Raw genomic sequence first — 225509 nt, 5'->3', positions numbered from 1 at the left:
TCGTGGTGGTCGACCCCAGCTCCAAGGTGATCGACGCGGCCACGGCCGAGGGGTACGCGGGGATCGTCGGGGACGCCACGCGCAGCGAGGTGCTCAAGCGGGCCGAGGTGCACAAGGCCCGGAAGATCATCATCGCGACCCAGCGTGACGATACGGCGGTGCTGGTGACGCTGACGGCCCGGCAGCTCAACAAGAGCGCCAAGATCGTGGCCGCGGTGCGCGAGGAGGAGAACGCGCCGCTGCTGAAGCAGTCCGGCGCGGACGCGGTCATCACGAGTGCCAGCGCGGCCGGCCGGCTCCTCGGCCTGTCGGTGCTGAGCCCCGCCGCCGGCATGGTGATGGAGGACCTCATCCAGCAGGGCAGCGGGCTCGACATCGTCGAACGGCCGGTCATAAAGGCCGAGGTGGGCAGGAAGCCGCGGGACACGGAGGATCTGGTGGTGAGCATCGTCCGCGGGCACCGGGTGCTCGGGTACGACGATCCGGCCGTCGGATCACTGGAGCTGACGGACCGGCTGATCACCATCGTGCGGGCGACGCCGGGCTCGCAGATCGCGCCCGACGTACGCCCGCTGCCGCAGGACTGAGCGCTACTTGCGGTTGTAGAGCCGCATCGTGATCGGCCCGAAGACCGCGACGAACAGGCCCGACCACCCCAGCGACCAGGCGATCTCGTCGGCGGGCCAGTCGCCCGCCATGAGCCCGCGGACGGCCGAGGACAGATGGGTGATCGGACTGTTGTTGACGAACGCCTGGAGCCAGCCCGGCATGGTCTTCGGGTCGACGAAGACGTTGGACAGGAAGGTCAGCGGGAAGATCACCATCATGCTGACGCCCATGACCGACTTCTCGGTGCGCAGCATCAGCCCGAACATGGTCCAGATCCACGAGAACGCGAACGAAAACACCACCAGCAGTGCGATCCCGGCGAGGACGCCGACGACCCCGCCGTGGGGGCGGTACCCGAGGATCATGCCGACGGTGAGCATCACGACGGACGCGATCGTGTAGCGCAGGGCGTCACCCAGCAGATAGCCGACCATGGTCGACGGCCGCCAGATGGGCAGTGACCGGAAGCGGTCGAAGACGCCCTTCTCGATGTCGGTGTTCACCGAGACGCCGGTGTACATCGTGATCATCACGACCGACATCACCAGGATGCCCGGCAGCAGGAACTGGATGTACTCCTTCGGGGACCCGGCCAGGGCGCCCCCGAACAGGTACGTGTACATCAGCACCATCATGATCGGGAACGCCGTGACGTCGAAGAGCTGCTCCGGCACGTGCTTGATCTTCAGAATGGCCCGCCAGCCGAAGGTCAGCGAGGCCGACAGGGCGCTGGGCCGCGGCGGCCGCTCCCCGGTGACGAGCAGCGCGGCGAGCGATTCGGCGCTGACGGGGGCGAGGTCCTTCGCCTCGGTCTGTGTCACGGTGCTCATGCCGTCACCTCGTCCTTCGCGTGCTGAGCGTCGGTCGCGTCGTCGCGCGTGTCATGTCCGGTGAGGGCGAGGAACACCTCGTCCAGGCTGGGCTGGCCCAGCGAGAAGTTGTCGACCGTGATGCCGGTGCGGGCCAGTTCGGCAAGCGCGCGGGATGCCTGCCCGGCCGCGGAGTCGCTGTTCGCACCGCCGAGCCGGGCGGTCAGCGCGACCGGATCCGGCTCCAGCTGTACGTCCGTGTCGAGGGCCAGGCGCAGTACCCGCTCGGCCTCCGGCCGCTGCGCCGGGTCGCGCAGCCGCAGATGGACGGACCCGGCGCCGACGGACGCCTTCAGCTCGCCCTTGGTGCCCTCGGCGATCACCTTGCCGCGGTCGATGACGGCGATCCGGGACGCGAGCTGGTCGGCCTCGTCCAGGTACTGCGTGGTCAGCAGCACGGTGGTGCCCTGGGCGACGACCGCGCGCACGATGTCCCAGACCTGGTTGCGGCTGCGCGGGTCCAGGCCGGTCGTCGGCTCGTCGAGGAAGAGCAGGTCGGGGGTGTTGAGGATGGAGGCGGCGATGTCGATACGGCGCCGCATGCCGCCCGAGTAGTGTTTGACCTGCTTCGCCGCCGCGTCCGTCAGCCCGAAGGCCTCCAGGAGCTGTCCGGCGCGCGCCCGCGCCGCCTTCTTGTGGTGGCCGAGGAGACGGGCGAGCAGGATCAGGTTCTCGGCGCCGGTGAGGTCCTCGTCGACGGAGGCGTACTGACCGGTCAGGCTCACCCGGCCGCGCACTTCGTCGGCCTCACGGACGATGTCGTGGCCGAAGACGTGGGCCTGGCCGGCGTCGGGGCGCAGGAGGGTGGCGAGCATCTTCACGGTGGTCGTCTTGCCGGCGCCGTTCGGGCCGAGGACGCCGTAGACCGTGCCGGCGGGGACGGAGAGGTCCACTCCGTCCACGGCCCGGGTCTCGCCGAACGTCTTCACCAGTCCCGCCGTCTCGATGGCCAGGCCGGAGGTGTGCTGGCTCATGGTCGGGTTTCCTTCCGCGTGCTGGGGCCTGCGCGTGCGTGGGCTACGCATGGTGAGACCTTTACCGTCGCTCGAACTCATCGGTTCCGCACAGGGATTTCCGAGTGGATCCGCCCCATGACCGAGGTCTGCTCCGTCCGACGACCGAGGGGACTGCGGCCGGGGACGGAGGAGTAGCGTCGCCCTCATGCGTGCGATCACGATTCCCGAACCTGGTGGGCCCGAGTCGCTGGTGTGGAGCGAGGTCCCCGATCCGGTGCCCGGCGAGGGCGAGGTGCTGGTCGAGGTGGTGGCCAGTGCGGTCAACCGGGCCGACATCCTGCAACGCCAGGGCTTCTACGACCCGCCGCCCGGTTCCTGTCCGTATCCCGGCCTGGAGTGCTCCGGCCGCGTCGCCGAGATCGGACCCGGGGTCTCCGGCTGGGCCGTCGGCGACGAGGTGTGCGCACTGCTGTCCGGCGGGGGGTACGCCGAGAAGGTCGTCGTGCCGGCCGGTCAGCTGCTGCCGGTGCCCAAGGGGGTCGACCTCCGGCAGGCGGCCGCGCTGCCCGAGGTGACCTGCACGGTCTGGTCGAACGTCTTCATGATCTCCCACCTGCGTCCCGGTGAGACGCTGCTGGTGCACGGCGGCTCCAGCGGCATCGGCACGATGGCGATCCAGCTCGCCAAGGCCGTCGGCGCGAAGGTCGCGGTCACGGCGGGCACCAAGGAGAAGCTGGCGCACTGCGCGGACCTGGGCGCGGACGTGCTGATCAACTACCGGGAGCAGGACTTCGTGGCCGAGGTGAAGCAGGCCACGGGCGGTGCGGGGGCCGACGTCATCCTCGACAACATGGGCGCGAAATACCTCGACCGCAATGTGCGGACCCTCGCCGTCAACGGGCGCCTGGCGATCATCGGCATGCAGGGCGGCGTCAAGGGCGAACTGAACATCTCGGCCCTGCTGACCAAGCGGGCCGCGATCAGCGCGACCTCGCTGCGCGCCCGCCCGCTGACCGAGAAGACGACGATCGTCGCAGCGGTCCGCGAGCACGTCTGGCCGCTCCTGGACGGCGGCCACGTCCGTCCGGTCGTCGACCGGGAGATCCCGATGAGCGACGCGGCGGCGGCCCACCGGGTGGTGGAGGAGAGCGGGCACGTGGGGAAGGTGCTGCTGGTCGTTCAGTAGCGGCGCGAGCCCGGCGTTCGGCGCGCCGAACGCCGGGAGATCAGGTACCTACCCGCGCCGTACCCGCAGACCGATGAACGCCAGTCCCAGGCCCAGGCCGATCAGGACCAGTCCGCTGCCCAGCGGGAGGATGCGCAGGACGGGCTCGGTCGGCCGCTGGGCCTGGGACACGGGCCCGGTCGGCACGGCTTCGGCGGACGCGGCTTGCCGTGTCGGGGGCGGTACGGCGGTGGGGACTGCCTCGGGGGGCCGCCCGGCCTCGGCCTCGGCATCCACCTCCTCGGCCCCCGCATCCACCCGGCGTCCGGGGCGCTCTCGCCCCTCACCGGCCCGGCTCCCGGCACGGGACGGTGCGGCGCTGGGGGACACGGTGTCCAGCGCCACGATCCCGCGGCCGCTCGGCGCGGACTCCGCGCCGTATGAGCCCCCCGCACCCCACGACGTTCCCGCCGCCCCCAGGGCGACCAGCAGTCCCGTAGTGCATACCGCACGTAGCCATCGCGTCACGGAACCAGCGTCACACCGGGCCCGGATTCCGGCATTCCGGACGCCGCCGAAACACCGACCCGGAGGTCGAGGGCCCCACTCCGGGCCGGTGATCCGGGGCTCGACGGGGCTCACCCCCATGTCATACGTCCGGCCCAACCCCGCACCCCCGGCCCCCGCCCCGCCCGCAGAACCCTCCACCCCGACGGAAACAACCCCGCCGTGAACGGTGGATCAGCCTCCACCGGGGGCACCTCAGTGGTGAGGTGTACCGGTGCGAGAGAATGGCTGCATGGAGATGCCGAGGAACGAACGGTCGTCCGAGCAACCCCAGATCCTGGTCGTGGGCCAGGACGGAATGGCGCTCGGCGGCACCGGGGACGACGACTCCCGCGAGGTCCCGGTGACGGAGATGGTGGAGCAGCCCGCCAAGGTCATGCGGATCGGCAGCATGATCAAACAGCTTCTGGAGGAAGTGCGCGCCGCTCCTCTGGACGAGGCGAGCCGCGCCCGGCTCAAGGAGATCCACCGCAGTTCGGTGAAGGAGCTGGAGGACGGTCTGGCGCCGGAGCTCGTCGAGGAGCTGGAGCGGCTCTCCCTGCCGTTCTCGGACGGGTCGACTCCGAGCGATGCCGAACTGCGGATCGCACAGGCTCAGCTGGTCGGCTGGCTGGAGGGTCTCTTCCACGGGATCCAGACCACCCTGTTCGCCCAGCAGATGGCCGCGCGGGCGCAGTTGGAGCAGATGCGCCGGGCCCTGCCCCCGGGCGTCGGCCACGACGGCGAGGACGGCCCCGCGGCCGGCCGTTCGGGCGGTCCCTACCTGTAGGGCCGCCTGGCCCTGCCTGCAAGGCCCCTGGCCCTGTCCGCAAGGCCGCCGCCCCGCCCCGTGACACCCCACCCCGTAACACCCGTCCCGTACCCACAAAGAAAGGGGCCGGCGAGATCGCCGGCCCCTTCCCCATGTCTCACGCCCAGGTGATCAGCCTCTTGGGCTGTTCCAGGATCGCCGCCACGTCCGCCAGCACCTTGGAGCCCAGCTCACCGTCCACCAGACGGTGGTCGAAGCTGAGGGCCAGCGTGGTGACCTGACGCGGCTTCACCTTGCCCTTGTGCACCCACGGCTGGAGCTTGATGGCTCCGACCGCGAGGATGGCGGACTCGCCGGGGTTGAGGATCGGCGTACCGGTGTCGACGCCGAAGACGCCGACGTTGGTGATGGTGACCGTGCCGCCCTGCATGGCGGCGGGGGAGGTCTTGCCCTCCTTCGCCGTGGTCACCAACTCGCCCAGCGCCTGGGCCAGTTGCGGCAGGGTCTTGGCGTGCGCGTCCTTGATGTTCGGCACGATCAGACCGCGCGGGGTGGCCGCGGCGATGCCCAGGTTCACGTAGTGCTTCTGGACGATCTCCTGGTTCGCCTCGTCCCAGGACGCGTTGACGTCCGGGTTGCGCTTGATGGCGACCAGCAGGGCCTTGGCGATGAGCAGCAGCGGGTTCACCCGCAGCCCCTGCATCTCCTTGTCCTGCTTGAGCTCCTCGACCAGCTTCATCGTCCGCGTCACGTCCACGGTCACGAACTCGGTGACATGCGGCGCGGTGAACGCCGAGCCGACCATCGCCGCGGCCGTGGCCTTGCGCACCCCCTTGACCGGGACCCGGGTCTCGCGAGCCGTGTCGTACGTCGCCACGGGCGCGGGGGCCTGCGCGGGGGCCGGGGCGGTGGGCGCCGGCGTCTCGGTGACCGTCGGCTCCGGGGCCGCGGCCGCGTGTACGTCCTCGCGGGTGATGATGCCGTCGGGGCCGGACGGCACGACCGCCGCCAGGTCGACGCCGAGGTCCTTGGCCAGCTTGCGCACCGGCGGCTTCGCCAGCGGGCGCTCCCTGACGGCGGCGGCCACGGCGGGGGCGGCCACAGCGGCAGCGCCCCCGTGCCCGTTCAGCTCGCTCTGGACGGCCGCCGAGGCCTCCTGGACGGGGATCTGCGGGCCCTTGCGGGGGCGCCGCTTGGTGGAGGAGACGGCGACGCCGTAGCCGACGAGCACCGGCTGACGCCCTTCGGGCTTCTTCTCGGCCTCGGGCTCGGCCTCCGCGGGCACCCCGGCCGCACCCCCGGCCGTGGTCGCGGCCGTGTCCGGCGCCGCGGCCGGGGCCGCCCCGCCCGACACGTCCACCGCGATGATCGACGTGCCCACGTCGACCGTGGTGCCCTCCGGGAAGTGCAGGGAGCGCACCACCCCGTCGTAGGGGATGGGCAGTTCGACGGCCGCCTTGGCGGTCTCGACCTCACACACCACCTGGCCGTCGGTGACCTGGTCACCGGGCTGGACGTACCACTTGAGGATCTCGGCCTCGGTGAGGCCCTCGCCCACGTCCGGCATCTTGAACTCGCGTACGGACGCATCCGTCATCGTCGTCACGACCCTCTCCTCAGTACGCCAGGGCACGGTCGACGGCGTCGAGCACCCGGTCCAGTCCCGGCAGGTACTCGTCCTCCAGGCGCGCCGGCGGGTACGGGGCGTGGTAGCCGCCGACCCGGAGCACCGGGGCCTCCAGGTGGTAGAAGCAGCGTTCCGTGATCCGGGCGGCGATCTCCGCGCCGGAGCCGAAGAACACCGGCGCCTCGTGGACGACGACCAGCCGGCGCGTCTTCTCGACCGAGGCCTGGATGGCGTCGAAGTCGAGCGGGGACACCGAGCGCAGGTCCAGGACCTCCAGGTTCCTGCCCTCCTCGGCGGCCGCGGCGGCAACCTCCAGGCAGGTCTTGACCATCGGGCCGTAGGCGACGAGCGTGAGGTCGGTGCCCTCGCGGACCACCTGGGCCTTGTGCAGGGGGCCGGGGATGGCCTCGGTGTTGACCTCGCCCTTGTCCCAGTAGCGCCGCTTGGGCTCGAAGAAGATCACCGGGTCGTCGCTCTGGATGGCCTGCTGCATCATCCAGTACGCGTCCGAGGAGTTGCCGGGGCTGACGATCTTCAGACCCGCCACGTGCGCGAAGAGCGCCTCCGGGGACTCGGAGTGGTGCTCGACCGCGCCGATGCCACCGCCGTAGGGGATGCGGATGACGACCGGGAGCTTGACCTTGCCCAGGGAACGGGCGTGCATCTTGGCCAGCTGGGTGACGATCTGGTCGTAGGCCGGGAAGACGAAGCCGTCGAACTGGATCTCCACCACCGGGCGGTAGCCGCGCAGGGCCAGGCCGATCGCGGTGCCGACGATGCCGGACTCGGCGAGCGGGGTGTCGATCACCCGGGCCTCGCCGAAGTCCTTCTGCAGGCCGTCGGTGACGCGGAAGACGCCGCCGAGCTTGCCGACGTCCTCGCCCATGACGAGGACCTTGGGGTCGGTGTCCAGGGCGCGGCGCAGCGATTCGTTGATCGCCTTGGCCAGTGCCAGCTTTTCCGTCGCCATGATCAGACCCCCTCTTCCTCTGCGAACGACGCCTGGTAGGCGGCGAACTGGGCGCGCTCCTCGTCGACGAGCGCGTGTCCGTCGGCGTAGGCGTGCTCGAAGATCGCGAAGCGGTCCGGGTCGGGCATGGCGCGGACCGCCTCACGCACTCGCTTGCCCAACGCCTCGCTCTCGGCCTCGAGTTCCGCGAAGAATCCCTCGTCCGCGTGGTTTGAGGCCTCCAGGTACCGGCGAAGGCGCAGGATCGGGTCCTTCGCCTCCCAGGCCTGGCGCTCCTCGTCGCCGCGGTAGCGGGTGGGGTCGTCGGAGGTGGTGTGGGCGCCCATCCGGTAGGTGTACGCCTCGACCAGGGTCGGGCCCTCGCCGGCGCGGGCGCGTTCCAGGGCCCACTTGGTGACCGCGAGACAGGCCAGCACGTCGTTGCCGTCCACGCGCACGCCCGGGAAGCCGAAGCCCTGGGCGCGCTGGTAGAGCGGGACGCGGGTCTGCTTCTCGGTGGGCTCGGAGATCGCCCACTGGTTGTTCTGGCAGAAGAACACGACCGGGGCGTTGTAGACCGCGGAGAACGTGAACGACTCGGCGACATCGCCCTGGCTGGATGCGCCGTCACCGAAGTAGGCGATGACCGCGCTGTCCGCGCCGTCCTTGGTGATGCCCATCGCGTAGCCGGTGGCGTGCAGCGTCTGGGAGCCGATGACGATCGTGTACAGCTGGAAGTTGTTGCTGTTGGGGTCCCAGCCGCCGTTGTTCACGCCGCGGAACATGCCCAGCAGGTTCTCCGGCGGGACTCCGCGGCACCAGGCCACGCCGTGCTCACGGTAGGTCGGGAAGACGTAGTCGTCCTCGCGGGTGGCCCGGCCGGAGCCGATCTGGGCGGCCTCCTGGCCGAGCAGCGAGGCCCACAGGCCCAGCTCACCCTGGCGCTGCAGGGAGGTGGCCTCGGCGTCGAAGCGGCGGGTGAGCACCATGTCGCGGTACAGACCGCGCAGCTCATCGGGGGTGATGCCGGCGACGTACTTGTCGTACGTGGCGTCCTTGACGCGCTTGCCCTCGGGGGTCAGCAGCTGCACGAGCTCGGGCTCGGTGCCCGGCTGCTTCCTCGCGGTCGTGCGCTTGCCGGCCGTGCTCTTGGTACTGGCGCTGCGTCGCGATGTGCGCGCGGCAGTGCTCTCCACGGTCACGTGTGCTCCTCCGTCGGTCCGGCATCCCGGGTTCGCCGGGTGCCAGTGCGGCTCACCTGTGGCCCTGCGGACGCACGGGGTGGGTGCGGCTCGTTCGGGAACAGGCGTGACAGGTGCCCCAGCGAGCGCCCTGCACTATGGCACGTTACCCAGTGCTTCACATTTCTGTGAAACCCCTCCTGACCTGCGTTTTTGCTTGGATTTCCAAGTAAAATCGCAAAATCGGGAACAGCCGCTGGTCACAGCCTTGCAGGGGGCCGGAACAACGGCACGTTAACCCGGTGACCCAGGTCACGGGAAGAGTCCACCCGGGCTCACCTGGGGCGGGCCCGGAAAGCCTGTGTGAGACTGGCCCGGTGCGCGAAGACGGAAAAATCCGGGTATTTCTGCTTGACGACCACGAGGTGGTCCGGCGCGGCGTCCATGAACTGCTCTCGGTCGAGGCCGACATCGAGGTGGTCGGCGAGGCCGGTACGGCGGCCGACGCGCTGGTGCGGATCCCGGCCACCCGGCCCGATGTGGCGGTCCTCGACGTGCGGCTCCCGGACGGCAGCGGCGTGGAGGTCTGCCGGGAGATCCGCTCCGGGGACGAGAACGTCAAGTGCCTGATGCTGACCTCGTTCGCCGACGACGAGGCCCTCTTCGACGCGATCATGGCCGGCGCCTCGGGATACGTCCTGAAGGCCATCCGCGGCAACGAGCTCCTGACAGCCGTGCGCGACGTCGCGGCCGGCAGGTCCCTGCTCGACCCGGTGGCCACCGCGCGCGTGCTGGAACGGCTGCGGGACGGCGGCGCCAAGAGCGACGACCGGCTCGCCCACCTCACCGAGCAGGAGCGCAGGATCCTCGACCTGATCGGCGAGGGACTCACCAACCGCGCCATCGGCGAGCGGCTCCACCTCGCCGAGAAGACCATCAAGAACTACGTGTCGACCCTGCTGTCCAAGCTCGGCATGGAGCGGCGCTCGCAGGCGGCGGCGTACGTGGCCCGGATGCAGGTCGAGCGGCAGCGGCACTGAGACCGGCGGGCGGCGTCGGGCGCCCTGAAGAGCTGTGGGGCGGTCCAGGGACCAAAGCCTCTCCCGCGCGGGGCGGGCGCGGCCGACATTGGTGTCATGGCCTCCGACGAACGGCTCGCCCTCGATCTGCTCGCCCGCACCGACTACGGCAGGGTCGCCACCAGCATGCGCGCGCTGCCCTTCCTCGCCTTCGCCCGGCACCTCGTCGACGGTGGGCGCGTGCTGCTCCGGCTGCCCGGGAGCTGCGGCTACCACCACGCGTGCGCCGGCGGTGTCGTCGCGTACGGCGCGGACAACCTGAGTTCGGCGCGGCCGGGTGAGGGGCTGTGGTCCGTGCAGGTCGTGGGCGCGTGCACGGCGTACGAGCCGACGGCCGCCGAACTGCGGCGGTTCGGGCCGACGCCCCGGGTCGTGGACGGCGAGCCGTACGAGCCCGTCTATCTGCGCGTCGAGCCGCAGTTCGGCACGGTCCACTCGACCGACGGCGCCCTCGAAAGTCACTTCGCGCACGTGCCGTGACCGAATGCGACTGTCTGTGACAACGCCCAGCTCACAGGCCCGCCTGGTGCCCTACCATCTGGCGCGTGCCGCGCTCTTGTGTACCACCCCCCACGTCTCACGCGCCCCCGTTGCGCGCCCTCCTCAACCAGTACGCCGCCGGTTCCGCGGTCACCTGCGACCCCGTCGAGCAGGGACTGCTGAACCGCGGCTACCGCCTCCGCACGACCCGCGGCCGCTACTTCCTCAAGCACCACTTCGACCCCGACACCGCCGACCCGGTCGCCATCGAACGCCGGCACCGCGCCACCCAGCGCCTGGCCGACCTCGGCGTCCCCGTGGCCCCGCCCCTGCCCGCCCATGACGGCCGTACGGTCGCCGTCGTCGGCGGCCACGCCTACGCCCTGCACCCCTGGATCGAGGGCCGCCACCGCGACGGGGGCCAGCTCACACCGGACCAGTGCGGGCGCCTGGGAGCGCTGCTCGGGGCCGTGCACGCCGCCCTGGAGCGCGTGATGCCGCCGACAGGGCGTACCCGCCCCGCCGACGGCCCCCACCCGGTGCACAGCGCCGACCCCGCCGACACCTTCGCCCTCATCGACGACCTGCTCACCCGCGTCCGCCGGCACCGCCCCGCCGACCCCTTCGACGAGCTCGCCCGGCACCGGCTGCTGGAGCGGCGGGCACTGCTGGAGCGGCACGCGGACCGGCGTCCGCCGCGGGGCGGGTGCGTGGGCTGGGTGCACGGCGACTTCCACCCGTTCAACCTGCTCTACCGGGGTGACGCGCCCGCCGCGATCGTCGACTGGGACCGGCTCGGGGTGCAGCCGCGCGCGGAGGAGGCCGTACGTGCCGCCGCGATCTTCTTCGTCCGGCCCGTAGGGACGCTGGACCTGCCGAAGGTACGGGCGTACGCGCGCGCGTACCGGCGTACGGCGGGGGCCACGCCCTCGGAGCTGGCCGCGGCCGTGCACCGGGTGTGGTGGGAGCGGCTCAACGACTTCTGGATGCTGCGCTGGCACTACGAGCGCGGCGACACCCGCGCGGACCCCCAGTTCCCGGCGGCCTCGGCGCTGGTGGTGTGGTGGACGCGGGAGTACGAGTCGGTGTGCGCGGCGTTCGCGGACTAGCCGCGGCCGGAGCGGCACGCGCGCGTGCCGGGCCGCCGCCTGGAGAAACGCCACGCGCGCGTGCCGCCCGTTTCCGGGACGCACGCGCGCGTCAAGGGGGAACCGGTCACTGATCCCCGACGCCGCCGGTGTCCGCGCCGCCGTCGGCCTCGCCGCCGCCGCTCGTGTCGGTCGGCTCGGCGGTGTCGGTCGGCTCGGCGGTGTCCGTCGGCTCGTCGGTCGGTTCCGTGGTCGTCGGGTCGCCGGTCGGCTCGGTCGCCGTCGCCGAGGGGGTCGCGGACGGCGTGTACGACGGCGTGGGCGTCGAGTTCCAGGACGAACCGCCGCTGGAGGTGCCCTCGTCGGTCTGCTCCTCGGTCGCCTCGTCCGTCGGATCGTCGCTCGGCGACTCGCTGGTCGTCTTCGAGGGCTTGGTCGAGGTGGTCGGGGACTGGGTGGTGCTGTCACCCGCGCCGCCGCCTCCGCCGTGGTTCAGCGCCAGCGCGACGCCCGCCGCGATGGCGATCACCGCGAGGACGGCGAGGATCCACAGCTTGCCGCGGCCGCCGCCCCGGTTGCCGTGGCCCTCGAAGCCGCCGTCGTCCCCGCCGCCGTAGCCGGTGGGCAGGATCTGCTGCGGGATCTGGGTGGTGCCGGCGGCCCCGGGGTGCTGCATCACGGAGGTCTGGGCGAAGCCGCCCGCCGGGGTCTGCCGGCCCTCGTGCAGCGCGACCGGCCCGGTGTTCCAGGTGCCGGTGTGGCTGCCCTGCTCGTACAGCATCTGGAGCCCGTACTGGACGAGCCCGCGCATCTCCTCGGCCGTCTGGAACCGGTCGTCCGGCTCCTTGGCGAGCGAGCGCATGACCAGGCCGTCGAGCTCCGGCGGCGAGGCGTCGGAGACCTCCGACGGCGGCGTCGGGATGTCCTGGACGTGCTGGTAGACGACCGACAGCGGGGTCTCACCGGTGAACGGGGGCCGCAGCGCGAGGAGTTCGTACAGCAGGCAGCCCGTCGCGTACAGGTCGGAGCGGTGGTCCACCGCCTTGCCGAGCGCCTGCTCGGGCGAGAGGTACTGCGGGGTGCCCATGACCATGCCGGTCTGCGTCATCGTCGTGGACGCGCCGTGCAGGGCGCGGGCGATGCCGAAGTCCATCACCTTCACGGCGCCGTTGTCGGTGATGATGACGTTGGCGGGCTTGATGTCGCGGTGCACGATGCCGTGCTGGTGCGAGTAGGCGAGCGCCTCCAGCACCCCGGAGACGATGATCAGGGCCTGCTCGGGCCCGGGCGCCTCGGCGTTGATCAGGAGGTCCCGGATCGTGCGGCCCTCGACGATCTCCATGACGATGTACGGGACGCTCTGGCCGCCCACGAAGTCCTCGCCGGAGTCGTACACGGCGACGATCGCGTGGTGGTTGAGGCCGGCCACCGACTGGGCCTCGCGCGTGAAGCGGGCCTTGGAGACCGGGTCCTCGGCGAGGTCGGCGCGCAGCAGCTTGACCGCCACGGTACGGCCCAGCCGTACGTCCTCGGCGGCGAAGACCTCGGCCATGCCGCCGCGGCCGAGCCTGCGGGTCAGCCGGTATCGGCCGTCGCCGACCAGCCCGCCGTTACCCCACAGCTCCGGCGCATCCGACATCCCGCCGCCAGCCGCCTCGGGGTCGGACGGGCCCTGAGCGCGCTGCTGCTGTGCCATCAGTCCTCGCCGTCGTTTCTGCCCGCGGTGCGCGCGGTGTTGTTACGGTCTCCGTCGGCCACGCTACAGCCTCCGCGCAAGCCTCCGGTCCGGGATGGGTCCGGGGGCCGGTCCGAGACGGACCGGTCATCAAAGCGATAGCACGCGCTGTCGTGCAAATCCTGTGTACCGGGCGTACGCCCCCTGTAACGCTTCCGCGACGCTTCTTTCGCGTACGGTCACGGAACGGGCACCCGGCTTGACCTGTCAGTGCCGTGGGGCAGACTTGGCCGGGAATGAGCCATTCGATCAATGACAGTCGGGCCGGCGCCTGATGGCCGATGGGGGACACGGAACATGAGCCAGGACGGCGCACACGGCCGGTACGCGGGGCGGACGATCGCCAACAACCGCTATCAGCTGCGCGACTTGCTCGGCGAGGGCGGTATGGCCTCGGTGCACCTCGCGCACGACACCGTGCTCGACCGTCCCGTCGCGATCAAGACGCTCCACACCGAGCTGGGCCGCGAGCAGGCCTTCCGTGAGCGCTTCCGCCGCGAGGCGCAGGCGGTGGCCAAGCTCACCCACACCAACATCGTCTCGGTCTTCGACACCGGCGAGGACGACCTCGCCGGCACGACGATGCCGTACATCGTCATGGAGTACGTCGAGGGCCGGCCGCTGGGCTCGGTGCTCGACGAGGACATCCGGCAGCACGGCGCGATGCCCGCCGACAAGGCGCTGAAGATCACCGCGGATGTGCTGGCGGCGCTGGAGATCAGCCACGAGATGGGTCTGGTCCACCGCGACATCAAGCCCGGCAACGTGATGATGACCAAGCGCGGCGTGGTCAAGGTCATGGACTTCGGCATCGCGCGCGCCATGCAGTCGGGCGTCACCTCGATGACCCAGACCGGCATGGTGGTCGGCACCCCGCAGTACCTGTCGCCGGAGCAGGCGCTGGGCCGCGGTGTGGACGCCCGCTCCGACCTCTACTCCGTCGGCATCATGCTGTTCCAACTGGTCACCGGGCGGCTGCCGTTCGACGCGGACTCCCCGCTGGCGATCGCGTACGCGCATGTGCAGGAGGAGCCGGTCGCGGCCTCCTCGATCAACCGCGCGCTGCCCCCGGCCGTGGACGCCCTGATCGCCCGCGCCCTGAAGAAGAACCCGAACGAGCGCTTCCCGAGCGCCGAGGCCATGCGCACCGAGTGCCTGCGGGTGGCGGCGTCCTTCCAGCCCGCCGCGCCGAGCATCGTCCCCGGCGCGCAGACGGCGAGCGGGGCGGGCGTGGGCTCGGCGGTGTTCCCGCCGGTGGACCAGGCCACCCCGGCGCCCACGGGGCCCGTCCAGACGCCGTACCAGCCGACACCGAACCCGTTCGGCACCCCGCCGCCCTCGACCCATTCCCCGGCCTACGGCTATCCCCAGCAGGGCGGGTACCAGACGCCGGCGCCGAACGCGTACGCCTCGACCCCGCCGCCGTACACCATCGCCCCGCAGCAGGCATCGCCCGCGGGCGGCGGTCGCAAGAGCAACAAGCCGGTCGTCATCGGCTCGATCGTCGTCTCCCTCGTGGCGGCCGGCGGCCTGATCGCGGCGCTGACGCTGGGCGGGGGCGGGACGGGCGACGACGCGGGCGGCGACACCACACCGTCCACCTCGTCGACGCCGGCGGGGCACCGGGACGGGGACCCGGCCCGGACGGTCGAGACGACCGTGTGCACCGAGCCGCAGGAGTCGTACAACGACCCCGATCTCGTGCGGGTGCCGGACTTCCAGTTCAAGAACTGGGACTCGGTTCTCAAGTGCATTCAGGCCGCGGGGTGGAATTACGACCCGACCGAGGTGGACGAGAACACGTACGGGGAAGGCACCGTCATGCGGCAGTCCCCGAAGGCGGGTACCGACGTCGACCCGAAAAACGTGGATATCCAATTCGATATCTCGTCGGGCAACCCGCCGTGATCTGGGCTTTCTTGCACCTGACGACCCGTCCGGCCTAATGTGTGCATGTCAATCGTAAGAACTTGGAGAGACATATGCACACACGCAAGGCAGGGCTCCTCACCGCAGGCGCGCTTGCGGCGGTCCTGATCCCCCTTGCGGCGAGTCCGGCCGCGGCAGCAGGCGCGAGCGCCTCCTGCTCGGTCACGGGGGGAACCGGGTCCGCCAGCTGGACCTGGGTCAGCAGGACCAAGATCAATCCGCTCTCGATCACCGTGAAGGACAACAAGGCCGACGGATACCACCCGGCCGTCCGACTGGTGACGTACACGGGCAGCACGGTCAAGCACTGGTCCTGGCACCACGTCTACGGCGGGAACGGCGCCTCCGAGACGTGGAACACCTCCGCTGAGGACAGCCGCGGCATCAAGCACGCCGGCGTCGAGGTACAGCTCTACGACGGCAGCACCGAGGTGAACAAGGCCGGGCTCACCGTCAACTGCTACTCCGGCGGGGAGTTCAACCCGTACTTCTGACATCAGGAGTCGAGGGTTCTCGGCCGGTGGAATGACGAACCGGTGGAATGACGAAGGGGCCTGCAGCCGCAGGCCCCTTCCTCTGCTTCACGCACACATGCCGCGTGTCAGCTGATCTTCGCGTAGCCGTAGGTGATGAGCTTCTTCACGTCCGCGGTGCGGTTGGGCTCGTCGGGCGCGGTGAGGACCGTGCCGATCACCGACTCGCCGTTGAGCGTGGCGGCGAAGATGAGGCAGTACTTGGCCTCGGTGCCGGAACCGGTCTTCACGCCGATCGTGCCGTTCCAGCCGAGCAGGAGGTTGGTGTTCTTCCACGCCGCCATGGTGCGGGTGGAGCCCGTCTTCGTGATCGTCTTCGCCGTGTACTGCTTGGTCTTGACGACGGACTTGAAGGTGGAGCTCTTCATCGCGCTGCGGGCGAGCTTCGTCAGGTCGCGCGGCGTGGAGGCGTTGGCGCCCCTGCTGATGCCGTCGAACGAGTCGAACTTGGTGTTGGCCATGCCCAGGCTCTTGGCCATGGTGTTCATCTTGCCGATGAAGTTCTTGGTGCGGGCCGCGACGGTCGTGCCCGAACCGTACTTGTCGGCCAGCGCCATCGCGGCGTCGCAGCCCGACTTCAGCAGCATCCCGTAGAGCAGCTGGCGGACGGTGACCTTGTCACCGACGATCAGACCCGCCGACGAGGCGCCGTTGGCGACGATGTAGTCGCTGTACGCCTTCTTGATGGTGACCTTGGAGTCCAGGTTCAGGTTCGACTGCGAGAGGACGACCTTCGCGGTCATGACCTTCGTGGTGGACGCGGTGAGCCGCTTGGTGTCGGGCGACTTGGAGAAGAGCGTCGCGCCGGTGGCGCTGTTCATCAGGAACCCGCCCTTGGCGGTGATGGTCGGCGCGGTGACCGCCTGCGCGGGTGCCGCGGTGAGGGCTCCGGTGGCGAACACCGCGCCGGTGGTCACGGCCACGGCGACGGCTCTGCGGATGCGAATGCCCTGAATGCCGGTAATCAAGTGAGGTACCCCGAATACGTTGAATGCCCCTGGTGTGCGGCCGAGTTGAGTGCGAAAGCAGTGGGGCCGCATGTGTCTGACGTCTAAGTAGCACAGAAGGTTGTGCCGCCGTTGGGGCGGGATGGGGTTTCTCGGTCGGGAGTCTGCCGGGAGGGGCCCGGGGGTCCGCATGATGGACCGCTCCCCTTGATGCGTACGTGATGTATCTATGATGTGCGCATGCCTTCAGCGCCTCCCGCCGTGTCCTCCGCCGACCGCGTCTACGACCACGTCAAGCAGGGCGTCCTGGAGCGCCGCTACGAGGGCGGGACCCTGCTCACCGAGGGCGAGCTCGCCGAGGCCGTCGGGGTCTCGCGGACGCCGGTGCGCGAGGCGCTGCTGCGGCTCCAGGTGGAGGGGCTGATCAAGCTCTACCCGAAGAAGGGCGCGCTGGTCCTGCCCGTCTCCGCGCAGGAGATCGCGGACGTGGTCGAGACCCGCCAGCTCGTCGAGGAGCACGCCGCCCGCAAGGCCGTCCCCGCCTCGCCGCTGCTCATCGCCCGGCTCGAGGAACTCCTCGCCCGGCAGAAGGAACAGGCCGCCGCCGGGGACCTCGCGGGCGCCGCCGTCACCGACCGCTGCTTCCACGCCGAGATCGTCCGCAGCGGCGGCAATGAGATCCTCTCCCGCCTCTACGACCAACTGCGCGACCGGCAGCTGCGGATGGGCGTCGCCGTGATGCACGCCCACCCCGACCGCATCACCAAGACCCTCGTCGAGCACGAGCAGATCCTCGACGCCCTGCGCTCCGGTGACGCGGAGGCGGTCGTCGCTCTGATCCACGGGCACGTCGAGTGGTTCTCCCATCTGGCCCGGGGGGAGGTCCGATGAACACCGGCCTTCCGGGTGACCCTCCGGGCGGCCGCCGCGCGATCGCCGTCTGGGGCATAGGCGTCTCCGTCTACTTCGTCGCCGTCATCTTCCGTACGTCGCTGGGGGTGGCCGGCCTCGACGCCGCCGACCGCTTCCATGTGAACGCCTCCGCGCTGTCCACCTTCTCGATCCTCCAGCTCCTCGTGTACGCGGGCATGCAGATACCCGTGGGCCTGCTCGTCGACCGGCTCGGCACCAAGAAGGTGCTGACCCTCGGCGTGGTGCTGTTCACGGCCGGACAGCTCGGCTTCGCCTTCTCCCCCTCCTACGGCACGGCCCTCGCCTCGCGCGCGCTGCTGGGCTGCGGTGACGCGATGACGTTCATCAGCGTGCTGCGGCTGGGCAGCCGTTGGTTCCCCGCCCGGCGCGGACCGATGGTCGCGCAGTTCGCGGGGCTGGTCGGCATGGCGGGCAACCTGGTGTCGACCCTGGTCCTGGCCCGGCTGCTGCACGGCATCGGCTGGACGGCCGCCTTCGCGGGCAGCGCGCTCGCCGGTGTGGTCGTCCTGGTCCTGCTGCTGCTCTTCCTCAAGGACCACCCCGAGGGACACGAGCCGGAACCCCTCTCGCACCAGGGCGCGGCCTATGTCCGCCGCCAGATCGTCGCGTCCTGGCGGGAGCCGGGCACCCGGCTGGGACTGTGGGTGCACTTCACCACCCAGTTCCCCGCGATGGTCTTCCTGCTGCTGTGGGGACTGCCGTTCCTGGTCCAGGCACAGGGCCTGTCCCGGGCGACCGCCGGCGAACTGCTCACCCTCGTCGTGCTGTCGAACATGGTGATCGGACTGGTCTACGGCCAGGTCGTCGCCCGGCACCACGAGGCGCGGCTGCCGCTGGCGCTGGGGACCGTGGGGGCGACGGCGCTGGTCTGGGCGGCGACGCTGGCCTACCCGGGCGAGCACGCGCCGATGTGGCTGCTCGTGGTGCTCTGCACGGTGCTGGGCGCGTGCGGGCCGGCCTCGATGATCGGCTTCGACTTCGCACGGCCGGCGAACCCGCCGCAGCGGCAGGGAACCGCGTCCGGCATCACCAACATGGGCGGGTTCGTCGCGTCGATGACGACCCTGTTCGCCGTCGGGGTGCTGCTGGACGCGACCGGGGACGACTACCGGGTCGCGTTCTCCGCGGTGTTCGTCCTCCAGGCGCTGGGGATCAGCCAGATCCTGCGGCTGCGCGGGCGGACGATCCGCCGGGAGCGGGAGCGGCTGGTGGCGAGCCGGGTGGAGACGGTGCACGTCCCGGCGTAGCGCACGGGGCGGCCGCCCCGCCCCGTCCTCCGGGTCACACGGGTTCTCTGTCATACACCGCCCGGCCGCACGCCGTGGCGAAATCCCTGATCTTTCGCTCGCAATCGCGAACATCCCTGCGTGAGTTGGAAAGTTCGATTTGCTCCGCCCTACGTTCCGCAGCGGAGGTGGTTCATATGATCGAACCCAGCAAGCATCAGCCCGACCCCCGGACGCAGCGCGACGCGATCGACGTCAGCGACTTCGTGTACGCGGCCACCGGAGCCCGCGTCCGGAGGTTGACGATGCCGGACGGGACGCACTGGTTCCCGGCGGTGGACGTCTGCAAGCAACTGGGGCACAGCAACTCTCGACAGGCTCTCGCCGACCATGTTCCGGCAGACCAGCGAGAGACACTCGAGACCGTAACTGGAGCTTACGGTCTCAGCATTCCCGCAGGTAGAGAGTGGCGTCGAGACCTGAATGTCATCTCACTCCAAGGTCTCATCCGACTCGTCAACGCCTGCACCAAGCCTGCCTGTGTCCCCTTCAAGGAGTGGGCCACGGAGGTCATCGTGACCGTCCAGCGCGAGGGCTCCTACACCCTCGAAGAGGCCGAGGTGCAGTCCGCCGAACCGGGCGCGCCGATCACCTACGCGATGCCGGAGCAGGTCGCGGAGGCCATCGTCCGGCTGGAGGCGCACAACCTCCAGCTGGACGAGGAACTCGCCGCCGCCCAGCACGAATCGCTCGCGGTGCAGAAGGAGATCCTGTCGACGCAACGAGACATGCTGGAGTTGCAACGCACCACGCTTGAGTTGCAACGCGCGGCCCTGGTCGCCCTGCAGGCGATGGCCCACGCCATGGAGCGGATCGCGAACCGGCTCGACGTCCTCACCATCGACCGTCCCGCACCCGCCCCCGACCTCTCCGCCCAGCCGACCACCGAGGCCGTACTGGCCGACTGGCGGCGGCGGCTCTCCGTGACCGCGGACGTCTGGGCGGTGGCGGTGGTGATCGCTCCCGTGCTGGTCGAGGAGGGTGAACTGCGGCAGCCGCTCGACTCGCTCGCCGCTCGCACCGGTCTGTCGGTCCACCGCGTCAACGAATGCCTGCGCCTGCTGCGCAAGCACGCCTGCATCCACCCGCGCGGCGGTGACGAGGACGGGACGCCCATCTACGTGCTCAAGCGCTCCTGATCGAGTCCGCGCACACAGGTGAAGGGGCGGCCGCAATCCGACGTTGCGGCCGTCCCTTCGGGTTGCAACCTACCGCTGCGGAGCGCCCCGGCGTGACTACTGCGTGACCGTGAAGTTCCGCAGGATCGCCGCCGTCAGGGCCGGGTCGCCCTCCGTCTTCAGCCGGTCCGACACCGCCTCCGCGCTCACGCGGCCGCAAGCGAGACGGACGTAGGTCTCCCAGTCGAGGCTGAGGGTGGCGGCCGGGCCGAGGGCGGGGACCGTCTCCAGGGTGCCGCGGCCGTGGATGTCGACGCGGATCGTGCGCAGGAACTCCACCGGCCCGTGCACGTCGAGGACGATCGCCGAGCTGCGCGGGGCGTCGGCCTTCTCGGCGACCACGGCGGGCAGTTCGGCGAGCAGGACGTCACGGGCGACGTGCGCGCCGGGGGAGTCGAGGTTGCCGGGGCGGCCGAGGGCGGCACGCAGGTCCTGTTCGTGCACCCAGACGTCGAAGGCGTGCTTGCGCATGGACTCTTCGAGAGTGAGTTCGGTGCCGAGGGGGCCGCGGACCTTGGTGCCCGGGTCCCGCGACTCGTTGCGCAGCTGGCGGTTGCGGCGGATGATCACGTACTCCAGCTCGGAGGTCATCTCCGGCGCGGTGTGGTGACGGCGGACGTCGACCTGCATCTCCATGTAGCGCTGGTGCTCGTTGGTGACGTGGAAGAGGTCACGCGGCAGGCTGTGGATGGGCCGCGGGTCGCCGAGCATCTCGCAGTCCAGGCCGATGACATGGGAGACCACGTCCCGCACCGACCACCCCGGGCACGGGGTGCGCCCGTTCCACTCTCCCTCCACCAGTGGGCCCACCAGCTCGGATATCGCTTCGATGGAGTGGGTCCAGGCGTCGGCGTAGGGCTGAAGGGTGGGATGCAGACTCACGGAACAAGACCCCTCGCGGTCGGAGCACGGGCTGGTGGTGGCGGCGTTGCCAGTAGGAGGTGCGGCTGTCGGTGGCGTCTCGGAACTCCCCCACTTCTCGACTACGCTCGAACCGGGGGGACCCCCCAAAGTTACGCTGCTGCGAGACACCCCGGCAGTGCTTTCGTGTGACGATCGTAGGCCCGTGTGGACGGCTCGAATGCCAGGACGGTGGTAGTGTGCGCGCCTCGTTGCTTCAGATCGCCGTAAGTGAGGGCGAATCAGTCGAATCGCGCCGACGGCGGGTCGCCTCTCTGGTACGGGAACAGGCCGGTGCTGATCTGGTCGTGCTGCCGGAACTGTGGACCACCGGCGCGTTCGCCTACGAGGGGTTCGCCGCCGAGTCCGAGCCCGTCGACGGGCCGACGTACGAGGCCATGGCGAAGGCCGCCAGCGACGCGGGCGTCTGGCTGCACGCGGGCTCGATCCCCGAGCGGGCCGACGACGGGGCGCTCTACAACACCTCTCTCGTCTTCTCCCCCTCCGGCGACCTGATCGCCGCCTACCGCAAGATCCACCGCTTCGGCTTCGACAAGGGCGAGGCCGTGCTGATGGGCGCGGGCCGGGACCTGGTGACGGTCCGGCTGCCCGAGACCACCCTGGGCCTCGCCACCTGCTACGACCTCCGCTTCCCCGAACTCTTCCGCGGTCTCGTCGACGCCGGTGCCGAGACCCTGGTGATCCCGGCGGGCTGGCCGGAGCGCCGCCGGGCGCACTGGACGCTGCTGGCCCAGGCGCGGGCGGTCGAGAACCAGGCGTTCGTGCTCGCCTGTGGAACGGCCGGGACCCACGCGGGAGTTCCGCAGGCCGGTCACTCGATCGTGGTCGATCCGTGGGGCGAGGTGCTGGCCGAGGCGGGCGCCGAGGAGGAGGTCCTCACCGTGCGGCTCGACCCCGGCAAGGTGGCCGTGACCCGCGATCAGTTCCCGGCCCTGAAGGACCGGATGCTCGGCCTCGACCCGCCCCGACGCTGATCCCCCGGGTACCTCAGTCGGACTCCCGTTCCTTCTCGGCGAGGTGGATCACGCACACCGTCACGGCGATCAGCAGCGCCGGGTCCGCGTCCTCCCGTACGACGTCCACGCCGTAGGTCTCCCGCACGTGCAGCCACCGGCGGGAGACCACGGCGAGCAGCTCACCGTCGTACTCGATGGCGAACTCCCGGTCCAGGATCTTGCCGCTGACGTCGAGTTCGGTTTTGCCGTCCGCCAGGGCCACCCGGTAGTGGTTGCGCAGCAGGGACAGGCGCTTGCGCTTGATGGTGGCCAGGGGCTCGCCGTCCCGCTCGATCAGCATGGTGTCCCGGAGGGCGAGCATCTTCTGCCGGATGTCGATCAGGACGCGGCCCCGGGTGTCCTTCAGCTCGAAGGTGTCGCGCAGCCGCATGGCCTTGCCGTCGACGAGGAACGCCTTGGTGCCCTGGTCGTCCTCGATCCAGTAGTCGTCACCGATGCCGAGGAGCCGGTCGCGTACGAGGAATCTCATGCCCTACCGCTTCCCCGCCCGGCGCAGTGGGACGCGGACGCTAGGCCGACGGGCTGATACCCGGTGCGCACCGCACCCGCGCACCGGCTGCCGGCCTCCGCCACCCCGCCCGAACTGCCCGGCGAGGGCGAGGGCCAGGGAGCGGGCACCGAACTCTCCCGCACCCCGCAGCCATCGATCAGGCGCCGTAACCGTCGCTGTAGCCGTCCCGGCGTCCGGGGTGCCGCTCTTCGATGACCGGTGTGCTGGGCGGTACCACCACGCGCCGCCGCTTGGCGATGCTGCTGAACGTCGCGACGCCGATCAAACCGGCGATCATGAAGATGACTCCGACCAGGTCGAGGTTGACCCCTTGCATGTCCCAGTCGGTCGCGAACGTGAGGATGGCTCCCGCGGCGATGAGGATGATGCATCCGCCGAGGCCCATGAGTGTCGCCTCCCTGTCCGGTCCGGTCGTTCCGGTCCGAACTCGCGTGTACCCGGCCCGGCGGCGGCTATCCCTCCAGGAACGCGGCCAGCGCGTTCGCGAGCAGATAGGGGTCGTCCGCTCCGCACAACTCCCGCGCGCTGTGCATGGAAAGGATCGCGACACCGATGTCCACGGTCCTGATGCCGTGCCGGGCCGCGGTGATCGGGCCGATCGTGGTCCCGCACGGCATGGAGTTGTTGGAGACGAAGGACTGGAACGGCACCCCCGCCTTCTCGCAGGCGGCGGCGAACACCGCGCGGCCCGAACCGTCGGTCGCGTAGCGGTTGTTGACGTTCACCTTCAGGATCGGGCCGCCGTTGACGCGCGGGTGGTGCGTGGGGTCGTGGCGCTCCGCGTAGTTGGGGTGGACGGCGTGGCCGGTGTCCGAGGACAGACAGACCGTGCCGGCGAAGGCACGCGCCCGGTCCTCGAACGACCCGCCCCGCGCGAACACCGAGCGCTCCAGCACGCTGCCCAGCAGCGGCCCGTCCGCGCCGGTGTCCGACTGGGAGCCGTTCTCCTCGTGGTCGAAGGCGGCGAGCACGGGGATGCAGGGCAGAGCGGGCGCGGTGGCGGCGGCGGTCAGCGCGGCGACCCCGGCGTGCACGGAGATCAGGTTGTCCATGCGCGGCCCGGCCACCAGGTCCTGGTCGCGGCCCAGGTAGGCCGGGGGCTCCACGGAGTGCACCATCAGGTCCCAGCCGGTGACCTCGCCCGCCGCGAGCCCGTTCTCCTCCTCCAGGAAGGCGATCAGGTCGCCCTCGCGGACGTCGGAGCCGAGGCCCCAGACGGGCTGGAGGTGGCGCTGCTTGTCGAGCTTGAGGCCCTCCGCCGACACCGAGCGGTCCAGGTGGATGGCGAGCTGCGGCACCCGCAGCAGCGGCCGGCCGACGTTCACCAGCCGCGAGGACCCGTCCCGCAGGGTCAGCCGGCCCGCGAGCCCCAGGTCGCGGTCGAGCCAGGAGTTCAGCAGCGGTCCGCCGTAGATCTCCACGGCGACCTGGCGCCAGCCGTGCGCGCCGGCGTCCGGCAGCGGCTTGACCCGCAGGTTGGGCGAGTCGGTGTGCGCGCCGGCGATCCTGAACGGCGTGTGCGGCTCGGCGCCCTCGGGGACGTACCAGGCCATGATCGCGCCGCCGCGCAGCACGAACTTGCCGCCGCTCGTCCCGTCCCAGGCGTCCGTCTCCACGACCTGCCGGAAGCCGGCCTTCTCCAGCCGCTCGGCGGCGTTCGCCACCGCGTGGTACGGCGAGGGGCTGGCGGCCAGGAAGGACATCAGGTCGTCGGTGTGACCGCGGTCGAAGCGGGAGGGTTCGCTCATGGGGTTCACCTTAACGACGTCACAAGGGCCCCCTCCCGGCGGCGGGAAGGGGCCCTTGTGAAGGCTGCGGGGCAGCTGTACGGGTGTGTCCGGGAACGAGCCGTACAGCTGTTCGCTCTGCGGTTCGGGACGTGGCTAGAAAGCGGCCTCGTCCAGCTCCATCAGGTCCAGCTCGACGCCCTGGGCGAGCTTGCGGGCGCCGGTGACACCGGGCAGGACGTTGGCCGCGAAGAACTTCGCCGCCGCGATCTTGCCGGTGTAGAACGCCTTGTCCCTGGCGGAGGCCGTCTCCAGCTTCTCGGCGGCGACCGCGGCACCCTTCAGGAGCAGGTAGCCGACGACGACGTCACCGGAGGCCATCAGCAGACGGGTCGTGTTCAGACCCACCTTGTAGATGTTCTTGACGTCCTGCTCGGTGGCCGCGAGGTCGGTCAGCATCAGGCCGACGATGGCCTCCAGCTCCACGGCCGCCTTCGCGAGGTGCTCGCGGGCACCCGCCAGCTCCTCGCCGCCCGTGCCGAGCGCCAGGAACTTCTTGATGTCCTCGGCCAGGCCGTTCAGGGCGGCGCCCTGGTTGCGGACGATCTTCCGGAAGAAGAAGTCCTGGCCCTGGATCGCGGTGGTGCCCTCGTACAGGGTGTCGATCTTGGCGTCGCGGATGTACTGCTCGATCGGGTACTCCTGGAGGAAGCCGGAACCGCCGAAGGTCTGGAGCGACTGGGCGAGCTGCTCGTAGCCCTTCTCGGAGCCGTAGCCCTTCACGATCGGCAGCAGCAGGTCGTTCAGCGCGTGCTCGGCCTTGGTGTCCTCGCCCGCGGCCTCCTTGACGGCGATCGCGTCCTGGATCGAGGCGGTGTACAGCACGAGGGCGCGCATGCCCTCCGCGTACGCCTTCTGCGTGATCAGTGCACGGCGCACGTCGGGGTGGTGGGTGATGGTGACCTTGGGCGCGGTCTTGTCCATGAAGTTCGCGAGGTCGGGGCCCTGGACGCGCTCCTTGGCGTACTCCAGCGCGTTGAGGTAGCCCGTCGACAGCGTGGAGATCGCCTTCGTGCCGACCATCATGCGGGCGAACTCGATGATGCGGAACATCTGGCGGATGCCGTCGTGCTTGTCGCCGATCAGCCAGCCCTTGGCGGGGTGCTTGTCGCCGAAGGTCATCTCGCAGGTGTTGGAGGCCTTCAGGCCCATCTTGTGCTCGACGTTCGTGGCGTAGACGCCGTTGCGCTCGCCCAGCTCGCCGGTCTCGAAGTCGAAGAGGTACTTCGGGACGAGGAAGAGGGACAGCCCCTTGGTGCCCGGACCGGCACCCTCGGGACGGGCCAGCACGTAGTGGAGGATGTTCTCCTCCATGTCGTGCTCACCGGAGGTGATGAAGCGCTTGACGCCCTCGATGTGCCAGGAGCCGTCCTCCTGCTGGATCGCCTTGGTACGGCCGGCGCCGACGTCGGAGCCCGCGTCGGGCTCGGTCAGCACCATGGTGGAACCCCAGGTCTTCTCCACGGCGATCTGGGCGATCTTCTTCTGGACGTCGTTGCCCTCGTCGTAGAGGATCCCGGCGAACGCCGGACCGGAGCAGTACATCCACACGGCCGGGTTCGCGCCGAGGATCAGCTCCGCGTACGACCAGATCAGCGACGGCGGGGCGGTGGTGCCGCCGATCGCCTCGGGCAGGCCGAGGCGCCAGTACTCGGAGTCCATGAAGGCCTTGTAGCTCTTCTTGAAGGACGGCGGGACCGGCGCGGTGTTGGTCTCCGGGTCGAAGACCGGCGGGTTGCGGTCGGCGTCGGCGAAGGACTCCGCCAGGTCGTTCTCGGCGAGACGGGTCATCTCGTCGAGGATGCTCTTGGCGGTCTCGACGTCCATCTCCTCGAACGGACCCGTGCCGTACAGCTTGTCGCGGCCGAGTACTTCGAAGAGGTTGAACTCGATGTCGCGAAGATTCGACTTGTAGTGCCCCATGGCGACGGCTCCGTAAGAGATATCGGCGAGGCACCGGTGGTGCATCCTCGCGCTAGTTCACGTACTAACAAGTAGCTTCGACACGATGATGCTACCCGTCAGTAATAAATCGCAACCCTGATCCGGCCATCTGTGACGGTTCACACCGGAACGGTGAGGGTGGCGGTGAACCCCTCCTCCATGCCGCCGTTCACCGCCGCCGGCTGCCGTTCGTGGCCGTCGCCGAAGACGCTGTCCTCCACCGGCGAGAGCCGGCTCGGACGGGCCACGCTGTGCCCTCGCCCGCCGTCGCGTAGTGGCTGCCGGTCTCCCGGCCGGCCCATAGCCGCCCACCGCCCCCGCCGCCTCGGTACGCTTGCGCCCATGTACGGCTACGACCAGAGCGCGGGTACGGGGGCGCAGTACGCCACGCCCCAGCAGCAGATGCCGGGCGGGTACGGCCAGCAGCCGCCGCTGTACCCCGAGCCGTCCCCGCCGTCCCTCGCGGACGCGGTGCGCGCCTTCACCACGGGCCAGATGTCCGCGGAGGACTTCCAGCAGGTCTTCGCCACGTCCAAGGTGTACTGCCCGCGGGGCGACAACCCCGGGTTCCTCGCCCTGCACAACACCCAGCAGCCGGTGATCCCGATGTTCACCTCGCTCAAGGAACTGCGCCGGTACGCGGGCAAGGAGTCCAAGTACTTCGTCATCACGGGGGCGGAGGTCATCGACCTCCTGCCGACCGGCTACGGCTTCGTCCTCGACATGGAGGGCGAGCACCGCATGGTCTTCGACGCGAAGGCCGTCGAGCAGATGGTCGAGTTCGCGATGCGCCGGATGTACGGCTGAGTGCGCGGGGCGTACGACTGACGCCCGTTGTCCGAGAACCCGTTGCCGAGAACCCGGAGGGAATGCCCTCCGGGTTTTCTCTGTTCCGGGTAGCAGAAAGTTCAACGCTCAACTAAACTGGACGCACAAGGAGGTACCGACATGCCCGCAGTGACCGTAGAGAACCCGCTGGCGCTCCCGCGCGTGGCCGCCCCGGCCGAGGCCGTGGCCCGTCCCGTGCTCGGTGTCACGACCGCGCCGAGCGGCTTCGAGGGCGAGGGCTTCCCGGTGCGCCGGGCGTTCGCCGGGATCCATTACCGGCATCTGGATCCGTTCATCATGATGGACCAGATGGGTGAGGTGGAGTACGCGCCCGGGGAGCCGAAGGGCACCCCCTGGCATCCGCACCGCGGCTTCGAGACCGTCACCTACATCATCGACGGCGTCTTCGACCACCAGGACAGCCAGGGCGGCGGCGGCACGATCACCAACGGCGACACCCAGTGGATGACGGCCGGTTCCGGCCTGCTCCACATCGAGGCGCCGCCGGAGTCCCTCGTCATGTCCGGCGGCCTCTTCCACGGTCTCCAGCTGTGGGTGAACCTCCCCGCCAAGGACAAGATGATGGCGCCGCGCTACCAGGACATCCGTGGCGGCAACGTCCAGCTGCTGACCACGCCTGACGGCGGTGCGCTGCTGCGGGTCATCGCGGGCGAGCTGGACGGCCAACAGGGCCCCGGCATCACCCACACCCCGATCGCGATGATCCACGCGACGCTGGCGCCGGGTGCCGAGATCACGCTGCCGTGGCGCGAGGACTTCAACGGTCTGGCGTACGTGCTGGCGGGCCGCGGCAGCGTCGGTGCCGAGCGTCGTCCGATCCACCTCGGTCAGACCGCCGTCTTCGGTGCCGGTTCCTCCCTGACCGTCCGCGCGGACGAGAAGCAGGACTCCAACACGCCGGACCTGGAGGTCGTGCTCCTGGGCGGTCGGCCGATCCGTGAGCCGATGGCGCACTACGGCCCGTTCGTCATGAACACCCGCGAGGAACTCCAGCAGGCCTTCGACGACTTCCAGAAGGGCCGCCTGGGGACGGTCCCGGCGGTGCACGGGATGTCGGAGGGTGGCCTGTAGGTCGTCGGGCGGTCGGTCGTTCTGCGCCGCCACCCTCGACCTGCGGGAATGTCGAGAGTGTGCTTCTAAAGCACACTCTCGACACCGGCGAGATTGACTGTGTCGGCGACATTTCGCCGTCCGGCATCGTCAGCCTTCGTACGCGTACCCCGGTGGCCGCGAACACGAGGTCGTTGATGTCGATCGCGCGTCTCGCCGCTGTTACTCCGCAGTCGGCGTCGGGGGCTCGTAGAGCTCGAACCAGATGCTTTTGCCCTCGCCTCGGGGGTCGACGCCCCAGGTGTCGGCCAGTAGTTCGATGAGGACCAGGCCGCGGCCGGAGGAGGCCAGTTCGCCGGGGCGGCGTACGTGGGGGAGGTCGTCGCTGGTGTCGGTGACCTCCACGTGCAGCCGGCGTTCGCCCGGTTCGCCGCGGACCTCGGCGAGGAGCAGCGCGTCCGCGTCCGTGTGGACCAGGACGTTCGTCAGCATCTCGGACAGGAGCAGGACCGCCGAGTCGACCTGGTCCTCGGAGGACCAGTCGTGCAGCAGCTCCCGCAGCTGCTGGCGGGCCACGGCGACCCGTTCCGACTGTGCCTGGGCCACCGACAGCATCGTGCGGCGGACCTGCGGCTGGACCACGACGGTGTCGCCGCGGCCGCAGCCCTTGCCCTCGCGGCACAGCAGGAGGACGGCTATGTCGTCCTCGCGGCGGTCCGCCAGCGGGCCCGTCGTGTGGTGGGAGGAGGGGCCGTGGACGGCCTGGACCAGGGCGTCGGCGAGTTCCTCCAGGTCGCCGTCGTGCTCCTCCAGGATCGTGCGGACCCGCTGCCAGCCCGTCTCCAGGTCGTGGCCGCCGGTCTCGATCAGGCCGTCGGTGCAGACCATCATCGTCTCGCCGGGTTCGAGGGTGAGGCGGGTCGTGGGGTAGTCGGCGTCCGGGTCGATGCCGAGGGGGAGGCCGCCGTCCGTGCGGCGGACCATGACCGTGCCGTCCGCCATGCGGATCGCGGGGTCGGGGTGGCCGGCGCGGGCGATGTCCAGGCAGCCAGTGGCGGGGTCGACCTCGACGTAGAGGCAGGTCGCGAAGCGCAGGTCGGAGGGGTCGCCCTCGTCGCTCATGCCGTGCAGGAAGCGGGAGGCGCGGGAGAGGACGGCGTCGGGGCGGTGGCCCTCGGAGGCGTAGGCCCGCAGGGCGATCCGCAGCTGGCCCATCAGGCCGGCCGCCCGCACGTCATGGCCCTGGACGTCGCCTATGACCAGCGCGAACCTGCCCGCCCCGGACTTCGTCCGGGAGGTGCCCCCGGGCAGCGGGATCATGTCGTACCAGTCGCCGCCGACCTGGAGGCCGCCGCCGGTGGGGACATAGCGGGCGGCGACGCTCATGCCCGGGATCTCGGGGCCGAGCTTGGGGAGCATGGAGCGCTGGAGGCCGTCGGTCAACTCGCGGGCCGACTCGGCGGCCTCGGCGCGGGACAGGGCCTGGGCGAGCATGCGGGCCACGGTCGTCAGGACCGAGCGCTCGTCCGGGGTGAAGGCGACCGGGTACGCGAAGGCCGCCATCCAGGCGCCCATCGTGCGGCCCGCCACCGTGAGCGGCAGGAACGCCCAGGAGTGGCGGCCGAAGTGGGCGGCGAGGGGCCAGGTGACCGGGTAGCGCTCGCGGTAGTGCTCGGGGGTGGAGAGGTAGACCGCGCGGCCGGTGCGGACCACCTCGGCGGCCGGGTAGTCGGTGTCCAGGGCCATGTGAGAGAAGGGGCTCTCGTCGCCGGGCTGCTGGCCGTGGTGACCGATGATCTTCAGCCGGTCGCCCTCCACGCCGAAGACCGCGAGCCCGTCCGGTGAGAAACCGGGCATCGACAGCCCGGCCGCGACCCGCAGCACCTCCTCGGTGGAGCGGGCCTCGGCCAGGGCGCGCCCCGCGTCCAGCAGGAACGCCTCCCTGGAGCGCCGCCAGTCGCCGGTGATCGCGCTGCGGCCGGCCGGGGTGCCGGGGGACGGCTCGGTGACCTCCTGAAGGGTGCCGATCAGGACGAAGGCGCGGCGCTCGGCGTCGTAGGTGGGGTGGGAGCGGCTGCGGACGACGCGGATCACCCGGTTGTGCTCGTCCATGATCCGGATGCGGACCTCGGCGAGGGTGCCCTCGGCGACGGCGAGCTGGATGACGCCGGTGATCTCGTTCCAGTCGACGGCGTGCATGCGCGCGCGTGCCTGGACCTCGGTGAGAGTGGTCGCCTCGGCGGGCAGTCCGAGCAGGCGTGCGGCCTCGGCGTCCACGGTGACCAGGCCAGTAGCGGTGTCCCAGTGCCACAGGCCGGTCGCGAGGGCGGCGAGGACGTCCCCCACGGCGGGCAGGGGCTCACCAGTGCGCATTGCCCCACTGTAGGGAGAGGTGATCGAGGGCTGCCACCGATGGCGGGGGCGGAGCGGGCGCCATCAATGGTGGGGAGGCGATCCTGGGGCGGCCGGTACCCTTGGGAGGTCCGGGCACCATGGCCCGTTCCTTGTCGGGGAGTGACCCTCGGCACAGCCCAAGATGTAAGGACGATGAACGACGATGCATCGGTACAGGTCCCACACCTGCGGCGAGCTCCGCTCCTCTGACGTCGGTGCCGACGTCCGGCTGAGTGGCTGGCTGCACAATCGGCGCGACCTGGGCGGCATCCTCTTCATCGATCTGCGCGATCACTACGGCATCACGCAGCTCGTCGCCCGGCCGGGCACGCCCGCGTACGAGGCTCTGGACAAGGTCTCCAAGGAGTCGACCGTCCGGATCGACGGCCGCGTTGTTTCACGTGGAACCGAGAACGTGAACCCGGACCTGCCCACCGGCGAGATCGAGGTCGAGGTCTCCGAGGTCGAGCTGCTCGGTGCCGCCGCCCCGCTCCCCTTCACGATCAACGCGGAGGACGGGGTCAACGAGGAGCGGCGCCTTGAGTACCGCTTCCTGGACCTGCGCCGCGAGCGCATGCACAAGAACATCATGCTGCGGTCGTCGGTGATCGCCTCGATCCGCTCGAAGATGGTCGCCCTCGGCTTCAACGAGATGGCCACCCCGATCCTGTCGGCGACCTCCCCCGAGGGCGCGCGTGACTTCGTGGTGCCGTCGCGTCTGAACCCGGGCAAGTTCTACGCCCTCCCCCAGGCGCCGCAGCAGTTCAAGCAGCTGCTGATGATCTCGGGCTTCGACCGCTACTTCCAGATCGCGCCCTGCTTCCGTGACGAGGACGCGCGCGCGGACCGTTCGCCGGGCGAGTTCTACCAGCTCGACGTCGAGATGAGCTTCGTCGAGCAGGAGGACGTCTTCCAGCCGATCGAGAAGCTCATGACCGAGCTGTTCGAGGAGTTCGGGGGCGGCCGTCCTGTGACGTCCCCGTTCCCGCGGATCCCGTTCCGCGAGGCGATGCTGAAGTACGGCTCCGACAAGCCGGACCTGCGCGCCCAGCTGGAGCTCGTCGACATCACCGACGTCTTCGAGGGCTCGGAGTTCAAGGCGTTCGCCGGCAAGCACGTGCGGGCGCTGGCGGTGCCGGACGTCTCGGCGCAGCCGCGGAAGTTCTTCGACCAGCTCGGGGACTTCGCGGTCTCGCAGGGCGCGAAGGGCCTGGCGTGGGTGCGGGTGGCCGAGGACGGTTCGCTCAGCGGCCCGATCGCGAAGTTCCTCACCGAGGAGAACGTCGCCGAGCTGACCAAGCGGCTGTCGCTGGCCGCCGGGCACGCGGTGTTCTTCGGCGCGGGCGAGTTCGACGAGGTCTCGAAGATCATGGGCGCGGTGCGGGTCGAGGCCGCCAAGCGTGCCGGGCACTTCGAGGAGAACGTCTTCCGGTTCTGCTGGATCGTCGACTTCCCGATGTACGAGAAGGACGAGGACACCGGCGCGATCGACTTCTCGCACAACCCGTTCTCCATGCCGCAGGGCGGCCTGGAGGCGCTGGAGACCCAGGACCCGCTGGACATCCTGGGCTGGCAGTACGACATCGTCTGCAACGGCGTCGAGCTGTCCTCCGGCGCGATCCGGAACCACGAGCCCGAGATCATGCTGAAGGCCTTCGAGATCGCGGGCTACGACCGGGAGACCGTCGAGGAGAAGTTCGCGGGCATGCTGCGCGCCTTCCGCTTCGGCGCCCCGCCGCACGGCGGCATCGCCCCCGGCGTCGACCGCATCGTCATGCTGCTGGCCGACGAGCCCAACATCCGCGAGACCATCGCCTTCCCGCTCAACGGCAACGCCCAGGACCTGATGATGGGCGCGCCGACGGAGCTGGAGGAGGCCCGGCTGAGGGAGCTGCACCTGTCGGTGCGCAAGCCGCAGCCGAAGTAGGGACAGTCAGGTACGCCACGGGCGTGCACGAAGGGCTCGGGACCGACGTCGGTCCCGAGCCCTTCCGCTTGTGCGGTGCGGCCGCCGCCGTGACAGGGGTGGCCGTGGGCCCTATCGGGCCACGTACTGGGTGAGGATCGCCTGGACCTCGTAGATGTCGACGCCCTTGGTGAAGGTCTTCTGGATCGGGACGGAGTTGCCCGAGACCCAGATCTTCAGCTCGGCGTCGAGGTCGAAGGTGCCGGCGGTCTCCACCGCGAAGTGCGTGATGCTGCGGTACGGGATGGAGTGGTACTCGACCTTCTTGCCGGTCAGCCCCTGCTTGTCGATCAGGATCAGCCGACGGTCGGTGAACATGATGACGTCGCGCACCAGCTGGTACGCGGCCTGCACACCCTCACCGGCGCCCAGCAGTCTGGCGAAGTCCGAGGCCGCCTGGGCCGGGTCGACGGTGTGCGCGTTGCCGAAAAGTGCCATGGATGAAACCCCCCACTAGTGATCTTCGGCATGTATAGCGTCTTGTGGGGGCGTGTGCCTAGATCAGTCGCGTAACCGGTACGGATCAGGTGTCGTAACTGCCGTCCCAGGGTGGCCCGAAGCCCAGGTTGTCCGGGTGCAGCTCGGCCCAGGGCTCGCCCGCGTCCTCTCCGGTGACCATGCCGAACAGGACCCCGTCGACGGTGAGTTGGAAGGGCCGTACGGCGATGTCGGTGTACGTGCGGCGCGGCAGGCTGCGCAGCAGCGTGGCGAGACGCGCCCGCGCCCGCCCCAGCACCGAACCGTCCCGCTGCTGTTCGGCCCAGGTGCCGGCGCACCAGATGTCGGAGTCGCGGTAGGTGCCCTCCGGGCCGAAGGTGTGCAGCACCGCGTAGAGCCGTTTGTGCTCCTCCCAGCCGCTGTCCAGCTGGAACCCCTTGGGGAAGGCGTAGGTGACCGACCCCAGGAACTGCCCGTCCGCGTACTGCCCGATGGCTTCGGTACGGCCGCGCGGCTCGTAGGCGATCGGGATGATCCCAGGTACTGCCATGGCGCAAACCATACGTACGTTCTCTGGCAAGTTCCGCCCCCCATCCACTGGTTGATCACCGATCGGTCGAAATTTTTACGGCAACCTTTTGGATCTCCATGACCACCCAGGAGGTGGAATCACCCCCACGTACGTAAGGACACCCCGTGGCTGCTCCCGCTCACCGCCGGTCCCTCCGCAAGCGCCGCACCCTCGTCGTCTCCGCCGCCGTGGTCGCGGCCGGGGTCGGCGCGGGCGTGCTCGTGCTGAACGCCAACGCCGGGACCGTCGACCTGTACCACGAGACCCTCGCCGCGAAGGACGGCTGGGCCTCCTCGGGCACGGGCACGACCGGCGGTACGAAGGCCGACGCCGCGCACACCTTCACGGTCTCCACCCGCGCCCAGCTGGTGAAGGCGCTGGGCTCGACGTCCGACACGGCCCCGCGGATCATCAAGGTCAAGGGCACGATCGACGCCAACACCGACGACGCCGGCAAGAAGCTGACCTGCGCGGACTACGCGTCGGGCACCGGCTACTCGCTCGCCTCGTACCTGAAGGCCTACGACCCCGCCACCTACGGCCGCTCCAAGCTCCCCTCCGGCACCCAGGAGACAGCCCGCGCCGCCGCCCAGACCAGGCAGGCGAAGACCATCGTCCTCAAGGTCCCCGCGAACACGACGATCGTCGGCGTCCCGGGCACGAAGGCCGGCATCAACGGCGGCATGCTCCAGATCCAGAACGTGGACAACGTCATCGTCCGCAACCTCACCTTCGCCGCCACCGAGGACTGCTTCCCGCAGTGGGACCCGACCGACGGCGACGACGGCAACTGGAACTCCACCTACGACTCGGTGACGCTGCGCGGCGCCACCCACGTCTGGGCGGACCACAACACCTTCACCGACGCGCCCCACTTCGACTCGGCGAACCCGAAGTACTTCGGCCGTGAGTACCAGATCCACGACGGCGCGCTGGACGTGACGAAGAGCTCGGACCTGGTGACGATCTCCCGCAACCAGTTCACCAACCACGACAAGACGACCCTGATCGGCAGCAGCGACAGCGAGCCGGCCGGCAAGCTGCGCGTCTCGATCCACCACAACGTCTACCAGGGCATCATCCAGCGCGCCCCGCTCTCCCGCGTCGGCCAGATCCACATCTACAACAATTTCTACGACGTGAGCCCGCTCAACGGTTACGCCGTGCAGTACAGCATCAACTCCCGCGCCAAGGCCCAGGTCGTGGCGGAGAACAACTACTGGAAGGTCCCGTCGTCGGTGAAGGTCGCCAAGCTCCTGAGCGGCGACGGCACGGGCTCGGTCAAGGGCAGCGGCAACCAGGTGAACGGCACGGTGACCGACCTGGTCGCCGCCTACAACGCCGCCTCCTCCAAGGACCTGAAGACCACGGTCAACTGGACCCCGGCCCTGACGACGGGCCTGGAGACCTCGACCTCGGCGGTGAAGAGCCTGCCGACGTCCCTGGGGACGACGACGGGGGCGGGCGCCCTGAAGTAGGGCGGTGAGCAGGCCGTACGCGGCGAGGGGCCCGGGACGTGGTGTCCCGGGCCCCTTGTGCCGTTCGCGGATGCCTTACGCGGCCGGCTCGCCGCCGAAGCGCTCCTTGTACGTCTCCAGGTCCTCGTCCGTGAGCTTGGCGAAGAGCACCGGGGGGACGGTGAAGGGGGTGCCGGCCGGGACGGTGGTGAGGGACCTCGCCTCGTCCGCGCTCACCCAGGCCGCCGTGTCGTCGCTCAGGGCGAAGGCCCGGCGCATGGCCGCCGAGGTCGCCGGGATGAACGGCTCGGAGACCACCGAGTACAGGTGGATCAGGTTCATCGCCGTGCGCAGCGTGAGCGCGGCGCCCTCCTGGTTGGTCTTGATCTCCAGCCAGGGGGCCTTCTCCTCCAGGTAGGAGTTGCCGGCCGACCACAGGGCGCGCAGCGCCGCCGCGGCCTTGCGGAACTGGAGGGCCTCCATCTGCGCCTCGTACTCCGCCAGCAGCTCGGCGATCTGCCCGCCCAGCCTCTCCTCCGCCTCGCCCGGCTCGCCGCCCGCCGGGACCTCCTCGCCGAAGCGCTTCCGGGAGAAGGACAGGACGCGGTTGACGAAGTTGCCGAGGGTGTCGGCCAGGTCCTTGTTCACCGTGGCGGTGAAGTGCTCCCAGGTGAAGGAGGAGTCGTCGGACTCGGGCGCGTTGGCGATCAGGAAGTAGCGCCAGTAGTCGGCCGGGAGGATGTCCAGGGCCTGGTCGGTGAAGACACCCCGCTTCTGCGAGGTGGAGAACTTCCCGCCGTAGTACGTCAGCCAGTTGAAGGCCTTGACGTAGTCGACCTTCTTCCACGGCTCCCGCACGCCCAGCTCGGTGGCGGGGAACATCACCGTGTGGAAGGGGACGTTGTCCTTCGCCATGAACTCGGTGTAGCGGACGGTGTCGTCGGCCTCGTACCACCACGACTTCCAGTCGCGTGTCGACGGGTCGAGGTCCGACCACTCCTTCGTCGCGCCGATGTACTCGATCGGGGCGTCGAACCAGACGTAGAACACCTTGCCCTCGGCGGCCAGCTCCGGCCACGTGTCCGCGGGCACCGGCACGCCCCAGTCCAGGTCGCGGGTGATCGCGCGGTCGTGCAGGCCCTCGGTCAGCCACTTGCGGGCGATGGAGGAGGCGAGCTGCGGCCACTCCGCCTCATGGGCCGCCACCCACGCCTCGACCTCGTGCTGGAGCTTGGACTGGAGGAGGAAGAGGTGCTTGGTCTCCCGCACCTCCAGGTCCGTGCTGCCCGAGATCGCCGAGCGCGGGTCGATCAGGTCGGTGGGGTCGAGCACCCGGGTGCAGTTCTCGCACTGGTCGCCGCGGGCCTTGTCGTAGCCGCAGTGGGGGCAGGTGCCCTCGACATAGCGGTCCGGGAGGAAGCGGCCGTCGGTGGGGGAGTACACCTGGCGGATCGCCCGCTCCTCGATGAAGCCGTTCTCGTTCAGCTTCCGGGCGAAGTGCTGGGTGATCTCGACGTTCTGCTCGGAGGAGCTGCGGCCGAAGTAGTCGAAGGCCAGCGCGAAGCCGTCGTAGACCGCCTTCTGCGCGTCGTGCGCCTGCGCGCAGAACTCGGCGACGGACAGGCCCGCCTCCTTCGCGGCCAGCTCGGCGGGCGTGCCGTGCTCGTCGGTCGCGCAGATGTACAGGACGTCGTGGCCGCGCTGGCGGAGGTACCGGGAGTACACGTCCGCCGGGAGCATGGACCCCACCATGTTGCCCAGGTGCTTGATCCCGTTGATGTAGGGAAGGGCGCTGGTGATGAGGTGTCGAGCCATCGGGGGCTGCTCCCAGGTCGGATTTCTCGGTGCTTTGCGAACCAAGAAATCGTATCCGACACGGGTGGGCCGCCCGCTTTCCATTTTGAGGGGTGGAAAGCGGGCGGCCGGGTCGTCTTTTTCGGGGGTGGTGTTCTTCGGGGGTTACGGGCGCCAGGTGGCCAGGATGCCCTCGTAGACCTCGGCGTCCGTCAGCTCGCGGGGGGTCTCGCCTGCCAGGAAGTGGGAGGTGTTGGCCTGCTTGAGCTTGCGGAGGTAGTCGAAGGCCTTGTTCTCCGGGTCGCCGAAGGCCACGAAGGAGAAGAACACCGAGGGGTGGTTCTCCGCGGCGTCCGTGAGGGCCTGGGTCGCCGGGGTCTTGGTGTCCGGGGCGCCGTCGGTCTGGAAGACGACCAGGGCGGGGGTGCCGGGGGCTTCCTTGCCGTGGTGGGCGAGGACCTCCTCGACGGCCACGTGGTAGCTGGTACGGCCCATGCGGCCGAGGCCGGCGTGCAGCTCGTCGATCTTGTTCTCGTGGTCGGTGAGGGTGAGCTCGCCGGTGCCGTCCACCTCCGTGGAGAAGAAGGTGACGTGGACCTTCGGGTTCTCCGGGTCCAGGTGGGCGGCGAGGGCGAGGGTCTGCTCGGCGAGGGCCTGGGCGGAGCCGTCCTTGTAGTACGGGCGCATGCTCGCGGAGCGGTCGAGGACGAGGTAGACCTTGGCGCGGGTCTCCTGGAGGTCCTTGGCCCCGAGGGCGGTGGCGGCGGCGTCGTACGCGGTACGGAGGCCCTGCGGGAGCTGGGCGGGGGCCGCCGGCTCGGCCTCGGCTTCGCCGTCGGCCTCGGTGGTGTTCCCACCCGTACCGCCCGTGCTGGTCTCGTCGTCGGCCGCGGGTGGCCCCTGTGGGGCGTCCTCGCCGTCGGCGGCCGCGGCGACCGGTTCGGGGGCGGGTGCAGGGGTGGGCTCGGGGGTCGTCTCGGCGGCGGGGGCCGGCTCGGGCTTGGTCTCCGCGACCGGCTCGGGCTCGGGCTGAGACTCCACGGCGGGCTCGGGCTCCGGCTCGGGCTCTACGGCGGCCTCGGGCTCGGCGGCGACCGGTTCCGGTGCGGGCTTCTCGGCGGCGGGCTCCTCGGCGGGTGCAGGCTCGGGCTCCGCGTCAGCCTTGGGCTCCGGCTCGGCGGCCGGTACCGGCTCGGGCTTCTCGGCGGGTGCCGCGTCGGCCTCGGTCTCCGTGACCGGCTCCTGCTGCGGCTCCGCAGCGGCGGTGGCCTCCTCCGGCGTGGGCTCCTCGTCCGCGGGGGCCTCGGCGGCCGGCTCCTCCGCGACGGCCTCAGCCCTTTCCTCCGCCGGCTCCTCCGCAGCCACCGGCGCGGACTCCTCGGCCTCGGCGGGCTCCGGGTCCTGGGCGACCGGCGTCGGGGCCTCGGGCTCCTCCACGGCGGGCTCCGCCGCGGGCGACTCCTCCGCCGGTTCCGCCCCAGCCGCGCTCTCCGCACCCGCCGGCTCGGCCGGTTCTGGTGTGTCCGGACGGTTCTCCGCCGGCGTGGCCGGCTTCGGGACCGTGACGTTGTCGAAGGCCGCGGCCACCAGGTCGTGCAGGTCGTCCTCGTCCTTGGTCGACGGGGACGTCGACGGGGACGTCGACGCGCGCGGCTCCGGGACCTGGGCCGATGCCGGGGACGGCGCCGCTGACGGCGTCGGGGGCTCCGGCTCGGGGGACGGGGAGGGCACCGTCGGCTGAGCTGTCGGCTGCGTCCCCTCCGCACCCTCTGCCTCGGCGGTACGCCCCTTGCGTGAGCGGCTGAACGCGTTCCGCAGGAGAGTGAGAATGCCCATGTGCGCAACCCTTCGCATGAGTTGATGCCCGTAAATCCCTGGCCAGGACGGACACGTAAGGTTAGCGGCCCCGGGGGGTGATCTTGGCAGGGGCGGACACAGAACCCTGCCTCCGTCAAGTACGCCAACCAGCCATCGACCGGTCACCGCGCCCCTCCGGCCCCGCAACTCCCGTACCGCTACCTCGGATTCACTCGCGGTTCACCGAGAGTCCCCGCTCCCGCACAGACGTGCTCCTACCGTCCGTGGCGGGGGTTCAAGGGGATTCCATGGGGAAGCAAGGGGAACACAACATGCGCAAACCGCTGCCGCTGATCGGCACGTCGTCGTCCGGCTCCCACCCGGGCGGCCGCTCCGCCCTGACCTGTCTGTACCGCTGCGGCAACGCCTGCTTCCACGAGGCGCCCAACACCAGCGCCAACGAGTACGTGGGTGACGTGATCGCCGGTGCGGTCAGCCGCCGCTCCGTGATGCGGGCCGCCGCCGCGGTGACCGTGGTCGCCGCCGCCGGTACGGGTGCCGTCGCGGGCGCCCCCGAGGCGCAGGCCGCCACCGCCGCCCCGTACCGGAAGCCCGGCGGCAGGGCCGCCCGCGGTCTGCGTTTCACCCCCGTCGCCCCCAACACCGCCGACCAGGTCACCGTGCCGGACGGTTACGCGCAGAACGTGGTCATCCGCTGGGGCGAGCCCATCCTGCGCGGCGCCCCCGCCTTCGACCCGGAGAACCAGACGGCCGCCGCCCAGGCCGGACAGTTCGGGTACAACAACGACTTCCTGACCCTGCTCCCGCTCGGCCCCGGCAAGCAGCTCCTCGTGGCGAACCACGAGTACACCGACGAGGTGCTGATGTTCCGCGGCTACGACGCCGCCGCCCCGACCCGTGAGCAGGTCGAGATCGCCTGGGCCGCGCACGGCCTGACCGCCGTCGTCGTGGCGGAGGACCGCAGGAGCGGCAAGCTCACCGCCGTACCGCGCCACCCCCTCAACCGCCGGATCACCGCCACCACCGAGTTCCGGCTCACCGGCCCCGCGGCCGGCTCGGACCTGCTGAAGACCTCCGCCGACCCGACCGGCACCAAGGTCCTCGGCACGCTCAACAACTGCTCCGGCGGTACGACGCCGTGGGGCACGAGCCTGCACGGCGAGGAGAACTTCAACCAGTACTTCGCCAACGCCGGCCGCGCCACGGACAAGCGGTACGGCATCGGGACGGGCGCGAGCGAGCGCAAGTGGGAGCGTTTCGACAAGCGGTTCGACGTCGCCCAGGAGCCCAACGAGGTGCACCGCTTCGGGTACGTCGTCGAGTTCGACCCGTACGACCCGACCTCCACGCCCCGCAAGCACACCGCGATCGGCCGCTTCAAGCACGAGGGTGCCACCATCCGCCTCACCGACGACGGCCGGCCGGTCGTGTACTCCGGTGACGACGAGCGCTTCGACTACTTCTACAAGTTCGTCAGCAGCAAGCGGATGCGCAAGGGCACCGGCCGGGCCGTCCGCGAGCACAACCTCTCCCTGCTCGACGAGGGCACGCTGTACGTCGCGAGGCTCACCGGCGACTCCCCCGCCATCGAGATCGACGGCACCGGCAAGCTGCCCGCCGACGGCGAGTTCGACGGCAGCGGCGAGTGGATACCGCTGGCCACCGCCACCGCCGAGGGCGCCGTCTCGCACGTCGAGGGCATGACGGCCGACGAGGTCTTCGTCTTCACCCGGCTCGCCGGTGACAAGGTCGGCGCGACCAAGATGGACCGGCCCGAGGACATCGAGCCCAACCCGCACACCGGCAAGGTCTACGTCGCCCTCACCAACAACACCAACCGCGGTGTGGGGTCGAACGCCCCGGCCGACGAGGCCAACCCGCGCAACGCCAACAAGCACGGCCAGATCCTGGAGCTGACCGAGCGCTGGAACCGCGCCGACAGCACCCGCTTCGCCTGGACCCTGTTCCTCGTCGCCGGTGACCCGAACGACCCGGCCACCTACTTCGCCGGCTTCCCCAAGGACCGGGTCAGCCCGATCTCCTGCCCGGACAACGTGGCCTTCGACCCCCACGGCAACCTGTGGATCTCCACCGACGGCGCCCAGCTCGGCCACCACGACGGCCTGTTCGGGGTGGCCACCAAGGGCGAGCGGCGCGGTGAGCTGAAGCAGTTCCTCACGATGCCGGTCGGCGCCGAGACCTGCGGCCCGATCGTCCAGGACCGCCGGGTCCTGGTCTCCGTGCAGCACCCGGGCGAGATCAGCGGGGCCACGGTGGAGAAGCCCGCGAGTGTGTGGCCCGACGGTCCGGGCAAGATCGTCCGCCCGGCCGTGGTCGCCGTATGGCGCAAGGACGGCGAGGACATCGGCGTCTGAGCCTGGCCCGATGCCGCGGCCCTAGGTGGCGGCCGGGACCGCGTGTTCCAGCCACTCCCGGTACGCCGGGGCCTGGCGCGCCGCCTCCCAGTACGCCTCCTCCAGCGCGGGACGGACCCCGTCCAGGTCCGTCTCCGTGCGGGCCGCGAGCAGCAGCCGTACGCCGAGCGGGTCGCCCCGCAGCCGGCGTACGGCCATCTCCGGGCGGGGCGGACAGGACGGCTGGCAGACGGTGACGACCTCGCCGGTCGCGACGAGGGCGGCGGCGGTGTGGTAATCGCCGTGCAGGACCCGGGGGTTGACCCCGGCGGCGCGGAACACCCGCTGCACGGCGTCCCATTCGCCGTCCACGGTGGGGTCGATCATCCACCGGTCCCCGGCCAGGTCGGCGAGGTCCACGACGGGTTTCGCGGTGGCCGGGTGGTCGGCCGCCAGGGACACGAACTGCGGCTCGCGCTCGACGAGCACGCGCACCCGCAGCCCCTCCGGGATGCGCAGCCGGGTGCCCTCCACCTCGTGCACGAAGGCCACGTCGAGCTGTCCGTCGGCGACCATGCGCAGCAGGGCGTTGGGGGAGACGTCCATGTGGAGGGTGGGCTCCTGGCCGCGGGCCCTGAGCCTGCGCAGCCAGCCCGCCAGTGCCCGGCTCGCGGTGGACCCGACCCGCAGTTGCGGCCCGCCCGCGGCGGTGGCCCGCGCCTCCGCGACCAGGGTGCGCATCTCGGCCACCAGCGGCCGCGCCCGGCTCAGCACCAGCCGCCCGAGCGGCGTCGGCCGGCACCCGGTCCGCTCCCGCCGGAACAGCGCCCCGCCCAGCTCCTGTTCGATACGCCTGAGCTGGGTGCTCAACGAGGGCTGGGCGACGCCCAGTTGCCGTGCCGCCTGATGCAGGCTGCCGGTGTCGGCTATGGCGCACAGCGCGCGAAGGTGCCTCACCTCGAGCTCCATGCCCTGGGAGACTAAAGCGGGCCCACAGCTTGCACCAGACGCATGATTCACCGCTGAAGCAACGAATCGGCGGTGATAGCCCGGCCCTATCCCCGATTGCCATCATCACAGCGGCCGCACCGCCACCCACACTCACATCGACGACTCACCCCCACCAAGGAGTCATCGATGCGCAAGCCCCTCCTGCCCGCGGCACTGGCCCTCACTCTCGCAACGCTCGGTCTGGCACCGGCGGTTCCCGCGTCGGCCGCCACCGTCGGATACACCTCGACCGGGGTGACGGACGCCGACGAGGCGTTCTTCCGGGCGGTGCTGGAGTCCGTGGCCGAGAAGCGCGCCGCGAACCCGGCCGGCACGGCGGCCGTGACGGTCGTCTACGACGCCTCCCGCGCGCCGACCTTCGCCTCGCAGATAGTCGCCAGCACCCAGATATGGAACAGCGCGGTCTCGAACGTCAAACTCCAGTCCGGCTCCGCGTCCTTCGCCGACTTCTCCTACCGCGAGGGCAACGACCCCAGAGGCTCCTTCGCCGCCACGGACGGCCACGGCAGCGGCTACATCTTCCTGGACTACCGCCAGAACCAGCAGTACAACTCCACCCGCGTCACCGCCCACGAGACCGGCCACGTCCTCGGCCTGCCGGACCACTACTCCGGCCCGTGCAGCGAGCTGATGTCTGGCGGCGGCCCCGGCACCTCCTGCACCAACGCCCGGCCCAACGCGACGGAACGCGCCCGGGTGAACCAGCTCTGGGCCAACGGCCTGGCCGCCGCGATGCGCAAGGCCCGCCTCCACGCCTGATCCCACCCCCCACCGGTGCGGCCGCCCTCCTGCACAGGGCGGCCGCACCCCTGTGCGCACCCCGCGCCGGGCGTCAGTGCGGCGAGGCGATCGCCCGGGCCGCCGCCACCTCCTGGCGCAGGGGCTCCAGGACGCTGCCCGAGGGTCCGGTGAGGTCGGTACGGACGGTGTAGAGGGTCTCGGAGGCGCGTACGCCGTCCGCCAGCTCCCGTAGTTGCAGCACCACTTGGGCCACCTCGGGCTCCGACGGCGGGGGCGCCCCGTGCTTGGTGCGCACCCTCGCGGCCGTCGTCGCGTCCACGATCCGTTCCACCGCCACGACCAGGGGCCACCAGGCGGCGGCCCGGCGGCCCGTCGGGGGCGGCTCGGTCAGCGCGCGCTGGAACTCCGTGCGGATGACCGACAGGTCGCGGTAGAGGCGGCGGCGCATCCGGGCCCTGGCCGGGGGGTCCACGGCCTGCCCGCCGAAGGCCGCCTCCACATAGCGCGCCGTGTCCGAGACCGCGTCGGCGAGCCGGTCGCCGACGCGGGTGTGCCAGCTCTCCGGCCAGAGCAGGTAGCCCGCCACCAGGGCGATCGCGCAGCCCATCAGGGAGTCCAGCAGGCGGGGCAGCAGCAGGGCGGTGCCCTGGTGGTTCAGGACGTCCGACAGCAGCAGGATCACCGGGGTGATGGCCGCCGTCTGGTAGCCGTAGCCGCGGGGGGTCAGGGCCGGGATCAGGGGGGCCAGGGCCAGCATGACCGGCACGTCCCACCAGCCGCGCGGCACCTCCGCCAGGACCGCCGCCGCGACCACCAGGCCGCCCACCGTGCCCACCGCCCGCAGCAGTGCCCGGGAGAAGACCGAGCCGAAGTCCGGCTTGAGGACGAAGGTGATGGTCAGGGCGACCCAGTACGAGCGGGGCACCGGGATGATCGAGACCAGGACCTGGGCCACCCCGATGCACAGGGCGAGGCGCAGTCCGTAGCGCCAGGAGGCCGCCGACAGGGCCACGTCCCGAGCGGCCTGGGCGGCGCGGACACGCAGCGCGGCCGGGCGGCCCAGCCGGTCGGCGATGCCGCGGGGGTCCACGTCCGGGGCCGCCACGACCTCCGCCGCGTGCCGCAGGGCGTGGTTCACCGCGCGGGCCGTCTCGGTCAGGGCGACCGGCAGCCGGATCCCCGTCGGGCCGGTGCGGCCGGTCTCCACCGCCGCCGCGAGCCGGCGGACCGCCTCCGGGATCTGCGCGGCCAGGGGCCGGCCCGCGAGGTGCACCGCGGGGGCCGCCTCCACGACCGGTGTGATGGCGTTCAACTGGGCCAGCAGGCGGGTCAGTTCCGGGCTGCGGCCGTGCTGGCGGGCGCGGCGGGCGAGGACCAGGTCGTAACTCTGGTTCAGGGACTGGGTGACCGCCTGGCGGGCCTGCGCGTACGCGTCCGTGCCGCACGCCGTCAGCAGGTCGGCCACCGTGCGGTAGGTGCCCGCGACAGCCTCCCGCTCCGGCACCCCCGACCGCAACGGCCAGGTCAGCAGGGCGAGGAAGAGCACCAGCAGGCCGCCGCCGGTCATCAGCAGCGGTGCCAGCCACCACGGGCCCGGCATCGGAAGGCCCGCGCCCACCACGCAGTTCAGCAACAGCAGCAGGCCGGAGACGGAGGCGACCGCGCCGATCGTCGAGATCATCCCGGAGACCAGCGCCACGGCCGTGACCGTCACGACCGCCGGCCATCCCGTGCCGTACGCCAGCGCACCCAGCGTCACGCCCACCGCGCCGAACAGCTGCGGGATCGCGATGTTGAGGATGCGCATCCGGTAGGCGTCGGCGGTGTCGCCGATGACGCCGGACAGTGCGCCCATGGAGGCGAGGGCGCCGTACGCCGGTTCGTCCAGTGCCAGCCCGATCGCCAGGGGCAGTGACATCGCGAGCGCCGCGCGGGCCACCGCCGACCGGTTGACGGGCGCCTGTTGGGGCTGGAGGTTCCGGACCAGCCAGTCGGGGGGTGTGAGGCCGATGCGGGACATGGGCCCATTACACGTCATCCCCGCGCGTGCAGGGTGATCTCCACGAGCAGTGCGCGGTGGTCGGTGTCGGCGAGGTCCAGGAAGCGGGCCGATGGCGCGGAGAAGTCCGGGGACAGCAGGACGTGGTCGATCTGTGCCCCGAGCGTGGGCGTGGTGCGGGCCGGCCAGCTCGGGGTGCGGTCGGCGCCGGCGAGCCGGGCGGCATCGCGCAGACCGGTGTCGAGGATGTCGCGGAAGGCGGCGTGGTCCTGGGAGGCGTTGAAGTCACCGGCGAGGACGGTGGGCCGGGAGCCCTGTCCGGCGGCGAAGTCCCGCAGCGCGCCCAACTCGCGGCGCCACACGTCCACCTGACCCGGCAGCGGCGGCATCGGATGCGCGAGCTGCAGGCGTACGGCGTGCCCGCGCACCTCGGCGACGGCTCCCGGCATCCCCATCGTGCCGGGGATCGGGGCGGCGGCCTTCAGCGGGAACGCGCTGAGGATCACCGAGCCCGCGGAGCCGCCGCCCGGGACGGATCGTCGGTGCGGATAGGCGGCGCCCAGTGTCCGCCGCAACTCGGCCTCGCAGGTGTGGTCACACTCCTGCACGAAGACGAGGTCGGGCCTCTCCCGCCGTACGGCGTCGACGAGCGCGTCCGTCGCCTGCCCGAACTCGACGTTGGAGGTGAGGACGCGCAGCGAGGCGAGCGCCGGTCCGTGCGGTTGCCCGCTCCTGCCGTACGGCTCGATGAACCAGGCCAGCAGTCCCAGCAGCACGACGCTCCACACCACCCCGGGCCACCAGCGGGCGAGCAGGGCGAGGGCCAGTCCGGCCGCGGTGGGCGCGAGCAGCCAGGGCAGGAAGGCGAGCAGTTGGGGGACCGGGGTGAGCGCGTCGGTGTCGGCGAGACGGCAGCCCATGACGACGCTCACGAGGACGAACAGCGCGGAGGCGGTCCAGATGCCGGGTGTGCGTCCGGTGGGCCGTTCCGCGGGGCTGTTCACCGCCCCGACCCTACGACGTCAGACCTCGGCCCGGGTCGGCCGTACCGCCGGGTCCGCGAGGGGGTCCTGGGCCGGTGCCGCGGGCGCGGGCCGGCGTCGGGCGGCGCGGGCGGTGAGCCAGGTGGTGGCGGCCACCGCGAGACCGAGGGCGATGAGGAGCCAGGAGACCGTGCGCAGGGTCGTGGTGAGCGTGTCGTAGATGGCGCCGGCGGCCGGACGGTGGGCCGCGTGCAGGTCGGACAGGGTCAGTCGGCGGCCGAGCGCCACCGCGAGGCCCAGGAAGGCGCCGCCCAGCGCGGTGCCCAGGGAGGTCGCCGTGACCGCGCGGCGACGGCAGGCGGCGACCGCGATGCCGGCCGCGGCCAGGACCAGCGCGGTGACGGGCAGCCAGAAACCGGCGACCTCGAACGGCAGGTAGGGGTCGGCGAGTTGGTGCCTGAGCCGGGGCAGCCGCACGTTCCTGCCGTAGGTCGCCCAGGCCGCCAGCACCCCGAACGGCACGAGCAGACAGGCCAGGGCGATCAGGACGGCCGACAGGGCGTTGCGGAGGGGTGGGCGCACGTTTCCAGGCAAGGGCCTGGGGCGGGCGCCCGCGACCTGGCGGAGCCGGTTGTTCCGCTCTCCGGTGGAGGGTTCACCCGAACGGGTGTTTCCTGGTTCTGGGGAGGTTCTGGGGAGAAGGAGGCCGATCCATGCGCACCACTCCGGCCCTGCGGACCCTGGCCGCGGCCCTGCTCACCGGCGGCACGCTGTTCGCCGCCGCCGCGGGCACCCCGGCCGCGGCCGCCCCGCCGACCTATGCCGACGGCCACGGTGGCCGCGGATCCGGCGGTCCGATCTGGGGCACCATCGTCTCCGGCGTCGCCCTCAACGTGAGAGCCGCGCCGACCGTCCACGCGCCGTCCGTCGACAAGCTCTCACCCGGGAGCCAGGACCGCGTGGAGTGCGCGGTCCGCGGACAGCGGGTCAACGGCGACCCGTACTGGTACTGGCTCGTCGGAGCCCAGGGCTGGGTGAGCGCCGCCTTCGTCGACACCGGCGGGCGCGGGGTGCCCCACTGCGCCGATCCGTGCCCGCAGTGGAAGGACGGCTCCTGGACGAACTGGGACGACCCGTACGAGAACTCCTCGTGGAGCACGTCGGGGTCCGGTACCTGGAGCGCCTCCGGCTCATGGAGCTGGAGCGCCACCGGGTCCTCGACGGACGACGTCCGGGGCTGGTTCCCGGGCGGTGGGTGAGTCAGGGAGACGAAGGGGCCCGGCAGCCACTGCCGGGCCCCTTCGTGCGCTCACCTGGGCAGCGGGTTTCCCTCGCCGTCCTCGTGCGTGTAGTAGCGGTAGAAGAACACCCCGAAGACGCCCGCGGTGACCACCAGCGCCAGGGCCGTGGACCGGAGCACGCTCTGGCCGCTCTGGCTGTACAGGAAGCCGATCGCGGCGCCCGCGAACGCGGACTTCGTCAGCGAGTGCAGCTCCCGCTTGAGCAGCGGCGCGAACGTCGCCACGGCGAGGCACAGCACGATGAACGTGAGCGCGGTGGCGAAGCCGAACAGGATGTTCCAGCCGGTGATCTCGCCGCCGCCGCGCCGGTTGGCCGCGGCCCAGTAGCCGTAGACCAGACCGAGGACGACGGGGATGCCGTACCGCGCCGCCTTGTGGACCCGCTCGCTGAAGACGTCGGGTGCGCCGCGGGTCATTCCGCTGGGCCTGGGTGCCGCATGAGCCATGAGAGCACTCCTCTCTCCTCGCCCCCGGTTTCCAGGGCACACCTGCGCGGGGCCGCTGGCAAGTCGGCGGCGCGGGGCGCTCGGCGCCCGGATGGCGGCCCCCGGGAGGCCGTGTTTCGCTGGGCCCATGAGGCGGGTGGACGGCGACCGGGAGGTGCTCCACCGGCACCAGCTGTTGCGGGTCCGCGGCCGCAGTGTCGCCTGGCTGCCGCCGCTGCTGATGCTCGTCGGCATCACGGTGACGGACTTCCACACGGCCGGCGAGTTCCAGATGATCACCTGGGTCGTGCTGGTGCCGGGCATCGCCGCCGCGATCTGCGGGGTGTGGGGCACGACGGTGTTCGCCGTGCTGGCGCTGGTGACCTACTTCCTCGCCGACACCTCCTACCCCGGCCGGTACCAGAGCGGTCTGCCGAACTTCATCCTCGTCGGCATCGGCGGGGTCCTCGCCGTGCTCGCCTGCGCGGTCCGGGTGCGCGGCGAGCGGCGGCTGCTGCACATACGGGACATCGCCGACACCATCCGCCGTACCGTGCTGCGCCCGCTGCCGCCGGACTGGGGCGGCCTGGAGCACGCGGCGGTCTACCTCGCCTCCGACGTCGAGGCCCGGGTCGGCGGGGACTTCTACGACGTCCAGCAGAGCCCGCACGGCACCCGTGTCCTGGTCGGTGACGTCCAGGGCAAGGGGCTCGGCGCGGTGGAGGCGGCGGCCGCGCTGCTGGGCACGTTCCGTGAGGCGGCGTACCACGAGCCCGGCCTCGCCACGGTCGCCGACCGGCTGGAGACCCGGATGAACAGGCACCGCCTGCACATCAAGGCCCTCGGCCGCGGAGACGTGGAACGGTTCGCCACCGCCGTGCTCCTCGGCTTCCCCGACGACGACACCGGCGCCGTGGACATGATCGTCTTCGGCCACGAGCCGCCGCTGGCGGTAGGTCCCGGGGGTGTACGGCCGCTGCCGCCCGGCCGGGCGCTCGGCCAGGCGCTCCCGCTCGGCCTGCGCGAGCTGGCCGGGGACGGCCCGCCCCGGGCACTGCGGGTGCCGCTGGCCCCCGGCGAGACCCTGCTGCTGACCACGGACGGGGTGACCGAGGCCCGGGACGCCGAGGGGTGCTTCTATCCGCTCACCGCCGAGGTCGCCGACGCCGTCGCCGCCGACGCGCGCAACGCCGAGCCGCACCGCCTGGTCGCCGTCGTCCGCGACGGCACCCTGCGGCACTGCGGGGGCCGACTGGCCGACGACACCACGGTGTTCGCGGTACGACGACCCCCGAAAGGGCGGGAGGGACCGGGAGGACCGGAAGGAGCGGAAGGAAAGGGACGTTCGTCGTCCTGAGGTCCACCTTCGCGGCCGCAGCGGTTACGGTGCTGCCGTACGTGATCGACGGGGGATGGGGAGGGACCGATGCCCGGAACCGTGCTGCTGCTCGCCGCCGCGCCCGCGGGCAAGGGGTGTCTGGTCGACGCGGCCAGTGTGCTCCCCGTCCTCGCCGCCGTCCCACCCGCCGTGCTGTCCGGCGCGGACACGGCCAACGTCGTGGAGCTCGCCGACCCGTTGGAGCCGCAGGCCGTGCTGACCCGGCTGCGCGCCGCCGCGGCCGCCCCCGGCCCGCTCACCGTCTTCGTCACCGGCCAGCTCCAGCTGGACCGCCGTCAGCGCCTGCCGCACCTCGCGCTGGCCCGCACCACGCCCTCGACGGTCCGTTACACCGCCTTCCCCTGGCACTGGTTCAGGGACGAGCTGCGGCTGCGTCCGGCCGGCGCGACGAACTTCGTGCTCGACCTGCACGCCGACCCCGAGACCTGGCAGTGGCTGCGCGCCCACCCCCTGGACACGGGCCGCAACAACGCGGTCCACGGCCGCATCGCACCGCCGCCGCCCAGACGCACGGTGGCGACGCCCGCCTATATGAAGGCCGTGGCGACGATCCTGCGCAGTGGACACCGGCCGCCGCTGGAGGAGTTGCACCAGCAGGCGCTGAGCCGTCTTCCGCAGGAGAGCGTGGGGCAGGTGCTGACCGCGCAGGGGCCCGCCGCGGGCGACCCGCACGCGCTGATCTCGGCGGCGGTCGCGGCCCGGCGGCACGGCGACGCCGACGCGCTCGCCGCACACCACGAGCTGACCGCCGTACGCGCGCACGGTCCGGCCTCGCAGGAGGCGCTGCACTGGAGCGAGGTGCGGGCGGATCTGGCGATGTTCGCCGGGGACCCGGCGCGCAGTTGCCGGGCGTGGCTGGCGGTGGCGAGAACCCGGCTGGCCGCCGGGCAGGCGCCGGACGCGCCCGCGGTGGAGGCGGCCGTGGACCGGGCGCACCACCAGTGGGGCCGGATCGACGACCCGGCGCGGGCCCGGGAACTCGGACCCGCGCTGGCCGATCTGCGCACCCGGGTGCCAGGGCGCCGCGAGGGCGCCCTGGACCATGTGCACAAGCACCTGAGCCAGTTGCAGACGCTCTAGCCGTACCGGCCCGTGGCGCCCCGGCTCATGGCGCTCAGCTCGTGAAGATGAAGTACTTCCACGCGCCGTGCGTCGTCGAGTTCACGGTGTCGCCCGACGAGGAGTTGATGTACGAGGACCGCACCCGCATCCGGTAGCCGGTCTCGTGCTCACCGGTCAGCTCCACCGCCGAGACGCCGGAGGAGCTCATGCCGAAGTAGTCCGAGCCGAGGTCGTACCACGTGCCCTGGTAGTAGACCTCGAACTGCATCCGCTGCATGCGGCCCGGGTACGCCGTCATCGTGGTCGTGAACACCGGGTTCTTGGACTTCTTGAAGTAGTAGTAGGTGTGGCCCCACGTGTACTTCGTCTTGTAGTGCCTGCTGACGGCCGTCGACACCTTCACCTGGGCGCCGACCGTGCTCGCCACCGTCTTCGGCGCGTACCGGGCGTCGCCCAGGAACTTCGCCGTGACCTTGGTGTCCCGCTTCAGGTCGAGGGTGACGGACAGGTTGCCGCTGGAGTTGACCGTGCCGGACTTCACCAGCTTGTTGGCCTTGTCCCCGCCGAACGGGTCGGCCCAGATCTCCACCTTGCGGTTCTTGTACGTCGTCCCGAGGTGCGCGGTGAACTTGACGTCCTTGCCGTACGCGTAGACCTTGCCGTTGTTGTTCAGCGTCAGGGTCGTCTTGGCGCGGGAGACCTCGACGGTGTCCGAGCCGGTGCCGGCCGCGTGGTCGGCGTCGCCCGCGTACTTCACCGTGTACTTGACCTTGCCGCCGGCCGTCGGGACGTCGGTGAAGGAGTAGGTGCCGTCGGACTTCACCGTCACCGCGGGGAGCGCCTTGCCGGAGGTGTTCTCCAGGTCGGTGCGGGTCACCGTCAGCTTGACGCCGGCGGGCAGCGCGACCCTGGAGGAGACCTTGCCCTTGACGGTGAGCTGCTTGGCGCGGGTCGCGGTCGCCGGGGCGGTGACCGTGACGGCGGTGGCCGCCTTGGTGGGGGCGTCCAGGCGGCGCAGCGAGTAGACGCCCTCGCTGTTGTACGTCACCGCGAACAGCCGGGAGCCGTCCGGCGCCCAGGCCAGGGCGGAGTTCGCGAGCTCGTCCGCGCCGCTGGTGTTCCCGGTGTTCGGGAAGTCGTACTCGCGCACCGAGGTGGTGGCGCCCGGCTTGTAGACGTAGATGTCGGGGTTGTACCAGCCGTCGACGCCCGCCGCGACCGAGCCGTCCGGGGCGACGGCCACGGCGTTCGGGTAGGTGTTGCTGGCGTAGGCGCCCGAGCGGCTCAGGTCGGACGTCTTGAACACCGGGTGCTCGTACGGCGATCCGCTGGCCGTGACGACGTGCTCGCCGTCCGGGGTGACCGCGAGGTCGTTCAGGTACGAGCCGACGCTGGCGGCGGCGGTCCGCGTCGGGGTGCCCGTGGAGACGTCGTAGGCGGCCACGAGGGCGGAGCTGCTGCCGGGCTCGCCCGCCAGCAGGGTGGTGGCGCCCGGGGCCGCGTCGAGGAACGGGGCCTCGTAGAAGTCGGCCAGGTCGGTGGTGACCACGGGCTCGGTGCCGGTGAGGTCGACCGAGCCGAGGTTGCCGTCGCCGTTGGAGCCGTAGGAGAACCACAGCCGGCCGCCGGCCACGGCCACGCTCCGCGGCTGGTCGGCCACGGCGTAGCGGGCCGTCTCGGTCTGGGTGGCGGTGTCGATCGCGGCGATCGCGTCGCCGCCGCGCACCGCCGCGTACAAGGTGGCGGAGTCCGCGGACAGTTCGAGTCCGGTGACGCCGGGCAGCGAGGTCAGCTGCTTGACCACCGTCCCGGCGTAGTCGGTCACGACGATCTTGCCGTTGCTGGGGTCACTGACGTAGACCCGCTGGTGGACGCCGTCCACCACGAGGTCGCCGGCGGACTTCACCGGCAGGGATCTGACGGCGTCGGCGGACGCCGGAGCGGCGGCCAGCGCCGCCGAGCTGAGGAGGACCGCCAGTGCGGTGGCGGTCGTAAGGGTGCGTCTGCGCACGCTGATCTCGAACCCCCCGGAACGAAAACATGAGTATGGAGCCACCTCGGCGGCCGGCCCCTGTGTGTGGGGCCTGTGCTCCGCGTGTGGCGAATGAGCGAAGAGTAGGTCATGGCACCGACAACGTCGGCACAGGGGTCCCGCACAACCCCTCCCGTACGCACAACTGCGCTGCCATGATGGTGAGTTATGGCTGAGGGGGATGGAGTGGCCGACCACGGCATACGGATACGGCTGGACGGGACCGCGGGCGAGAACGACATCGACGCGCTGCGCAAGTGGCTGGAGCGCGAGCAACGGCTCGACGAACGGGTGCGCGCCGGTGAGCTGCAGATCCTGGAGCGGCCGCGGACCGACGAGACCGGCGCCCCGATGGGCGTCGGCATGGACATCGTGGTCGCGATGGCGGGGGGCGCGGGGGCGGCGCTGGCCAAGGAGATGCTGGAGTACGTCAGGAGGTCCGTGGAGGAGTGGCGGGACGTCCGCCGGGGCGTGGAGAACGGCGATCCGCCCACGGGCCGCGTCGACATCGTGGACCTCCACGACGACAGGTAGGCCCGTGACCCGTTTCGACGCGCGCCGCCGGGTGAACCGGGCGCTGCTGGTGGGGGTGTCGGAGTACGAGTTCACCGACCCGCCGCACGGGGTGCCCGGCGATCTGCCGGCCGTCAAGCACGACGTCAACCGGATGCGGGACGCCCTCCTGCGCGGCCGGGTGTTCGGCGAGCACGACATCACCGTCTCCCGCTCGCCCTCCCAGGACGAGTTCAACCGGGCCCTGCACACCGCCGCCGGTGAGGCCGAGGGCCTGCTCCTGCTGTACTTCGCCGGGCACGGCGCCATCCCGAGCGCGGGCGACGAACTGTTCCTCCAGATGCACAACGCGCGCGTGGTGCCGGGACGGCACGCGGTGTTCCCGGGCGCGGAGATGTTCACCACCGTGCTGACGGTGCTCGCGGGCAGTCCGGCTGAGCGGGTCGTGGTGATCCTGGACTGCTGCTTCGCGGGCAACGCGGCCTGGCTGTGGGAGCGGTTCGAGGCCAAGCGCCGGGTGCTGCTGCTGATGAGCGTGCAGGCCAACCACCGCGTCGACGCGGGCGACCCGGGCACCCCGACCCCGTTCACCGGTGAGCTGGTGCAACTGCTGGACGAGGGCGGTGAACTGAGCTTCCGGGAGCTGTCGGACGCACTGCGGGCGAGGATGGCCGCGGGCGGCCACCAGACGGTCCGCGGCGACCCGTGGGAGCCGCAGAGCCGAGCTGAGCCGGACGAGGACGTCCTGCTGTCGGCGCCCGGGGCGAAACCTCCGCAACCGCCCCCACCGCCCCCGCCCCCGCCGCGCCCGCACCCCCTGGCGGCGCTCCTCGCGCTCCTGGGCGCCTGGACCGACGCCCTCACCGCCCGGCTGCGCCGCTCCCGCATGCCGGGGCTGCTGCGCGCGGTCGGCCCCACCCGGCTCACCGCGCTGCTCGCCGTCGCCGCCGTCGGCCTCGGCACCTACGGCATCGTCGTCCTCACCTCCGAGCGCGAGTCCTGCGGCGCGCCACCGCTGGAACTGCGGGTCCTGGCCGACCCCGACCTCGACCCGACGGTCACCGCGGCGGCCGACGCCTATCTGACCTCGGCGGCCAACACCACCGCCGACGGCTGCCGGCGCAGCGGGATCACCGTCTACAGCGCGGGCTCCGCCGACACGGTCGCGGCGCTCGGCGAGGACTCGGTGGCCTGGCAGGAGCCACGGGTGGAGGACACCAACCCGCAGCGGGACGTCGGCCCGCAACCGGACGTGTGGATCCCGGCCTCCCCCGCCGACGCCGCCCGGGTGGCCGACGCGCAGGACACGGACGCGGTGGCCGCGCTGGAGCCGGACGAGGAGCCCTTCGCGTACTCGCCGGTGGTGCTCGCGGTGCCGAGGCGGATCGCCGCGAAGTCCCTTGGCGACCGGGTCGGGCTGCCCCTGTCGAGGATGATCACCCATCTGCGGGTGCGCGACGAGACGGCGCGGGTGCGCCGCCCGGACCCGGAGTTCGCCGACGCGGCGCTGCTCGCCACGATCGGCCTGTACGGCACCGAGAGCACCGACCCGGCCCGCGCCGAACTGGAGCTCGCCCAGCCGGGACCGCCCGCCCCGACCGCCGCCGACCTGCTGTGCACGCTGCCCGACGACGAGAGCGTGGACAACCGCACGGCCGCGCTCGTACCGGAGTTCCTCCTGCGCAGCGGCGTCGGCTGCGACCGCACGACCCGCATCCCGCGCACCGCCCAGTACCCGAACGACGTGCCCGGCGTGCAGCCCACCTTCGTCCGGGTCCGCTGGCGGGGCGCCGACCGGGACGAGTCCGCGCGGGACCGGGCCGCCGAGGACTTCCGGGCATGGCTGACCGGGGACCAGGGGCGGGCGGTGTTCGCCGGGGACGGCTTCCGCTCCCCGAGCGGGGAACTGGGTTCCCCGCTCGCGCCGGGGGTGCTGCCCGACCCCGAGCCGCTCGACGAGTCGGCGGGCCGCGACGAGATGACGGACGCCCTCGACCGCTACCGTGCCGCGCACGGCCCGGGCCGGGTCCTGTACCTCCTGGACAGCTCCGGCTCGATGGCCGGCCTGTGGGAGGGCCCGAGCGGCGGCCCCGGCCTGCTGAAGCAGTCGCTGGGCGGGCTCGGCGGTCAGGACGAGTACGGGGTGTGGGGGGTGGCGGGCGGCTCCGGCGACCGCGCCTACGAGAGTGTCCTGCAGCTCGGCCCGCACACCCGCAAGGAGGCCGAACGCGCCGTGGACGCCCGGGCCCGGGTCCGCGACGCCCAGGCCGACCCGCATGCCGCGCTGCTCGCCGCGCTCGACGAGATGACCGAACGGGGCGCCGGCGACGACCGCCCCCAGCTCATCGTCCACCTCACCGACGGCGAGGACGACGACCGGCTGACCGGCCAGGACCTGGACGACGTCCTCGCCCGGGCCCGCTCCGCGAAGGTGCCGGTCGCCACCGTCTCCCTCAAGGGGGGCGGCTGTGACCGCGACGCACCGGCCGCCCGGATCTCCGCCGCGAGCGGCGGTCGCTGCCTGGACGCCGACGACGACCTCGGCACGGGCCTCACGGACGAGGTCGCGCGCACCGGCACGGGGGAGGACTGATGAAACACCGGCCCCTGGTCGTGGCCGCCCTGCTCCTCCTGGCCGCCGCCTGCACCGACGGCTCCGGCACACCCGCCGCGCCCTCCCCCGACGTGGCCGGGGACATCGTGGTCGCCGGGGGACGGGACGTCACCGGGCAGAACGGGATACGGCAGCAGCTCATCGACGCCTGGAACGAGCGGGAGGAGGAGAAGAACTCCGGCTACCGGGCCCGGCTCGTCGAACTCCCCGGCAGCGCCGACGAACAGCGCAGCCAGCTGCTCGGCGCCCTGCAGTCCGGCAGCGCCGTCTACGACGTCGTCAACCTGGACGTGACCTGGGTGCCGGAGTTCGCCGCCGCCGATCTGATCCGGCCGCTGCCCGGGACCGTGCTCGACGCCAAGGACCGCATCGACTCCGTGGCGGACACCGCCCGCTGGGACGGCGAGGTGTACTCGGTGCCGTTCAACAGCGACGTGGGGCTCCTCTACTACCGGCGCGACCTGCTGAAGGCGGCCGGCGTCCAGCGGACCGACCTGAGCGCCGGGCTCGACTGGGGGCAGCTGGAGGACCTGATCGAGGAGATCGACGAGCACCCGGCCCAGGGCGCCTACGAGAAGGGCTGGACCACCCAGCTCGCCCCCTACGAGGGCCGTACGGTCAACGCGGTCGAGGCGTTCGCGTCGGCGACGGAGGACTTCCACTTCACCGACGCCGACGGCCACTACGACGCCGACATCGGCCAGTTGACGGAGGGCGTCGCCGAACTGCGCCGCCGCACCGAGTCCCCGTACACCCTCCAGGACGCCGTGCACTCCGACGAGGCGGCCACGCTCAGCGCCTTCGCCGACGGCCGCACCGCGTTCCTGCGGCACTGGCCCTACGCCTACCGCACCCTGCACCAGTCCTTCTCCGAGGAGCAGCTGGGTGTCGCCCCGCTCCCCGGCAAGGCGGTGCTCGGCGGCCAGAACCTCGCGGTGGCCCAGGGTTCGCAGCGGGCGGTGAAGGCGATCGAGCTGATCCGGTACCTCACCGGCAAGGAGAGCGAACGCTGCCTGCTGGACGCGGGGTTCGCGGCGACCCGTACCTCCGCCTACACCGACGACGGAGTGCGGTGCGGGCTCGCCCCCACGGGTGCGCCGTCCGCCTCCCCCACCGGCGAGCGCGCCGACCGCATCCCCCGCGACAGGGCCGGCCGGCCCCGCTACGCACGCGGCATCCTGCTCCCCGCCCTGCGGGACGCGGTCCAGCGTCCGCGCACCCCGCTCTACGGGGCCTTCACCCAGACCTTCACGGCACAGCTGGGCCCGCTGCTGGGCGACAACCCGCCGGGGGACGCGGAACTGGCGACCACGCTGGACACCGCCCTGCGGGACGCCCTGCCCGACTAGGGCCTGCCGGAACCTTTGCCGGAAGCGGGCCGTTGCCCAGGTGAGATCACTCAGACGAGCACCGAGGTGACGGCAATGGCACTGTTCGACCGGCTCAAGGACCAGGCCAAGAGCCTCCAGCAGCAGGCACAGGGCGCACGCGGCGCCTCCCACGGCGGCGCGCAGCCCGGCTCCCACGGCGGTGCGCGCGGCGGCGGTTCGCGTACCCAGCTCGTCGGCCTGGTGAAGTCACAGCTGGGCTCGCTCAAGGCCGAGCTGAAGAGCGGTGCCTACCGGGACGCGAGCATGGCGATGTGCGCGCTCGTCGCGGCGGCGGACGGGCATGTGGACCAGTCCGAGATGCAGCAGATGGAGTCCCTGATCCTCGGCAACGAGGTGCTCCAGAACTTCCCGCCGGAGCAGCTGCGCACGCGCTTCCACAAGCATGTGGACCAGCTCACGCGGAACTTCCCGCAGGGCAAGGCGGAGGCCATGCAGGACATCGCCAAGGCCGCCAAGAAGCCGACGGAGGCGCGCGCGGTGATCCAGACCGGCATCGTCATCGCCGGTGCCGACGGCCACTTCTCCCAGGCCGAGGCGGACGTCCTCAGGGAGGCCTGCGCGGCGCTGGGCGTCTCACCCGCCGAGTTCCAGCTCTGACGACCCGGCACCGCCCCCCTCGGGCCCGCACCCGCACAGCCTCCTCCAGGACCGTCCCGAGCCTGCGCACAGGCCCCACCGGTTAGCCTGCGCGGGGACGGAAAGGGCAGGTGTGGAGAACCAGCGGAGTGTGGTCGACGGGGTGCGGCTCGTCGTGCGCGCGCTCGTGTACGCCGTCGTCGGCGGGGCCGCGCTGCTCGCCATCGCGACCGTCGCCTCCGTACTCGGGCCCACCCTCGCCCTGGACCTGTACACCCCGCCCGTCGCCGCCTGGTGGACCGTCTTCACGGCGATCACCGTCCAGGCGGTGCCCTTCCTGCTGCTCGGGACGGTCGTCTCGGCGGCCATCGGCGCGCTGGTCCCGCAGCGGGTCCTCACCCGGCTGCTGCCCCGCAACCAGGCACTCGCCGTGCCGCTCGCCGGGGCCGCCGGGGTGGTGCTGCCCGGCTGCGAGTGCGCCTCCGTGCCGGTGGCCGGGAGCCTGATGCGGCGCGGGGTGGCCCCGGCCGCCGCGCTCGCCTTCCTGCTCTCCGCGCCCGCGATCAACCCGGTCGTCCTCGTCGCGACCTCCATCGCCTTCCCCGCCCAGCCGGAGATGGTGCTCGGGCGGCTCGTCGCCTCGCTCGCCACGGCCGTGGTCATGGGCTGGCTGTGGGCCCGGTTCGGCAAGGAGGAGTGGCTGCGGCTGCCCCAGCGGCCCGCCCACCAGCACGGCTCCGGGCTGCGGGCCTTCGGCGCCGGGCTCCAGCACGACTTCCTGCACGCGGGTGGCTTCCTCGTGCTCGGCGCGGCCGCGGCGGCCACCTTCAACATCGTCGTGCCCCGGTCCGTGCTGGACGTCTTCACCGGCTCGGTCTGGCTGTCGGTGCTGCTGCTCGCCGTCCTCGCCGTCGTGCTGTGCGTGTGCAGCGAGGCCGACGCCTTCGTCGCCGCCTCGCTCAGCGGCTTCTCCCCGACGGCCCGACTGGCGTTCATGGTGGTCGGCCCGATGGTCGACCTGAAGCTGATCGCCCTCCAGGCGGGCACCTTCGGGCGGGCCTTCGCGGTGCGGTTCTCCGCCGTGACCTGGGTGGTCGCCGTGGCGAGCAGCGTGCTCGTGGGGTGGTGGCTGCTGTGAGGCGCTACGGGCCCGCCCTGCTCCTGGTCCTCGTCGGGGCCGCGATCCTGCGCATCTCGGCCTTCAGCGAGCTGTATCTGCGGTACGTGCAGTCGGGGCTGCGGCCCTACCTGATCGTCTCGGGCACGGCGCTGGTCCTGCTGGGCGTCACCATGGCCGTCGTCCGGCGCACGGCACCCGAGGACGAAGGTGACGAGGATGACGAGGGTGACGAGGAGCGCGGGGAGGGCCACGGCCACCACGGCCCCCGCGTCGCCTGGCTCCTCACCCTCCCCGCCCTCGCCCTGCTGCTCTTCCCGCCGCCCGCCCTCGGTTCCTACAGCGCCGACCGGGAAGCCGCCCAGCGGGCGGCGCAGGGCACCGGGACCTTCCCGGCGCTGCCCGCCGGGGACCCGGTGGAGCTCGCCGTGGGCGAGTTCGCCTCGCGGGCGATCTACGACAGCGGGCGGTCACTGAAGGGCCGGACCCTGCGGATGACCGGGTTCGTCACCCACGGCGACGACGGCACCTGGTACGTCACCCGGCTCCTCGTCTCCTGCTGCGCCGCGGATGCCACCACGAGCAAGGTCGAGATCCGCGGGTCCGACGCGCCGCCCACCGACACCTGGGTCACCGTCACCGGCACCTGGCACCCGAAGGGCACGCTCGGCACCGACGCGGCGTGGCCGCCGGTGCTGGACGCCGCGTCGGTCGAGCGGGTGGCCCAGCCCTCGGACCCGTACGAGAAGCGCTGACGAGGGGCGGGCGGCGGCGTTTCGCCCCGTGGGCCACGGGTAGTCGGGGGTGCGCCCCCGGGCGCGTCCCGCGCCCCGACCTCGGCTCCGGGCGGGTCCGCCCCGGGACCCCGGTCAAAAACCGGCCGCGCTGTGCGAAGGAGGCGGTGGCCGTGCGGCCCAAGGACGACCGTCACGGCACCTCCGGCGACGAGCCCGGCCGACAGGAACCCTCGCAGGACGATCCCGTACGGCCCGGCCGGGACCCGGCGCGGGACCACGCGGACGTGACCAGGGCGATCGCGGAAGGGGTGCGCGGCGCGGCCCCGGCGGAGCTGCCGCACCGGCTGTGCGGCGTGGCCGTCCGGCTGCTCCCGGTGACCGGCGCGAGTGTGACGCTGCGCAGCAACGGCATTCCCGTCCGGCTGAGTGCGACCGACGGCCCGTCCGCCCGCCTCGCGGAGATCCAGGCCACCTTGGGCGACGGCCCCTGTCTGCACGCCGCCCGGCTCGGTGCCCCCGTGCTCGCCGCCGACCTGACGGCCGGCCGGGACGCCGTGCGCTGGCCGGTGTTCGCCCAGGAGGCCACGGCCGCCGGGGTGGGCGCGGTGTACTCGATCCCGTTGGGCGAGGACGCCGTGTGCGTGGGCACCCTCGACCTCTACCGCGACGTCCCCGGCGAGCTCACCGACCACGACCTGCGCACCGCGCGGATGGTGGCCGACGTGCTGACGGTGGCTCTGACGGCGCTGCCGCACGGCGAGGACGACGGACCCGGCGGGGACGCCCCCTGGCTGAGCGGTCTGGGCTCCGACTACGACGACGTGTACCAGGCCATCGGCATGATCATGGCGCAGCTCGGGGTGGACGCCGACGAGGCGGCGGCCCGGCTGCGCGGCCATGCCTTCGCCCGGGACCGCACCGCGGTGGAGGTGGCGCGTGAGGTGCTCGCGCACCGGACGAGGCTCGACCGCGACTGAGCCCGGCCTCGCCGCGGTCCCGGGTCCGCTCAGACCTCGACGCGGGCCTGTCTGCGGACGTCCGTCAGGCGCTGGGCGCCCAGTTCCGTCACCGCCTGGGTGATCTCGGCGTAGACGTCGCCGAGGCCGCCGTTGGTGAGGACGATCGCGTCGCCGCCGACCCGTACGACGGCGAGGTCCAGGGTGAGCGTGGTCTCCTCGCCGTCCGGGCTCTCGCCGCTCAGCGTCAGCCGCAGCCCCTGGCGGGCGTCCCCGACCTTCGGCAGCTCCGCCTCGCCGACCTCGGCCTTCTGCACCGCTCCGGTGGCGGTGGCGGCCGTGAACTTCCCGCACTTCTTCGGCAGCGTCCGCAGCCAGGCCAGGGTCTTGTCCACGTCCGCCGGGCGGCCGGCGACGATCTGGTGGTGCAGCTGGCTGTCGTTCCAGGTGTCGTCCAGGCCGGTCCGCGCCCGCACGAGGGCGTCCGAGCCGAACACTTCCTCGGAGTAGAGGCTGTCGAGCATCCGCTGGCAGTCCGGCGCGTTCGCGGTCGCCTTCAGCAGCCCGTCCCGCCAGGTCGCGGCGCCCTCGGTCGGCGCCCAGGGCTCCCCCAGGTCGGTGTCGGTGATCAGGGCCGCCTGGGCCTGGGCCGGGGTGAGGGCGGGGACCGCGGTCGGGGACGGCGGCGGGGTGCGGGGGGCGGCGGAGGACGCGGCAGGGCTCGCCGGGGGCTTCCTGGCCGGCAGCGGCTTGTCCGTGGCGATGGCGGAACAGGCGGTCGTGGCCAGCAGGGCGGCCAGCGGGAGGGCGAGGAGAGGGCGGCTCATGGGTCCACGGGAGCATCGCGGGTGGGGGGCCACCAGCGCGGCGGGCCGTATGGGGGACGCGGTCGGGTGCCGAGGGTGACGGGGCGGGGGCTGGGAAAACCGGTCGCGTCCGGTCGGCACGCGCCGTTACGGTCGCCGCATGAAGCGCGCCCGCCTGTCCCGCACGACGACGCCGGACCACGTCCCGGCGCGCTGACCCATGAACTGACGCGAAGCCCCGGGGCGAGTGCCCCGGGGTTTCTCGCTGCGCGGCGCTCGTCCCTCCCCACCCCTGTGGAACCCCTGTGGAGAGGACCCCGCCATGCACGACCACCGCAGACTCGGCCGAGAGCTGGACCTGTTCGACACCGACCCCCTGATGGGCGCGGGCCTGCCGTACTGGCTCCCGGACGGGGCCGTCGTACGGCACACCCTGGAGGAGTACGTCCGCGAGATCGAGCGGGCCGCCGGGTACCGGCACGTGTACTCGCCGGTGCTCGGCAAACGGGAGCTGTACGAGATCTCCGGGCACTGGGACCACTACAGCGAGGACATGTTCCCGCCGATGGAACTGGGCGGCGAGCAGGTCGTGCTGCGGCCGAGCCTGTGCCCGCACCACGCCCTCATCTACCGCTCCCGCTCCCACAGCTACCGCGAACTCCCCCTCCACATAGCGGAGTTGGGTGGCATGTACCGCTCGGAGCTGTCCGGGGTGCTCGGCGGTCTCACCCGCGTACGGGCCATCCAGCTCAACGACGCGCACGTCTTCTGCACCCTGGAACAGGCCGTCGACGAGGCCCGCGCCGCCCTGGACCTGATCCGCCGCGCCTACGCCGACCTCGGCATCCGGGCCGCCCGGTACCGCCTGTCGCTGCCCGGCGAGGGCACCAAGTACGTGGCCGACCCGGAGCTGTGGCGCCGGGCCACCGCGCTGCTGGAGCAGGTGCTGGCGGGGGCCGGGGTCGACTACGAGGCGGCACGGGGGGAGGCCGCGTTCTACGGTCCGAAGATCGACGTGCAGATCGCCGACCGCGCCGGCCGCGAGTCCACCCTGTCCACCGTGCAGATCGACTTCCACCAGCCCGAACGCTTCGACCTGCACTACATCGGCGCCGACGGGGCCAGACACCGGCCGGTGATGGTGCACCGCAGCGTCATCGGCAGCGTCGAGCGGGCGGTCGCGCATCTGCTCGAGGAGCACGGCGGGGCGTTCCCGCCGTGGCTGGCGCCGGTGCAGCTCGTCGTCCTCCCCGTGTCGGAGCAGCAGTGCGCACAGGCGGAGAAGCTCGTCCGCCGCGCCCTCGGTCTCGGACTGCGCGCCGAACTCGCCGGCCCCGAGCACGGCACCCTCGGGGCCCGTGTCCGGGAGGCCCGGCTCGTGCCGTACGTGGCCGTGGTCGGGGAGCGCGAGGCCGGGGCAGACCTGGCCGCCGTACGACTGCGGGACGGCCGCAGGCCCGGGGCGGTTCCGGTGGCGGAGCTGCTGGAGCGGATCGGGTCGGTCGTCGAAGGTCGTGGCGCCGAGCTGTGGGCGGCTGCCTGAGCACCGGGGTCCCCTCTAAGGTCGGTCCCGACGGAAGGAGTCCACCGTGACCGCCCAGCCCATCCCCGTGATCATCGACTGTGACACCGGTGTCGACGACGCCCTGGCCCTGCTGTTCGCCGTACGCCACCCGGGTCTCGACGTCCGGGCGATCACCTGCGTGGCCGGGAACACCGACGTCGACGGCGTCGTACGCAACACCCTGACCGTGCTGGAGCAGGCCGGGGCCGGTGACATCCCCGTCGCGCGGGGCGCCGAGCGGCCGCTGATCGAACCGGTGCGCACGGCGAGGCATGTGCACGGCCAGGACGGCATGGGCGACCTCGGCCTGCCCGCGCCGACCCGGCGGGCGGTGGACGTGGACGCGGTGACGCTGCTCAGGCGCGAGATCCTGGCGTCGCCGCGCCCGGTGACCCTGATCCCGACCGCGCCGCTGACCAACATCGCGCTGCTGCTGCGGACGCACCCCGAGGTGACCCGCAACATCGAGCGGATCGTCTTCATGGGCGGCGCGGTGGAGGTCGGGAACGCCACGCCGGTCGCGGAGTTCAACGTCTGGCACGACCCCGAGGCGGCGGCGATCCTGCTGACGGCCGGGGTGCCGATCACGATGTACGGCCTGGACGTCTTCACCCGCGTCCTGGTCCCGGCGGCGGACGTCCAGCGCCTGCGGGGGAGCGCGGAGCCGCGACTGCGGCTGGCCGGGGAGCTTTTGGCCCACCGCGACCCCGCGACCTCCGGTGACCCGACGCCCACCGGCGGGCTCGGTGACGCGGGCGCGGTCTGCGCGGTGGTGGACCCCGGCGGCATCACCACCGGCCACCTCCCCGTCGAGGTCTCCCTCGCCCCCGGGCCGACGCGGGGGCAGACGATCGTCGACCGGCGCCCCCGCCCCGGGGAGGCGGAGATCCACGAGGGCGAGCGCGACCTGCGGATGGTGGACGTGGCACTGGACGTGGACGTGGAGCGGTACGTGAAGCTGTGGCTGTCGACGGTGGAGGGCCCCTAGGGCCGGCCGGCGTCGCCGAGGGGTACGCGAAGGGGCCGCCCGTCGTGCACGGTGGGCGGCCCCTTCGGTATCGGTGTGCGTCAGGCGCGCGTCGCCTTGCGGCGGCGGGTCGCCAGGACGATGCCCGCGCCGCCGGCCAGCAGGACCGCCGCGCCGATGGCGATCGGGCCGGTCGCGCTGGAGCCGCCGGTCTCCGCGAGGTCGCCGCCGCCGTTCGGGGTGGCGGCCGGTGCGGTGGTGGACTCCGAGGCGGACGGGGTCGGGCTGTCCGTCGACGGGGTCTCGGACGCCGGAGGCGTGCTCTCGGAGGCCGGGGGCGTCGACTCGGAGGCCGGCGGGGTGGACTCCGACGCCGGCGGGGTCGTCTCGGCGGGCGGGGTCGCCGGCGGCGTGGTCTGCGTCGTCGAGCAGTCCTTCGTGCCGCCGTTCCAGGCCGCGATCAGCTTGTCCTTGATGACCGGACGGTCCGGCCCCTTGGGCAGCTCGCCGTGGGTGAAGCCGTCCTTGGCGTCGAGGTCGCCGTCGAACTTCGTGGCACCGCGGTAGAGGTCGATCTGCGCGAAGCAGCCGGCGTCCGGCACCGCGATGTCGAGGGAGTCGGTCTGCCCCGGCTTGACGGTCACCGTGTCGAAGTCGACGAAGATCTGCTCGCCGGAGGTCGCGAAGGTCGGGCCGTGGGCGATGTAGGACGCCAGCGAGGCCGTGCAGGTGGCGGCGTCCTGGGCGGCGCGGACCTTGATGTGGACCTTGCCGTCCTCGGTCGGCTTCAGGTTCTGGTCGTCGACCTTGACGGAGTCGAAGAAGTTCGCCCCGTCGAGGGAGAACTGGCAGCGGTCGGTCCCGGTCTCCGTACCCGCGCCCGTACCGGGCTTGTAGGTACCGCCGTGGTTCCAGCCGTCACCGCCGGGCCCGGTGGCCCAGGCGGCGGATGCGCCCGAGGCGCAGAGGGCGAGCGTCGCGGCGCCCGTCCCCAGCAGGCGGCGCACAGTGACACGTCTCGCTATGGACATGCGAATCCCATCAGGGTGGTGATCTGAAAAACACGCGGAACACTGGGCTCATTGGTCATATGCGCCACAGCGTGCGGACATCGTGGATCTCGCTGCCGAACAGTGTCAACCTGCGGGAATGCAAGGTCTGTTCCTCCGCCATCACAATTCCGCCACACGAGGAACAGCCTGCTCCGCAAAGTGTGGGGGTTCGTCCGCCCGCAGGTGTGGACAGATTCCTCTTTGTTCGTCTTTGCGGCACGCACACAGCACTCTGGAGACCGTGTGACCCCCGACCTCTCGTCCAAGGACCCGAACTGGTGGCGACAGGCCGTCATCTACCAGGTCTATCCCCGCAGCTTCGCCGACGCCGACGGTGACGGACTCGGGGACCTGCGCGGCGTCACCGAACGCCTCACCCATCTCGCCGGCCTCGGCGTCGACGCCCTGTGGCTGAGCCCCTTCTACCCCTCCGAACTGGCCGACGGCGGCTACGACGTCGCCGACTACCGCGACGTCGACCCGCGCCTGGGCACCCTCGACGACTTCGACGCGCTGGTCGCCGAGGCCCACCGGCTGGGCCTGAAGGTCATCGTCGACCTGGTGCCCAACCACAGCTCGCACCGGCACGCCTGGTTCCAGGAGGCACTCGCCGCCGGCCCCGGCTCCGCCGCCCGCGCCCGGTACGTCTTCCGCGACGGACGCGGCGCGCACGGCGAACTGCCGCCCACCGACTGGCAGTCCGTGTTCGGCGGCAGCGCCTGGACACGGGTGGCCGACGGCCAGTGGTACCTGCACCTGTTCACCCCCGAGCAGCCCGACTTCGACTGGCGCCACGAGGAGGTCCGCGCCGACTTCCGCACCACCCTGCGCTTCTGGTCCGACCGGGGCGTCGACGGCTTCCGCGTCGACGTCGCCCACGCGCTCGCCAAGGACCTCGACGAGCCGCTGCGCGACCTCGGCGCCCCCGAGCTCAGCGGCGAGGAGGGCCTGACCCGGCTCCCGCCCGGCACCCACCCCTTCTTCGACCGCGACGAGGTCCACGAGATCTACCGCGACTGGCGGAAGGTCTTCGACTCCTACCGCCCGCCCCGCATGGCGGTCGCCGAGGCCTGGGTGCCCGGCGCCGACCGGCGCGCCCGCTACGCCCGCCCCGAGGAGCTCGGACAGGCCTTCAACTTCGCCTATCTGCTGGCCGGCTGGCACGCCGAGGAACTCCGCGAGGTCATCACCGACTCCCTCGCCGGCGCCCGCGCGGCCGGCGCCTCCGCCACCTGGGTGCTCTCCAACCACGACGTCGTACGCCACACCTCCCGCCTGATGCTGCCGCCGGGCACCGACGAGAACGCCTGGCTGCTGTCCGGCGGCCACGCACCGGCCGTCGACACCGCGGCGGGGCTGCGGCGCGCGCGGGCCGCGACCCTGCTCATGCTGGCGCTGCCCGGGTCCTCGTACCTCTACCAGGGCGAGGAACTCGGGCTGCCCGAGGTCGCCGACCTGCCCGTCGAGGTGCTCCAGGACCCGATCTGGGAGCAGACGGGACGCGTCCGCAAGGGCCGCGACGGCTGCCGGGTGCCGCTGCCGTGGACCCGCACCGGACCGTCGTACGGCTTCGGCGCGGGCGGTTCCTGGCTGCCGCAGCCGGAGAGCTTCGCGCGGTACGCCGTCGAGGCGCAGGACGGCCAGGAGGGCTCGACCCTGGAGCTGTACCGCGCGGCCCTGAAGCTGCGCCGCAAGCTGCTCGCGGGCGAGGAGCTCACCTGGGCGGACGGCGGCCCGGCCGGAGTGCTGGACTTCACCCGGCACGACGGCTGGCGGTGCGTCACCAACCTCACGGACACACCGGTTCCGCTCCCCGAGGGCGAGGTGCTGATCGCCAGCGGCCCGCTGGAGGGCGGGCTGCTGGGAGCGGACACGACCGTCTGGCTGGCCTGACTAGTGCCGCGGCACTAGCCGACCGCCGGGCTCGGGCTCGCGCCCGCCGCGGGGGTCTGCGCCTCGCCGGGGATCGCGATCGGCGTGGACGTCGGGTTCGCCGGCGGGGAGAGGACGACCATGGGCTCGCCGGGCTGGGGGACCGGCGGGGTCAGGTCGGAGTTGGGCAGCTTCGGCGGGGTGGTCTGCTGGAAGAGGGCCTGGTCAAAGTTGACGTAACCGGTCTTCTCCATGACCGTGATGTGGTCCAGGACCGTGTTGTTGGCCATGTCCGCCAGCGAGCGCACCAGCGAGTTCTTGGTGGTGGAGCGGATCTTGGCGATCGTGTTGAAGATCGACCCGTGGGTCGTGCGCAGGATGTTGGCGAAGGTCGCGTCGAACTGCCTGCCGGAGCTCGAGTCGATCTGGTTCACGAAGGCGACCTGCTGCGGGCTCGCCACGTTCGGCAGCGTGATGTTGAGCATCGGGGCGACCTTGCGGCAGGCGGCGTCGAGGGCCGCGTGGCCGTCGATGAGGTGCCGGCCGGCCTCCTTGACCTCCGGGGTCGTGCCCTTCTGCAAGGCGATCTTGCCCAGCGGGTGCTCCCACAGCCCGGCCGCTCTCACCTTGACCACGAAGTCCCGGTCCTGCTCGGTGAGCGGCCCCCACTGGGTCTGGGCGATCACGCGGTCCTGCGCGCTGGACACCTTGTCGAGGCCGAGCATCGCTGGGTAGGCGAGCGCGACCATGGTCAGGCTGAGCGCACCGCCCACGAAGAGCGTTCCCGTGGCGTTCCGCGAAAAGCGCACCGTGGCTCCTGTCCGATCGGGGTCGTTCCGGACCTGTAGTACGGACGGCGAGCCACGGTTGTTCATGATGCGTGGGTCACTTCCAGGTCACCGGGCCCCAGGTCGCCTCGCGGGGCGACACGCGACCCGTACGGCGGCACAGCGCAGGCCCCCGCCCCGACGCCCCGTCAGAATCGGGGGATGATCCGCAAGACAGTCGCCCTGGGTGTCGCCGTACTCGGCCTGCTGGCGTCCGCCGGGACGCCCGCCGCGGCGGCCGACGCCACCGAGCTCTGGGCCGCCGCGACCATCGCCCCCGCCCGGCAGGGTCTCGTCGAGGTCGGCGGATACACCGGCCCCGCCCTGGGCGAGGGCTCGCGGCTGACCCTCACCGCGCCCCGGGGCGCCAGGATCACCGAGGCCCCCCTCGACGCCCCCGGATACCGCGGCACGGTCGACGCCGACGGCGACAGCGCCACCTACACCTACACGGGCCCCGCCGACGGGGAGGCCTGGCGGGAGGGGACCTTCCCGTTCGTCCTGGACGTCGCGCCCGACGCGGTGCCCGGCACCCGGCTGACCGGCTGCACGGCACGGCTCACGGACGCGCGCGGCACCCGCGGGGCCCACGGCACCTGCACGGTGACCGTGGGCCTGCCCGGACCGACGCTGACCCGCCCCGAGTCGGGCGTACCGCTGGTCGCGCGGCCGGAGATCGCCGGGACTGCCTATCCGGGCGCGCAGGTGACCGTGCGGCACGAGCACGCCAGGGACGGCGGGGTGACCGGGCAGGGCCCGGAGCCGGGTGCCGAGGTGTGTACCGCGACCGCGCGCACCGACGGCACGTGGTCCTGTCTGCCCGCGCTCGCGCTGCCCGGCGGCCCGGGGCGTCTCCAGGCGACGGCCTCCCTGAACGGGGTCAGCGCGGTGAGCGAGCAGAGGTTCGTCGAGGTGGGGCCCGCCGGACGCTGATCGGTCACGCCGGGTGCGCGTGGGCGACCCGGCGCAGCACCGTCGGGTAGGGCAGGGTCGTGGCGAGTTCACGGGCCCGGGCCGCGCACCGGCCGGCCTCCTCGGTGCGGCCGAGGACCGCCAGTGCCGTCGCCTGCGCGGTGCGGGCCTCGCACTCGGTCACGGCCTCACCGGTGCCGGCGGCCCGTACGGCCTCCTGCGCGGCGAGACCGGCGGCGCGGGCCGGGTCACCGGCCGTCAGATGGGCCCAGGCGGCGATGACGGGGACACCGGTGCCGGAGACGCCGGTCAGCAGCGCGAGCGCCCGGTCGGGCCGGACCTCGCGCAGGGCCAACTCGGCCTGTGCGGTGCGCACTTCGTACTCGGCCTGGTGGTCGGGGCGGCGGGCCAGGCAGTCGGTCGCGCGGGACAGCAGCTCCTGGGGGCCGGGCAGGACGGAGCGGGGTCCGCCGCGCAGCTGGACGCGGGCGAGGGCGGCGAGGGCGTACGGCAGGGTGGGCCCCGGGCGGGCCTCCGCCTCGGTGACGGCGTCGGCGGCGAGGGCGGCGGCCTCCTCGACCTCGCCGAGGAGCAGGTGCACCTCGGCGAGGTTGGCCTTCTCGAACGCCGTCGCCTCCAGGTCGCCGCCGCGGTCGGCGAGGTCCAGGGCGCGGCGGCCGGTGGCCACGGCCTCGTGCAGGCGGCCGGAGCGGCGGGCGTGCTCGCGCAGGATGGACAGGACCCCGGCCAGCAGGCGGGGGTCGCCGTGGGTCTCGGCGTGCGGGAGCGCGGCGTCGGCCGCCGCCCGGGCCTCGGGGAGGCGGCCGGTGAGCGCGAGGGCGGTGGACCGCTGGGCGAGGGCGCGGGCGAGCAGCCCGGCGTCGGCCGGGTCCACCGGCGCGGCCCCCAGGGCGCGCTCCGCCTCCCGGGCCGCCGTCAGGCACCGCTCGTAGTCGCCCGTCACGAAGCACAGGACGCCCCGCGCCAGGTGATGGGCGGCGCTCGTCCGCCGGGGGGCGCCGGGGTCGGGGCGGTGGGCGCGCAGCAGCGCCAGGCCCTCCTGTGCCGCGCCGGTCCTCGCCAGCGCCTCCGCCAACTGGGCCGCGGCCCCGACCTGTTCGTTCCGGCCGCCGTGGCGGCGCAGGTCGGCGAGGGCATCGCGCAGGACCCGTACCGCGTCCTCGTGGCGGGCCATGCGGCGCAGCACGGCGGCATGGTCGAGGCGGACCCGGGCGGCCTGGACGGCCACCGCGTCGAGGCGGGCGGTGAGTTCGCCGTAGTAGTGGTCGGCGCTGTCGTCGGCGCCCACGGCCGCGGCCCGGCGTGCCGCTCGGTGCAGGTGGTCCGCGGCGCGCGGGTCGTCGGCGCCGGTGAGGTGCGCGGCCACGGCGTCCACCGCGCCGGGCCGCCGGCGCAGCAGCAACTCGGCGTACGCGGCGTGCAGGTGGCGGCGGCGGGCGGCCGACAGTCGCTCCCGGCACGCCAGCCGGATCAGCGGATGCCGGAAGCCCAGCCCGGTCACGGTCCGCCCGTCCGCCGGCACCGCCCGCTCCTCCAGTACGGCGGCGGCGAGCGCGGCGTCGATGCCGTCGACGACGGCCCGCGGGGACAGGGGGTCCCGCGGGTCCGCGGTGGCTCCCGCGACCTCCCGCACCTCGTCCGGTGTCGCGACCCCGCCGCACGCCACCGCCACCACCTCGACGACCCGGCGCGCGGCCGGGCCCAGCCGGGAGAGCCGGTCGGCGACCAGGAGGCGGACGCCCTCGGGCGGTGCGAGGTCCTCGTAGGCGGCCGTCCCGGAGCTCGCCTTGGCCAGTTCCACGGCGAACAGGGGGTGGCCCAGGGAGAGTTCCCAGACGCGTTCCAGGGCGGGGGCGGCAGGGCCGTCGGTACCGGCCGCCGGGGTCGCCGCGTTCGCCGCCAGCGTCAGGCAGTCGGCGCGCTCCAGCCGGGACAGGCGCAGACGGTGGGCCGCGCCCTGGCGGACGAGGGTGTCGAGGAGGGCGTGTCGCGGGTCGGGCTCGGGGAGGTCCTCGGGGCGGTAGGTCGCCAGGAAGCGCACCCGGGACGTTCCGGGGGCGTGGCGGGCCAGCCGGCTCAGCAGGTGCAGCGAGGCGGTGTCGGCGGCGTGGACGTCGTCCAGCACGACCAGCGCCCCGCCGGACGCCGCCGCCGCGGCCAGCAGTGCGCGGACGGCCGCGAAGATCCGCTCGCGCTCGTGGCCGGGACCGCCGTGGCGCCCCGGCACCGGACCGATCTGGCCCAGCGACGGCAGCAGCGCCGCCAGCTCGGGGTACTCCGTGCCCGCCCGGGCCCGCTCGGCCGCCGGGCGTCCGGCCAGCCAGCCCTCCAGGGCCTCCACGAACAGTGCGTACGGTGCCTGCCCGGCCGTGTCGTGCCCGGCGCCCCACAGCACGGCCGCCCCGTCCGCCGCCGCTCGCCGTGCCGCCTCGGCGGCCAGCCGGGTCTTGCCGATACCCGCCTCGCCGCCGATCAGGGACAGCGCGGGGCGGTCGGGGGCGAGGAGGCGTTCCAGTTCGGCCCGCCGGCCCACGAAGGGCGCCGCCGCGAGGGTGTCGACCACGACCGGCGGCGGTGTCGGCCCGGCGGGCGGGGGCCGTTCGAGGACCGTCGGAGCCGTGCCCAGGGCGGCGCGGTGCAGCGCCTCCGTCTCGGGGCCGGGCCGTATGCCCCACTCGGCGTCCAGCGCGCGTCGGCACTGGTGGTACTGGGCGAGTGCGCGGCGCCGCATGCCCTGGCGGAGGTAGGCGTCGATGAGGACCCGGTGGGCGCGTTCCTCGGCGGCGCTGTCGGCGAGGATCCGGCGGGCGGTGGCGGCGGCCCGTTCCGGCTCGCCGTCGCTCAGGTAGGACTCGGCGAGGGTGAGCCGTACGGAGTCGCGCAGCGCGTCGAGGCGCTCGCGCCGGGCCTCCACCCAGGGGGTGTAGCGGCGCTCGGGGAGCAGTTCACCGGTGAACGTCTCCAGGGCGGCGGCCAGGTCCCCGGTGGTCCGGGTGCGCAGGGCCCGTTCGGCGAGGGACTCGGCCTCGTCGGCGTCGATCCACACCGTGTCGGGCGCCAGCCGGAGCAGCGCGCCCTCGCCGACGAGGTAGGAGGACGGGGTGCGGGGGGCCAGCTCCGGTTCCAGGGCGCGGCGGGCGGCGTGCAGGGCGACCCGGAGGCTGCCGAGGGCGGCGGGGGTGCCGGCCGTGTCCGGCCAGCACATCTCGATGATCTCCTCGCGGTGGCGGACCCGGCCGGGGGAGACGGCGAGCAGTTCGACGAGGCGGCGGGAGCTGGGGCGCGGCCAGCGGTCGGCCACGGGGGGTCCCCCGTCACGTTCCCCGCGGAAGCCGCCGAGCAGGTACAGCCGCAGGACGGGCGGCGCCGGCAGGCGCGCGGCACCGTGGGCAGGTCCTGCGTTTCCGCTGCTCATCAGGGCCGCACTCTAGCCCGGACCACCGTTTCGACCGGAATATGACTGGACAAATCACCGGAGGCCCCGCGGTGCTCCCCTGTCGAATCGACCTCATCGACCTCATCAGCCTCACGGGGCTCCCGGCGTGTATCCCTACCCCCCACAGGAGGGATACGGCGGCTCCTGTCCCGAGGGGTTTACACGGCCCTGCTCGTGGCCAATGTGTCGGAACAGGGCCGATGGACCGACCTTAGGCAGCGGGCGTTACCGGCAAATTACTGAGGTTCCCAGTTCGGAATGCGGACATTCCCGTCCGTGGCCCCCCGCATCCCGTGCGCTGCCAACTGGGCGCGCTTGAGGGAAGGTTGACCACTTCACGGGAGAGTCCTGACCGCTTTGCGGGAGAGTCGAGAGACGGCACGGTCCTAGATTCTGCGCATGCCCCCACAGCCCCCCGCGCCCCTCCCCGTCCTGCCGTACCGCAAGCCCACCCAGGGCCGTGACTACTGGGTCCTGGACGATGTCCTGCCCGACCCGGACGCCGTACGGCAGCGCTGCCTCGCCAAGGACGACTGGGTCGAGGGGTACCCGCACAAGCCGGAGGCCTGGCCGGGGCTGCGGGCCATGCCGGGACTGGAGCCGGACGAACTGGCCCGGGTCGAGCGGCTGGTGCGGCAGGCCACCGGTGCCCGGGAACTGTGGGTGCAGAAGACGCCCGGGGGCGGCACCCTCAACCACAACTGCGTGCAGGTCGTCGGCGAGGGCGAGTCCACGCCCCGCCCGCACACCGACTCCCGCACCCTGTGCCGGTACGCGGCCGTCCTCTACCTCAACCCCGGTGTCCCCAAGGACTGCGGCACCAGCTTCTACCGCCAGTCCCTGCCGGGCGGGCGGCTCGGCGGCAACGTCGTCCAGGCCCCGCACAACAACCTCGTCGACGCGCTCGGCACCCGGTTCGTCGCCCCGGACGCCTTCGAGGAGGACGTGCGGGTGCCGCACAGGGCCAACCGGCTGCTGCTCTACCACGCCAACCTCGTCCACAGCGCGACCGGCTACTGCGGCGGCACGCTGGCGGAGAAGCGCATGACGGCGGTGTTCTTCTGGATGGCGTGAGGGGGGTCGCGCGGGCCGGGTCCTGGTGAGCGGTGTGCTCGCGGGCCGGGTTCTCGTGAGCGGGGTGCTCGCGAGTGGTGTTCTCGCCGGTGGTGCGGGACCGTGCGGGTTCAGTAGCGCACGGCGCGGGCCACCTTCGCCTTGAGGGTGCCCGACAGGTCCCGGTTGCTGCGGGCGGTCGCCTTCTTCGTGCCGCCCGGGGCCACGTCGGAGACCGTCACGGCGACCGTGTCGCGCCGGTTGCCGCCCTCGTCGGTGAAGTCGACCTGGACGAGGAAGGACTTGCGCGCGTCGTCGGTGTTGCGCACGGTCACCTCCGCCTCGGCACGCCCGCCGGCACCGGCGGCGGGCGTGCCCACGCTCACGTCGCCCTTCGCGTCGATGCCGCCCTTGACGTCCTCGAACCTCTTGCCCACCTCAGCGGTCGCCTCCTGGGCCGCCGAGGCGGCCTTGCTCACCACCGACCCGGGGGTGTCGTCGCCGGAGCAGCCGGTGAGCGCGGTGAGGGCGGCGGCCGTGACCACCGCCGCCAGGGTCGTGCGGTAGCCCGTCATATCGCCTCCAGGGGGTGCGGGTCCTCCCAGTGAAGATCCCCGGGCCCGTGACCGCACCCGGGCCGTCACCCGTTCGGCTCAGCCCCCGTGGTGACCGTCGACGTCCCCGCCCATGGTCGAAGCATCACCGACCCGAGAAACGGGGTACGACCATGACGCAGCAGCCGCACGCCACACCCCCTGTGTGGGACAAGGACAAGGACCACCGGCAGACCACGCCCCCCACGCCGGCCGACATGCCGGCCGGCAGCGGGTTCGCGACCGGCGGGCTCGTCTTCGCCGGTGTCCTGATGCTGGTCAACGGAGTCCTCGCGGTCCTCCAGGGCATCTCCGCGCTCGCCAAGGACGACGTCTACGAGCGCGTCAACGACTACGTCTACGAGATGAACCTGACCGGCTGGGGCTGGACCATGCTGGTCCTCGGCGTGGTCCTCCTGGCCGTCGGCTTCGGCGTCCTCAAGGGCGCCTGGTGGGCCCGGATGACCGGTGTCTTCCTCGCCTCGGCGAGCATGGTGCTGCACTTCCTGTTCCTGCCCTACGCACCGGTCTGGTCCATGATCATGGTCGCCGTCGACTTCTTCGTGATCTGGGCCCTGGCGACCGCACCCAGCCCCGCCCGGCGCGGCACCGCCTGATCAGGGCACCCGAGGTCGGCCGCGGCACCGCGGCCGACCTCACGGCGTGCCCGTCCCGCACCGGTCGGTGGGGCGGCTCGGGCCCACGCCGTCAGGTGTGTCCCAGGCCGCCGCTGCCGAAGGATCCGCTGGACCCGGGCAGCCAGCGCCGGGGGCGCTGATCCTCGCCGCGTCTGGTGCCCGCGTGACGGAGCTGGTACGGCATGAGCCGTTCCCGCCCCGCGAGCGGGATCTCGTCCGGCTCCCGCATCTCCCTGATCTCGCGGATCGCGCCGGTGCTGGGGAGGCTGGGCTGCTCGTCCGGGCGGGGGCGGGGCAGTTCCCGGTCCCGCACCCGCATGCCGAACTGCACGGCCCAGATCAGCGCACCGGAGATGACCGCGCCACCGATGAACGCGGCGACCACGTTGAGCACGTCGCTCCCCGCGGCCGCCATTGCGAACGCTGCCGTATTCATAGTGCGATTATCGCCGAATTGCCCGGAAAAGTCAGTCTCGGGCGGGAGGGTCGTCGCGGGGGTGACCGTCGCACGGGGTGACAGCCACGGGGGGTGACAGCCAGGGGGCCGCGACGGGTCACATCCACCACGGGCCGCATCGACAACGAGTCGTATGCACAACGGGCCGCATCCACCACGGGGAGCATCCACAGGGTGTGAACAACCCTGCGGCAACCCGCTCGCGGCCGGCGCCGACACAGAGGTGAAGTCCCACCCCCACGAAGGGAGTTCACCTCCATGCGCACCCGTCTCGCGCGCCTCGTCGCCGTCCTCACCGCCGTACTGGCGACCGCCTTCACCACGGCGGCCCCGGCCCGGTCGGCGGACAACTGGACCCCGCCCGCGGGCCTGGCCCAGCCGCTCAACGAGGTCTGGAACCACGTCGAGTCGACGTATCCCGACCTCTACGGCTTCCGCAACTACGGCTGGGACCAGGTCATGGCCAACAAGGGGAGCGTCAACTACTGCGTCCGCTGGGAGTCCGACGCCCCCGTCAGCGCCGCCCTGCGCGACCGGATCCACGCCCAGCTGAAGAAGCAGTTCGGCAAGTGGATGTCGGCCATGCTCGACAACGGCACCGGCACCAACGCCTGGCCGTACCGCGATGTGCCCGTCAACATCGTCGGCTGGGCGGTGAAAAACCGCTCCACACTCCAGTGGACCGACAACTCGGTCGACATCTACGTCAACAACCTGGACGACGGCGGCGCCCCGCAGTGCGCGCCCGACTGCGGCCGCTTCTTCCACCAGGACGGCACCTACTCCCGGTGCCCCGGCGGCGTAACCCGCCACTACGACCAGTCCCTCTGGCTGACCAAGGGCTTCCAGGGCGGCGCGGGCGGCGACTGGGGCCAGCGGGTCGGCCAGGAGTACTTCACCGGCGCCCTCGACCAGGAGAACATCCACATCTATCTCCACGAAGTCGGCCACACCTTCGGACTGGACGACTTCTACGACTGGACGCCGACCGGCCAGTGCTGTTTCCTCATGAAGGCCGGATCGGCGGCCCAGATCACGGAGTTCGACAGGTGGATGCTGCGTGACTTCTGGCGCCATCTGAAGAGCCGCTACGGACTCTGACCTGTTCTGCAAAGAGGAGCGCGGGTGGGCGAGGCGGAGAAGGCGCCGGTCCTGGTGACCGGCGGCAGCGGCTTCGTGGGCAGCCACCTGGTGAAGCGGCTGCTGGAACGCGGCTACCAGGTCCGCACCACGGTCCGCTCCACGGCGAACACGGCGAAGACCCGGCCCCTGACGGCGATGCGGGACCGATTCCCCGGCAGGCTCGACCTGTTCGAGGCGGACCTGCTCGCCGAGGGCTCCTTCGACGAGGCCGCGCGGGGCTGCGGCACCGTCTTCCACGTCGCCTCCCCGTTCCTCGTACCGGAGAAGATCAAGGACGGCCGGCGGGACGTCGTCGAACCCGCCCTGCACGGCACCCGCAACGTCCTCGGCGCCATCGAGCGCACCCCGGCCGTCCGCCGCCTCGTCCTCACCTCCACCGTCGGCGCGATCTTCGGCGACTACGCCGACGTACGGGAGATGAAGGACGGGATCCTCTCCGAGGAGTACGTCAACACCACCAGCACGGTGGAGAACAACCCGTACCACTACGCCAAGACGGTCGCGGAGCAGGCGGCCTGGGAGGCGGCGAGGGCGCAGGACCGCTGGAGCATGGTCGCGCTCAACCCCGGTCTGATCCTCGGTCCGTCCCTCACCCCGGCCTCCGACTCGGGCAGCCTCTTCCTGCTGGAGGAGCTGTTCAAGGGCTACTTCTTCTACGGCGCCCCGGACTTCAGCTTCACCACCGTCGACGTCCGGGACGTCGCCGAGGCGCACATCGCGGCGGCGGAGAACCCGCACGCGCACGGCCGTTACATCCTCGCGGCGCCCACCATGACGTCCTTCCACGACATGTCCCGCATCCTGCGCGCCCACCACCCCCGCGACCTGCGGCTGCCCCGCACCCGGCTGCCGCACTGGCCGGTCCGGGTCCTCGGCCCCGCCTTCGGGCTCACCCAGGACTACATCCGCAAACACCTCGGCATCCGCTTCGAGGTCGACAACAGCCGCGGCGTCCGCGAGCTCGGCCTCACCTACCGCCCGGTCGAGGAGACCCTCCTGGACCACTACCGGGCGTGGCGGGCAGCGGCGCGCTGACCTCGTCCGGCCCGGCGACGGGGGACGGCTACGCCGGGACGTCCCGGGGCACGACGGTCACCCGGCGGAAGTTGCACCCGGCCGCCGACACGCCGCGCTGCCCCTGATGGGCCTTGAGAGCCATGCTCATCAGGCTCAGCAGCAGATCGACGTCCGTGTCGCAGTCCAGGTGGACGGTGACCCAGCGGGAGCCGGGGACGAGACGTATCGCGGTGGACCCCCGCAGGTCGCCCGCGAACCGCTCGATGGCGCGGCCGGTCAGGTGGAGGTCCACGTCCCGGTCGGAGTGGAAGTGCGCGATCTCGCCGTGGACGGAGCGCAGCGCCCGCCCGGTGCCGCAACTGGGGTGTCCGGTACGGAGATCGGGCCAGACGTGGAGGCGCTCGAAGGCACGCTCGGCGAGAGTCATGTGACCATCGTCGCCTGCTCACCCCGCCGCAACCAGAGGTTGAGCGAAACGTAACCGGGGCGTGAGGTGCGCGGGCGCGCGTCGCCCGTTCGGTTGTTTTCCTTCCCAACAGGCAACCCAGGCACTGCCTTTACCACTCTCACAGGGTGCTCACAGGCCGGTCGAGAGGACACGTGCGGCGCGATGGGGGTGCGTCCACACCGTCGGCCGGCCCGGGGGTTGTCCAGTCCGATGCCCCTGACCAGGGCACTCGCAGACGAGGAACCGATGACCAGTCAGAAACACCACAGCCGGACCCGGTTGAGGAACTCCGCGCTCGCCGCGGGTGCCGCGCTCACCGTCGTCGCCACCGCGGCCGGAGCGGCTCCCGGTGCCGGGGCGGCACCCGCGGCCACGCCCGGCAAGCCGAAGCTCAAGCTGATCGCCGCGTCGAACCACGTGACGCTCGACCGGTATCAGGGGGAGCCCGGGGTCTACTTCGACCTCGGGACGTACGTGACCGTCGACAACGCGCCGCTGGAGTTCAAGGTGACGCGCAAGTCGTACAAGGACCCCGTGGTCGCGAAGCAGATCCTGCGCGACGGGACCCACACCACCACCAAGACGCTGCCCGCCGGGCTGGTGAAGGACTTCACGGGCCTGCCCGGGTTCCTGCAGGTGTCCGTCAAGAACGCGGCGGGCCAGGAGGTGTCCAAGACCGAGGGCACCTTCTGCCCGAACAACGCCTCCGGACGCCTGCGCCCGGACGCCCCGGCGACCTCGCACTATCCGGAGAGCTGCCCCACCAACCCCTTCACGCTCGGCTCGGTGTGGGGCGTGGAGAAGGGCTGGGCGTCCAACTCCAGCACCGTCGACTACGACAAGCCCGTCGACCTGCCGGCCGGTGAGTACACGGCCAAGGTGACGGTGGCGAAGAAGTACCGGGAGCTCCTCGGCATGCCGAACGAGCAGCGGACGATCAAGGTGACCGTCCGCGAGATCACCGACGGCGGCGGTGGCGGTGGCGGCGGCGTGGGCATGACCCGTGGCATGAGCCACGGCGCGCACGGCGCGCACGGCGCGCACGGCGCGCACGCCGCCCACGGCGCGTCCCACCACTACGGTCCGCGCGGCGCCGACGAGCCCACGCCCGGCATGCTGTCGCACGCCCTGGAGGACCGCGGTCTGGCCCACCACCTGGGCGACGGCCGTGGCCACACCGACGGCTCCCGGATCGCGCCCGCGCTGAAGCCGGCGAGCAAGCGGCCCACCGGCCGGGCCGGTGCCCCGGCGGGCGTGCCCAAGCCTGACCTGCGCTCGCTGCCCGCCTGGGACATCGCCATCACCGACGGCGAGGACGGGGACGCGGCCGGCAAGGACTACCTCGCCTTCAGCGCCAACGTCTGGAACGCGGGACCGGCGCCGCTCGTCGTCGACGGCTTCCGCAAGCCGGGCGCGGACCTGATGGACGCGTACCAGTACTTCTACGACGCCAAGGGCAAGCAGGTCGGCTACGCGCCGACCGGCACCATGGAGTGGGACCCGCGGATCGGCCACGAGCACTGGCACTTCACGGACTTCGCGAGCTACCGGCTGCTCGCCGCGGACCAGCACGAGATCGTCAAGAGCGGCAAGGAGGCGTTCTGCCTCGCCAACACCGACGCGATCGACTACACGGTGAAGAACGCGAACTTCCACCCGTACAACACCGACCTGTCGACCGCCTGCGGCCAGCAGAACTCGATCTCCGTCCGTGAGGTCCTGGACGTCGGCTCCGGCGACACCTACACCCAGTACCGCCCCGGCCAGTCCTTCGACGTCACCGACCTCCCCAACGGCACCTACTACATCCAGGTGATCGCCAACCCCGAGAAGCGCCTCCAGGAGACCAACCTCAACAACAACGTCGCCCTCCGCAAGGTCATCCTCGGCGGCGAACCCGGCAAGCGCACGGTCAAGGTCCCCGCACACGGCCTGATCAACACGCCGTAACCGAAAGCCGGTCACCTCTCCCTCCGCCGACCGCGAGGGGTCGCGGAGGGGGAGGCCCGGTGCGCGTGCCCGGCGCCGGAGCGTCGAGCCGGAAAATGTGAAACAAGCCGACGTGCCTCGGGGAGATTCCGTACCGGGCTCCTGTGGGCGGTGTTCCCGCGAGACGCTCGGAACGCTCCGCCGCTCCACTGTTCGGAAGGCACGTAAGTGAACGTTCGTACCCCTCGCAGAGCCACCGCACGTCGCACCGGCCTCGCCCTCACCGCCGCCGTCTCGGCCCTGCTGCTCACCTCCTGCGGTGTCGTCGACGCCGTCAGCGGCAGTGACAGCTCCGCGAGCCCGAGGAAGGGCGACGACATCACGGTGGGCCTGCTCCTGCCGGACAAGGACACCCGGCGCTTCGAGAAGTTCGACCACCCCCTCATCAAGGCCCGGGTCGCCGACCTCACCCACGGCAAGGGCACGGTCCGCTACGCCAACGCCCTGGCGAGCGCCGAGCGGCAGAGCCGGCAGTTCGAGCAGATGATCGAGGCCAGGGTGGACGTCGTCCTGGTGGACGCCGTGGACGCCCAGGCCATCGCGCCCCAGGTGCGGCAGGCCAAGGACGCGGGCATTCCCGTCATCGCGTACGACCGGCTCGCCCAGGGCCCGATCGACGCGTACATATCCCACGACAACGAGCTCGTCGGCGAGGTGCAGGGCCGCTCTCTCCTGGAGGCGCTCGGCGGCAAGGCCGAGAGCGACAAGATCGTCATGATGAACGGCTCGCCCGAGGACCCCAACACCGCCCGCTTCAAGGCCGGCGCGCTCGGTGTGCTCCAGCACCACGTGGTGATCGCCAAGTCCTACGACACGAAGGAGTGGAAGCCGGAGATCGCCGAGGCGAACATGGCCAAGGCGATCCAGGCGATCGGCCTGGACGACATCGCGGCGGTCTACTCGGCCAACGACGGCATGGCCGGCGCCGTCATCGACGCCCTCAAGAAGGCCGGCGCGAAGACCATCCCCCCGGTCACCGGCCAGGACGCGGACCTCGCCGCGGTCCAGCGGGTCCTCTCCGGTGAGCAGTACATGACCGTCTACAAGTCCTTCCTGGAAGAGGCCAACAACGCCGCCGAGATGGCCGTGGCCAAGGTCCAGGCCCGCTCCATCGAGTTCGACGCCCTCACCCCCGACGCGGTCGACAGCCCCACCCAGAAGGACATCCCCTCCATGCTGGTCCCCGTGGTCGCCCTCACCAAGGACAACATCGAGGACACGGTGATCCGGGACGGGGTCTACACGGTCAAGGACATCTGCACGACGACGTACGCGGCGGACTGCGCGGCGGCGGGGTTGACGTAGGGCGGGTCAGGTCGCGGGCGTGCCGGACGGCGGTGAGTCCTGGGCGGTGTCGGACACGTCGTCGAGGACTTCGGCCGTGTGCAGGGTGTCGATGTGGTCCTCACCGAGCACGCGGCGCTGTCGGGCGAGGGTGGTCTCGGCAAGGGTGCGAGCCGACTCCGTCTCCCCCAGCTCGTCCAGATAGATGGCGAGGTTACTGGCGGTCAGCATCGTGTCGGGATGGTCCTCGCCCAGAACCCGGCGCTGTGCCTCGAAGGTACGCTCGGACAGCTCGTGGGCTTCTTCCGTCAGCCCCTGCTCGGCCAGGTAGATGGCGAGGTTGCCGGCGGAGTGCAGCGTGTCGGGGTGGTCCTCGCCCAGGACCCGGCGTTGCGCCTCGAGGGTGCGCTCGGCCAGCTCGCGGGCTTCTTCCGTCAGCCCCTGCTGGGACAGGCGGGTGGCGAGGTTCCCGGCGACGCGCAGGGTGAGGGGGTCGTTCTCGCCCAGCCGCTCCCGCCGCCGAGCCAGAAGGTCCTCTTCCAGTCGGACGGCCTCGGCGTAATCGCCGGTGGCCGCGTGGGCGCGGGCGAGGTAGGCGGCCGCGAACAGGGTGTCGTCGGCGTCGGCACCGAACCGCAGCGTCCAGGTCCGGTGCAGATCCTCCAGCCGGGGCAGCGCCGTGCCGGTGTCATCGCGGTCCAGCAGGTACCAGCAGGCCTCACAAGCCGCGTACCGGGCGCGCTGCGTGGCGAGGTCCGCGGGGTCCAGGGCCAGGAGGTGGGGCAGCAGCTCGGTCCAGCGCGGCCAGGTGCGCGGGTCGGCCGCCTCTCCGGGGTACGCGGCGGCCAGCAGCGCGCCGACGAGCTCGATGGCCTCGGCGCGTTCCTCGGCGGTGAGCTGATCGCGCAGGACGGCCTGGGTCAGGCGGTGCACCTGGATGCTCCCGCCGGCGACTCGGGCGAGCCCGGACCGTTCGACCGCTGTGAGGATCCGCCGGAAGACGCGCGGGTCGGAGAGCCGCCGTACCAGCTGTACGGCATCACCGGTCTCTCCCGCGTCGACGCCGCCGGTGGCGCAGGCGTACAGAGGAAAGGGCTCGGGCGCCAGCAGGGCGCAGGCCAGCACCAGTTGGGCCGCTTGGAGGTCCTGCCGTTCCAGCAGGCTCAGGGCGTACACCAGTTGTGCGGACAGCGGGGCGTCGTAGTCGAAGGGGGTGCCGTCGCTGACGGCCGCGTCGGCGTGGTCCTCCAACTGCTGGAGATACTGCTCCGGAGTGAACAGATGCAGGGCCTCGGCCCCCTGGACCAGCGCCAGCGGCAGGTCGTCCAAGGCCGAGGCCAGCCGGTCCGCGTCCCCCTCGTCCAGAGCCCGGTTGCGCGAGCGCAGCAGAGCCGTCGACGCCGTGCGGTCCAGGACGTCGACGTCGACCGGCGAGGCGATCTGGTGCCAGAGCGGGTCGCGGGAGGTGATCAGTACGTGCCCCTCACCGGGCGGCAGATGCCGAGCGAGCTCAGCCGGATCGTCGGCGCGGTCGAAGACGAGCAGCCAGCCCGGCCGGGTGCGCACACCCTCGCGGAGACTCCGCAGAGCCGCTTCCTCGGTCGCGCCGGATTCGGCCCAGCCAGCGGCCACCGCGAGCGCCGCCAGCTGCGCGGGAACGGGCCGGGTGGCGTCCACCCACCACACCCACGCGTAGGCACCACTGAACCGGTACGCGTACTCGACGGCCAGCTGGGTCTTCCCCACCCCGACCCGTCCGGTGAGCGCAAGCACCGGCTCCGGCCGCCCCTCGGCGGTCAGCCGGGTACGGATCTCGACCAGCAGGTCGTCCCGTCCGACGAAGTGGGCAGGGCGCGGGGGCACGTTCCACACCGGCGGTCGGCTCCCCGGCAGCCGAGGCGCCCTCTTGACCGTGGCCCCCCGCGCGTCGCTCGCCACCCCGACCGGGCCCCCCACAGCCCGCAGCAGCTCTGTCCGTGCCGTCTCGCCGTCCAGCCCGGACAGGTCGGTCTCCGGCAGCCGACGCAGCGACGCCGGCGCGACGCTGCCGTCGATGCGCAGCGGGACGAGCCTCTCCCGCGCGCCCAGCATCACGTCCGCCCTCGCCGGCGTGAGACCGCGGCGCGTGAAGTACGCCTGTGAGAACAGGACCACGTCCCGGATCTGCCCCAGCGGCCGTTCCAAGCGCGCGAAGAACTCGTCCTCCGTCTCCTCGCGCACGACGTCGGACCTGACCGTGTGCCCGGCGTCCCTCAACTGCCAGGCCACCCACTCCGCCCACGCCCGGTCCGCACCCGCGTAGGAGAGGTACAGGACTTCGTCCGGGGAAGGCGCCGCGCTCAGCGCGCCATCGTCCCGGATCCTCTCCTTGATCGCTCGCGCGACGACCGACAGGTTGTCCTCGGAAAGGACGTAGGGCTGGATCGACTTGACGATGGGGGGCAGGTCGCGCAGGACGTCCCGGGGGGTGATGACGGGAAACAGGGCGCGGTCCGTCTGCTCCTCGAGGCTCTGCCGCAGGAAATAGTTCAGCTCGGTTCGCTGGTAGGAGCTGACGGTGTCCCGGGTGACCAGGATGAAGTGCCGGCACGTGTCGACGGTGGTGTGCGGGTCCTCGTCCGGCGAGAGCGAGGAGTAGCTGGTGATTCCCTGGTCCTCCAGCAGCACGCTCAGCAGCGTCACGTCGTCGGCGGTGTTCGGGGCACCGCAGATGAACACGTCGAACCGGTAGTGCCCACCCCGCAGCCCCGTGCGGACGGCCGCGTCCACATACGCGTCCCGACTCTCCGTGAACAGCCGCACATCCCCCAGATTCCGCGCGATCAACGCGGCGATCGACGCGATGCTGTAGCTGACCAGCTGGGGGTTCCTGAAGTCCTCGGTCAGGACCGGGAGTTCCTCGCCGAAGGACCAGTACGCCGAGTAGGGGACCGTGCAGTGGTCCAGCACCCGCTCGAACGCGGCGCCCTCCGGCACCCAGGAGTCGTAGCTCGGCTTGAGTTCGGCCCGTAGCTTCTCCCGCCACTCCGAGGCCCGCTCGTACTCCTCGGTCATGTCGAACCGGCACAGCAGCGGCAACGACACCAGCCGCGACCGGTCGTACGGCAGACCGTTGCGCGCCTCGGCCGCCCGTGTCACCACGTCCAGCACGCCGTCGACGTTCTGCTGGTTCGCGGTGAACGCGTACGCCAGGATGTGCGGCAGCTGAGCCGTGCAGATGCCGCCCGAGTCCGAGATCCCGGTCCTGCTGTCGACGAGGACGACGTCGTACGACTCGATCCAGCGCTGTCGCCACTCCTCCAGCACGTCGCCGAAGGACCGTTCCGAGTACAGCGCGTCCCAGTCGATGCCCTGCACGTTCGGGATGTAGTCGCAGCCGACCCCGCCCGCGGCGATGAGGTCGAGCCCGGAGCCGTCCGGGAAGACGACCGGCGTGATGTGCCCCAGCGGGTCGACGCGCCGCTCGTCGCGGACGCCCAGCACCATCTCCACCAGGCCCGTCTCAGGGCCGCGCAGGTGCGGGCGGAAGTAGTAGTGCAGGCCGGGGGCCTCCAGGTCCCAGTCGATGCACAGGACCTTGTAACCCCACTGGGCCAGCAGCGTGGCGGTGTTGGAGAGCAGGAAGCTGCGTCCGACTCCGCCCTTGTAGGAGTAGAACGTCGCGATCTTGCCCTCGAGTTTGTCCATCACAGCCTCGGCAGACGGCTCTGGGGGCGTTCCAGGGCGGGGGGACGGTCGACGGGCCAGCCGGCCTGCCATTCCGGTGCGCGGTCGAGGAGGGTGGCGATCTCCTCCGCGACCGTGCGCATTTCTTTCTGGAAATCCATGTAGAGGGGCGTGTCCCGGAACTGCTCGCGGTCATGGGCGTACTTGCTCAGGTCCCGGCACTGCTGGGTGTTCTTCGCGTCGGGGTGGAAGTGGTCGCCGTCCGCGAACCTGATCGGGTAGATGAGGGTCGGCGCCCGGCCGTTCGTCGCCTCCAGGGCGGCCTGGCGTTTGCGCATGCTCACCCACTCCGCCATGCACCACTCCGAGCGGAAGTACGGCGGCGACCAGATCGCCACCAGGCAGCGGGCCTTCAGGAGCGCGTCTTCCAGCCTCTCGGGCCACGGTGTGCCCACGGGTATGTCGTAGTCGACGAAGACCCGGGGGTCGTCGGGCAGCACGTCCTCCAGCGACAGGGTGAGTTCACGCTGGAAGTGGTTCCGCACCCAGTCCTTCACGTGTCCCTTGTGGCTGTAACTGATGAACACGTCCCACTCGTAGTCCACCCGCTACCTCTGCGCGACGAAGGCAGCCCAAGCGCTCGGAGCAACGGTGAGCCGGGGACCGGAGGGGTTCTTGGAGTCGCGCACATGGACGGCGACGGTCTCCGTCGCGACCTCCACGCAGTCGCCGCCCTCGTCGCCGCTGTGGCTCGACTTGCGCCAGTCGTAGGCGACTTCGAGGCAGTTACCGCCTTCACTGCCGCTGTAGCTCGACCTGCGCCAGTCGTAGGCGACTTCGAGGCAGTCACCGCCTTCACTCCCGCTGTAGCTCGACTTGAACCACTGAAGCGCGGTGCCGCTCATTGCTCTCCTAGCAGACGGTCCAGCAGATCCCTCGTGTCCTCCGGGGTGAGGGCCTGTGACCGCAGCATGGCATATTTCTGGTTCGGGATCGCCACCTCGCCCTGATCCGCGATGAGTTGACTCCCGCGCTGGTTCTCCGCGTAGACGAGGCGCTGGTGTTCGGGGGTCTCCAGGAGGACGAACGGGCCGTTCAGGCCGGCGTGGCTGGTGCGATCCAGCGGCAGGACCTGGAGCATGAGGCCCGGGAGTTCCGAGCACGCGCGCAGATGCCGCAACTGCCCCGCCCTCACCGACCGCCCTCCCAGCGGGGCGTGCACCACCGGCTCCCAGACCACGAAGCTGGTGATCGGCGCCCCCTGCCGCGTAGGATCGACTGGCGTTCGACCCGCCCCGCAACCGTGGGCCTGTCGTCGTTCGCATGACGTTGAACTCCCCCGCCGCGCCAGTACGTTCAACCTCGCGCACCCGTACAAAGAAGGTGTACGGGTGCGCGCAGGGTTCCATGATGGCCACGGAGCGTGACATTTGTCAGGCGAACGACCCGATGCCGCCCGTCAGTTGTCCTTGGGCCCCGCGGACTGCACCACCTCGAAGGACCACAGCGTCGCCCCCGTGGCGGCGGGCCTGGCCTGCTCCCCACCGCCACCGCCAGGGCCGCCACTGCCACCCTGGCCGCCGCTGCCGTGCGAGGCCCCCATGTCGGCCCGCCACTTCTCGAAGTCCGCCTCGGACCTCCACCGGGTGTAGACGAGGTAGGTGTCGGTGCCCTCCACGGGCCGCAGCAGCTCGAACCACTCGAACCCGTCCGAGTTCTCCACCGCACCGGCCCGGGAGGCGAACCGCTGCTCCAGGACCTCGCGCTGTTCCTCGGGGACGGTGAGTACGTTGATCTTCACGATGCTCATGCGGCCCATTGTTCAGGAAGGTCAGCAGGTACGTCCGGTGTACCAGGCGCCGCTGATGTCCGAGGCCGTCCCGATCCAGGTGACGCCGGGGCCGAGACAGCGGATCGTGTTGGGGCCCCAGTCGTCGATCTCGACCTGGATGCGCGAACCGTCGCTCGTGCAGTGGTTGTAGTAGGCGTTGCTGGAGGTCTCGTAGAACCCGCAGGGCTCCCTGAGCGGCGGGGCCTCGGGGGCGGGAGCGGCGGAGGCGGTGGCCGCCAGGGAGGCCGTGACGGCGAGGGCCATGGCTCCGACCAGGGCGGGCAGGGAAAGGCGCGTGCGCATGGGACGACTCCTTCGTGAGCGACAGGGACCGCGCACCGGCATGAGGACCGCGCGGTGCGCACCAGAAGCCTCGCGTCCCCGGTCCCGGGGGGTCACGTGCGCTCACTCGACTGGTCGACCGAGTCCATCAGGTCGAGTGATCATGAAGGAATCGCTGGTCATGAGCGCGGCGTCGGCGCAGACGCGGTCATGCGGGGCGCACCCGGAGTCGCCCGGTCGAGGCGCCGGTCCGGGTGCCGGACCGGCGCCTCGGGAAGGTCACGCGACGGAACCGATCCGTTCCACGCGCTCGTTCACACCGTTCCGCAGCTCGCTCAGGGTCGTCCCGGGCGGCGCCACCTTGGGGGTGGAGGACGGCGGCTGGGTCTCGTCCGCGCAGGTCGTGCCGCGCTTGGGGACCTTCAGGTCGACGAGGTACGACGTCACCGCGTCCGTCGCGCACGCGCTGCGCCCGAAGGCGGTGTGGCCCTCGGCCTCGAACGTGAGCAGCCGGCCGTTGTCCAGCTCCCGCGACAGCGCCACCGCGTCCCGGTAGGGGGTGTCCGGGTCGCCGGTGGTGCCGAGGACGAGGATCGGGGCGGAGCCGTCCGCGTGGAACGGGCCGCCGTAGCGGCTCACCTGCTCGCCCGGCCACTGCACGCAGGCGGTGGCGTGCTGGTGGTCGTAGGTCGGCGGGCCGTAGGCCATCGCGGGGCCGAGCAGCGGGGCGATCCGCGCGTTGGTGGTGACCTCGCGCTTCAGCCGGTCCGGGCTGCTCGGGTAGTCCTTGTCGACGCATTCGACGACCACGTTGGGGCCGAGGAAGTCGAAGCTCGCCGGGGACGGCGGCCGCAGCAGGAAGGAGGTGTTGTCACGCTGCTGGGCCTTGCGCAGGGCCTCGCCGAAGGCGGGCCAGATGACCTTGCCCTCGTTGATGTTGAACATCAGCCGGTAGACCAGGGTGTAGCCGTTGGCCTTGCCGCCGCTCGCCGTCACCACCGGGTTGGCGTCGAGGTCGGCCTTGAGCTTCTCGAAGGCGGCGCGCGGGTCGCCGTCGCCGAACCCGCAGGTGGCCTGGTCGGCGGCGCACCAGTCGAGGAAGCGGCCCATCGCGCCGTCCAGCGCGAGGTACTGGGTCCGGTCGTAGGCGTACGGCTGGTTCGCGTAGCGCTCGGGGTCGTACGCCCCGTCGAGGGCGAGGGCCCGCACCCGCTCCGGGAACAGGGACGCGTACACCGTGCCGATGTAGGAGCCGAACGAGCGGCCGTAGTAGGTGAGTTGCTCCTCGCCCAGGGCCTGCCGCAGCAGGTCGATGTCCCGGGCGACGTACTCCGTGCCCACATACGGCAGCAGGTCGCCGGAGTTGTCCACGCAGGCCTGGTCGAACTGGGCGGCCTGGCGTACGGCGGCGTCGTAGGCGCCGGGTCCGGGCGCGCCCTTGGCGGCGGTGACGGCGGCCGTGTACGTGGGGTCGTCGAAGCACTGGACCTGTCTGCTGCGGCCCACGCCCCGGACGTCGTAACCGAAGACGTCGAAGGAGTCGCGCATCTCGGCGGGCAGGTCGGCGTAGTTGTTGCGGACGAAGTCCACGCCGGAGTTGCCGGGGCCGCCGGGCTGAAGGAACAGGGTGCCCTTGCGCGTGGCCTGGTCGGTGGCCTTCTTGCGGATGACGGCGAGGGTGAGGGTGGCGCCGTCCGGCCGGCGGTAGTCGAGCGGCACGGCGGCGTTCGCGCACTCGAAGCCGCCCTGGCAGTCGGCCCAGGCGAGGGTCGGTACCGGCGGCGCGGCCGGGGCGGGCGCGGCCTGGACGGCCCCGGCCCCGGTGCCGGCTATGACGAAGGCGAGGGCCGCCGCCGCGGCGGCCCTCAAGGAAGGTCTGATCACTGGGTGTCCCCCTGTGGCTGTTGTGACACCAACAACCCACTCGGAAAGCGGGGTTGGAGGTTGCATGACAGCCAAGAGTTTTTTCAAGTTCCTCCATGTGAACTGAAATCAGGTGACGAACTATTGACGCGTTCAGGTCGGCGCCCCTAACTTCCGGTGGAGAAAGCGCTTTCCCCGTTTCGCCCCGCCCCCACACGCGTCACCCGTCACCCGTCACCCGTCACCCGTCAGCGTCACCTCGTACATCCCGCTCCACCCCTCTGGCACGACCCGCACCGTCCTGGAGATGGAGATCCACGATGCACCTGAGACACCTGCGACCCGCCGTCGCCTGCGCCGCCCTCCTCGGGGGCACGCTTGTCGCTCTGACCAGCACCAACGCGCAGGCCGCGACCACCCGCCACGAGGCCGAGACCGCCCCCGCCGTCTGCACCGGCGCCATCGAGAGCAACTGGGCCGGCTACTCGGGCAGCGGCTTCTGCAACCCCACCAACGCCAGCGGCGCCTACGCCCAGTTCACGGTGACCGCGCCCGCGGCGGGCACCGCCACCGTGGCCGTCCGCTTCGCCAACGGCACGACAACATCTCGAACGGCGAACATCATCGTGAACGGCACCACGGTGAGCACCGCCACCTTCGAGGGCACCGGCACCTGGACGGGCTGGACCACCAAGACCCTGACCGTGCCGGTCAACGCGGGCAGCAACACCGTCCGGCTCCACCCGACGACCTCGGGCGGCCTGCCCAACGTCGACTATCTCGAGGCCACCACCGCGGACGGCGGCACCACGCCCCCCACCGGCGGCGCCCTGTACGTATCGCCCACCGGCACCGCCGGCGCGGCCGGCACGATCGACGCCCCCACCACCCTGGCCTCCGCGATCGGCAAGGTCTCGGCGGGCGGCACGATCTACCTGCGCGGAGGCACGTACAACCAGTCCTCGACGATCACCGTCCCGGTCGGCAACAACGGCACCGCGAGCGCCCGCACCAGGCTGTCCGCCTACCCGGGCGAGAAGCCGGTGCTCAACTTCTCCGCACAGACGGAGAGTTCGTCCAACCGCGGACTCCAGCTGATGGGCAACTACTGGCACGTCACCGGTCTCACCGTCGAACGCGCCGGTGACAACGGCATCTTCGTCGGCGGCAGCAACAACGTCCTGGAGCGCACGGTGACGCGCTACAACCGGGACACCGGCCTCCAGCTCGGCCGGATCGCCTCCACCACCCCGACCAGCCAGTGGCCGGCCAACAACCTGATCCTCAGCGCCGAGTCGCACGACAACGCCGACTCCGACGGCGAGGACGCCGACGGCTTCGCCGCGAAGCTGACCGTGGGCAGCGGGAACGTCTTCCGCTACGCCGTCGCGCACCACAACATCGACGACGGCTGGGACCTCTACACCTACTCCGACTACGACCCCATCGGCGCGGTGACCATCGAGGACTCCCTCTCCTACGACAACGGCACCCTCAGCGACGGCTCACAGGCCGGAAACGGCGACCGCAACGGCTACAAGCTCGGCGGCGAGGACGTGCCCGTCAACCACGTCGTCCGGCGCAGCATCGCCTTCGAGAACGGCAAGCACGGGTTCACGTACAACAGCAACCCGGGCTCGATGACGATCTCCAACAACCTGAGCATCGACAACGCCGAGCGCAACTTCAACTTCGACGCGGGCACCTCGGTGTTCCGCAACAACACCTCCTGCCGCAGCTCCAGCGGCACCAACGACCGGCTCGTCGGCAACACCGACAGCTCCAACCAGTTCTGGTCCGGCACCAACGGCTCCCGCTGCTCCTCCTACACGGGCGCCCTGGCCTGGTCCTTCGCCTCGGACGGCACGCTGGTCGTGACGATCGGCGGCACGAGGGTCACCCTGTAGCACCCGACCTCGGTCCGAGGGCCCGGGTCCCCGACCCGGGCCCTCGGCGCGCGATACGGCAGTCTGGGACACGTGAGCAACAACTCCAGCGAACCTCTGTTCATCAAGATCTGCGGTCTGAAGACCGAGCGGGACGTCGACACGGCCGTCGAGGCCGGTGCCGACGCCATCGGCTTCGTCTTCTCGGAGAGCCCGCGCCGGATCGACCCCGGCACCGCCCTCCGGCTGAGCCGCCGGGTACCCGAGCACGTCCTGACGGTCGGCGTCTTCCGCAACGAGTCCCTGGACTTCGTCACCGCCACCGCCACCGCCTCCGGGATCCGCGCCGTCCAGCTGCACGGCCCCGAGGACCCCGCCTACTACGCGGACCTGGCCACCGGCGACTGGACCCTGATCCGCGCCGCCGCCTTCGGCGAGACCGTGCCCCGGGTCGGCGAGTACGGCGAGGACATGCTGCTGCTCGACGCGCCCATCCCCGGCTCGGGCATGGCCTGGGACTGGTCCAGCAAGCCCCTCGCCGCCCCCGGTGAGAAGTGGCTCCTGGCCGGCGGCCTCACCCCCGACAACGTGCGCGAGGCCGTGGGGGCCACCAGCCCCTGGGGCGTCGACGTCTCCAGCGGCGTGGAGCACACCCGCGGCGTCAAGGACCCGGCCCTCATCACCTCGTTCGTGAAGGCGGCCCGCCCTCAGGACTGACGGCCGGCGCGGCGCCCAGCCGGAACAGCGCCGCCGCGTTGTCGTGGCACACCCCGCGCAGCCACTCCTCGCCGAGGTCCAGCCGCTCCAGCGCGTGCAGCTGGTGCAGATACGGATAGGGGATGTTGGGGAAGTCGGTGCCGAGCAGGATCCGGTCGCCGAGCTCGCTCAGGTCGGGCAGCAGCGCCCGGGGGAAGGGGAGGAAGTCCTCGGTGAAGTCGGTGAACGCCATCGTCGTGTCCAGCCGCACCTCCCGGTACCGCCGCGCGAGGGCCAGGAACTCCCCGTACTCGGGCATCCCCATGTGCGCGACGATCAGCCGCAGCCGCGGATGGCGCGCCAGCACCCGTGCGATCGGCTCGGGGCCGGTGTGCTTGCCCGGCGCGGGTCCGGAGCCGCAGTGGATCACCACCGGGACCCCGGCCTCGGCGAGCAGTCCCCAGGCCGGGTCCAGCAGCTCGTCGGCCGGGTCGTACGCCCCCACCTGCACATGCGCCTTGAAGACCCGCGCCCCCGCCGCGACGGCCTCACCGACGTAGCCCTCGACGCCCGGCTCGGGGAACAGGGTGGCGGTGTGCAGGCAGTCGGGGGTGCGGCGGGCGAAGTCGACCGCCCAGTCGTTCAGCCAGCGGGCCATGCCCGGCTTGTGCGGGTAGAGCATCGAGGTGAAGGCGCGCACACCGAACTCCCGCAGCAGCGCGGCCCGGTCCGCCTCCTCCTGCCGGTAGGTGATCGGCCACTCCAGGCCGCCGGTGAGCGGGCCGAGCCCGTCGAAGTACTCCCAGACCTTGCGCAGGACCCGCTCGGGCATGAAGTGCGTGTGCACGTCGACCAGCCCGGGAAGCCCCAGCCGCCCCCAGAAGCGGCGCACCTCGCCGGCCTCCACGCCCGAGGGCACGTCCTGTCCCACCGTCCGATCACTCATGCCGCCCACGATCGCCTCCGCCGGTGCCGCCCGTCCACCCCCCGGGTTCGGGGACGTCGGCGGCAAGAAATCTCATGGCGCCGCAGGAGAATTGTTTCCGGACACGTAAACGCCTTAACAGATTTCCCCCAGCTTCGATTTGACCCGTGCTAGGCTCGATATCCGTTGCAGTTGTGGTTGCCATTATTGCCATTCAAACCGGGTTTCCGGGGCAGGTGATCATCGCGGCGATGAGGGGCTCGCGAGGTGTGGGTTCCAGCACTTGCTTACAGGAGAAACACATGGCCACCGGCACTGTGAAGTGGTTCAACGCGGAAAAGGGCTTCGGCTTCATCGAGCAGGAGGGTGGCGGCCCCGACGTCTTCGCCCACTACTCGAACATCGCCGCCCAGGGGTTCCGTGAGCTCCACGAGGGCCAGAAGGTGAACTTCGATGTCACGCAGGGCCAGAAGGGCCCGCAGGCGGAGAACATCGTCCCCGCCTGACCCGTAGGGACACTCGTCGAACAGGGCTCGCACCTCGGTGCGGGCCCTGTTTCGCGTGTCGGCGGCCGTCCCGGGGCAACGCGGCGCCGTACCCGTGCATCCATCTGTGTGAAACCTGTACGCCTCCGCTAGCATGTTCGGGCTCGCGACGAACACCGTCATCCGGCGCGATAGGCAGAAAATTCCACCTCATACATAAAAATCGGTCAAACAGTTGATGAACGTATCGTTGCGGGTGTTTTCGCGAATAAAGCCGCTGTGGGTCGCGCTGGGCGTCGGCGCCCTCGGGCTCTTCGTCATGCTGGAGATCGCCGCACGCCACTACGGCCTGCCGGGCCCGATCACCGTCCAGCTGCGCGAGGTGGTCCTCCCGCCCAAGTCGGGCGGCCTGCTGTACGCCGCGATGGCGCTGATGCTGGTCGTACTGCCCCGACGGCAACGCTTCGTCGCGCTCGGCACCGCGATCGGCATCGACCTCGCCATCGCCCTGACCCGCTGGATCCTCGACCTGGAGCTGCCCGCGGGCAACCACTACGGCAACGGCGCGCTGTGGGTGGTCCTCGGCTGCGGGGTCCTCGCGGTCACCCGCCGCACCGGCCAGGACCGCGTCCTGCTGCTCAAGGGCGTCGGACTCGCGCTGCTCCTGGTGGCCGGCCGCAAGGCCGGGGACACCTGGCTGCTGCTGACCTCCGCGTCCCGCCACCAGGTGCTCGACCAGTACGTGGCCACCGCCGACCACGCGCTCGGCAACCCTTCCTGGCTGATGGGCCGGCTCGTCACCGCAACCGGCGCGGTCGGCTTCAACTTCCTCGACTTCGTCTACGGCCAGCTCGCCCTGATGGCCGTCGCCGTCGCGCTCTACCAGCTGCGCAACGTGGCCGCCGAGCGGGCCTTCCCCGGCCACCACCTGGTCCGCACGTTCCTGCTGATAGGCCTGCTCGGACCCGGCGTCTACATGATCTACCCGGTGGTCGGGCCGATCTTCGCCTACGGCGACGGCACCGAGCACTGGGCGTCGATCAGCCTGTGGTCCGAGGCGCACTCCACGACCCAGTGGGCGGTGGCCGACCTGTGGCCGCGGACCCTGCCGTCGATCACCACCCCGCACAGCATGCCGTTCGACGAGATCACCCCCCGCAACTGCATGCCCAGCCTGCACACCGCGTGGGCGGTCGCGATCTTCATCCACTCCCGCAAGGGCCCGCGCGCCCTGCGCTACGCGGGCACGTTCTGGCTGATCGCCACCCTCACCGCGACCCTCGGGTTCGGCTACCACTACGGCGTCGACCTCGTCGCCGGTGTCGTCTTCGTCCTCACCATCGAGGCGGCGCTGCGCACCTACGACCGCGGCTGGGACCGCTCGGGGCTCCGGCTGGTCGGCTACGGCTGCGCGGTCTTCGCCGCACTCCTGGTGGCCTACCGCTGGCTGCCGGTGGAGATGGCGACCTGGCCGTGGCTGTCCGGCCCGCTGCTCCTGCTGGCGATGGCCTCGGTGATCTACGGCTATGTGCGCACCACCCGGCAGTGGGACGGGGCCGCCGCGCCGGCCGGACCGGTCGCACGGCAGCCCGAGCCCGTGTGAGGCACGCGGTCGAACGACGCCGTGGTGTCGCCGTCCGGCGAGGTCAGCGGACCGGGAAGCCGAAGGAATAGCCCTGGTCCTTCAGCCAGGGCAGGACCCGGCGCAGGGCCTCGACGGTCTGCGCCCGGTCGCCTCCGGCGTCGTGGAAGAGGAGGGTCGGGCCGTTGGGGAGTTCACGCTGGACGGTGGCGACGATGGCGTCCGCGCCCGGCAGTTCGAAGTCCTTGGTGTCCACGTTCCAGCCCAGCGGACGCATCCCGCGGGAGGCGGCGAGCTGACGGCTGTAGGGGGTGAAGGCGCCGCCGGGGGCGCGGTAGTACATCGGCCGGACGCCCCCCGACGCCTTGGTGATCATGCGTTCGGCGTCGAGGATCTGCTGCGACTGATAGGCCTGGGACTGCTGGTCCATCGTCGTGTCGTGCGACACCGAGTGGTCGCACAGCCGGTGCCCGGCGGCGACGACCTGCTTCACCAGGTCCGGGTGGGCCTCGGCCTGGGTGCCCACCATGCAGAAGGTGGCCTTCACGCCGTACTCCCGCAGCACGTCCAGCACTTGAGGCGTCCAGACGGGGTCCGGGCCGTCGTCGATGGTGATGTTGACGCCGCGCGCCCCCGCGTCCGAGGCGTGCGCGATGGTCTTCGCCACCGCCTTCACGGCACCGCCCGGGGCGGCCGAGGCGACCGCCTTCGGCGTCGAGCCGCCCGCGGCCCCGGCCTGCGCGGTCCACATCGAGGCACCGGTGGCGAGCACCGACACCCCGAGCGCCGCCCCGATCACCTTGCCGTACCAGCCCCGTCCGCCCCCGTGCCGCGCCATGTCCGCCCCGCTCTCCCGCAGTTCCTCGCCGATCCCGGCACCTGTCAGGACGAGGAACGGCGCCCTGGGGCTCCCTCCGTTACCGATCACGGACAATTCCAGTGGCGTTCGCGGACAACCCGGCCACGACAGCGGCGGCTCAGCTGGGAAACATCCCGGCGGTCGCGTTGACCCAGGTGCCCGTGATGCTCGCGCCGGCGTCCGAGGCGAGGAAGGTCGCCAGGGCGGCGATGTCCGCGATCCGCGGTGAACGCCTCGTCATCCGCAGGCTGTCCAGGTGCGCCCGGACGCCCTGCACGGCGGTCTCGTCCATGCCCGGGGCACCGGCGGCGGCCAGCTTCTCGGGGGTGAGGCTGTCGGTGACCCCGGCGGTCCAGATCCCGCAGACCCGCACCCCGGCCGGACCGGCCTCCTGGGCCAGCTGCCGGACCAGCGCGTCGATCGCGCCGTCGGCCGCTGCGGTGCCGCCCATCATCGGACTGCCGTTGGCGGAGCCGCTGTTGAGGGCGAGGATCACGCCCGAGCCCCGCGCGGTCATCCGGCGCGCGGCGGCCCGCGCGGTGATGAACTGGCAGGCGATGCCCCGCACCACCGGCCGGGTGTAGTCCTCGACCGACATCTCGGTCAGCGGTACTCCCTGGAAGTCCCCGCGCGGCACGAGGTTGACGGAGACATCGATTGCTCCCGCCCGCTCGACGACCGACGCCGCGTGCGCCTCCACGGCGTCCTCGTCACCGGCGTCGAGCACGTCGTACTCGGCACCGGTGTCGTCGGCGACCTTCCGCAGCGTCTCCCGCGTACGCCCGACGAGGAACACCCGCGCCCCCGCCTGTGCGTACGCCTGCGCGACGCCCGCGCCGAGGGAACCCGCACCGCCGTAGACGACCGCGACCTTGTTCTCCAGCATGGCTGACTGCTCCTTGGGTGGGGGCGCCGTGTGCGCCCGACACCCCTATGACGCGCGGGCCGGGCGAACTCATCGCTGCCGGCCGGACTTTCCTCAGAGCGTCATCGGCAGCCCGAACGCGGCGAACAGATGCGGTTCGAACGTCGTGATCTCGGCGATCCGTCCCTCCTTCACTCGTAGGACGTCGATGAGTTGGGCCCGGAACACGCTGGTCCCGGGCCGCCGCAGATAACCGGCGACCGCCAACTGCCCGTTGGCGCGCACCGGCAGATGCCGCCAGTGCCCGGCGAACATCGGCGACGCCGGATCGAGGTTCGGCCGTACGAACGCGAAGAGCGCCTCCCGCGTGGTGAACCAGAACGGGTTCGGCGGCATGGTCAGCACCGCGTCCTCGCGTACGAGCTCGATCATCGCGTCGATGTCGGCCCGCGCGGCGGCGTCCATGTACCGCCGCAGCAGCACCTGGTCCGCTGCGCTGGGCGGCCCGGCCGACCACTCTTCGCGCCGCCCCGGCAAGGCCTCCCGCAGGGCGGCCCGGCCGCGCTGCACGGCACTGTTCGCCGAGGCCGGGCTGGCGCCCAGCAGGTCGGCGGTCTCCTCGGCCGACCACCCCGCCACGTCACGCAGGATCACCGCCGCCCGCTGCCGGGGCGGGAGCTTCTGGATCGCGGTCAGGAAGACCAGTTCCAGCGTCTCGCCGGCCACGGCCTGCGCGTCCGGCTCCTGCCGGGGCGCGGGGGTCTCGGGCAACTGGTCGTCGGGGAAGGGCTGGAGCCAGGGCAACCGCGGCGGGGGCGCCCCGTCCCCGGAGTCCATGCCCGGCACCGGTTCGTACGGGGCCGGGCGGCGGTTGTGCTTGCGCAGGAAGTCCAGACAGAGGTTGGTGGCGATGCGGTACAGCCAGGCCCGTACGTTGCCGACCCCGTCCAATGTCTCCCGAGCCCGCCAGGCCCGCAGGAACGCCTCCTGGGTCAGGTCCTCGGCCTCGTCGTACGAGCCGAGCATGCGGTAGCAGTGCACGCGCAGCTCGCGCTGGTGGCTCTCGACGAGAGCGCCGAAGTCGTCGGGGTCGTGGTGGGCGTGGTCGTGGCGGGCGTGGTCGTGCGCGCCGTGGTGCGTGTTGGGCGCGCCGGGCGTGTCGGACGCGTTGGATGTCTCGGGCGTCTCGGGCGTCTCGGGTGTGCCGGGCTTGGCGGATGTCTCGGGCGTGTCGGGTGTGACGCCGCCGGCGTCGCCGTGCGTGGCAGGAGAGGACGCGTCGGATTTCGTCACACGCCTCGGCGTGACGATTTCCGCGTCGTCCGGGTCGGACGGCGCCGCCCGCTCGGCGTCCTGGCCGTCCTGCCTGGCCTGCCGGGCGAGCCGCCGTAACTGCGCGAAGCGTCCCGAGAGCGCCTCGACATCGGCGTGGAACGCGATCCCGGGCTCCAGCCGCAGCCGCCCCAGCCGCTCCCCGAGATCGGTCACCAGGTCCCTGACCGGGACGCCTCTCGCCCCGCGCCGCTCGCGATAGGCCCGCTGCCTGCAGGCCTGCGAACAGTACGACGCGGCCCGCCCCGGCCCGTCCCGGCCGTCGACGGGCCCTCCACACCCCTGGCACGTCCTCATGCCGCCCACGCTAGAGCCGCCGGATCTGTCAGCGGAAGGGCGATCACGTTCGAGGCGACGACACTCGAAACGTACGGTCAGTGCGAGCTGGAGCCGGCGTTGTCGGACGTCGGCGTGCTCGCGGCACGGCGGTACTCCGCATTGATGCGCTGCGCTTCCTCGAGCTGGTCCTCGAGGATGACGATGCGGCAGGCGGCCTCGATCGGGGTTCCCCGGTCGACGAGCTCACGGGCCCGGGCGGCGACCCGCAGCTGGTAGCGGGAGTAGCGGCGATGGCCGCCCTCCGAACGCAGCGGAGTGATCAGCCGGGCCTCACCGATGGCGCGCAGGAAGGCAGGGGTGGTGCCGAGCATCTCGGCGGCCCGGCCCATGGTGTACGCGGGGTAGTCGTCGTCGTCCAGACGATCACTGAGCGGGATATCTGCTTCCATGTCACCTCGTTGTGCAACGCGTCGAGGGGCCCTGGTGCCGTACGGCACCAGGGCCCCAAAGGGAATTCAACACCATCCGTCGGCCCTCATGCTGTGCCGACCTTCTGTTTCCGCTACCCGGCCCGACGGGGGCAGGAGTGCGGGGATCGCGGCTGCGTGACCGGGGACCACCATCCAATCCGGGGTCTTGCGGTACCCGGACCGAGTGCTCGTCGGGCCGGGCGATCCTGGTACTGCTGGGTGTCACCTGCGAACTTCACGTACTGCTACCCGCCAGTTCGTGTCTGCCGGGTGTTGTCTGACCGTCTCAACGAGAAAAATGCTAACCGCACTGTGGACCAATGTCTACTCTGGCAAGAGTAGGTTTTGGTGGGTGGAGGGTGCAGGCATCCTGTGACCGGGGACACGGGCAGGGCGGGGTCGGTGGTCAACCGATCGACACGCCGACCGCCTGGTCGGCTGCGGTGACACAACAGTGAGGGCCCTGCCGACGCGCGTCGGCAGGGCCCTCACCGGGCTCTGGATTGCTGTGGTCCGCGGACCCTTATGCCTCCGCGGGGGCGGCGGCGGCACCGCCGAGCATCGCCGCCGCGCTCCGCAACTCGGCGTAGGGGTCCACGGGTGCGATGTGGGGGGTCTCGTGGCAGGTGAACCCGAGGCGCGTCAGGGCGCGGACGACCTCGCCGGACGTGAAGTCGCGGGGGTCCTGTCGGGTGATGACCTGCCCCACCTGCTTGACCGGGTAGCGGCGACGGCCGACGGTCACGGACTCACCCGTGACGAGCTGGGGCTTGACGCCCTTCATCGAGGCCAGCACCCCGTCCTTGGTCAGGTCGAACGGGTACCGGGCGATGACACAGCGCATGATGCCTCACAGGGAAAAAAGGGGAAACGGCCGGACCTGGCGAGGTGTTGCCGGATCAGCGGGTCGGGCGTGAGCGCGTCCCGCGGCAGTGTGCGGCGCATGGCATGTTGCACAGCGTGTCGCGCAGGTGGTGGTGGTGCGGGTGGTGCGTGGGACGCGTGGCGGGTGATCCCGCCGTGAAACGCAGCGAGCTGGGGCCCGCACCCCAAGGTGCGGGCCCCAGCTGCGAAGTCAGTACGTCAGCGCCGGTGTTGTCAGGCGGGGACGATGTTCTCGGCCGTCGGGCCCTTCTGGCCCTGCGCGATGTCGAAGGACACCTTCTGGCCTTCCAGCAGCTCGCGGAAGCCCTGGGCGGCGATGTTCGAGTAGTGGGCGAAGACGTCGGGGCCGCCGCCGTCCTGCTCGATGAAGCCGAAGCCCTTTTCCGCGTTGAACCACTTCACGGTGCCGTTCGCCATGTCATTTCTCCTTCGGAGGCGTTTTCAAGAACCCACGTTCTGTGAATTCCGTGTCGCCGTGCTGATGAACCCGTCGGAAAAACCGTATGGCAACAACACCTGCAACTGAGATCGACAGTAGCACGCCGCGACGGCCTCCGCTGAGTCCCTAATTCCGCCTCTCCCGACGGTCGAGAAATAGTCATCACGACCCGTGGACATTTCTAATTCCGCGAGCACAGATATTGTCCCGTGACGCCCTACCGCAACCGCGGCCGGCGGGGCGGGGTCCGCTGGACCGGTCGCTCAGGGGCGACCGGCCGGAGGACCGCGGCTACCCTCTTCGCGAGCCGAACGGGGGAGGACCTGTGGCGGAACTGCCGGCACGTGTTGACCGCGACATTCTCGAGGGACGCACCATCCTCGCCATAAAGACGATCCGTGAGGCACGAGGATGCTCGCTCCGTGAAGCGGTCGATTTTTACCATGAGCGCTACAGACAGCTTCATCCCGAGCCGGAGGCAACCCGGGAAGCACCCCGGCCCCGGGTACTGCGGTTCGAGGCGGACGGTTCTTTGGTGGTGTCCGAAGAACCGCGCGACGATCAGAAGCCGAAGAAGTGAGAAGTGAAGCAAGGAAGCCCCCGATCGGCCCCGCCGGGCCGCTGATACGGTCCTGCCGTGGTGGACCTGGTGGGGGTGCTTCAGCTCTTCGGGGCGGGCAGTGTGGGCGCGGTCGTCTCCCAGTACGTCAGCACCGCGCCGGAGCGCCGTCAGGCCCGTGCCGCTGCCCGTACCGCGATGACGGCTCTGGAGGAAGCGGTCTGGTCCTCGGGGGACCCGGAGGAGTGGCGCAGGCTGCGCGGAGCGGTGCATGCCTTCGAGTCGGCCGCCATGATCGCCGGAGTACCCCGAGATGTGGCGGACTGGTACGCGAGAACACGGGTGGCCCTGTACTCGGCGAGCCGTCGCAGCTTCGAGCAGGACCCTGACCCGGAGTACGGCGGCGGTGTTCCCACTCGGTACGTGCGTGGCTTGAACGCGGCGACCGAGGTCGTCCATCACGCGCTGTGGCATCCACAGCGATCGCGGCTTTTCTGGAGAGCGCGACTCAAGACGGCAGTGGCTGACGCCCGGACCGCTGTGGCCGATTCACCCGACCTGCTTCGGGACCTGGATGAAGGCCGAAGGATCTGAGCGCCCGCCACCTGAACGGGAGACAGCTGAGCCCCCTCCCGGACGACCGGAGGACCGGAGGACCGGAGGACCGGAGGACCGGAGGACCGGACGACCAAACGATCAGCGTCCGCTACGCCGCGTCCCTCTACGCGGGGAGGCCGGGGTGCCTGATGGGGGCTCCGGCCTGGTGGAGGCTGGCGAGGGCCAGGCGGTAGGAGGCGATGAGCCCGGTCTCGACGTACTCCACGCCCAGGTCCTCGCAGTAGCGGCGGACGATGGTCCGGGCCTTGCGCAGGTTGGGGCTGGGCATGCTGGGGAACAGGTGGTGCTCGATCTGATGGTTCAGCCCGCCCAGCGCGACGTCCGTGAACCAGCCGCCGCGCACGTTGCGTGAGGTGAGCACCTGGCGGCGGAGGAAGTCCGGGCGGTCCTCGCCCTTCAGGATCGGCATGCCCTTGTGGTTGGGGGCGAAGAGCGAGCCGAGATAGACGCCGAACAGGCACTGGTGGACGGCGAGGAAAGCGATCGCCATGCCGAGGGGCAGCAACCAGAACAGGACGGCCAGGTAGAGCGCGACGCTCGCGAACAGCAGGGCGCCGTCGAGCGGTCGGTGCTTGAGCGAGCGGTTGGCCAGTGCCCTCGCGCTCGACACGTGCAGGTTGACGCCCTCCAGGGTGAGCAGCGGGAAGAAGAGGAACGCCTGCCAGCGGCCGATGAGGCGGGGGAGCCCCTTGGCGGCCCGGGCCTGGTCCTGGGACCAGACCAGCAGGTCGGGCTCGACATCGGGGTCGAGTTCCTCGTGGTTGGGGTTGGCGTGGTGGCGGGTGTGCTTGTCCTGCCACCATCCATAGCTCATCCCGACGCCGGCGCAGGCGATCCGGCCGGATGCCTCGCTGGCCCGCCGTCGGCGGAACACCTGGCGGTGGGCCGCGTCATGGGCGAGCAGGGCGACCTGGCCGAAGACGAGGGCCAGGAAACCGGCGACGGCCAGCGTCCACCAGGTGTCGCCGAGGAGGGCGACGGCGGCCCACCCGCCGACGTAGAGCGTGGCCACCACCGTGATCCGCACCGCGTAGTAGCCGGGACGGCGCCCCAGCAGGCCGGCATCGGCGATCTTTCTCGACAACCGGGCGAAGTCACTGCCGGACGTTCCCGAGGGCGGGGGGCGGACCGTGGCGTCTGTGGTCATGTCGCTGAGCTCTTTCCGAAGGAAGCGGATGGTCAGGCGCCGCCTCGGGGATAGCTGAGACCGGGCCACGGCAAGGGGTGCGCCTCGTCTGATGCGGACGCGGATCGCGCGAGCGCGGAGCAAGGACGACGTCTGTCTCGTCCGTCGGCGGCGCGGGCCCTCTGTCTCCTTGCGGGTTCCCTTCCAGGCAGGTCTCACACCGTGGCAGGACCAGCCAGGGTCGGCGAGGACCGGCCAGGACCAGGCAGGGCTGGTGGCGGGGTCCGCTCGCTCAGGGGCCTCGGCGGGGTGACCGGCGAGGGCTGTCGTCAGTCCGCGGTGTCCGTGATGAGGACGGCGACGGTGACCGGGCCAGGGGTGTCCGTGCTGGCTGCCTCGGCCGCCGCCTCCCGGACGGCGCGGGCGACGTGCAGGGGATGGTGTCCGGGGCCGACCGCGAGGTGAACCTCGATGTGCCGGCCGGGTGGATCGTCATGGTCCGTCACCTTGACCGGGCGGCTGCCCAGCACGGCGGTGAGGCGGGCGACGCCCGGCACCCCTGCCGCGACGTCCGCCAGGTCCCCGACAAGCCCCCGCGGGGACCCTGTTCCGGTCACCGGGGGCGCGTGCCGTGCGGCCGTGGGGTCCGGGATCTGCGCGGTCGTGGCGTCCGGGGTCTGCGCGGTCGTGGGGTCCGGGTTCCGTGCGGCTGTGACGTCCCGGTTCCGGGCGGCCGTAGCTTTCGCGTTCTGCGCGGTCACGGCGTCCGCGTTCTGCGCGGTCATGGCGTCCGCGTTCTGCGCGGTCGTGGCGTCCGGCTCGGGCCTCATGGCCGTCGCTGCTTCGGTCCGGGACGTCACGCCTGCCTCCGGGATGTCACGGAGATCCGTCACACGCAGGTCAGCCGTCACCGTGGCCAGCCCGAGCCCTTCGGTGGCCGCGCCCAGCAGTGCGCTCCTCAGGTCGTCGGCGGTCTCCGGCAGCGGCCGCGCGGGGGATGCGGTGAGGGCGGCCTCGATGGTGAGGGGGCCGGGCGGTAGCGCGCTGGCCGGTGGTCGGACGGCGGGCTCGGACACGGGTCGGAGCGGCGCCGACCCGATGCGCAGGGACTCCAGCCGGACGCCGGGGACCTCGGCGGCGGTGCGCCGGAGGACCCGGACGGCCGCCTGCTCGGTGATCCACGTCCCGTCGGGGGGCCCGCCGAGCGGGAGCAGCCGACCCAGGGCGAGCCGGCTTCGTACTGCCTGCGTCCACGCGTCCTCGGTCACGGGCCTCTCACCTTCTTCTCCACGGCTGCGGTTCTCTTTCCCGCGGCGCGGCGCGGCGCGGCGCGGCCCGGAGTCCGCGAGACCTCGGGGCAAGGGGTCTCAAGCCACTCGTCGGGCCGCCCCATCGCACGCCCTGAACTCGGACAAAAGGTACTTACAAGACTATAATTCCAGTGACCGATGTTCCGTGGCCTCGCGAGGGAGGAATATCCCGATGACTGAGAACACCGGCGTCAGGCCCGACGCCGCGCCCGGTTCTCGCGGCCGGACGACCATCGCCGATGTGGTGGTGGAGAAGATCGCCGGAATGGCGGCGCGGGATGTACACGGCGTCCATGCCCTGGGTAGCGGATTCGCCCGTTCGATGGGATCCGTGCGGGAGCGGATGCCCGGCGCCGGCGGCGGCAAGTCCGTCACGCGCGGGATCAGTGTCGAGGTCGGCGAGCTACAGGCGGCCATCGATCTGGAGCTCGTCGTCGAGTACGGCGTACCGGTCACGGACGTGGCCGCCGCGGTGCGGGAGAACGTCATCTCCGCGGTGGAGCGGATGGCGGGCCGGGAAGTCGTGGAGGTCAACATCACGGTCAGTGATGTGAAGCTGCCGGACGACGAGGAGGACGAAGGGGAGGAGCGGCAGCGGATCCAGTAGCCGGGGCGGAACTGCACCCGAGTGAGTGAGGGAGCGCGACATGAGCAGGGCCGTGGTGGGCTTGATGGCCGGGATGGCGCTGGGTTTCGCCGGGTACTTCGGTGACTTCTGGGCTTTCCTGCTGGTTCTGGTGCTGGGCCTGGTCGGTCTCGTCGTCGGACGGTTCACGGAGGGTGATCTCGAACCGGGTGACTTCGTCCGTCGCCGGGACCGGGAGGACCGGATCCCGGATGAACCGCGACAAGCTCGGGGGGACTGGCGGCGGTGAGCGGGGAAGCCGATGAGCGCCCTGGCGTCCCCCGCGGGGAGCGCGGGGCGACCACCGTCACCGACCGGGTCGTCGCGAAGATCGCTGCCCGGGTGGCGCGCGAGGCGCTGAGCCGGTTCACCGACTCGACCGGCCACGTACCACCCGGCCACCGGACCCCCCACGTGAGCACATCCGTACGGCGGGCGCCGGAACGGGCCGACGCGGATCGGAGCAGCGCGGATCGGAGCAGCGTGGGACGGACCGGACGCGACGCCGAGTCCGCCGCCGGACGGCAGAAGGCGCTCGGCGAGGCACGGCTGCACATCACCGTCGAACTCGGCTACCCCTCCGACATCGGGGCGCAGTGCGCCGCGGTGCGCCGGGAGGTCACCGAGCGGATCAGGACTCTGGCCGGCATGGAGGTGTCCGACCTCGCGGTATCGGTCGGGCAACTGCACTCGGCGCACACGCGGCACACGGACCGGGAGCGGGTGAGATGAGCGCGAACACCTCGCGGCAGCCGACCGGTGCCAGCGATCACCCCTCCGGTCCGGGACAGGTGACCCCGTCCGCCGACGGCACCCCCGGGGCCGCCGAGGACGCTGCGAAGGTGACCGACGGACGAGATAGGTCGGCACGCCGTTTCTGGTCGTCGCGGCGGATTCCCGCGGCCCTGGCAGCCCTGCTGTCCGCCGCGGCCGTCGGATTGCTCCTCTACGACGTGGTCGCCGTGCGGGCGGGCCGGAACGCGATGCGCTGGCGGCGGCGGCTCGCCGAGGAACTGGCCACCCGACCCCTGGACGACGTCTGGATGATCGTCGGGGCCGTGGTGGCGATGGCCCTCGGCCTGTGGCTCCTCCTCCTTGCGGTGACGCCGGGACTGCGCAGGCTGCTGCCCATGCGGCGGCCCACCGGAAGCCCCGGGACACAGGACGTCCGAGCCGGCCTCGACCGCCGCGCGGCCGCCCTCGTGCTGCGCGACCGGGCCATGCGGGTGCCCGGTGTCCAGTCGGCGCAGGTCACGGTCGGCCGCCGGAAGGTCAAAGCCGGGGCACAGGCCCATTTCCGCGACCTCGAGGAGGTCCGCTCGGACCTGGACGCCGAGCTGGGCGAGGCCGTGACGACCTTGGGCCTGGCCCGGCCCCCCACACTGGCCGTGCGCGTCCGGCGCCCCAAGAAGGGCTGAGGTGGTCCTGATGCTCAAGGCGGTGAACCGGGTGCTGCTCGGGCTTCTCGGCCTCGGACTGTTCGCCCTGGGCGGCGGCGTGCTGCTGGGCGCACTGGACCTGCCGCGCCATGGGGACCTGCCGGGCTGGTGGCCCTTCCGCGGGCCGGACGACGTGGTGCTGGGCGCCTGGGGGCGCACCCGGTGGCGGGAAGAGGGCTGGTGGTGGCCGGCCGTGATCGCGGTGCTCGTCCTGCTCCTGGCCCTGCTGCTGTGGTGGCTCCTGGCGCAACGCAGACACCGCCTGGACCGTGTCCTCATCGACAGCGGAGACGGTGCGTCGGCCCGACTCGACGGCCACACGCTGGAGAGGGCCGTCGAGGCAGAGGCACGAGCCCTGGACGGGGTCTCGCGGGCTCACGTCAGGCTGACGGGCCGACCTACCGCTCCGACCGCACGCGTGCGGCTGCTGTTGGAGCCTCACGCCGATCCCGTGCGGACGCTCGGGCAGCTGAGCGGCGAAACACTCGCACACGCACGCGACTCGGCCGGCCTGGACCGCCTTCCCGCGAAGGTGCGACTCCGGGAAGCCCGCCATCGCGCCGAACGCACCGCCTAGTGCGGCATCAGGCCCCCCGGGACCTGGCGCGCGTGCGGCATTAGGGCCCCCCGGGACCTCGCGCGCTGTAGCACCGCCCGGGCATTGTCATGGCTCCAAGTGCCGTGCAGGGTGCGGGGGATGAGCGCGCCGCCACCCTTCGACGTTGTCCACATCCTGAGATGGGGCGGCTCCGGGCCTTCTGTCGGCCTGGGGCGGGACTATCGTGTTAGGCAGGCGTCCCAGACCCCGGCGGCTTGTCGTTTTCGCGACACAGTTGGCTGCGAGGAGCGGACCTCTCGTCCGTCACCCGACGCATCCCTGGAGAGAACCGGGCGGACCCCCATGTCCTGTTCGCGCAGGCCCTCGGACCGGCCGTCGTTCCGCCTCCGCCGTACGTACGTCCCTGTCGGCAGCGCACCAGGAGGAACCGGGACTCCCGGCGTCCCCGTCCCGCTGCCGGACGGTCTTCCGAACCGAGGCGTCATGCCCCTCCCACAGCTCACCGTCTACCGCCATGACCGACAGAAACGGGCACTGATCACCCTGGCCGGTGAGATCGACCTGGAATCCGCGCCGCTGGTGTGCGCAGCGCTGGCGCGATGCCTGAGTGACGGCATCCGCGTCGTCGATGTCGACCTCACCCCCGTGACCTTCTGCGACTGCAGCGGCCTCAACGCCTTCCTCCACGCCGAGCAACGGACCAGGGAGGCCGGCGGGGTCCTGCGACTGCACCATCCGCAACCGTCAGTGGGACGGGTCCTCGACCTCACCGGCTGCGGGTTCCTGGTTCCCGGCCGCCCACCCGGGCAGCCGTCACCGTCACTCGCGGACACCCCCGACCCGGCCGCACCCCTGCCGGACCGGGATGTCCCGCTGGTGGCCGTCCTCCTGGGCGATGTGCGGTGAAGGCCCGGCCCGGGCAGGGGAAGCCGCCGCCGCACGAGCCGCGTGCGGGCGAGTCCGCCACCGTGGACGCGGTGCGGTTGCGCCGCGTGAACCGCTGGCTGGCGGAGGACCTGGCCGGGGAGCTGGCGGATCTGTACCTCGACTCGCGAGAGACGTCCGCCGACGAGGCGTACCGCGGGCGCGGCCGCGAGGACTTCCTGAACGGTCTCACCGGCGACATCCGCCGACCGGGGTTCGCCATGGTCATCGCGGAGACGGATGGCCTGGTGGGATGTGCCGCCGGGTTCCCGGTGAGCAGTGACGGCAGCTGGTGGCTCGGGTTCGACGGGGCACTGCCGCAGAGCATCGAGCAACTCACGGCGTCCGGCGGCGTCTTCGCGATCACGAGCATCCTGGTGCACCCGCACCCGCACCCGCACCCGTCCCCGTACCCGCACCCGTCCCCGAGCCCGCGCCCGTCCTCGTACCCGCACCCGTCCCCGAGCCCGCGCCCGTCCTCGCACCCGCGCCCGTCCTCGCACCCGCAGGACCAGGACGTGGCCCGCCGGTTGCAGGAGCGGCTGCTGAGCGACCATCAGGCGTCCCTCGGCGTCACCCTCGTGGACCCCGACGACCACCCGACGCTCGCCTCGTTCCGCTCCTGGGGATGGCTGGACCTGGGAGAAGCGCGGCGGCCGGCGGGCCCGACCATGTTCCGTGCCCTGGTGCTCCCCCTCGGGGAACGAACCACGGCCCGACTGGAAGGACTGGCCCACGACGCCTGGACGAGGTGGCCCGGATGAGCGCCGGCAGCAGGTCGTCCCGCATCCAGGGGCTGGTCGCCCAGCAGGCGGCCCGACGCGGCGCCCCGGTCGGTGTGGCGGACGTGTGCACCGCCGCCGTGGCCGCGCTGCCGGTCGACGGAGCCGGGGTGTCGGCGATGTTCAAGACCATCGCGAGCCATCCGCTGTGCAGCACCGACGACATCAGCGAGCAGCTGGAGGAACTCCAGCTCACCCTCGGCGAGGGCCCCTGCGTGGACGCCTTCACCCATGGCTCGGCCGTGCTGTCCCCCGATCTGTTGTCCGGCGCCGCCCAGGACCGCTGGCCCGTGTTCGCCGACGCGGCCCTGGAAGCCGGGGCACGGGCGGTCTTCGCGCTCCCCCTGCAGATCGGGGCGATCAGCCCGGGAGTCCTCGACCTGTACGCCGACGTGCCGACCGAGCTGGACGCGGAGGAGCTGGCCGACGCGCTGGCGTTCGCTGACCTCGCGACGCTGATCCTGCTCGACGCGCGGATCGACGAGACGGGCGCGCAGGCCGGCGCACCGAAACCGGACCACGACTGCGAGGACCTCGGCGGATACCGGGCAGAGATCGACCAGGCCACCGGCATGCTCACGGTCCAGCTCGGCGTCGGCATCGACGAAGCCTTCGTCCGGCTGCGCGCCTACGCCTACATGCGGGGACGCCGGCTCGCCGACGTGGCCGCCGACGTGGTCGCCCGCCGGCTCCGCTTCAGCCCGGACGGCGGACCCAAACGGACCGACGACGGCGACTGACCCGTCGGTTCCGGCCGATGAATGTGCCGCGCTTCCCGCCCGCTCCCGGCGGGTCTAGTCTCAATCGAGGGTGACACACGATGAATCAGCAGCTCCTGGCCAAGACCTTCGTCGAACTGGCCGACAACCTGGTCGCCGACTTCGATCTCATCGACTTCCTGCGCCTGCTGACCGACCGCTGCGTGAGCATGCTCGACGCGAGCGCCGCCGGGGTACTGCTCGCCGACCGCGACGGCAAACTGCGCGTGATGGCCGCCTCCGACGAAGAGGTACGCCTGCTGGAACTCTTCCAGCTCCAGAACGACGAGGGCCCCTGCCTGCAGTGCTTCAGCACCGGCAGCCAGGTGATCGTCCCCGACCTCACCCAGGAGACCGACCGCTGGCCGCGCTTCGTCACAGCGGCCCACCGCAGCGGCTTCGGCGCCGTCCAGGCCCTGCCCATGCGCCTGCGCAACGAGACCGTCGGCGCCCTGAACCTCTTCCGCGCGGCCCCCGGCCCCTTCGACTCCTCCGCCACACTCGTCGCCCAGGCTCTGGCCGACGTCGCCACCATCAGCCTCCTCCAGCAACGCTCCACCCACCGCAGCACCGTCCTCAACGAACAACTCCAGACCGCACTGAACAGCCGCGTCCTCATCGAACAGGCCAAGGGCAAACTCGCCGAACGCCACAACGTCGACATGGAACAGGCCTTCACCGCCCTGCGCGCCTACGCCCGCGCCCACAACCGGCGCCTGTCCGACGTGGCCCGCGCCTTCATCGACGACGCCGAACCCCTCCCCGGCCTGGTGACCTGACACCCCGGCGCCAGCCGCCACCTCAGCGGACGCTGCCGAAGCGGCTGTGGCAGCGGCTGTGCCAGCGGCTCTGGCAGTGGCTCGGGGCGGTGTTCACATCCGGCGCCAGCGTGCCGAGGCGAAGGAGAAGACACCGAAGAGGATCAGCCCGACCGCGACGGCGACCAGGAGCCACGGTCCCGCCGGTGTCTGCGCGAAGCTCCGCAGCGTCGCATCCACGCCCTTGGCCTCGTCCGGGTCGAAGCGGACGGCCGCCGTCAGGACGAAGGCCCCGGCCGCGGCGAACACCACGCCGCGCGCCACGCCTCCCCCCACGCCCAGCGCGGTGACGACCTGCTCCGTACGGTGGCTCATGCCGCCGGTGTCCAACTGCTTCAGGAAGCTCCGCATGGCCGCCCGGACGGCGAGTACCCCGCCGATGCCGATGAGAAGGCAGCCCCCGGCTCCCACCAACACCTGCCCGTACGACACTTCGAGCGCCGACGCCGTCCAGTCCTGCGACTGCGCGTTGCCGCTGGAGCCCTGCCCGCCCCCGGCCGCGTACACCGCCGTGGTCCAGCAGACGAAGGCGTAGAAGACCGCCCGCCCGCCGTCCAGCAAGCGCGAACCCGCCTTCCGCCGGGGCCCCCTGGTGAGCACGGCACGGGATCCCCGCCAGAGCGCCATGGCCGCGAAACCGACCACCAGCGCCCAGAGCATCGCCTTCCCGAACGGCTGGGTCGCGATCTCGTGCAGCGCGCCCTGCCGGTCCGCCTGGCCGCCCCCGCTCCCGACGGCGATCCGGATGGCCAGCAGCCCGATCAGTACGTACACGACACCGCGCGCGACAAACCCCGCCCGCCCCGCCCGGTCAGCGTCTCGCGCTCCGTGGAACGAGCCGCGGACTTCACGCCCTGGCCCCGCCCACCAGGGCCAGCTGAAGGAGAAGAAGCCAAAGAAATCATCGCCGGGCCTCCAGGTCGCGGAGATGTGCGTGGTTCCGCGGGGTCCGGGCGAAGCGGGAAGGGGGAATGCCGCGTCCGGATGAACGGGAGTGGCATGGCCCTACGCCGTACGGCCAGTCAACGCCCGGCGCCCACCCTTGTCAACGCGGTGTCGACACCGAGGAGTTGGGGGAGCGGTGCTGGGGCCGCCGGGGGTGAACGGAGCCGCGGCGGGTGGTCCGGCCGGCGATGTCGGGCAGATCGTCGCCCGCTCGGGGCAGCCCTCGCAGCGGTTTCCCGACGTATGTCAGGCAGCCGATGACGCCGGACAGAGGCGCTGACCTCGGACGGTATCCACCACCGTCAGACAGGGCTACGCTCAGGTGCAAGGCCCCAGTCCCCGGTGTCGAGGAGAGTCAACTCCCGGGGAGGCCAACCGTGTTCGTTCTGCTCCTCATCCTCATCGCCGCCCTGTTCGGCCTCGGCTTCCTTCACCCGTTCTGGTGGGTGGCCGCAGCGGTCCTGGTCTACGGCGCGACCCGGCACGCCCGCGAGGGTGGCGGAGCCCGGAGCCGCAGCGGCGGTGCAACTCTCGGCGGCCACCGGGACTACGAGGACTACCGGGAGTACCGGGACCACCGGGATCGTCAGGACCGCTGGGAGCGCCGCTACAGCCGCCAGAACCGGGCGCGCTGGGAGCGCGAGGCCCGCCGGGACCACGAACACGCACACCACAGGTGACGCGCGGAGCGACCGGACAGTCAGGTGTCCCGGGCGGCTTCGGCCGGACCGGACACGGTGAACCTATTGAGAGGTACATGCCATGCATCGCACGTCTCTGCTACCCGAGGACTACTGGGAACTGCAGGCCGCGGACACCTGGGGGAACGCAGCCGCCGGAGAGGACCTCGACGCACTGCGCGTCGAGAACGATCAACTGCGGCGGGCGCTGGCCGGCCGTGCGGTCATCGACCAGGCCCGCGGCATGATGATGGTCCTGGCCCCGTGCAACCGCGGCACGGCCAGAAACCTCCTGGTCGACATCTCGCGGCAGTGCCACTCCAAACTCCCTGAGGTGGCCGCGGGCATGGTCGCCGCCTGGGAGGGCGAACCGCTCACGGAACGCATACAGCGAGCGCTGGAGCGCGCGCTGCGGCGGCTTTACGCGGAAGACGCACGGTGAGCTCGCCCCGGCTGACAAGCGGCCCAGAGAGACCGTAGCGGCCGGCACATGCGTAAGCCCCAGGCCACTGACCTGGGGCTTCAGAAGAGCGGGTGACGAGAATCGAACTCGCGCTCTCAGCTTGGGAAGCTGCGATCATTTGACGGCGGTTCGGGCGCTGACCTGGGCGAACGGCTGGTCTGTGCCGTCATCGGGCACGGTTGCTTTCACCGTGATTCCCCGCTGTTCCCCGCCCGATCTGGTGCACTTGTGGTGCGGAGTCGTGCGATGTTCAGCGGATCGTGCGGCTGAGTCGCCTTACCACTTCCGCCACTTGTTTGTGAGCTGGTACCGACCGAGGCCGTGGCGGGCGGTCAAGGCGACCACATCGACGCCGTGCTCGGTGAGCGACTCGTCGATGAAGTCGCACAGCTCTTCTCGTTCGTCGGTTTCGAAGGCGCTGCCGTTGTTGGCGTCGTTCACCTCGTTGAGGGCCAAGACGAAGCGTTCCACCACCGCAAAGACCTGTTCATCGCTGGCCTCGCCAAGTCCCGGAAGTTCGTGCTCAAAGGCGTCGAGGACTGCGTCGGTCGCCGCAAGCAGCTCCTCGGGATACAGCGCTGCCATGCACGCACACTCGGGGTCCAGGGTGCCGGCGGCAAGCTCCTCGGCTTCTTCGGCTATGCCGTGCCGCCAGTTCGTAGTCGGTCTCTCAGCCATGGGCAGGACCGTACAGGCCAGGACTGACACCGGTACTGAGGCCCGTGTCACTGACGCGCTCTCGGTGCTGGGCGCACGCTTTCCAACTGTGGGGGTGGGGTCTTGGGCGTCGTTCGGGACTGTTCACCTGGGTTCATCGGCGGTTGGCCACTGCGTGTGGGGATGACTCCGGGTCTCGCCTGAACGGCTGCGAACGGGGCTGAATGGGACGGAAACTGAGACGGCTATGCGGCGCCTCTGTACTGCTCACGAACTTGCTGTCGCGTCGTCGAAGTAGCCAAGAAGTTCACCGCAAGGTGTCCAGCGGTCCCGCGGGATGACGCCGCGGGCGTCGGCTTCGACACAGGCGCTTGGGGTGGGCAGGTTCGACAGGCCATCCTCGATGACGCTGTCTGGGACAGTCTCAGAGACATCTGGAAGCTCCATGGTTGTCTCTGTAACGGTGACGGTTGGTGTCGGGCGGGGCTTATCGTCCGAAAGGCCGAGGAGGAACGAGATGCCACCGAGGAACATGACGCACGCCAGGGCAGTAAGGAACAGCCACCAGAGGGCAACGAGCAGGCTGGGTTCCGCTGACGGCCGACGAGTCACCACGGCTCATCATCTCGCTCGTAGGCGCTCTGCGTGGCGGTTTCAGCAGTGCTCATGGGCCCGAGCAGCCGTGGGCTAGAGCCCTGAGCTTGGGAAGCTAAGGGCATCTAGGGCTGATCTGGGGTGGAGGGGAGAGATGGTGCCTGGTTGGCGCTGTGTGGTTCCCCGGTGTTCCCCGTGGCTCCCTGCAGGATCTGCCATGCAACTGGCACGGCTGCCGCAAGGCTGTTGTCAGTGGTGGCCGTTAGTTTGGAGAGCAAGCTGAGCAGCGTACCGGTGAGGTCTGCGACCGTCCGGAGAGTCCTCCACCTCCACCAGCCGCCGACGCTGTCAAAAAGTGAGTCAAGATTGACAGTGGATTATTAAGTACGGCAGACTGCTTCGCTGTGACAGGCTTGATCAGCAAGGCCGAGGCGCGCGAGATGCTCCGCGCCCACCAGGGCATGCTCCTGGGCTGCTATGACCTCGCGTGGGGGTCGTGGAAGAAGATCGAGGAAGGCATCGTTCGCGTTGCGCCTCGATACCGGGCCACTTCACGGGCCAATCTGTTTTACGACCTGCTCACCGAGCAGATAGAAGACGCCTTCGCTGACGTCGAGGGCATAACAATGAGCCGGCGGCTGGGCTTCCTTACGCTGACCTTCGATGGACGTCTCGTCGTACGTTTCAAGAAGTTTCGAGGCAAGAGCCTGAAAACTAGTCAGGTCATGACCTTTCAGCAGCAGCGACTGTCTCGGCAGGAACTGGACCTGGGGATCGACGCCACGACCATCGTTATCGGCTATGTGCTCGATCCCCTGGGTGCTGACATCACTAAGATCGCGGCAGCGTGTCCGCTGGATGGCGAGAACGTGTGGACGCTCAGCTTGGACGACGATGAGTCTGGCCAGTTCGTGCTGCCGATCTCGCTGCCCAGCAACGGTGCACCCAAGCCTGTCATCCGCTCCAAGACGGGCAAGACCCGAAAGAACCCCAAGAACGACAAGGGTGACTAATGCCATTTAACCGCGCCATGCTTACTCTCGCACGGGAGTCCCGGGGACTCACGATGAGCGAGCTTGCGAATCAGAGTGGGGTTGCGGTTTCCACAGTCTCCAAGATTGAGAGCGGTCAGCGAGAGCCGAGTCCAGATATGATCACGTCACTCGCTGATTCTCTGAACTATCCTGACGACTTCTTCGAGTGGCAGGATCAGGTCTACGGATTTGGCAGCTCTAGCTTTTACCACCGAAAGCAGCAGAGCCTGCCGCAGAAAGCTCTGCGTAAGATCCAAGCCGTGGTCAATCTCCAGCGCATGCGTGCGAGAAGGTTGGGATCAGGACTCGACCTTGATTTTCCACTGTCAGTTCCAGAAATGCCGGTAGAGAAATACGGCAGTGCAGAGGAAGTCGCCCGAGCCTTGAGGGCTACTTGGCGAATCCCATTCGGCCCCATCGGTAGCCTAATCGATTGGCTGGAAGCCGCAGGATGCATTGTAGTTTTCTACGATTTCGGGACGCATAAGATCAGTGCAATCAGCGTATGGGCGCCCGGGGATCAACCGATATTTATCGTCAATTCTACGATGCCACCATGTCGGCAACGCTTTTCCATGGCCCACGAACTTGGCCACCTCGTAATGCATAACGAGCCGGATCCAGTGATGGAAGACGAAGCTGATCGCTTCGCTGCTGAGTTGTTGATGCCGGCCTCCGAGATGCGACAGCAGTTGCGCAACTTCAACCTGGCACTTGCGGCGAGACTTAAGCCGGTTTGGCGAGTGGCTATGAGTGCCTTGATCAAGCGTGCTTTGGACCTTGAAGTGATCACTGAACGTCAGAGAACTTCGCTCTATGTTCAGATGTCGCAGAAGGGCTGGAATAAAACAGAACCCGTCCAGATCCCTGCGGAAAGCCCCACCCTTCTTGCCGAGATGATTCGAATCTATCGGCAGGAGCTTGAGTATAATCAGAGGGATCTGGCATCACTTCTCGGAATGCAATCCGAGGAATTGACCCAAGAATACTCCACGCGGCGACTTCGGCCCGTCGGATAGCAATCTTTCGCCGCCCGTGGTGTTCCTTGGATGTCTGGTGGTAGGTCGCCGCCTCCCGACTGATTGGTCGGGAGCCTTTTCGTGTGCGCAGTTCGGCGAAGAAGGGCACATCCTCAATCCTTTGAGGATGTGCCCTTCGTTCATCCTGAGCGGCGAAAATAACTGGGAAGATCCCTGTAGTAGCTGTAATGGTCGGCAGCATATGAATCGCCGCCAAAGTTGGCCCATCTGGCTGTTACGTTGAAGTTATGCCATATACCTTCGTCGGGCATTTGGTTAAGAGTGTCTTGCAGTTCCTTGGCTTTGATCCGTCCCTCGTTCTCGCGGTCGCTGTGCAGGTAATCTACATACCAATCATGCACCGTAACTTTATCATTATGCCAAATCCCCCGAGGTCGGATTTGACGCCAACCAGGGAGATCGATCGACTCGATTTGATCGAGTACGCGATCGATCTCATTCAGGAGGAGACTTCCCTCACTTCCGTGACGATTGGCGAGCTGAATGTAGTAGCCTCGGGTTATCCCTACGAATCTATTAGGCTCGTCAGTCATGAATATTCGCCATCCGGCTTTGTTGGAGCTGGTAGGCATGAATCTCTGAGCTATCTGCCACCCACGGGGGGTGGTGAGCATCCTCTCTAGATCTACGCTATCCCAAATGTGAATTGGTATCTTTTGATTGCGCTCGATGGCTTCCAAGCGGCTTACGAGGGAGCTGGACGGTTGAGTCGTGCACACCAGGAGAAAACCGTCCGCTTGATGATGCTGCACGGCGTCTACAATCCCACCGGCCGACCCTACGTCGTCAAGTCCGACGGATCTCCCTACACCGCTGTTAGCCCTGGCGGTGTGCTTGCATGAGACTAGCCAATTTCGGATTTTTCGGCCGAAATGCGAGTCGCCCGCCTCCTCAATAATTAGATCCCTTCCGCCATCGGGCCCCCTTCCAGACCATTGCACTCTGTATCCTGAAACGAGTGCCATTTCTCGAACCATGAGTTCAAGATCTTCGCCATTTTGAGATAGCTCAGAGAAGTCAAGCATTGAACGGTAACCTCTTATTCAGCACCATGGGCGAAATGAATGCGATGTACGTTGCAAGGGTATCGGGGGAGACCAGGTCGGTGGAGCGGCTTTGGGGTGGCGCTGCTTTGGCGCGAGTGATCATGGCCCCGTAAGCTTCCGGCGCGTCGGGCAGGTAGTGGACCTGCCCGGTAAAGCACGACGTTGGGGCCATGATCTTCGAGGCTCGCGCCAAAGTGGCTCCGTAAAGCCGCGTAGCCGACCGCCCCAGCCACGACGTACCCCTTCTCTGGCATCAGGCGGCTGCATGCTTTGAGCGCGGCACGGGCGCCGGCCGGGCTGGAGCGGGGCGGAGACAGGAGCGCAGGCCCGGCCGGGGGCCGGGCCGCGCGCGGGGAGCGGAGCGAGCCGCCTTGAACCAGTAGAGAAAGTTGTAACTCAGTCGGGCGTGTGGGGCTTGAAGTCGTATGCGCAGGTTGGGAGTTCGGTGCCCTGGCGGTGGAGGATCGGTAGGAAGAGCACTGGGCTGATCGTCCAGGTGATGCGGCTGTCGGCTTGGGTCACTGACACCGTGCAGGGCTCGAACCGCAGGAGTGCTCGTCTGGTCCTGATGCGGCCGAAGTACAGCCAATGCCATGCCTCGTCGGAGGCGTCCGGGTCCAGCGCCGGTGTGATGGTGCGGAGTGTGACCGCGACCCATCGGTCTGCCTGAGGTGCCGAGTAGGCGTCGAAGGATGCCCGGAGCTCCCGCTGCGCTGCCGTGTCTGTGAGGTCTTCCGTCCAGCACTCGCACCAGAAACCGGGCCGGGGCTCGTCCGTCAGCATGGGTGGCCTCCCGCGCACTCGTCGGTGAAGAGTTCCGCGGTGACCGTGCGGACGCCTTCGCTGTCGTGGACCACGACCCGGTGAGCGATCGCGCTGACCATGCCCAGGCCGCGGCCGTGCTCGGCCTCGGCGTCCTGGTGCTCGACCTTGGGAGCCGTGGCGGTGCCTCCGTCGTCCGTCACGGACAGCGCGATGATCTGCGGGGTCACGGCGAGGGCCAGGTGGAAGCGGCCGGACTCGCCGCCGCTGGCCGTGTGCAGGATCGCGTTCGCGCTCAGTTCGCTCACGATCAGTTCGGCGTCCTCCGCCAGCGGCGATCCGTGCAGGATGTCGCGGGTCCAGCGGCGGGCCCGGCTGACCTCTTCCGGGAAACCTGGGCAAGTGAGCCCCCAGACCCGGACTGTACTCGTATACTCGTGCATACAAGTTCCTTCGTGCTGGTAGGCCGCCATGTGCAGCGGGTTCGGGCTAGACGAGTTTCACGCCGTCGTGGGCGCGGATCGCCGGCGGGGACGTCGCATCCAAAGCGTCCAGGACGCGGATCGCGTACGCCTCGTCGGCAAGGTCGGAGACTTCTTCACGGGTGGCCCAGCGCAGTGCACGGGTCTCGTCGCCGGTGGTGGGAGTGCCGTCGGCGGCCTCGCAGCGGAAGACCAGCGAGACGATCAGGCCCGTCATGTTCTTGTAGATGCCGGTCAGAGTCGCCGGAAGGGTGATCTTGATGCCGGTCTCTTCGAGGACTTCGCGTTGCAGGGCCTCGGGGATGGTTTCCTCGCGTTCGAGGACGCCGCCCGGGGGTTCCCACTTGCCGTTGTCGCGGCGCTGGATGAGGAGGGCCCGGCCCTGGTCGTCGACGACGACCCCGGCCACGCTCACGGAGTGCGGGCGTTCTGTGCTCACGTTCCTCGGCCCTCTCGGATGGCTAGGCTCTCCACCGTAGCAACAACACTCGCCCACTCGTCTAGATACCTAAAGGAGTACAGGTGCCCTCTCTCCCTTCCGGCCTGCTCGGCGATCTCGACCCCACGAGCGATCGTGCGGTCTTCCGGCAGATCGCCGACCAGCTACGCGAGGCCATCGACCGTGGGCGGTTCAGAGAGGGCGACAAGCTGCCCTCGGAGGCCGACCTGGTCGAGCATTACGGGGTATCCCGTATGACGGTCCGAAACTCCTTCTCCATCCTCCAGGGGGAAGGGCTCGTGCACGCCGAGCACGGCAAGGGCGTCTTCGTGCGGCCACGACCTCCCGTTCGGCGACTCGCCTCCGACCGCTTCGCTCGACGGCACCGGGAGCAGGGCAAGTCCGCGTTCATCGTCGAGGCCGACGCCGCCGGTAGCCACCCCCAGGTCGACAGCCTTGAGGTGAAGGAAGAGAAGGCCAGTCAGGACATCTCCACCCGGCTCGGCTCCGTGCGGCGCGTGCTGGCTCGCCGGCGCCGCTATCTCCTCGACGGGCGGCCCGTCGAGTTCGCCACCTCCTACCTCCCGCTCGACATCGCGCGCGGCACGCAGATCGCCGAACCCAACCCCGGCCCCGGCGGCATCTACGCCCGCCTCGAAGAGCTCGGCCACCGCCTCGACCACTTCGAGGAAGAGATCCGCGCCCGGATGCCCTCGCCCGCCGAGGTCAAGACGCTCCGCCTGGCCTCCGGCGTGCCGGTCATCCATCTGATCCGAACCGCCTTCGACACCGAGGGGCGTGCCGTCGAAGTCTGCGACACCGTCATGGCGGCGGACGCCTACGTCCTCTCCTACCAGCTTCCGGCGACCTGATCGTCATGGTTTGCGGTGGTGCGCGGGGACGCCTTCCCGAACTCGTACACCCCAACGTGCATACTCGTATAGACGAGTGGGCAAGTTGTGTGTCAGGGTGATCCAGGCGGGCTCGAAGATCGGGTTCGCGGGATGACTCTTGTATAGACGAGTAGATAGGGGAAGTTCCTTGCGCACCATCCGTGTTGAGACCTCCGCCGCGACGATCCTGCTGACGGAGGCCCCGGAACCGAAGGTCCGCGACCGTCAGACCGGCGAGCGGGCCACCGACGCCGTCAGCGGTGAGCCGCTGATGACCATCGGCGTCGTCTACATCGAGGACGGCGAGTCCTCGCTGATCAAGGTCACCATCCCTGAGGGCGGAGTGTCCGAGGGGCTCGCTCTCGGCGCGCCGGTCTCGCTGCCTGGGCTCATCGCCCGGCCGTGGGAGAGCGTCTTCAACGGGCAGCAGCGCCACGGCATCGCCTACCGCGCCGCCGCCGTCACCCCGGCCGCCTTCCCGGCCGCGTCCGGGGTCGCAGCCTGATGTCCGACCTGACGACACTCCTGGAAGTGGGTGGTCCCCTCGCCGCACTCGGCGGTGGGGCCACCTACGCCCGGGCCAAGCGCCCCGCCCTGTACTGGTCCGCTATCGGCGGCCCGATATCCACCGCCCGGCTGCTCACCTCGTACAGCTCGGTCATGGAGGCCTGCGGCCTGACGGTCACGCCCTCTCGGCTGCGTGTCCTCGCCGTCCGGGCGACGACGAACCGCGAGATACGGCCCGTACCGCCGCGTCGCGGCATCATCCGGCCGACCACGACCGGCATGCGTATACGTCTGAGGCTCGCGCCGGGGCAGGAACCCGCCGACGTCGCCGCCTCGGCCGAACGGCTGCGGCACGCCTGGGGCGTTCACGCCGTATACGTCTCCACCGTCAAGCCGGGTGTCGTCGAACTGCGGCTCGTCGGCTACGACGTGCTGCGGCGAGTGCGGATGCCCCGTCGAGTCGACGCGGGGTTCTTACGAGTGCCGGTCGCGCTGCGAGAAGACGCGACGCCCTTCGTGCGGGACTACCGGACCGTTCCTCACCAACTCACCCTCGGCGCAACGCTCTCGGGCAAGTCCATGTACCTGCGCCATCTCATCTCCGGCCTCGCCCCGCAGCCCGTCGCCCTAGTCGGCATCGACTGTAAGCGCGGCGTCGAACTGGCGCCCTTCGCGTCACGCCTCTCGGCCCTCGCCACCGACCCCGACGAAGCCGCCGAACTCCTGCCCGTCCTGGTCAAGGAAATGGAGGACCGCTACGACCTGATCAAAACCCGACAGGGCATCGCACCCGACACCCCCGACGAGGAGATCACCTCCGACATCTGGGGCCTGCCCGAGCACGAACGCCCCGTCCCCGTCGTCCTGTTCGTCGACGAGGTCGCCGAACTCTTCCTCACCGCCACCAGGAAGGACGAGGAACGGCGAGACGAGATGGTCACCCACCTCATCCGCCTCGCCCAACTCGGCCGCGCAGCCGGCATCTACTTGGAGATCTGCGGGCAGCGCTTCGGCGCCGAACTCGGCAAGGGCGCCACCATGCTCCGCGCTCAACTGACCGGCCGCGTCTGCCACCGCGTCAACGACGAAGCCTCCGCCAAGATGGCCCTCGGCGACATCGCCCCCGAAGCGGTCGTCGCCGCCTGCGCCATCGCTCCCGAACGCCCCGGCCTCGCCGTCGCGGGCGACACCTCCGGAGGCTGGTCCCGCATCCGGACCCCGTACCTCCCCCTCGGTGACGCCGCCGAGACCTGCCGCGAGGCCGCGCACCTGGTGCCAGACCTGCCCGCGCTCAATCCCTTCCGGCCGGACGTCCCCGTACCGCCCGTCGAAACGCCCGCCCCGGTTCTCAAGTCGCACCCCGTCACGGACTGACCCACCACCACAAGTCGGCCGCCTTGCGCCGCCTCCCTACCCCTCCCATGCCCGAACCCGAAAAGGAGCCGCATCATGCGCGCCCAACTGGCCCGCGTCGACGCGGTACTCGTCCAGGCGCTCATCGCCGCCGCGCTGTCCTTCGCCCACATCCACGACATCGCCATGGCGGCCGGACAGGACGGATGGAAAGCGTGGGCCTACCCCGTCTCCGTCGACCTGCTGCTCGTCGCCGCCTGGCGACGCCTGCGCTCCGGCACTACGAAGACGGCGGCCTGGTGCTGGTTCGTCATCGCACTCGCCGCATCCCTCGGTGCCAACGTCGCCACCGCCGGCCTGCTCGACCTCGGCGACGTCCCGGCCTGGCTGCGCATCCTCGTCGCAGGCTGGCCCGCGGTCGCCTTCCTCGGCGGAACACTCCTCGCGCACTCCGCACCGAAGACGGCTCCCGACGTCGAGGACGTCGAGGGCCAGGACGACGAGCCCGACACCCCACCGCCCGCCATCGAGCCACCAGCCGAACGCCCCGCCGTACGCGTCCCGGCCGCCCTCATCGACCACGCCCGCAAGGTCGCCGCCGAACACCAGACCCGCACCGGCGCCCCCATCGACACCCCGACCCTCCGCGCCCGCCTCGGCGTTCCCGCGCCCATGGCCGAAGCCATCGCCGCCCACCTCTGAAGGGAGACCCGCATGACCGCCAACCGCCGCTTCCGCAGGGTCGTCCGTATCGGCCCCGTCCAGGTCGGCACGTCGTACGACGGTCGTGGTCGGGAGAAGCACACCGCCGCTTGCACCGCCCCGCGCTGTGGCTTCTCCTCCGATTACGACAGCCGCGCCGCCGCCGAACTGGCCGCCCGCACCCACCGCTGCCCCGTCCGCTGAAAGGACCCGCACCCCGTGACCGTCAGCCTGCCGCTCGTCGTCGTCCTCGGCTTCTTCGCCTGGGGAGCGGTCAAGTTCCTCGGCGTCCGTACCTGGGTCGTCGTACTGATCGCCCTCTTCGGCTTCTGGCTCTCGCACACCTTCATGGCCCCCGCCATCGAGTCCGGCACGCGCTCCGGCGTGGACGTCATAAACGGCTCACATGACTAGACGAGTAGATAAGGAGAGTCTCGCCGTGTTCCTGCCCAAGTACCCCGACAGCCCGACGCCGCCGTCCGCACACACCCACGCACCTGCCGACCCGGCACCCGTACAGCGCTCGCTCCCGTCGGTCTCCGTCGACCACAAGACGATCGCGGCCCTGGTCGTCGGCGGAGTCGTCCTCACCGCGCTTCTCGCCGCCGTCGCCGTCACGGCCATCTCCGTGGCCGTGGCCGCCGTCGTCCTGCGCTCCCTGCTCCGCGAGCAGCACCGGCGCTGAGCCCTCACGTGACCTCCGGGGCAGCGTCGCTCGACTAAGCATCACGCCGCCCCGGGGCCTGTTCCTCCCGACCTAGCCAGCCAGAAGGAGAAACGCCATCTTCACCCGCACCACTCCGGCCCCACTCCCGGAACTCGCGAACCTGGCCTCGCAAGGCACGCTCCCGGGTATCCTCCGCCAGCTCTCCACCCTCGGCGGCTGCACCCACCCCATCCGCCTCGACGGCCACCGCACCGAGTACGACGTCGACACCACGACCGGCGAGATCGGCGCCGCCCTCCACCACCTCGACTCGACCAGCCTCCCGGCCGGCCAACTCCTCGTCCGCTGCAACAACCGCCGTACGACCCGCTGCCCGGCCTGCGCCGAGGTCTACCGCCGCGACACCTTCCACCTGATCACCGCCGGACTGCGCGGAGGTAAGGGCACCCCGGAACACGTCGCCGCTCACCCTCGGGTCTTCGCCACCTTCACCGCCCCCGGCTTCGGCCCCGTCCACAATCGCCGTACCGACGGCCGCCCTTGCCGCTGCGGCGTCCACCACGACCAGGACGACGACGTACTCGGCACTCCACTCGACCCGGACACCTATGACTACGAAGCCGCTGTTCTCTGGAACGCGCACGCTGGCCAGCTCTGGCGCCGCTTCTCGATCTACCTCCGCCGAGAGGTCGCCAAGCGCGCAGGACTCTCCCAGCGACGCCTCCGCGACCACGCCCGCGTCTCCTTCGCCAAGGTCGCCGAGTACCAGAAGCGAGGCGCCGTCCACTTCCACGCGGTCATACGCCTCGACGGCCCCGGCGGCGGAGGCACCCCGCCTCCGGCCTGGGCCACCGCCGAGCTGCTCACCGACGCCATCGGCACCGCCGCGACCAAGGTCCGCGTCGACGGCCCGAACCTCGACGGACGCACCCACACCTTCACCTTCGGCCGCCAACTCGACGTCCGCACCATCCGATCCGCCGACTTCAACGACGGCCAGGAGCTGACCGAACGAGCCGTCGCCGCGTACATCGCCAAGTACGCCACCAAGGGAGCCGAAACAGCGACAGGCGCCCTCGACCGGCCGCTCAAGTTCGCCGCAGAACTCGCCCAGCTCGACATCAGCGACCACGCTCGCCGCCTGATCCGAACCGCGTGGACCCTCGGCGCACGCAAGGACCTCGAACACCTCCGCCTCCGAGCCTGGGCCCACATGCTCGGCTTCCGGGGCCACTTCTCCACGAAGTCCCGCCGCTACTCCACCACCCTCGGCGCCCTCCGCGACGCCCGCGCCGAATGGCGTCGCACACAAGCCACGGCGACCAACGGCCCCACAACCAACACGACCTACGTCCTAGCGCACTGGGTCTTCGCCGGAACCGGCCTGTCCGACGCCGAAGCCTGGCTCTCCGCATCCCTCGAACCCGCCCCCGGAACGGAAGGAGAACCCACCCGTGGCTGACCGCTACCTGTCCGTGGACCAGGTCGCCGAGCTGCTGGGAACAACCACCCGCTTCCCTCGGAGGCTCATCGAGGAAAGGCGCATCCGGTACGTGAAGGTCGGCCGGCATGTGCGCATCCCCGAGAGCGCGGTCGAGGAGTTCATCCAGTCCCGGACCGTCGAGCCGATCAGGCCTCGGCGTGCTGCACTTCGGAGGGCTGCCTTATGGCGAACAAGAAGGGGAGACGTCGCCGTTTCGGAGCTGTACGGCAGTACAGGTCCGGTCGCTGGACAGCGTCGTACCTCGGGCCCGACAACGAGCGCATCCGGGCGGACGAGACCTTCGAGACCAAGAAGGACGCCGAGGTCTGGCTGTCCCAGGTAGAGGCGGACCTCACCCGAGGAGACTGGCGCGCCCCCGATGCCGGGGCGGTCAACTTCCGTGTCTACGCGGAGAAGTGGGTCGAAGAACGCGAACTGGCCGTCCGCACCGACGACCTGTACAAGCACCTCCTCCGGCTCTACATCCTCCCGACCTTCGGCACGCTCGACCTGGACGAGATCACGGCTCCCCGCGTCCGCGAATGGCGGGCCGAGCGACTCCGCACCACCAAAGCCAAGACGACCGTTGCCAAGGCGTACCGCCTCCTCAAAGCCATCATGGAGACGGCCGTAGACGACGACCTGATCAGCCGCAACCCGTGCCGTATCAAGGGCGCGGGCAAGGAGTCAGCCGCCGAACGTCGTATCGCCACCGTCGCCCAGGTCGACGCACTCGCCGACGCGATCGGCATCCGCTGGCGGCTCATGGTCTACCTCGGCGCCTACGGCCCGATGCGGCCCGAAGAGCTGGCGGGCCTACGCCGCCGGGATGTCGACCCCGACAGCCTGGTGATCCGTGTCCGAGTGGCCGAGCCGGAACGGACCAACGGCCAGCGGGCCCCCGGTGAGACCAAGTCGGACGCCGGCGTCCGCACAGTGGTCCTCCCGGCCTTCCTGCACAAGGAGGTCAAGCGGCACCTCGCCTGGTACGCCGAGAAGGGGCCGGACGGCCTGGTCTTCGTCGGCGAGAAAGGAGCAGCCTTCCGGCGCACATCCTTCGGCCGGAAGTGGCGCCGCGCCCGCGCCGCCGTCGGCCTCCCGGAGGGCTTCCGTTTCTACGACCTTCGTCACACCGGACACACGCTGTCCACCCGCTCGGGCGCCACGCTCAAGGACACGATGGTTCGCGCCGGGCAGTCCTCCGAGAAGGCCGCGCTGATCTACCAGCACTCCGACGAGGAGCGGCAGCGCGAGGTGGCCGCCGGCCTCGACGACCTGGTCCGCGCCGAGCGTGCGAAGCACCACAAGGACGACTCCGCGCACCACACCGAGGAGGCCGCCGAGAGCTAATGGTGCGGTTATGGTGCGCGCCCCGCCCACCGGTCTAGGCAACAAAGAACCCCCGGGTCCATGACCTGGGGGTTTCTGCTGGAGCGGGTGACGAGAATCGAACTCGCGCTCTCAGCTTGGGAAGCTGATGTTCTACCATTAAACTACACCCGCGTAAGACGCCGGTTGACCGGTGTCCGAACGCCTGGTCACTCTACCTCATCCCGGACCCCCGGTGCTGAAGCCGCGGGGTCTGAGTGGGTTTCAGGGGCGCGACGGGGCTGCGGGGCGCCGGAGTTGAGGCGTACGGTGGAGGCCTGGGACAGGGTCCGGGAGGGGCCGGAGTGCCGCCTGGAGAGTCGTTCCTTCCATCCCGTAATGTGGCATTTGTCGTCCGGCGAGCAGCAGCCGGACGCGCTCTTGGGGAAGGGACTCCAGAACTTGATGGAGCGCACTGTCGTCCGTTGTGCCGATGGGCACGTGTTCAGCACCGCTTCGTTCCCGATGCAGCAGGCCGAGCGCCTCGGTCCCGGACGGCTCGTCCGGTGTCCACGGTGTGCCCGGCTTCGCAGCGTCGTTCCGGTGACCTTGCAGAAGCGGTAAGGAAGCAGTACCGAGGCGCGCGGGCCGACCGATGACGGTTGGTCCGCGCGCCTTGCGTATCCTCGGGGCGTGCTTCTCTCAGACAAGGACATCCGGGCCGAGATCGACGCCGGGCGGGTCCGGATCGATCCCTACGACGAATCCATGGTGCAGCCGTCCAGCGTTGACGTGCGGCTCGACCGCTTCTTCCGGGTGTTCGAGAACCACCGGTACCCCCACATCGACCCCTCCGTCGAGCAGGCGGACCTCACCCGGCTCGTCGAGCCCGAGGGGGACGAGCCGTTCATCCTGCACCCCGGGGAGTTCGTCCTCGCCTCCACGTACGAGGTCATCACGCTCCCCGACGACCTGGCCTCGCGCCTGGAGGGCAAGTCCTCCCTCGGCCGGCTCGGGCTCGTCACCCACTCCACCGCCGGGTTCATCGACCCCGGGTTCAGCGGGCACGTGACCCTGGAGCTGTCGAACCTCGCCACGCTCCCCATCAAGCTCTGGCCCGGCATGAAGATCGGCCAGCTGTGCATGTTCCGGCTCAGCTCGCCGGCCGAGTTCCCCTACGGCAGTGAGCGCTACGGCTCCCGTTACCAGGGACAGCGCGGGCCGACCGCCTCCCGTTCCTTCCTCAACTTCCACCGGACCCAGGTATGAGCGGGGCAGACGTGCGGGAGAACCTCACCTACGAAGCCTTCGGCACCGCGGTCCGTGAACTCGCGCAGACCATCGCCGACGACGGCTACGAACCCGACATCGTGCTCTCCATCGCACGCGGTGGGGTCTTCGTGGCCGGCGGCCTCGCCTACGCCCTGGACTGCAAGAACATCCACCTGGTGAACGTCGAGTTCTACACCGGCGTCGGCACCACCCTCGACATGCCCGTCATGCTCGCCCCCGTCCCCAACGCCATCGACTTCTCCTCCAAGAAGGTCCTCATCACCGACGACGTCGCCGACACCGGCAAGACGCTCAAACTGGTCCGGGACTTCTGCCTCGACACCGTCGCCGAGGTCCGCAGCGCCGTCATCTACGAGAAGACGCAGTCGCTGGTGAAATGCGAGTACGTCTGGAAACGAACCGACGAGTGGATCAACTTCCCGTGGAGTGTGTTGCCTGTAGTACGTAAGTCGGGGGAGCCGATCATGCCGTCCAAGGAAGCGCTCTAGCGACACTGAAGGGGGTCTTGGTCGGCGCGTGGTGTTAGCCGATATTGGTCATCTGGGTAGCACACCTCGGTGGACTGGATATCCCCGGTGAGTACCTTGGCAGGAGCCGTGGTCGGTGTGAGTTCTGCACTGATCGCCGAGCGTATCCGTTGGCGTCGTGACCAGGAGAGGGAAGGATCTCAGACGCGCAGGGTCGTGTACTCCGACTTCCTCATGGCGCTGAGTCAAGCGCACTCCGACATGCGGACGGTTGTCCTGCAACCCGTTCGCTCGACCAGTGATCACCTCTACGGTGACCTTCATCAGGCCCTCGACGGCTCGGGTATCTGGCGGCTACGGCAGAGCCTGTCACTCACCGCTACAGTTGAGATCATTGAGCTTGCTGTGAGGGCGTGTGACGCACTGACTCGGATGAGAGACGGGCTTATCGACGACCCTGACGTCAGAGGCGACGCGTACTTTCGGGCTCGGGCTGACCTCTGGAGGGAGAACGCTCACCTTCGGGAGGCCATGCGTAAGGACTTGGGGATGGACGGCCCGCCGGATCCGGAGGTTGGTCGCTACCGGTACCCGGCCGCATAGTCATGAACAAAGAAATGAACGTTCCTGACCCCAGCCAGTAAGGATCAGCCCCTAGAAGGGACAGGGCTACCACTTGAAGTGGTAGCCCTTAGACCCGTGGGTGGCGGCCCCCTGGACCGCTGGGGGCCGCTCACCGACGCCTCTGGCGAGAGGGGCGCCCGAGGAGCAACTCAACCATCGCTCGGGCGTCACTGCGTCGGGCTGGCTTCCCGGACCAAACACCGGGCAGAACAACACAACAGAACAGGAGGATCGGAACAATTACGACGATAGCGCCGATCCATGGGTAGACCGCTGCAACCGGTATCAGGACACCGCCTGAAGCCAGGCCGAGCAGCGGCCCTGCCCTCACGGGGCAGTGGTGCTCGCCATGCGCACATATTCCTTTCGAGCCTGGGGGCCAACGCCCCAGCTTCGGCTTCTTTGCCTGGCCAGGGTCGCCGGTCAGACATTCCACACCCGAGTGGTGTCTACGGGAGCGGCATCCCACATGTGAGAAACAGCCAGTTGGCGTAAAAGGCTGCACTCCATATGAGGAGTTACCCGTGAGTGTTTACGGGTTCTCACATTGTGCCCTGATTCATGCGCCCGTTTGAAGGTTCCATGTCCAAGGCATCGATCGCAAGCACCGCCGCTGTCTCCTCTTTCTGAGCCTGACTTCGCGTCCTCGGGCGCTGGCATCTGGGAGGACTTCAGGTCTCTCCCGATCGAGCGGCAGCAGGCATTGGTTCTACACAACAGCCTGTCGGCCGTCTTGATCCATCCCGCAGGGCGGGGGAGGCGCAAGTTCGATCCGAGCCTGTGTGGCGCTGACTTGTAGCAGCGGAGCGGTGTTCAGCAGGGACGAGACACCGCTTACGTGTAGCCCGGTGGGCGGGCCCGCCTATTGGCTCCGCGCCGCGGGGACAGCTGGCACGCCTGCGGCCCCGGTGAGAGCGAGCGGAGTGATGAGGTCCGCCACCACGGCCTGGACGATGACGTCATTGGCCGCTCGCTCGCTTCCTACGCCGGCGATGTACAGCCGAGCGGAAACGATCAACAGAAGCGCCCACCAGGGGGATTGCAGCCAGCTGAGCGTGGCCGTAAGGCCCATAAGGGCGTAGGCGATGTTCTTCCGGAACTCGGCCTCACCCACGGCTCGGTCGTACTCGTTGAACAGGTCGTAGTTGGCGATCAGTAGTTTCGTGCGGAGCTGCCGTGTCTCACCGAGGATGTCTCGCGCGGCCAGGTTCACCACGAGACGCTCTCCGCGCTGGCGCTCCAGATCCCCGCCTGCGGCGACTTCAGGTTTCGGCGGTACGCGTCCCTGATCTCGCAGAAAGCCGACGAGGTCGTCGTACGCGAGACGTGACACGCGAGGCGTCAGGGTCGTCCTCGCGTCCCAGAATCGGGCAGCCTTCGGCGCTTCCCTCGCGTTCACGGTGACCACGCGGACGGAGAGCATGGCGCCGATCAAATAGGCGAGGAAGGCTCCGGACGCGAGTACACCGGCAGGACCTATCAGGTCTCCGAGGCGATACAACGAAGCCCAGATGCCGTGAGCCTGCTGTGGGGTCGGCACGCGGTCCTCCAGGAGGAGCCATAGCGTCAGGAGCCAGATACAGCCCGTGGACAGCGGCGCTCGGACGTCACGAAGGCCCGGCAGCAGATTCGCCAGCAAGTTCTCCCCCTGCCCAACGTGCCGCCCAAGGGGACAGCAGACCTTCAGCGCATCCCGCAGTATCCGAGAGATGAATCCCGCCGTCTACGGCGCTTGTCGTCGGGAGGGGGGGCGACGTTCGAGCCCCCCGTGACAAAACGGGCCGGGCAGGTTCTTGATGCGTAAGTGGGCTGCGTTGCCCGGGGATTGGGGTAACTCTGTGGTGAGGCGTTGGCCAACGACGTAGGCTCCCTTTGATCACCGCAACTCCCCGGGGGGACCCTTCATGCGCATGACCGCGCGCCTTGCCCTGCTCGGTACCAGCATCGCTCTGGTCGCCACCGCGACCGGTGCCACCGCCGCTCAGGCGGAGGACGGCGGTGCGGGCAACATCACGATCGACAAGGTTGTCGTCAACGGCGGCAAGCCGATCGTGGTCGGTACCACCGACACGGTGTACGCCAAGGTCACCGTGACCGCGTCGGACGACTCGGGCATCAAGGAGAACACGTACATCAGCGCGTTCGGCCCGACGCCCAACTACGACCAGATCTGGTTCGACGAGGGCGAGATCACCTGTGCCGAGGTCAGCGCCACCACCTCGACCTGCACGGGCACGCTGACGTTCGACCCGCAGGGCGGCAGTGCCATCAACGGCAACACCGCGGCGGCCACCTGGCGGCTCAGCACGCTGGTCTCGGCCCACGACTTCGACTACATCCACCGCGACGCGGCCACCACCTTCAAGGTGCAGCGCGCCTCGAAGCTGACGGTCAACGCCTCGCCGGAGCCCGTGAAAAAGGGCAAGCCCATCACGGTCACCGGCAAGCTGTCGCGGGCCAACTGGGAGACCGGCAAGTACGCGGGGTACAGCAACCAGTCGGTGAAGCTGCAGTTCCGTAAGAAGGGCTCCAGCACCTACACCACGGTCAAGACGATCAAGAGCAACTCGACGGGCGCGCTGAAGACGACCGTCACCGCCGCCACCGACGGCTACTTCCGTTACAGCTTCGCGGGCACCTCGACCACCCCGGCGGTCTCCGCCACGGGTGACTTCGTCGACGTGCAGTAGCAGACGGGCAGTAGCAGACGTGCAGTAGCAAGACGGGCAGTAGCAGACGTGCGCAGGCACTGAGCAACGAGAAGAGGGGCTCCCCCGTCGGGGAGCCCCTCCTCGCGTGTCCGGCGTTCCCGGAACGTCAGAACGTGCCCAGCTTCACGATCGACAGCAGTGCGATCAGCTGGATCGACGCGGCGCCCAGCGCCTTCGGCCAGGGCAGGTCGTGGGACTTGGAGACCATGAGCGTGAGCAGGGCGCCCGCGGCGACCCAGGTGGCCCAGCCGAGGGCCTGCACGAAGGTCGCGTCGCCGCCGAAGAACATGGCGAAGACCAGACGCGGGGCGTCCGTCAGCGACATGATCAGCATCGACAGGCCCACCGTGGGCTGCCAGGCGCCGTCGCCGCCGAGCTGGCGGGCCAGGGTGTGGGTGACCACGCCCAGGACGAAGGACGACAGCACCATCGCGACCGCCGTCGTCAGGACGATCGGGACCGCGTTGGACAGCGTCGCGTTGATCGCGTCCGCGCGCGCGCCGTCGAAGCCGAAGACCGCGAGCAGGCCGTAGAGGAACGTCACGATCAGGGCCGGGCCCCACATCGTGTAGTCGCGCATCCGCAGGAAGGTCGGGGCGGGGGCCGTGACGATGCCCCTCAGCAGGTCCTTCCAGTGCAGCCGGGGGCCCACCGGACCGGCCGGCTGCTGGGCCGAGCCCGCGCGGTAGGTGCCGCCCTCGTTGTACGGGTCCTCACCGACCTGGAACGCCTGGGTGTGACCCGGGTTGTTCGCCGCGTACGGGTCGTGGCCGCCGGCGGGCTGCTGCCCGTAGCCGCCGTCGCCGAAGTACTCCGGCTCGTCGTAGCCACCGCCGCCCTGGTGGCCGCCGTAACCCTGCTGCCCCGGGTGTGGGTGCGAGGGCGGCGCGGGGTAGCCGCCGTACGGCGGTCCCTGCGGGGCCTGCTGCCCGTACGGAGGTTGTTGCGGTCGCGTGTGAGGAGCGCCGTTGTCCCGGCCGCGTCCGATCCTGAATCCAGCCACGCCTTCGAACGTACCTGGTCCCCGTCGTTGACGTGCCGGGCCCGGCGGTCCGGGCCCGGCTTTGCTGCCGAGCTGTGACATCCCTTAAGGGACTTTTCCCCAATCCCCTACGGGAGTACGGAGATCAGCCGTACCACCTACGGGAGTACGGCGATCAGCCGATCAGCACGTCGCCGGAGTACGCGTCACCCGTCGGGCCGGGCTCGGTCGAGGAAGCCGCCGCCGTACTCGGGCAGGTGGACGGAGCCGGTCGTGGGCGGGGTGATGGGGCCGGGTGCGTCGTGACGGGCCCGGCCCCGAGGTCGTACGAGGAGGCGGTACGGCCGCTCAGTCGGCGAAGTTGGCGCCGAAGGCCGGGGTGCCCGTGGTCGAGACGCCCGAGGTGCTCGGCGAGACCGAGCGGGAGCCGGTCGTGGTGATCTTCGTGCCGTTGGAGGGCAGGTAGAGGACCGCGCCGTTGCCGTCGTTCTCGTACGAGCCCGCGATCAGGTCGGCCCTGCCGTCGCCGGTGACGTCGTCGAGCTTGACGTCGGCGCCGAGCGCGTCGTTCTTCTCGTCCTCGCCGGGGACGCCCGCGGTGGACTGGGCGAAGAACTGGGTGCCGGAGGAGGTGTTCAGGCCCGCGGCCGAGCCGTACAGGACGGTGACCGCGCCGGTGTCCGTGACCCCGTCGATGTTTTCGCCGGCCACGCCGACCACGAGGTCCTGGAAGCCGTCGCCGTTGATGTCGCCGAGGTCCAGGTCGTAGCCGAAGTAGTCGTTCTTCTCGGAGGTGCCGGGGACGTTGCCGGTGTTCTGGGTGACGCCGGTGACCGAGCCGGCGCCGCTCGCCGAGCCGTAGGTGACCCACACCTTGCCGCCGTCGGCGCCACCGGGGAAGGTGACCTCGCCGTTGTCGGTGGTGCGGTTCCAGTACATGCCGGAGACGATGTCGCCGAAGCCGTCGTGGTTGATGTCGCCGATCGCGGTGATCGCGCCGGGCTTCAGCTCCTGCGCGGACGCCACGGACAGGCCGTTCGCGGTGCCGGGGACCAGGTAGTTGGTGTTCCAGCCGTAGTCGGTCTCGGTCTCGTACCCGTCGACGACGAGGTCGGTGCGGCCGTCGCCGTTGACGTCACCGGCGGTGAGGTTGAGCGGGCCGCGGGCGGAGCCGCCGGACTGGATCGGCGGCTTGATGGTGGACCGCCCGGCGACGGCGGTGCCGCTCGTGCTGATGCCGCCCTTGAAGACGTAGATCGTGCTGGAGGTGTTGCCCACCGCCAGGTCGTCCCTGTTGTCGCCGTCGTAGTCGCCGGCGGCGAGGTTCTTGGCCCACAGGTCGTGCGAGGACGGGGCCGGGTCGGAGACGGTGACACCCTTGCCGGTGATGCCGTTCGCCGAGCCCCACAGCACCACGAGGGTGCCGCCGTCGGTGTCGCTGCCGACGTCCTCGGAGGACGCGGCGACGGCGATGTCGTCGTAGGTGTCGCCGTTGAAGTCGCCGTACGCGGTCTCGGCGCCGAAGTAGTCGTTCGTCTCGGCGGTGCCCGGCACGCCGGCGGTGTCCTGGCTGATCACGGAACGCTTCGCGGAGGACACGCCGGTGGCGGTGCCGTACAGGACGACCAGCTGGCCGGCGCCCTTCTTGCCGTTCACGTAGCCGCCGGCGGCGGAGAAGGCCACGTCGCCGATGCCGTCGCCGTTGAAGTCGGCCTGCGGGACGGTGGTGGCGTCCGCGGCTGCCGCGGTGGCGGCCGAGAACGTGAGCAGACCGCCCGTCAGCGCGGCCGCGGTGGCCGTCGCGAGGGCGAGTCGCAGAGCGTGCTTGTGCATGCGGGGTCTCCTGCTGCATGCGGGGACGCCGCGCGGGGCGTCCACAGTCGATGGGGGCGGACCGACCGTGTTCACCGGGAGTTGCCCTCGGCTACACGGGTCGGTCGGCGATCAGGAGACCTCCGCCGCTGCTTAAGGGTTGTACGTGAGTTCGGTAAATTTCCGTTCCCCCTGAGGCGGGGGAACCCCCTGAGGTCGGGGAGATCCCCGAGGCGCCGTGCCCCCGCGGCTCACCCCGTCAGGAACGCGGACGTCGAGAAGGTGACCGTCGGCTCGGCGGCCACCAGCCCCTTCTTCGTCCCGGGGAAGACGGCGACGGTGTCCCTCGTCTCGCCCTGGTACGTCCGGGCCACGAGGTCCGCCCGGCCGTCCCCGTCGAAGTCGCCGACGGTCAGGACCCGGGTGGTGCCGACCGCGCCCGGGTCGACGGTGACCAGGCCCGAGGCCGTCAGCCCGCTCTCGCGGCCCGGGAAGACCTTGATCCGCGAGCCGCTGGAGACGAGTTCGGCGAGGCCGTCGCCGTCGAGGTCGGCGGCGTCGAGCATGGACCCGGGGGAGGGGAGCACGGCGCGGGTGGCGGTCGGCAGGTCGTAGCGCAGGGCGGTGCCGCCCATCGCGCCGATCGCCGCGTCCAGGGCCTTGCCCCTGCCGAAACGGCCGAGGGCGACGTCGATGCCGTCCGGCAGGACCGTGCCGGTGCGGGTCGGGCCGGTGGGGCCGCCGAGGACGAGGGCGGAGCCGGCGGTGCCTTCCGCGGTACGGACGACCAGGTCGTCGTAGCCGTCCCCGTTCACGTCGGCCGCCGGGCCCGTGGGGATCTCGCCGGGTGCCTGGACGGGGGCGGCGGCCGCCTGCGGGGCGCCCTCGCGGGTGAACGGGCCGCGCAGGTAGGTGAGTCGGGAGCCGGAGGCGTGCAGCACCAGGTCCGTCGCGTCGTCGCCGTCGAAGTCGCCGCACACCGGCTGGTCCGGCCAGTCGTTGCCGGCTCGGGCGTGGTCCGGGACGGTGAGCTTGACCGCCTTGCCGGTCAGGCCGGACGGGGAGCCGAAGAGGACCTGGAGCGGGACCGGGGGCCGGCCCTGGCCGTCGTAGGGCGGGTCGGTGGACACGACGAGGTCGGTGAAGCCGTCGCCGTCGAGGTCGCAGGTGGCCTCCGCCTCGAAGACGGCCGGCACCTGCCCCTTGGTCGCGGCGGCCTGCCTCGCCGGGCTGAGCAACTGCCGCGCCCCCGGCGTCAGTCCGCGCGCGCCGCCGTAGACGATCCCGATGCCGGCGTCGTCCGCGTGGGCCTGCGCCTTCACCAGGTCGTCGAGGACGAGGTCGCGGTGGCCGTCACCGTTGAAGTCGTCGGCGGTCCGGCTGCCCTCGCCGCGTGGCACGGGCAGCTTCGCGGGGGCCTTCGCGGAGCGTACGGCCGGGGTGCGGTCGGCGCTCCCGGCGTGCTGGGTGGGTCCGCAGGACGTCAGGAGAAGGGCGCCGCACACCACCGCCGTGACCGCCCCGGCTCTTCGCACGCGCACCGCACACCTCGTCAGCATCATCGACAACGAACCCCGTAATCATGCACGCGTTCGAGCCCGGGGATAAGGGGGAGTCAGGCCGGGTTCCCGGGGCGGGAGATGCCGGTCGGGGCGGACGACGACGCCCCCCGCACCCGGAAGGGCGTGGGGGGCGTCCTGGGCCTGTCGTGCCGGAGGGCCTACTTCACCGGCTCCGACTCCGGCTCCGGCTCGCTCTCCGTCTCCGCCGCGTCCTCGGGGTCGACCGGGGTCTTGACGGACTCCAGCAGGAGCTGGGCGACGTCGACGACCGTGATGGACTCCTTGGCCTTGCCCTCGTTCTTCTTGCCGTTGACCGAGTCGGTCAGCATGACCAGGCAGAACGGGCAGGCCGTCGAGACGATGTCGGGGTTCAGGGACAGGGCCTCGTCGACGCGCTCGTTGTTGATGCGCTTGCCGATCCGCTCCTCCATCCACATCCGCGCGCCACCGGCGCCACAGCAGAAGCCGCGCTCCTTGTGGCGGTGCATCTCCTGCTGGCGCAGGCCCGGGACGGCCGTCATGATCTCGCGCGGCGGCGTGTAGATCTTGTTGTGGCGGCCCAGGTAGCACGGGTCGTGGTAGGTGATCAGGCCGTCCACCGGGGTGACCGGCAGCAGCTTGCCCTCGTCGATGAGGTGCTGGAGCAGCTGGGTGTGGTGGATGACCTCGTAGTCGCCGCCGAGCTGCGGGTACTCGTTGCCGAGGGTGTTGAGGCAGTGCGGGCAGGTCGCGACGATCTTCTTCGCGGACTTCGGCTTCGCGGACTCGGGCAGGACCTTGCCCTCGTCGTCCGTCTCCTCGCCGAACGCCATGTTCAGCGCCATGACGTTCTCCATGCCGAGCTCCTGGAAGAGGGGCTCGTTGCCGAGGCGGCGGGCGGAGTCGCCGGTGCACTTCTCGTCGCCGCCCATGATCGCGAACTTGACGCCCGCCATGTGCAGCAGCTCCGCGAAGGCCTTGGTGGTCTTCTTGGCGCGGTCCTCCAGAGCGCCGGCGCAGCCGACCCAGTACAGGTACTCGACCTCGGTGAGGTCCTCGATGTCGCGGCCGACGACCGGGATCTCGAAGTCGACCTCCTTCGTCCACTCCAGGCGCTGCTTCTTGGCCAGCCCCCAGGGGTTGCCCTTCTTCTCCAGGTTCTTGAGCATCGTGCCCGCCTCGGACGGGAACGCGCTCTCGATCATCACCTGGTAGCGGCGCATGTCGACGATGTGGTCGATGTGCTCGATGTCGACCGGGCACTGCTCGACACAGGCGCCGCAGGTGGTGCAGGACCACAGGACGTCCGGGTCGATGACGCCGTTCTCCTCGGCGGTGCCGATCAGCGGGCGCTCGGCCTCCGCGAGGGCCGCGGCGGGCACGCCGGCCAGCTGTTCCTCGGAGGCCTTCTCCTCGCCCTCCATCGTCTTGCCGCCGCCCGCCAGCAGGTAGGGCGCCTTGGCGTGCGAGTGGTCCCGCAGCGACATGATGAGCAGCTTCGGGGAGAGCGGCTTGCCGGTGTTCCAGGCCGGGCACTGCGACTGGCAGCGACCGCACTCGGTGCAGGTCGAGAAGTCCAGCAGGCCCTTCCAGGAGAACTGCTCGACCTGGGAGACGCCGAAGACGTCGTCCTCGCCCGGGTCGGTGAAGTCGATCGGCTTGCCGCCGGAGGTCATCGGCTGCAGCCCGCCGAGGGAGCTCGCGCCGTCCGCGTTCCGCTTGAACCAGATGTTCGGGAACGCCAGGAACCGGTGCCAGGCCACGCTCATGTTGGCGTTGACCGAGACGACGATCATCCAGATGAAGGAGACGGAGACCTTGATCCCGGCGAACAGGTAGACCAGCGTCTGCAGCGTGGGGACGTCGAGCTCGCGGAAGGCGGCGACCAGCGGGTACGAGGCGAAGAACGCGGCCTCGTAGTGGTCCACGTGGTGCATCGCGCCCTCGAGGCCGCGCAGGACGTAGATCACGATGCCGATGGTGAGGATGACGTACTCGACGAAGTACGCCTGCCAGGCCTTGGAGCCGGCGAAGCGGGACTTGCGACCGGGGCGCGAGGGCAGGTTCAGCAGGCGGATCGCGATGAGCACCGCGATGCCGAGGCCGGTCATCACGGTGATGAACTCGACGTACATCTCCCACGGCAGGAACCCGCCGATGACCGGCAGGACGAAGTCCGCCTGGAAGAGCTGGCCCATCGCCTGGCCCAGGATCGGGATCAGGGTCAGGAAGCCGATCGCCACGAACCAGTGGGCGACGCCCACGACGCCCCAGCGGTTCATCCGCGTGTGGCCGAGGAACTCCTTCACCAGCGTCACACTGCGCTGGTAGGGGTTGTCGACCCGGACGCCGGCGGGCAGTGGCTGGCCGAGCATGAAGAACCGGACGAACTGGGCGATGACGCGTGCGAACAGTGCCACGCCGACCACGGTCAGGACCAGCGACACGATGATCGCGGCGAGTTGCATGTCGGGGCTCCTCGGGCCTGCGATGGTTTCTCAGAGCGAGATTACTAAGCGGTAACTTATGCAGTTCTACGAGAGTACCCGTATCAGCCTCCGCACTGTAGCCAGCCGTGCGGTGATCTGTGTCGCTGAGGGTTGCCTTAAGAACTGACCGTGTTATTCGTACCAAATTGGTACATGTAGCACTAATTTAGACCCGTGCTCTACGGGATCGCCGCCGCCACGACCGCCCTTCTTCTCGCCGCGGTCCTCACCGCCCTGCTCCGGACGGCCGCGCTGCGGCTGGGCGTCGTCGACCGGCGTCGGCCGCAGCGCAAGGTGCCCCTGTTCGGCGGGGTGGCCGTGGTGCTCGCGACCTGCCTGGTGGCGGTGGCCGCGGGCCGCATGGGCGCGGCGCCCCTCGACGGCGGGGTCGGCGACCTGCTCGCCGCCGGGGCCGCCGTGGCCGCGCTGGGCCTGGTCGCGGACGTCCGGCGGATCAAGCCGCGCGTGCTCGTCGTGGGGACGGCGGTGGCGGCGGCCTGGGTCGTGCCGTACGAGGAGACCGGGTTCGCCGGAGGGCTGCTCGCCGTCGGCTGGATCGTGTTCGTCGCCCTCGGCTTCCGGGCCCTGGATCACGCGGACGGGGTGGTCGGGACCGTCGGGGTCGTCACCGCCTTCGGGGTCGGGGCCTGTGCCGCCATCGAGGTGATGGACGGGCTCGCGGTGCTGCTGAGCGTGCTGGCCGCCGCGCTGACCGGCTTCCTCATGCACAACTGGCCTCCCGCGCGCGTGGGGCTCGGCGCCTGCGGGTCGCTGTTCACCGGCTTCGTGCTCGCCTCGGCGGCCGTGGTGACCCGCGCCGGGTACGGACTCGGGTCCACCGCGGCGGTGTTCGGGGCGCTCGCCGTGGTGGTCGGCGCCGACGTCCTGCTGGTGCTGCTGTCCCGGCGGCTGACCGGCCGCTGCGGCCGCGACCATCTCGCCCACCGGCTGCGGCGGCTCGGACTGACCCCGCCCGGGGTCGCGGTCCTGCTCGGTCTGGCCGCGTTCTCGGGGGTACTCGTCGCCGTCCTGGTGCACCTCGGCCGGATCGGCGCGTCCGGGGCGCTCTGGGTGGGTGGCGGTGCCCTGGTCGCCGTGCTGGGGCTGCTGCGTATCAGGCCTTCCAGCTCACCTCGACCGGTATCTACGCAGGTCAGAGGTCAGTTGCGTGTAAGGAACGGATAAGAGTTGAGTCTTGGTGGCTCAGGTCTGTTGACCGCATGGGATACGTCAGGCACACTTGAGTCCGTTCCACTCAAGTCAGCTGGAGGAAATCACCATGGCACGTGCGGTCGGCATCGACCTGGGCACGACTAACTCCGTCGTCAGCGTTCTGGAGGGCGGCGAGCCCACCGTCATCACCAACGCCGAGGGTGCCAGGACCACGCCGTCCGTCGTCGCCTTCGCGAAGAACGGTGAGGTGCTGGTCGGCGAGGTGGCCAAGCGCCAGGCAGTCACGAACGTGGACCGGACCATCCGCTCCGTCAAGCGCCACATGGGCACGGACTGGAAGATCGAGCTCGACGGGAAGCCCTTCAACCCGCAGCAGATCTCCGCGTTCATCCTTCAGAAGCTGAAGCGGGACGCCGAGGCCTACCTGGGCGAGAAGGTGACCGACGCGGTCATCACCGTCCCGGCGTACTTCAACGACTCCGAGCGCCAGGCGACGAAGGAAGCCGGTGAGATCGCCGGTCTCAACGTCCTTCGCATCGTCAACGAGCCCACCGCGGCCGCGCTCGCCTACGGCCTCGACAAGGACGACCAGACGATCCTCGTCTTCGACCTCGGTGGCGGCACCTTCGACGTGTCCCTGCTGGAGATCGGCGACGGCGTCGTCGAGGTGAAGGCCACCAACGGTGACAACCACCTCGGTGGTGACGACTGGGACCAGCGTGTCGTCGACTACCTGGTGCAGCAGTTCAAGTCCGGTCACGGCGTGGACCTCGCCAAGGACAAGATGGCCCTCCAGCGCCTCCGCGAGGCCGCCGAGAAGGCCAAGATCGAGCTGTCCTCCTCCACCGAGACCTCGATCAACCTGCCCTACATCACCGCCTCCGCCGAGGGCCCGCTGCACCTGGACGAGAAGCTCACCCGGGCTCAGTTCCAGCAGCTGACCGCGGACCTGCTGGAGCGCTGCAAGACCCCGTTCTTCAACGTCATGAAGGACGCCGGCGTCTCCATCAACGAGATCGACCACGTCGTCCTCGTCGGTGGCTCCACCCGGATGCCCGCCGTGGCCGAGCTCGTGCGCGAGCTCACCGGTGGCAAGGACGCCAACAAGGGCGTCAACCCGGACGAGGTCGTCGCCATCGGCGCCGCCCTCCAGGCCGGTGTCCTCAAGGGTGAGGTCAAGGACGTCCTGCTCCTCGACGTCACGCCGCTGTCGCTTGGTATCGAGACCAAGGGCGGCATCATGACCAAGCTCATCGAGCGGAACACGACGATCCCGACCAAGCGGTCCGAGATCTTCACCACCGCCGAGGACAACCAGCCCTCCGTGCAGATCCAGGTCTACCAGGGCGAGCGCGAGATCGCGGCGTACAACAAGAAGCTCGGGATGTTCGAGCTCACCGGCCTGCCGCCGGCCCCGCGCGGTGTCCCGCAGATCGAGGTCGCCTTCGACATCGACGCCAACGGCATCATGCACGTGACCGCGAAGGACCTGGGCACGGGCAAGGAGCAGAAGATGACCGTCACCGGTGGCTCCTCGCTGCCGAAGGACGAGGTCAACCGGATGCGCGAAGAGGCCGAGAAGTACGCGGAGGAGGACCACGCCCGCCGCGAGGCCGCCGAGTCCCGCAACCAGGGCGAGCAGCTCGTCTACCAGACGGAGAAGTTCCTCAAGGACAACGAGGACAAGGTCCCCGGCGAGGTCAAGACCGAGGTCGAGGCCGCCGTCGAGGAGCTGAAGACCGCGCTCAAGGGCGAGGACACCGCCGAGATCCGCACCGCCACCGAGAAGGTCGCCGCGGTCTCCCAGAAGGTCGGCCAGGCCATGTACGCCGACGCCCAGGCCGCGCAGGCCGCCGGTGGCGCCGACGCCGGTGCCCCGCAGGACAAGGCGGACGACGACGTCGTGGACGCCGAGATCGTCGACGACGAGCGCAAGGACGGTGCCGCGTGACCGAGGAGACCCCGGGCTTCGAGGAGAAGCCCGACGTCCCCTCCGGCGCGACCCCCGACGACGCCGAGCCGAAGGCCGCCGACCCCTCCTCCCCGGAGGCGGAGGCGGCCCCGGCCGGGGACGCAACAGCCCAGATCGCCGGTCTGACGGCCCAGCTGGACCAGGCCCGCAAGGCGCTCGAGGAGCGCACCGCGGACCTCCAGCGGCTCCAGGCCGAGTTCCAGAACTACCGCCGCCGTGTGGAGCGGGACCGGGTCACGGTCAAGGAGGTCGCCGTCGCGAACCTCCTGACCGAACTCCTTCCCGTGCTCGACGACATCGGCCGCGCACGCGAACACGGTGAACTCGTCGGCGGCTTCAAGGGCGTCGGGGAGTCGCTGGAGACCGTCGCGGCGAAGATGGGCCTTCAGCAGTTCGGCAAGGAGGGCGAGCCCTTCGACCCGACGATCCACGAGGCCCTGATGCACAGCTACGCGCCGGACGTCACCGAGACGACCTGCGTCGCGATCCTCCAGCCGGGGTATCGCATCGGCGAGCGCACCATCCGCCCCGCGCGGGTGGCGGTCGCCGAACCGCAGCCGGGCGCGCAGACGGTCAAGGCCGAGGAGGGTTCCTCCGAGGCCGGCGACGACAAGGACAACGGCCCTGAGGAGGGCTGACGTAGACACCGAGCGGAACCGCGGAAAGGGGGCGCGTCGAGGATGAGCACCAAGGACTTCATCGAGAAGGACTACTACAAGGTCCTCGGCGTCCCCAAGGACGCCACCGAGGCCGAGATCAAGAAGGCGTACCGGAAGCTCGCCCGCGAGTTCCACCCGGACGCCAACAAGGGCAACACCAAGGCGGAGGAGCGCTTCAAGGAGATCTCCGAGGCGAACGACGTCCTCGGCGACCCCAAGAAGCGCAAGGAGTACGACGAGGCCCGCACCCTCTTCGGCAACGGCGGTTTCCGCCCGGGGCCGGGCGCGAGCGGCGGCTCCTTCAACTTCGACCTGGGCGACCTCTTCGGAGGCGCCCAGGGCGGCGGTCAGGGAGCCGGCGGCTTCGGCGGCGGCATCGGCGACGTCTTCGGGGGCCTGTTCAACCGGGGCGGCACGGGCACCACCCGTACCCAGCCCCGGCGCGGCCAGGACATCGACACCGAGGTCACGCTGAGCTTCACCGAGGCCATCGAGGGTGCCACCGTCCCGCTGCGGATGTCCTCGCAGTCCCCCTGCAAGGCCTGTTCCGGCACCGGCGACAAGAACGGCACACCGCGGGTGTGCCCGACCTGCGTCGGCACCGGCCAGGTGGCCCGGGGTTCGGGCGGCGGGTTCTCGCTGACCGACCCCTGCCCGGACTGCAAGGGCCGCGGACTGATGGCCGAGCACCCCTGCCTGGAGTGCAAGGGCAGCGGCCGCGCCAAGTCCTCGCGGACGATGCAGGTCCGTATCCCCGCCGGGGTGACGGACGGTCAGCGCATCCGGCTGCGCGGCAAGGGCGCACCGGGCGAGCGCGGCGGCCCGTCCGGCGATCTGTACGTCACCGTGCACGTCGACGCGCACCCGGTCTTCGGCCGCAAGGGCGACAACCTCACGGTCACCGTCCCGGTGACGTTCACCGAGGCGGCGCTCGGCGGCGAGGTCAAGGTCCCCACCCTGGGCGGGCCCGCCGTGACGCTGAAGCTGCCGCCGGGCACGCCCAACGGCCGCACCATGCGCGCCCGGGGCAAGGGCGCGGTCCGCAAGGACGGCACCCGCGGCGACCTGCTGGTCACCGTCGAGGTGAGTGTCCCGGCGGATCTGACGGGGAAGGCTCGTGACGCACTCGAGGCGTATCGCGAGGCGACCGCGGGCGAGGACCCGCGGGCGGAGCTGTTCCAGGCCGCGAAGGGAGCTTGATGGAGATGGACGGCCGTCGACGCAACCCGTATGAACTGACCGAGGAAACCCCGGTCTACGTCATCTCGGTGGCTGCCCAGCTGTCCGGTCTGCATCCGCAGACACTGCGCCAGTACGACCGGCTCGGCCTGGTCTCCCCGGACCGCACCGCGGGCCGGGGCCGGCGCTACTCGGCCCGCGACATCGAACTGCTGCGCACCGTCCAGCAGTTGTCGCAGGACGAGGGCATCAACCTGGCCGGTATCAAGCGCATCATCGAGCTGGAGAACCAGGTCGCCGCGTTGCAGTCGAGGGTGGCCGAACTCCAGGCCGCCGTCGAGGGCGCCGCCGCGGCCATCCAGCAGCGCGAGGCGGCGGTCCACGCGTCGTACCGCCGTGACCTGGTGCCGTATCAGGAAGTGCAGCAGACCAGCGCGTTGGTGGTGTGGCGTCCCAAGGGGCGGCAGGACTGACGCAGGCAGGTGAAAGGGGCCCGGAGGGATGAACCTCCGGGCCCCTTCGCCTGCGCCGGCTCAGAGCCAGGAGTCCCAGATGCCGTACGCCGTCGGCGTGGACGCGGCCTCCGCGCCGGCGGCGTCCAGGCGGACGACGCGGTAGTAGTACAGGCCCAGCGTGTCCTCGTGGACCGTCTTGTCCATGAAGTACACGGCGTCGCCCATCGTGCCCTCGGCGAGGGTGACATAGGCGGCCGAGGCCGGGTCCCAGCGCTCCACGCGGTAGCTCGCGAACCGGCCGCAGTCGCCGAGGCCGGAGCTCTCGGAGCAACCGACGTACAGCTCCGGGTACTGGTCCTCGCGGATCCCGGTCCCCGTCCAGCCCGGCGGCCGGGTGTCGGGCAGGGTGACGGAGAGCTCGGCGGGGTGGAAGGCCTCGGGCCCCGCCCACCAGTCGATCAAGGGGGAGCCGTCCGTGGCGGCCACCTTGTAGGTGTGCGCGGCGCCGTCGGGGACCGTCGGGCAGAGGATCTCGGTCTCGGCCAGGGAGTCGCCCGTCCAGCAGTTCTGGTCCCAGACCGTCTCGCCGGTCTCCGGGTCCGTGACGCCCTGCCACACCTTGTAGCCGGTGACGTCGTCGTCGGCCGGCGGCGTCCAGGTCAGGCGCACCCCGAGCGGGATCTGCTCGGCGGCCAGGTTCCGCACCGGGGCCGGGCGCTCGGTGTCCGGGGTGGTCGCGGTGGCGGCGGGGCCGGGCCGCGACTCATGGCCGTACGGGTCGAGCGTCACGACGGTGTAGTCGTACGTCGTCTCGGAGGCACCGGAGACGTCCCAGCAGACGCCGTTGATCTGCCGGGGACCGGCGTAGTCGGGGGCGTCGCCGGTGTTCCAGGTCCAGTACGTCTTGGGGTCCGTCAGCGGCAGGTCCCGCGAGTCGTTGGGCTTGCAGGCGGCCACCGTGCTGCTCTCGCCGGTCGCCCTGTCGGTGCGGACGATCCGGTAGGTGAGCAGCGGCCTGTCCTCGCCGAAGGTCCACGGGTCGGCGCTGCTCCACTCGATCATCACCCCCTCGCCGAACCGGTCCGCGGTGGTGCGGAACGGCGCGATCGCCCCGGGCCGGTCCGCCATGGTCAGCGTGACCTCCACGGGGGCGGCGGCGTTGCCCTTCGCGTCCACCGAGCGCACCGCGTACCGGTAGTCGTCGGCGACCGCGAGGAGTTGGCGCGGCACGGCGTCGGTCCCGGTGGTGGTGGTCGGGGTGTCGCCGGTGGCGCCGGGCAGCGCGTCGAGCCAGCCGCCGGTCGCCGGGTCGTACTGGAGGACCTGGTAGGAGGCGGCCCCGTCGACGGCCGACCACAGCAGGTGCGGAACGCCCGACCGGTACTCGACGCGCGCGTCGGCCGCGGTCGCGGGCGGTGTCAGGTCCGAGGTGGTGAAGGTGGCGGCGGGCGAGTACGCCGACCAGTTCCCCACGGCGTCCCTGGCCCGGCCCCGGTAGGTGACCTTGCTGCCGTCGGCGGCGCGACCGGTGTCGCAGATCGCGCCCTTGGTGCCGGTGTACACGGTGGCCCAGGTGCTGGTGACGGGGTTGAGTCGCTGCATCTCGTACAGCGCGATGTCGGCCGCGTTCTGCGCGCTCGTGACCAACTCCGGGGCCGCGTAGGGCTGGTCCACCGGGCACGCGTCCATCTCGACGAACGGCGCGGCGGGCGGGGTGGTGTCCACGCTGGTGACCGCCTGGTCGGCGGTGCCGGCCGAGACGTTGCCCGCCTTGTCGTAGGCGCGGACCTCGTAGGAGTAGGTCGCACCGGTGGGCGGAGGGGTGTCCGTGTACGAGGTGGAGGTGGTCGTGGCGAGCGCCTTGCTGCCGAAGGAGGTGCCCTGGAGCCGCCGGTAGACCTTGTACCCGGCGAGGTCCATTTCCTTGTTCCTCGCCCAGGTGAGCTTGGCGTGGTTGCCGCTCTTGTCGTACGAGGCGGCGGTGCCGGCCGGGGCGAGGGGCTTGGTCTGGTCGACGGTGGCGGAGGTGCGGGGTGTGTAGCCGAACTTGACCTTGGCGGGGCCGGTCCAGTTGACGTAGTCGACGCGGAGGATGTGCTTGCCGGAGGGAATCGTCACGTTGACGGTCTTGGAGACGGTCGACGAGACGTTCTTCCAGAGGTCGATCTTGCGGACGCCGTCGACGTAGACCCTGATGCCGTCGAGACCGGAGGCGGCGAGGGCGAAGGGGCCGCCGGAGCCGAAGTCGCGGGTCACGGACCAGCGGACGCCGAAGTTGTCGGACGGCAGGCCGGAGGCGGGAGCGCCGCTCCAGCTCTGGTCGATCGCGCTGTCGCAGTCCGTCCTCTTCGGGGTGCCGGAGAAGCTCGTGTCCGCGAAGAACTGCCGTGTGAACACCGGCGAGGCGCAGGTGGTCGCGGCGGAGGCGGGCGTGAGCGTGAGCAGGGTGCCCGCGGTGGCGAGTACGACGGCGGTCGCGGCGGCCGCGGTCGTACGTCTGGCTGGGTTCATGCGGTCCTTCGGTCCTGTCCGACGACGGGAGAGATCACCGTCGTCGAAACAGGACCGGCAAGGGCACCGATTGGTTGTACGGCGGATCTCAGGGAAACACGTCGAGGACCAGGTCGGCGGCCGACGACCACATCGACTCCGCACCCGTGCCGAACGCGGAGGCCAGCGCGTACCCGACGGCCGCGTCCATGGCGTCCGGCTTGGCGTCCGAGCGCCACTTGGCGGCCTTCACCTCGCCGCGGCCCTTCGAGTGGAAGTCGCCCAGCCGCCGCCCGTCGCGCAGGAGGCGGCTGTCCGGCATGGAGTGGGGCATCAGCCGCCAGTGCCGGCCCGCGTGCCGGACGTCGACCCGGTACGAATGCCGGATCAGCCGTCCCCGGCCGGGGGCCAGCGCGGCCGCCTCGCCGCCGACGGTGAGGATGAGCAGGCCGGCGTCCCGGGTGCCGATCGGGATGTCCCCGTCGGCCTTGGTGCCGGTCGCCCGGCTCAGCACGACCCGCGGGATCGCCTCGCCCTCGACGACGACTTCACCCCGCCAGCTGTTCAGGCGGACGGTGAGCGGTCCGAAGAGGGTGTCCGTGACAGAGCTTTCGCTGATGGTCATACGGTCCTCGTGGGGTCGTCAGGAGTTCGGTGCTCTGACTGTCCAGTCGCCCGCCGGCGGGGGTTCGGTTCCCTCGGCCGCCACCCCGTAACGGTTCACCCGGTGGTCTCCGGGTCCGCGAGCGGCTCGGTGACCGTGACGTAGGAGAAGTCCTCGCCGCTGGTGAGGCGTGAGTTGCCGGCTTCGTCCACGGCGACGACGGCCCAGCGGACGGTCTCGCCCCGGGGGGTGTAGATCTCGTGGGAGTAGTACAGGGTCGGCTCGTCCACCCAGGACTGCCGGACCTCGCCCCACAGTTCGTACTGCCAGGCGCCGTCGACGAGAACGCCGCGGTGGACGGTGTAGTGGTCGACGTCCTCCTCGGTGTTGCGCTTCCAGGCGAGTTCGATGTCGGTGCCGTTCATCGCGCCGCGCAGACCGCCGACGGCGGCCGGGGTGAGGCCGGTGGCGGGTGCGGTGCCGGTGACCGGGGCCGAGGGAGCGGATTCCTGGTCCTGGGTGTCCACGGCGGTCACCGTGTACGTGTAGGAGGTGCCCTGCCGGACGTCCGTGTCCGTGTATGAGGTCTTCGTGGGACCGACCTCGTCGAAGAGCTCGCCGTCGCGGTAGATCCGGAAGAGGCCGAGGTCGCGGGTGACGGGGCTGGTGGGTGCCTTCCAGGACAGCGTGACGCCCGTGCCCGCCTGTGTCGCGGCGGTGAGTCCGGTGGGCGCGGACGGCGCCCAGTCGCCTCGTTCGACGGCGGCGGGCGCGGACTTGGCGGACCTGTTCCCGGCGGTGTCGGCCGCGGTGACCCAGTAGCTGTACATGAGGCGGTCCTGGACCTTGGTGTCGAGCCATGAGGTGCCGCTCACCCTGGCCACCTGCACCACCGGTTCGTCCTGGCCGTCGGTGTCCCAGCGCCGGTGCACGAGGTACTCCGCCGCCCCCGCCACCGCGTTCCAGGACACCGTGACGCCCGGCTGTCCGTCGGCGGCCCCGACGCCGGTGGGCTTCACGGGCGCGGTCCTGTCGGCCGTGGTGACGGACTTGTCGGCGCTGCCCGTGGACTCGTTGCCGGCCTTGTCGTAGGCGCGGACCTCGTAGAGGTAGGTCGCGCCGGTCGCGGGCGGAGCGTCCGTGTACGAGCCCGCCGTGGTCGTGGTCAGCCTCTTCCAGCTGTCGTCGCCCAGGAGCCGCCGGTAGACCTTGTACCCGGCGAGGTCCATCTCCTTGTTCCTCGCCCAGGTGAGCTTGGCCTTGCCGGCGGCGGTGTCGTACGAGGCGGCGGTGCCGGCCGGGGCGAGGGGCTTGGTCTGGTCGACGGTGGCGGAGGTGCGGGGTGTGTAGCCGAACTTGACCTTGGCGGGGCCGGTCCAGTTGACGTAGTCGACGCGGAGCGTGTGCTTGCCGGAGGGAATCGTCACGTTGACGGTCTTGGTCACCGTGGTCGAGACGTTCTTCCAGAGGTCGATCTTGCGGACGCCGTCGACGTAGACCCTGATGCCGTCGAGACCGGAGGCGGCGAGGGCGAAGGGGCCGCCGGAGCCGAAGTCGCGGGTCACGGACCAGCGGACGCCGAAGTTGTCCGACGGCAGGCCGGACGCGGGGGCGCCGCTCCAGCTCTGGTCGATCGCGCTGTCGCAGTCCGTCTTCTTCGGGGTGCCGGAGAGGGTGGTGTTCGCGAAGAGCTGCCGTGTGAACACCGGCGAGGTGCAGGTGGTCGCGGCGGACGCGGACGGCGCGAGCGTGAGCAGGGTGCCCGTGGTGGTGAGCACGACGGCGGTCGCGGCGGCCGCGGTCATGCCTCGTCTGGCAGGGTTCATCGGTTCCTTCGGTCCTGATCGGGGACGGCAGGGGACACCGTCGTGACCAGGACCGCCCGGACCGGCGATTGGTTGTACGGCGGACTAAGCCGGGCGTCGGGGGAGGCGGCACACGTGCTCGGTCACCGACCGCCCGGCTCCCGGTTCCTGGCTGACTTCATTCGGTCCTGTGATCGGGCGGGAACAGCGCGGGAAACCCGTCAAGGTGACGACTCGTGAGCATTGGCCGGGGTTGTGCGGATCTCCGCCTCCGCGAGACGTCCCGCTGAATGGAGGGCCCGTAAGGGGTGTTTGGGGGTGTTTCCGTGATGTCTTCACAAGCCGAGCGGAGCGTGGTGTTGCGCACTCGTTAAGTGATTCCGCTTGACGCCTGGGGCGGGGGCCGCGTTGGCTTTTGAGTCATCTGGGTCGCAATACTGCGCCCGCGTCCGAAAATGGCACCAGAAGTGAGCTCCCCAATGCGTCGTACCGCCATATGTGTGGCCGTGTCCTCGATGGCCCTCTCGCTGACCGCCTGTGGGGCACTGGGGGTCTCGGGGGACGCCGCCGACGCGAGCCCGAGCAAGGGCGACGACGTCACGGTGGGCGTGCTGATGCCGGAGAAGACGAACACGCGCTACGAGGACTTCGACTACCCGATCATCCAGAAGAAAGTGGCGGAACTCACCGCGAAGAAGGGCAAGACGGTCTACGCCAACGGCGAGGCCGACGCGGGCAAGCAGGCGACGCAGATGCAGCAGATGATCGACGACCGGGTCGACGTCATCCTGCTGGACGCCGTGGACTCGAAGGCCATCGCCTCCGAGGTCCAGAAGGCCAAGGACGCGGGCATCCCCGTCATCGCCTACGACCGTCTCGCCGAGGGCCCGATCGACGCGTACGTCTCCTTCGACAACGAGCTCGTCGGTGAGGTGCAGGGCCGCACCCTGCTGGAGTCGCTGGGCGCCGGGATCGACACCTCCGACAAGATCGTGATGCTCAACGGCTCGCCCTCCGACCCGAACGCCGGGCAGTTCAAGGCGGGCGCCCTGTCCGAGCTCACCGGCAAGGTGACGATCGCCAAGACGTACGACGTCGACGGCTGGAAGCCGGAGATCGCCCAGGAGGACATGACCGAGGCGATCGAGGCGATCGGCAAGGACAACATCGCCGCCGTGTACTCCGCCAACGACGCGATGGCCGGTGCCGCCATCAAGGCGATGGAGGCCGCGGGCCTCGCCGACCTGCCGCCGATCACCGGCCAGGACGCGGAACTGTCCGCCGTGCAGCGGATCGTCGCCGGTGAGCAGTACATGAGCGTGTACAAGTCCTACCCGCTGGAGGCCGAGGCCGCCGCGGAGATGGCCGTGGCCAAGGTCCAGGGCAAGGACATCCTGTTCGACTCCCTCACCCAGGACCGGGTCGACAGCCCCACCGACAAGCAGATCCCGGCGCAGCTGGTGTCGGTGGCCGCGCTGACGAAGAACAACATCAAGAGCACGGTCGTCCGCGACGGCATCTACACCGTGGACCAGATCTGCACCGCGAAGTACGCGTCGGCCTGCGCGGCCATCAAGTTGAAGTAGCCCCCGGCCCGCGCGTCCCGGGCGGCACGGGGATCAGCACCCCGCCGGGCGCCCGTCCGACGGGCTTGGTGCTCATGAAGCCGGACGGGTCGTTGTCGCCGGAGACGCGCAGCCCGGTGATGTCGGCGTCCTTCGGGACGTCGTACCAGAGCTCGACCTCCATCAGGGTGTGGCCGCCGAGCTTCACGGTGTCCGACTGGCGGCGCACCGCCATGGCGAAGGAGTCGGGCCGGGCGCGGCTCCCGCTGACGCCCGCGATGCGCTGCCGCGCGGACTCGTAGGTGTGGTAGTTCGGGTCCCGGTTCTCCACCCGCAGCCGGGCGGCGCAGAACTGCCCCTGCGGCGGCGCGTCGGCGTGCGACCCGGTGACCCCCGTGATGCCGCAGTCCAGCGCCAGGACGGTGAAGGTGAGGTGGCCGTCCTTGCGGGAGCGGGGCGGCTGCGTGCCCTGCCCGTCGTCGCCGCAGCCCGCCGTGAGCGGCAGGGCTAGCAGGGCCAGCAGGAGGCTGATCGGGCGGCGCGGCGTCGGCATAGAGGCGATTGTGCGCCCCGGGCGGGGAGAAGTGAACGTCCCCGCCCGCACCGTCCCCGCCCCGTTCACGCCACCCGGGTGAACTCCACCGTCACTTCGGGCGGTCCGCCGGACACACCCCGGTAGATGCCCTTGTGGAGTGTCACGTCGTCGTAGTCCCGGCCCCGGCCCACGACCACGTGCGGCTCGTCGGCCCTGGTCCGGTTGGTCGGGTCGCAGCCGCACCAGTCGCCCGCCCAGCACTCGATCCAGGCGCGGCTCTGTCCGGCGACCGGCCGGTGCAGCTCCGTGCCTGTCGGCCTTGGGGCGAGGGGAACACCCGGGTCATGGCACGCCGGTTCTCGATGACGTACGAAACACCGCTCGGCACCCGGACGTTGTCCTCCAGCACCCGGAAGTCGCCGGCCTCGTCCCGTACGAGGTCGATCCCGGCGACATGGATGCGCACCCCGCCCGGTGGCTCGATTCCGTGGGCCGCCCGGTGGAAGTGCGGCGAGTTCAGCAGCCGCCAGGGCACCACCCCGTCCTCGAAGGCCCGGCAGGGCCCGCAGGCGTCGGCGAGATAGGCCTCCAGCGCCCGCACCCGCTGCCCGACCCCGCGGTGGATGAGATCCCATTCGAGGGCGTCGAGGATCCTGGGCACGAGGTCCAGCGGCCACGGCCGCTCCTCGCCCGCGAAGGCGTAGGTCACGCCCCGGTCGGTGAACGCCCGCGCCATCTGGTCGGCGCGGAAGCGCGGTTCCCTCGGCTCGATCGGCTGAAGCGCCGCCACCACCGGCTCATGGCGGTCCTGACCTCACCCGGTCGCACAGACATCTCGTCCCACGCGTCGGCCAACGCGTACGCGACAAATACCGAGATGTGCCCCCCGCAGGCCGGGACACCGGGGGACCGGCGTGGCCGGTAGGTATCTCGTCCGATCGACCGGGGTCGTACAGCCGATGTGGCATCTGAACCGTGCGCGCCAAGATTTCCATCGGCTCACCGGACGCCTCACGGATCTCGCCGTCTCGTTGACGCGCTGCGGGCCACTTGCGTGCACATCCGACAAGGGCCAACCCGAAGTCCCGAAGGATACGGAGACATACGTATGAAGAGAACCAGAATCGTGGCCGCCACCATGCTTGGTTTGGCGCTCGCGGTCCCCACGGGTACGGCCTTTGCCGTCACCGTGTCTGCCGCAGGGGCCACCGCTTGGTCTCCGGCGAACGGCGGCGACAGCGGAGTAGTGGGGGTCAAGGACACTCAGCAGGACGGCGACCCGGTGAAGGCGCAGTACTACCGGCGAAGCGACCCGAACAACTACAAGACGCTGTGGAACCACAGCGGAGTCAACACTACTGTCTACTCCGCGGATGGCTCGACCATCTACCAGATCAGGACTTGTGAGTCCCGCGACTGGGACCCGGATGTCTGCTCGGGCTGGGTGCTGACCGGTTACTGATCGGCAGACCGGCGCCACTACCGCCGCACCCGCCCTGCTCGGGTGGGTGCGGCGTCCCGTTCGTTGAGATATGAAAACAGGTGCCTTGTGGGAGAAGCCAATGTGTCCGGGCTCCACGTGCGCGGGTTGTGCTACCGGATTGAGAAACGCAGCCTCTTGGATCACGTGGACCTCACCGTCGCGCCCGGGGAGTCCGTGGCGGTGACGGGGCCCAGCGGGTCGGGTAAGTCCACGCTGCTGATGTGTCTCCTTGGTCTGGTCAAGCCTCAAGCCGGAACCATCACCGCAGGGGGACAGGAGCTGACCGCACTGGGCTCCGCGCGCCTCGCCCAGGCCCGTCGTCGGACGCTGGGCATGGTGTTCCAGTTCGGGGAACTGCTTCCCGAACTCAGCCCGGTGGAGAACGTCGCTCTGCCCGTCCTGCTCGACGGGGGCGGCGCCCAGGACGCCTATCGGCGAGCCGCCGAGCTGCTGGCGGACCTGGGCGTACCGTCCGGCTCCACCCCCACCGGGCTGCTCTCCGGCGGTGAGCGCCAACGCACCGCCGTCGCGCGCGCCCTGATAACCGACCCCAGAGTCCTGTTGGCCGACGAGCCCACCGGTGCCCTGGACCCGGAAGCCAAGGACGAAGTGGCGGAGTTGCTGTTCACCAGCGCCCGGGAGCGAGGCTGTGCGCTGCTGCTGGTCACCCATGATCCGGCGGTGGCCGAGCGGGCGGACCGGCGGCACGAACTGCGCGGCGGGGTCCTGGCCCAGGCGGGTGTGCGGTGACCATGGGAAGGCTTCGCACGGTGGCCACGCTCCTGCGTATCGGCCTGGCCGCCGGCCGGGCCACGCCGGGTGACCGGCTGCGCTGGTGGGGGTTGCTCGTAGCCGCCGCCACCGTGGCCTTCGTCGCGGTCGCCACAGTCGGCACGGTGGCCACGTACCACGGGCGCGAGGACCGGTCGGACGGCCGGGGGGTGGTGTTCGCCGCGGGCAAGGACGCTCCCCTGCTGTATCGGCCGGGGAAGGACACCGTGGGCGGGCACCCCGTGTCCGTCGTCTTCGTCCACCTGACGACGGAGCACGCGCCCGTGCCGGCGGGCGTGACGAAGTGGCCGGAGCCGGGCGGGGTGCTGCTCTCCCCCGAACTGGCGCGTACGGGGCAAGCGGAGGGCGTCCTGACGCGGTACGGGAAATTCGCCGGCACCGTGCAGCCCGCCGGCCTCGCCTCTCCCTCCGAACGGCTCGCCTACGTCCGGGTGGCCGCCCTGCCCTCGAACCACGCGCAGTGGTGGCCGGTCGCCGCCTTCGGCGGCGGGGGCGGCGGGACGGGCGAGATGACCGAGCAGTGGCCGCTGACCTCGACCCTCTTCGTCCTGTGGGCGCTGGCAGGTGCGCCGGCGCTCGCCCTGACCGTGGTGGCGGCGCGGGTGGGTTCGCGCACCCGTGACCGGCGCAGCGGCCTGCTCCAGGCGCTGGGCGGTAGGTGGTGGCACCGGACGGCGGTCAACCTCGGGGAGGCGGTGCTACCCGCCGCGCTGGGTGCGACCCTGGCGCTGGCGCCGTATGCCATCGCCTCCCGCTGGAACCTACGGCTGCCACCCACCGGCTTCGTGGTCGACCATCGCGATCTATGGGCGCAGTGGCCTACGGCGGCGGCTTCGGCCGTGGGCGCGCTGACGATAGTGCTGGCTGTCGTGGTGGGTACGCACCGCGTCCACGCCGACGGCAGGTCCACCCGTCCGGCGTCCTTCGCCTCCCGCGTGCCGCGTTGGCGGCTCGTGGCTTGCGGTATCGGCGCCGCGCTGGTGGTGACAAGTCAGTACGCCCCACGGGGCACGCAGTTGGCCATCTACTGCTGCGGAACGGTGGTGATGTGGGCGTTCCTGTCCTCCGTCGTGGCCGTCCTCACCCGCCGACTGGGTGCACGGCTGGCGGAGGGTGGCAAGCGCACCGGCCACCCGGGCCGGTTGGTCGGGGGCCGGTGGACACATGCGCATCCCGGCGTCGTCGTCCGTATGGCACTGGCCATGGTGATCGGTATCGGGATCCTCACCCAGATGCAGATCTGGACCAGCCGCCTCGGGGCGCAGACCCAGGCCGCCCGCGCGACTCAGGAGCGCGTCAAGGACACCGTGACCGAAATGACCGTGCCGGCCATGAGCGCCGCGCAGACGGACCGCTTCCGCGCCGCGCTGCCTCCCGGAACAGCACTTCTGATCCACACCGTGGACGATCCGGGTCACCAGAAGGACCTGCGGATCAGCGTCGCGGGAACCTGCCGCGACCTGCGCGTCCTGCACATCGACTGCCAGGGGAACGCGGCGCACGGCAACCTCCAGGCCCAGGAGATTCGCCGGTGGTACGGCAGCGACCTCACCTTCGTCCCGGTGCCTCAGGTCACCGTGAAGCCCGGCGGCACTCAGACGCTCGTGGTCGTCACACGGGAGCCGGGACACCTCTCCGCGGTGAAACAGGCCGCGTACACGCTGCCCACCCCCGCTGTCCAGGTGAACGGACTCGGCGGGGTGTGGGAAACCACTCAGCGTGCACGACTGGTGAACTGGATCCGCCTCTTCGGCGCCACAGGGCTCTTCTTCGTCATCCTGGCCGGAACGGTGAGCTCGGCCGCCGAGTTCGTCCGTGTCCGGCACGTTCTCGCGCCCCTGTCCGTCCTCACCGGCCACCGTCGGGTTTTCCGCTCCGTGACCACCTGGCACCTGACCGTCCCCTTGCTCATCGCCACGATCGTCACCGCGGTGGTAACCGGCTGGCACGCGGTGTTCTTCATCGCGCTGGTCAAGGAAGCCACCGTGTCCTGGACCCTTCTGGGCGCTGGAGCCGCGGTCTGCGCCGTGACCTCGATCGTCGTCGGCCTGCTCGCCGCCCGCGCGGCCGGCAGAGCAGCGGACCAGTGGGTACCCACGGCGGACTGACCTGATGCCCCGTTCCTGATCGGACGGCGCTCTGAACCGGCCCGGCTCAAATGGAGACTCGATTCCGTGGAGGGACCGGAGTCATGGCACGTCCCTCCTTCCGCCAGGACCAGATCGACTCCGGGGCCCTGCCGGGACCACGAATGGCAGCCTGGGCCGGTGTCGTCTATGTCGCGTTCGTCGTGGACACCTTCTCCCGCCGCATCGTTGGCTGGGCTGCCTCGCTGTAGAGAACCAACTCGTCCTGGACGCGTCGGCCATGGGGCTGGGGAGTGCGATGGTGACGGTCGTCCGTCGGCGCCGGGCGAGCTGATACATCTCCCCGACGCGTGGTTGCGGCACACGTCGTTCCGCCTGGCCGAGCACCTCGATGTGACCCAGATCGCGACCTCCATCGGCTCGGTCGGCGACGCGTACGACAACGCGCTCATGGAGTCGACGATCGGCCTGTTCAAGACCGAAGTCATGAAGCCGGCGGCCTTGGAAGCGCTCTCGCACGTCGAGCTCGCCATCGCCGAGTGGGTCGACTGGTACAACCACTGCCGACTCCACGGCGAGATAGGGGAACATCCCGACCGCCGAATAGAAGCCAACTACAACCGATAAGCCACGAAACCCCAGATCAAAGCCACCAAATGAGATCTATACCGACCCCGGGGCGGTTCAAACTCGGGCTGCCGACAAGACCTCACTCGGATGAGTGAACGGGCTGGCGGAAGACAGATACGGCCTGGGTCCGGTTCACCACGCCCAACTTCCGCAGGATGGTGCTCACATGGGCCTTGACGGTGGTCTGGCTGATATAGAGCGTGTTCGCGATCTCCTGATTAGTGAGCCCTTGGGCAAGGAGGCTCATGACCTCCCGTTCGCGAGGGGACAGTTCGGGCTGTTTGACCGCGCGGATCTCGCTGACGCGCGAGACGTCACCGACGGCCATGATCACGGATGCCCCGGAGGCCAGCAACCTCACTGCTGCCGCGAGTTCGCCGCCTGGCAGACTCAGGGGAAGAACTCCTGGAACGTCGTGCTTCGGTGGTGACACACCATCCGGAATCAGGACCCCCACCGGCCCAAGCGCAGTCAGCTCAGTCAGTTCGCGATCCCGAGCGGTCATGTGCCAACGCCCGTTCGGCACATGGAGGAGTACGACATCCGGTCTTCGGATGCGAGCGACTTCGACCACATCGTGCAGGGGGATAGATTCGATGTCGGCGATGCCGTCGGCGCGGGCCAGCTTGTCATGCAGTTGTGTGCGCACCCCGTTGTCATCGGATGCGAGTATGAGCCTGGTCATACTCTCCCCCATCACTCGCTTCAATTTGTAAAGTCCAAGGCCAATTTCCCACTGGTGTCTCGTGATCCCGTTCACGATGCGTCGAGTTGTTATGGACGAGTTCTTTCACCCGGGTCTGGACGAGAGCGCACGGGGCAGGTCGCTCGAAATGCTGGATGCCGGGCTGGTGAAGCTGCCGGATGCATTTCTGGGTATGCCTTCAAGAGCATCACGAGACGCCGCTCCCCCCTGGAGTGTCACCGTGTTGGTTCTGTCGCGCTTTGAGCGCCTGGTTTGACGACGCTGTTCGGTCGAGCATGCCTGGTCTGCATATCTGAAGGGAGCCTCATGATGTTGCGTCCACCTGATGCGGAGGGGGTTAATAGTGGCTTGAATAGTGCGAAAATGGGTCATGTCGCCTCTGAAGCGCGGGAGTTGACGTGACTCGCGCCGCGCTCGAGGACTGCGCGTATCTGGTCCGTGAGCAAGGCTCGGCCGGTTCGGAGCGGGAGGAGGGAACCGGACTTCGCGAATCGACGGCGTCGTCGGGTAGGGCGTGGTCGTCAGTAACTTGTTGCATCCCGACGCGGGACGCCGTGGAGAAATGGGGGCATACCCCTGGTTTCCCTCGGTCACAGGAGGGGGAGCCGTGTTGCGGAGCAGGTCCGGGCCGCGCATAGTTGCGGAGCCGTAGGGGTGTGTCCGTGCCACAAGCGCGCGCATGCCGGGCACGAGAGGCTGGATGCGGGGGTGGGCTGGGCAATGGCCGGGCACGGGACGGACGAGCACCCACACGGTGCTGACCGACTGTGCGAGGCCGGGGATCGCGTGTATTCCCGGGCCGTACGGCGTGGACGCGTGCCCCGCGAGGACGCCGAACCAGTGCCCTGTCTGCTGGAGCTGGCGCTGCTGCACCCGGACCCCGACGACATGGACTGGCTCGTGCCGACCTCCCCGCAGGAGGTGATGACACGGCTGCTGCGCGGGGTCCACGAGGAAGTGAGCGCCAGTCAACGGCGGATGGGCTCGGCGGTGGCCGCCTTCGAGTGGTACGCGGGGCTCGCGCCGGAGCGGTCCTCGGCCGCCGAGGGCTCCTCGATCCGCGTGCTCGACGGCCTCTCCCGGATCCAGGCCGCGATGGACGCGGCGACGGAGGCGTGCACGACGGAGGTCCTGACCGTCCAGCCGGGCGGCATCCGGCCCGAGCACGAGCTGACGGAGGGCCTGCACCGGGCGCTGGCGCTGCGCGGCCGCGGGGTGCGGATGCGGGACCTGTACACCCACGTGGCACGGCACGGCCAGGGCCTGCTGAACTACCTGGAGCTGATGGGCCAGGCGGTGGAGGCCAGGACCCTCGACGAGGTCATCGACCGGCTGATCCTCTTCGACCGCACGGTCGCCTTCATCCCGGCCAGCCCGGACCGCACCCTCGCCCTGGAGCTGCGCCACCCGGCCCTGGTCGGCTTTCTCGCGACGGTCTTCGAGCGGCTGTGGCGCCTGGCCATCCCGCTGACCGCCCCGCTGCCCGACACCGGCATCGAGGGCATCTCCCACCGGGAGCAGTCCATCGCCGCGCTGCTGGCGGAGGGCCACCAGGACGCGGTCATCGCCGAGCGACTCGGCATCAGCGTGCGCACCTGCCGCGCGCACATCGCCCGTCTGTCGGAGACCCTCGGCGCGGCCAGCCGTACCCAACTGGGCGTGCGGATCGCCCAGGTCGGCCTCGACGGCCCGTCGCGCTCCGCGGAGATCGCCGGCGTCGCGATCCCCGAGCAGGGTTCCCCGACCGTCCGATGAGACGGCCGAACCGACGGGCGCGGTCCGGCGGGGGCGGCCTGTTCGGGGCGATCCGGTGGAGATCCAGGCCCCGCGGCGCACGGTTCCTCCACACCGTCTCCCTGGTGTGGAGGCCGGATCACTCCAGTGCCCCCTCCTGCTTCAGGAGGCCGGATTCCGCTATGAGGTAGCCCAGTTGCGCCCGGCTCCCGCTGCCCAGGGCGGTGGCGAGCTTGGCGATGTGGGCCCGGCAGGTGCGCACGTTCATGCCCAGGCGGCGGGCGATCGCCTCGTCGACATGGCCCTCGACGAGCAGCTTGGCGATGGAGTGCTGGATCTCGGTGATGCCGTCGGGGGCGGTCTCGTAGGGGGCGCCCGCGCTCAGCGGAACCGCTCGGGACCAGATGAACTCGAAGACCTTGATCAGGTAGCGGACGAGCCCCGGGTGGCGGAGTTCGAGGGCGACCTCCCCGTCGTCGCGAGTGGGGATGAACGCCACCGTCTCGTCGCAGATGATCAGCCGTTCGACCAGTTCGTCGATGGTGCGGTACTCCACCTTGCCGTCGGTGAACTGGGCCACGTAGGCGAGCGTCTCCGGGCTGTAGCGCGCCGGGTGCTGGTACAGGGTCCGGATGCGGCAGCCGCGTTCGACCAGGGGCCGGTCGCGCTCGAGCCCCTGGGAGAGGGTGTGCTCCAGCCGGCGGCGCATCGGCTGGATCGTGAGCATCTCGGTCTGGCACTGGGCGGTGGCCAGATCGAGCGCCGCGTTGATCCGCTCGATGCCCTCGAGCACGGTGATCGAGTGCGTGGTCGCGGTCGCCTGGGCGCTCAGCGCCATGAACGGCTCGAAAGCGTCGGCGAGTTCGATGGACTGCCGCCTGCGCTGCGTGATCTCGTGTTCGATCGGGTTGAGACGCTGGGCCAGGGCGATGGAGGGCGGAACGGGACGCAGCCAGTTGGCGTCGTCGGGGTCGGGGTGCAGAAGGGCGAACTCCATCAGGCACGGGGCGGGCGCCACGTCCGCACGGGCGATCCGTCCCGTGCGGAGAGCGTTCTCATAAAGACGGCGGCCCTCCTCGCACAGCTCAGTCAACGCATGAGGATGTGCCCGTTTAGTCTCGTTTGCTGCCAAATCTCCACCCCCCAGGGTCCTGAACGTGCAGGAACATGATGCATCGATTGTGTGGCCATGACGTGCCCGAATGGGCCATCGTCTTACTCAGCGGGGGAGAGGTGACCTTCAAATGAGGACGAAGCCGACTATGTATAAGAGAATGCTTCGCTCGGTGCTTGCCGCCGCCTTCTCCACCGTCGTGGCCGTCGGAGTGCTGAGCGGTTTCGCGGGGACACAGGGCGACAGCGCGCAGGACAGCACCTGGCGCGGGACGACGGTGACGGCCGCCGGCCTCGGCGACAGCACGTGGCGGATCGTCGCGGCCGACAAGCCGGCCGACAGCACCTGGGGCACGGACGACAGCACCTGGGCCGTCGAGTCATGACCACGCCTCCCGACGACCGGTCCTTCCGTCGCGAGATGGCCACGGCCTACCGCTCCGGCTGGCACTTCATCGACCTGGTCACCGCGATCCCCCACGCCGGTGACTCGCTGATGGTGACCGTCTTCGGAGAGCCGGTCGTCGTCACGCGGGACGAGGACGAGGACGTACGGGCGTACCGGTGTCTGCGGCGGCCTCGGGGGGCGCCGCAGCCTGTGCGGTGTGCCATCCGGTACGGAATGATCTTTGTGAATCTGGACCAACGAGACCACCGGCTGGTGGAACCTGAATCCCCCACCCATCGGGCCATCCCAGCCACCCCCCGCAGTGCCTGACGCGATTCCCCCGTCGTAACAGATCGCGCAGGTACTTCCCCCCGCAGCGGCGTCACCGTGACCTGAACACGGTGACCCCGCTGCAGTTTTCGGCGACATTTCCGGGTATCCGCCCTATCGGCCTCTGGCCGAAAGAGATCGCTCACGCGTTGTCCGTGTGCCCCAGGGCCCGGGTCACCTCGATCTCGATCACCACCCGCGCGGGATTCGGCCGCGGCACGCGTTCGTAGCGCTCCGCGTACCGCCGCTCCGCCTCCGCGACCCGCTCCGGCTCGGTGCGGACGCGGGCCCGCCCCTCCAGCGTGGCCCAGTACCGGCCCGCCGTCTGGCACACGGCCACCCGTGCCCCGTCGGCCCCGGCCGCCAGCACGTTCAGCGCCTTGCGGCTCGATCCGCTGGTGATCACCCGGGCGAGCCGGGCCTCGGCGTCGTAGGTCACCCCGACCGGCACGACGTGCGGGCTGCCGTCCGGGCGCAGGGTCGTCAGGGTGCACAGGTGCCGTTCCCGCCAGAAGCTGAGGTACGGCTCCGGGAGGGCCGCGAGGTCCTGGGTACGCGTCGTCATGGCCCGGAAGGTAGTCCCTGAATGCCTCCCGTTCACACCTTGAGTGGAATAGACTCAACTTTGTGTACGTTGACTGAGTCAGGCCAAGGGAGCCGACACCGAGGAGGAGTACGGACACGTGGACGCCGAGCTGACCAACCGGAGCCGGGACGCGATCAACGCGGCCGAGAAGCGCGCCGCCGCCGCGGGGCACGCCGACCTCACCCCCGCTCACCTGCTGCTGGCTCTGCTCCAGGGCCAGGACAACGAGAACATCGTCGACCTGCTGGCCGCCGTCGAGGCCGACCAGGCCGCCGTGCGCGCGGGCGCCGAGAAGGTGCTCGGCACGCTGCCCAGCGTGGCCGGCTCCACCGTCGCGCCCCCGCAGCCCAGCCGTGACCTGCTCGCCGTCGTCGCGGACGCGGGCGCCCGCGCCAAGGACCTCGGCGACGAGTACCTTTCCACCGAGCACCTGCTCATCGGCATCGCCGCAAAGGGCGGCCAGGCCGCGGACGTACTCTCCTCGCAAGGAGCGAACGCCAGGACGTTGCAGGAGGCGTTCCGCAAGGCCAGGGGAGGACGCCGGGTGACCACACCCGATCCGGAGGGGCAGTACAAGGCCCTGGAGAAGTTCGGTACGGATTTCACCGCCGCCGCACGCGAGGGCAAGCTCGACCCCGTCATCGGGCGCGACCAGGAGATCCGGCGGGTCGTGCAGGTGCTGTCCCGGCGGACCAAGAACAACCCCGTCCTCATCGGCGAGCCCGGCGTCGGCAAGACCGCCGTCGTCGAGGGGCTCGCCCAGCGGATCGTGAAGGGGGACGTGCCCGAGTCCCTCAAGAACAAGCGGCTCGTCGCCCTCGACCTGGGCGCCATGGTCGCCGGGGCCAAGTACCGCGGCGAGTTCGAGGAGCGGCTGAAGACCGTCCTCGCCGAGATCAAGGACTCCGACGGGCAGATCATCACCTTCATCGACGAGCTGCACACCGTCGTGGGCGCCGGAGCGGGCGGCGACTCGGCCATGGACGCCGGGAACATGCTCAAGCCCATGCTCGCCCGCGGTGAGCTGCGCATGGTCGGCGCGACCACCCTGGACGAGTACCGGGAGCGGATCGAGAAGGACCCGGCGCTGGAGCGGCGTTTCCAGCAGGTGCTGGTGGCCGAGCCCACCGTCGAGGACACCATCGCGATCCTGCGCGGACTCAAGGGCCGCTACGAGGCCCACCACAAGGTCCAGATCGCCGACGCCGCGCTCGTGGCCGCCGCCACCCTCTCCGACCGGTACATCACCTCCCGCTTCCTCCCCGACAAGGCCATCGACCTCGTCGACGAGTCCGCCTCCCGGCTGCGCATGGAGATCGACTCCTCGCCCCTGGAGATCGACGAGCTCCAGCGCGCCGTCGACCGGCTGAAGATGGAGGAGCTCGCCCTGGTCAAGGAGACCGACCCGGCCTCCCGCGAGCGCCTGGAACGGCTGCGCCGCGACCTCGCCGACAAGGAGGAGGAGCTGCGCGGCCTGACCGCCCGCTGGGAGAAGGAGAAGCAGTCCCTCAACCGGGTCGGTGAACTCAAGGAGAAGCTCGACGAGTTGCGCGGCCAGGCCGAACGCGCCCAGCGCGACGGCGACTTCGACACCGCCAGCAAGCTGCTGTACGGCGAGATCCCCACCCTGGAGCGGGACTTGGCCGAAGCCTCCCAGGCCGAGGAGGAGGTCTCCAAGGACACCATGGTCAAGGAGGAGGTCGGCCCGGACGACATCGCCGACGTCGTCGCCGCCTGGACCGGCATCCCCGCCGGGCGCCTCCTGGAGGGCGAGACCCAGAAACTCCTGCGCATGGAGGAGGAGTTGGGGCGTCGGCTCATCGGCCAGACGGAGGCCGTGCAGGCCGTCTCCGACGCCGTACGCCGCACCCGGGCCGGTATCGCCGACCCGGACCGCCCGACCGGCTCCTTCCTCTTCCTGGGCCCGACGGGCGTCGGCAAGACCGAACTCGCCAAGGCCCTCGCCGACTTCCTCTTCGACGACGAGCGGGCCATGGTCCGCATCGACATGTCGGAGTACGGCGAGAAGCACAGCGTGGCCCGGCTGGTCGGCGCGCCTCCCGGCTACATCGGCTACGAGGAGGGCGGCCAGCTCACGGAGGCGGTGCGCCGGCGCCCGTACTCCGTGGTCCTGCTGGACGAGGTGGAGAAGGCACACCCCGAGGTCTTCGACGTGCTGCTCCAGGTGCTGGACGACGGACGCCTTACGGACGGTCAGGGCCGCACGGTCGACTTCCGCAACACGATCCTGGTGCTCACCTCGAACCTCGGCAGCCAGTTCCTGGTCGACCCGATCACCAGCGAGCAGGAGAAGAAGGAACAGGTCCTGGAGGTGGTCCGCACCGCTTTCAAGCCGGAGTTCCTCAACCGCCTGGACGACCTGGTCGTCTTCTCGGCCCTGTCGAAGGACGAGCTGGGCCGGATCGCCCGGCTCCAGATCGACCGGCTGGCCAAGCGCCTCGCGGAACGCCGCCTGACCCTGGTGGTCACCGACGAGGCCCTGGACTGGCTCGCCCGCGAGGGCAACGACCCGGCCTACGGCGCCCGCCCGCTGCGCCGCCTCGTCCAGAGCGCCATCGGCGACCGGCTCGCCAAGGAGATCCTCTCCGGCGAGGTCAAGGACGGCGACACGGTCCGCGTGGACACCTTCGGCGACGGGCTGATCGTGGGCCCCGCCACGGGCAAGACGCTCTGACCCGGTGAGCGGCAGGGGCCTTTTCGCGCCCCACCGACCGGTTCCTGTCAGCTGACGGCTGACAGGCGCCGTCGGGGTTGCCACCCCCCTCCCCGTATGGGGGAGGATGGCGGAATCCGTACGAAGGGAAAATCACGGTGACCATCGACCCGTCCTCGATTCCGAACTTCGGGGGCCAGCCCGAGCCGCAGCCCCAAGGGCCGGCGGGCCCCGTCGTCCCGGATCAGGACCTCGTGAAGCAGCTCCTGGATCAGATGGAGCTGAAGTATGTCGTCGACGAAGAGGGCGACCTCGCGGCGCCGTGGGAGCAGTTCCGTACGTATTTCATGTTCCGTGGCGAGGGTGACCAGCAGGTCTTCTCGGTGCGGACGTTCTACGACCGGCCCCACAAGATCGACGAGAAGCCGCTGCTGCTGGAGTCCATCGACGACTGGAACCGGCGCACCCTGTGGCCCAAGGTCTACACGCACACCCACGACGACGGCACTGTCCGGCTGATCGGTGAGGCGCAGATGCTCATCGGCACCGGCGTCAGCCTGGAGCACTTCGTCTCCTCGACCGTGAGCTGGGTGCGTGCCGCCATCGAGTTCGACAAGTGGCTCGTCGAGCAGCTCGGCCTCGAGCAGGAGGTCAACGACTCGGAGCAGCCCGAGGGCGACGAGGAGTAGTCCCCGGCTACAGGGGCGTGTCGGCCAGTACGACCAGATACGCGCCGTAGCCGAACGAGAGCCCGGCCAGGGCGCCGGCCACCACGGCCGCGTGCCAGGGCCGGGCTCTCGCCGTGCGCGCCAGCGCCCGCGCGAGCGGCAGCAGCAGCGGGAACGCCGGAAGCAGGAAGCGGGGCTTGGACTCGAAGAAGCCCGAGCCGCCGAGGGTGATCAGGAGCAGGACGCCGCTGTAGACCAGCAGGGGCAGCGGGGGACGGTCGAGGAGCAGCAGGGCGTACAGGACGACCGCGGCCGCGACGATCAGCAGGGCCATCGGGTGGAGCATGCGGTCGTCCCGCAGGAGCAGGTGGCGCACGAAGCGCAGGGAGCCCCGGCCGAAGTCGAAGCGTGAGCCCCACAGGCGCTGCACCTCGAAGTAGCCGCCGAGCGGGTCGCCCTTGCGGTGGCCGACCCACAGGACGTACGCGCACCAGCCGAGCGGGGCGAGCGCGGCGCCCGTCCACAGCCTGTGGGTAACTTTTCCGCGCCGCCGGACGATCTCGTACGCCGCCGTCACCAGGACCGCCGCGGCGACCGCGAACCCGTTCGGCCGAGCCAGCCCCGCCAGCGTGGCCAGCGCCCCCGCCCACAGCCAGCGGCCGGTGAGCACGGCGTACAGCGACCAGGCGGCGAACGCGGTCAGCACCGGTTCGGTGTACGCCATCGACAGCACCACCGAGTGCGGCAGCAGGCCCCAGAGCAGGACGAGGGCGGCGGCCACCGCCCGGCCGTGCAGGCGCAGCCCCACGGCGTAGAGGCCGGCGGCGGCCACGACGGCGGCGGCCCAGGCGATCAGCAGGCCCGCCGCGCCGCCGCCGAGCGCGGTCAGCGTCGTCACCGCGCGGATCAGCGTCGGGTAGAGCGGGAAGAACGCGAGGTCGCTGAAGACGAGGTCGGGGCGCAGGTGCAGGGTGCGGCCGTAGCCGTGCTCGGCGATGCCCAGGTACCACCGGGAGTCCCAGGACCGGGCGAGCAGGGTGAGGGGCCGCTGCCCGGTGGCCCGGGCGGTCGCGGCGAGCACGGCGGCGCCGGTGAGGCGGGCGAGCACGAACAGGCCGAGCGCCGTACCGAGCGTCGCCGCGCGGGAGACGCGCGGGGCGGTCCGTCCGGTGGGACCGGGCGGTGTGACGGAGGACGGCGCGAGGGAGGCGTCGAGGGTACGGGCGTGAGTCACACCCGCACATTGCAGGGTGAACGGGATAAACGCGAGCATTCGACAGCCGTGCGGGTACGGGTTCCCGGCGCCCGGCGTGGCGACGTGACTCCGCTCAGGGACCCGCCGGGTCCGTCACGGCCGACGGGCGCAGCAGTTCCTCCACGTCCGAGGCGCAGCCGCCGCACCCCGTGGTCGCCCTGGTCCGGCGGGCGACGGCGGCCAGGTCGGGCGCCCCGTCGGCCCGGCAGCGCAGCAGCGCGCCCTTGGTGACCCCGTTGCACTGGCAGACCACCGCGTCGTCCGGGAGCGCCGCCGGACCGCCCGCCGGGGCGCCCGTGGTGTCGGCGAGCTCGGGGAAGAGCAGCAGCCTGCGGTCGCGGGGCGCCGTCTCCCGGCGGTCGAAGAGCCGGGTGACGATCCCGGCCGTCGCGGTGTCGCCGAGCAGCACCGCGCCGGTGACCCGGTCGTCCCGCAGCACGATCCGCTGGTAGACGCCCCGCCGGCTGTCGGTGTACGTCACGACCTCGCGCCCCGGGTCCGGCTCGTCCCCGCTGTCCGGGTCGCCCAACGCCGCGAGGTCGATGCCCGCCGCCTTGAGCCGGGCCACCGGCGGGGCGGGCCGGTAGGGGCGGCCCTCGGGGTCGCCGGTCAGTGCCGCGGCCGCGGTCCTCGCCTGGTCCCAGGCCGAGGAGACCAGCCCGGAGACGGTGCCGGCGTGCTCGGCGCAGTCACCGACGGCGTACACGGCCGGGTCGTCGGTGCGCATCCACGCGTCGACCAGCACCCCACGGCTCGTGGCGAGCCCCGCGGACCGGGCGAGGGCGATGTCGGGCCGGGTGCCGCACGCCACGACCAGCAGGTCCCCGGGGACGGTCCGGCCGTCGGCGAGCTCGACCCCGGTGAACCGCGCACCGCGCTGCCCGCCGACCACGTCGATCCCGGTGAGCACGTCGATGCCCAGTCCCCCCAGGGTTCCGGCCAGGACCCGTGCGGCGGGCCCGTCGAGCTGGCGTTCCATCAGGTGCGGGGCGGCGTGCAGCACGGTGACGTCCAGTCCGCGCTGGGCCAGTCCCCGCGCGGCCTCCACGCCGAGCAGCCCGCCGCCCAGGACGAGCGCGCGGGCCCCCGGCACGGCGAGCCGCATGATCCGCCGGCAGTCGTCGAGGGTGCGGAAGGGCACCACACCGGGCACGAGTGCGCCGTCGTCGCGCACGATCCGCTTCAGCGGCGGCACGAACGGCGCGCTGCCGGTGGCCAGCACCAGCCGGTCGTACGTCAGGACGTCCCCGCCGTCGAGGGTCACCGTCCGCCGGGGCCGGTCCAGGGCGACCGCCGCCCTGCCGGCGAGCACCCGGACGCCGGATGGCAGGGCGGGCAGCCCGATGGACTCCTCGGTGGCCCGCCCGGCCAGCAGGTTGGTGAGCAGGACCCGGTTGTAGGCGTGCCGCGGCTCACCGCCGACGACCGTGATCCGCAGGTCCGCGGCGCGCCGGTGGGTCTCCTCCGCGACCCGGTGGCCCGCCATGCCGTTGCCGATGATCACTATGTGCGTCGGCGTCATCCCACACGCTCCAGTCGTACCGCGCTGACCTTGAACTCCGGCATCCGCGACACCGGGTCGAGCGCGTCGCCCACCACCGAGTTCACCCGCTGCCGCCCGCCCCAGTGGAACGGCATGAACAGGGTGTCCGGGGGCACCGCCGAGGTGAGCCTGGCGGCCGCCTCGGTGCTGCCCCGCCGGCTCACCAGCCGCACCCGGTCCCCGGCGGTGATGCCGTGCCGGGCGGCGAGATCGGGGTGGATCTCCACCTGCGGGCCGCGGACGGCGGCGGCCAGCTCCGGGACGCGGCGGGTCTGCGCACCGCTCTGGTAGTGCTGCATGATCCGCCCGGTGGTCAGGTGCAGGGGGTAGCGCTCGTCCGGCTCCTCCGCCGGCGGCGTGTGGTGCACGGCGACGAAGCGGGCCCTGCCGTCGGGGTGGGCGAAGGCGTCCAGGAACAGCCGGGGGGTGCCCCCGTTCGGTGCGGCGCCCTCGGGGCTGGGCCAGAAGACCCCGCCCTCGGCGTCGATACGGTCGTAGGTGATCCCCGAATAGTCCGCGGGGCCCCCGGCGGCGGCCCGCCCCAGCTCCGCGAAGACCTCGGGCGCGCTGTCGGAGAAGCCGGTGGGGCGGCCGAGCCGACGGCTCAGCTCGCTGATGATCCACAGGTCGGTGCGGACGCCCGCGGGCGGCGCGACCGCGCGGCGCCGACGGATGACACGGCCCTCCAGGTTGGTCATCGTGCCGTCTTCCTCCGCCCACTGCGCCGTGGGCAGCACGACGTCGGCGAGCGCGGCGGTCTCGCTGAGCACGGGGTCCGCGACCACCAGCAGGTCCAGGCCGCGCAGCCGCCGTTCCACCAGGCCCGCGTGGGGCGCCGAGACGACCGGGTTGCTCCCGAACAGCAGCAGGCCGCGCGGCCCGCCCGCGGTGCCGAGGGAGCTGAGCAGCTCGTACGCGCTGACGCCGGGACCCGGCAGGGAGTCGGCGGGCACGCCCCACACCCCGGCCACATGGGCACGCGCCCGGGGGTCGTCGATCCGGCGGTAGCCGGGGAGCTGGTCCGCCTTCTGCCCGTGCTCGCGGCCCCCCTGCCCGTTGCCCTGCCCGGTCAGGCACCCGTACCCGGACCCCTCCCGGCCGGGCAGGCCGAGCGCCAGCGCCAGGTTGACGAACGCGCTGACCGTGTCCGTGCCGTTGCGGTGCTGCTCGGCGCCGCGGGCGGTGAGCACCAGGGCCCGCGCGGCACCCGCGAGGAGCCGCACGGCACGGTACTGGTCGGCGACCGGGACGCCGGTGATCCGCTCGACGTGCTCGGGCCAGTAGGTGGCGACGGCCTCCCGTACGGCGGTGAAGCCCTCGGTGCGCTCGGCGACGTACGCCTCGTCGACGAGCCCCTCGGCCACCGCGATGTGCAGCAGGCCGTTGGCCAGGGCGAGATCGGTGCCCGGAGCGGGACGCAGATGCAGATCCGCGCGGGCGGCGGTGGCGGTGCGCCGCGGGTCCACGACCACCAGGGCGCCGCCCGCGGCCCGCGCGGCGTCCAGGTGGCGGACGAAGGGCGGCATGGTCTCGGCGGGGTTGGCGCCGACCAGGAGCAGCGCGTCGGCCCGGCCCACGTCGGAGAGCGGGAACGGCAGGCCCCGGTCGAGGCCGAAGGCGCGCAGCCCGGCCGCGGCGGCCGAGGACATGCAGAACCGGCCGTTGTAGTCGATGTTCGCCGTGCCCAGCGTGACGCGCGCGAACTTGCCGAGCAGGTACGCCTTCTCGTTGGTCAGCCCCCCGCCGCCGAACACCGCGACGGCGTCCCGGCCGCTGCCCCGCTGGATCTCCCGCACCCCGGCGACCACGCGCGCGAGCGCCTCGTCCCAGCCGGCCTCCTCCAGTTCACCGCCCGGTTCGCGCCGGACGAGCGGCGTGGTGAGCCGGCGCCCGGGTGCGAGCAGCTCCGCCGCGGTCCAGCCCTTGCGGCACAGGCCGCCCTGGTTGGTGGGGAAGTCGCGGGGGGTGACGGTGGGGCGGCCGGTGTCGTCGGTGCGCAGCCACATGGCGCACTGGAGCGCGCAGTACGGGCAGTGGGTGGCGGTGCCCCGCTCGCCGGGGCCGGTCACCGGTTCGCGCTCACTCATCCCCGGTCCGCTTCATGTGGTTCCCCCAGCGCTCGTGGTCGGCCCCTCGGACGACCCGGCCCGGCTCCTGCGAGGCCGGTGCCTCCTCCCACGGTGGCGGCCCCGGCTCCGGTCCCGCCTGTGAGCCGCTGGAGAAGCTCTCGCGCCTTGGGCGAGCGGGCCGCCGACGCGACCGGGGGTGCGGGCACGCCGAGGGACCCCGCGGGCCGGACGGCGGCGAGGTGGCGAGGGTGGCGAGAGTGGGCGACCGGGCCGGGCCGGGCCGAACGGCTCGGGACGGCGGGGCATCCCAAGGGCGGTCGGGGCGGCCGTGCGGCGGCGCCCGGCCGGTCGGGGTGGGCCCTACGCCCGGCGTTGCAGGCGGGCTGAGGCCTCGCGCAGGATGTCGTCCTGCTTGCAGAAGGCGAAGCGGACCTGGCTGCGGCCGGCCTGCTTGTCGTCGTAGAAGACGGAGTTGGGGACGGCGACCACGCCGGAGCGTTCCGGCAGGCCGCGGCAGTAGGCGAGGGCGTCCTGCTCGCCGAGGGGGGCGATGTCGGTGGTGATGAAGTACGTGCCCTGCGGGCGGAACACCTCGAAGCCCGCCGCCGCGAGCCCCTCGGAGAGGATGTCCCGCTTGGCGCGCAACTGCTCACGGAAGCCGGTGAAGTAGCTGTCCGGCAGCCGCAGCGCCTCCGCGATCGCGTACTGGAACGGCCCGGACGACACATACGTCAGGAACTGCTTCGCCGTGCGGACGGCCGCCACCAGCGGCGCGGAGGCGGTGATCCAGCCGACCTTCCAGCCGGTGAAGGAGAAGGTCTTGCCCGCGGAGGAGATGGAGACCGTACGGTCGCGCATCCCCGGCAGCGAGATGAGCGGGACGTGCTCGGCGTCGTCGTACGTCAGATGCTCGTACACCTCGTCCGTCACCACGATCAGGTCGCGCTCCACCGCCAGTTCGGCGATGGCGGTCAGCTCCTCGCGCGTGAGCACCATCCCGGTCGGGTTGTGCGGCGAGTTGAGCAGCAGCAGACGCGTGCGGTCGGTCACCGCGGCCCGCAGCGCGTCGAGGTCCGGGCGGAAGTCGGGCGCGCGCAGCGTCAGCGGGACGCGCCGGGCGCCGGCGAGGCTGATGCAGGCCGCGTAGGAGTCGTAGTACGGCTCGAAGGCGATGACCTCGTCCCCCGGCTCCAGCAGCGCGAGCATCGCGGCGGCGATGGCCTCGGTGGCGCCCGCGGTGACCAGGACCTCGGTGTCGGGGTCGAAGGTCAGGCCGTAGAAGCGGCGCTGGTGGTCGGTGACCGCGGTGCGCAGTTCGGGGACGCCGGGCCCCGGCGGGTACTGGTTGCCCCGCCCGTCGCGCAGCGCCCGCACCGCCGCCTCCCGCACGGCCTCGGGGCCGTCGGTGTCGGGGAAGCCCTGGCCGAGGTTGATGGCCCCGGTGCGCACCGCCAGTGCCGACATCTCCGCGAAGATCGTCGTGCCGAATCCGTCCAGCCTGCTGTTCAGCAGCGCCCTGTCGCCCATGTCCTCGCCCACTCCTCGCGCGTGTCGCGGCCGTCGGCACCCACACCGTCTTCCCGCCGGTGAAGGAGAGGCCGTGCCGGCCATCCTGCGCCCAAGCTCTGGAGTTGCTCAACTCTGCTTTGGCCGTCGACGCAGGAGGGCATCTCCCCGGCACGCACAACGCGAGGCGCCCACGGGGGGTCGTCTCGGGGAAACGGAAGGAGGGTGACGCCATGGTCATCGGCATCATCCTGGCGTTCGTCGGCATCGTGTTCGTGGTGTGCATCATCGCGGCGGTCACCAGCAACAACTCCCACGGCACTCGCGCCCGCCGGGTTTCGCGCGGCGGCGGCAGCAGCAGCGCCGCCGGCGGCGGCAGCTGGTGGGCCGACAGCGGCTCCAGCGGCTCCTCGTGCGGCTCCTCCAGCTCCTCCTGCGGGAGCAGCTCGTCCTGCGGGGGCGGGAGCAGCGGTGGCGGAGGCGGTTGCGGCGGTGGTGGTGGCTGCGGAGGCGGCAGCTGAGCCGCGGACAGCGGGGGATGGGGGACGGCGGTAACGGGGTGACGGGGCAGCGGGGGCGACGGCGGGGGGTCGTCGTCCCGCGGAGGGGGAGGCGGGGGCGGATGCGGTGCAGGCAGCTGACACGGGGCAGCTGAGCTTCCCGCATCCGGAACACGGGAGCCGGGCCCGCACGGGGGTGGGGCCCGGCTCCCGCTGTGCCGCGCGCGTCCCGGTGCTCCGGCGCACGCCCTGGCGGGCATGGCGTGCGCCGTGGTTGAACAGTTGAACTGAGGGGCCCTCTGAGGGATGGAAACCCCACGAACTTGGGTAAAAACGCTGTGTCGGCGCCACAGTTCATGATTCTCTCTAAATCACCTGACTCGGCGGTCCTTCGGACGCCCCAGAGCCACTCCTGCTGACCTTTCCGACCGGGTCGACCGGGCCGAATCCCCGCCCGTGTCACCCGGGTGCGCCGGAACACCTCCCTCTCCTTTCTTTGCGTGCTTGCGGAGCCGATCCATGCTCACGACCCTTAACACCTCGTACACCGACACGCGCGCGGCCGACCTCGCCTGGGCTTTGGGGCGCGAGCCGCTTCCCGCACTGGCCACGCTCGACCTCGTCCTCGACGGGGCGAGACTGGAGCTGAGACTTCTCGGGGCGTCCCACCAGGTCCTCCTGGAGGAGGAGCGGGGCACCTGTTCGGAGACGGTGGCATGCATCGCCGGCAGCAGCACCCCGCTGCCGCTGGGCGTCGCCAAGCGGATCGGCGACTGGGAGTACGAGTTCGCGGCCCGGGTGGAGGTCCTGTCACCGGATCAGTTCGCGGGCCGTGCCCAGGAGTTGCTGGCCCTCGTCTCCGACCACCCGCACGGCCTGGCCGGCGTCTTCCCGGGCAGCCCGCACGCCTTCACCGCGCTGCTCGCCCAGCGCCACGAGGACCAGGTGCTGTGGCGCACCTGGCACGCCTACCCCCAGGACGGACAGCTGGTGACGACCAGGACCCGGGTGGGGGTACGGGTCCCGGCGAGCCGGCTCAGCACGTCGGGCGTCTGACCGGGACGTCCGACGCGCACGTCCTGAACGGGTTGTGGGCTCCCACCCCACACCCCGCGCGCCCAAAACCGCGCACGCCCGAACCTCGCGCCCCTCCGAACCCCGCGCGCAACACCCGCCCGCCAAACCCCTCAGCGTCCTCCTGGCTCTCATTTCCACACGTGTGGGTGACGAAGCGTGCACCGTGCGTGACGTACCGTCGCAAGGTGATCGAACACCACGCGCCCGCCCCACCCGGCACCACGCCGCCCTGGGCCGGGCCCGCGCGGCTTCCCGTACGGCCCGGGATCGGCAGGTTCCTGGTGCTCGCGGGCGTATTCGTCTGCGCCGCGTGCGGACTGGTGTACGAACTCGAACTGGTCGCCCTCGCCTCGTACCTGATCGGCGACTCGGTCACCCAGGCCTCCGTCGTGCTGTCCGTCATGGTCTTCGCGATGGGCATCGGCTCGCTCTTCGCCAAGCGGCTGCGCTGGCACGCGGCCGCCGCCTTCGGCGCGATCGAGGCCGCGCTCGCCCTCGTCGGCGGCTGCAGCGCGATGGCCCTGTACGCCGTGTTCGCCTGGACCGGAGACTGGGGAGGCGTCTGGGCCAACGGCTCGCGTTGTCTGCTGGTCGCGTTCTCGCTGGCGATCGGCCTGCTCATCGGCGCCGAGGTGCCGCTGCTGATGGAGCTGATCCAGCGCATCCGCCGCCAGGACGCCGGCGGCGCGGTGGCCGACCTGTTCGCGGCGGACTATGTCGGCGCCCTCGTCGGCGGCCTCGCCTTCCCCTTCCTCCTGCTGCCCCTCCTGGGCCAGCTGACCGGCGCCCTGATCACCGGCACCGTGAACGCGATCGTCGGCGGCGCCCTGGTCCTCGGCCTCTTCCGCCGCGACCTGACCCGCCGGACCCGCTGGCTGCTGGTGATCACCAACCTGACCGTGCTCGGCGTCCTGGCCGCCGCCGCCGTCCTGGTCGACGACTTCGAACGGGCGGCCCGCCAGGCGGTGTACGGCCCCGACGTCCGGGTCGCCCTCCAGACCGGCGTCCAGGAGGTCGTCCTCACCGGCGGGACCCGCGGCCGCCCCCTCGACCTCTTCCTCGACGGCCGCCTGCGGGTCAGCGGCCACGACGAGCACCGGTACCACGAGGCACTGGTCCACCCCGCGATGTACGGCGAGCACGCGCGCGTGCTGATCCTCGGCGGCGGCGACGGCCTGGCCGCCCGCGAGGTGCTGCGCCATCCGGACGTCCACCGGGTGGACGTCGTCGAACTCGACGCCGTGGTGGTGCGCCTCGCCCGTGAGGACCCGGCCCTCGCCGCCCTCAACCGCCACGCGTACGCCGACGCGCGCGTGCACGTCACCACGGGCGACGCCTTCGGCTGGCTGCGGGACGCGCCGAGGAACGCCTACGACGTGGTGATCGCGGACCTGCCCGACCCGGGCATCACCGCGAGCACCAAGCTGTACTCGCAGGAGTTCTACGGCCTCGCCAGACGCGCCCTGGCCCCCGGCGGCCGGCTGGTCGTGCACGCCGGCCCGGTCTCCACCCGCGCCCGCGCCTTCTGGACCGTGGACACCACGATCCGCGCGGCGGGACTGCGGACGGCGGCCTACCGCGTACGCGGCCGCGACGCCGGTTTCGCCGCCGGGCCCGACCGGACGACAGGTGCGAGCCGGGCCCCCCAGGACTGGGGTTTCGTGCTCGCCTCGGCCGGGCCGCGTCCCGTGCTGCGGCTCGCCGACCGGGAGCCGGCGCTGCGGACGCTGACGGAGGCGGCGTTGCGGGCGGACGGCAGGGCGGCGCAGCGGACCCGGGTCGCGGACCTGAGACCGTCGACGCTGGTGCATCCGCGGTACTGACGCGCACCGGTCCGCCAGACGCGCCGTCACTTTCGACCAACCAAGGTGCACCGCGGCGCCCACTGGGTAGGCTCCGCAGACATGGAGCATGAGGTGTTCGTTCCGGTTCCGGCGGAGCGGCTGAGGGAGGCGCTGGCCGATCCCCTTCGGGTTGCCCGGGCCGTTCCCGGGCTCCAGCAGGACGCTGGCGCCGAGCCCGTCACCGGGCGGCTGAAGGTGCGCTTCGGCGGCCACACCATCACCTACCGCGGCACGGCCCGCCTCACCGCCCGGGACGACGGTTCCTACGCCGTCGAGGCCGACGCCACCGAGGCGCGCGGCACCGGCACGGTGACACTCGCCCTCACGCTCGCCGTGCGCGAGACCGACGGCGGCGCCACGCTCACCGTCACCGGCACCGCCTCCGCGGACGGCCGGGTCCAGGAACTCCCGCCCGAGGCCGTCACCTCGGCCGTGACCCGCCTGCTGAACCGTTTCGCGGAGCGCCTGGCGGACGCCGAGCCCGGACGGGACACGCAGACCCCGCGCGCGACGACCACTGAGGACACCGGCACGGCCGGCCCCGCGACGGCCCAGAGCACCCAGCCGCCGCCCCCCGCCGCCGCCCAGGAGCCCGCTCCGGACGCCGCCGACACCCCCGCTCCGGAGGCTCCCGCCCCCGCCGGTTTCACTCCCACCCCCGACCTCCCCGCCGAAGCCGCGCACGCGCGGCGGACGATGATCGGGCGGAGCGCGGAGGAGGTCGACCACGCCCCGCCGCGTGGCCGCTACGCGCCCGTGCCCGCCCCGCAGACCGTCGCCCCGCACTCCGCGCTCCGCTGGGCCGCCCCCGCCGCGGCGTTCGTCGTCGCCTCGGCGATCGTCGCCGGCCGGGTACTGCGCAGACGGCGCTGAGGGCCGGTGGTGACGGGTGGCCTGAAGTACCCCCTTGATCGCCCCAGTAGGGTCGTCCCGTGAGTAGCGAACCCATCACGCTGACCGCGGGCGACGCGGAGGTGACCGTGCTGCCGGGCAACGGCGGCCGGATCGGCGGGCTGCGCGTCGGCGGCACCGAACTGCTGCGGCAGGGCGACCGTTTCGGCTGCTTCCCGATGGTGCCCTGGTGCGGCCGGACCAGGGACGGCCGGTTCCGGGACGGGGCGACGGTCCATCAGATGCCGCTGAACTCCCCGCCGCACGCCATCCACGGCACCGCGCGCGACGGCGCCTGGCGGACCGCGCGCACCTCCGCGGACGAGGCCGTCATCACGTACGACCTGGTCGAACCGTGGCCCTACCCGGGCCGCGTCACCCACCAGGTCGCGCTCGGCCCGGACGCGCTGACCCTCACCATGTCCGTCGAGACGTACGACTCCTCCTTCCCGGCCCAGATCGGCTGGCACCCGTGGTTCCACCGCAGCCTCGGCGGCGCGGACGTCCAGCTGGCCTTCTCCGCCGCCTGGCAGGAGGAGCGCGGCGCGGACCACCTGCCCACCGGCAGGCGTCTGGACCCCGGGCCCGGCCCCTGGGACGACTGCTTCGGCATGCCCGAGGGCGTCGACGTGACGCTGACGTGGCCCGGGCAGCTGGAGCTGAGGGTGACCAGCCGCGAGGAGTGGGTCGTCGTCTACGACGAACAGGCCGAGGCGGTCTGCGTGGAACCGCAGACGGGCCCGCCGAACGGCCTCAACACCCACCCCCGCCTGGTCACGCCGCTGGAGCCGCTGGAGGCCTCGACGACCTGGAGCTGGCGCCGCCTCTAAGCTGGCAGGCATGACGGACGACGTACGCGGCACCCTGCTGCGGCAGATCAAGAGCAAGGCCGTGGTGCACGGCAAGGTGACCCTCTCCTCGGGTCTGGAGGCCGACTACTACGTCGACCTGCGACGCATCACCCTCGACGGCGAGGCCGCCCCGCTGGTCGGCCAGGTGCTCCTGGACCTGACCGCCGACCTGGAGTTCGACGCGGTGGGCGGCCTCACCATGGGCGCCGACCCGGTGGCCGCCGCGATGCTGCACGCCGCCGCCGCGCGCGGCCGCAGCCTGGACGCCTTCGTCGTCCGCAAGGCCGCCAAGGCGCACGGTCTCCAGCGCCGGGTCGAGGGTCCCGACATCGCCGGCCGTCGCGTCCTCGTCGTCGAGGACACCTCCACCACCGGCGGTTCCCCCCTGACCGCCGTCGAGGCCGTCCGCGAGGCGGGCGCCGAGGTCGTCGCCGTGGCCACCATCGTCGACCGCGCGACCGGCGCCGCCGAGAAGATCGAGTCCGGCGCGGGGGTTCCCTACCGCTTCGCCTTCTCCAAGGATGAGCTGGGGCTCGACTGAGTTATCCACAGGCTGGACAGGAGGGCCGGACCATCCGGTCAAGTCTGGAAGGATGGGGCCGACGATGACGTCGCACCCTAGGTCAGGGCCGTAAGGATCCAGCCAACCCGCACAATCAAGGAGCGGTCAGATGCCCATCGCAACTCCTGAGGTCTACAACGAGATGCTCGACCGGGCGAAGGCGGGCAAGTTCGCCTACCCGGCCATCAATGTCACCTCGACGCAGACCCTGCACGCGGCGCTGCGCGGCTTCGCCGAGGCCGAGAGCGACGGCATCATCCAGATCTCGACCGGCGGCGCCGAGTTCCTGGGCGGTCAGCACAACAAGGACATGGTCACCGGCGCGGTGGCGCTGGCCGAGTTCGCGCACATCGTCGCGAAGAAGTACGACATCACCGTGGCGCTGCACACGGACCACTGCCCGAAGGACAAGCTCGACGGGTACGTGCGGCCGCTGCTCGCCGTCTCCGAGGAGCGGGTCGCCCGGGGCGAGAACCCGCTGTTCCAGTCGCACATGTGGGACGGCTCGGCCGAGACCCTGGCCGACAACCTGTCGATCGCGCAGGAGCTGCTGGAGCGCGCCCGCGCCGCGCGGATCATCCTCGAGGTCGAGATCACCCCGACCGGTGGCGAGGAGGACGGCGTCTCGCACGAGATCAACGACTCCCTGTACACCACGGTCGACGACGCCATCCGCACCGTCGAGGCGCTCGGTCTCGGTGAGAAGGGCCGCTACCTGCTCGCCGCCTCCTTCGGCAACGTGCACGGGGTGTACAAGCCGGGCAACGTCGTGCTGAAGCCCGAGCTGCTCAAGGAGCTCAACGAGGGCGTCGCCGCCAAGTACGGCAAGGCCTCCCCGTTCGACTTCGTCTTCCACGGCGGCTCCGGCTCCACGGCCGAGGAGATCGCGACCGCGTTGGACAACGGCGTCGTCAAGATGAACATCGACACGGACACCCAGTACGCCTTCACCCGCCCGGTCGCGGACCACATGCTCCGCAACTACGACGGCGTCCTGAAGGTCGACGGCGAGGTCGGCTCCAAGAAGACCTACGACCCGCGCACCTGGGGCAAGCTGGCCGAGGCGAGCATGGCCGCGCGCGTCACGGAGGCCTGTGCCCACCTGCGCTCCACGGGCACGAAGCTGAAGTAGCCGCGAGATCACCACGAGCCCGGTGCCACAGCACCGGGCTCGTTGTATATCTGGGGCATGTCCGATGTCCGGCTGGCCTCGCCGCAAGGCAAGTGGATCCTGCTCACCACCGTCCTCGGCTCCAGCATGGCGATGCTGGACTCGACCGTCGTCAACGTCGCGCTTCCCCGTATCGGCCGCGACCTGGACGCCGACCTCGCCGCCCTCCAGTGGACGGTCAACGCGTACATGCTGACGCTGGCCGGGCTGATCCTGCTGGGGGGTTCGCTCGGGGACCGCTACGGGCGGCGCCGGATCTTCGTCGTGGGGGTGGTCTGGTTCGCCGCCGCCTCCCTGCTGTGCGGTCTCGCGCCCGACGCCCGTGTCCTCGTCGCCGCCCGCGCCCTACAAGGCGTCGGCGGCGCTCTCCTCACCCCCGGCTCGCTCGCCCTCATCCAGGCCTCCTTCCACCCCGACGACCGGGGGCGGGCGGTGGGCCTGTGGTCCGGGTTCGGCGGCATCGGCGCGGCGGTCGGGCCGTTCCTGGGCGGCTGGCTGGTGGACGGTCCGGGCTGGCGCTGGGTGTTCCTGCTGAACGTGCCGGTGGCGCTGCTGTGCGCCCCGATCGCCGTACGGCATGTGCCGGAGTCGGGTGGGGGCACCTTCCGCCCGAGCGAAGCCGAGCGTGGGGGAGGGCGCGCCCACACGCGGTTCGACGTGCTCGGCGCCGCCCTCGGGGCGCTCGCGCTGGCCTTCACCACGTACGCCCTGATCGAGGCGCGCACGGCCTCCCTCACCGTCGTCCTCGCGGCTCTCGCGGGGGTGGCCTGCGGGGTCGCCTTCGTGGTCGTGGAGAGGCGCCGGCCCGATCCGATGATGCCGCCGGACATCTTCGCGTCGCGGCAGTTCACGGCCGTCAACCTGGTCACGCTCTGCGTCTACGCGGCCTTCGGCGGGTTCTTCTTCCTGGCCGCCCTCCAGCTCCAGGTGGTCTCCGGTTACTCGGCCCTCGGCGCCGGTACGGCCCTGCTGCCGACGACCGCGCTGATGCTGCTGTTCTCCGCCCGTTCCGGCGCCCTCGCCGACCGCGTCGGCCCGCGCCTCCCGCTGACCGTGGGGCCGCTGCTGTGCGCGGCGGGGATGCTGCTGATGCTGCGGGTCGGCCCGGACGCCGATTACGTCGTGGACGTGCTGCCCGCGCTGCTCGTGCTCGGCCTCGGCATGGTCGCCCTGGTGGCACCGCTGACCGCGACGGTCCTGGCGTCGGTGGACGTGGCGCGGGCGGGGCTGGCCAGCGGGATCAACAACGCGGCGGCCCGGGCGGCGGGCCTGATCGCGGTGGCGGCGCTGCCGCTGGTCACCGGGATGGGGGAGGAGGCGTACCGGTCGCCGGGCGCCTTCGACGAGGCGTTCGGTACGGCGATGACGGTGTGCGCGGGGCTGCTGGTGCTGGGCGCGGGGGTGGCCTTCGCGACCGTACGGCCGCTGCCGCCGGGGTGCACCCGCCCCGAGTGCCTGCACCACGGTTCGGTCACGGCGCCGCCGCTGGAGGGGCGGCCGGCGCGGAAACGGCTCGGGTAGCCCGGGTACGCCCCCGGCGGCCGTTCGCCCGGTGCGGGCATGGAGGAGACTTGACCCATGTCGATTCACGAGAACCTCCTCGGGGGACCGCCCCCGACCCACCTCCCCGACGACCCGGAGCCGCGTGAGCTGCTGGCCGGCGGCACCGCGCCCGCCGATGTCGCCGCGAAGTACCCGACGTCCTCGCTGGCCTGGGCCCAGCTGGCCGACGAGGCCTTCGACCGGGGCAGCGTCGTGGAGTCGTACGCCTACGCCCGTACGGGCTACCACCGCGGTCTGGACTCGCTGCGCCGCAGCGGCTGGAAGGGCCACGGCCCGGTGCCGTGGGAGCACGAGCCGAACCGAGGCTTCCTGCGCGCCCTGCACGCCCTCGCCCGCGCCGCCGGGGCGATCGGCGAGCAGGAGGAGTACGAGCGCTGCTCGCAGTTCCTGAAGGACTCCTCGCCGGCGGCGGCCCAGACGCTGGGCTAGGCGTCGCGCCGTGGTGCGGGCCCGGCCGTGTGATCCGGTCGGGCCTTGCACTTTCCGGGGGTGACCGTCGAGGATTCGGGTGGGGACCGGGGCCCCCGTGTCGGTAACGGCAGGGGCGGACCGCTACCCGGGATACACCACAGGAGACAGCGATGTCCCACGAGGCTCATGAGATCCAGGAGCCAGAGACCCCGCATCTCGACTTCGAAGGCACCACGCCGTACGAGGACTACGTCAAGGCGGACGTGCTCACCCATCTCCAGCACACCCTCTCCGACGATCCCGGAGAGATGGTCTTCCTGGTCACGACCCAGGTCATGGAGCTGTGGTTCACCGTCATCGTCCATGAGTGGGAGACCGCGGCGCGGGCGCTGCGCTCCGACGACGTGCCGGTCGCGATCGACGCGCTGAAACGTTCCGTACGCGAGCTGGAGGCGCTGAACGCCTCCTGGAAGCCGCTCGGACAGCTCACCCCGGCCCAGTTCAACTCCTACCGGTCCGCCCTCGGCGAGGGCTCCGGGTTCCAGTCGGCGATGTACCGCCGCCTGGAGTTCCTGCTGGGCGACAAGTCCGCCTCCATGCTCGTCCCGCACCGGGGCGCGCCCCGGGTGCACGCGGAGCTGGAGAAGGCGCTGCACGAGCCGAGCCTGTACGACGAGGTGCTGCGGCTGCTGGCGCGGCGCGGGCACGCGATCCCGCGGGCGGTGCTCAGCCGTGACGTGGCGCGGCGCTACGAGCCGTCGCCCGAGGTGGAGGCGGCCTGGACGGCCGTCTACGCCGGTGACCCCTTCGACGAGGTCGCCCGGCTGGGCGAGGCGCTGACGGACGTCGCCGAGCTGGTGTGGCGCTGGCGCAACGACCATCTGGTGGCCACCCGGCGCGCGATGGGCGCCAAGGCGGGCACCGGCGGTTCGGCCGGGGTGGCGTGGCTGGAGAAGCGCGCGCAGAAGAACGTGTTCCCCGAGCTGTGGACGGCACGGTCCCATGTCTGAACTGGCCTTCAAGGCAAGCGAGTTGGATGCCGGGGATCAACTGGTGGCCCTGCGCGAGAAGTTCGTGCTCGACGAGGGCGTCTATCTGGACGGCAACTCGCTGGGCGCGCTGCCGGTCGCCGTCCCCGGCCGGGTCGAGGACGTCGTACGGCGGCAGTGGGGCGAGTTGCGCATCCGGTCCTGGGACGAGAGCGGCTGGTGGACGGCGCCCGAGCGGATCGGTGACCGGATCGCCCCGCTGGTGGGGGCGGCGGCCGGGCAGATCGTCGTGGGCGACTCGACAAGTGTCAACGTCTTCAAGGCACTTGTCGCGGCGGTCCGGATGGCGGGCGAGGGCCGGGACGAGATCGTGGTCGACGCGACCACCTTCCCCACGGACGGGTACATCGCCGAGTCGGCGGCCCGGATGACCGGCTGCACGCTGCGTCCGGTGCCCCCGGCCGAGGTGCCGGAGGTGCTGGGCGGGCGGACGGCGGCCGTCCTGTTGAACCATGTCGACTACCGCACGGGCCGGTTGCACGACCTGCCCGGACTGACCGCCGCGGTGCGGGCCGCCGGCGCGGTCGCGGTCTGGGACCTGTGCCACAGCGCGGGCGCGCTGCCGGTCGGGCTGGACGAGCACGGCGTCGACCTCGCGGTCGGCTGCACCTACAAGTACCTGAACGGCGGCCCCGGTTCACCGGCGTACCTCTATGTGCGCGCCGGTCTCCAGGACCGCTTCGACTCCCCGCTGCCCGGCTGGAACTCCCACGCGGAGCCCTTCGGGATGCGGCCCGGGTACGAGGCGGCGGCGGGGGCGCTGCGCGGGCGGGTCGGTACGCCGGACATCCTGTCCATGCTGGCGCTGGAGGCGGCCCTGGAGGTCTGGGAGGGCGTCTCCGTCGAGGCCGTGCGGGCCAAGTCCCTGGCGCTGACGGACTTCTTCCTGGAGTGTGTCGCCGCGTACGTGCCCGAGGGGCGGGTGGAGTCGCTGACGCCGGTCGCGCACGCGGAACGCGGCAGCCAGGTGGCGCTGCGCTGCGAGGACGCCGGGGACGTGATGAGGCAGCTGATCGAGCGCGGGGTGGTCGGTGACTTCCGCCGTCCGGACGTGCTGCGGTTCGGCTTCACCCCGCTGTACGTCGGGTTCGCGGACGTGGAGCGGGCGGCCCGGGTGCTGGGCGAGGTCGTCGTCTGACGCGGGTCACGGGAGCGGGGGCGGGGCCGGGTTCGGCCATGCCCCCGCGGGTGCGTCAGGTGACGTAGGCGCCTGCCGAGGCGGCCGCGAACGCGGCCCGCGCCGCGCGGTCGGCGGCCTCGGGGCCCGGGGGTGTGCCGGTGGTGAGGAGCGCGTAGTAGAGGGGCGCCGAGACCGCTCGCACGACGTCCCTGGCGTCGGTGCCGGGCGGCAACTCGCCCCGCGCGACGCCCTGTCGGACGCACGGGGCCCACTCGGCGACCCGGACGTCGTAGAAGCGGCGCAGCGCGTCGGCCGTACGGTCGTCGCAGGTGGCCGCCGCGATGACCGCGCGGAACAGGGCGCCTTGGCGGGGGTCGGCGAGGGTGCGCTGCACCAGCCGGGCGTTGGCCGTCAGGTCGCCGAGCACCGAGCCGGTCTCCTCGCGCGGCAGGGACTGCTCGGCCATGTCGGCGAGCAGATCGGCGACCAGGGCGGTGACCGAGCCCCAGCGCCGGTACACGGTCGTCTTGCCGACCTCCGCCCGGCGGGCCACGTCGGCGAGGTCGAGATGCGCGAAACCCCGCTCCGCGAGGACGTCACCGGCCGCCCGCAGCACGGCCGCGCGCACCCGCGCGGTGCGGCCTCCGGGGCGGAGGGTGCCGGGTTCGGGGGGCATGGGCGGCCTCCATGGCGTGGTCGTACGGGATGGTCGTGGGGCGGGTGTGCGGGCCGGGCGGGTCTGTCGCACGGGACGTGCCGGATGTCGTCCGCGGGGGACGGGTCGGCTGTCGGGTACGAGCAGGACCAGCGTAACGAAACAGCAGAACCGTTTAACCCTCACCGAGCGTGACATCCCCGTGTCCGCGCACGTCACCGGCCTGATACCGTCCCCGCCAACGGCCGAACTCTCTCCAGGTCCGCCGCCTCTGTCTCGTCCAAATCCGTTTCATCGCTGAGAGGTTGGAGCATGCCGGACGACGCCGCCGCAGCCCGGGCCGCCGCCGAGGAGGAGTTGGCCTTCTCCCACCCGCCCGTCGACCCCGACGTCAGCGCGGCGTACGGGGACCACCCCGACCAGGTGATCGACTTCTACGCCCCCCGCGGCGAGGTCCCCCTCGCGCCCCTCGTCGTCGTCCTGCACGGGGGCGCGTGGCGGGCCCCCTACGACCGGCGGCACATCACGCCGTTCGCGGACTTCCTGGCCCGACGCGGGTTCGCGGTGGCCAACGTGGAGTACCGGCGGGGTGCGCTGCTGCCGGGGCAGGGCGGGCCGGGTGGCGGGGCCGGCGCGGGGCAGGTCGCGGGGCGGTGGCCGGACACCTTCGACGACGTCGCCGCGGCGCTGGACGCGCTGCCCGATCTCGTACGGGAGTGTCTGCCGCAGGCCGACCCCCGGCGCACGGTGGTCACCGGGCACTCGGCGGGCGGGCACCTGGCCCTGTGGGCCGCGGCCCGGCACCTGCTGCCCGCGGACGCGCCGTGGCGCACCGACCGGCCCGCGCCGCTGCGCGGCGTGGTGGCGCTGGCCCCCATCGCGGACTTCGAGGCCGCGGGCAAGCTGGACGTGTGCCAGGGTGCGGCGCTGCAACTCCTCGGCGGTCAGGCGCACTTCGAGGACCGGCGGCCGTACGCCGACCCCGCGCTGCTGCTGCCCACGGGCATCGCCACGACCCTCGTCCAGGGGCGCGCCGACGTGGATGTGCCGGAGGCGGTCGCCGAGGCCTACGCGGACGCGGCGGCGAAGGCGGGGGAGGTGGTGGGGCTGACGTTGCTGGAGGACGTCGGTCACTTCCCGCTGATCGATCCGGCGGCGGACGCGTGCGCGGTGGTGGCGGAGGAGATCGCACAGCTGGCGTGGTGAGAGGCGGCCTCGCGGGGCCGCGGACCGCGGTGCCTCCTCCCGCCGGTGGCGGGCCCCGGCGGGTCGCGGACGACACGGGCCCGTAGTACCTGGCGGACGACGACGACGGCCCGTAGTACCTGAGAGGGACGCCGAAGGACCCCTCTCGCTGGGGACGACCCGGGCCGCCGCCTCCGCCTACCGTTCTGTATGTGACCGAGACGACCGAGACGCAGACAGCAGCCCCGCACGGCGGAGGCTACGACGCGTACAAGCCGCGCAGCCCGGAGGTGCGGGCCGCCCTGGAGGCCCTGCGCGGGCTGCGCCAGGACCTGATCCACGACGCCTTCGAGTACCGGCCGCTGCCCCGGATGCGCACGGACGGCCCGCTCACCCGCCCGCTCTCCGGCCGGCTGCGGGAGTACGCGGCCTGGACCCCGCACGCGGTGGTGACCGGCATCGGCCTGATGGCCATGCTCGCCGCCTGGGCGGACGGCCAGGGCGAGGGGACGCAATTGCTGTGCGGGTTCCTGGCACTGGTCCCGGTCCTGCTGACGATGCTCCGGCCGGGCGGCGCCTTCTGGCTCTCCCTCGCCTCGACGTTCGCCGTCGCCGTCCTGGGCTCGTCCTGGAGCAACTGGCCCTGGCTGCCCGGCAGTTTCATCTCCCATGTGACGGTGATGACGGTCGTGGCGATACGCACCCGGCCGCGCACCGCGGCATGGATGTGGCTGCTGACGGCGCTCTACGGCTTCGTCGCCGAGACCTTCTTCGGCGGGGGCCACTACTCCACCAACACCGGGCCCGTGCTGGTCATCTCCGCGCTGCTCCTCCTCGTCGTCACGGTGTGGCACATCCGGCGCAGCGCCGAGCGGCAGGTGACCGCCCAGCAGACGGTGACGCTCCAGGAGCGCTCCAAGCGCACCCTGCTGGAGGAGCGCACCACCATCGCCCGCGAACTGCACGACGTGGTCGCCCACCACATGTCGGTCGTGGCGATCCAGGCCGAGGCGGCCCCCTACCGGGTGGAGAACCCGCCGCCGGAGCTGGAGCGGGCCTTCGTGACGATCCGGGAGAACGCGGTCGCGGCCCTCACCGAACTGCGCCGGGTGCTGGGCGTGGTCCGCGCCGAGGACTACGAGGCCCCCGACGCCCCGCAGCCCACCCTCGCCGACCTGGACGCGCTGCTCGCCAATGTGCGGGACACCGGTCTGAGCGTGACGAAGACGGTGACCGGAGCGGTGCGCGAACTGCCGCCCGGGGTCGAGCTGTCGGCGTACCGGATCGTGCAGGAGGCGCTGAGCAACACGCTGCGGCACGCGCCGGGCGCGAGTGCCCGGGTGGAGATCGGATACGTGCTGGGCGGCCTGGGGCTGCGCGTGGTCAACGACCCGCCGCCCGCCATGGCCCTGCTGAAGCCCTCGCCCGGCGCCGGGCACGGCATCACGGGGATGCGGGAGCGGGTGTCGATGCTGAACGGCGAGATGACGGCGGGCCGGACCGACGACGGGGGTTACGAGGTGGCGGTGTTCCTGCCGGTCGCCCTGGTGAGCGACGGTGAGGCATGACGCCGGGCACCATCCGCGTGCTGATCGCGGACGACCAGATGATGGTGCGCGAGGGCTTCTCCGTCCTGCTCAACGCGATGCCGGACATCGAGGTCGTCGGGGAGGCCGTCAACGGCCGCGAGGCGGTCGACCGGGTCCGTGAACTCGCCCCGGACGTCGTCCTGATGGACATCCGGATGCCCGAGCTGAACGGCATCGAGGCGACGCGGGAGATCGTCGTCGCGGACGGTACCGCGAAGGTGCTGGTGCTGACGACGTTCGACCTGGACGAGTACGTCTACCAGGCGCTGCGCGCGGGCGCCTCGGGCTTCCTGCTGAAGGACGCCTCGGCCCGGCAACTCGCCGACGGGGTACGGGTGGTGGCCTCCGGCGAGGCCCTGCTGGCGCCCTCCGTCACCAGGCGCCTGATCAACGAGTTCTCGAAGCTCTCCGACTCCCCGCGCCTGATGTCCTCCGCGCACGCGGCGTACGGCGAACTGACCGAGCGGGAGACGGAGGTGCTGGTCCTGATCGCGCACGGGCTGTCGAACGCGGAGATCGCCGAGCGGCTCGTGGTGGCCGAGTCGACCATCAAGACCCATGTCAGCAGGGTCCTGGTGAAGCTGGGGCTGCGGGACCGGACCCAGGCGGCGGTGTTCGCGTACGAGGCGCGGCTGGTGACGCCGGGATAGGGAGGAGAGGGGGAGGGCCGGGGGGCGGGGAGTGGGGAGGACGTGGGGGATCGGCGGAGGTTGGCGAACGGTGAGTGCGAGGGCGCGATCGGTTGGCGGCCTGTTGGCGGGCGTTGGTTGGATCGGGATCACAGCACGGGAAGCGAACGGTTGTTCGTAAAGCGGTTGTCCTGCCTCGTCCTCGAAGGCACCCCCCACCACGACCCTGCTGAAGTCCGACATCTCCTGCTCAGCGAAGGACACAGCATGCGCACGTTCACGCGCTCCGCCTCCACCGCGATCGTCGTCGCCGCCCTCGCCGGCGGTGCCACCGTCGCGACGGCCGGCCCGGCGGCCGCCGCGAGCTACCACTGCACCAGCAGCTCCAAGTCGATCGACGACCCGTCGTACTCGGGCCCGTGGGCCGACAACTGGGACGTCACCGTCACGGTGTGCGCCAAGCGCTCCGGCTCCACCGTCTACAGCTACGCCAAGGTCAGTTGGGACGGGCCGGTCTACGCCTACGCCGACGACACCGCGAAGTTCGAGGACGCCTACTTCAAGCTGCAGATCAAGAAGTCGCAGTCCGGCACCGACCCGGTCAAGAAGTCCGCCAACTACGGCGGCATCGAGGCCAAGCTGGAGAACAGCGACTCCACCGGCAACTACAACGGCTCCTACACCACCCCCACCCTCAGCTACCGGATCGGCTCCAGCAAGGGCCTGGGCGACGGCGAACTCCACCTCAACTGGGCGAACGACGGCAAGGGCGACCGCACCTACCAGTTCACCGCGTCCCCGGTCGTCTGACCCGGCCGGCCGGGGGGGAGGCGCCCGCAGCTCACCGACGCGGTCCGCACTCCCCTGAGTCACCCCTGGTCAGACGGGTGGTCGTCGGGCTAGCGTCCGGTCATGGCTGCCTTTGACCCGTGGGACCCGGAGTTCGTCGCCGATCCGTACCCCTCGTACGCCGAGCTGCGCGCCAAGGGGCGCGTGGCGTACTTCGAGCCGACGGACCAGTGGCTCGTGTCGCACCATGCCGATGTGTCCGCGTTGCTGCGGGACCGGCGGTTGGGGCGGACGTACCAGCACCGGTTCCGGCACGAGGACTTCGGGCGCAGCGCGCCCCCCGCCGAGCACGAGCCGTTCCACACGCTCAACGACCACGGGATGCTCGACCTGGAGCCGCCGGACCACACCAGGATCCGGCGGCTGGTGTCGAAGGCGTTCACCCCGCGTACCGTCGAGCAACTCAAGCCGTACGTGGCCCGGCTGGCCGGTGAGCTGGTGGACGGGCTCGTCCACCGGGGCGGCGGCGACCTGCTCACCGAGGTCGCCGAGCCGCTCCCCGTCGCCGTCATCGCCGAGATGCTGGGCATCCCGGAGGCGGACCGGGCCCCGCTGCGGCCCTGGTCGGCGGACATCTGCGGGATGTACGAGCTGAATCCGCCGGAGGAGGTGGCCGCGAGGGCGGTGAAGGCCTCCGTGGAGTTCTCCGGGTATCTGCGGGAGCTGATCGCCGAGCGGCGCGAGAGCCCCGGGGACGACCTCGTCTCCGGGCTCATCGCCGCCCACGACGAGGGCGACCGGCTCACCGAGCAGGAGATGATCTCGACCTGCGTCCTGCTCCTCAACGCGGGACACGAGGCCACGGTCAACGCCACCGTCAACGGCTGGTACGCCCTGTTCCGCAACCCCGACCAGCTCGCGGCCCTCCGCGCGGACCACACCCTGGTCCCGGCGGCGGTCGAAGAGCTCATGCGCTACGACACCCCGCTCCAGCTCTTCGAACGCTGGGTGCTGGACGACATCGAGATCGACGGGACCACGATCCCGCGCGGCGCCGAGATCGCCCTGCTCTTCGGTTCCGCCAACCACGACCCCGCGGTCTTCGCCCACCCCGAGCGGCTCGACCTCGCCCGGAAGGAGAACCCGCACATCTCCTTCAGCGCCGGCATCCACTACTGCATCGGCGCCCCGCTCGCCCGTATCGAGCTGGCCGCGTCCATGACGGCCCTGCTGGACCGCGCCCCCACCCTGGCCCTCGCCAAGGACCCGGAGCGCAAGCCGAACTTCGTGATCAGGGGCCTGGAGGGGCTCGACGTCACGGTCTGAGGCGCCCCGGCCCCCACCACCGGCCGGGGCACGACGTCACGGCGTCTCGTCACGGCGCCGCAGCCCCGCCAGACCACCGGCCACCAGCACCACGGCGAGCCCGGTCAGCACCGCCACGGGCGGGGCCTTCGCCGCGAGCGGTACCGGGTGCACGGCGACCCGTGGTACGAGGCGCTCACCGGCTCCGGCAGCGGCCGGGAGACCCCCGCTCACGACGCGGGCAGGGTCAGTCCCAGGGCCTCCTCCCACACCGTCCACGTGCGCCTGCGTACCGGTCCCCACACGCCCGTGTCCGCCCGGTAGCGGAAGTCCGCGCCGGACACCGTCACCCGCCGCCCGTGGGCCAGCAGCGGTGAGGCCTCGGCGCCGACCGACAGCGGCCGGACCTCCACCGCCACCGTCCCGGCGCCCCGCGGGGTCACGGACACCGCCTCCAGGGGCTGGTCGAGGTCGACGAGGATCTCGCCGTCCACCTCGACCCGCAGCCGTGCGGGACCGGTCGCGGGCGCGGGATGGGCGGTCCGCAGCGGCCGCGACGGCACCAGGGTCCGTACGAGGGACTGGCAGGTCCGCAGCCAGGGCCGGCCCGCGCCCTCCTGCCCCGCCGGCTCCTCCTCGCGCGCGGTGAGGGAGGGGATGCGCAGCGCGCCCAGCACCACGCCGTCGCTGTCGTCCACGAGCAGGTCGAGCCGCCGCTCCGCGCCGTCGAGGACCGCCCGCGCCGCCGCCACCGCGCCCATGGGCACGCCGAGCGACCGGGCGACGGTGAGCACACCGCCCACCGGCACGACCGACAGCACACATCCGGCCAGCTCCCGTCGCCGGTGCAGCACGGACACCGCCCGCAGCAGCGCGCGGTCGTCGCCGACGACCACCGGCCGCCGTGAGCCGCGCCGGGCCAGTGCGCGGGCGAACTCCTCCGGGCTCTCGGGCAGACACACCTTCGTGCCCGCCGCACCCGCGCTGAGCACGTCTTTCGCGATGCGGACGGACTCTCCGTCCGTCCTGCGGGCGACCGGATCGACGACCACCAACAGCTGATCGGAAGACGCTGAAGTCGCCACCTCGGTCCTGCCTCGCTTCCTCGGGTAGCATCTTTGTGCAAGAGCCCCTTGCGCTATTGCGCCAGGGGCTTCGTCTATTCCGGGGCATCCGGGTCCGACGGTTCGCGGCCGACGACGGCCGAACGGTGGCCGAAGCAGGTCGCCGGGGTACGAGGCACAAGGCCGTGTCGCGTACGCCCCCGACCCTGGACATGCCCCGCCCGGAAGGGGTGTACGCGCGTGCCCGCACTTGTGCTGCTCGGTGCTCAGTGGGGTGACGAAGGCAAGGGAAAGGCGACGGACCTGCTTGGCGGATCCGTTGACTATGTGGTGCGCTACCAGGGCGGCAACAACGCCGGCCACACGGTAGTCGTGGGCGATCAGAAGTACGCCCTCCACCTGCTCCCTTCCGGAATCCTGACCCCGGAGTGCACTCCGGTGATCGGCAACGGTGTCGTCATCGACCCGTCGGTCCTGTTCTCCGAGCTGAACGGGCTGAACGAGCGAGGCGTCGACACGTCCAAGCTCCTGATCAGCGGTAACGCCCACATCATCACCCCGTACAACGTGACCGTCGACAAGGTGACGGAACGCTTCCTCGGCAAGCGGAAGATCGGGACCACGGGGCGCGGGATCGGCCCGACCTACGCGGACAAGATCAACCGCGTCGGCATCCGCATCCAGGACCTCTACGACGAGTCGATCCTGACCCAGAAGGTGGAGGCGGCCCTCGACGGCAAGAACCAGCTCCTGACCAAGGTCTTCAACCGCCGCGCCATCGAGGTCGGCCAGGTGGTGGAGGAGCTGCTGTCCTACGCGGACCGGCTGAAGCCGTACGTCGCCGACACGGTCCTGGTCCTCAACCAGGCCCTGGAGGACGACAAGGTCGTGCTCTTCGAGGGCGGCCAGGGCACGCTGCTGGACATCGACCACGGCACGTATCCCTTCGTGACGTCGTCGAACCCGACCGCGGGCGGCGCCTGCACGGGTGCCGGTGTCGGCCCGACGAAGATCAGCCGGGTCATCGGCATCCTGAAGGCGTACACGACCCGTGTCGGCTCGGGCCCGTTCCCGACGGAGCTCTTCGACGAGGACGGCGAGGCGCTGCGCAGGATCGGCGGCGAGCGGGGTGTCACCACCGGCCGCGACCGCCGCTGCGGCTGGTTCGACGCGGTCATCGCCCGCTACGCGACCCGCGTGAACGGCCTGACCGACTTCTTCCTCACCAAGCTCGACGTCCTCACCGGCTGGGAAGAGATCCCGGTCTGCGTCGCGTACGAGATCGACGGCAAGCGCGTCGAGGAGCTCCCGTACTCCCAGACCGACTTCCACCACGCGAAGCCGGTCTACGAGACCCTCCCCGGCTGGTCCGAGGACATCACCAAGGCGAAGTCCTTCTCCGACCTGCCCAAGAACGCCCAGGCGTACGTCAAGGCGCTCGAGGAGATGTCCGGCGCCCCGATCTCCGCGATCGGCGTGGGCCCGGGCCGGGACGAGACGATCGAGATCAACTCGTTCATCTAGGGTCTCGACCCCGGGTCGAGCGGACGCGGCATCCATGGGCCGGTCAGGGAGTTCCTTGACCGGCCCATGGCCTGTTCCTGGTTCCGTCCGGAAGAGGAGGAACGCAACTATCTACGCGGGTAGTCGCATCCCTCCTCCCTCTCCCGTCCCAGGAGCCCCGTATGCCCGTCAGTCCCATGAACCGCCGCGAGTTCGTGCAGAAGTCGGCTGTCACCGGTGTGGCCGTGGCCGCGGCGGGGGCCGTCGCCGCGACGCCCGCCCAGGCCGCCGAACGCAAGCCCAGGACCTGGTCGTTCTCCGTCCTCGGCACCACCGACCTGCACAGCCATGTCTTCGACTGGGACTATTACAAGGACGCGGCCTACAGTGACGCCAAGGGCAACTCCGTCGGCGTCGCGCGCGTCGCCACGCTCATCAAGCAGCAGCGCGAGACCAAGGGCGAGGAGCGGGTGCTGCTGGTCGACGCCGGCGACATCATCCAGGGCACCTCGCTCGCGTACTACTTCGCGCGCGTGCAGCCCATCACCGGCAACGGCGTCAAGCACCCGATGGCCGTCGCCATGAACCACATGCGCTACGACGCCGCCGCCCTCGGCAACCACGAGTTCAACTACGGCATCGAGACCCTGCGCAGGTTCGAGAGCCAGTGCCGCTTCCCGCTGCTCGGCGCCAACGCGCTGGACGCCAAGACCCTGAAGCCCGCCTTCGCGCCGTACACCGTGAAGCGGATCTGTGTGCCGGGCGCCCCCGACATCAAGGTCGGCATCCTCGGCCTCACCAACCCGGGCATCGCGCTGTGGGACAAGGACAACGTCGGCGGGAAGATGGTCTTCCCCGGACTGGTCGAGCAGGCGAGGAAGTACGTGCCGCGGCTGCGGGCGCTCGGCTGTGACGTGGTCTTCCTGACCGACCACTCGGGTCTCGACGGGTCGACGTCCTACGGCGACGCGCTCCCGTACGTCGAGAACGCCTCCAACCTCGTCGCCGAGCAGGTCCCGGGCATCGACGCGATCCTGGTCGGCCACACCCACGTCGAGGTGCCCTCGTACACCGTGAAGAACGCCGAGACCGGCGACGAGGTGCTGCTGTCGGAGCCGTACTGCTGGGGCTACCGGCTGAGCGTCTTCGACTTCGAGGTCGAGCTGGAGCACGGCCGCTGGAAGGTCACCAAGAAGACCGCGCACACCCTCGACCCCAGGTCCGTGGACGAGGACCCGGAGATCAGGAAGCTCCTGGAGGCCGACCACGAGCTGGTGGTGAAGTACGTCAACACCGCCGTGGGCACCTGCACCGAGGACCTCTCGGCCGCCGAGTCCTGCTGGAAGGACGTCCCGATCATGGACTTCATCCACCAGGTCCAGATGGACACGGTGAAGGCCGGCCTGTCGGCGTCCGACGCGGCGCTCCCGCTGATCTCGGTCGCCGCGCCCTTCTCCCGCACCGCCGACATCCCCGCGGGCAGCGTCACCATCAAGGACATCGCCGGGCTCTACATCTACGACAACACCCTGTACGGCAAGAAGCTCACGGGCGCCCAGCTCAGGGACTACCTGGAGTACGCCGCGAAGTACTACCACCAGGTGCCGTCGGGCACGGCCGTGGACACCGCGACCCTCACCAACGCCAACAACTTCTGGGACTACATGTACGACACCGCCGCGGGCGTCTCGTACGACATCGACATCGCGGCCGCCGAGGGCTCCCGGATCAGGAACCTGACCTACGGCGGTCAGGCGGTCTCCGACGACCAGGTCTTCGTCGTCGCCGTCAACAACTACCGGGCCAACGGCGGTTCGGGGTATCCGCACATCGCCACCGCGGACATCGCCTACAGCTCGACGAACGAGATCCGCCAGCTGATGATCGACTATGTGACGGCCAAGGGTGCCCTGGACCCGGCGGACTTCGCGGTCACCAACTGGCGGCTGACGCAGGGCGGGACGGCCGTGTTCCCTTCGTAGGGCGGGCATAAGGGTGCATACCGGGCATACGATAGGGACATCCGCGTATCCACCGACGGAAGAAGGTGAGTGCGATGCGCGTGCTGCTCAAGGTGTCCATGGACACGGAGAAGGCGAACGAGGCCATCGGCAACGGCACGCTGCCGAAGCTGATCGAGAGCTCGCTGGAGCAGATCAAGCCCGAGGCGGCCTATTTCACCACCGACAACGGTCAGCGGACCGCCTTCCTGTTCTTCGACATGCAGGACAGCTCGCAGATGCCGGTGATCAGCGAGCCGTTCTTCATGAACCTGGGTGCGAAGATCAGCTATACCCCGGTGATGAACTACGAGGACGTGCAGAAGGGCCTCTCCCAGCTGGGGCGCTGACCCTCAGCTGAAGACGATCATCGAGCCCTGTGCCAGGCTCCGGGTCGCCGCCGCGTGCAGGCCCAGCCAGACGTGCCGCTCCCGGGCGAAGGGGCTCGGGTCGTAGGGCGCGGGGACGGCCGGCTCCTCCAGTTCCGTCGGACCCGCGGGCGGCTGGGGGGCCGCCGGCGGGTTGGCCGGATCGAGGCCGATCGCGGGGGCCACCAGCTCCAGCTCCCGCAGCAGCGACTGCGCGGAGCCCAAGGGGCCGCCGCTCGCCAGGAGTTCGTCGTTGGCCAGCGGGTGCGGGAAGTCCACCGGGACGTAGGCGCCGGCGTGGTCGTAGTGCCAGACCAGGTGCGACTGCTGGGCCGTGGCCTCGAACATCTCCAGCAACTGCTCGTAGTCCCCGCCCAGTTCGTCCACGGGGGTGACCGGCAGGCCGCACACCTGAAGGAGATAGGCGCGGCGCAGGAAGTGCAGCGCGTCGTAGTCGAAGCCCGCCACGGGGGCGACCTCGCCGGACAGGCCCGGCATGTACTGGTACACCGGCACCGGTGGCAACCCGGCCTCGGCGAGCACCTTGTTGTATTGCGCGAGTTCCTCGGCGAACGGATTGTCGGGCGTGTGGCACAACACGTCGACGAGCGGTACCAGCCACAGGTCACAGGCCAAGAAGGGCTCCTCGCATAGCACGGTGTAGCGAAGCGGTCAGGGAAGCGTAGTCGGTCCGGCGTGCCATGGCTTCCCCCGGGGCGGCGTCGGCTGCTGAAGGTCCCCTACCCACACCGGGGCCGCCTACGTCCGGCGACTCAGGACGGGTGCTGACGTCCGGCCAAGCGTTCGACCACCGCGAGCGAGTGCGCGTTGTACGCGGCGACGACCTCCCGCGCCGCCGCGGTGTCCCGATGCACCAGCGCGTCCACCAGCGCGGTGTGCTCGGCCCACAGCTCGCCCCGCAGCTCGGTCAGCCGGCGCAGATGCTGCACCGCGCACACCCAGGACTGCACGCGCAGCCGGTGCAGGAAGTCGGCGAGGTAGGGGTTGCCGAACACGCTGCTCAACTCGCGCCAGAAGCGCAGGTCGTAGCCGATCAGCACGGTGACGTCACCGGCGAGGGCGGCCCGCTGCGCCTCCTCGCCCCGGCGCCGCACCCCGGTCAGGGCGGCGAGGACGCGGGAGTTGTCGGGGTCGTGGATGAACCCCCGGTGACCGCCGTCCAGCGCGTGGAACATGCCGTCGATGACGAGGCTGCGAGCCTCGATGATGCCGCGGTAGTCGTCCAGGGAGTACTCGTGGACCCGGAAACCGCGGTGCTGGTCCGCCTCCAGGAGCCCCTGGGCGGAGAGGTCGACGAGCGCCTCGCGCACCGGGGTCGCGGAGACGCCGTACTGCTCGGCGATCTCCTTGACCGTGAACTCCTGACCCGGCTGGAGGCGCCCCGCGAGCACCTCGTCGCGGAGCGCGTCGGCGATCTGCTGCCGCAGGGTGCTGCGCGTCACGGCGCCGTTGCCGCTGCTGCCGGGCATCGTCGGGCCTCTCCCTGGGGCGGTCGGGTGGCGTGCTCGTACACGTACACGTATCTCTACGGGCACGCCACCTTACGCGTTCGGGTTTCCCGCGTTTTCCCGCGTAGCGTCCGTCACCGGGACGCCGCGGCTACCGCGTGTGCTCGTCCGCCACGGAGAGCGCCGCGTCCAGTGCCGCCAGGCCTTCCTTCAGCTCGGCCTCGCTGACGTTGCACGGCGGCACGACATGGGTGCGGTTCATGTTGATGAACGGCCAGATGCCGTGCTTCTTGGCGGCGGCGCCGAACGCGGCCATCGGGGCGTTCGCCTCACCGGCCGCGTTGTACGGCACCAGCGGCTCGCGGGTCTCCTTGTCCTTCACCAGGTCGAGCGCCCAGAACATGCCGACACCGCGCACCTCGCCGACCGACGGGTGCCGCTCCGCCAGCTCGCGCAGCGCGGGCTCGACGACCTCGGCGCCGAGACGTGCGGCGTTCTCGACGATGCCCTCCTGCGTCATCACGTTGATCGTGGCGACGGCGGCGGCGCAGGCCAGCGGGTGCCCCGAGTACGTCAGACCGCCGGGGTAGGGGCGCTTGCCGAAGGTCGCCGCGATCTCGGCGGAGATGGCGACCCCGCCGAGCGGCACGTATCCGCTGTTGACGCCCTTGGCGAAGGTCATCAGGTCGGGCGTGACGTCGAACAGGTCGGCCGCGAACCACTCACCGGTCCGTCCGAACCCGGCCATGACCTCGTCGAGGATGAAGACGATCCCGTACTTGTCGCAGATCTCGCGCACCCCGGCGAGGTAGCCCGGCGGCGGGATCATGATCCCGGCGGTGCCGGGGATGGTCTCCAGGATGATCGCGGCGACGGTGGCCGGTCCCTCGAAGGCGATCGTCGTCTCCAGGTGCTCCAGCGCCCGGGCGCACTCCTGCTCCTCGGTCTGGGCGTAGAAGCGGGAGCGGTACAGGTACGGCGCCCAGAAGTGCACCACGCCCGCGGCGGCACCGTCGGAGGCCCAGCGGCGCGGGTCACCGGTGAGGTTGATCGCCTGCTGGGTGCCGCCGTGGTACGAGCGGTAGGCGGAGAGCACCTTGGCCCGGCCGGTGTGCAGCCGCGCCATGCGCACCGCGTGCTCCACCGCGTCGGCGCCGCCGTTGGTGAAGAAGATCTTGTCCAGGTCGCCCGGCGTCCGCTCGGCGATCAGCCGGGCCGCCTCCGAGCGGGCCTCGATCGCGAAGGCGGGCGCGAACGTGGACAGGGTCGCTGCCTGCTCCTGGATCGCGGCGACGACCTTCGGGTGCTGGTAGCCGATGTTGGTGTAGACGAGGCCGGAGGTGAAGTCCAGGTACCGCTTGCCGTCGTAGTCCCAGAAGTACGACCCCTCCGCACCGGCGACGGCGAGCGGGTCGATGAGCTCCTGCGCGGACCAGGAGTGGAACACATGCGCACGGTCCGCGGCCTTCACGGCGGCGCCGACCTCGGGGTTGGGCTGAGGGGTCATGCGCCCGAGCGTAAATGTCCGCGATACGGAAGCGGTATCGGCGTCCTGTCTGTGGACGCGGGGTTTCCGCGACAGGTTGTCGCGTGGGCGCGGGGGCGGCAGCGGGCACCGCCCGGCCGCGGCCCGGTGTGACCGCTCCGGACCGCTCCGTTACGGAACCGTCGACGCCGGTCCGCTCACCACCCGGTGGGGCGGCACTATCGTGGGCTGTTGCACAGGGGGTGCACACGGGGACTTTCGGGGGAGGGCCTTGCGATGGAGAAGCTCGGGGCCGGCGACGCGCAGCGGATCGGGGCGTACCGGCTGCTGGCGCGGCTCGGGGCCGGTGGGATGGGGCAGGTGTATCTCGCCCGGTCGGACCGGGGCCGTACCGTCGCGGTCAAGCTGGTGCGCGAGGAACTGGCCGCGCAGGAGGAGTTCCGGGGCCGCTTCCGGCAGGAGGTGCAGGCCGCCCGGCAGGTCGGCGGGTACTGGACCGCGCCGGTCCTCGACGCCGACACCGAGGCGCCCGTGCCGTGGGTGGCCACCGGGTACGTGGCCGGACCCAGCCTCCAGCAGGTCGTCGGGCACGACCACGGGGCGCTGCCCGAGCGGTCGGTGCGGATCCTCGCCGCCGGGCTCGCGCACGCGCTGAAGGACATCCACGCCGCCGGGATCGTGCACCGGGACCTCAAGCCCTCCAACGTCCTGGTCACCATCGACGGGCCCCGGGTCATCGACTTCGGTATCGCACGCGCGCTGGAGACGGTGACCGACGGCGGGCTCACCCGCACCGGCGCCCTCGTCGGGTCGCCCGGGTTCATGGCGCCCGAACAGGTCCGGGGTGACCGGATCACCCCGGCCTGCGACGTCTTCTGCCTCGGCTCGGTCCTCGCGTACGCCGCCACCGGACGGCTCCCCTTCGGTGCCGGGGGCAGTGGCGTCCACGCCCTGATGTTCCGCATCGCCCAGGAGGAACCCGATCTGGAGGGCGTGCCGGAGGGCATCGCCGAGCTGGTCCGGGACTGCCTGAAGAAGGACCCGGCGAGACGGCCGACGCTGGACGAGGTCCTGGAGCGGACGGGGGCCGAGGACACGGTGGCCGACGGGCGTTCGCGGGATCCCTGGCTGCCGAGCGCCCTGGTCGCGCAACTCGGGCGGCACGCGGTGCAGTTGCTGGACACCGAGGACCCGGAGGGGCCGGGGGGAACCGGCGGACCGGGGGCATCGGGCGGACCGAAAGGCGCGCCCGGGGACGGGCCCGGTTCGGGTTCCGCACCCGGTTCCTCCGCCTCCGCCTCCGCCTCCGGTTCCGGTGAGGCCCCTCCCGAGCACGCGCCCGCGGCCGCCGAGGGCACCCCGCCCTCTCCTGGCCGGCCGCCGGTCCCTGGGGCGCCCGTGAACCACCTGCCCACCCTGGTCGCCGGTACGGGACACGGCACCCCCACGCCGCCGCCCCCGCCCGTGGGCGCTCCGCGGACACCTCCGCCCTCCCACCCCGCGTACGGCCACCCCCAGCAGCATCCGCAGCAGCCGCAGACCCCGGCGTACGCCTACCCGCCGCACCCCCAGCAGCCGCAGACCCCGGCGTACGGCCACCCCTCCCACCCCGGCGCCCCCGCGCCGTACTACGGCGGGACCGGCACCCCGCCCTACGGCCCCGTCCCGGGCTACCTCCCGCCCCCGGAGCCCCCGCGCCGCAACGGCCGCTCCACCGCGGCCCTGATCGTCGTCGCGCTGGTCGTCGCGCTCGGTGCGGGCGGCTCGGTGTACGCCCTGATGAGCGGGGGCGACGACGACAAGGCCACGCCGACGCCCACACCCACCTCGACCGCGTCGACGACGCCGGGCCCGTCCACCGACGAGACCACCCCGGCGCCTACGCCCACGACGAGCGCGCCGGAGGACGGCGGCATCCCGGCCGGTTACCTCGGCACCTGGACCGGCACGATCAACAACGCCGAGGGCTCGCACACCCGTCAACTCACCATCCAGCAGGGCGAGGTGGGCGACACGGTGCTCTCCCTCGTCGCCGATGGCCCTGACTACCACTGCGTGTTCGAGGCGGACCTCGTCGATAAGCCGGACGCCGACGGCCCGTTGGAGATCGGCCCGTCCACGGTGACGGTCGGCGAGCCCGCCTCCTCCTGCACCCCGGGCGCGGCCAGCGAGGTCACCCTGCTGCCCGACGGCACCCTGGAGCGGGTGAACACCGGCAACGGGGAGAAGCTGACTTACACGAAGCAGTGACCCGAAGTCCCCTGTCCCGGCACTCCTAGATCCAGCCCTGCTGCCAGGCGTGATGGGCGGCCGCGTGGAGGCGCCGAGCCCTCCCGCTCCTGCCGCTGCTCTACGTCGTGATCCACCAGATCGGCACCCCGAGGGTGACCTGGCCGGTCCTCGGCGGCGGCCTCGTGCTGGTCCTCGGCCTCCAGGCCCTGGACCTGGTCCCCCCGGCCGGCGCGATGGCCGCCCTGGCCCTGGCGGTACTGCTGTGGGGCGCGGTGCGGGGCGCTCCGCACGGCAGGGGAGGGCTGGCCGGACTGAGGGGGACGGTGGCCCGGACCTTCGCGGAATGGTGCGCGGTGGTGGACGTACTGGTGGCCCGGGAACTGGCGTTCCTGACGTAGCGAACTGGACCCCCCAGGGCCGTGGGGAACCACACCCGCACCCCCCAGGGGCGCGGGGAACTGCGCGCCCAGCCACAACGCTCCCGCAGGCAACCCGCTACCGCACCCCCCTCAGGGGCGCGGGGAACTGCGCGCCCAGCCACAACGCTCCCGCAGGCAACCCGCTACCGCACCCCCCTCAGGGGCGCGGGGAACTGCGCGCTCAACCACAACGCACCCGCACCCACACGCCGCCACCCGCACCCCCACGGCGCCCCCCGTCCAAGCACCGCAGGTCACCGCGCCTCAGGCGGCCGCTGCCGCGGCATGTTCGGCCGCGCACCCCCCGCCCCGGGCGGCAAGGGGAACCGCCCCTGCACCACGTTGCCGTCCGCCCGCGATCCGCCCGCCACCGCCGCCTGGATCCCCAGCGGCGCCGACCCCGTACGGAACTCCACCATCCAGTCCGTGGTCTCCACCCGCACCAGCTCGGTCACGTCCTCGGAGAACCGCCGCAGCACCGCGAGGCACCGCTCGGCGGCCTCCCCTGCGGTCCCCTCGGTCGGCCCCAGCACCTCCCGCACGCTCTCCGAGGCCCAGTCGAACTGAAGGACCTGGAGGCGCCGCTGCACGGCCTGTGCGGTGGCCACGTCCCTTATCCAGCCGGACGTCACCCCGAAGAACCGGTCCACGGCCACGCAGGCGACGGCGAGGAGCAGCGCCAGGTATCCCCAGGGGGCGCCCCCGCCGACCACCCCGGTGAGGTCCAGCAGGGGCAGCGAGGCCCCGGCGACGGCACCCACCGCGGCACCGGTGCGCAGCGCCCGCGCGCCCCGCCGCTTCCACACCCGGTCCGTGAGGTACCAGGCGGCGGTGTCGAGCGCCCCGCGCTCCACCCACCGGTACAGCTCGTCGAGACGGAGGGCGGGCTCGCCCCAGTCCCCGAGGGGGAAGGTCCGCCCCGTCAGGTCGCCCGGCCGCGGCCCGACCGCCTCCCCGCTCCGCCCGTCCTGAGGAGGATCCTCGGGCTGCATCTCCGGCTGACCCACCCGGCACTCCCTACTGACCACGACGAACACGAACGAGCACGCTGTGTGACGCATGATGCTGACGCGCCGGACCCTTCCTACCGCCCAATGGGTGGCGAAGGGACGGCTTTCACGGCTTTTCCGCTCGGAAGTGGCCCTTGATCAGGTATAGGGCTCGACGGCCTCTCACTCGAAAGAGTGCTGGAGCGATGGCTGCGCAGACCACGTAGGCTCGTGACAGACGTAAGTGCACAGCAGGATCCAGGCGGAGAACAGCAGGGAGCTGATCGTGATCCCCGGTGGTGGCCAGCCCAACATGCAGCAGCTGCTTCAGCAGGCCCAGAAGATGCAGCAGGACCTGGCGAACGCGCAGGAGGAGCTCGCGCGGACCGAGGTCGACGGCCAGGCCGGCGGCGGTCTGGTGCGGGCGACGGTGACGGGCTCCGGTGAACTGCGGGCCCTGAAGATCGACCCCAAGGCGGTGGACCCGGAGGACACCGAGACCCTCGCCGACCTGATCGTCGCGGCCGTGCAGGCGGCCAACGACAACGCCCAGACCCTCCAGCAGCAGAAGCTGGGCCCGCTGACCCAGGGGCTGGGCGGCGGCGGCATCCCGGGTCTGCCTTTCTAAGACGGGCGTCCGCCAACTACCGTACGTACCCCAGGAACCCAGGAAGGACGGCAGTCCGTGTACGAAGGCGTGGTCCAGGACCTCATCGACGAGCTGGGGCGGCTGCCCGGCGTCGGTCCCAAGAGCGCGCAGCGGATCGCCTTCCACATCCTGCAGGCGGAGCCGACGGACGTACGCCGTCTCGCGCAGTGCCTGATGGAGGTCAAGGCGAAGGTCCGCTTCTGCGCGACCTGCGGGAACGTGGCGCAGGAAGAGCTGTGCGGCATCTGCCGCGACAGCCGCCGCGACCTCTCGGTGATCTGTGTGGTGGAGGAGCCGAAGGACGTCGTGGCGATCGAGCGCACGCGCGAGTTCCGCGGCAAGTACCACGTCCTGGGCGGCGCCATCAGCCCGATCGAGGGTGTCGGCCCCGACGACCTGCGTATACGAGAACTTCTCGCGCGGTTGGCCGACGGGACGGTCACGGAACTGATCCTGGCCACGGACCCGAACCTGGAGGGCGAGGCCACGGCCACGTATCTCGCCCGCATGATCAAGCCCATGGGCCTCAAGGTCACCCGCCTGGCCAGCGGCCTCCCGGTGGGTGGCGACCTGGAATACGCGGACGAGGTGACCCTCGGCCGCGCCTTCGAGGGGAGACGACTCCTAGATGTCTGACGCCACGCTGCACGCGACTGCACCGGACCCCGACGACTTCGCGGTCCAGATCGCCGACCAGGTCGAGAGCTTCCTGGTGGCCGTCATGGAGGTGGCGAAGGGCGACGAGCCCGACTCCGCCGTCCCCTTCCTCCTCCTGGAGGTCTCCCAGATCCTGCTGGCCGGCGGCCGCCTGGGCGCCCACGAGGACATCGTCCCCGACGAGCGCTACGAGCCTGACACGGGCCCGGACGCCGACGTGGACGAGCTCCGCGAGAATCTGGCCCGGCTGCTGGACCCGATCGACGTCTACTCCGAGGTCTTCGACCCCTACGAGCCCCGCAAGGCCCCGGTCCCGGCCCGGATCTCCGACGACCTCACGGACGTCATCACCGACCTGCGCCACGGCATGGCCCACTACAAGGCGGGCCGTACCTCGGAGGCGCTGTGGTGGTGGCAGTTCTCCTACTTCTCCAACTGGGGCTCCACCGCGTCCGCGACGCTGCGGGCGCTCCAGTCCGTGGTGGCGCACGTCCGCCTGAACCAGCCCCTGGCGGAGCTGGACGGCCTGGACACCGACCAGAGCGTGGGCGACGAGACCCTGGAGTTCGAGGCCGGCCGGGTGATGGCGGAGGAGATCGCGGGCCCGCTGGGGCTGCGGCCGGTGCAGTAGGGCCGTAGCGCCTTCGGTACCGCTCTCACAGCCCCCACAGGCCCTTGCCGACGGCCGTGACCCCGCCCGTTAGGGCGAGCAGGAGGACCAGCAGCCGGGCCCGCTGCTCGGGTATCCGGGTGGCGAGCCCGCTGCCGACGACCCCGCCGAGCGCCATCGCGACGGCGACGGACGTCCACTGCGGTCCGGTCAGCTCCGGAAGCCCGTTGGAGGCGACGGAGAAGGTGTTGACGACGACCCCGTAGAACATGGCGTTGGGTACGAACTCCCGTACGGTCCAGCCCGCGTTGAGGGCGTAGAGGGAGACCGGTGGTCCGCCCACCCCGGCCGCCGCGTTCATGAACCCGCCCGCCGCGCCCGCCGCGATCGCGCCCCGGGTGCCGCGCAGCGCGGGTATCCGCACCCCGCGCATGATCACCAGCACGGCCGCGGTCACGAGCGCGCCCATGACCAACAGCAGCCAGGACTCGGGGAGTCGGCGGGTCATCCAGGTGCCCGCCGGGACCGTGCAGGCGGCGGCGGCGCACAACGGCACCATCGCGGCGAGGCGGAGGTGCCGCCGGCCGCCCGCCAGGCCCACGACACAGATGACGCCCGCCGCGCAGTTGGCGAGCACGACTCCCTGCGACGGCCCGAGCAGCAGGACGAGCGCGGGTACGGCGACCAGGGCGAAGCCCATGCCGGTGAGCCACTGGACCGAGGATCCGAGCAGCACGATCCCGGCCAGCAGCACTGTCTCGCCCACCCGGCCACCCCGTCCCCGCGCACGGCACGGCGCGGTCCGCTGTGCCTCCGGGCGGGGAGAGTACGCCCTTGGCCTGGTGTCACCGAGGCCTCACGGAGCGTGAGTTGGGTCATCCCTGGACGTCCGCTGTACGACGCCTGCACGGTCGCTAACCGGCGTCACGCGAGTCTGGAGTCACTTCCTCCACAGGAACCCCGGAAGGGACCGCGGACAGAGCGCGGAGGAAGCAACCCCCTTCGCTCGTAATGGAGATGAGATGACCCCTCGACCGATAACCAAGCGTGTAGCCGTCGTTGCCGCCGGTGCCCTGGTCGCCGTCGGTACCTTCGCCGCCGGAGTCGGGGTCGCCGGGCCGGGGAAGCAGTCCAAGAAGCCGACGCAGGCCGAGATCGCCGCGCAGTTCGACGGCTGGAACGAGGCCCTGCGGACCGGTGACCCCGAGACCGTCGCGGCCCGGTACGGCACGGACGCGGTCCTGCTGCCCACCGTCTCCAACAAGGTCCGCAGCAACCACGCCGCGATCGTCGACTACTTCGAGCACTTCCTCAAGAACAAGCCGGTCGGCAAGAAGATCGAGACGCACGTCAACATCCTCGACCACGACTCCGCCGTCGACGCCGGCGTCTACGAGTTCACGCTCACCGACCCGGACACCGGCGACAAGCGCGTCGTCAAGGCCCGTTACACCTACGCGTACGAGAAGCAGGACGGCGAGTGGAAGATCGTCAACCACCACTCCTCGGCGATGCCCGAAGGCTGATCCGCACCGACAGCCCGCCACCGGGCGCGTCCCCGAGGGTCACGGTCCCGCCGTCGTCGGTCACCAACTGCTTGACGACGGCGAGGCCGAGCCCGGAGCCGGAGCGCCCGGTCAGCCCCTGACCGCGCCAGAAGCGGTCGAAGGCACGGGACTTGTCCGCGTCGGACATGCCCGGCCCCTGGTCGAGGACCGACAACAGGACCTCGTCCCCCCGCGTCTCGACCTGGACGGTGATCCTCCCGCCGTCCGGGGAGACCTCCAACGCGTTCGAGAGCACGTTGTCCAGCACCTGGTCGAGATGGCCGGGGCTGGCCAGCACCAGCAGCCGGCCGCCGGCATCACTCCCCCCCAGCGCGATGGTGACTCCGCGCTCGTCGGCGGCCGGCCTCCACACCGCGAGGCGTTCGGCGATGATGTCCGGCAACGACAGCGGCTCCGCGGCCGACACCTTCGCCTCCGCCCGCGCCAGCACCAGCAGTCCGTTGACCAGCCGGCTCATCCGGACCACCTCGGCGGTCGCCTGCTCGACGTCCTCGCGCACGAACTCGTCGTCCACACCGTCCGCGATGTTGTCGAGCGACAGGCGCAACGCCGTGAGGGGGGTGCGCAGTTGGTGGGAGGCGTCCGCGACGAAGATCCGCTGCGATGCGACCAGGGTGTCCAGGCGTTCCGCGCCCTGGTTGAGGGTCCGCGCGAGCGTCTGCGTCTCCGGCGGGCCCGTCACGGGCGAGCGGGCGGTCAGGTCACCGTCGCCGAACCGGCTCGCCATGGCGTTGAGTTCACGCAGCGGGGCGGTGATGCGCCGGGCCGCGAACGCGCCGATCGCCGCGGCCGCCGCCAGCACCAGCACGGCCAGCGCGGCCCGGAAGCCCCAGATCTGCCACAGCCGCTTGGTCATGTCCGAGGTCGCGTAGACGATCCGTACGGCCGCGTCGCCCTCGACGGGGACCGTGACCGTCAGATGGCTGCCCCAGACGACGTCGGAACCCCAGTCGGTGGTGGGCTCGTTGTCCCGCACCGCCCGGGTCAGCGCCGCGTCCGCGGTGGGCCGCGGCAGCCGCGGGTCGCACTCGGCCGTCGGGGTCGCCTGCACGTCGCCGTACGCCCTGGCCACCTTCGACAGCGCCTCGCACGAGGCCCGGTCGCCGTTGCCGAGCAGCAGCGCCATGGTGTGGGCCTCGCGCAGGACGGACTGCCGGGTGTCGTCCCGCAGCTGTTTGGTGAGGGTGAAGGCGACCGGCACCGTGAACAGGAAGATCGCCACCGCGACGAGCAGGATGTAACTCCGGATGAGCTGGCGGTTCATGAGGCCCCGGGGTCCCTGACGATCTCCAGCCGGAAACCGACGCCCCGGACCGCCTCGATGCTGATCGCCCCGGCCAGCTTGCGCCGCAGCGCCGCCACATGGACGTCCAGGGTCTTCGTCGGCCCGAACCAGTTCGCGTCCCAGACCGCTTCCATGATCTGCTCGCGCGACATCAGCGCGCCCGGCTCCTCGGTGAGGAACGCCAGCAGGTCGTACTCCTTGGGGGCGAGCGGAACCTCCTCACCGTCCAGGTGGACCCGGGCGGCCTTGCGGTCGACGGTGAGCCGGTCGCCGTACCGGTCGGGACCGGCCGCGGCCTGCTCGGCGCGCGGCTGTGCCCGCCGCAGCACCGCCCTTATCCGCGCGATGACCTCCCGGACCCCGAACGGCTTGGAGACGTAGTCGTCCGCGCCGAGCTCCAGGCCGACCACCCGGTCCGTCTCCTCGCTGCGCGCGCTGATCACGATGATCGGCACGTCGCCGCGCTCGCGCAGCGCCCGGCACACGTCCAGCCCGTCGGTGTCGGGCAGACCGAGATCGAGGAGGACGACGTCGTAGGGCTCCCCGTGACTGAGGGCCGCTCCGCCGGTGGCGACCCAGGCCACCTCGAAGCCGTAGCGCAGCAGTCCGCGCCGGAGCGACTCGGCGACCGGCTCATCGTCTTCCACCAGCAGTACGCGCACAGGCGAACCCTAATGGTTGAACTTTAAAGACGGCCCGTCGCCGAGTCCCTCAGCCCGCGGTCACCACAGCACCGGCAGCCGCTCCGGGAGCCGCTTCATGAACCCCGTCCGCCACACCAGCTGCTCCACGGGGACCGCGAGGGCGAGCCGGGGCATGCGGTCCAGCAGCACCGACAGGGCGATCTCGGCGTGCCTGCGGCCCAGCGCGGTGGCCGGGCAGTAGTGCCGGCCGCCGCCGAAGGAGAGGTGCGCCGCGCTGTTGGCGCGGTCCAGGTCGACGGTGTGCGGGTCGGGGAAGGCGGCGGGGTCGAAGTTGGCGCCCTCCACGAGCACCAGGACCAGCTCGCCCGCGCGCACCTCGACGTCCCCCAGCGTCACGTCCTCCAGCGCCAGCCTCGGCAGCCCGTCCCCGATGGACAGGTTGATCCGCAGCAGCTCCTCCACGGCCGCCGGGATCCGCTCGGGGCGGGCGACCAGCTCCTCCTGGAGCTCCGGACGCTGGATCAGCGCCAGCAGGGCCATGGTCAGGAACCCGGAGGTGGAGATCACGCCCGCGCCGAACATCGTCACCCCTACCGTGGCGAGCATCTCGTCGGTGAGGTGCGCGTACTCGGGGTCCGGGCGGAGCGCGGCCAGCTCGGCCATCAGGCCCGTGGTCGCCGGGTCGTCCAGCCGCTCGGTCATGTACGCGATGTCCCGGTCCCAGTTGAGCCGGGCGCCGGTGACGGGACACGCGGAGTTCATGAACGCGATGTCCAGGCTCCGCGTCAGCTTCGGCGCGTCCGCGTACGGGATGCCGAGGAGCCGGCAGTGCATCCCGGCCGAGTACGGGTCCGCGAAACCGGCCCGCAGGTCGCCCGGGGCGCCCTCGCGGACCAGGCCGTCGACCAACTCGGCGGCACAGGCCCGCATCCACTCCGTCAGCCCCGGGCTCTTGGGGTTCAGGGCCCTCAGCACGGCCTTGCGGAGCCCGGCGCCGGTGATGTTCCCCATGTTGTTGACGACCTCGGGCGGGATCGTCAGCGCGTACTGCCGGGGCACCCCCGGCGCCGAGGTGTCCTTCAGGCTGAACCGCGGGTCCTCCAGGACCCGCTTGCACAGCTCGTACGACGACACCAGCCAGGCCTCGTCGCCGGCGATGGTGCGGACCCGGCGCACGGGTGCGTGGGTGCGCAACTCCTCCACCTCGGCAGGGAGGTGGTCGCCGCGCCAGGAGAACGGGAAGTCGATGAGCAGCTCAGCGGACGACAACCTGCACCTCCTCGGCCGGCGTGACGATCGCGTGGCCCTGGTTGCGGGAGGCGCGCAGACCCGCGCCGGGGGCGTACAGCAGCTCGGCCATCGGCAGCAGCTGGTGGTAGCAGTTCAGGGAGGACGGCACGCCCAGGATCGCCGGGGTGTCGAGGAAGAGGGGCGCCTCGGCGCAGACGTAGGCCATGCACACCTCGCGCTGGGCCTCGGTGACGTCCTCGGCCCGGCCGGCGAGGAAGGAGCCGACGAGCTGCTCGCAGGTCGCGCGGAACTCGTCGTCGGTGCCGAGGCGGGCGGTGAGGTGCTCGTGGAGGTCGCGGTAGGCGGGGTTGGCGCGGAGGTCCGACAGGGCGTGGGCGCGCAGCCGGGTGCCGCCGGGGTCCACCGCCCGCACCGCGCCCTGCACCTTGGCCCGTACGCCGCGCAGGTTCTTCACCGCCTTGCGGCGCGCGTCCTCGGCCGGATAGCCGGAGGCCTCGTACATCTCGGCGACGTGCAGGTCGGTGTGGACGAAGTCCACCCGCTCGAACAGGGCGAGGGACCAGCGGGCCAGGTCCAGGACCCGGCGGGCGGAGAAGTAGCTGTTGCCGGGGGAGATGCCGATGACGGCGTGGTCGCCCGCGGCCCGGATGACCTCGCAGTGTGCGGTGAAGGGGCGGACCTCGAAGAGGTCGGCGGGGGTGACGTGCTGGATCTCGGAGACGGTCGCAGTCGTCAAGGGAAGGGAGTCCTTCGCGCGTCGCTAGTCCCGGGGGAGCCGTGTGCTCCTGGTGTGGCGACGACGACGTGAAGTTAGCGTTCGACTACGGAGAGCGTCAACGGGTGACCTGGCCCACTTTGCCGAGTGTTCACGGTGGGGATGGGCAGGGTCGTGCTGGGCGGACCGGTCTCACCATGTGGTTTCACGATGGGTGGTTTCGGACGCTCGATAGACTGAGCCGACCGCAGTACATATGCGTATGCGTGGACTGCGAACACACAGACTGAACTGAGCGAGGAGCGCACGTGGGCCTTGTCGTGCAGAAGTACGGAGGCTCCTCCGTAGCCGATGCCGAGGGCATCAAGCGCGTCGCCAAGCGGATCGTCGAAGCGAAGAAGAACGGCCACCAGGTGGTCGTCGTCGTTTCCGCGATGGGCGACACGACGGACGAGCTGATCGATCTCGCCGAGCAGGTATCCCCGATGCCCGCCGGCCGTGAGTTCGACATGCTGCTGACCGCCGGAGAGCGTATCTCCATGGCCCTGCTGGCCATGGCGATCAAAAACCTGGGCCACGAGGCCCAGAGCTTCACCGGCAGCCAGGCAGGCGTCATCACCGACTCGGTCCACAACAAAGCCCGGATCATCGACGTCACGCCCGGCCGGATCCGCACGGCCCTCGACGAGGGCAACATCGCCATCGTCGCCGGCTTCCAGGGCGTCAGCCAGGACAAGAAGGACATCACGACCCTGGGTCGTGGTGGCTCCGACACCACCGCCGTCGCCCTCGCCGCGGCCCTCGACGCCGAGGTCTGCGAGATCTACACCGACGTGGACGGCGTGTTCACCGCCGACCCGCGCGTGGTGAAGAAGGCGAAGAAGATCGACTGGATCTCCTTCGAGGACATGCTGGAGCTGGCCAGCTCCGGCTCCAAGGTGCTGCTCCACCGCTGCGTGGAGTACGCCCGCCGCTACAACATCCCGATCCACGTCCGGTCCAGCTTCAGCGGACTCCAGGGCACGTGGGTCAGCAGTGAGCCGATCAAGCAAGGGGACAAGCCGGTGGAGCAGGCGATCATCTCCGGTGTCGCGCACGACACCTCCGAGGCCAAGGTCACGGTCGTGGGCGTGCCGGACAAGCCGGGCGAGGCCGCCACGATCTTCCGCGCGATCTCCGACGCCGAGATCAACATCGACATGATCGTGCAGAACGTCTCCGCCGCGGCCACCGGCCTGACGGACATCTCCTTCACGCTGCCCAAGACCGAGGGCCGCAAGGCCATCGACGCGCTGGAGAAGCACAAGGCCGGCATCGGCTTCGACTCCCTGCGCTACGACGACCAGATCGGCAAGATCTCCCTGGTCGGCGCGGGCATGAAGACCAACCCGGGCGTCACCGCCTCCTTCTTCGAGGCGCTCTCCGACGCGGGCGTGAACATCGAGCTGATCTCGACCTCGGAGATCCGCATCTCGGTCATCACCCGCGCCGACGACGTCAACGAGGCCGTGCGCGCCGTGCACACCGCCTTCGGGCTCGACTCCGACAGCGACGAGGCCGTCGTCTACGGGGGCACGGGTCGCTGATGGCCGGGACCGGGTCGCCGCGACCGACGCTCGCGGTCGTGGGGGCGACCGGGGCCGTCGGCACGGTCATGCTCCAGATCCTGTCCCAGCACGCGGACATCTGGGGTGAGATCCGGCTGATCGCCTCCCCGCGCTCGGCCGGCCGCAAGCTGGCCGTGCGCGGCGAGCAGGTCGAGGTGATCGCTCTCACCGAGGACGCCTTCGACGGCGTCGACGTCGCCATGTTCGACGTCCCCGACGAGGTCTCCGCGCAGTGGGCGCCGATCGCCGCCGCGCGCGGTGCCGTCGTCGTCGACAACTCGGGCGCCTTCCGGATGGACCCGGAGGTGCCCCTCGTCGTCCCCGAGGTCAACCCGCACGCGGCCCGCGTCAGGCCGCGCGGGATCGTCGCCAACCCCAACTGCACGACCCTGTCGATGATCGTCGCGCTCGGCGCGCTGCACGCCGAGTTCGGGCTGCGCGAGTTGGTGGTCTCCAGCTACCAGGCCGTCAGCGGGGCCGGGCGGGCCGGCGTGGAGACCCTGCGCCAGCAGCTGTCCCTGGTCGCCGGTACGGAACTGGGGACCCACCCCGGAGACGTACGGCGGGCCGTGGGCGACAACACCGGGCCGTTCCCGGAGCCGGTCGCGCTGAACGTCGTGCCGTGGGCCGGTTCCCTGCGCGAGGACGGCTGGTCGTCGGAGGAGATGAAGGTGCGGGACGAGTCCCGCAAGATCCTCGGACTGCCGGCGCTGCCCGTCGCGGTCACCTGTGTCCGGGTGCCGGTGGTCACCACCCACTCTCTGACCGTCCACGCCCGCTTCGAGGGCGAGGTCACCGTCGCCAAGGCGCGTGAGATCCTCGCCACCGCCCCGGGCGTCGTGCTGTTCGACAACCCGGCCGCCGGGGAGTTCCCGACCCCCGCCGACGTCGTCGGGACCGATCCGACCTGGGTGGGCCGGGTGCGCCGGGCGCTGGACGACCCCACCGCCCTCGAGCTCTTCGTCTGCGGCGACAACCTGCGCAAGGGCGCCGCGCTGAACACCGCCCAGATCGCCGAGTTGATCGCGGCCGAATTCACCAGCGGCTGAACAGTCCGGGTTTGTAAGATCGGTGAACCAAGTGTGAGCGGGTCGATGGCCTGGATCACTTGCTGCGGGCGTCCTTGTCGTCCGAAGATTTTCCTCCCCGTCCTTCGCAACCGCGTGAAGGGCGGGGAGCGTCTTTGCGAACGCCCTTCAGGACGTCGCGGGGATGCGGTACGAGGTGTGGGGACACTTCGGTCATTCAGGATATAGGGGAAGAGCGGGTAGGCATGAGGGCGTTTGACGCACGGTCGGTTGTGCTGCCTGACACCGGACGGGAGGCCGTCTCGTCCAGCGCTTCGTCGACCGACGCAAAAGTGACGCCCGGCCCGTACAACCCTTACGGGGGTAGCGGTGTCCAACTGGCGTGGCAGAGGTTCTCGATTTCACAGCGGTCTCGCGCGGCACGGCCCTCCGGCCGCCGCGCCCACCGGCCGTACGACCCCGCATGGCCGGTGCTGCCGGTGGCATGCCGGTGATCGCGCCCATGCCCGCAGCGCGGCCCGCCCGCATACCGAGCCAGCGTGATGGCGCCGAGGATGTCGCGGCAGCCGGCACGACCGTCGATCACCTCACCGAGACCTACCGGGCGCACTACAGCTCCCTGCTGCGACTCGCCGCCCTCCTCCTCGACGACACCGCCTCCTGCGAGGACGTCGTCCAGGAGGCCTTCATCCGGGTCCACTCGGCGCGCAAACGCGTCCGGGACCGGGACAAGACGCTCGCCTATCTGCGGCAGACCGTCGTCAACCTCTCCCGCTCGGCCCTGCGCCGCCGCATCCTCGGACTGAAGCTGCTGTCCAAGCCGATGCCGGACATGGCGAGCGCCGAGGAGGGGGCCTACGACCAGCTGGAGCGCGACTCGCTCATCAAGGCGATGAAGGGCCTGCAACGCCGCCAGCGCGAGGTCCTCGTCCTGCGCTACTTCGCGGACATGACCGAGGCGCAGGTCGCCGAGACCCTCGGGATATCCCTGGGCTCGGTGAAGGCGTACGGCTCCCGCGGCATCGCCGCCCTCCGGGTCGCCATGGAGGCCCCGGCATGAGCGGCTCCGGATCCGGGGAGAACGACGGACGCCGTCCGCACGTCCCGCACGAGCCCTCCGGGGATCCCCCCGAGCGCCTCGAGCGGTGGGGCAGGCGTGAGCCGGGCGGCACGGGCGGTCAGCCCACACTGAAGCAACCAACTGCTGGGAACGTAACTGTGAACCACGGCCTGGACGACCAGAGCTCCTCGGGAGGGCTCGACTCGGACGAGCTGACACTGCGCCACCTGCTGCACCAGGCGGTCCAGGAGATCGAGCCGCGCGACGGCACCCTGGACCAGCTGCGCCAGGCGGTCCCCGCCCGACGGGCCCGCAAGCGGCAGGCGCTGGTCGGCATGGCGGCCGCCGCCCTCTTCGTCGGCACCGCGGTCCCCGCCCTGCTGCACGTCTCGGGCGCCACCGGCTCCGACGCCGACCCCTCCAACGCCCACTACTCGCAGGACCAGGGCGGCCCTAGCCAGGGCAAGGGCCCGGACGGCGGCGAGAGCACCTCCGGCGGCTCCTCCGACAAGGTCGAGGACAAGGGCAAGGGCGAGTCCAAGGGCGACGACAAGGACAAGGGCACCGGCGCCGGCACCGGGGGCAGCGACAGCGCCGGACCCTCGGTCAGCAGCACGGAGGGCGTCCCCGCGTGCACGGCCGCCTCCTTCGGCGTGCCGACCGCGAGCACCGACCCCGCCGACTCGGCCGGCGCGGTGTACGGCACCTTCACCTTCACCAACGCCTCCGCCGCGGCCTGCACCGTCAGCAGTCCCGGCTCGGTCGCCACGTCGGTCTCCGGCGCCGCGGACGCCGCCAAGGTCTTCCCGGTCCGGCACGTCTCCGGTGACGCGGCGGTCTCGCTGCCCGACCCGTCCACCGAGCTCGCCTCGCTGGTCCTGCAACCCGGCGCGTCCTACCACGTGAAGTTCGCCTGGGTCCCCTCGGAGACCTGCCCCACCGACACCGGCCCCACCCCGACCCCGACGCCGACCCCCTCGGAGGACTCCGCCGACACGGGAGGCACCTCCACGGGCGGCGACACCGGCACCACCACCCAGATGACGAGGACCGAGGGCACCCTCGACGGCAGCGTCGCGATCACCGGCCTGGCGGAGGGCGGCGCCCCGTCGACCTCGGCGACGGTGACGAACGCGTGCGCGGGCACGGTGTACTGGACGGGGCTGCTGGCCCCCACGGCGTAACAGGCGTCCTCCGCCGCCGGGAGCCGCTCGCGGCGCTCGCCGCGCAGGGCACGTGACGCGAGCCGGGGTCTACGCCCGCTGCCCGTCCGGCGCGGGGGAGGGCGACGGCGCCGGTCCCGACGCCGGGTCCGGGTCCGGTTCTCGTTCCGGGTCCGGTTCCGGCAGGAGTCCGAGTTCGGCGTCCCGTACGAACTCCACCTCGCGCCGCAGGAGCCGGAACCACATGAACACCACGAACCCGGCGAAGACGAACCACTCGCCGGTGTAGCCGAGGTTCTGGAACGCCTTCAGGTTCAGCCCGGTGTCCGGGGCCGCCGCCGCGGGCACCGCCTTCATCCCTGAGTCCCCGGTGTTCAGCGTGACCCAGGCGTCGTAGACGTCGTACGACACGAGGTTCACCAGCGAGGCCGCGCTGATCGCCGACGTCTGCCCCGCCGGCAGCCCGCCTTGCGCGCTGACCCCGTTCTCACCGGGCTGCTCGGACGCCTGCAGGGAGCCCCTGACGGTGACCTCGCCCGAGGGCGCGGCCGGCGCCTTCGCCGCGTCCGCGGTGCCGGGCAGCCACCCGCGCACGACCGGCAGGGCCTTGCCGCCGTCGACGCGCAGCAGGGTCAGCACGTAGTAGCCGCGCTTGCCGTCCAGCTCCCGCCCCGGCACCAGCAACTGCCTGCCGTACCGCCCGGTCGCGGTGACCTGGTCCCCGGACGTCTCCTTGTCCACCGGCAGCAGCTTCGCCAGCGGTCGCGCGGCATCCCGCCCGTCCGACGCGGCCCGCGAGGTCGCCCGGTCATGGTCCGCCATCCGGTCCTCGAACCGGCTCAGCTGCCAGGACCCCATGAACACACAGAAGGGGATGGCGAGCAGCACGAAGACGTTGATCCCCCACCACCGGGGCGTCAGCAGAAACCGGTACACACCTCAACGGTACGGGGCAGCCCGGTCCTGGCCGCCCGCGGGGTCAGGACCACCGGGGGGTGCCCGGGGCGACGGGAGCCCGCGGATCGAGCGGCCCGCTCAGGGATGTGATGCGTGTCGGCGGCCCGCTCAGGGGTGGGTTGCGTGTCAGTTGTCCACAGGCTGGGGACCTCGGCGGCGCATTGTCGGCGGGGCCAGGCACTATGGGGCCATGACTGAGAGCAACGGGTCCGTCTCGCCCGAGCAGAACGCAGCCACGCCGGACTGGGAGAAGCGCTTCCGCGCGCCCCGGGTGTCCCTGCCGGACTGGGCGGAGGACGCACCGGACCGCTCCCTGTTCGTTTCGAACGCGACGGGGACGTACGAGCTGTATGCCTGGGACCGGGCCACGGACGAGCAGCGCCAGGTCACCGACCGGCCGAACGGCACGACGGACGGCGTCCTCTCCCCGGACGGCGCGTGGATCTGGTGGTTCGACGACAAGGACGGCGACGAGTTCGGCGTCTGGCGCCGCCAGCCCTTCACCGGCGGCGAGGACGAACTCGCCGCCCCCGGTCTGGACGCCTCCTACCCGGCGGGCCTCGCCCTCGCCAGGGACGGCCGCACGGCGGTGGTGGGCCGTTCGACCGACGAGGACGGTACGACGATCCACGTCGTGCGCACCGGCGAGGACCCGGTGGAGATCTACCGCCACCGTGAGTCGGCGGGCGTCGGCGACCTCTCCCACGACGGCACGCTGATCGCCCTGGAGCACACCGAGCACGGCGACGCGATGCACTCGGCGCTGCGCGTGGTCCGCCCCGACGGCACGGCGGTCGCCGAGCTCGACGACACCAAGGACGGCACCCTGGAGCTGGGCCTGGAGGTCCTCGGCTTCGCCCCGGTGGAGGGCGACACCCGCCTCCTCATCGGCCACCAGCGCCGGGGCCGCTGGGAACCGCTGGTCTGGGACGTGGCGACGGGCGAGGAGCGCGACCTCGCCCTCGACCTGCCCGGCGATGTGAGCGCGGAGTGGTACCCGGACGGCTCGGCTCTCCTGATCGCCCACAGCTTCGAGGCCCGCAGCGAGCTCTTCCGCTACGACCTGACGACCCGCGAACTGACCCGGATCCCCACCCCGCCCGGCTCGGTCTCCGGCGCGACCGCCCGCCCCGACGGCAGCGTGGAGTACCTCTGGTCCTCGGCCGCCGAACCCTCCACGGTCCGCTCCACGACCGGCCGGATCGTCCTGGACCCGCCTGGCCTGAAGTCCCCGGGCTCGGTCCCGGTGGAGGACGTGTGGGTGGAGGGCCCGGGCGGCCGTATCCACGCCCTGGTCCAGAAGCCGCTGGGCGCCACGGGCCCCCTCCCCACCGTCTTCGACATCCACGGCGGCCCGACCTGGCACGACAGCGACGCCTTCGCGGCGGGCCCGGCGGCCTGGGTCGACCACGGATACGCGGTGGTCAGGGTCAACTACCGGGGCTCCACGGGCTACGGCAGGGCCTGGACCGACGCCCTGAAGCACCGGGTCGGCCTGATCGAGCTGGAGGACATCGCGGCGGTCAGGGAATGGGCCGTCACCTCGGGACTGGCCGACCCCGACCGGCTGATCCTGACCGGCGGCTCCTGGGGCGGCTACCTCACCCTCCTCGGCCTCGGCACCCAGCCCGACGCCTGGGCCCTGGGCATCGCGGCCGTCCCCGTCGCCGACTACGTCACCGCGTACCACGACGAGATGGAGGCCCTGAAGGCCCTCGACCGCACGCTGCTGGGCGGCACCCCGGAAGAGGTCCCGGAACGCTTCGAGGCATCGTCACCCCTGACCTACGTGGACCAGGTCAAGGCCCCGGTCTACATCTCGGCCGGCGTCAACGACCCCCGCTGCCCCATCCGCCAGATCGACAACTACGTCAAGCGCCTGGAGGCCCGCGGCGCGACCCACGAGGTCTACCGCTACGACGCCGGCCACGGCTCCCTGGTCGTGGACGAGCGCATCAAGCAGGTGAGGCTGGAACTGGACTTCGCGGAGCGGCACTTGGGGGACTGAGGGCGTGCCCCTCAGCCCGTCCGGCGTATGTCTTTCAGCCCGTCCGGCGTTTGAGGACGAGGCCCGTTCAGGGCCGACGGGGGTCCGGGGGGCGGAGCCCCCTGGGCGGCGGGGCCGAGGGGGCGGCAGCCCCTGGGGACGGGACGGGTAGGGGCGGCGGGGGCGAAAACCCCCCGGCGCCCCGCCTACGCCCCGGCAGGTTCCCGCCGCCCCCGCCGCCCGGACAACTCCGCCAACCCCCGCCGCGTAGCCGCCAGCACCACCCGATCCGCGCCCGTCAGCACATACGTGTCGGGCAGATCCCACACCAACCCCCCACCCGCCCCGACCTCTTCGTACGCCCCCGCCACCGTCGTCTCCTCCCGCCGCCCGGACGCCGCTGTGTCCAACGCCAGCACCCGCCACGCCCCCGCCCGAAACGCCTCCCCCACCGTCTTGCCCTCCAACTGCGGATGCCCGCCCACCTCCACCGACGCGAACAACAACACCCGCCGCTCCACAGGGATCGCCCCCAGAATCTGGCGCCCCATCATCGCCCCGGCGAACGCGGGCGCGGCCAGATGCGACACACTCCGACTCCGCGTGGAGGCCTGCGGATGAGCCGCCCGCAGGGTCCGGTAGACCGCGGTGGCGAAGTCGTCGTCGTACAGCCGCAGCACCACCCGTAGGTCCGGCCGCACGGACCGCCCGTACAGCGCGGCCTCCAGGTTCGTCGTGTCCGCACTGGTCACCGCGAGCAACGCGTGCGCCCGGTGCACCTTCGCCGCCTCCAGCACCCCTTCCTGGGTGACGTCACCGAGCACCACCGGCACCCGCAACCGCCGGGCCGTGGCGAGCCCCCGCGCCTCCGGATCGGACTCCACGCACACCACCGGGATGTGCAGCTCCCGCAGCCGCGTCAGCACCCGGGTCCCGATCTTCCCCAGCCCGAGCAGCACCACATGCCCACCCAGCCCCCGCGGCGGCTTGCGCAGGGCGGACGCGGTCCGAAACGTCCCCAGTGCCTCCAGCACGGCGGCGAGCAGCACCGGCAGCAGGAGCAACCCGACGAGTCCGGCGAGGAGTTGAAGCACCTGACGCCCGGTCGACGCCCCGAGCGCGGGATCGTTGATGGCGAAGAGATCGAGCAGCGTCATGTACGTCGCGTACAGCGGATGCTCCCCGGTCACCACCGTCAGCGCGACGGCGAGCGCGGCCACGCACCCCACCATCCCGGCCAGCGACCACCGAAGCCGCCGCGAGAAGAGCGAGGCGAACGGGGGCACGACGCCGCGGCCCGCGGAGCCGTCGGGCGCCGCGTACGACACCTGCTCCAGCACCACGGTCCCGCGCCCTTCGGCCGCCCGTACCGCCTCCGCGTCCGGCAGCAGCTCGGGGCCGTGCTCGCCGGTGCCGCCCGGATCGGAGCCGTCGGGCCCCGCGGTGCCGTTGCCGTTCGGGGACAGCAGCGCCAGCGTGGCGAGTCCGGCACCGCCGCTTCCGGGTGCCCGCTCCACCGCCCGCAGCAGCAGCCCGTCGGTCTGTACGACCTTGCTGGTTCCGGCGACGGCACTGGCCACGAGCGCCGGCGCGGCGGTGTCGGCGTCGGACAGGACGGTCGTGGAGGCGTCGAGGGCGGAGCCGGACGCGGAGTCGGCGTCCGTGCCGTCACCGGAGGCCAGGGCCGCCGCCTGGTCGAGGAGTTCCTCGATGTGCTGGCCCAACCGCCGGTTGTAGAGCCGCAGTACGAGCCGCAGGCGGGGGTTGAGCCGCCGGGCGGTCAGCGCGGCACGGATGTTGGTCTCGTCGTCGTCGTACACGAGCGCCAGGGCGGCGGCCCGCTCCACCCCGGCGTCGGCGAGCACCGCCTCGGTCGCCTCACCGGCCTCCAACAGCCGTTCGCCACCGGGGGGTTCACCCGAACCGGCCCGACCACCTCCGCCGGCGGCGCTCACCATCCGGTCCAGCAGGGCCGCCGAGGCGGCCCGTGCCCGCCCGACGACCGGCGGCCGCACACTCCGTTCGGACGCCGGCACGACCAGCGTGACCTGTTCCCCGTACACGCCCCGCAACTCGGCGGCCAGCCGATGCGCGAGCCCGTCGTCGCCGCAGACCACCATGTGCGTGGCGGCGGCACTGTGCTGACCCTGATTCGGAACGCTCCCCACAAGGGAGAAGAGTGCCGCACCGGGACGACAGGTGCCACAGACCACCGAGGTCGCGACTGAACGTCCGCACCCCGCCCGCCGTACTGGAGGGGAGGGAAACCAGCACCCTTCGGGAGGTACCTCGCCCGTGGCCACCACCAAGCCGCCGCCGAACCGAGCGCCGGCACCCCCGGCCCCACCTGGCGCGCCCCCGCCCGACGATCAGCAGGCCCGCCCCCTGGAGGACCGGCGGGCGCGCCACCTCGACTCCCCCCTCCTGCTCACGATGCTCCTCCTCCTGGTGCTCCTGCTACAGGGCCCCATCAGGGGGGCGCTCGCCGCCCCGGTGATGCAGAGCTGGATGACGGTGTTCGTGGCGGTGGTCGTGCAGGCACTGCCCTTCCTCGTGCTCGGGGTGCTGCTCTCGGCGGCGATCGCGGTGTTCGTACCGGCGTCCTTCTTCGCCCGCGTGCTCCCCAGGCACCCCGTCCTGGCGGTGCCGGTGGCGGGCGCGGCGGGCGCGGTGCTGCCGGGCTGCGAGTGCGCGTCCGTCCCGGTGGCCGGCGCGCTGGTCCGCCGGGGCGTCACACCCGCCGCGGCGTTCGCCTTCCTCCTCTCCGCCCCGGCGATCAACCCGATCGTGCTGACGGCGACGGCGGTCGCGTTCCCGAACGACCCCGAGATGGTCCTCGCCCGTCTCGTCGCCAGCCTCGTCGTGGCGTGCGCGATGGGCTGGCTGTGGCTGCGCGTGGGCCGCGCCGACTGGCTGCGCCCACCGGCCCGCGCGTCGTACGAGGGTCAGGGCAGGGGAGTGGCGTTCTGGGGTTCGGTCCGGCACGACGTGATGCACGCCGGCGGATTCCTGGTCATCGGGGCGATGGCGGCGGCGACGCTGAAGGCGGTCGTACCGGAGGAGTGGCTGCGTACGGCGGCGGGGAACCCGTTCGTCTCCGTGCTCGCCCTCGCCGTACTGGCCGTCCTGCTGTCGATCTGCTCGGAGGCGGACGCGTTCGTGGCGGCCTCGCTGTCGCAGTTCTCGCTCACCGCGCGGCTGGCGTTCCTGGTGGTCGGCCCGATGATCGACCTGAAGCTGTTCGCGATGCAGGCCGGCACCTTCGGCCGCGGCTTCGCGCTGCGGTTCGCCCCCGCCACGTTCGTCCTGGCCGTCCTGGTGTCGGTCGCCGTCGGGGCGGTGCTGCTGTGAACCGGCACGCGCAGTCGGCGGTCATGTTCCTGCTCGGCGCGACCCTGCTGCACGCGGGCAGCACCGACCTCTACCTCCGCTACGTCAAGGCGGGCCTGCGCCCGCTGCTCCTGCTCTCCGGAGCGGTCCTGATCGCAGCGGCGGTGGCCACGCTGTGGTACGAGCGGCGGGGCTCGGGCGGGGAGCGCGTGGGGGGTGAGGGGGGCCAGGGGGGCCATGGCGAGGACCATCATCCGGAACCCTGGGTGTCCTGGCTTCTGATCCTCCCCCTCCTCGCCCTCGTCCTGGTCGCCCCGCCGGCCCTCGGCTCGTACAGCGCGATGCGCACGGGTACGGCCCTGCAGCAGGCGTACGGCTATGAGGACCTGCCCGCCGACGGCCCGCTGCGACTCGGGGTCGCCGACTACGCGGGCCGCGCGGTCTACGACCACGGCAAGTCCCTGGCCGGCCGCGAGATCAAGGTCACCGGCTTCGTCGCGATGGACTCCGCCGGGCACCCCTACCTGGTCCGCATGGCCCTCAACTGCTGCGCGGCGGACGCCCAGCCGGTGAAGATCGCCCTCACCGGCACCATCCCGCCCGTCCTGCGCCCGGACGCCTGGCTGGAGGTCACCGGCACCTACACGCCGGAGCGCACCAAGGATCCGGTCAACGACGGCCCGATCCCGTATCTGAAGGTCACGAGCTCCCGCCCGGTGACGGCGCCGCCGGACCCGTACGACGAGACGTGGAACAAGTGAGGGCGGGCGAGACGGGCGAGAGCGCTCACTGCTGGTACGGCTGCTGGTGCGGCTGGCCGTAAGCCTGCTGCCCCCCACCGGCGCCCTGCGCCTGCGCCTGGAGCTGCTCCGCCTGCTCACCGGTGATCTTCTGCTCCGCACCGCAGAAGGTGCACTGCGTGGAGTACTTCGTCGAGAACGGGAACAACGGCACGAAGAACAAGGTGAACTTGGTGACGCGCTTGCGGAGCGTATGGGCGGAGGGGTTGCCGCACTGCCCGCACACGAGGGTGAGTATCGCGAGCTGGTAGAGGTAGCCCTTGGTGCCGAAGATGATCATGCGGGGTCCTTTCGGGGGTGCGCCTGCGGCCAAGGCTACGGGGGGTGCCGGCGGACCGGCGGCTCTGGTGGACGTGGAGGTCCAGGTGGGTGCGTGGCGGGGCCTGTCGGCGCTGGTGGGGCCGGCGGGGCCAGGCGGGGCCAGGCGGGGCCGGCGGGCCCGGTGCGGTCAGTCGGCGTACCGGGCGTTCCGGGTGGACCCGGGGGTGGTCAGTCGGCGCACGCGGCGTACCGGGCGGGCCCGGGGTACCGGGTGGGTCCGGCGTACGGGGTGGGTCCGGCGTACCGGGGTCCGGGGGCGGTCAGTCGGCGTACCCGGCCAGGGCACGCACCCCGTCGAGGATCTCCTCGGCCGTCGGAGCGGTGGCGGGATCGCCGAGGTGCTGGATCATCAGCCCCGACATCAGGGCGAGTTGCACACTTCCCAGGGTCCGCACGGAGTCCTCGGGCACCTGGTCCTCGGACACGCCCCGAAGGATGGCGGCCATCCCACGCCGCCCCTGGGACACACCGTCGGCGAGCGCCGACCGCAACTCCGGCTGCCGCTGCGCCTGCATGAACAGCTCAACCGAGGCCAGCCACAGATCGGGATGGGCGGCGAAGTCATCGATCAGGCTCTGCCACAGCTCGGCGAAGTGCCGCCGCGCGGACCCCTCGGCATCGACGACGAGGGCCCGCCCCATGGCGTCCCCCCACTCATCGAGCAACGCGAAGAGCGCCTGATTCAACAACGCCTCACGCGACCCGTAGTGATACCCGATGGCAGCCATACTCACCCCGGCAGCGGTAGCGATGTCCCGCACACTGCTCCGGTCATACCCCTTCTCCCGCAAACACGCCTTGGCCCCCACGAGAAGAGCTTCACGATTCCCCATGCGGGGACCTTAACAGCGCCCTGGATCGACCGCCTGAGACGCTCGATCCATACGCCCGTACCGCGTCGGGTAGCGGATTCGAACCACGCCCTCGGAGGGCTTTGGGTGCATGGCCGCCGCCCTGGCGCGGATGGTGCGTAGGTCGCGCTCGCAGCTTGGGAAGCTGCGATCATTCATGGCCGGTTTGGGCGCTGACCTCAGCGAAAGGCCGCGCCGCGGCGTCCTCGGCGACGCCTGCGCTTCCTGTGGTGCCCCGCTGTTCCCAGCCCCGATTGGTGCGGGGGTCAAGGGCGCTCCAGGCGCTTGCCGATCACACGACTGCTCTTCCCAAAGCCTGGCCGGCGTCGTTGACCTCTCGTAGCGCGGCCAGTAGCCCTGCGTCGTGGGCGAGGATCTGCAGCCGTGCGGATGCCAGACGATGGTTCGCCAGATCCCATTCGACCACGCGGCCCTCAAGGTTCAGTACCTGCTCTTCCCAGACGCGGTTGAGGAAATCCCCGCTCGAAGCCGCGATGTGGGCGCAGCGTACGCCCGCGCCGAGGAGGCAGACGGCCGCTCCCCGTGCTCGCCGACCCCTGGCCCGGTGGCCCGGCGCCGATCGCCATACTCGACGACGAGCTGCCGGACTGGATCACGGCGCTGATGAGTGATCTCGACAGGGACGTTCCCGGAGGTCGCGCCGACCGCGGTGGCGCGGACATATTCCGGATCGGTGAGGGCTCGGCGTTGCTACGGTCGATTCCGTATCCCACCAGCCGGATCAAAAGGATCTTCCTCATGCATGATGCCCGCGCCCTAATTGAAATGGGTGCCGAAGCGGTTCGTCGGCTCGCTCGTCGCGGTTACTCTCTGGACCTGTCCGAGCTGGAGTCCCTCCAGTCTCGGCGCAACCAGAACATCCGCTCGGCCGACGAACTGCGGGCTGAGTCCAAGCGGGTGGCGAGTGAGGTCCAGCAGACGGCCAAGCAGCGCGGCGACATCTCCAAACTGAAGGAGCGCGCCCGCGAGCTGAAGGACCAGATCCGGGAGATCGAGGCCGGGCAGGCGGAGGTCGAGGAACAGCTCCGCGACCTCCTCCTCAGCATCCCGAACCTGCCGGACGACGCGGCCCCGGACGGCGACTCCGAGGAGTTCGCGGTCGAGGTCCGTCGGGTCGGCACTCCGCCGGCCTTCCCGTTCGAACCGAAGGACCACGTCGACCTCGGCGAGGCCACCGGCATCCTCGACTTCGCTCGGGCGACGAAGCTGTCCGGCCCGCGCTTCGCGGTCTCGCGCGGCGCCGGAGCAGCACTGGAGCGTGCCCTGGCCACGCTCTTCCTCGACCTGCACACCCGTCGGCACGGGTACGTCGAGCACGCGGTCCCGTACCTGGTGACCCGCAAGACGATGACTGGCACGGGGCAGCTGCCGAAGTTCGAGGAGGACCTGTTCAAGACCGGCGTCGCCGACCGCGAGTTGTTCCTTATCCCGACGGCCGAGGTACCGCTGACCAATCTCTACGCCGACGAGATCATCCCTCCGGCCGAGCTGCCGCTGGCGCTCACCGCGCACACACCGTGCTTCCGGTCTGAAGCGGGCTCGTACGGCCGTGACACCCGGGGCCTGATCCGCCAGCACCAGTTCGCCAAGGTCGAGATCGTCCAGATGGTCGACCCGGCGGACGCGGACGCCACGCTGGAGACGATGGTCGGCCACGCCGAGGCATGCCTGAAGGAACTCGGCCTCGCCTACCGCGTCGTCAAGCTGGCCGCCGGTGACACGGGCTTCTCCGCCCAGCTCACCTACGACATCGAGGTCTGGATCCCGAGCCAGAACACGTACCGCGAGATCTCCTCGGTCTCCAACTTCGGCACCTTCCAGGCCCGCCGGGCCAACATCCGGACCCGCGGCGAGGACGGCAAGCCCAAGCTCGTCGCCACCCTCAACGGCTCCGGCCTCCCCGTCGGCCGCACCCTGGCCGCTCTCCTTGAGCAGTGCCAGCAACAGGACGGCTCCATCGTCCTGCCCGAATCGCTCGTCCCGTACCTCGGCTTCCGCCGTATCTCGGCCGACGGAAAACCGGAGGCATAACGTGCTCGTCGGCGTCTGCGACTTCCCCGGTAGCTACGCCTTCCCACCCGCCGGCTACGGCGGGATCGAACGATGGCTGTGGGCGGTCGCCGTAGGCACCCGAGCCGCAGGCGCCGACGTACACCTCCTCGGGCCGGGTTGGCCAACGGATCTGGAGAACGACTGGGTCCGTCGGCCGGTCCGCCTGGAGAACATCACCGCCGGATCGCTCGCCGAGCGCGAGCTTCGCGATAGCGGCTACGACCTATTGGTCGTGGGCCACGAGTACCCGTCGCTCCCGGCCTGGACCCGTACATGGCGCGAGCTGGACTGCGACGTCGCCACGTTCCAGCACTCGCCAGTCTTCGAGCACACCGCCACCGCCTTCGACGGCCAGGGGGCGCGGCCCGGCTCTACTGCTACTCGCCCAGATGACCGAGCGGTACGCCGGCCACCGGCCAATCCTTGAACTCGCTGTTCACCTCGGGCTCGGTGAGAGGAGCCTCCCGCCACCGCTGGTACCGACCTCGTCTGGCTCGGCCGGGTCGACGAGGAAAATGCCCCGCATATTGCGGTACGGGCGGCACAGATCCTCGGCCGCCGCCTCCAGATCGTCGGTCCCGTCTTCGACGAGGAGTACGTACGCCGACACGAGCGCCTCCTCACGGCCGACCATGTGAAGTGGATCGGGGAACTCGGCGGCCCTGACAAGACTGCTGCGATCGCCGATGCGTCCGTGTTCGTCTACACGTACACCCGTGCGTACGTGGAAGCCGGGGCCGCCGTCTTCGGAATCCCTCCGCGCCGGGACTCTTATGGCCGCTCTGACCTGGCGAGATGGGACATGCGCCCAAGCCGCTCTGTGTGACGAGACGGGCGCGGTCACCGTCGTGGGCCCGCGGGAGGACGATGAGACGGCGGCGCGGAGGCTCGCCGAAGCGATCGCGCAGTCGGAAAGTCTCGACTACGCGTCATCACCTGGACGTTGGCTTGGTTGCGCAGGGTGACGATGACCGCGGAACCTCTCTTGTGCGGCCGAGCACGTCTCAGAGCAAGGACTGCCACTGACAGTCGGAGGCGACGATGCCTGAAGCGGGGTGGAAGCCCAGGTCGGCTGGACGCTCGTCTCTCCCCTGGCGCTAGGACTCGGGGGAGCCGTCCGGGAGCCGCTCACTGAGGTCGGCTCCCAAATGGCTCCCAAACTGGTCCCATAAAGCAAATCAGGCCCGGCGCTGATCTCTCAGCACCGGACCTGACCTGACCTGATGTGTCGGCTGTCGGGGTGGCGGGATTTGAACCCACGACCTCTTCGTCCCGAAGCAACTTGGGCGGGGGCTGCGCCTTGGACAGGGGTGGCTCCCACCTGGGCTGACGGTCCGCAGACGTCCGCGCTCGTTCGCCGTTGTTCGTCGGCGTTGTCACGCAGTTAGACACTCACTCGATGCTGTTCCCGGTGCGCAGCATTTAGTGCGACCTGGGCCCACGGACAGGTCGCCTGCTCACGTCACCCCGCCGGCGCACGATTCATCAGCTGGCCTGTGGTGCACACGGCTCCGGAGGCCGTATGTGTCTCCGCCGTTCCATGAGCTCGCAGTGCATCCAGCTGCTGTGAGCAGCTCGATCGTCCACGGATAGTCCGCAACCGTCGGCGTTGCGACAGAATTCGCCGCCAGGAAGCGTGGTTATGGCTCGGAGATCGACGACAGGCTGAGGTGGGTTTTTCGACTATGTAGTCGTCTGCTCGCAGCGCTGGCCACTTCTTGTCGCCTGAGGAGTTCGAATGCTGCGCTATGGATCATGCATCAATCATTGTCCGAGTGTGTAACGAGATACTGGGTGGGGGTAACAGCGAGACGACCAGAGGCCAGCAAGTCACTGATCCCTCGGAGTATGATTGGGTACCCTAGTTTCATTAGCTTTTCGAATTCTTGCTGCACTGGAAGTTTTAGCGATACGTCACCCCAAAAATGCACTTCATAGTGCTCTCCAAGCTCATGTGCTACGTTCCATTCGTTCCGACTGAGGAAGAAACGAACTTTTCCGTCACCACTCGACTTTACTTCAATCCGGCGTCTGGGCGTATAGTTGAGGTCCTCGATGTCGTACCCAAGGGTTTCATCGTCTCTCGCCACCCATCGCACTTTGGAACTGTCGGATGAATTCATGCGGCAGTATTGATAGCTGTACAGCTCTCCCCGATTACCCATATCTTTTTTGGTGTCTATTTTCGGACTCGCGGGTGCTGGCAGCAACGACCAGACATCACCCAGGTCAGCCACCATGCTGGCCTCTACGCGCAGCTCCATGCTCAAGGTGACTGCTGAAAAACGACGGAGAATTCCAGTGAGTTGAGGAGCAACTCGTAACGCGAGATCCCTCGGGCACACAAGAGTGCCAGCTTCATCGACTTGACTCACTTCGAGCAGTCGGCGGACTTGACCAGCAAAGATGCCTGCCTGGATCAAGGTCTTCCCGAGAATGCGCCCGCCAACTTGGTGGTCCTGCGTGGCTATCTTTACTCCGCTCCGAGTGATTCGCAGCCAAGTATCCTCGTATTCAACAAGTCCCACTTGAGCCAAGATCTCCAATAGCGTAGAGATCTCACTCATCGGACCCCCGCAATGACGCCACAGATATCTATGAGCGTCTGCTGAGTTGATTCCCGGTGGAGGATATTTGCGAATACAGGTCAGGATGATCGGCATTCGATCAACTCTGGCTGCTGTCATCCAGCCACTCAGATCCCGAGTCATCATTCTTCCTGACCCAACAAGTAGCGGAGCAAGGCCTCCAGGTCCTCCGTGTTGCCCTCAGCGTCGACGGATGGATCCTCTGAAAGCTCAATCGGGAGAATCTCCGCCCCTTCCAAGAGCTTTTGCATTCGACGAGACTTCGACGTAAGTGAAGCTTCGACAAGTGCGTCCACAGTCTCTCGGCCATCCAGGAAGGCATCCATGATATGGATGTTCACTCTGGCATTCGCCGGTAGACCCAGTCGATGGATGCGGTCGATAGACTGCAAGAACATGGCGCAGTCATAGGTGCGATCGAGATAGATGGCATTGCGGCACGAGGTGTGCAGAGAAATGGACTCTGAACACGATGCTGGGTTTGTAACCAATACGGCTGGACCCTGTTCCTGCAGGAACCTATGGATTACCGCTTCACGAGTATCTTCATCTCCAGCCGTCTCTGCCACGGACGTTCGTCCGGAGTGCAAGGCGTCCTGACTTGCTGGAACCCGGCCGTCAATCTGGTAGCAAGGAACACCTAGCAGCTCAGTGACGAGGCTTCTGAAGTGATCCAGATTGACAACGAAGTTACTCCAGCACACCACCTTCTCGCCTCTCTCGGCTATCTTCCTAATTAGATCGATAGCTGCGGCGGACTTCGCTGGCACCTCGCCTGAAAAGCCGTAGCTTATCAGGCGCTCCATGAGCGTTGGGGCCCTGTCTTTCAATTCGGGCAGATGAAAGTATGTGTCTTTGGATGAGAAAGTTAGGGGGTTTGATGCTGCTTGCAGTAGTCGAATCGGGCGACCACGGCGGAGACTTTCTATCTTGTCCTGCCACGTAGCTGCATCGGAAATGCGCTGCCGCAAGCGATTTTCGATCAGCTCGTAAATTTCAGCCTGGGTGCCCGACAGTTCTACTGCGTGATGTTGGATGGTGTAAGGCGGGAGTCCTAGGGCTGACTTAGGAGTTCGCGAGACAAAAGGCATGACCTCGCGAACGACATCATCAAATCTGCTGTCAACTTGTGCAGCGAAGGCATCTCTCGTGCCAGTTAACTGCCCATCAGGCCAGAGGATATTGAGCTGGCTGTAGAGGTCTCGCCCAGACTGAGGCATCGGCGTCCCAGAAAGGACCATTCGCACCTTGGCCTGCTTGGCTAGCTCTACCAGAGCTGGCGCCCAAACTCCCCCGCGAAATCTTTTCACGCGATGCGATTCATCGACAATCAACATGACATCGTGACTGTCGAACAAGTCCAGCAGCAGCATTTGGTCGGCTGCGGCAGTCGGGTAACTGATCAGCAGCAAGTCGTTCGCTTTAGTCTGCTGATACGTAACTTGCCGTTGACGTGCTGTACCCCGCACCCGCCGGGTCCGGATCAGCGAGCCCACCGCAGCACGTGTCTCGCTTTCCCAGGGATCGAAACATGCCAATGGGCCAACTACCACAATCAGATTGACTGTCTTCGACTGCAAATGCGTCACAGCCGCAGCAAGGGTAGTGGTGGTCTTGCCAGCTCCAGGAACGGAGAAGTTTCCGACGTTAATCGCAGTCAGTGCGTGAGCTACACCAGCACGCTGGTGGGGTCGGAGCTCACGTTGGGCGGACCACCCAAATTGCCGCAGTGCGAGGTCGACAGGCGAGAAATCAAACTCTGCCCCTTCGCTCTTCTGCGCTTGAGCAGCCTCTTTCGTTCTGACGAAGCTGCGCCGGCGCTCCAGCTCCAAGCTCACCGTTGTCTTGGCGTCCCCCGCACCTACCGCTTCCCAACCGTGAGCGAAGAGCCAGTCGTAGACTCTGAGAGCCAACGCAGAAAGGCTCACCCTTCTCCGCGGACAGCGGTAACCATCATCGACTTGTTCGGCCCCAAGGATACTTCGGAAGAACAGGCGGGCTCGGCGATCAGTGTGGAGCGCTGCGCTTAGCACGAGCAGGGCATCGCCCTCAAATTCGAGGGTAACCTCGTTGGAACTATTCACGTCCGGTCCGCCGGTCAGTCAGCTGCCTGTTGTCATCGGCCCACTGGAGTACCTTGGTCAGACTGTTCCTGACCAGGGCGCCATCCTCGCTAGCAAGTGCGGCGCTGAGACGATCCCCGTCGCCTAGAGCCTCGAGACGGTTGCAGACTTCCTGCAGCACCTGCACGACATCGTCCTGTCGCGATGCTTTGAAGCTATCAAGGGCCAGATCGATGGCGCTACTTACCTCGCCCTTTGGATAGTTCTCTACATCCGGTCCTGGCCCTTCTTCCTCAGGATCTGCATCGAGCTCTTCATCGCCAGTATCGTTCTCGGGAAGTGCTGAGGGTCCAGGGTCTGAAAGCGATGGTCCTTCTGGCTCCCAGTCGGACTCTGCTTCGAGTACTGCGGCACTCAGACTGTCGAACCGAGGCTTGTCCTTCTTAAACATCGTTCGCATGTCGCGAATGATTAGATGGCCCTTACCTGCGCGGACGGCAGCGAAAAGCGTTTGGAGGATTTCAGCTTCCTCCAGCGGGTACTGACCCTCGATCTGCTGCATCATGCGACCGATGTCGCGAAATCTCTCCAGGGTTTTCAATACCTTGTGGTACTGCCCTTTATGCCCGGACTCATCAAGAAAGATGTCCATGTACTTGACGGCGTACAGATCACGCTGGACTTCGTTCTTCGACTTCTCCGCCATATTTTGGAGGACGCCAGCAACCGACTCGATGGACTCAGGGTCGTACCACTCGATGCCGCGGTTCTCCGCAGCCTCACGCAGAGCAAGCAAGTAGTCGATGTCGTTGTAGCGAACTTTGAAGTCTTCGGTGAGCTGCTCCTTCTGCTCCATCTCGAGCAGCGTCGCCTCGTTGATCTTACTGATGGGCAGGATAATGGCGTCAACCCATCCCAACCCGTCAGCGCCTTCTTCTCGCTGCAACCTTTTGATCATGGAGAGGCGGCGATTGCCGTTGCGGACAGTCCCGTCTGGCCTGATCCACAGCGGTGACCCCTGTTTCCGCCGCTGCCAGTCTTTCTTCAGAGCCTCTGAATTACCGGTGGGCTTTCCAACGATCTGATCGCCCTCGACGCGGTGAGAGGTGTCTAGCAAAAGAGACTCGATGGAAAATTCATCGGCCGGGTTGTTTTCTGGGTCTAGCGGCCGTCCCAAATGCGCTTCAGCCCACATTCGTTCAGCCCGAAAACGCCGGTTGTCCACATTCAGTAGGAGCGTTTCCACAGGGACGCGGTACACGTCGTAGTTGCGCCACTGATCTTGGACCCAGAGCCGCGCCTTGTCGTCAGTGGTGAGCTTCTCTTGCTCAATACGGTGAGCCCGTTCCGCAGAATTAAGCATGGTCCCCCCAGGGCGGCAGCTTGCTAAGTTCACGTGGCTTCAGCAAATCGCTGCTGAGCCATCCTGATCGCGAATTCGAAGTTCTTGACGTCGGCTTCGTTGACGTTCAGGGGTTCCAGCATTGCAACCCAGGAAGCGACGTCATGCTTGAATTGTTGCTCTCTAGTTCCTGCCTTCGGACGGCAGACGACGACAACGTCCCACTCACAGTTGCCAGGGTTGCTATGGTGTCCCATGTGTCCATCGCTGCGAATGGGCCAAATTGCCGTAACGGCCAGCGAAGCGCTATCCAAGGCGAGTCCGACGGATGTCCAAGCGTCCGGATTGGCGGAATGATAGGTAAAGGCGAAAGGTTTATCACCTCGCGCACGCTTTACCATCTCCCTCAAGGATTTCGCGAACTGTGCAGCGAAGGATCGGACAGGATCCTCCACCCTTGGTAGTAGTGGCTCGCCCGCAAGCTCCAGCTCTCCGAACCATGCGCGATGGAAGTCGGATAGCTCATCATAAGCAATGAAGTCGAAATAGGGCGGATCGAATACAGCGATGTCGATTTTACTTATGGCTTCAATGGTGGAGGCAGAGGCGGCATTCTTTAGGCCAACCCAGCATGCTTCTGTGCTTCGCTGGAAGGAGAACTGGTTGGGTACTGGCCGGTTTTTGTGTGAATCCCAGATGTGTCGACGGATGTGCTTCGTGTCTGACTTAGCCACGCGTTCGATGCAGGCTGCGATGGTTCCACGCCCGCCGGTTTCGTGCAAAGGGTTTAGTTCTACCGTCAGTGCAGGGAGGGAGTATCCGCGCACGGAGAATAGGGCGGACAGTCGTCCATAGTCGGTGGCGTAGCCGCACAGCTTATTGTTGGTTGAAAGGCAATTAGAAATCGCGAGTTCAAGTGCCTTTCTAGTTTCTCCCTCCTTGACGTTGTCCCGAATCCATTGAAAGGCGTGCCCGAGCACCAGAAGCTGTCGCGGAGTGAAAAGTTCCTCGTACTGAGTGATTCCGTAACTGCGAGGACGCTCATCCGAGCGTGTGGCCCTAATCTCTCCTTCGGGGCGCGGAAGGGCAGTACGGTTCTCCTGCCATTCCTGGCTAGCTCGGGACTGGCTGGCTTGATCTTCGATGTTCGGCATCCGAAGACGGCGGCGGCCATTGGGCTGAGTCTCTTCTACGGCGACGATGCGTCGCCGAGCAACACCGGTTTTCAGTTCGCGGTGGGTGGACTTCTTACTGCAAGATGAGCAGTGGTACGCAAAGGACCTGAATGTTCCGTGCGCGATGCGGGATCGCTTACCGCAGCAAATGATCTCCTTCCGTTCCGTCGAGTCGAGGTCATGCAACTTCCAGCAGTGTGGGCAGAACACTGTGAGCGCGTGATCGCGAACGACGGCTCCCACCTTTTTGGGGTCTCGGACCAGGATTAGATTCCGGTACAGCGGACCGACTTCATCGCACGCTGGACACTGAACTTCAGCAACCGAGAAATAATGTAGGGGCTCGTCGCGAGATTCTGTCGGGTAAAGCCAGGACAAGTTTTCGCGGAGATGACGTAGGAGACGATGGCCGTACGTCCGGAGCTTCTTGCCGTCAACCGGCGTAAGTTCTGACTGCACGATTCGTACGGACATAGGATCCACGTCGGAACCCATTGCGGATGCGCCCAAGCGTTGAGCTTCGACGAGGGTCGAGCCCCCACCCATGAAGGGGTCGTA

General features: G+C 70.6%; 210 protein-coding genes, 1 tRNA gene and 5 pseudogenes (1 of these 216 cut by a window edge). 120 read left to right on the top strand and 96 right to left on the bottom strand.

The features are described from left to right. Positions 1-587, top strand: the 3' portion of a protein-coding gene (locus ACZ56U_RS08005) for a potassium channel family protein (protein ID WP_469083183.1). Its footprint begins 520 nt before the window's first position; the window shows 587 of its 1107 coding nt (coding positions 521-1107); its start codon lies beyond the left edge, outside the window; it ends in the stop codon at positions 585-587. Positions 588-590: 3 nt separating this feature from the next. Here ACZ56U_RS08005 and ACZ56U_RS08000 read toward each other — a convergent pair whose 3' ends face one another. Next, positions 591-1439, bottom strand: coding sequence for an ABC transporter permease (locus ACZ56U_RS08000; RefSeq protein WP_469083182.1), 849 nt, complete (start codon positions 1437-1439; stop codon positions 591-593). After that, the gene (locus ACZ56U_RS07995; RefSeq protein ID WP_469083181.1) at positions 1436-2452 is read right to left on the bottom strand and encodes an ATP-binding cassette domain-containing protein; all 1017 of its coding nucleotides are present in this window, start codon (positions 2450-2452) and stop codon (positions 1436-1438) included. Before ACZ56U_RS07995 ends, ACZ56U_RS08000 begins: the two co-directional genes overlap by 4 nt. A gap of 187 nt (positions 2453-2639) precedes the next feature. On the opposite strand from ACZ56U_RS07995, the gene ACZ56U_RS07990 reads away from it, so the two are divergent. Further along, positions 2640-3620 carry an NAD(P)H-quinone oxidoreductase gene (locus ACZ56U_RS07990; RefSeq protein ID WP_469083180.1) on the top strand — a complete coding sequence of 327 codons (981 nt, stop codon included), beginning with the start codon at positions 2640-2642 and terminating at the stop codon, positions 3618-3620. 48 nt (positions 3621-3668) lie between these two features. On the opposite strand, the gene ACZ56U_RS07985 is transcribed toward ACZ56U_RS07990, so the two are convergent. After that, the gene (locus tag ACZ56U_RS07985; protein WP_469083179.1) at positions 3669-4127 is read right to left on the bottom strand and encodes a hypothetical protein; all 459 of its coding nucleotides are present in this window, start codon (positions 4125-4127) and stop codon (positions 3669-3671) included. 271 nt (positions 4128-4398) lie between these two features. Between ACZ56U_RS07985 and ACZ56U_RS07980 the strand changes: the two genes are divergently transcribed. Beyond that, positions 4399-4935 (top strand): bacterial proteasome activator family protein, encoded by a 537-nt coding sequence (locus ACZ56U_RS07980; protein ID WP_469083178.1) that lies wholly within the window; start codon positions 4399-4401, stop codon positions 4933-4935. A gap of 139 nt (positions 4936-5074) precedes the next feature. On the opposite strand, the gene ACZ56U_RS07975 is transcribed toward ACZ56U_RS07980, so the two are convergent. Genes ACZ56U_RS07975 through pdhA form a run of 3 tightly spaced genes read right to left on the bottom strand, consistent with a single transcriptional unit; the run spans position 5075 to position 8695 of the window. Then, positions 5075-6523 (bottom strand): dihydrolipoamide acetyltransferase family protein, encoded by a 1449-nt coding sequence (locus tag ACZ56U_RS07975; protein WP_469083177.1) that lies wholly within the window; start codon positions 6521-6523, stop codon positions 5075-5077. Between the two features lie 10 nt (positions 6524-6533). Further along, on the bottom strand, positions 6534-7514 hold the full coding sequence (locus ACZ56U_RS07970) for an alpha-ketoacid dehydrogenase subunit beta (RefSeq protein ID WP_469083176.1): 981 nt from the start codon (positions 7512-7514) through the stop codon (positions 6534-6536). A gap of 2 nt (positions 7515-7516) precedes the next feature. Further along, positions 7517-8695 (bottom strand): pyruvate dehydrogenase (acetyl-transferring) E1 component subunit alpha, encoded by a 1179-nt coding sequence (gene pdhA / locus ACZ56U_RS07965; protein ID WP_469083175.1) that lies wholly within the window; start codon positions 8693-8695, stop codon positions 7517-7519. 356 nt (positions 8696-9051) lie between these two features. On the opposite strand from pdhA, the gene ACZ56U_RS07960 reads away from it, so the two are divergent. From ACZ56U_RS07960 to ACZ56U_RS07950, 3 genes are all read left to right on the top strand, one after another. Further along, positions 9052-9714: a response regulator gene (locus ACZ56U_RS07960; RefSeq protein WP_469083174.1), complete on the top strand. Its 663-nt coding sequence runs from the start codon at positions 9052-9054 to the stop codon at positions 9712-9714. A 96-nt stretch (positions 9715-9810) separates the two neighbouring features. Continuing rightward, on the top strand, positions 9811-10233 hold the full coding sequence (locus tag ACZ56U_RS07955; protein WP_469083173.1) for a pyridoxamine 5'-phosphate oxidase family protein: 423 nt from the start codon (positions 9811-9813) through the stop codon (positions 10231-10233). Positions 10234-10343: 110 nt separating this feature from the next. Continuing rightward, positions 10344-11342 carry a phosphotransferase gene (locus tag ACZ56U_RS07950; RefSeq protein WP_469083172.1) on the top strand — a complete coding sequence of 333 codons (999 nt, stop codon included), beginning with the start codon at positions 10344-10346 and terminating at the stop codon, positions 11340-11342. Positions 11343-11448: 106 nt separating this feature from the next. Here the strand turns inward: ACZ56U_RS07950 and ACZ56U_RS07945 are convergent, their stop codons facing one another. Continuing rightward, complete coding sequence (locus tag ACZ56U_RS07945; RefSeq protein ID WP_469083171.1) at positions 11449-13017, bottom strand: protein kinase domain-containing protein; 1569 nt, start codon at positions 13015-13017, stop codon at positions 11449-11451. A gap of 336 nt (positions 13018-13353) precedes the next feature. On the opposite strand from ACZ56U_RS07945, the gene ACZ56U_RS07940 reads away from it, so the two are divergent. Both ACZ56U_RS07940 and ACZ56U_RS07935 read left to right on the top strand, forming a co-directional pair. Next, entirely contained in the window at positions 13354-14964 is a 1611-nt protein-coding gene (locus ACZ56U_RS07940) for a protein kinase domain-containing protein (RefSeq protein ID WP_469083170.1), read from the top strand. Between the two features lie 74 nt (positions 14965-15038). Further along, the gene (locus ACZ56U_RS07935; RefSeq protein WP_469083169.1) at positions 15039-15479 is read left to right on the top strand and encodes a hypothetical protein; all 441 of its coding nucleotides are present in this window, start codon (positions 15039-15041) and stop codon (positions 15477-15479) included. Positions 15480-15586: 107 nt separating this feature from the next. On the opposite strand, the gene ACZ56U_RS07930 is transcribed toward ACZ56U_RS07935, so the two are convergent. Next, a complete protein-coding gene (locus ACZ56U_RS07930) occupies positions 15587-16435 on the bottom strand; it encodes a D-alanyl-D-alanine carboxypeptidase family protein (RefSeq protein ID WP_469083406.1) in 849 nt (282 codons plus the stop codon). A gap of 270 nt (positions 16436-16705) precedes the next feature. Between ACZ56U_RS07930 and ACZ56U_RS07925 the strand changes: the two genes are divergently transcribed. From ACZ56U_RS07925 to ACZ56U_RS07915, 3 genes are all read left to right on the top strand, one after another. Continuing rightward, a complete protein-coding gene (locus ACZ56U_RS07925) occupies positions 16706-17356 on the top strand; it encodes a GntR family transcriptional regulator (protein WP_469083168.1) in 651 nt (216 codons plus the stop codon). After that, positions 17353-18645: an MFS transporter gene (locus ACZ56U_RS07920; protein WP_469083167.1), complete on the top strand. Its 1293-nt coding sequence runs from the start codon at positions 17353-17355 to the stop codon at positions 18643-18645. Before ACZ56U_RS07925 ends, ACZ56U_RS07920 begins: the two co-directional genes overlap by 4 nt. Positions 18646-18821: 176 nt before the next feature. After that, positions 18822-19823: a BRO-N domain-containing protein gene (locus tag ACZ56U_RS07915; RefSeq protein WP_469083166.1), complete on the top strand. Its 1002-nt coding sequence runs from the start codon at positions 18822-18824 to the stop codon at positions 19821-19823. 96 nt (positions 19824-19919) lie between these two features. On the opposite strand, the gene ACZ56U_RS07910 is transcribed toward ACZ56U_RS07915, so the two are convergent. After that, complete coding sequence (locus ACZ56U_RS07910; protein WP_469083165.1) at positions 19920-20744, bottom strand: maleylpyruvate isomerase family mycothiol-dependent enzyme; 825 nt, start codon at positions 20742-20744, stop codon at positions 19920-19922. A 218-nt stretch (positions 20745-20962) separates the two neighbouring features. Here ACZ56U_RS07910 and ACZ56U_RS07905 point away from each other — a divergent pair, with 218 nt between their 5' ends. After that, entirely contained in the window at positions 20963-21757 is a 795-nt protein-coding gene (locus ACZ56U_RS07905; RefSeq protein ID WP_469083164.1) for a carbon-nitrogen family hydrolase, read from the top strand. Between the two features lie 13 nt (positions 21758-21770). Here ACZ56U_RS07905 and ACZ56U_RS07900 read toward each other — a convergent pair whose 3' ends face one another. The 5 genes from ACZ56U_RS07900 to ACZ56U_RS07880 all read right to left on the bottom strand — a co-directional run bounded on the left by ACZ56U_RS07900 (position 21771) and on the right by ACZ56U_RS07880 (position 26289). Next, positions 21771-22268 carry an LURP-one-related/scramblase family protein gene (locus ACZ56U_RS07900; RefSeq protein WP_469083163.1) on the bottom strand — a complete coding sequence of 166 codons (498 nt, stop codon included), beginning with the start codon at positions 22266-22268 and terminating at the stop codon, positions 21771-21773. Positions 22269-22446: 178 nt separating this feature from the next. Further along, positions 22447-22695 carry a hypothetical protein gene (locus ACZ56U_RS07895; RefSeq protein ID WP_469083162.1) on the bottom strand — a complete coding sequence of 83 codons (249 nt, stop codon included), beginning with the start codon at positions 22693-22695 and terminating at the stop codon, positions 22447-22449. Between the two features lie 67 nt (positions 22696-22762). Then, positions 22763-24058 (bottom strand): M18 family aminopeptidase, encoded by a 1296-nt coding sequence (locus ACZ56U_RS07890; RefSeq protein WP_469083161.1) that lies wholly within the window; start codon positions 24056-24058, stop codon positions 22763-22765. Positions 24059-24193: 135 nt separating this feature from the next. Beyond that, positions 24194-26020, bottom strand: coding sequence for an acyl-CoA dehydrogenase (locus ACZ56U_RS07885; RefSeq protein WP_469083160.1), 1827 nt, complete (start codon positions 26018-26020; stop codon positions 24194-24196). A gap of 140 nt (positions 26021-26160) precedes the next feature. Further along, positions 26161-26289: a hypothetical protein gene (locus ACZ56U_RS07880; protein WP_469083159.1), complete on the bottom strand. Its 129-nt coding sequence runs from the start codon at positions 26287-26289 to the stop codon at positions 26161-26163. A gap of 94 nt (positions 26290-26383) precedes the next feature. On the opposite strand from ACZ56U_RS07880, the gene ACZ56U_RS07875 reads away from it, so the two are divergent. Beyond that, complete coding sequence (locus ACZ56U_RS07875; RefSeq protein ID WP_391233329.1) at positions 26384-26848, top strand: SseB family protein; 465 nt, start codon at positions 26384-26386, stop codon at positions 26846-26848. Positions 26849-26989: 141 nt separating this feature from the next. Then, positions 26990-27961 carry a pirin family protein gene (locus ACZ56U_RS07870; RefSeq protein WP_469083158.1) on the top strand — a complete coding sequence of 324 codons (972 nt, stop codon included), beginning with the start codon at positions 26990-26992 and terminating at the stop codon, positions 27959-27961. Positions 27962-28162: 201 nt separating this feature from the next. Here the strand turns inward: ACZ56U_RS07870 and ACZ56U_RS07865 are convergent, their stop codons facing one another. After that, positions 28163-30313, bottom strand: a complete 2151-nt coding sequence (locus ACZ56U_RS07865; RefSeq protein WP_469083157.1) for an ATP-binding SpoIIE family protein phosphatase — start codon at positions 30311-30313, stop codon at positions 28163-28165. A 184-nt stretch (positions 30314-30497) separates the two neighbouring features. Here ACZ56U_RS07865 and aspS point away from each other — a divergent pair, with 184 nt between their 5' ends. After that, positions 30498-32261 (top strand): aspartate--tRNA ligase, encoded by a 1764-nt coding sequence (gene aspS, locus ACZ56U_RS07860; protein ID WP_469083156.1) that lies wholly within the window; start codon positions 30498-30500, stop codon positions 32259-32261. 111 nt (positions 32262-32372) lie between these two features. On the opposite strand, the gene ACZ56U_RS07855 is transcribed toward aspS, so the two are convergent. Then, the gene (locus ACZ56U_RS07855; protein ID WP_469083155.1) at positions 32373-32738 is read right to left on the bottom strand and encodes a PH domain-containing protein; all 366 of its coding nucleotides are present in this window, start codon (positions 32736-32738) and stop codon (positions 32373-32375) included. A gap of 85 nt (positions 32739-32823) precedes the next feature. Next, positions 32824-33288, bottom strand: a complete 465-nt coding sequence (locus tag ACZ56U_RS07850; protein WP_469083154.1) for a hypothetical protein — start codon at positions 33286-33288, stop codon at positions 32824-32826. A 146-nt stretch (positions 33289-33434) separates the two neighbouring features. On the opposite strand from ACZ56U_RS07850, the gene ACZ56U_RS07845 reads away from it, so the two are divergent. After that, positions 33435-34787: a pectate lyase family protein gene (locus ACZ56U_RS07845; protein ID WP_469083153.1), complete on the top strand. Its 1353-nt coding sequence runs from the start codon at positions 33435-33437 to the stop codon at positions 34785-34787. A gap of 75 nt (positions 34788-34862) precedes the next feature. On the opposite strand, the gene metG is transcribed toward ACZ56U_RS07845, so the two are convergent. Together metG and ACZ56U_RS07835 are read right to left on the bottom strand one after the other, a co-directional pair. Further along, the gene (gene metG, locus ACZ56U_RS07840) at positions 34863-36581 is read right to left on the bottom strand and encodes a methionine--tRNA ligase (protein WP_469083152.1); all 1719 of its coding nucleotides are present in this window, start codon (positions 36579-36581) and stop codon (positions 34863-34865) included. Between the two features lie 144 nt (positions 36582-36725). Then, on the bottom strand, positions 36726-38396 hold the full coding sequence (locus tag ACZ56U_RS07835; protein ID WP_469083151.1) for a VWA domain-containing protein: 1671 nt from the start codon (positions 38394-38396) through the stop codon (positions 36726-36728). A 293-nt stretch (positions 38397-38689) separates the two neighbouring features. On the opposite strand from ACZ56U_RS07835, the gene ACZ56U_RS07830 reads away from it, so the two are divergent. Beyond that, the gene (locus ACZ56U_RS07830; RefSeq protein ID WP_469083150.1) at positions 38690-40753 is read left to right on the top strand and encodes a PhoX family protein; all 2064 of its coding nucleotides are present in this window, start codon (positions 38690-38692) and stop codon (positions 40751-40753) included. Between the two features lie 21 nt (positions 40754-40774). Here ACZ56U_RS07830 and ACZ56U_RS07825 read toward each other — a convergent pair whose 3' ends face one another. Then, positions 40775-41701, bottom strand: coding sequence for a LysR family transcriptional regulator (locus ACZ56U_RS07825; protein ID WP_469083149.1), 927 nt, complete (start codon positions 41699-41701; stop codon positions 40775-40777). A gap of 168 nt (positions 41702-41869) precedes the next feature. Between ACZ56U_RS07825 and snpA the strand changes: the two genes are divergently transcribed. Then, positions 41870-42502, top strand: a complete 633-nt coding sequence (gene snpA / locus ACZ56U_RS07820) for a snapalysin (protein WP_469083148.1) — start codon at positions 41870-41872, stop codon at positions 42500-42502. A 73-nt stretch (positions 42503-42575) separates the two neighbouring features. On the opposite strand, the gene ACZ56U_RS07815 is transcribed toward snpA, so the two are convergent. From ACZ56U_RS07815 to ACZ56U_RS07805, 3 genes are read right to left on the bottom strand one after another with little or no spacing between them, the layout of a single operon-like run. After that, on the bottom strand, positions 42576-44504 hold the full coding sequence (locus tag ACZ56U_RS07815) for an FUSC family protein (protein WP_469083147.1): 1929 nt from the start codon (positions 44502-44504) through the stop codon (positions 42576-42578). Positions 44505-44518: 14 nt separating this feature from the next. After that, entirely contained in the window at positions 44519-45487 is a 969-nt protein-coding gene (locus ACZ56U_RS07810) for an endonuclease/exonuclease/phosphatase family protein (protein ID WP_469083146.1), read from the bottom strand. An 18-nt stretch (positions 45488-45505) separates the two neighbouring features. Further along, positions 45506-46048, bottom strand: coding sequence for a hypothetical protein (locus ACZ56U_RS07805; protein ID WP_469083145.1), 543 nt, complete (start codon positions 46046-46048; stop codon positions 45506-45508). A 131-nt stretch (positions 46049-46179) separates the two neighbouring features. On the opposite strand from ACZ56U_RS07805, the gene ACZ56U_RS07800 reads away from it, so the two are divergent. Next, the gene (locus tag ACZ56U_RS07800) at positions 46180-46725 is read left to right on the top strand and encodes an SH3 domain-containing protein (protein ID WP_469083144.1); all 546 of its coding nucleotides are present in this window, start codon (positions 46180-46182) and stop codon (positions 46723-46725) included. Between the two features lie 50 nt (positions 46726-46775). On the opposite strand, the gene ACZ56U_RS07795 is transcribed toward ACZ56U_RS07800, so the two are convergent. After that, positions 46776-47213: a hypothetical protein gene (locus ACZ56U_RS07795; protein WP_469083143.1), complete on the bottom strand. Its 438-nt coding sequence runs from the start codon at positions 47211-47213 to the stop codon at positions 46776-46778. A gap of 127 nt (positions 47214-47340) precedes the next feature. Between ACZ56U_RS07795 and ACZ56U_RS07790 the strand changes: the two genes are divergently transcribed. Then, positions 47341-48549: a PP2C family protein-serine/threonine phosphatase gene (locus tag ACZ56U_RS07790; protein ID WP_469083142.1), complete on the top strand. Its 1209-nt coding sequence runs from the start codon at positions 47341-47343 to the stop codon at positions 48547-48549. 69 nt (positions 48550-48618) lie between these two features. Beyond that, positions 48619-49671 carry a hypothetical protein gene (locus ACZ56U_RS07785; RefSeq protein WP_469083141.1) on the top strand — a complete coding sequence of 351 codons (1053 nt, stop codon included), beginning with the start codon at positions 48619-48621 and terminating at the stop codon, positions 49669-49671. A 34-nt stretch (positions 49672-49705) separates the two neighbouring features. Here ACZ56U_RS07785 and ACZ56U_RS07780 read toward each other — a convergent pair whose 3' ends face one another. Next, a complete protein-coding gene (locus ACZ56U_RS07780) occupies positions 49706-51664 on the bottom strand; it encodes an Ig-like domain repeat protein (RefSeq protein WP_469083140.1) in 1959 nt (652 codons plus the stop codon). A gap of 189 nt (positions 51665-51853) precedes the next feature. On the opposite strand from ACZ56U_RS07780, the gene ACZ56U_RS07775 reads away from it, so the two are divergent. The 7 genes from ACZ56U_RS07775 to ACZ56U_RS07745 all read left to right on the top strand — a co-directional run bounded on the left by ACZ56U_RS07775 (position 51854) and on the right by ACZ56U_RS07745 (position 59610). After that, positions 51854-52219, top strand: a complete 366-nt coding sequence (locus ACZ56U_RS07775) for an effector-associated constant component EACC1 (RefSeq protein WP_469083139.1) — start codon at positions 51854-51856, stop codon at positions 52217-52219. A gap of 4 nt (positions 52220-52223) precedes the next feature. Continuing rightward, positions 52224-54791 (top strand): vWA domain-containing protein, encoded by a 2568-nt coding sequence (locus tag ACZ56U_RS07770; protein WP_469083138.1) that lies wholly within the window; start codon positions 52224-52226, stop codon positions 54789-54791. Then, positions 54791-56161 (top strand): extracellular solute-binding protein, encoded by a 1371-nt coding sequence (locus ACZ56U_RS07765; RefSeq protein ID WP_469083137.1) that lies wholly within the window; start codon positions 54791-54793, stop codon positions 56159-56161. The genes ACZ56U_RS07770 and ACZ56U_RS07765 overlap by 1 nt, the downstream gene beginning before the upstream one ends. A gap of 75 nt (positions 56162-56236) precedes the next feature. Beyond that, positions 56237-56800 (top strand): tellurite resistance TerB family protein, encoded by a 564-nt coding sequence (locus ACZ56U_RS07760; protein ID WP_469083136.1) that lies wholly within the window; start codon positions 56237-56239, stop codon positions 56798-56800. Positions 56801-56912: 112 nt separating this feature from the next. After that, positions 56913-57917 carry a permease gene (locus tag ACZ56U_RS07755; RefSeq protein ID WP_469083135.1) on the top strand — a complete coding sequence of 335 codons (1005 nt, stop codon included), beginning with the start codon at positions 56913-56915 and terminating at the stop codon, positions 57915-57917. Next, entirely contained in the window at positions 57914-58651 is a 738-nt protein-coding gene (locus tag ACZ56U_RS07750) for a TIGR03943 family putative permease subunit (RefSeq protein ID WP_469083134.1), read from the top strand. Before ACZ56U_RS07755 ends, ACZ56U_RS07750 begins: the two co-directional genes overlap by 4 nt. Positions 58652-58797: 146 nt before the next feature. Then, positions 58798-59610 (top strand): GAF and ANTAR domain-containing protein, encoded by an 813-nt coding sequence (locus tag ACZ56U_RS07745; RefSeq protein ID WP_469083133.1) that lies wholly within the window; start codon positions 58798-58800, stop codon positions 59608-59610. A 29-nt stretch (positions 59611-59639) separates the two neighbouring features. Here ACZ56U_RS07745 and ACZ56U_RS07740 read toward each other — a convergent pair whose 3' ends face one another. Continuing rightward, entirely contained in the window at positions 59640-60416 is a 777-nt protein-coding gene (locus ACZ56U_RS07740; protein WP_469083132.1) for a hypothetical protein, read from the bottom strand. A 301-nt stretch (positions 60417-60717) separates the two neighbouring features. Between ACZ56U_RS07740 and thrS the strand changes: the two genes are divergently transcribed. After that, positions 60718-61938, top strand: coding sequence for a threonine--tRNA ligase (gene thrS / locus ACZ56U_RS07735; protein ID WP_469083131.1), 1221 nt, complete (start codon positions 60718-60720; stop codon positions 61936-61938). A 46-nt stretch (positions 61939-61984) separates the two neighbouring features. Then, positions 61985-62947, top strand: coding sequence for a nucleoside hydrolase (locus ACZ56U_RS07730; RefSeq protein ID WP_469083130.1), 963 nt, complete (start codon positions 61985-61987; stop codon positions 62945-62947). 80 nt (positions 62948-63027) lie between these two features. On the opposite strand, the gene ACZ56U_RS07725 is transcribed toward ACZ56U_RS07730, so the two are convergent. After that, on the bottom strand, positions 63028-63957 hold the full coding sequence (locus tag ACZ56U_RS07725) for an LAETG motif-containing sortase-dependent surface protein (RefSeq protein ID WP_469083129.1): 930 nt from the start codon (positions 63955-63957) through the stop codon (positions 63028-63030). Positions 63958-64221: 264 nt separating this feature from the next. Here ACZ56U_RS07725 and ACZ56U_RS07720 point away from each other — a divergent pair, with 264 nt between their 5' ends. Further along, a complete protein-coding gene (locus tag ACZ56U_RS07720; RefSeq protein WP_469083128.1) occupies positions 64222-65871 on the top strand; it encodes a glycoside hydrolase family 13 protein in 1650 nt (549 codons plus the stop codon). Positions 65872-65885: 14 nt separating this feature from the next. Here the strand turns inward: ACZ56U_RS07720 and ACZ56U_RS07715 are convergent, their stop codons facing one another. Beyond that, the gene (locus ACZ56U_RS07715) at positions 65886-66599 is read right to left on the bottom strand and encodes a DUF4142 domain-containing protein (RefSeq protein WP_469083405.1); all 714 of its coding nucleotides are present in this window, start codon (positions 66597-66599) and stop codon (positions 65886-65888) included. Positions 66600-66839: 240 nt separating this feature from the next. Between ACZ56U_RS07715 and ACZ56U_RS07710 the strand changes: the two genes are divergently transcribed. After that, positions 66840-67610: a carboxypeptidase regulatory-like domain-containing protein gene (locus ACZ56U_RS07710; protein WP_469083127.1), complete on the top strand. Its 771-nt coding sequence runs from the start codon at positions 66840-66842 to the stop codon at positions 67608-67610. 4 nt (positions 67611-67614) lie between these two features. Here ACZ56U_RS07710 and ACZ56U_RS07705 read toward each other — a convergent pair whose 3' ends face one another. After that, a complete protein-coding gene (locus ACZ56U_RS07705; protein WP_469083126.1) occupies positions 67615-71025 on the bottom strand; it encodes an AAA family ATPase in 3411 nt (1136 codons plus the stop codon). Between the two features lie 420 nt (positions 71026-71445). On the opposite strand from ACZ56U_RS07705, the gene ACZ56U_RS07700 reads away from it, so the two are divergent. After that, positions 71446-72120, top strand: coding sequence for a DUF6445 family protein (locus ACZ56U_RS07700; protein WP_469083125.1), 675 nt, complete (start codon positions 71446-71448; stop codon positions 72118-72120). A 110-nt stretch (positions 72121-72230) separates the two neighbouring features. On the opposite strand, the gene ACZ56U_RS07695 is transcribed toward ACZ56U_RS07700, so the two are convergent. Beyond that, complete coding sequence (locus ACZ56U_RS07695) at positions 72231-72674, bottom strand: FxLYD domain-containing protein (protein ID WP_469083124.1); 444 nt, start codon at positions 72672-72674, stop codon at positions 72231-72233. A 152-nt stretch (positions 72675-72826) separates the two neighbouring features. On the opposite strand from ACZ56U_RS07695, the gene ACZ56U_RS07690 reads away from it, so the two are divergent. Next, complete coding sequence (locus ACZ56U_RS07690; protein WP_469083123.1) at positions 72827-73309, top strand: DUF7144 family membrane protein; 483 nt, start codon at positions 72827-72829, stop codon at positions 73307-73309. A gap of 91 nt (positions 73310-73400) precedes the next feature. Here the strand turns inward: ACZ56U_RS07690 and ACZ56U_RS07685 are convergent, their stop codons facing one another. Next, positions 73401-73766: a DUF6479 family protein gene (locus ACZ56U_RS07685; protein WP_469083122.1), complete on the bottom strand. Its 366-nt coding sequence runs from the start codon at positions 73764-73766 to the stop codon at positions 73401-73403. 279 nt (positions 73767-74045) lie between these two features. Between ACZ56U_RS07685 and ACZ56U_RS07680 the strand changes: the two genes are divergently transcribed. Together ACZ56U_RS07680 and ACZ56U_RS07675 are read left to right on the top strand one after the other, a co-directional pair. Next, a complete protein-coding gene (locus ACZ56U_RS07680) occupies positions 74046-74888 on the top strand; it encodes a hypothetical protein (RefSeq protein ID WP_469083121.1) in 843 nt (280 codons plus the stop codon). Positions 74889-74912: 24 nt separating this feature from the next. Beyond that, positions 74913-75965 carry an NAD-dependent epimerase/dehydratase family protein gene (locus tag ACZ56U_RS07675; protein WP_469083120.1) on the top strand — a complete coding sequence of 351 codons (1053 nt, stop codon included), beginning with the start codon at positions 74913-74915 and terminating at the stop codon, positions 75963-75965. 28 nt (positions 75966-75993) lie between these two features. Here the strand turns inward: ACZ56U_RS07675 and ACZ56U_RS07670 are convergent, their stop codons facing one another. Continuing rightward, positions 75994-76374, bottom strand: a complete 381-nt coding sequence (locus ACZ56U_RS07670) for a luciferase domain-containing protein (protein WP_469083119.1) — start codon at positions 76372-76374, stop codon at positions 75994-75996. Positions 76375-76641: 267 nt separating this feature from the next. Here ACZ56U_RS07670 and ACZ56U_RS07665 point away from each other — a divergent pair, with 267 nt between their 5' ends. Together ACZ56U_RS07665 and ACZ56U_RS07660 are read left to right on the top strand one after the other, a co-directional pair. Continuing rightward, positions 76642-78345: a lysyl oxidase family protein gene (locus ACZ56U_RS07665; RefSeq protein WP_469083118.1), complete on the top strand. Its 1704-nt coding sequence runs from the start codon at positions 76642-76644 to the stop codon at positions 78343-78345. Positions 78346-78552: 207 nt separating this feature from the next. Beyond that, positions 78553-79689: a sugar ABC transporter substrate-binding protein gene (locus ACZ56U_RS07660; protein WP_469083117.1), complete on the top strand. Its 1137-nt coding sequence runs from the start codon at positions 78553-78555 to the stop codon at positions 79687-79689. A 6-nt stretch (positions 79690-79695) separates the two neighbouring features. Here ACZ56U_RS07660 and fxsT read toward each other — a convergent pair whose 3' ends face one another. The 7 genes and pseudogenes from fxsT to ACZ56U_RS07625 form a co-directional block, all read right to left on the bottom strand. Continuing rightward, positions 79696-83355 carry an FxSxx-COOH system tetratricopeptide repeat protein gene (fxsT, locus tag ACZ56U_RS07655; RefSeq protein WP_469083116.1) on the bottom strand — a complete coding sequence of 1220 codons (3660 nt, stop codon included), beginning with the start codon at positions 83353-83355 and terminating at the stop codon, positions 79696-79698. Then, complete coding sequence (locus ACZ56U_RS07650) at positions 83355-83939, bottom strand: toll/interleukin-1 receptor domain-containing protein (protein WP_469083115.1); 585 nt, start codon at positions 83937-83939, stop codon at positions 83355-83357. The genes fxsT and ACZ56U_RS07650 overlap by 1 nt, the downstream gene beginning before the upstream one ends. A 3-nt stretch (positions 83940-83942) precedes the next feature. Further along, on the bottom strand, positions 83943-84239 hold the full coding sequence (locus tag ACZ56U_RS07645) for a DUF397 domain-containing protein (RefSeq protein ID WP_469083114.1): 297 nt from the start codon (positions 84237-84239) through the stop codon (positions 83943-83945). Beyond that, positions 84236-84633, bottom strand: a pseudogene (locus ACZ56U_RS07640) (DUF5753 domain-containing protein); the annotation flags it as partial. The pseudogene ACZ56U_RS07640 and the gene ACZ56U_RS07645, both read right to left, overlap by 4 nt. A 160-nt stretch (positions 84634-84793) precedes the next feature. Continuing rightward, positions 84794-85144, bottom strand: a complete 351-nt coding sequence (locus ACZ56U_RS07635; protein ID WP_469083113.1) for an antibiotic biosynthesis monooxygenase family protein — start codon at positions 85142-85144, stop codon at positions 84794-84796. Between the two features lie 21 nt (positions 85145-85165). Next, the gene (locus ACZ56U_RS07630) at positions 85166-85468 is read right to left on the bottom strand and encodes a DUF6355 family natural product biosynthesis protein (RefSeq protein WP_469083112.1); all 303 of its coding nucleotides are present in this window, start codon (positions 85466-85468) and stop codon (positions 85166-85168) included. 258 nt (positions 85469-85726) lie between these two features. Next, entirely contained in the window at positions 85727-87331 is a 1605-nt protein-coding gene (locus ACZ56U_RS07625) for an alpha/beta hydrolase (RefSeq protein WP_469083111.1), read from the bottom strand. A gap of 299 nt (positions 87332-87630) precedes the next feature. On the opposite strand from ACZ56U_RS07625, the gene ACZ56U_RS07620 reads away from it, so the two are divergent. Together ACZ56U_RS07620 and ACZ56U_RS07615 are read left to right on the top strand one after the other, a co-directional pair. Continuing rightward, positions 87631-89217: a carbohydrate-binding protein gene (locus ACZ56U_RS07620; protein ID WP_469083110.1), complete on the top strand. Its 1587-nt coding sequence runs from the start codon at positions 87631-87633 to the stop codon at positions 89215-89217. 72 nt (positions 89218-89289) lie between these two features. After that, complete coding sequence (locus ACZ56U_RS07615) at positions 89290-89913, top strand: phosphoribosylanthranilate isomerase (RefSeq protein ID WP_469083109.1); 624 nt, start codon at positions 89290-89292, stop codon at positions 89911-89913. Here ACZ56U_RS07615 and ACZ56U_RS07610 read toward each other — a convergent pair. Beyond that, complete coding sequence (locus ACZ56U_RS07610) at positions 89876-90838, bottom strand: amidohydrolase family protein (RefSeq protein WP_469083108.1); 963 nt, start codon at positions 90836-90838, stop codon at positions 89876-89878. The genes ACZ56U_RS07615 and ACZ56U_RS07610 overlap by 38 nt on opposite strands. A 281-nt stretch (positions 90839-91119) precedes the next feature. Here ACZ56U_RS07610 and ACZ56U_RS07605 point away from each other — a divergent pair, with 281 nt between their 5' ends. Then, a complete protein-coding gene (locus ACZ56U_RS07605; RefSeq protein WP_391233232.1) occupies positions 91120-91323 on the top strand; it encodes a cold-shock protein in 204 nt (67 codons plus the stop codon). Between the two features lie 235 nt (positions 91324-91558). Beyond that, the gene (locus ACZ56U_RS07600; protein ID WP_469083107.1) at positions 91559-92905 is read left to right on the top strand and encodes a phosphatase PAP2 family protein; all 1347 of its coding nucleotides are present in this window, start codon (positions 91559-91561) and stop codon (positions 92903-92905) included. A 43-nt stretch (positions 92906-92948) separates the two neighbouring features. On the opposite strand, the gene ACZ56U_RS07595 is transcribed toward ACZ56U_RS07600, so the two are convergent. The 6 genes from ACZ56U_RS07595 to ACZ56U_RS07570 form a co-directional block, all read right to left on the bottom strand. Then, positions 92949-93722, bottom strand: coding sequence for a polysaccharide deacetylase family protein (locus ACZ56U_RS07595; protein ID WP_469083404.1), 774 nt, complete (start codon positions 93720-93722; stop codon positions 92949-92951). Positions 93723-93861: 139 nt separating this feature from the next. Next, a complete protein-coding gene (locus ACZ56U_RS07590; RefSeq protein ID WP_469083106.1) occupies positions 93862-94629 on the bottom strand; it encodes an SDR family NAD(P)-dependent oxidoreductase in 768 nt (255 codons plus the stop codon). A 93-nt stretch (positions 94630-94722) separates the two neighbouring features. Further along, entirely contained in the window at positions 94723-96096 is a 1374-nt protein-coding gene (locus tag ACZ56U_RS07585; RefSeq protein ID WP_469083105.1) for an RNA polymerase subunit sigma-70, read from the bottom strand. Between the two features lie 218 nt (positions 96097-96314). Next, the gene (locus ACZ56U_RS07580; RefSeq protein ID WP_469083104.1) at positions 96315-96668 is read right to left on the bottom strand and encodes a helix-turn-helix domain-containing protein; all 354 of its coding nucleotides are present in this window, start codon (positions 96666-96668) and stop codon (positions 96315-96317) included. Positions 96669-97212: 544 nt separating this feature from the next. Next, entirely contained in the window at positions 97213-97533 is a 321-nt protein-coding gene (locus ACZ56U_RS07575; RefSeq protein WP_469083103.1) for an SCO5918 family protein, read from the bottom strand. Positions 97534-97787: 254 nt separating this feature from the next. Next, the gene (locus ACZ56U_RS07570) at positions 97788-97991 is read right to left on the bottom strand and encodes a cold-shock protein (protein ID WP_383781634.1); all 204 of its coding nucleotides are present in this window, start codon (positions 97989-97991) and stop codon (positions 97788-97790) included. A 347-nt stretch (positions 97992-98338) separates the two neighbouring features. Between ACZ56U_RS07570 and ACZ56U_RS07565 the strand changes: the two genes are divergently transcribed. Next, positions 98339-98593, top strand: a complete 255-nt coding sequence (locus ACZ56U_RS07565; protein WP_469083102.1) for a hypothetical protein — start codon at positions 98339-98341, stop codon at positions 98591-98593. Between the two features lie 57 nt (positions 98594-98650). After that, positions 98651-99166: a hypothetical protein gene (locus ACZ56U_RS07560; protein ID WP_469083101.1), complete on the top strand. Its 516-nt coding sequence runs from the start codon at positions 98651-98653 to the stop codon at positions 99164-99166. Positions 99167-99293: 127 nt separating this feature from the next. Here the strand turns inward: ACZ56U_RS07560 and ACZ56U_RS07555 are convergent, their stop codons facing one another. Continuing rightward, complete coding sequence (locus ACZ56U_RS07555) at positions 99294-100337, bottom strand: fatty acid desaturase family protein (RefSeq protein ID WP_469083100.1); 1044 nt, start codon at positions 100335-100337, stop codon at positions 99294-99296. Positions 100338-100645: 308 nt separating this feature from the next. Continuing rightward, complete coding sequence (locus ACZ56U_RS07550; protein ID WP_469083099.1) at positions 100646-101584, bottom strand: hypothetical protein; 939 nt, start codon at positions 101582-101584, stop codon at positions 100646-100648. A 214-nt stretch (positions 101585-101798) separates the two neighbouring features. On the opposite strand from ACZ56U_RS07550, the gene ACZ56U_RS07545 reads away from it, so the two are divergent. The 9 genes from ACZ56U_RS07545 (at position 101799) to ACZ56U_RS07505 (ending at position 107492) form a co-directional block, all read left to right on the top strand. Continuing rightward, entirely contained in the window at positions 101799-102233 is a 435-nt protein-coding gene (locus tag ACZ56U_RS07545) for an Asp23/Gls24 family envelope stress response protein (RefSeq protein WP_469083098.1), read from the top strand. Positions 102234-102273: 40 nt separating this feature from the next. Further along, on the top strand, positions 102274-102501 hold the full coding sequence (locus tag ACZ56U_RS07540) for a hypothetical protein (RefSeq protein WP_469083097.1): 228 nt from the start codon (positions 102274-102276) through the stop codon (positions 102499-102501). Further along, positions 102498-102983: an Asp23/Gls24 family envelope stress response protein gene (locus ACZ56U_RS07535; protein ID WP_469083096.1), complete on the top strand. Its 486-nt coding sequence runs from the start codon at positions 102498-102500 to the stop codon at positions 102981-102983. Before ACZ56U_RS07540 ends, ACZ56U_RS07535 begins: the two co-directional genes overlap by 4 nt. Then, a complete protein-coding gene (locus ACZ56U_RS07530; RefSeq protein WP_469083095.1) occupies positions 102980-103669 on the top strand; it encodes a DUF6286 domain-containing protein in 690 nt (229 codons plus the stop codon). Before ACZ56U_RS07535 ends, ACZ56U_RS07530 begins: the two co-directional genes overlap by 4 nt. Positions 103670-103679: 10 nt before the next feature. Next, complete coding sequence (amaP, locus tag ACZ56U_RS07525; protein WP_469083094.1) at positions 103680-104267, top strand: alkaline shock response membrane anchor protein AmaP; 588 nt, start codon at positions 103680-103682, stop codon at positions 104265-104267. A gap of 465 nt (positions 104268-104732) precedes the next feature. Then, positions 104733-105155 carry an STAS domain-containing protein gene (locus ACZ56U_RS07520; RefSeq protein ID WP_469083093.1) on the top strand — a complete coding sequence of 141 codons (423 nt, stop codon included), beginning with the start codon at positions 104733-104735 and terminating at the stop codon, positions 105153-105155. Beyond that, a complete protein-coding gene (locus ACZ56U_RS07515; protein ID WP_469083092.1) occupies positions 105152-105937 on the top strand; it encodes a hypothetical protein in 786 nt (261 codons plus the stop codon). The genes ACZ56U_RS07520 and ACZ56U_RS07515 overlap by 4 nt, the downstream gene beginning before the upstream one ends. Then, a complete protein-coding gene (locus ACZ56U_RS07510) occupies positions 105934-106695 on the top strand; it encodes an ANTAR domain-containing protein (protein WP_469083091.1) in 762 nt (253 codons plus the stop codon). Before ACZ56U_RS07515 ends, ACZ56U_RS07510 begins: the two co-directional genes overlap by 4 nt. Positions 106696-106775: 80 nt before the next feature. Continuing rightward, on the top strand, positions 106776-107492 hold the full coding sequence (locus tag ACZ56U_RS07505) for an ANTAR domain-containing protein (protein WP_469083090.1): 717 nt from the start codon (positions 106776-106778) through the stop codon (positions 107490-107492). A 93-nt stretch (positions 107493-107585) separates the two neighbouring features. On the opposite strand, the gene ACZ56U_RS07500 is transcribed toward ACZ56U_RS07505, so the two are convergent. Further along, on the bottom strand, positions 107586-108305 hold the full coding sequence (locus tag ACZ56U_RS07500; protein ID WP_469083089.1) for a DUF1206 domain-containing protein: 720 nt from the start codon (positions 108303-108305) through the stop codon (positions 107586-107588). 548 nt (positions 108306-108853) lie between these two features. Here ACZ56U_RS07500 and ACZ56U_RS07495 point away from each other — a divergent pair. Beyond that, a complete protein-coding gene (locus ACZ56U_RS07495) occupies positions 108854-109156 on the top strand; it encodes a hypothetical protein (protein WP_469083088.1) in 303 nt (100 codons plus the stop codon). A gap of 82 nt (positions 109157-109238) precedes the next feature. Further along, positions 109239-109598, top strand: coding sequence for an ANTAR domain-containing protein (locus ACZ56U_RS07490; RefSeq protein ID WP_469083087.1), 360 nt, complete (start codon positions 109239-109241; stop codon positions 109596-109598). A 297-nt stretch (positions 109599-109895) separates the two neighbouring features. Here the strand turns inward: ACZ56U_RS07490 and ACZ56U_RS07485 are convergent, their stop codons facing one another. After that, a complete protein-coding gene (locus tag ACZ56U_RS07485; protein ID WP_469083086.1) occupies positions 109896-110297 on the bottom strand; it encodes a hypothetical protein in 402 nt (133 codons plus the stop codon). A 246-nt stretch (positions 110298-110543) separates the two neighbouring features. Further along, complete coding sequence (locus ACZ56U_RS07480; protein ID WP_469083085.1) at positions 110544-110891, bottom strand: hypothetical protein; 348 nt, start codon at positions 110889-110891, stop codon at positions 110544-110546. Between the two features lie 383 nt (positions 110892-111274). Between ACZ56U_RS07480 and ACZ56U_RS07475 the strand changes: the two genes are divergently transcribed. Next, a complete protein-coding gene (locus tag ACZ56U_RS07475; RefSeq protein ID WP_469083084.1) occupies positions 111275-111883 on the top strand; it encodes a hypothetical protein in 609 nt (202 codons plus the stop codon). Beyond that, positions 111883-112923, top strand: coding sequence for a helix-turn-helix domain-containing protein (locus ACZ56U_RS07470; RefSeq protein ID WP_469083083.1), 1041 nt, complete (start codon positions 111883-111885; stop codon positions 112921-112923). The genes ACZ56U_RS07475 and ACZ56U_RS07470 overlap by 1 nt, the downstream gene beginning before the upstream one ends. A gap of 140 nt (positions 112924-113063) precedes the next feature. On the opposite strand, the gene ACZ56U_RS07465 is transcribed toward ACZ56U_RS07470, so the two are convergent. The 5 genes and pseudogenes from ACZ56U_RS07465 to ACZ56U_RS07445 form a co-directional block, all read right to left on the bottom strand. Beyond that, entirely contained in the window at positions 113064-113477 is a 414-nt protein-coding gene (locus ACZ56U_RS07465) for a hypothetical protein (protein ID WP_469083421.1), read from the bottom strand. 87 nt (positions 113478-113564) lie between these two features. Beyond that, positions 113565-113969: pseudogene (locus ACZ56U_RS07460) on the bottom strand (restriction endonuclease); the annotation flags it as partial. A gap of 417 nt (positions 113970-114386) precedes the next feature. Next, positions 114387-114773 carry a hypothetical protein gene (locus tag ACZ56U_RS07455; RefSeq protein WP_469083082.1) on the bottom strand — a complete coding sequence of 129 codons (387 nt, stop codon included), beginning with the start codon at positions 114771-114773 and terminating at the stop codon, positions 114387-114389. Next, complete coding sequence (locus ACZ56U_RS07450) at positions 114767-115195, bottom strand: ATP-binding protein (RefSeq protein WP_469083081.1); 429 nt, start codon at positions 115193-115195, stop codon at positions 114767-114769. Before ACZ56U_RS07450 ends, ACZ56U_RS07455 begins: the two co-directional genes overlap by 7 nt. A gap of 46 nt (positions 115196-115241) precedes the next feature. Continuing rightward, positions 115242-115649 carry an NUDIX hydrolase gene (locus ACZ56U_RS07445; protein ID WP_469083403.1) on the bottom strand — a complete coding sequence of 136 codons (408 nt, stop codon included), beginning with the start codon at positions 115647-115649 and terminating at the stop codon, positions 115242-115244. Positions 115650-115756: 107 nt separating this feature from the next. Between ACZ56U_RS07445 and ACZ56U_RS07440 the strand changes: the two genes are divergently transcribed. The 10 genes and pseudogenes from ACZ56U_RS07440 to ACZ56U_RS07395 all read left to right on the top strand — a co-directional run bounded on the left by ACZ56U_RS07440 (position 115757) and on the right by ACZ56U_RS07395 (position 122628). Further along, on the top strand, positions 115757-116545 hold the full coding sequence (locus ACZ56U_RS07440) for a GntR family transcriptional regulator (protein ID WP_469083080.1): 789 nt from the start codon (positions 115757-115759) through the stop codon (positions 116543-116545). Between the two features lie 169 nt (positions 116546-116714). Beyond that, the gene (locus tag ACZ56U_RS07435) at positions 116715-117071 is read left to right on the top strand and encodes an SCO3933 family regulatory protein (RefSeq protein ID WP_469083079.1); all 357 of its coding nucleotides are present in this window, start codon (positions 116715-116717) and stop codon (positions 117069-117071) included. Next, positions 117071-118447 carry an FtsK/SpoIIIE domain-containing protein gene (locus tag ACZ56U_RS07430; protein ID WP_469083078.1) on the top strand — a complete coding sequence of 459 codons (1377 nt, stop codon included), beginning with the start codon at positions 117071-117073 and terminating at the stop codon, positions 118445-118447. Before ACZ56U_RS07435 ends, ACZ56U_RS07430 begins: the two co-directional genes overlap by 1 nt. Positions 118448-118522: 75 nt before the next feature. Beyond that, on the top strand, positions 118523-119128 hold the full coding sequence (locus ACZ56U_RS07425; protein WP_469083077.1) for a DUF2637 domain-containing protein: 606 nt from the start codon (positions 118523-118525) through the stop codon (positions 119126-119128). Positions 119129-119140: 12 nt separating this feature from the next. Then, positions 119141-119332, top strand: a complete 192-nt coding sequence (locus ACZ56U_RS07420) for a mobile element transfer protein (RefSeq protein ID WP_469083076.1) — start codon at positions 119141-119143, stop codon at positions 119330-119332. 15 nt (positions 119333-119347) lie between these two features. Further along, positions 119348-119542 (top strand): hypothetical protein, encoded by a 195-nt coding sequence (locus ACZ56U_RS07415; protein ID WP_469083075.1) that lies wholly within the window; start codon positions 119348-119350, stop codon positions 119540-119542. A gap of 25 nt (positions 119543-119567) precedes the next feature. Further along, entirely contained in the window at positions 119568-119813 is a 246-nt protein-coding gene (locus tag ACZ56U_RS07410) for a SpdD protein (protein WP_469083074.1), read from the top strand. 142 nt (positions 119814-119955) lie between these two features. Continuing rightward, positions 119956-121257: a replication initiator gene (locus ACZ56U_RS07405; protein WP_469083402.1), complete on the top strand. Its 1302-nt coding sequence runs from the start codon at positions 119956-119958 to the stop codon at positions 121255-121257. Beyond that, positions 121250-121459 (top strand): annotated as a pseudogene (locus ACZ56U_RS07400) (excisionase family DNA-binding protein); the annotation flags it as partial. The gene ACZ56U_RS07405 and the pseudogene ACZ56U_RS07400, both read left to right, overlap by 8 nt. A gap of 2 nt (positions 121460-121461) precedes the next feature. Continuing rightward, a complete protein-coding gene (locus tag ACZ56U_RS07395; RefSeq protein WP_469083073.1) occupies positions 121462-122628 on the top strand; it encodes a tyrosine-type recombinase/integrase in 1167 nt (388 codons plus the stop codon). A 79-nt stretch (positions 122629-122707) separates the two neighbouring features. On the opposite strand, the gene ACZ56U_RS07390 is transcribed toward ACZ56U_RS07395, so the two are convergent. Then, positions 122708-122781: transfer RNA gene (locus ACZ56U_RS07390), tRNA-Gly, on the bottom strand. 498 nt (positions 122782-123279) lie between these two features. On the opposite strand from ACZ56U_RS07390, the gene dcd reads away from it, so the two are divergent. Together dcd and ACZ56U_RS07380 are read left to right on the top strand one after the other, a co-directional pair. Next, complete coding sequence (gene dcd / locus ACZ56U_RS07385; RefSeq protein ID WP_037735257.1) at positions 123280-123855, top strand: dCTP deaminase; 576 nt, start codon at positions 123280-123282, stop codon at positions 123853-123855. Beyond that, a complete protein-coding gene (locus ACZ56U_RS07380) occupies positions 123852-124367 on the top strand; it encodes a phosphoribosyltransferase (protein ID WP_469083072.1) in 516 nt (171 codons plus the stop codon). Before dcd ends, ACZ56U_RS07380 begins: the two co-directional genes overlap by 4 nt. A gap of 1465 nt (positions 124368-125832) precedes the next feature. Here ACZ56U_RS07380 and ACZ56U_RS07375 read toward each other — a convergent pair. Next, a complete protein-coding gene (locus ACZ56U_RS07375; RefSeq protein WP_469083071.1) occupies positions 125833-126609 on the bottom strand; it encodes a hypothetical protein in 777 nt (258 codons plus the stop codon). A gap of 265 nt (positions 126610-126874) precedes the next feature. Here ACZ56U_RS07375 and ACZ56U_RS07370 point away from each other — a divergent pair, with 265 nt between their 5' ends. Further along, positions 126875-127660, top strand: coding sequence for a calcium-binding protein (locus ACZ56U_RS07370; RefSeq protein WP_469083070.1), 786 nt, complete (start codon positions 126875-126877; stop codon positions 127658-127660). A gap of 127 nt (positions 127661-127787) precedes the next feature. Here ACZ56U_RS07370 and ACZ56U_RS07365 read toward each other — a convergent pair whose 3' ends face one another. The 4 genes from ACZ56U_RS07365 to ACZ56U_RS07350 all read right to left on the bottom strand — a co-directional run bounded on the left by ACZ56U_RS07365 (position 127788) and on the right by ACZ56U_RS07350 (position 134484). Then, positions 127788-128765, bottom strand: coding sequence for a Yip1 family protein (locus ACZ56U_RS07365; RefSeq protein WP_469083069.1), 978 nt, complete (start codon positions 128763-128765; stop codon positions 127788-127790). Between the two features lie 246 nt (positions 128766-129011). Next, positions 129012-130496 carry an integrin alpha gene (locus ACZ56U_RS07360; RefSeq protein WP_469083068.1) on the bottom strand — a complete coding sequence of 495 codons (1485 nt, stop codon included), beginning with the start codon at positions 130494-130496 and terminating at the stop codon, positions 129012-129014. Between the two features lie 230 nt (positions 130497-130726). Beyond that, complete coding sequence (locus tag ACZ56U_RS07355; protein WP_469083067.1) at positions 130727-132016, bottom strand: FG-GAP repeat domain-containing protein; 1290 nt, start codon at positions 132014-132016, stop codon at positions 130727-130729. Positions 132017-132195: 179 nt separating this feature from the next. Continuing rightward, the gene (locus ACZ56U_RS07350; protein ID WP_469083066.1) at positions 132196-134484 is read right to left on the bottom strand and encodes a (Fe-S)-binding protein; all 2289 of its coding nucleotides are present in this window, start codon (positions 134482-134484) and stop codon (positions 132196-132198) included. A 195-nt stretch (positions 134485-134679) separates the two neighbouring features. Between ACZ56U_RS07350 and ACZ56U_RS07345 the strand changes: the two genes are divergently transcribed. The 5 genes from ACZ56U_RS07345 to ACZ56U_RS07325 all read left to right on the top strand — a co-directional run bounded on the left by ACZ56U_RS07345 (position 134680) and on the right by ACZ56U_RS07325 (position 139961). After that, entirely contained in the window at positions 134680-135690 is a 1011-nt protein-coding gene (locus tag ACZ56U_RS07345; RefSeq protein ID WP_469083065.1) for an MraY family glycosyltransferase, read from the top strand. A 94-nt stretch (positions 135691-135784) separates the two neighbouring features. Then, on the top strand, positions 135785-137629 hold the full coding sequence (gene dnaK, locus ACZ56U_RS07340) for a molecular chaperone DnaK (RefSeq protein WP_391233157.1): 1845 nt from the start codon (positions 135785-135787) through the stop codon (positions 137627-137629). Then, positions 137626-138288 carry a nucleotide exchange factor GrpE gene (grpE, locus tag ACZ56U_RS07335; protein ID WP_391233155.1) on the top strand — a complete coding sequence of 221 codons (663 nt, stop codon included), beginning with the start codon at positions 137626-137628 and terminating at the stop codon, positions 138286-138288. Before dnaK ends, grpE begins: the two co-directional genes overlap by 4 nt. 42 nt (positions 138289-138330) lie before the next feature. Next, positions 138331-139509, top strand: coding sequence for a molecular chaperone DnaJ (gene dnaJ / locus ACZ56U_RS07330; RefSeq protein WP_391233154.1), 1179 nt, complete (start codon positions 138331-138333; stop codon positions 139507-139509). A gap of 5 nt (positions 139510-139514) precedes the next feature. Further along, the gene (locus ACZ56U_RS07325) at positions 139515-139961 is read left to right on the top strand and encodes a heat shock protein transcriptional repressor HspR (protein ID WP_469083064.1); all 447 of its coding nucleotides are present in this window, start codon (positions 139515-139517) and stop codon (positions 139959-139961) included. A 60-nt stretch (positions 139962-140021) separates the two neighbouring features. Here the strand turns inward: ACZ56U_RS07325 and ACZ56U_RS07320 are convergent, their stop codons facing one another. From ACZ56U_RS07320 to ACZ56U_RS07310, 3 genes are all read right to left on the bottom strand, one after another. Continuing rightward, a complete protein-coding gene (locus ACZ56U_RS07320) occupies positions 140022-142454 on the bottom strand; it encodes a PA14 domain-containing protein (protein WP_469083063.1) in 2433 nt (810 codons plus the stop codon). A gap of 88 nt (positions 142455-142542) precedes the next feature. Then, on the bottom strand, positions 142543-143058 hold the full coding sequence (locus ACZ56U_RS07315; protein ID WP_469083062.1) for a hypothetical protein: 516 nt from the start codon (positions 143056-143058) through the stop codon (positions 142543-142545). 95 nt (positions 143059-143153) lie between these two features. Beyond that, complete coding sequence (locus ACZ56U_RS07310) at positions 143154-144863, bottom strand: fibronectin type III domain-containing protein (RefSeq protein ID WP_469083061.1); 1710 nt, start codon at positions 144861-144863, stop codon at positions 143154-143156. Positions 144864-145321: 458 nt separating this feature from the next. Between ACZ56U_RS07310 and ACZ56U_RS07305 the strand changes: the two genes are divergently transcribed. After that, positions 145322-146428 (top strand): sugar ABC transporter substrate-binding protein, encoded by a 1107-nt coding sequence (locus tag ACZ56U_RS07305; protein WP_469083060.1) that lies wholly within the window; start codon positions 145322-145324, stop codon positions 146426-146428. Here the strand turns inward: ACZ56U_RS07305 and ACZ56U_RS07300 are convergent. The 3 genes and pseudogenes from ACZ56U_RS07300 to ACZ56U_RS07290 form a co-directional block, all read right to left on the bottom strand. Continuing rightward, positions 146415-146960 (bottom strand): DUF4352 domain-containing protein, encoded by a 546-nt coding sequence (locus ACZ56U_RS07300; protein ID WP_469083059.1) that lies wholly within the window; start codon positions 146958-146960, stop codon positions 146415-146417. The genes ACZ56U_RS07305 and ACZ56U_RS07300 overlap by 14 nt on opposite strands. A 65-nt stretch (positions 146961-147025) precedes the next feature. Next, a pseudogene (locus ACZ56U_RS07295) lies at positions 147026-147247 on the bottom strand (transglutaminase family protein); the annotation flags it as partial. A 20-nt stretch (positions 147248-147267) separates the two neighbouring features. After that, positions 147268-147776 (bottom strand): annotated as a pseudogene (locus tag ACZ56U_RS07290) (circularly permuted type 2 ATP-grasp protein); the annotation flags it as partial. 274 nt (positions 147777-148050) lie between these two features. Here ACZ56U_RS07290 and ACZ56U_RS07285 point away from each other — a divergent pair. From ACZ56U_RS07285 to ACZ56U_RS07265, 5 genes are all read left to right on the top strand, one after another. Beyond that, positions 148051-148404, top strand: a complete 354-nt coding sequence (locus ACZ56U_RS07285; protein ID WP_469083058.1) for a hypothetical protein — start codon at positions 148051-148053, stop codon at positions 148402-148404. Positions 148405-148569: 165 nt separating this feature from the next. Further along, a complete protein-coding gene (locus tag ACZ56U_RS07280; protein WP_469083057.1) occupies positions 148570-149175 on the top strand; it encodes an ABC transporter ATP-binding protein in 606 nt (201 codons plus the stop codon). A 20-nt stretch (positions 149176-149195) separates the two neighbouring features. After that, on the top strand, positions 149196-151325 hold the full coding sequence (locus ACZ56U_RS07275) for a permease (RefSeq protein WP_469083056.1): 2130 nt from the start codon (positions 149196-149198) through the stop codon (positions 151323-151325). Between the two features lie 83 nt (positions 151326-151408). Further along, a complete protein-coding gene (locus ACZ56U_RS07270) occupies positions 151409-151555 on the top strand; it encodes a hypothetical protein (RefSeq protein WP_469083055.1) in 147 nt (48 codons plus the stop codon). Positions 151556-151658: 103 nt separating this feature from the next. Then, entirely contained in the window at positions 151659-151931 is a 273-nt protein-coding gene (locus tag ACZ56U_RS07265; protein ID WP_469083054.1) for an integrase core domain-containing protein, read from the top strand. Between the two features lie 82 nt (positions 151932-152013). Here the strand turns inward: ACZ56U_RS07265 and ACZ56U_RS07260 are convergent, their stop codons facing one another. Further along, positions 152014-152619 (bottom strand): LuxR C-terminal-related transcriptional regulator, encoded by a 606-nt coding sequence (locus tag ACZ56U_RS07260; protein WP_469083053.1) that lies wholly within the window; start codon positions 152617-152619, stop codon positions 152014-152016. 741 nt (positions 152620-153360) lie between these two features. On the opposite strand from ACZ56U_RS07260, the gene ACZ56U_RS07255 reads away from it, so the two are divergent. Further along, positions 153361-154395, top strand: a complete 1035-nt coding sequence (locus ACZ56U_RS07255) for a helix-turn-helix transcriptional regulator (RefSeq protein WP_469083052.1) — start codon at positions 153361-153363, stop codon at positions 154393-154395. A 118-nt stretch (positions 154396-154513) separates the two neighbouring features. Here ACZ56U_RS07255 and ACZ56U_RS07250 read toward each other — a convergent pair whose 3' ends face one another. After that, on the bottom strand, positions 154514-155467 hold the full coding sequence (locus tag ACZ56U_RS07250) for a helix-turn-helix transcriptional regulator (RefSeq protein WP_391233142.1): 954 nt from the start codon (positions 155465-155467) through the stop codon (positions 154514-154516). Positions 155468-155648: 181 nt separating this feature from the next. Between ACZ56U_RS07250 and ACZ56U_RS07245 the strand changes: the two genes are divergently transcribed. Then, on the top strand, positions 155649-155873 hold the full coding sequence (locus tag ACZ56U_RS07245) for a hypothetical protein (protein WP_469083051.1): 225 nt from the start codon (positions 155649-155651) through the stop codon (positions 155871-155873). Then, the gene (locus ACZ56U_RS07240; RefSeq protein WP_353692756.1) at positions 155870-156205 is read left to right on the top strand and encodes a hypothetical protein; all 336 of its coding nucleotides are present in this window, start codon (positions 155870-155872) and stop codon (positions 156203-156205) included. The genes ACZ56U_RS07245 and ACZ56U_RS07240 overlap by 4 nt, the downstream gene beginning before the upstream one ends. 142 nt (positions 156206-156347) lie before the next feature. Here the strand turns inward: ACZ56U_RS07240 and ACZ56U_RS07235 are convergent, their stop codons facing one another. Continuing rightward, positions 156348-156770 carry a pyridoxamine 5'-phosphate oxidase family protein gene (locus tag ACZ56U_RS07235; protein ID WP_469083050.1) on the bottom strand — a complete coding sequence of 141 codons (423 nt, stop codon included), beginning with the start codon at positions 156768-156770 and terminating at the stop codon, positions 156348-156350. Between the two features lie 118 nt (positions 156771-156888). Between ACZ56U_RS07235 and clpB the strand changes: the two genes are divergently transcribed. Both clpB and ACZ56U_RS07225 read left to right on the top strand, forming a co-directional pair. After that, complete coding sequence (gene clpB, locus ACZ56U_RS07230) at positions 156889-159486, top strand: ATP-dependent chaperone ClpB (protein ID WP_469083049.1); 2598 nt, start codon at positions 156889-156891, stop codon at positions 159484-159486. Positions 159487-159623: 137 nt separating this feature from the next. After that, positions 159624-160154, top strand: a complete 531-nt coding sequence (locus ACZ56U_RS07225) for a YbjN domain-containing protein (protein ID WP_469083048.1) — start codon at positions 159624-159626, stop codon at positions 160152-160154. 7 nt (positions 160155-160161) lie between these two features. Here the strand turns inward: ACZ56U_RS07225 and ACZ56U_RS07220 are convergent, their stop codons facing one another. The 4 genes from ACZ56U_RS07220 to ACZ56U_RS07205 all read right to left on the bottom strand — a co-directional run bounded on the left by ACZ56U_RS07220 (position 160162) and on the right by ACZ56U_RS07205 (position 166527). Then, positions 160162-161367, bottom strand: a complete 1206-nt coding sequence (locus ACZ56U_RS07220; RefSeq protein WP_469083047.1) for a hypothetical protein — start codon at positions 161365-161367, stop codon at positions 160162-160164. A gap of 94 nt (positions 161368-161461) precedes the next feature. Beyond that, entirely contained in the window at positions 161462-162910 is a 1449-nt protein-coding gene (locus ACZ56U_RS07215) for an FAD-dependent oxidoreductase (protein ID WP_469083046.1), read from the bottom strand. After that, complete coding sequence (locus ACZ56U_RS07210) at positions 162907-165018, bottom strand: molybdopterin oxidoreductase family protein (RefSeq protein ID WP_469083045.1); 2112 nt, start codon at positions 165016-165018, stop codon at positions 162907-162909. The genes ACZ56U_RS07215 and ACZ56U_RS07210 overlap by 4 nt, the downstream gene beginning before the upstream one ends. 342 nt (positions 165019-165360) lie before the next feature. After that, complete coding sequence (locus tag ACZ56U_RS07205; protein ID WP_469083044.1) at positions 165361-166527, bottom strand: pyridoxal phosphate-dependent aminotransferase; 1167 nt, start codon at positions 166525-166527, stop codon at positions 165361-165363. Between the two features lie 212 nt (positions 166528-166739). Between ACZ56U_RS07205 and ACZ56U_RS07200 the strand changes: the two genes are divergently transcribed. The 11 genes from ACZ56U_RS07200 (at position 166740) to kynU (ending at position 177563) form a co-directional block, all read left to right on the top strand. Next, entirely contained in the window at positions 166740-167027 is a 288-nt protein-coding gene (locus tag ACZ56U_RS07200; RefSeq protein ID WP_469083043.1) for a hypothetical protein, read from the top strand. 498 nt (positions 167028-167525) lie between these two features. Further along, positions 167526-168062 carry a DUF2617 family protein gene (locus ACZ56U_RS07195; protein ID WP_469083042.1) on the top strand — a complete coding sequence of 179 codons (537 nt, stop codon included), beginning with the start codon at positions 167526-167528 and terminating at the stop codon, positions 168060-168062. A 206-nt stretch (positions 168063-168268) separates the two neighbouring features. Then, complete coding sequence (locus ACZ56U_RS07190) at positions 168269-169906, top strand: polyamine aminopropyltransferase (RefSeq protein ID WP_469083041.1); 1638 nt, start codon at positions 168269-168271, stop codon at positions 169904-169906. Positions 169907-169987: 81 nt separating this feature from the next. Further along, positions 169988-170800 carry an SRPBCC family protein gene (locus ACZ56U_RS07185; RefSeq protein ID WP_469083040.1) on the top strand — a complete coding sequence of 271 codons (813 nt, stop codon included), beginning with the start codon at positions 169988-169990 and terminating at the stop codon, positions 170798-170800. 59 nt (positions 170801-170859) lie between these two features. After that, positions 170860-171648, top strand: a complete 789-nt coding sequence (locus ACZ56U_RS07180; RefSeq protein WP_469083039.1) for an aldose epimerase family protein — start codon at positions 170860-170862, stop codon at positions 171646-171648. Between the two features lie 10 nt (positions 171649-171658). Further along, positions 171659-172210, top strand: coding sequence for an orotate phosphoribosyltransferase (gene pyrE / locus ACZ56U_RS07175; RefSeq protein WP_469083038.1), 552 nt, complete (start codon positions 171659-171661; stop codon positions 172208-172210). A gap of 130 nt (positions 172211-172340) precedes the next feature. Beyond that, positions 172341-173363: a class II fructose-bisphosphate aldolase gene (gene fbaA / locus ACZ56U_RS07170; protein ID WP_469083037.1), complete on the top strand. Its 1023-nt coding sequence runs from the start codon at positions 172341-172343 to the stop codon at positions 173361-173363. Between the two features lie 57 nt (positions 173364-173420). Further along, positions 173421-174923 (top strand): MFS transporter, encoded by a 1503-nt coding sequence (locus ACZ56U_RS07165; RefSeq protein ID WP_469083036.1) that lies wholly within the window; start codon positions 173421-173423, stop codon positions 174921-174923. A 57-nt stretch (positions 174924-174980) separates the two neighbouring features. Continuing rightward, the gene (locus ACZ56U_RS07160; RefSeq protein WP_469083035.1) at positions 174981-175394 is read left to right on the top strand and encodes a DUF3151 domain-containing protein; all 414 of its coding nucleotides are present in this window, start codon (positions 174981-174983) and stop codon (positions 175392-175394) included. Positions 175395-175546: 152 nt separating this feature from the next. After that, entirely contained in the window at positions 175547-176386 is an 840-nt protein-coding gene (locus tag ACZ56U_RS07155; RefSeq protein ID WP_469083034.1) for a tryptophan 2,3-dioxygenase family protein, read from the top strand. Continuing rightward, positions 176379-177563: a kynureninase gene (gene kynU / locus ACZ56U_RS07150; protein WP_469083033.1), complete on the top strand. Its 1185-nt coding sequence runs from the start codon at positions 176379-176381 to the stop codon at positions 177561-177563. The genes ACZ56U_RS07155 and kynU overlap by 8 nt, the downstream gene beginning before the upstream one ends. Positions 177564-177618: 55 nt before the next feature. Here the strand turns inward: kynU and ACZ56U_RS07145 are convergent, their stop codons facing one another. Further along, entirely contained in the window at positions 177619-178221 is a 603-nt protein-coding gene (locus ACZ56U_RS07145) for a TetR/AcrR family transcriptional regulator (RefSeq protein ID WP_469083032.1), read from the bottom strand. Positions 178222-178512: 291 nt separating this feature from the next. Between ACZ56U_RS07145 and ACZ56U_RS07140 the strand changes: the two genes are divergently transcribed. The 5 genes from ACZ56U_RS07140 to ACZ56U_RS07120 all read left to right on the top strand — a co-directional run bounded on the left by ACZ56U_RS07140 (position 178513) and on the right by ACZ56U_RS07120 (position 183718). Then, a complete protein-coding gene (locus ACZ56U_RS07140; protein WP_469083031.1) occupies positions 178513-179406 on the top strand; it encodes an alpha/beta hydrolase in 894 nt (297 codons plus the stop codon). A gap of 191 nt (positions 179407-179597) precedes the next feature. After that, the gene (locus ACZ56U_RS07135; RefSeq protein WP_469083030.1) at positions 179598-180953 is read left to right on the top strand and encodes a sensor histidine kinase; all 1356 of its coding nucleotides are present in this window, start codon (positions 179598-179600) and stop codon (positions 180951-180953) included. Continuing rightward, positions 180950-181624 carry a response regulator gene (locus ACZ56U_RS07130; RefSeq protein ID WP_469083029.1) on the top strand — a complete coding sequence of 225 codons (675 nt, stop codon included), beginning with the start codon at positions 180950-180952 and terminating at the stop codon, positions 181622-181624. The genes ACZ56U_RS07135 and ACZ56U_RS07130 overlap by 4 nt, the downstream gene beginning before the upstream one ends. A gap of 246 nt (positions 181625-181870) precedes the next feature. Continuing rightward, positions 181871-182413, top strand: coding sequence for a hypothetical protein (locus ACZ56U_RS07125; protein ID WP_469083028.1), 543 nt, complete (start codon positions 181871-181873; stop codon positions 182411-182413). 102 nt (positions 182414-182515) lie between these two features. Next, the gene (locus ACZ56U_RS07120) at positions 182516-183718 is read left to right on the top strand and encodes a cytochrome P450 (RefSeq protein WP_469083027.1); all 1203 of its coding nucleotides are present in this window, start codon (positions 182516-182518) and stop codon (positions 183716-183718) included. Between the two features lie 36 nt (positions 183719-183754). Here ACZ56U_RS07120 and ACZ56U_RS07115 read toward each other — a convergent pair whose 3' ends face one another. Then, positions 183755-183931 (bottom strand): hypothetical protein, encoded by a 177-nt coding sequence (locus ACZ56U_RS07115; protein ID WP_469083026.1) that lies wholly within the window; start codon positions 183929-183931, stop codon positions 183755-183757. Next, positions 183928-184782, bottom strand: coding sequence for a diacylglycerol kinase (locus ACZ56U_RS07110; protein ID WP_469083025.1), 855 nt, complete (start codon positions 184780-184782; stop codon positions 183928-183930). The genes ACZ56U_RS07115 and ACZ56U_RS07110 overlap by 4 nt, the downstream gene beginning before the upstream one ends. 219 nt (positions 184783-185001) lie before the next feature. Here ACZ56U_RS07110 and ACZ56U_RS07105 point away from each other — a divergent pair, with 219 nt between their 5' ends. The 3 genes from ACZ56U_RS07105 to ACZ56U_RS07095 all read left to right on the top strand — a co-directional run bounded on the left by ACZ56U_RS07105 (position 185002) and on the right by ACZ56U_RS07095 (position 188614). Continuing rightward, complete coding sequence (locus ACZ56U_RS07105) at positions 185002-186285, top strand: adenylosuccinate synthase (protein WP_469083024.1); 1284 nt, start codon at positions 185002-185004, stop codon at positions 186283-186285. Between the two features lie 161 nt (positions 186286-186446). Next, the gene (locus tag ACZ56U_RS07100; RefSeq protein WP_469083023.1) at positions 186447-188246 is read left to right on the top strand and encodes a bifunctional metallophosphatase/5'-nucleotidase; all 1800 of its coding nucleotides are present in this window, start codon (positions 186447-186449) and stop codon (positions 188244-188246) included. Between the two features lie 74 nt (positions 188247-188320). Then, on the top strand, positions 188321-188614 hold the full coding sequence (locus ACZ56U_RS07095; RefSeq protein WP_469083022.1) for a hypothetical protein: 294 nt from the start codon (positions 188321-188323) through the stop codon (positions 188612-188614). A 3-nt stretch (positions 188615-188617) separates the two neighbouring features. Here ACZ56U_RS07095 and ACZ56U_RS07090 read toward each other — a convergent pair whose 3' ends face one another. The 3 genes from ACZ56U_RS07090 to ACZ56U_RS07080 form a co-directional block, all read right to left on the bottom strand. Beyond that, positions 188618-189268 carry a hypothetical protein gene (locus ACZ56U_RS07090; protein ID WP_469083021.1) on the bottom strand — a complete coding sequence of 217 codons (651 nt, stop codon included), beginning with the start codon at positions 189266-189268 and terminating at the stop codon, positions 188618-188620. Positions 189269-189405: 137 nt separating this feature from the next. Beyond that, positions 189406-190122, bottom strand: a complete 717-nt coding sequence (locus ACZ56U_RS07085) for a GntR family transcriptional regulator (protein WP_469083020.1) — start codon at positions 190120-190122, stop codon at positions 189406-189408. Positions 190123-190252: 130 nt separating this feature from the next. Then, positions 190253-191608, bottom strand: coding sequence for an aminotransferase class III-fold pyridoxal phosphate-dependent enzyme (locus ACZ56U_RS07080; protein ID WP_469083019.1), 1356 nt, complete (start codon positions 191606-191608; stop codon positions 190253-190255). A 255-nt stretch (positions 191609-191863) separates the two neighbouring features. Here ACZ56U_RS07080 and ACZ56U_RS07075 point away from each other — a divergent pair, with 255 nt between their 5' ends. Both ACZ56U_RS07075 and ACZ56U_RS07070 read left to right on the top strand, forming a co-directional pair. Beyond that, positions 191864-193837, top strand: a complete 1974-nt coding sequence (locus ACZ56U_RS07075; RefSeq protein ID WP_469083018.1) for a serine/threonine-protein kinase — start codon at positions 191864-191866, stop codon at positions 193835-193837. Positions 193838-193944: 107 nt separating this feature from the next. After that, on the top strand, positions 193945-194217 hold the full coding sequence (locus ACZ56U_RS07070; RefSeq protein WP_469083017.1) for a hypothetical protein: 273 nt from the start codon (positions 193945-193947) through the stop codon (positions 194215-194217). A gap of 275 nt (positions 194218-194492) precedes the next feature. On the opposite strand, the gene ACZ56U_RS07065 is transcribed toward ACZ56U_RS07070, so the two are convergent. Further along, the gene (locus ACZ56U_RS07065; RefSeq protein ID WP_469083016.1) at positions 194493-195245 is read right to left on the bottom strand and encodes an SLATT domain-containing protein; all 753 of its coding nucleotides are present in this window, start codon (positions 195243-195245) and stop codon (positions 194493-194495) included. A 268-nt stretch (positions 195246-195513) separates the two neighbouring features. Between ACZ56U_RS07065 and ACZ56U_RS07060 the strand changes: the two genes are divergently transcribed. From ACZ56U_RS07060 to ACZ56U_RS07050, 3 genes are read left to right on the top strand one after another with little or no spacing between them, the layout of a single operon-like run. Then, positions 195514-195855 carry a YbaB/EbfC family nucleoid-associated protein gene (locus tag ACZ56U_RS07060; protein ID WP_469083401.1) on the top strand — a complete coding sequence of 114 codons (342 nt, stop codon included), beginning with the start codon at positions 195514-195516 and terminating at the stop codon, positions 195853-195855. Between the two features lie 57 nt (positions 195856-195912). After that, positions 195913-196512: a recombination mediator RecR gene (recR, locus tag ACZ56U_RS07055; protein WP_469083015.1), complete on the top strand. Its 600-nt coding sequence runs from the start codon at positions 195913-195915 to the stop codon at positions 196510-196512. Beyond that, positions 196505-197164, top strand: coding sequence for a DUF5063 domain-containing protein (locus ACZ56U_RS07050; protein ID WP_469083014.1), 660 nt, complete (start codon positions 196505-196507; stop codon positions 197162-197164). The genes recR and ACZ56U_RS07050 overlap by 8 nt, the downstream gene beginning before the upstream one ends. Positions 197165-197189: 25 nt before the next feature. Here the strand turns inward: ACZ56U_RS07050 and ACZ56U_RS07045 are convergent, their stop codons facing one another. Then, the gene (locus ACZ56U_RS07045; RefSeq protein ID WP_469083013.1) at positions 197190-197909 is read right to left on the bottom strand and encodes a TSUP family transporter; all 720 of its coding nucleotides are present in this window, start codon (positions 197907-197909) and stop codon (positions 197190-197192) included. Between the two features lie 256 nt (positions 197910-198165). On the opposite strand from ACZ56U_RS07045, the gene ACZ56U_RS07040 reads away from it, so the two are divergent. Then, the gene (locus ACZ56U_RS07040; RefSeq protein ID WP_469083012.1) at positions 198166-198669 is read left to right on the top strand and encodes an SgcJ/EcaC family oxidoreductase; all 504 of its coding nucleotides are present in this window, start codon (positions 198166-198168) and stop codon (positions 198667-198669) included. Here the strand turns inward: ACZ56U_RS07040 and ACZ56U_RS07035 are convergent. From ACZ56U_RS07035 to ACZ56U_RS07020, 4 genes are read right to left on the bottom strand one after another with little or no spacing between them, the layout of a single operon-like run. Further along, complete coding sequence (locus ACZ56U_RS07035; RefSeq protein WP_469083011.1) at positions 198635-199975, bottom strand: sensor histidine kinase; 1341 nt, start codon at positions 199973-199975, stop codon at positions 198635-198637. The genes ACZ56U_RS07040 and ACZ56U_RS07035 overlap by 35 nt on opposite strands. Next, positions 199972-200658: a response regulator transcription factor gene (locus tag ACZ56U_RS07030; protein ID WP_469083010.1), complete on the bottom strand. Its 687-nt coding sequence runs from the start codon at positions 200656-200658 to the stop codon at positions 199972-199974. The genes ACZ56U_RS07035 and ACZ56U_RS07030 overlap by 4 nt, the downstream gene beginning before the upstream one ends. A gap of 60 nt (positions 200659-200718) precedes the next feature. Beyond that, on the bottom strand, positions 200719-201909 hold the full coding sequence (locus ACZ56U_RS07025; RefSeq protein ID WP_469083009.1) for a cytochrome P450: 1191 nt from the start codon (positions 201907-201909) through the stop codon (positions 200719-200721). Beyond that, positions 201896-202627 (bottom strand): cyclodityrosine synthase, encoded by a 732-nt coding sequence (locus ACZ56U_RS07020; RefSeq protein WP_469083008.1) that lies wholly within the window; start codon positions 202625-202627, stop codon positions 201896-201898. Before ACZ56U_RS07020 ends, ACZ56U_RS07025 begins: the two co-directional genes overlap by 14 nt. 287 nt (positions 202628-202914) lie before the next feature. Between ACZ56U_RS07020 and ACZ56U_RS07015 the strand changes: the two genes are divergently transcribed. The 4 genes from ACZ56U_RS07015 to ACZ56U_RS07000 all read left to right on the top strand — a co-directional run bounded on the left by ACZ56U_RS07015 (position 202915) and on the right by ACZ56U_RS07000 (position 207485). Continuing rightward, a complete protein-coding gene (locus tag ACZ56U_RS07015) occupies positions 202915-204192 on the top strand; it encodes an aspartate kinase (RefSeq protein WP_391233068.1) in 1278 nt (425 codons plus the stop codon). Further along, positions 204192-205262 carry an aspartate-semialdehyde dehydrogenase gene (locus tag ACZ56U_RS07010; RefSeq protein ID WP_469083007.1) on the top strand — a complete coding sequence of 357 codons (1071 nt, stop codon included), beginning with the start codon at positions 204192-204194 and terminating at the stop codon, positions 205260-205262. The genes ACZ56U_RS07015 and ACZ56U_RS07010 overlap by 1 nt, the downstream gene beginning before the upstream one ends. Before the next feature lie 361 nt (positions 205263-205623). After that, entirely contained in the window at positions 205624-206301 is a 678-nt protein-coding gene (locus ACZ56U_RS07005) for a SigE family RNA polymerase sigma factor (RefSeq protein ID WP_469083006.1), read from the top strand. 158 nt (positions 206302-206459) lie between these two features. Further along, a complete protein-coding gene (locus ACZ56U_RS07000; RefSeq protein WP_469083005.1) occupies positions 206460-207485 on the top strand; it encodes a hypothetical protein in 1026 nt (341 codons plus the stop codon). 69 nt (positions 207486-207554) lie between these two features. On the opposite strand, the gene ACZ56U_RS06995 is transcribed toward ACZ56U_RS07000, so the two are convergent. Then, positions 207555-208400 (bottom strand): SURF1 family protein, encoded by an 846-nt coding sequence (locus ACZ56U_RS06995; protein WP_469083004.1) that lies wholly within the window; start codon positions 208398-208400, stop codon positions 207555-207557. Positions 208401-208611: 211 nt separating this feature from the next. Here ACZ56U_RS06995 and ACZ56U_RS06990 point away from each other — a divergent pair, with 211 nt between their 5' ends. Continuing rightward, positions 208612-210429, top strand: coding sequence for a S9 family peptidase (locus ACZ56U_RS06990; RefSeq protein WP_469083003.1), 1818 nt, complete (start codon positions 208612-208614; stop codon positions 210427-210429). A 185-nt stretch (positions 210430-210614) separates the two neighbouring features. Here ACZ56U_RS06990 and ACZ56U_RS06985 read toward each other — a convergent pair whose 3' ends face one another. Further along, a complete protein-coding gene (locus ACZ56U_RS06985) occupies positions 210615-212528 on the bottom strand; it encodes an NAD-binding protein (RefSeq protein WP_469083400.1) in 1914 nt (637 codons plus the stop codon). Between the two features lie 175 nt (positions 212529-212703). Here ACZ56U_RS06985 and ACZ56U_RS06980 point away from each other — a divergent pair, with 175 nt between their 5' ends. Further along, positions 212704-213759, top strand: a complete 1056-nt coding sequence (locus ACZ56U_RS06980; protein WP_469083002.1) for a permease — start codon at positions 212704-212706, stop codon at positions 213757-213759. Further along, the gene (locus tag ACZ56U_RS06975) at positions 213756-214499 is read left to right on the top strand and encodes a TIGR03943 family putative permease subunit (RefSeq protein WP_469083001.1); all 744 of its coding nucleotides are present in this window, start codon (positions 213756-213758) and stop codon (positions 214497-214499) included. The genes ACZ56U_RS06980 and ACZ56U_RS06975 overlap by 4 nt, the downstream gene beginning before the upstream one ends. Positions 214500-214524: 25 nt before the next feature. On the opposite strand, the gene ACZ56U_RS06970 is transcribed toward ACZ56U_RS06975, so the two are convergent. Next, positions 214525-214818 (bottom strand): zinc-ribbon domain-containing protein, encoded by a 294-nt coding sequence (locus ACZ56U_RS06970; protein WP_469083000.1) that lies wholly within the window; start codon positions 214816-214818, stop codon positions 214525-214527. 301 nt (positions 214819-215119) lie between these two features. Further along, the gene (locus ACZ56U_RS06965) at positions 215120-215692 is read right to left on the bottom strand and encodes a TetR/AcrR family transcriptional regulator (protein WP_469082999.1); all 573 of its coding nucleotides are present in this window, start codon (positions 215690-215692) and stop codon (positions 215120-215122) included. Positions 215693-216469: 777 nt separating this feature from the next. On the opposite strand from ACZ56U_RS06965, the gene serS reads away from it, so the two are divergent. Beyond that, positions 216470-217762 (top strand): serine--tRNA ligase, encoded by a 1293-nt coding sequence (serS, locus tag ACZ56U_RS06960; RefSeq protein ID WP_469082998.1) that lies wholly within the window; start codon positions 216470-216472, stop codon positions 217760-217762. 1 nt (position 217763) lies between these two features. Continuing rightward, a complete protein-coding gene (locus ACZ56U_RS06955; protein WP_469082997.1) occupies positions 217764-218210 on the top strand; it encodes a glycosyltransferase in 447 nt (148 codons plus the stop codon). A 9-nt stretch (positions 218211-218219) separates the two neighbouring features. On the opposite strand, the gene ACZ56U_RS06950 is transcribed toward ACZ56U_RS06955, so the two are convergent. The 5 genes from ACZ56U_RS06950 to ACZ56U_RS06930 form a co-directional block, all read right to left on the bottom strand. Then, positions 218220-218417 carry a hypothetical protein gene (locus ACZ56U_RS06950; RefSeq protein WP_469082996.1) on the bottom strand — a complete coding sequence of 66 codons (198 nt, stop codon included), beginning with the start codon at positions 218415-218417 and terminating at the stop codon, positions 218220-218222. Positions 218418-219543: 1126 nt separating this feature from the next. Next, positions 219544-220446, bottom strand: a complete 903-nt coding sequence (locus ACZ56U_RS06945) for a protein NO VEIN domain-containing protein (protein WP_469082995.1) — start codon at positions 220444-220446, stop codon at positions 219544-219546. A 47-nt stretch (positions 220447-220493) separates the two neighbouring features. Beyond that, the gene (locus ACZ56U_RS06940; RefSeq protein WP_469082994.1) at positions 220494-222284 is read right to left on the bottom strand and encodes an SNF2-related protein; all 1791 of its coding nucleotides are present in this window, start codon (positions 222282-222284) and stop codon (positions 220494-220496) included. A 163-nt stretch (positions 222285-222447) separates the two neighbouring features. Then, positions 222448-223797, bottom strand: a complete 1350-nt coding sequence (locus tag ACZ56U_RS06935; RefSeq protein ID WP_469082993.1) for a hypothetical protein — start codon at positions 223795-223797, stop codon at positions 222448-222450. Between the two features lie 29 nt (positions 223798-223826). Beyond that, positions 223827-224930, bottom strand: coding sequence for a hypothetical protein (locus tag ACZ56U_RS06930; protein WP_469083420.1), 1104 nt, complete (start codon positions 224928-224930; stop codon positions 223827-223829). Positions 224931-225509 lie beyond the last annotated feature (579 nt).

Source organism: Streptomyces sp. NPDC034103, assembly GCF_055575395.1.
The sequence above is the reverse complement of the archived record's forward strand: the minus strand, read 5'-3'. Positions and strand labels throughout refer to the sequence as shown.

What these genes read in the sequence shown, in the direction of transcription:
- ACZ56U_RS07740 (WP_469083132.1), bottom strand. Translation starts at nt 60,416, where the DNA reads ATGAGCCGCCCTCTCCTCGCCCTCCCGCTGGCCGCCCTGCTGGCCACG.
- ACZ56U_RS07490 (WP_469083087.1), top strand. Translation starts at nt 109,239, where the DNA reads ATGCATCGCACGTCTCTGCTACCCGAGGACTACTGGGAACTGCAGGCC.
- ACZ56U_RS07685 (WP_469083122.1), bottom strand. Translation starts at nt 73,766, where the DNA reads ATGAATACGGCAGCGTTCGCAATGGCGGCCGCGGGGAGCGACGTGCTC.
- ACZ56U_RS07570 (WP_383781634.1), bottom strand. Translation starts at nt 97,991, where the DNA reads ATGGCGAACGGCACCGTGAAGTGGTTCAACGCGGAAAAGGGCTTCGGC.
- ACZ56U_RS07245 (WP_469083051.1), top strand. Translation starts at nt 155,649, where the DNA reads ATGCTTCGCTCGGTGCTTGCCGCCGCCTTCTCCACCGTCGTGGCCGTC.
- ACZ56U_RS07590 (WP_469083106.1), bottom strand. Translation starts at nt 94,629, where the DNA reads ATGCTGGAGAACAAGGTCGCGGTCGTCTACGGCGGTGCGGGTTCCCTC.
- ACZ56U_RS07895 (WP_469083162.1), bottom strand. Translation starts at nt 22,695, where the DNA reads ATGGGCCTCGGCGGATGCATCATCCTCATCGCCGCGGGAGCCATCCTC.
- ACZ56U_RS07380 (WP_469083072.1), top strand. Translation starts at nt 123,852, where the DNA reads ATGAGCGGGGCAGACGTGCGGGAGAACCTCACCTACGAAGCCTTCGGC.
- ACZ56U_RS07990 (WP_469083180.1), top strand. Translation starts at nt 2,640, where the DNA reads ATGCGTGCGATCACGATTCCCGAACCTGGTGGGCCCGAGTCGCTGGTG.
- ACZ56U_RS07635 (WP_469083113.1), bottom strand. Translation starts at nt 85,144, where the DNA reads ATGAGCATCGTGAAGATCAACGTACTCACCGTCCCCGAGGAACAGCGC.
- ACZ56U_RS07455 (WP_469083082.1), bottom strand. Translation starts at nt 114,773, where the DNA reads ATGCTGACGGACGAGCCCCGGCCCGGTTTCTGGTGCGAGTGCTGGACG.
- ACZ56U_RS07540 (WP_469083097.1), top strand. Translation starts at nt 102,274, where the DNA reads ATGAGCAGGGCCGTGGTGGGCTTGATGGCCGGGATGGCGCTGGGTTTC.
- ACZ56U_RS07765 (WP_469083137.1), top strand. Translation starts at nt 54,791, where the DNA reads ATGAAACACCGGCCCCTGGTCGTGGCCGCCCTGCTCCTCCTGGCCGCC.
- ACZ56U_RS07555 (WP_469083100.1), bottom strand. Translation starts at nt 100,337, where the DNA reads ATGACCACAGACGCCACGGTCCGCCCCCCGCCCTCGGGAACGTCCGGC.
- ACZ56U_RS06965 (WP_469082999.1), bottom strand. Translation starts at nt 215,692, where the DNA reads ATGGGGAATCGTGAAGCTCTTCTCGTGGGGGCCAAGGCGTGTTTGCGG.
- ACZ56U_RS07100 (WP_469083023.1), top strand. Translation starts at nt 186,447, where the DNA reads ATGCCCGTCAGTCCCATGAACCGCCGCGAGTTCGTGCAGAAGTCGGCT.
- ACZ56U_RS07155 (WP_469083034.1), top strand. Translation starts at nt 175,547, where the DNA reads ATGTCCCACGAGGCTCATGAGATCCAGGAGCCAGAGACCCCGCATCTC.
- ACZ56U_RS07870 (WP_469083158.1), top strand. Translation starts at nt 26,990, where the DNA reads ATGCCCGCAGTGACCGTAGAGAACCCGCTGGCGCTCCCGCGCGTGGCC.
- aspS (WP_469083156.1), top strand. Translation starts at nt 30,498, where the DNA reads ATGCATCGGTACAGGTCCCACACCTGCGGCGAGCTCCGCTCCTCTGAC.
- ACZ56U_RS07050 (WP_469083014.1), top strand. Translation starts at nt 196,505, where the DNA reads ATGTCTGACGCCACGCTGCACGCGACTGCACCGGACCCCGACGACTTC.
- ACZ56U_RS07835 (WP_469083151.1), bottom strand. Translation starts at nt 38,396, where the DNA reads ATGGGCATTCTCACTCTCCTGCGGAACGCGTTCAGCCGCTCACGCAAG.
- ACZ56U_RS07240 (WP_353692756.1), top strand. Translation starts at nt 155,870, where the DNA reads ATGACCACGCCTCCCGACGACCGGTCCTTCCGTCGCGAGATGGCCACG.
- ACZ56U_RS07485 (WP_469083086.1), bottom strand. Translation starts at nt 110,297, where the DNA reads ATGGCTGAGAGACCGACTACGAACTGGCGGCACGGCATAGCCGAAGAA.
- ACZ56U_RS07785 (WP_469083141.1), top strand. Translation starts at nt 48,619, where the DNA reads ATGCCCGGAACCGTGCTGCTGCTCGCCGCCGCGCCCGCGGGCAAGGGG.
- ACZ56U_RS07470 (WP_469083083.1), top strand. Translation starts at nt 111,883, where the DNA reads ATGCCATTTAACCGCGCCATGCTTACTCTCGCACGGGAGTCCCGGGGA.
- ACZ56U_RS07205 (WP_469083044.1), bottom strand. Translation starts at nt 166,527, where the DNA reads ATGGGCGACAGGGCGCTGCTGAACAGCAGGCTGGACGGATTCGGCACG.
- ACZ56U_RS07325 (WP_469083064.1), top strand. Translation starts at nt 139,515, where the DNA reads ATGGACGGCCGTCGACGCAACCCGTATGAACTGACCGAGGAAACCCCG.
- ACZ56U_RS07865 (WP_469083157.1), bottom strand. Translation starts at nt 30,313, where the DNA reads ATGCGCACTGGTGAGCCCCTGCCCGCCGTGGGGGACGTCCTCGCCGCC.
- ACZ56U_RS07800 (WP_469083144.1), top strand. Translation starts at nt 46,180, where the DNA reads ATGCGCACCACTCCGGCCCTGCGGACCCTGGCCGCGGCCCTGCTCACC.
- amaP (WP_469083094.1), top strand. Translation starts at nt 103,680, where the DNA reads ATGCTCAAGGCGGTGAACCGGGTGCTGCTCGGGCTTCTCGGCCTCGGA.
- ACZ56U_RS06935 (WP_469082993.1), bottom strand. Translation starts at nt 223,797, where the DNA reads ATGCTTAATTCTGCGGAACGGGCTCACCGTATTGAGCAAGAGAAGCTC.
- ACZ56U_RS07140 (WP_469083031.1), top strand. Translation starts at nt 178,513, where the DNA reads ATGCCGGACGACGCCGCCGCAGCCCGGGCCGCCGCCGAGGAGGAGTTG.
- ACZ56U_RS07695 (WP_469083124.1), bottom strand. Translation starts at nt 72,674, where the DNA reads ATGACGGGCTACCGCACGACCCTGGCGGCGGTGGTCACGGCCGCCGCC.
- ACZ56U_RS07825 (WP_469083149.1), bottom strand. Translation starts at nt 41,701, where the DNA reads ATGGAGCTCGAGGTGAGGCACCTTCGCGCGCTGTGCGCCATAGCCGAC.
- ACZ56U_RS07195 (WP_469083042.1), top strand. Translation starts at nt 167,526, where the DNA reads ATGCTCACGACCCTTAACACCTCGTACACCGACACGCGCGCGGCCGAC.
- ACZ56U_RS07995 (WP_469083181.1), bottom strand. Translation starts at nt 2,452, where the DNA reads ATGAGCCAGCACACCTCCGGCCTGGCCATCGAGACGGCGGGACTGGTG.
- ACZ56U_RS07075 (WP_469083018.1), top strand. Translation starts at nt 191,864, where the DNA reads ATGGAGAAGCTCGGGGCCGGCGACGCGCAGCGGATCGGGGCGTACCGG.
- ACZ56U_RS07705 (WP_469083126.1), bottom strand. Translation starts at nt 71,025, where the DNA reads ATGAGCAGCGGAAACGCAGGACCTGCCCACGGTGCCGCGCGCCTGCCG.
- ACZ56U_RS07235 (WP_469083050.1), bottom strand. Translation starts at nt 156,770, where the DNA reads ATGACGACGCGTACCCAGGACCTCGCGGCCCTCCCGGAGCCGTACCTC.
- ACZ56U_RS07125 (WP_469083028.1), top strand. Translation starts at nt 181,871, where the DNA reads ATGCGCACGTTCACGCGCTCCGCCTCCACCGCGATCGTCGTCGCCGCC.
- ACZ56U_RS07320 (WP_469083063.1), bottom strand. Translation starts at nt 142,454, where the DNA reads ATGAACCCAGCCAGACGTACGACCGCGGCCGCCGCGACCGCCGTCGTA.
- ACZ56U_RS08000 (WP_469083182.1), bottom strand. Translation starts at nt 1,439, where the DNA reads ATGAGCACCGTGACACAGACCGAGGCGAAGGACCTCGCCCCCGTCAGC.
- ACZ56U_RS07365 (WP_469083069.1), bottom strand. Translation starts at nt 128,765, where the DNA reads ATGTCACAGCTCGGCAGCAAAGCCGGGCCCGGACCGCCGGGCCCGGCA.
- ACZ56U_RS07530 (WP_469083095.1), top strand. Translation starts at nt 102,980, where the DNA reads ATGAGCGCGAACACCTCGCGGCAGCCGACCGGTGCCAGCGATCACCCC.
- ACZ56U_RS07465 (WP_469083421.1), bottom strand. Translation starts at nt 113,477, where the DNA reads ATGACTGACGAGCCTAATAGATTCGTAGGGATAACCCGAGGCTACTAC.
- ACZ56U_RS07900 (WP_469083163.1), bottom strand. Translation starts at nt 22,268, where the DNA reads ATGAGATTCCTCGTACGCGACCGGCTCCTCGGCATCGGTGACGACTAC.
- ACZ56U_RS07305 (WP_469083060.1), top strand. Translation starts at nt 145,322, where the DNA reads ATGCGTCGTACCGCCATATGTGTGGCCGTGTCCTCGATGGCCCTCTCG.
- ACZ56U_RS07425 (WP_469083077.1), top strand. Translation starts at nt 118,523, where the DNA reads ATGCGCGCCCAACTGGCCCGCGTCGACGCGGTACTCGTCCAGGCGCTC.
- ACZ56U_RS07215 (WP_469083046.1), bottom strand. Translation starts at nt 162,910, where the DNA reads ATGACGCCGACGCACATAGTGATCATCGGCAACGGCATGGCGGGCCAC.
- ACZ56U_RS07095 (WP_469083022.1), top strand. Translation starts at nt 188,321, where the DNA reads ATGCGCGTGCTGCTCAAGGTGTCCATGGACACGGAGAAGGCGAACGAG.
- ACZ56U_RS07955 (WP_469083173.1), top strand. Translation starts at nt 9,811, where the DNA reads ATGGCCTCCGACGAACGGCTCGCCCTCGATCTGCTCGCCCGCACCGAC.
- fxsT (WP_469083116.1), bottom strand. Translation starts at nt 83,355, where the DNA reads ATGGACAAACTCGAGGGCAAGATCGCGACGTTCTACTCCTACAAGGGC.
- ACZ56U_RS07645 (WP_469083114.1), bottom strand. Translation starts at nt 84,239, where the DNA reads ATGAGCGGCACCGCGCTTCAGTGGTTCAAGTCGAGCTACAGCGGGAGT.
- ACZ56U_RS07920 (WP_469083167.1), top strand. Translation starts at nt 17,353, where the DNA reads ATGAACACCGGCCTTCCGGGTGACCCTCCGGGCGGCCGCCGCGCGATC.
- ACZ56U_RS07855 (WP_469083155.1), bottom strand. Translation starts at nt 32,738, where the DNA reads ATGGCACTTTTCGGCAACGCGCACACCGTCGACCCGGCCCAGGCGGCC.
- ACZ56U_RS07885 (WP_469083160.1), bottom strand. Translation starts at nt 26,020, where the DNA reads ATGGGGCACTACAAGTCGAATCTTCGCGACATCGAGTTCAACCTCTTC.
- ACZ56U_RS07080 (WP_469083019.1), bottom strand. Translation starts at nt 191,608, where the DNA reads ATGACCCCTCAGCCCAACCCCGAGGTCGGCGCCGCCGTGAAGGCCGCG.
- ACZ56U_RS07285 (WP_469083058.1), top strand. Translation starts at nt 148,051, where the DNA reads ATGAAGAGAACCAGAATCGTGGCCGCCACCATGCTTGGTTTGGCGCTC.
- ACZ56U_RS07690 (WP_469083123.1), top strand. Translation starts at nt 72,827, where the DNA reads ATGACGCAGCAGCCGCACGCCACACCCCCTGTGTGGGACAAGGACAAG.
- ACZ56U_RS07605 (WP_391233232.1), top strand. Translation starts at nt 91,120, where the DNA reads ATGGCCACCGGCACTGTGAAGTGGTTCAACGCGGAAAAGGGCTTCGGC.
- ACZ56U_RS07165 (WP_469083036.1), top strand. Translation starts at nt 173,421, where the DNA reads ATGTCCGATGTCCGGCTGGCCTCGCCGCAAGGCAAGTGGATCCTGCTC.
- ACZ56U_RS07940 (WP_469083170.1), top strand. Translation starts at nt 13,354, where the DNA reads ATGAGCCAGGACGGCGCACACGGCCGGTACGCGGGGCGGACGATCGCC.
- ACZ56U_RS07575 (WP_469083103.1), bottom strand. Translation starts at nt 97,533, where the DNA reads ATGCGCTGTGTCATCGCCCGGTACCCGTTCGACCTGACCAAGGACGGG.
- ACZ56U_RS07035 (WP_469083011.1), bottom strand. Translation starts at nt 199,975, where the DNA reads ATGAACCGCCAGCTCATCCGGAGTTACATCCTGCTCGTCGCGGTGGCG.
- ACZ56U_RS07725 (WP_469083129.1), bottom strand. Translation starts at nt 63,957, where the DNA reads ATGTCCATAGCGAGACGTGTCACTGTGCGCCGCCTGCTGGGGACGGGC.
- ACZ56U_RS06990 (WP_469083003.1), top strand. Translation starts at nt 208,612, where the DNA reads ATGACTGAGAGCAACGGGTCCGTCTCGCCCGAGCAGAACGCAGCCACG.
- ACZ56U_RS07260 (WP_469083053.1), bottom strand. Translation starts at nt 152,619, where the DNA reads ATGACCAGGCTCATACTCGCATCCGATGACAACGGGGTGCGCACACAA.
- ACZ56U_RS07160 (WP_469083035.1), top strand. Translation starts at nt 174,981, where the DNA reads ATGTCGATTCACGAGAACCTCCTCGGGGGACCGCCCCCGACCCACCTC.
- ACZ56U_RS07760 (WP_469083136.1), top strand. Translation starts at nt 56,237, where the DNA reads ATGGCACTGTTCGACCGGCTCAAGGACCAGGCCAAGAGCCTCCAGCAG.
- ACZ56U_RS07715 (WP_469083405.1), bottom strand. Translation starts at nt 66,599, where the DNA reads ATGGTCGCGCTCGCCTACCCAGCGATGCTCGGCCTCGACAAGGTGTCC.
- fbaA (WP_469083037.1), top strand. Translation starts at nt 172,341, where the DNA reads ATGCCCATCGCAACTCCTGAGGTCTACAACGAGATGCTCGACCGGGCG.
- ACZ56U_RS06985 (WP_469083400.1), bottom strand. Translation starts at nt 212,528, where the DNA reads ATGGTGGTCTGCGGCGACGACGGGCTCGCGCATCGGCTGGCCGCCGAG.
- ACZ56U_RS07595 (WP_469083404.1), bottom strand. Translation starts at nt 93,722, where the DNA reads ATGGCGCGGCACGGGGGCGGACGGGGCTGGTACGGCAAGGTGATCGGG.
- ACZ56U_RS07300 (WP_469083059.1), bottom strand. Translation starts at nt 146,960, where the DNA reads ATGCCGACGCCGCGCCGCCCGATCAGCCTCCTGCTGGCCCTGCTAGCC.
- ACZ56U_RS07185 (WP_469083040.1), top strand. Translation starts at nt 169,988, where the DNA reads ATGGAGCATGAGGTGTTCGTTCCGGTTCCGGCGGAGCGGCTGAGGGAG.
- ACZ56U_RS07510 (WP_469083091.1), top strand. Translation starts at nt 105,934, where the DNA reads ATGAGCGCCGGCAGCAGGTCGTCCCGCATCCAGGGGCTGGTCGCCCAG.
- ACZ56U_RS07680 (WP_469083121.1), top strand. Translation starts at nt 74,046, where the DNA reads ATGCGCACCCGTCTCGCGCGCCTCGTCGCCGTCCTCACCGCCGTACTG.
- ACZ56U_RS07710 (WP_469083127.1), top strand. Translation starts at nt 66,840, where the DNA reads ATGATCCGCAAGACAGTCGCCCTGGGTGTCGCCGTACTCGGCCTGCTG.
- ACZ56U_RS07875 (WP_391233329.1), top strand. Translation starts at nt 26,384, where the DNA reads ATGTACGGCTACGACCAGAGCGCGGGTACGGGGGCGCAGTACGCCACG.
- ACZ56U_RS06970 (WP_469083000.1), bottom strand. Translation starts at nt 214,818, where the DNA reads ATGATCATCTTCGGCACCAAGGGCTACCTCTACCAGCTCGCGATACTC.
- ACZ56U_RS07935 (WP_469083169.1), top strand. Translation starts at nt 15,039, where the DNA reads ATGCACACACGCAAGGCAGGGCTCCTCACCGCAGGCGCGCTTGCGGCG.
- ACZ56U_RS07430 (WP_469083078.1), top strand. Translation starts at nt 117,071, where the DNA reads ATGTCCGACCTGACGACACTCCTGGAAGTGGGTGGTCCCCTCGCCGCA.
- dnaJ (WP_391233154.1), top strand. Translation starts at nt 138,331, where the DNA reads ATGAGCACCAAGGACTTCATCGAGAAGGACTACTACAAGGTCCTCGGC.
- ACZ56U_RS06945 (WP_469082995.1), bottom strand. Translation starts at nt 220,446, where the DNA reads ATGCCGATCATCCTGACCTGTATTCGCAAATATCCTCCACCGGGAATC.
- ACZ56U_RS07790 (WP_469083142.1), top strand. Translation starts at nt 47,341, where the DNA reads ATGAGGCGGGTGGACGGCGACCGGGAGGTGCTCCACCGGCACCAGCTG.
- snpA (WP_469083148.1), top strand. Translation starts at nt 41,870, where the DNA reads ATGCGCAAGCCCCTCCTGCCCGCGGCACTGGCCCTCACTCTCGCAACG.
- ACZ56U_RS07520 (WP_469083093.1), top strand. Translation starts at nt 104,733, where the DNA reads ATGCCCCTCCCACAGCTCACCGTCTACCGCCATGACCGACAGAAACGG.
- dnaK (WP_391233157.1), top strand. Translation starts at nt 135,785, where the DNA reads ATGGCACGTGCGGTCGGCATCGACCTGGGCACGACTAACTCCGTCGTC.
- ACZ56U_RS07395 (WP_469083073.1), top strand. Translation starts at nt 121,462, where the DNA reads ATGGCGAACAAGAAGGGGAGACGTCGCCGTTTCGGAGCTGTACGGCAG.
- ACZ56U_RS07795 (WP_469083143.1), bottom strand. Translation starts at nt 47,213, where the DNA reads ATGGCTCATGCGGCACCCAGGCCCAGCGGAATGACCCGCGGCGCACCC.
- ACZ56U_RS07145 (WP_469083032.1), bottom strand. Translation starts at nt 178,221, where the DNA reads ATGCCCCCCGAACCCGGCACCCTCCGCCCCGGAGGCCGCACCGCGCGG.
- pyrE (WP_469083038.1), top strand. Translation starts at nt 171,659, where the DNA reads ATGACGGACGACGTACGCGGCACCCTGCTGCGGCAGATCAAGAGCAAG.
- ACZ56U_RS07830 (WP_469083150.1), top strand. Translation starts at nt 38,690, where the DNA reads ATGCGCAAACCGCTGCCGCTGATCGGCACGTCGTCGTCCGGCTCCCAC.
- ACZ56U_RS07085 (WP_469083020.1), bottom strand. Translation starts at nt 190,122, where the DNA reads ATGCCCGGCAGCAGCGGCAACGGCGCCGTGACGCGCAGCACCCTGCGG.
- ACZ56U_RS06930 (WP_469083420.1), bottom strand. Translation starts at nt 224,930, where the DNA reads ATGCCGAACATCGAAGATCAAGCCAGCCAGTCCCGAGCTAGCCAGGAA.
- ACZ56U_RS07665 (WP_469083118.1), top strand. Translation starts at nt 76,642, where the DNA reads ATGACCAGTCAGAAACACCACAGCCGGACCCGGTTGAGGAACTCCGCG.
- ACZ56U_RS07890 (WP_469083161.1), bottom strand. Translation starts at nt 24,058, where the DNA reads ATGAGCGAACCCTCCCGCTTCGACCGCGGTCACACCGACGACCTGATG.
- ACZ56U_RS07315 (WP_469083062.1), bottom strand. Translation starts at nt 143,058, where the DNA reads ATGACCATCAGCGAAAGCTCTGTCACGGACACCCTCTTCGGACCGCTC.
- ACZ56U_RS07310 (WP_469083061.1), bottom strand. Translation starts at nt 144,863, where the DNA reads ATGAACCCTGCCAGACGAGGCATGACCGCGGCCGCCGCGACCGCCGTC.
- ACZ56U_RS07200 (WP_469083043.1), top strand. Translation starts at nt 166,740, where the DNA reads ATGGTCATCGGCATCATCCTGGCGTTCGTCGGCATCGTGTTCGTGGTG.
- ACZ56U_RS07350 (WP_469083066.1), bottom strand. Translation starts at nt 134,484, where the DNA reads ATGCAACTCGCCGCGATCATCGTGTCGCTGGTCCTGACCGTGGTCGGC.
- metG (WP_469083152.1), bottom strand. Translation starts at nt 36,581, where the DNA reads ATGGCTCGACACCTCATCACCAGCGCCCTTCCCTACATCAACGGGATC.
- ACZ56U_RS07580 (WP_469083104.1), bottom strand. Translation starts at nt 96,668, where the DNA reads ATGGAAGCAGATATCCCGCTCAGTGATCGTCTGGACGACGACGACTAC.
- ACZ56U_RS07670 (WP_469083119.1), bottom strand. Translation starts at nt 76,374, where the DNA reads ATGACTCTCGCCGAGCGTGCCTTCGAGCGCCTCCACGTCTGGCCCGAT.
- ACZ56U_RS07010 (WP_469083007.1), top strand. Translation starts at nt 204,192, where the DNA reads ATGGCCGGGACCGGGTCGCCGCGACCGACGCTCGCGGTCGTGGGGGCG.
- ACZ56U_RS07925 (WP_469083168.1), top strand. Translation starts at nt 16,706, where the DNA reads ATGCCTTCAGCGCCTCCCGCCGTGTCCTCCGCCGACCGCGTCTACGAC.
- ACZ56U_RS07120 (WP_469083027.1), top strand. Translation starts at nt 182,516, where the DNA reads ATGGCTGCCTTTGACCCGTGGGACCCGGAGTTCGTCGCCGATCCGTAC.
- thrS (WP_469083131.1), top strand. Translation starts at nt 60,718, where the DNA reads ATGCACGACCACCGCAGACTCGGCCGAGAGCTGGACCTGTTCGACACC.
- ACZ56U_RS07630 (WP_469083112.1), bottom strand. Translation starts at nt 85,468, where the DNA reads ATGCGCACGCGCCTTTCCCTGCCCGCCCTGGTCGGAGCCATGGCCCTC.
- ACZ56U_RS07945 (WP_469083171.1), bottom strand. Translation starts at nt 13,017, where the DNA reads ATGGCACAGCAGCAGCGCGCTCAGGGCCCGTCCGACCCCGAGGCGGCT.
- ACZ56U_RS07545 (WP_469083098.1), top strand. Translation starts at nt 101,799, where the DNA reads ATGACTGAGAACACCGGCGTCAGGCCCGACGCCGCGCCCGGTTCTCGC.
- ACZ56U_RS07850 (WP_469083154.1), bottom strand. Translation starts at nt 33,288, where the DNA reads ATGGCAGTACCTGGGATCATCCCGATCGCCTACGAGCCGCGCGGCCGT.
- ACZ56U_RS07980 (WP_469083178.1), top strand. Translation starts at nt 4,399, where the DNA reads ATGGAGATGCCGAGGAACGAACGGTCGTCCGAGCAACCCCAGATCCTG.
- ACZ56U_RS06950 (WP_469082996.1), bottom strand. Translation starts at nt 218,417, where the DNA reads ATGGTCGGCCGTGAGGAGGCGCTCGTGTCGGCGTACGTACTCCTCGTC.
- ACZ56U_RS07700 (WP_469083125.1), top strand. Translation starts at nt 71,446, where the DNA reads ATGCCCCCACAGCCCCCCGCGCCCCTCCCCGTCCTGCCGTACCGCAAG.
- kynU (WP_469083033.1), top strand. Translation starts at nt 176,379, where the DNA reads ATGTCTGAACTGGCCTTCAAGGCAAGCGAGTTGGATGCCGGGGATCAA.
- ACZ56U_RS07130 (WP_469083029.1), top strand. Translation starts at nt 180,950, where the DNA reads ATGACGCCGGGCACCATCCGCGTGCTGATCGCGGACGACCAGATGATG.
- ACZ56U_RS07450 (WP_469083081.1), bottom strand. Translation starts at nt 115,195, where the DNA reads ATGCACGAGTATACGAGTACAGTCCGGGTCTGGGGGCTCACTTGCCCA.
- ACZ56U_RS07505 (WP_469083090.1), top strand. Translation starts at nt 106,776, where the DNA reads ATGAATCAGCAGCTCCTGGCCAAGACCTTCGTCGAACTGGCCGACAAC.
- ACZ56U_RS07815 (WP_469083147.1), bottom strand. Translation starts at nt 44,504, where the DNA reads ATGTCCCGCATCGGCCTCACACCCCCCGACTGGCTGGTCCGGAACCTC.
- ACZ56U_RS07620 (WP_469083110.1), top strand. Translation starts at nt 87,631, where the DNA reads ATGCACCTGAGACACCTGCGACCCGCCGTCGCCTGCGCCGCCCTCCTC.
- ACZ56U_RS07610 (WP_469083108.1), bottom strand. Translation starts at nt 90,838, where the DNA reads ATGAGTGATCGGACGGTGGGACAGGACGTGCCCTCGGGCGTGGAGGCC.
- ACZ56U_RS07915 (WP_469083166.1), top strand. Translation starts at nt 18,822, where the DNA reads ATGATCGAACCCAGCAAGCATCAGCCCGACCCCCGGACGCAGCGCGAC.
- ACZ56U_RS07270 (WP_469083055.1), top strand. Translation starts at nt 151,409, where the DNA reads ATGGCACGTCCCTCCTTCCGCCAGGACCAGATCGACTCCGGGGCCCTG.
- ACZ56U_RS07040 (WP_469083012.1), top strand. Translation starts at nt 198,166, where the DNA reads ATGACCCCTCGACCGATAACCAAGCGTGTAGCCGTCGTTGCCGCCGGT.
- ACZ56U_RS07970 (WP_469083176.1), bottom strand. Translation starts at nt 7,514, where the DNA reads ATGGCGACGGAAAAGCTGGCACTGGCCAAGGCGATCAACGAATCGCTG.
- ACZ56U_RS07420 (WP_469083076.1), top strand. Translation starts at nt 119,141, where the DNA reads ATGACCGCCAACCGCCGCTTCCGCAGGGTCGTCCGTATCGGCCCCGTC.
- ACZ56U_RS07255 (WP_469083052.1), top strand. Translation starts at nt 153,361, where the DNA reads ATGGCCGGGCACGGGACGGACGAGCACCCACACGGTGCTGACCGACTG.
- ACZ56U_RS07360 (WP_469083068.1), bottom strand. Translation starts at nt 130,496, where the DNA reads ATGCACAAGCACGCTCTGCGACTCGCCCTCGCGACGGCCACCGCGGCC.
- ACZ56U_RS07210 (WP_469083045.1), bottom strand. Translation starts at nt 165,018, where the DNA reads ATGAGTGAGCGCGAACCGGTGACCGGCCCCGGCGAGCGGGGCACCGCC.
- ACZ56U_RS07775 (WP_469083139.1), top strand. Translation starts at nt 51,854, where the DNA reads ATGGCTGAGGGGGATGGAGTGGCCGACCACGGCATACGGATACGGCTG.
- serS (WP_469082998.1), top strand. Translation starts at nt 216,470, where the DNA reads ATGCATGATGCCCGCGCCCTAATTGAAATGGGTGCCGAAGCGGTTCGT.
- ACZ56U_RS07370 (WP_469083070.1), top strand. Translation starts at nt 126,875, where the DNA reads ATGCGCATGACCGCGCGCCTTGCCCTGCTCGGTACCAGCATCGCTCTG.